Here is a 230686-nt window from a genome sequence, read left to right on the forward strand (position 1 = left end):
GGCCCCGGGCCGCCGCAGACCGCGCCCCGCCCGCGGACGCCCCCGGCCGGGGAGGCCAGGACGCGCGTATACAGGCCCAATCGGGTACGAATGGATACTGCGGCCTTATACATTCGCAGGGCTCCGAGGGGCCCTCCTGTTCAAGGAGGTGGCTTCCCATGCCGGAAGCGACCAGCGCAGCCAAGACCAAACCCCGTGCCTCCGGCGCGACGACGCTGCAGGGCAAGTCGGGAGCGAACACGGCCCCCGCGACGCGGGGCAGGACGACTGTCGCGGACGGGGTGGTGGAGAAGATCGCCGGGATGGCGACGCGGGAGGTGCCGGGCATCCATGCCCTGGGAGGCGGCCTCGCCCGCACCATGGGCGCGGTACGGGACAGGGTCCCCGGCGGGCGGCCGAGCGTCACCCGCGGGGTCACGGTCGAGGTCGGTGAGCGTCAGACCGCCATCGACCTCGCGGTCGTCGTGGAGTACGGGGCCGCCATCACCGACGTCGCCGCCGATGTGCGCGAGAACGTCGTCGCGGCGGTGGAGCGGATGACGGGCCTGGAGGTCGTGGAGGTGAACATATCCGTCAACGACGTCCACTTGCCGGACGAGGAGGACACGGAGGACAAGGGGGAGGAGACCCGCACGGGGCGCGTGCAGTAACCGGCCCCCGACGGCGGGCGTACGCACGCGGGGCTGTCCGTCACCCGGCCGTCCACCGGGTCACGGAGCCTCGTCGCGGTATCCGCACACCCACGCCAGCGCGTCGTGCACTCCCCGGGTGTGATCCCGCGGACCGGGCCGGCTGACGGGCTCGTCCATCTGCACCACGGCCGCGTCCACCTCGGCGGTCAGCTTGTACAGGTCGGGGACGCCCTCCCCGCCGCCGGCCCCGGTGACCGGCGAGCGCTCCGCGCGGCCCAGGGCCCAGTGGTAGGCCTCCGAGGCGCCACTGGAGAACGGCGAACGCCCCCGCTCCGCCCCCGCGGCCTCCAGCTGCTCCCGGGCCCGCTCGACGTCGGCGTAACCCCGGGTACCCACCCGGGGTTTTCCGCCCTGCCGTATGTTCCGATGAGTGGTCATAGCGGCTCACCTACCCGTCGCCGGTCCGGTGATGCCTGCTGCCGGAGAGCCTCCTGGCGGAGCGCCCCCGCCCGGCCCCGGTCACCGCGCGGGTACGTCCTCCCGCGCCGCCCTGGGGCCCGGCGCACCGGTGGCCACGGCAACCGCCTCGACCTCGACGAGCTGGTCGGCGTACCCGAGCACCGTCACGCCGAGCAGTGTGCTCGGAGCGTCATGCGCGCCCATGTACTCCCGGTAGACCTCCCACGCCTCGACCAGGTCGCTCCGCCGGGGAGACGCCACGTGGACGGTGGTCTTGACGACATCGGACAGTGACGCGCCCACCCCGGCGAGTGCTGTGACGAGATTGCGCATCACCTGGTGGGTCTGCCCTGCGTAGCTCCCCACCGCGACGGTCCTGCCCTCGGTGTCGAGGGGGCAGGCGCCGGCGGTCCAGATGACGCGCACGGGCGCGTCGGCGACCGATGCGTAGGCGTATTCCACCGTCTGCGCGAGCCGGTCGTCGCGGACCGGCCTGACACCTGTGCTCATCGAAAGCTCCGTCCTGCCGTCCCACCCGGGCGCGGTTGTGCGGGGCGCCTTTCCGGCGGAATTCCCGGTGAGCGCGGCGAAGCCGTCCAGCGGGTTCGGTGAACACTGCGCGTGGAGCATGGGGCCGGACCCGTCGGCGGCCAGGGCGGGGACAGGGCTGGCGCGGACGAGCCGCGGGTGCCGGCCGTGGAGCGGCCACCGGGGGTGTGAGCCCGGTTCCGTCCTGAGCCGCCACCCCCGGGGCGTCGGCGCCCGAGAGGCGGGGCGGCCCGCCCCTCGGGTGCCGGCCGCGGAGGATCCGGGCGGGCCCGCGGCGCGGTCGTCCGGACGGCCGCGCCGACGGGCCCCGCGGGCGGCCTTCGGCGGATTTCGCCGGGACGGCCGTATGACTTCTTTTCCGGTGGGTACTGGCGGGGCAGCGATGCGCTGAAACCGGCATCCCCGAGGGCCGCGCCGGACGGTCCCCGGACCCGGTCAGGCGGCGAAGCCCGGATCCGGGGCGTGCGGAAGGCGACGACGCGTCTTCGCAACCCCATCGGACGAGCCGGGCTTCCAGGCAAAGGGGAATAGTGTGGATTATCCGGCGAAATAGGCACAGAAGGGGTTGAAGATCGTGACGGATGTATCCGGTAAGGGCCCGTCCCCAGACGATGACCGGAAGGTACTGACCAACCGGCAGGGCCACCCGGTCTACGACAACCAGAACCAGCGCACTGTGGGCGACCGGGGCCCGGCCACCCTGGAGAACTACCAGTTCCTGGAGAAGATCAGCCACTTCGACCGCGAACGCATCCCCGAGCGCGTCGTCCACGCCCGGGGCGTCACCGCCTACGGCTACTTCGAGGCGTACGGCGCCTGGGGGGACGAGCCGATCAGCCGCTACACCAGGGCCAAGCTCTTCCAGGAGCGCGGCAAGCGCACCGACCTGGCCGTACGCTTCTCCACCGTGATCGGCGGCCGCGACTCCTCCGAGGCGGCCCGTGACCCGCGCGGCTTCGCGGTGAAGTTCTACACGGAGGACGGCAACTGGGACCTCGTCGGCAACAACCTGGGCGTCTTCTTCATCCGCGACGCGATCAAGTTCCCGGATGTCATCCACGCCCTCAAGCCGGACCCGGTCACCTTCGAGCAGCAGCCGCGCCGGATCTTCGACTTCATGTCGCAGACCCCGGAGAGCATGCACATGCTCGTGAACCTGTTCAGCCCCCGCGGGATCCCGGCGGACTACCGCCACATGCAGGGGTTCGGCGTCAACACCTACAAGTGGGTCAACGCCGAGGGCGACACCGTCCTGGTCAAGTACCACTGGCTGCCCAAGCAGGGCGTCCGCAGCATGACGGCGGAGGACGCGGCGAACGTACAGGCCGAGGGGCTCGGCCACGCCACGAAGGACCTCTACGACGCCGTGGCCAGGGGCGACTACCCGGAGTGGGAGCTCGTCGTCCAGATGATGGAGGACCACGACCACCCCGAGCTGGACTTCGACCCCCTGGACGACACGAAGACCTGGCCCGAGCAGGACTTCCCGCCGAAGCCGGTCGGGAAGATGGTCCTCAACCGGATGCCGGACAACTTCTTCGCCGAGAACGAGCAGATCTCCTTCGGCACCGGTGTGCTGGTCGACGGCCTGGACTTCTCCGACGACAAGATGCTCGTGGGCCGTACGTTCTCCTACAGCGACACCCAGCGGTACCGGGTGGGGCCGAACTACCTCCAGCTGCCCGTCAACCAGGCCAAGAACGCCGACGTACGCACCAACCAGCGCGACGGCCTGATGACGTACAACGTGGACCAGGCCGGGGAGAACCCGAGCGTCAACTACGAACCGTCGATCACCGGCGGCCTGCGCGAGGGCCAGTACCCCACGCACGACGAGCAGGGCCCCGAGATCCGCGGCAGGCTCACGCGCAAGCGCATCCCGCGCACCAACGACTACATGCAGGCCGGACAGCGCTTCCGGCTCATGGAGGACTGGGAGCGGGACGACCTGGTGCACAACTTCGTCACCATGCTCTCCGACTGCGACCGCCCCGTGCAGGAGCGGATGGTCTGGCACTTCCTGCTCGTCGAGAACGAGCTCGGCCTGCGGGTGGGCGAGGGGCTGGGCATCAGCCCGCAGGACGTCGCCGGGCTGGAGCCACTGGCCAGTCAGGACCTCACCGAGGAGGACCGCAAGCGGCTGGCCAACCTGGGGGACAACCCTCCGCGCGACGTGACCGGTCTGACCATGACGCACTGCGTTCCCGACGAACGGCATGTCGTCACGCGGTGACACCGGTGATGCAGGTGGTGCCGGTGGCACCACAAGCGACCTGAGCGGCGGGCTCCGCGCGTGTATCTGCGTGCGGAGCCCGCCCTTCCAGGGGCTGATGATCACGATTCGTTCCGTTGAGACGTTGGAGAACCGATGGCTGTACGGCACCACTTGATCCGCAGGCCCCCCGAAGCGGTGTGGGAGGTCCTGGCCGACGGGTCGCGGTACGGCGACTGGGTGGTCGGAACCGCGCAGTCGCGGCCCGGAAAGGGCGACTGGCCGCAGGTCGGCGCCACGATCGAGTACACCGTGAACCTCGGGCCGTGGACGGTGACGGGCCAGACGATAGTCCGCCGCAGCGAACCGCCGTACGAACTCGAACTCGAAGCCGACAGCGGTCCGCTGGGGACCGCCAGGATCGCTATCGAAGTACGCCCCTGGGGGGACGACGCCCTGGTCATCCTCGACGAGCACCCGCTGCGCGGAGTGGGCGGCACGCTGCACAACACGGCGCTCGACGCCCTGCTGCAACTGCGCCACCGCAGCATGCTCGGCCGGCTGGCCAAAGTCGTCGAGCACGCCCCGCGGCACGCGAGCGAACGGTCCTGAGACGCCGGGCCTGACAGGAGGCAAGAATGCCGGACGCGGTAGTGATCGGTGCAGGACCCAATGGACTCGTCGCCGCGAACCTGCTGGCCGATGCCGGCTGGACGGTGGAAGTCCTGGAGGCCCAGCCCGAGCCGGGGGGCGCGGTCCGCAGCGACCGCGGCGTCCACCCCGATTACGTCAGTGACCTCTTCAGCGCCTTCTACCCACTGGCCGCGGCCTCCCCGGTCATGGCCCGCTTCAGGCTCCACGAGCACGGGCTGCGCTGGAGCCACGCCCCCAGCGTGCTGGCACATCCCCTCCCCGACGGGCGGTGCGCGGTCCTGGAACGCCGCGCCGAGGACACCGCCGCCGGCCTCGAAGCCTTCGCCGCCGGTGACGGCGCCGCCTGGCGGGCGCTGTGCGGCGTATGGGACCGACTCGGCCCCGACATCCTCGATTCCCTCTTCACCCCCTTCCCGCCCGTGCGTTCCGCGGCCCGGGTCGCGGCCCGGCTGCGCGGCGCGGGCGGGCTGCACCTGGCCCGGACGATGCTGCTGCCGGTGCGACGGCTGGGCGAGGAGGAGTTCGAAGGGGAGGCGGGCCGACTGCTCCTCGCGGGCAACGCCCTGCACGCGGACCTCGCCCCGGAGGCGGCCGGCAGCGGTGGTTTCGGCTGGCTCATGTCCATGCTCGGCCAGAGGTACGGGTTCCCCGTACCGGCCGGCGGCGCGGGCGAACTCACCGCGGCGCTGGTACGGCGACTGGAGCGGCGCGGCGGCGCTGTGCGCTGCGGTGAACGCGTGACCGAGATCGTCGTGCGGGCGGGGCGTGCCGTGGGCGTGCGGGCCGCGAGCGGCGAAGCGGTGCCGGCGACCCGGGCGGTGCTGGCGGACGTGTCCGTACCGGATCTCTACGGCGGGCTGGTGGACGCCCGGTACCTGCCCGGCCGGTTCCTCGACGACCTGCGCACCTTCCAGTGGGATTTCGCCACCTTCAAGGTCGACTGGGCCCTCGACGGCCGCGTGCCGTGGACCGCCGCCGAAGCCTCGACCGCGGGCACGGTGCACCTGGCCGACGGGGTGGACGGTCTGACCCGGTTCGCCGCGCAGATCGCGACGGGTCAGGTCCCCGACCGGCCGTTCGTACTGTTCGGCCAGATGACCACCGCCGACGCCTCCCGTTCACCGGCGGGCACCGAATCGGCGTGGGCCTACACCCACGTCCCCCACCGGATCAAGGGCGACGCGGGAGACGACAGCCTGACGGGCGCCTGGGACAAGGGCGAACAGGAAGCGATGGCGGACCGGGTGGAGGCCCAGGTCGAGCGGTACGCGCCGGGCTTCCGGTCCCGCATCCGCAGCCGCCGCATCCTCGCTCCTCCGACGCTGGAGTCGATGAACGCCAACCTCCACGGAGGCGCGATCAACGGCGGCACCACCGCCATGCACCAGCAGCTCATCTTCCGCCCGCTCCCCGGCACCGGCCGCCCGGAAACGCCCGTCAAGGGGCTGTACCTGGCCTCGGCCGGCGCCCACCCGGGCGGTGGTGTCCACGGCGCCCCGGGCGCCAACGCGGCGCGGGCGGCGCTGCACAGCCGCCCCCTGGGGGGCGTACTCAGCCGTGCACAGCGCGCTCTGAGCCGCCGTGACAGGAGCGGCGAACGCGCGGAAACCTCCCCGGAGGCATGACCGCGGCTCTCCCTTCCGTCCCCCCTCAGCCGTTGCCGCCGTGGAGCGGGGGCCCCGGGGACGCGTCGACGGCGTCGGCCTCTCCGCCCGCCCCGAGCAGGCCGGTCGCCGAGAGGTCGGCGCGGCCTTCGAGACGGCCGAGTACGCGCCGGGACCGGCGGGCGACGATCCCCGGCAGGCACACGCGCGCCGCCCGGACGGCGCGCAGCCAGGGCTGGGTGTAGACGGCGGGAGAGCGCCGCTCGATGCCACGGACGAGGCGGTCCACCACCGGCTGCGACGGGTAGACCTTGTCGGCGGGCCACGGCATGTGGGCACGCAGTTCGCGCATGGTCCGGTAGTGCCGGGCGTCTTGGATCATGTCCGTGTCGGTCCAGCTGATGTAGGCGACGCCCACCCCCACGCCGCGGTGCGCCAGTTCCGCACGTACCGTCTGAGCGAACGCCTCCACGCCCGACTTGGAGGCGCAGTACGCCGACATCAGGGGAGCGGGGGCGACGGCCGCGAGCGACGCGATCTGCAGGTAGTAGCCGCGGGTCCGGAGAAGCCCGGGCAGGAAGGCCCGGGCGGTGACCGCGCTGCCGATCAGGTTGACCTCCACGATCCGTCGCCAGGTCGCCGGGTCGCTGTCGAGGAACAGGGCGCCCGCGGCCACCCCGGCGTTGGCCACCAGCACGGAAGGCGGCCCGAAGCGCTGCTCCACCTGGGAGGCGGTGCGTGCCATCCCGGCCTCGTCGGTGACGTCGACGGCCCAGTGGGCGGCTCTGCCCGGGAGAGAGGCGGCGACCCGGGCGAGTTCGGATTCCTCGTGGCCGAGCAGGGCCACGTCGGCTCCTCGCCGCACGAGCGCGCGTGCCATGCCTTCTCCGAGGCCGCGCGCGGCGCCGGTGACCACCGCGGTGCGGCCCAGCAGGGGAAGCGGTCTTGTCATCGTCGTCCTCCATGAGGGTGCCGTGTGGTGTCCGGTGGGGCCCGCATCCGCCTGCCCGGCGTGCGCAGGCGGATGCGGGCACCCGCTCAGAGAGCGGTGCCGCCCGTGCCGGGCGGTGCGGGTGCGAGCCGTTCGAGGGCGTTGCGCAGAGCCGTACGCAGGGGCCCGGACGGCGGCGGTCCGTCGACGCTGTCGACGAGGCGCTGGGCTATCTCGCGGAGCTCGATGTTGGTGTGCCGGGAGACGTCCATCAGCACCTGGAACGCCTCCTCGTGGGTGCAGCCTCCCAGTGTCATGACGATGCCACGCGCGATGCCGATCACCGGGCGGGTCTCCAGGGGCAGGGGCTGGCTGGGCCGGCTGAGTTCCTTCTTCAGCACCGGCTCCCCGGGTGCCTGCACCTGCACCTGCATCTGCACTTGCGCCGGCACCGCGGGCCGGATGCCTTCCAGCGTGACCTGGACGGCCTGGACGGCCTGGACGGCCTGGACGCCGTCCGTGTCCGACGTCTGCCAGGACTGGTCGTCTTCCCGGTGCACGGGAGCCTCGCTGTCCGCGATGACCGTGCGGTTGTCGTTCGTCGTCATGATTCCGGCTCCTTCTGACCAGTCTGCGGTCGCCCCGCGCAGGGGCGGCCGGCGGCCCGCCGTTCGGACGTGCTCCCTGTGTGATTCCCTGTTTCTGCCGGTTTGAGGCTTCGGGTCTTTTTCATCACCGGACTGCCCCGCTCCGGCGCTGCCGGGTCGTGTGCCTGACGGGGCTGTGGCGCGGTGGGATCAGGGGGCGACGCGCAGCACGAGCTTGCCGCGGGTGCGGCCCGACTCGATGTGGCGGTGGGCGGCGGCGGCGTCCTCCAGCAGGAACACCTTCTCGACCTCCACGGACAGGGCGCCGGAGCCGATGAGGCGGGCGATCTCCCCCAGCGCGTGCCCGTCCGGCTCGACGAGGTACGCCGTGGCGCGGCGGTCCCGCTCCCGGGCCTGTTCGAGGAGTTCGGGCGACACGCCGGAAGGTACGGCGACGAGCAGCCCGCCGGGGCGCAGGGCCTCCAGCGAGCGGGTGCTGGTGTTGTCGTGGCCGTCGCCGACCAGGTCGATGACGACGTCCACGTCATCGACCACGTCCTCGAAGCGGACCGCGGTGTAGTCGACGACCTCGTCGGCGCCGAGTTCACGCAGCCAGTCGTGCCTGGCGGCGCGCGCGGTGCCGATGACGTGTGCGCCCAGGTGGTGCGCGATCTGGACGGCGAAGTGCCCCACACCGCCGGCCGCGGCGTGGACGAGCACGCGCTGCCCGGCCCGGAGCCCCGCCGCGTCCACCAGCGTCTGCCAGGCGGTGAGCGCCGCCAGCGGAACGGCCGCCGCCGCGTCGTGGCCGACGCCGGCGGGCTTGCGGGCGAACTGCCGGGAGGGCGCCGTCACGTACTCGGCGTACGCACCGGCCCGGCGGGGGAACCACGGCATGCCGAACACCTCGTCGCCGACGTTCAGGGTGTGGACGCCGAAGCCGACCGCCTCCACGACGCCGGACACGTCCCACCCCAGGACGAAGGGCGGCTCGCCCAGGACCCCGGCCATGCCGGAACCGGCCCGGGTCTTGCAGTCGACGGGATTGACCCCGGCCGCGACGACCCGTACCAGCACCTCGGTCGGAAGCGGGTCGGGGCGGGGCAGCGTGACAGGGCGCAGTACCTCGGGGCCGCCGAACGCGTCCTGGCTGACGGCCCGCATGGTGGGTGGGTTCATGGTGCTTCTCCCGTGGTCGCTCGGGCCCCGGGCGGGGCTCCTGGTCACGGGAGAAATGGTCCGCCCTCGCGACGGATACCGGCTGCTCAAACGCCGCTCGGACACCGGCCGACACGATCGAGTGCACTGTTTCCCGGCCGCGTTTCCCGGCCGTGCGTGCCGGTGACGAGCGGGCCGCTCCTGGGGTGGGCGCGGGGCCCCACGGCAGGGCGCGGTGGCCGGGGCGGAAGTTCTGCCCGCCGTCCGCCGGTGCCCGGTGACCGCCGTACGGGTGGGGCCGTACCCCTCTCCTGCCGGGGTTCTGCCCTGAGGCGGCGGGGGAGCCGACCCTGACAAAAGTCGGGGACGGGTCCGGCCGTCCGGGCGACGCCGGGCCCATGGGGCGCGGAGTGGAATAGCGGCAACGGTCCGACCGCTCCCCGGAGCACCCCGTGACCACCCGCACGCACAAGTGCCGACCGATCCGCCCGATGACCGAGGCCTTCGTGCGCTTCGTCGTCTGCGGCGGCGGCGTGGGGCTGGCCTCGAGCGGTGTGCTCCTGCTGCTCCACGACCGGATGCCGCTGGCCGTCGCCAACGCTCTGGTCACCGTCGTGTCCACCCTGATCGCGACCGAGCTGCACGGCCGGGTGTCCTTCCGCAGCGAGCGCGGCGGCTGGAGGGTCCATCTGCAGTCCGGCCTCACGGTCCTGGTGAGTTACGCGTTCACCACGGGAGCGCTGCTGGGTCTGTACGCCGTCCGGTCCGCGCCGTCGGCCTTGACCGAACAGGCCGTCTACCTCTCGGCTTCCGCGCTGGCGGGCATCGGCCGCTTCGCGGTCCTGCGCCTCGTGTTCTTCGCCGAACGCCCGGTGACGGCCGCGCCCGCGCTGAGCAGGACGGCCGTGGCGATCGCGGCGTGACCACGCGGCGCCGGCGAGGGCGCTGCCGCGCCCCCCGTCGAAGACCCTCGGCGGGGCCCGCCCGTCCCGCACGCGCGTGAGCGGGCCGCCCCGTCCGAAGGGGTGGCCCGCCGTCAGCGCGGGATCAACGGGGGAGTGCGGTCAGCACTCCCGCAGACCGGGCGCCGGGTCCACCGACGTATGGACGTCCACGGCCGGCATGTTGCCCCACTGGCCGTTGTCCAGCTGCGTCCAGTACCAGACGTTGTTGCCGCCCGGGTGGTTGTCACCGCGGCCCCAGCACGAGAACCAGCTGAAGGTGGTATTCATCTGGCCCCGCACCGCCGATCCGTACGACCGGTGCGCGTAGCCCTTGGCGCCGGCCCGGTTTCCGCAGTAGAGCTTGCCGTCCGAGCGGACGCCGCACTCGGCGGCGGGGCCGGCGGGCGCGGCGGCCGCGGGGGCCGTGACGGCTGCCAGGCCCGCCGTCAGAGCGGTCGCGGCGAGGGTGACCGCGAGCTTCTTGCCCAGGTTCAGGTTCATGAGGTTCTCCTTGAGGTGTGATGAGTGAGGTGAGACGAGTGAGCTGTGAGGAGCCGGGGTGTTACGGGCAGGTGGGCACACCGTCGAGCCAGGCCGGGCCCTTGATGTAGATGTTGGTGATCCACGCGCTGTAGTCCGGCAGATAGGACCAGGCGTCATTGGTGATGCCTTCGGCGGTGACCGGCTGGGCGTGGGCCTGGCACTCGACGCGCACGGACGTCGGGCCGGTGAACTTGTGCACCCGTGCGCTCGTCGTGGACGGCTCGGCATGCGTCCACACATCCGTGCCCCAGGTGCTGAACGTCCCGCGCCCCGGGTCGCTGTTGATGCGTACGGCCCCGAAGTAGTCACCACCCAGGCGCACATCGCTGACCATGATCCGGGTGCCGGACTGCCGCGCCTCGACCATCTTTCCCGCGCCGAGGTGGATCGCGATGTGGTGGATCTTGCTGGCGTTGCCGTAGACCAGCAGATCACCGGGGACCAGCGGCCCGGTCCCGCCCGCGGCACCGAAACGTGCTGTGGCGTGCGGGGTGTTGAACTGGCTGTGGGCGGTGCCGTTCAGGATGTCCCGGCCGGTCGCCTCGGCGTAGGCGTACCGGACGAGGCCCGAACAGTCGAAGCCGCGCCGCTCGGGGTCGTGTTCGCTGGCCGGGTCGGTGGGGTCCACCACGCCGTAGGTGGGCCCGGGCGCCGGACCGTGGCCGCCGCCCCACGAGTACCAGACGCCGATCTGCGAACAGGCCGCCCGTACCGCCTTCTCCGCCGCCGCCGAGGCACCGGGTGCGAGGACGTCGCATCCCTCGGCGGCTGCCGTCCCCGGAGCCGCCGCCTGTGCGGGCCGCCCCGCCGGCCAGGCGATGAGCGACAGCCCGGCGGCCGCCGCCGCGACTGCCGCTCTCCATCGGTTGCGCATTGCTGCTCCCCGTTCATCTTCCGTCCGGCCTCCGGCTGTCCGGGTTCGGTCCGGCCCTTCGAGACTGGGTCGTGAAGCCGGCCGCTGTCGAGGTGCCGGCTGTCTCCCGGTGCGACAGGAAACGGGAAACGTCCTGGGAAACGGCCTTCACGTCGGTGTTCCACAGCCGCACGGTGCCGTCATTGCTGCTGCTCACCACTGTGTGCGTCCGCGGGGCGAAGACGACGCCCCAGACCGCGCCGCTGTGGCCGGTGAGGGTGGCGGTGAGCCGGTGGTGCGCGGTGTCCCACAGGCGCACCGTCCCGTCACTGCCGCTGCTCGCCAGCGCTTGAGCACTCCCTCCGCCCCCGGGCCTTCCGGACCTTCCGGATCGAAGGCGACCGCCCGCACCGCGCCGCTGTGGCCGGTGAGGGTGGCGGTGAGCCGGTGGTGCGCGGTGTCCCAGAGGCGCACCGTCCCGTCATTGCCGCTGCTCGCCAGCGTCCGCCCGTCCTCGCTGTACGCCACGCCGCGCACCGAACCCGTGTGGCCGCGCAGCACCGCGCGGACGTCCCGGTCCGCGACGTCCCACAGGCGCACCGTCAGATCGTCACCGCCGGCCGCCAGTGCCGTGCCGTCCGGGCTGAAAGCGACGGTGTTCACGAAGTCCTGGTGCCCCGTCAGGGCGGTGAGGAGTGTGCGGCGGCGTACGTCCCAGAGTCTGGCCGTGCGGTCGGCGCTCGCGGAGGCGAGGTGGTGTCCGTCGGGGGAGAAGGCGACGCCGAAGACGGAGCCGGTGTGGCCGGTGAGGGTGGCGAGGAGTCTGTGGCGGCGTACGTCCCACAGTTTGACCGTGCGGTCGGCGCTCGCGGAGGCGAGGTGGTGTCCGTCGGGGGAGAAGGCGACGCCGAAGACGGAGCCGGTGTGGCCGGTGAGGGTGGCGAGGAGTCTGTGGCGGCGTACGTCCCACAGTTTGACCGTGCGGTCCACGCTCGCCGACGCCAGCAGCCGCCCGTCCGGTGAGAGCGCCGACTGCCAGGCCTCGGCGAAGGGACGCGCGGTGAGTGCCGCCCTGTCGAGGTCCCACAGCACCACCGACCGGTCGAAGCCCGCCGTGGCCACCACATTGCCGCCGCTGACGGCGGCCCCCAGTGCGTAATCGGTGTGCCCGGCCAGCGTGGCGGTCACCCGGTGACTCGCGGTGTCCCACACCTTCGCCGTGCCGTCCCCGCAGGCGCTCACGACCATGGTCCCGTCCGCGCCGTACGCCACCGCGTTGACGTCGTCGCTGTGCCCGGTGAGCGTGGCCCGGATCCGGGGGCGGCGTGCGTCCCAGAGCTTGACCGTACGGTCCGCGCCGCCCGAAGCGACGCTGTCCCCGTCGGGGCTGAAGGCCACCCCCAGCACGCCGTCGCTGTGCCCCCGCAGCGTCGACCTCGGCGTCGCCCGCACCTGCCGGCCGGCCACGTCCCAGAGCATGACCGTACGGTCGGCGCCACCCGACACGACGCTGCCTCCGTCGGCGCTGAAGGCGACCCCGTGCACGTCGTCCCCGTGCCCCCGCAGCGTCGCCCGCAGCCGCCGGCGCTCCACGTCCCACAGGCGCACCGTGCGGTCCGCGCCGCCCGACACGAGGCTTCGTCCGCCCGGGCCGAAGGCGACCGACCGTACGGCGCCGCCGTGGCCCAGCAGCGTCCCGGCCGGCCGGCGGTCCGCCACGACCCACAGGCGCACCGTCCCGTCGGAGCCCGCCGACGCGATCAGCCGCCCGTCGGGGCTGAACGCCACGGCGATCACCGGACCGCCGTGGCCCGTGAGCGTGCCCACGGGGCCGCGGTGGTCCGCCCCCGCCCACAGCCGCACCGTACCGTCCGAACTGGCCGACGCCAGCAGCTTGTCGCCGGGGCTGAACGCGACGCCGTTGACCGGTCCCGTGTGCCCGCCGAGTCGGCCCGCGAAGTACCGCGCCTGTGTGCTGAGCAGCGCGCCGCGGGCCTCGGTGGTCGGCGCGGTGCGGTACGCCTCGGCCGCCAGCCGCATCGACGCCTCGGGCTGTCCGGATGCCAGGGCGCCGGACCGCACCGCCATCGCCTGGGACTGGGCGACGCGGCGCTCGTCGAAGGCCCGGGACCGCTGGTGGAACGCCGCCGTGCCCGCGAGGAGCGCCAGGACCAGCAGCGCCGTGAGCAGCGCCAGCAGCCTGTGGTGGGTGCGGGCCTGGCGCCGCTCGGCCTGCTGCCTGTTCGCCTCCTCCGCCCGGCAGGCGTCGAGGAACTCGGCTTCCCGATCCGTGAGTTCGGCCCTGCGGCCGGCCCGGTCCGCCCATTCCCGCGCGGCGGCGAGCCGCGTCCCCCGGTAGAGCAGCCCGGCGTCGCGCCCCTCGCGCACCCACTCGGCGGCGGCCTCGGCGAGCTGCTGGTGGACGAGCAGCCCGGCCCGGTCCGCGCCGATCCAGCCGCGCAGCCGGGGCCAGGCACGCAGCAGCGCCTCGTGGGTGATCTCCACCGCGTCGCTGTCGGCGGTGATGAGCCGGGCCCGTACGAACGCGTCGAGCGCCGCCTCCACCCCGCGCCGGTCGGGCAGTTGGGCGAGCAGCCCCTCGCGGCTCGCCCTGCGCCGGGTCACCGCGTCGCCGTCCCCGCCCCCGGCGGAGCCGCCGTCCCCGGCGCCGACCTGGACCAGCCGCACGAGCACCCGCCGCGCCATCTCCTGCTCGGCGGGGAGCAGCCGGGTGAACACGTCTTCGGCCGTCCGCGCGACCGCCCCGTGGATGCCGCCCGTCGTCTCGTACCCCGCGACGGTCAGTGTGCGGTCCGTACGCTGCTGCCAGGTGACCAGCAGCGCGTGGGCGAGCAGGGGCAGCGCGCCGGGGGAGGCGGGCGCGAGATCCTCCTGGCCGCCCCGGCCGGTGCCCCCGGCCCCCACGTCGCGCAGCAGCAGCCCGACCAGGCCCGGCTCCAGGGCCAGCCCCGCGCGCTCCGCCGGCCGCGTGATGGACTCGCGCAGTTCGGCGCCGGTCATCGGACCGAGTGCGAACAGGCCGTGCGAGAAGACGGCCGCCAGTTCCGGGTGGTCGAGGCACCGGCCGCTGAAGTCGGCCCGTACACCCAGCACCACGACGCCCGGCGGCCGGCCGGTGTCCCCCTCGGCGGGGGTGGCGAGAGCGCAGAGCGCCGAGACGAAGGCGCGCCGCTCCGCCTCGTCCGCGCACAGCGTGAACGTCTCCTCGAACTGGTCCACCAGCAGCACCAGCCGTCCCGGACCCGCCGTCAGCAGGGGCCGCACGGCGTCGGCGAGCTGCCGGGGCCGCGCCCGCAGCGCCTGGGGGCCGACCCCGGGCTCCGTCCCCAGCGCCTCGGCCACGCACCGCAGCAGCTCCTTGAGCGGATGCGCGGTCGGCGCGCACACCACCACCGGCCAGCCGCTCGACCCCTCGACCGGCAGCGCGCCGCGCCGCAGCGCCGGCACCAGGCCGGCCCGCAGCAGCGACGACTTCCCCGCCCCCGAGGACGCGACCACGGCGAGCGGCCCGCTGCCGGCCCGTTCGGCGAGCCGCCCGACCAGCTCGGCCGTCGCCCGTTCCCGTCCGAAGAACCACTGCGCGTGCTCGGGTCCGAAGGCCGCGAGACCCCGGTAGGGGCACACGGCACCGGCCGGTCCGGGCAGCGGCGGCGCCGTCGGCCGCCGCGCGGACGGTACGCCGGCCGCCAGCCGCATCAAGCGGCCGCCCGCCTCCAGCGCCTCGTCGCAGCGCCTGGCCACATCGGGTGTCGGCGGTTTGCCACCGTTCTCGATCTTGCTCAGATAGCCCTTGCTGTAGTGGATCGACCGGGCCAGCGCCGTGAGCGAGATACCGCGCTCGCTCCGCAGACGCCGTAGTTCTTCCCCGAAGGAGCATGCGCCCCGGACCTCGTCCATGCGGGGCACCGTACAGGCCGATTACGGTCAATTTCCTTACCTTGTAAGGCTTTTGCCTGAATTTCGGTCGCCCTGGCTTGCGGCCCCTGCGGGCGGGGTAAACAACCGGATCCTCACGCCGTTCGCGTCCGCGCGACCAGCAGCGCCAGCAGCGCACCCGCCCCGCACAGCGCGCCGGTGCCCAGCCACAGCGGATCGTACGAACCGAACGCGTCCCGGGCCACGCCGCCCGCGAACGCGGCCAGCCCCGCGCCCAGTTGGTGCGCCGCCCCGGTCCAGCCGAACACGATCGCGCTGTCCTCGCCGTACAGCTCCCGGCACAGCGCGAGCGTCGGCGGCACCGTGGCGACGTCGAGCAGCCCGAAGAGGACGACGAACGCGACCAGGGGCGCCCCGATCTCCGCCGTGAGCAGCAGGGGCAGGGCGAGCAGGGTGAGGCCGCGCAGTGCGTAGTACGCGGCGAGCAGGCGCCGCGGATCCAGGCGGTCGGTCAGCCAGCCCGACGCGACGGTGCCCGCGACGTTGAAGACGCCGATCGCCGCGAGCAGCGACGAGGCGGCCGTGGCGGGCATTCCGTGGTCGTGCGCCGCCGGGGTGAAGTGCGTCCACATGACGCCGTTCGTCGACGCGCCGCAGATCGCGAACGTTCCCGCGAGCAGCCAGAAGGGACCGGTGCGCGCGGACCGCGCGCACACGCGAACGGTCCGCCGCGCCGCCCCGGGAACGGGTGCGGGCCGTTCCCGGGAGGCACTCGCGGTGTGCTCCGCGGCTCCGTACGGCCGTAGTCCGATGTCCGTCGGACCATCGCGCAGCAGCAGGAGTACGAGCGGCAGGGCCACCAGGGCCACCACGACGAGCGTCACGGCGGCGGCGCGCCAGGCGTACCGCTCGACGGTCCAGGACAGCAGCGGCAGGAACGCGAACTGCCCGAACACGCCTGCCGCGGTGAGCACACCGGTGACCAGCCCCCGGCGGCGTGCGAACCAGCGGTCGGCCACGGTCGCGGCGAACGCCGTCGCCATCGATCCGCAGCCCGTACCGACGAGGACGCCCCAGGAGAGCACGAACTGCCAGGGCTCGGTCATCGCCGTGGTGCACAGCGCGCCCGCCGCGACGGCCGCCAGTGCGCCGCCCACGACCCGGCGCATCCCGAAGCGGTCCATCAGGGCGGCCGAGAACGGCGCGGTCAGGCCGTACAGCACCATGTTCACGGACGCGCCGAGCCCGATCGTGGAGCGCGGCCAGCCGAACTCCCGGTGGAGCGGGCCGACGAGCAGCCCCGCCATGGTGGTGAACGCCCCGGCCGCGACGATCGCGACCGCGGCGACCGCGGCGACCAGCCAGGCCCGGTGTACTTGTGCTCGTACCGGCGGACGTTCGTGCGGACTCCCCGTGAATCGGATCTCAACCATGCGTCCGACCCTGCGCCATTGGTCCGGCCCGCTACAGTGGCGAGATCGCCATGGTGTGAAAGAATCTCGCCATGCCGACATTCCGGAGCTCAGGAAATCCGCACCGTGTCGCCGTCCTGGTGCGCGACGGGCTGCTCACCATGGAACTGGGCATCGTCCACCGGCTGTTCGGACAGGCCGTCTCGTCCGGCGGCGAGCCTCTCTACGAGGTCCTGACCTGCACACCGGAGCCCGGTGACGTCCGCACGGACGCCGACGTCACCGTCCGCGTCGCGCACGGTACGGACATTCTCGCCGAGGCCGACACCGTGATCGTCCCGGCCTCCGACGAGGACTACGCGCCCCGCGCCGCCCCCCACCTGCCGTCCGGGCCGGCGGAGGCGATCGCCCGGATCCGCCCCGGCGCGCGCATCGCCTCCATCTGCACCGGCTCCTTCGTCCTCGCGGCGGCCGGACTGCTCGACGGCAAGCGGGCCACGACGCACTGGCGCTCCGCCGCCGACCTCCAGCGGCTCCACCCGGACGTGCGCGTCGACCCCGGCGTGCTCTACACCGACGAGGACGGCGTACTCACGGCCGCCGGCGTCGCTTCCGGCATCGACCTGTGCCTGCACATGATCCGCGCCGACCACGGCTCACGGGTGGCCAACGAGGTGGCCCGCGGCACGGTCGTCCCGCCGCACCGCGACGGCGGCCAGGCGCAGTACATCCCGCGCCCCGTCACCGCCGCGCACCGGTCCTCAACGGAGCCCGCCCGCACCTGGGCGCTGGCGCACCTGGACCGCCCCGTCACCCTGCGCGAGCTCGCCGACCGCGCCGCGATGAGCACCCGCACCTTCTCCCGCCGCTTCTGCGAGGAGGCCGGGCAGACACCGCTCCAGTGGCTCACCGGACAGCGCGTCGACCGCGCCCGCCACCTGCTGGAGGAGACGGACCTGCCGGTCGACCGGGTGGCGGCGGCGGTCGGCTTCGGCACCGCGGTGTCGCTGCGCCAGCACCTGCACGCCGCGCTGGGCGTCTCGCCGAGCGCCTACCGCGCGACCTTCAGAGGCGTGACGGCGACGGATGCCGACGGGCGCGGTCCGGCTTAGCCTGAGAAGGCCCGTACGGCACGTACGCCCGTACAACGAGGCGAGGAGCCAGATGTGAAGCCGGATGCCAGCATCTCCTACCACGAGGTGGTCTTCAGGGACCGGGCCGCGGGATACGCGTTCCTCACCCGGTCGACGGCCACCAGTGAGAACACCATCGAGTGGGACGACGGCAACACGTATCCCGTCGTCGATGTCGAGATCTCCTCGGAGAGCCACCCGTTCTACACCGGCAGGGCCCGGACGGTGGACACGGAGGGACGGATCGCGCAGTTCGAGCGGCGGTACGGGCAGGGAGGACAGGAGGGGCAGGGCGAGCAGGACAGGAACGGCGGGCATGACGGCCGGGGCGGTCCGCCCGGTCGGGGCCAGTCGCCCGGCTAGCCGACGGTCACGTGTCTTCCAGTTCCTCGTCGAGCACTTCGAGCTCGTTGTCCAGGCCCTTGAGCTCGTCGTCCTCGTCGTCCTCGTCCGGAGCGCCCGGATCGACGTCCGGTTCCTCCTCGGAAAGAAGCTGGTCCAGCGACTCGCCCCGGCGTGCCTCTTCCGCGGTGTTGCCGAAGAACTCCGCGGGCGACCAGTGCTCGGGGGGCGCTATGCCCGCGTCGAGCGGGTCGTACTCCAGGTCGTCGCTCTCGAGGGTGTCCTGCGCGTCCAGGACGCCGTCGTCCTCGGGAGGAATCACGTTGTCTTCGCTCATGTGTTCCGCTCCGTGCCTCGTCCGGCCCGATGGTGCTGCCCATGATGCCCACGCTGCCGCAGGCGGGCGCCCCCCGCATCCGGAACGGCACAGACGGCACAGGGGGCGCAGGGACGAGGGATGTTCACCGCATGCGGTCCGGGTACGCGGGAACCAGAATGCCGATTGACCGATGAAACAAGGAGGCGGTATGAGCGAGGAATCCGTTTCGAAGCTGAACCCGGCGGAGGCGACTCCTGACAGGCTGCTGCACACCGGCGCCACCGACGACGTCACGCCCGAGGACCTGGTGCTTTCCTCGGGACGCGACGTGACTCCGGAGACCTTGGAGTGGGCGCGGCGCCGGCTGGAGAAGGAGGGCCGCTCGGCGCTCGACATACAGCTTCCTTAGCTGCCGCGACAGCACACCGCACTCACGCACTCCGCCCCGCACAGACCGGTCTGTGCGGGGCGGAGTGCGTGAGTGCGGTGGCTGCCTGCCCGCCGGGCGTGCGCGGTCGTCTCAGCGCGCCGCGCAGACACGGATGACGAACGCGGCAAACTGGTCGGCGGGCAGGGCACGCGCCAGGTCCGACTCGGCGATCACACCGACCGGCCTGCCCTTCTCCCGGACCACCAGCCGGCGGATACGCGCCTCGCTCATCACCCGTACGGCTTCGTAGACGTCGACGGTCGCCTCGACCGACACGGGGGCGCCCTGCGCGAACTCGCCCGCTGTGACCTGCGCGGGATCGTGGCCCGCGGCGATGCACTTCACGACGATGTCGCGATCGGTGACGATGCCGACGAGTTCGTCGCCGCCGTCGCCGCTCTTCACGGGAAGCGCGCCGATGCGGTGGGCGCGCATCATCTTGGCCGCGCGGCTGAGCGTGTCACTTGCCAGGATGCATCGGACGCCAGGGGTCATCAGGTCACGGACAGCGGTCATGGGACTCCTCCGGGGTGTGCGTATGCGCCACCCGCCATGCTGGACGCGCCCCGACTGGTAGGCGAGCGGTTGGGGGCGTATGGGTGACCGTGCGTGAACCCGGCACGCCGTGCCTCGCAGGACGCCGGACCGCCCACCGGGCCGCCGCGCTGCGGTCCCCGCCCACGCACCGGCCCTCGGCCGAGCCCCAACGGGGTCTCACCGGGGCGGTGCCGGGCGGCCGATGTCCGGCGCGCCGGCGCGCAGCGAACTGCGCCCCGCCCGCCAGGCGCCCAGCACGTGCTCCTCCCAGCGCGACTCCAGCAGTACGCTCGCCCGGATCCCGAACGCCACGTCCCCGGTCAGCTCCGGCTCCCTGGCCAGCAGGTCCCCGATTACATCGCGGCGCATCACCTGCTCGTGCACGGCGTCCGCCTCGATGTGCTCGGTGAAGAAACGTGTGCACTCCTCGCCCGCGCCCAGCCGTTCCAGAGCCTTCGCCATCCGGCGCGCGCCCGGTGGCGAGGTGATCTCCAGAGTGGCGAAGTTCCCGACCATCGCGCCGCGCAGCGCACGGCGCAGACCGAAGAGCGACATCGCGTTGACGGGGGCGAGGGTGACGGCGGGCGCGAACTGCAGGTACCGGCCGTAGCTCGCGTCGAGTCCCGCGCCCTCCATCAGGCCGGCGAACAGCCCGGCGTGCACACGCTCACCGCGGCCGCCGCCGAACTCGTCGAACTCGACCGCCACCAGCGACGCCTTGGCCTGCCCCTCCAACCGGGGGATCACCCACGCCTGCGGGTCGGCTTCTTTCAACTGGTAGAGCGAACGGTGGGCCAGGTACTCGCGCATCTGTTCCCAGGTGCCCTCGCGCATCAAATGATGGGACACACCGTGGCTCTCGAGCGGTTCGACGAGCAGGGCGTCCAGCTCCGCTGTCACGTCGTCGTCGCCCGGCGCCGCCGCGCGCAGCGCGTCCAGGAAGGCGTCCTCCATGGCACCGCGGAGCCGCAGCAGGTCCAGATTCCACTCCTGGGCGTCGGAGACACCCCGAAACCCCCGGTAGTGCGGCTCGTACGCCATGTAGAGGGCCAGCTGGAGGTCGTCGCCGAACGGATCCGCGGAAGCGGCCTCCTCCAGCGGCAGACCGCCGGGCGGGGGAGACCCGAGCAGTATGTCCCGTACGGCGCCCGACAGGGGCCCGCGCGAGGGGGGCAGCTCAGCGGTGGCGGTCATGCGGTGTCACCCTTGCCGTTCCTGTCGTGGTCCATCCCGTCCTTCTCGTCCTCGAAGTCCTCGACCTTCTCCAGAGGACGTACGGCGGGTCCCTGGAGGACCTCGCCGCCGATCCCGAACCGGGAGCCGTGGCACGGGCACTCCCAGGCACGTTCGGCGTCGTTGAACCGCACGATGCAGCCCATGTGCGTACACCGGGCCGACAGCGCGTGCAGCTCGCCCGCTTCGTCGCGGTGGACCGCCAGCTGCCGGGCGCCGCTGCGCACCACCGCGCCCTCACCCGGCGCGATCGCCGAGGCGGGCCCGCCGCCCGCCACGAACGGCAGCCGGTCGCCCACGAAGTGCCCGGCCGCCGCGGCCTGGAACCGCAGCAGCGACGGAGCCTCCTTCAGCGGCTGGAGGCGCACCGGGTCGTACAGATCCGCCCAGGGCAGCTTCTGCCCGGTGATCCGTGCGGCGAGCAGCCTGCCCGACATCACACCGCCGGCCATGCCCCAGCCGTTGAAGCCCGCCGCCACGAAGGCGTGACGCGCGCGCGGATGCAGTGCGCCCACGAAGGGGACGCCGTCCGTCGGCTCGTTGTCCTGGGCGGCCCAGCGGTGCGTGAGCCGTATGCCCGGGAAGCGCCGCGTGGTCCACTGCTCCAGCCGCTCGTACCGTTCACCGACACGGCCCGCTCCCGGGGTGAACTTCTCGCCCGTGACGATGAGCAGCCGCTGCCCTTCGCCGTACGGAGCGGTCCGCACCGAACGCGTCGTTCCTTCGGGCGTCAGATACATGCCCCCGGGTCCTGCTCGGCCGGGACGACGCCGGCCACCACCAGCTCACGGTGCGGCTTCAGCCGCGCGAAGAGAAGCGACCGGTCGAAGACCGGGTAGTGCGTGGCGACCACGACGTCGCGGGCCGTGACCGTGCGCCCGTCCTCCGTCGTCAGCCGGCACGGTTCGCCCTCCTCCAGCCCGACGACCCTGGACTCCTCGAAGATCTGCCCGCCGAGCCTCTCCAGGTCCGCGAGGAGGGCGTACAGGTACTTGCGCGGATGGAACTGGGCCTGTTCCTCCACGCGCACCGCGCCCGCGACGGGGAACGGCAGCCCGGTCTCCTCCACGTACGACGCGGGCAGCCCGGCCTCGCGCGCGGCATCCGCCTCCTCCTCGACGGTACGGGCCCCCTTGGCCGTCTCGGCGTACGTGAACGCCGGGACGCGCTCCAGTTCGCAGTCGATCCCGAGTTCGTCGCACACGGCCACCACGTGACCGATGGCGTCCTGCTGCGAGCGGGCGTACAACGCGGCGCCCTGCGCCCCGCGGGTGCTGCGCAACCGCTGGTAGACGGTCCCGTGCAGGGCGGAGAGCTTGGCCGTGGTGTGGCCGGTCACTCCGGCGGCGACCCGGGTCGCCTCCAGCAGCGCGACCGACCTTCCGGCCCGGGAGAGCTCCCAGGCCGTACAGATCCCGGCGATGCCCGCGCCGATCACCGCCACGTCCACGTCGAGGCCTTCGGGCGGGCGGGGGCGCGCCGCGGTGTCGCCGTACTCCATCCAGTACGAACCGGGGCGGAAATGGAAATCCTTCATTTACAGCTCCTTCCGGCAGGGCCGTTACGACCAGGGGTTTTCGAGGTACCCGCGTCTCATGCGCCTACTCAGACCACCTGGTGTGTACGCCCCACTGGAAGACACCGAACTGCTCGCACGAGTGGCCCGTGAAGAACCGCGGCTGCCCGGTGCCGACGTACTCGACGTCGGCACCGGCACGGGTGCCCTCGCCCTGGTGGCCGCCGAATCCGGGGCGGCCAGTGTCACCGCCACCGACCTCTCGCGCAGAGCCGTTCTCGCGGCCCGGGTCAACGCCCGGCTGCGAGGGCATCCGGTCCACGTCCGCCGCGGCGACCTGCTGAGCACGGTGGCGAAGCAGAGTTTCGATGTGATCCTTTCCAATCCACCGTACGTCGCTTCCCCCGGCGGCGTACCGGCGAAGAGAGCCGAGCTCACCTGGTGGGCGGGTGCGGACGGCCGTGCGGTGCTGGACCGGCTGTGCGTGCAGGCGCCACCCCTGCTGAGGCCGGGCGGCGTACTGCTGTTGGTGCATTCGGCGCTGTGCGGCGTCGGCGCGACCGTGGACGCCCTGACCGCCCAGGGGCTGCGGGCCGAGCCCGTCGCCCGCGAGACGGTGCCGTACGGACCGGTGATGCGACGGCACGCCGCATGGCTGGAGGCCCAGGGTCTGGTGGACCCGGGCGAGACGAAAGAGGAACTGGTGGTCATCCGTGCCTGGCACAGCTGAGAGCGGAACCCCCCGGACGCGGGACGACCGGGCTGTCCGGCGGGTCGTCGTCGACCCGCAGGGTCCGGTCCTGATCGAGGGCCCCGTCGAGATCACCCTGCCGGACGGCACGACCGCCCGCTCCGACCGGTTCACGGTGGCCGTGTGCACCTGCCGGCGCAGCCGCCGCTACCCCTGGTGCGACACCAGCCACCGCCGCAGGGAGAATGCCCGGCCCGAGGCCGGGCATCCGGCCGGCTCCGGTGAACGGACGGCCGATTCCGCATCCGAGACAGGAGGAACAATGACGACCGCACGCCAGATCATGTCCAAGGACGTGGAGTGCGTGGACGAGCGGGAGACTCTGGCGGACGCCGCCCGGACGATGGCGCGGCTCGGTGTGGGCGCCCTGCCCGTCCGCGGCACCGACGAAAAGCTCAAGGGCATGCTGACCGACCGCGACATCGTGGTGCGGGCGCTCGGAGCGGGCAAGGACCCGGGCACGACGAAGGCCTCCGAACTGGCGCGGGGCGAAGTGGTGTTCGTCCGGGCGGACGACGGCGTCGACCAGGTGCTCCGCACGATGGCGCGGCACAAGGTGCGCAGGCTCCCGGTGATGGAGGACCACCGGCTGGTCGGCGTGATCGCCCGGGCCGACGCCGCCAGGGCACTGCCCGGACCACAGGTCGGTGACCTCCTGGAGGCCCTGTCCGCGGAATGACCATGGGCGACGTTCTGGTGGGCACCTGTTCGTGGACCGATGCCGCGCTGGTCTCCAGCGGCTGGTACCCGCAGGGGGCCAGGGGAGCCGAGGGGCGGCTGCGGCACTACGCCTCCCGGTTCCCAGTGGTGGAGGCCGACAGCACGTTCTACGCCGTGCCTTCCGAGCGCGTCAGCGCCCTGTGGGCCGAGCGCACCCCCGAGGGCTTCCTCTTCGACGTGAAGGCGTTCGCCCTCCTCACCGGGCACGGTGCCCGGGTGGGCGCGCTCCGGCCGACCTGCGGCCGACGGGCCTCGCCCCGACGGCGTGGGTACGCAAGTCCCAGCTGTCCCCGGACACGATGACGCGGCTGTGGCAGCGGTTCACGGCCGGCGTCGCGCCCCTGCGCGACACCGGCCGGCTGGGCACCGTGCTGTTCCAGTTCTCCCCCTGGTTCGCCCCCGGCGCCCGCGCCCAGGCGTACATCGAGGAGTGCGCGGAGCGGGCCGGGACCCCGATCGCCGTGGAGTTCAGGCACCCCGGGTGGCTCGCCCCGGACCGCATCGGCGAGACGGCCGGCTTCCTGCGGAGCCGGGGCATCCCCCTGGTGGCCGTCGACACGCCCCAGGGGCTGCCCGACTCGGTGCCGCCCGTCGCGGAGGCGACGGCGCCCGCACTCTCGGTCGTACGGTTCCACGGGCGCAGCCCGCAGTGGGGCACCGGCAGCAAGGAGGACCGCTACCGGCACCACTACACCCGCGACGAACTCAGGGGCTGGCTCCCGCGCATCCACGCGCTCGCGGAACGTACGGAACAGGTCCACGTGCTCTTCAACAACTGCTGCGCCGAGGCCTCGGTCGAGGCGGCCGAGACGATGTGCGGACTGCTGGCGGACCAGGGGCCGACGGGACAGCCCGACCGTCCGAGGTGAGCGTCCCGTATGTCTCCGGACACGTCCGCGGGCTCCGTGCCGGCCGGCCGCCGCGGTTGACCTGGCCGTACCGGCAGGAGGTGGGGACATGCGCGACGCCGACCCGGGCCTCTTCGGGCCCGGATCCGTCACCCGGCAGATGCACAGCGACCCGGTGATGTGGATCGCGGGCCTCCGCGCACTCCACCTCCAGGCACTGCACCCGCGCGCCGTCCGCGGCGTCATGCAGAACAGCGACTTCCGCGAGGACGCCTGGGGCCGGCTGATGCGCACCGCCTCCTTCGTCGGCACCCTCACCTACGGCACCACGGACGCCGCTGAGCGGGCCGGCGCCCGCGTCCGCAGAATCCACAGCATGCTCGGCGCCACCGACCCGGCCACCGGCGAGCGCTACGGCGTCGACGAACCGGAGCTGCTGCTGTGGGTGCACTGCGCCGAGGTCGGCTCGTACCTGGACGTCGCGCGCCGCCCGGGCCTGGGGATCAGCGTCGCCCAGGCCGGCCAGTACCTCGAAGAACAGCGCGAGAGCGCCCGCCTGGCCGGCCTCGACCCGGCCGGGGGCCCGGCGTCCACGGCCGGACTCGCCGCCTACTTCGGGCGGGTGAGGCCGGAACTCGCCGCCGGGCCCGAAGCGCGCGAGGTCGACGATTTCCTCCGCGGCCCCCGGTGCACCCGCTGCTCGTACCGGCGCGCGCACTGCTGTGGCGGCGCGTGGCCGCACTCGCGTACGCCTCACTGCCTCCCTACGCCCATGAGCTGTACGGCCGCCCCGCCGCCGCACCGCAGGCCGTGACCCGCAGGCTCGCCGTGGCCGGAACCGCCCTGCGCTGCGTCCCCTCCCCCGTGCGGTGGCGACTGCCGCCCGGCACATTCTGAAAGCGATGGCCCGCCTCGGGTCCGACGCGCGCCCCGCCCCGTACAAACTCCGCAGACAGGCGGCCATACTGGACGGGCCGGGGAGGGCGCAGCGAAGTGACGGGGGCGACACCACGAGATGGCGGACACCAGGCTGATCCAAGGCCGGTACCGGCTGCTCGACCTGATCGGGCGCGGAGGCATGGGCGAGGTGTGGCGGGCCCGCGACGAGTCGCTGGGCCGCCGGGTCGCCGTCAAGTGCCTCAAGCCGGTGGGGCCCCAGCGCGACGAGTCCTTCACGAGGGTGCTGCGCGAACGCTTCCGCAGGGAGGCGCGGGTGGCCGCCGCCCTCCAGCACCGCGGTGTCACCGTCGTCCACGACTTCGGCGAGCACGACGGCGTCCTCTACCTCGTGATGGAACTGCTCGAAGGGCGCAACCTCAGCCAGCTCCTGGAGGACAACAAAGCGCATCCGCTCGACGTCGCCGAGGTCGTCGACATCGCCGAACAGGTCGCCTGGGCCCTCGCCTACACGCACGACCAGGGCATCGTCCACCGGGACCTGAAGCCCGCCAACATCATGCGGCTCACCGACGGCACGGTGAAGATATGCGACTTCGGCATAGCGCGCCTGGGCCACGACATCGACTTCAGCTCCCGGCTCACCGGCACCGGGATAGCGATGGGCACCCCGCACTACATGTCGCCCGAGCAGATCGGCGGCGACCACGTCGACCACCGCAGCGACCTCTACTCGCTGGGCTGCGTGCTGTACGAGATCGCCACCGGCGTTCCGCCGTTCGACCTCGACGACGCCTGGGCGGTCCTCGTCGGCCACCGCGACACGCAGCCGGAGCCGCCGCGCGCCCACCGCCCCGAACTTCCCGAGTTCTTCGACCGCCTCGTCCTCGACCTGCTCGCCAAGACGCCCGAGGAACGGCCCGCCGACGCCAAGGACCTGGCGCACCGCCTGACCGCGGCACGCGCGGCGGGCTCCGTCGCGGTGCCGGTGCCCGTGCTCCCGCCCGCCCTGCGCCCGCCGGCCGGGCGCCCCGGACAGCCGCCGTCGCGCGCCCCCCGCCTGCCCTCCTGGACCCGCGGCATGACGACCGGCCACAAGGCGAGCGGCACGTGGGCCCCCGCGTCCACCCCGCCCGACCACTCCGCGGGCCTGACGGGGGAGTGGACCACCGGCGTCGGCCTGCGGGCCGTGTCCGCCGCTCCGGCCGCGGCCCGGCCGGAGCGGCACACGCCCTCGCCCGAGGTGCCGGCCGTACTCACCAGCAGGCACGACGCGGGCCTCAGCCTCGGCCGTCTCGGCCGCTGGAACGAGGCGGGCGAGGTGCACCGCGCGGTCGCCGCCGAGCGCGAACTCGTCCTGGGCCCGGACCACCCCGACACCCTCGCCAGCCACTACGAGGTCGGCTTCACCCTCAGCAGGACCGGGCACGCGGTCGAAGCCCTGCGGGTGTTCGGCCACGTGGCCGAGGGCCGCGAGCGGACCATGGGACCCGACCACCCCGAGACGCTCGCCGCCCGGCAGGAGACGGCGTACGTACTGGGCCAGCTCGGCCGTCACCTCGAGGCGCACCAGGTGTACACGGACGTGCTCGCTTCCCGGGAGCGCACCATGGGACCCGAGCACCCCGACACGCTGCGCTGCCGGCACAACCTGGCGTTCAACCTGAGCAGACTGGGGCGCCTGGAGGACTCGTACCGCATGGCGCTCGAAGTCGCCACGGCCCGCGCCAGGGTGCTCGGCACGACGCACCCGGACACGCTCGTCACGCGGTACGAGGTCGCGTACGCACTCGGCCGGCTGGGGCGCTGGACGGAGGCCCTCCAGACGTACCGGGAGGTCGCCCGGGCCCGCGCGCAGGTGCTCGGCGCCGACCACCCCGACACCCTCGCCGCCCGCTACGAGATCGGCATCAGCCTCGGACGGCTCGGCCGCAGCGCGGAGGCCCTGGAGCTCTACCGGGACCTGGTCGACGACCGCACCCGGGTGCAGGGCCCCGCCGATCCCGAGACGCTGCGCGCCCGGCACGGCCTCGGCGTCAACCTCGGCCGCCTCGCCCGCTGGGAGGAGGCCCTGGCCGAGGCCCGCGACGTCTGCGCGATCCGCGAACGCGTCCTGGGACCCGACCACCCCGACACGCTCGTCAGCCGCCGCGAGGTCGCCGTCGGCCTCGGCTGGCTGGGCCGCTGGGCCGACGCGCTCGCCGTCTACCGGCAGGTCGCCGGGGCCCGCGAACGCGTCCTCGGCGCCGACCACCCCGACTCCCTGGCCGGCCGCAACGACGAGGCGCACTGCCTGGAGCAGCTCGGGCGCGGCGCGGAGGCCGCCGAGCTGTACCGGCGGGTGGCCGATCTGCGCCGGCGGGGCGGGGCGCGGAGCCACTGAGTCACCAGGTCCGGGGACGTACACGTCCCGCACGTACACGGAGACAGGAGTGCGCACGCCATGCCCGTACAGGACAGCTATGACGCCGTGATCGTGGGCGGCGGCCACAACGGTCTGGTCGCCGCCGCCTACCTGGCCCGCGCGGGGCGCTCCGTCCTCGTGCTGGAACGTCTGGACCGCACCGGCGGCGCGGCGGTTTCCACCCGCCCCTTCGCCGGAGTCGACGCCCGGCTCTCCCGCTACTCGTACCTGGTCTCACTGCTGCCCCGGCGGATCGTCCGCGATCTCGGTCTCGACTTCGCCGTACGCAGGCGCACCGTCTCCTCGTACACCCCGGGCGGACGCGGACGCGCGGGCCTGCTGGTCGGCGGCAACGCCGACAGGACCCGGGAGTCGTTCGCCCGGCTCACGGGCGGCGACAAGGAGTTCACGTCCTGGCAGTCCTTCTACGCCGTCATGCGCCACGTCGCCGAGCGGGTCTTCCCCACCCTCACCGAGCCACTGCCCGCCCGGGAGGCCCTGCGTGCCCGTATCGGCGACGAGGCGGCCTGGCGGATGCTCTTCGAGGAACCGCTCGGTGTCGCGATCGAGGAGTACTTCACCGACGATCTCGTACGGGGCACGGTCCTCACCGACGCGCTGATCGGCACCTTCGCCGACGCCCACGATCCCACGCTGCTCCAGAACCGCTGTTTCCTCTACCACGTGATCGGCGGCGGAACGGGCGACTGGAACGTGCCGGTCGGCGGCATGGGGGCGCTCACCGACGCCCTCGCGAACGCGGCCGGGGCGGCGGGCGCCGAGATCGTCACCGGCCACGAGGCGACCCGTGTCGACACCGACGGAAGCCGCGCCGAAGTGACCTTCCGGAGCGACACGGGCGAGGCGACCGTCGCCGCCCGCCACGTTCTCGTGAACGCCTCGCCCGAAGCGCTCGCAGCCCTCACCGGGGGAGAGCCTCCCGCACCCGCCGAGGGAGCCCAGTTCAAAGTCAACATGCTGCTGCGCAGACTTCCGCGGCTGCGCGACCGCTGCGTGGACGCGCGCGAGGCGTTCGCGGGAACGTTCCACGTCGCGGAAGGGTACGGCCAATTGGCGGCCGCGTACGGGGAAGCCTCAGCGGGGCGGCTGCCGAGCGTTCCGCCGTCCGAGATCTACTGCCACTCCCTGACCGACCCCTCGGTCCTCGGCCCGGAACTCGCCGCCCGGGGCCACCAGACCCTGACGCTCTTCGGCCTGCACACCCCGGCACGCCTCTTCGCCCACGACAACGGAGCGGCCCGCGCCGAACTCCTCGCGGCCACCCTCGCCCAGCTCGACACCCACCTCGAAGAGCCCCTCTCCGACTGCCTCGCGCCCGACGCGGACGGCCGCCCCTGCATCGAGGCGAAGACACCGCTCGACCTCGAAAGGGAGCTGCGGCTGCCCGGCGGCCACATCTTCCACCGCGCGCTCTCCTTCCCGTACGCCGACGAGTCCACCGGGACGGGCCGGTGGGGCGTCGAGACGGCGCACGCCAACGTCCTGCTGTGCGGCGCCGGAGCCGTACGCGGCGGCGGAGTCAGTGGCGTCCCCGGCCACAACGCGGCGATGGCCGTGCTCGGGCGCTGATCCGCGAACCGGGCCGCGTCAGGCCCGGTTCGCGGGAATGCGCGGGAGAAGGAAAGACCCGCCGGTGTCGGTGCCGCTGTCGCCGGTGCCGGATCAGCCCGGGGCCGCCCGGGTCAGTCCTCGGACGCCGTCCAGCCCGACGCCTCGATACGGGCGGCGTCCGCGGGCCTGGTCTCGTCGAAGAGGGTGCGGCGGCCGTCGTCGACCCGCAGCCCGTCGACGTACGCGCCCCGCCCGACGTACAGCGTGTCGGTCCGGTACCGCCAGCGCAGCCGCACCTCCTGGCCGCGCCAGGCCGCGAGGTCCGCGCTCAGCCGGTGCCAGACGCGCCCCGACCAGCCGGTGACCGCGCCCGCCGGATGCGGCTGCGGCTCCTGGCCCTTGCGCACGGTAGTGAACGGCACCGCCTGCCAGGTGGCGTCCCCGTCCGCCGAGAGTTCGAGGAGGAGGCGGTCGGACCCGGGCTCGGTGTCCCACCACAGCGAACAGCGCAGACGGGGACGGTCCGGGGCGAGCGTGAGGGCGGGCAGGGTGAGCGTGGCCGTGGTGGCGGAGGCCATGCCGGAGAACCAGGCGGTGCGGCCGTGGGCCGGGCGTACGGCGACGGCGCGGGCCAGGTTGTTGGCGGCGGCCACGCGCGGGGCGCTGCCGGACCGCCAGCTGCGCACGGGGTGGACGGAGTTGCCGAGTACGACGAGGAAGGAGTCGGTCGACGGGTCGAGGACCAGGCTGGTGCCGGTGAACCCGGTGTGGCCGGCGGTCTTCGGAGTGGCCATCGCGCCCATGTACCAGTGCTGGTGGAGCTCGAAGCCGAGACCGTGCTCGTCGCCCGGGAAGGCGGTGTTGAAGTCGGTGAACATCAGCTCCACCGATTCGGGCTCCAGGATCCGGGCCCGCCCGTACGCGCCGCCGTTGAGGAGCGTACGCGCGAGAACCGCCAGGTCCCAGGCGGTGGAGAACACCCCGGCGTGTCCCGCGACACCGCCGAAGCCGTACGCGTTCTCGTCGTGCACCTCGCCCCACACCAGCCCCCGGTCGAGACCGGACCAGGGCAGCCGGGCGTCCTCGGTGGCGGCGATCTTCGGCTTCCAGGAAGCGGGCGGATTGAAACGAGTGCGGTGCATCCCGAGCGGAGCGGTGATCTCGTCGTGCAGCAGGGCGTCCAGAGCGCGACCGGTGATCTCTTCGAGGACCAGGTGCAGCGAGACCAGGTTCAGGTCCGAGTAGAGGTACTTGGTCCCGGGCACGCCGGTCGGCGCCTCGTTCCACAGAAGCCGCAGTTTCCCCTCGCGCGTCGGCTCCTTGTAGAGCGGGATCCACGCGCGGAACCCGGACGTGTGCGTGAGCAGCTGACGAACCGTTACATCTTGCTTCCCCGCGCCCCCGAACTCCGGGAGATACGCGGCGACCCTCTCCTCCAGCTCCAGCGCGCCCCGCTCGATCTGCTGCACGGCGAGCATGGAGGTGAAGAGCTTCGAGATCGACGCCAGGTCGAAGACCGTGTCCTCGGCCATCGCGATCTGCTGGTCCGCCGGGAACTCCACCGCCGTGTCGGTCTTCTCGTCGTACGCCGAGTAGCGCACCGCCGAGCCGATCGCCTGATGCAGCGCCACCGTGCCGCCCCGTCCGGCGAGCAGGACCGCGCCCGCGTACCAGGGGTGCTCGGGGGAGGGGCCGAGGTAGCGCTCCGCGTCGCTGACGAGCTGCTTCAGGGGGCCGGGGAGCAACCCGGCACGCTCGGGCGAACCACGCCGCAGCGTCGGCCGTCCGCCGCCTCCGCCGGCTTCCTTCGCCGTCGCCGCCGCCCGCCCTGCGGTCAGGGGCGCGAGCACCAGGGCGCCGCCCAGCGCCATGATGCCGCCGCCCAGCCTGCGCCGGCTGATTCCTCTGTCCGCTGCACCGTCGGTCACGAGCCACCCCTTGTGAAAGTAACTTCCGCCACGCGCTCAACAAGTGAAACTTTCTTGCAGGCGGAGGGTGCTGTCAACCGCCCCGCACCTGCCCGGCATCTGGGCGTCTGCCGTTCGGACACGGGCACGGCGGATGCGCCACGTCGTCGAGGTGAACATCTCCGTCGAGGACGTGCACCTGCCCGACGAGGCCGACGAGGGCGGCTCGAACGCGGACCCCCGCGTGGAGTGAAGGGTTTCGAGGCCGTACCGGCGGCCGAGGAGGCGCAGCGCCTCGCCGTCGACGCCCTGACCGGGTCCCTGCCCGCTCCGGGCCGATCCGGCGCGATCACCGGAATCACGCGCTCCGTGCCGGGCCGGCGAGCCGGCGGACGCCCCACGCGCGGAACGGGCCCCCACCGCACCGGTGAGGGCCGTCGCCACGCCGTCCGGCGTCAGCGCTCGCGCACGCGCTCCACCCGCAGTTCCGGCGACCTGAGGATGTCCTCCTCGCAGAACCGCGACGTCACCCAGCGCTTGCCCGAGTACAGCTCGGTCTGGTCGCTGGAGTACGGCGACGCCGGGTTCGACGACTGCGTGTAGGTCAGCAGGGTGCGCGCCACCGGGCAGCGGCCGCCGTCCCAGCCCACCGCCTGGATGTGGCTGGAGCCGGCCGCCACGTCCGTGTAGCCGCCGCCCGCCGCGTTCCACACGGACTCGATCTTGTTCCAGACGCCGAGCGACTCCGTCCCGCCGTGGACCGGGACGCGCTTGCCGCCGCGTACGACGAACTGGTGCTCGCCCAGCGGCGCGTCGAGCGCGATGCCCGCAGCCTCCAGCTCCTCCACCGCGTAGGCGAGGGCAGCGGCGAAGCCGGGCGCGGCCGTGTCGAGGGTGTTCGGCGTACGCACCGGATCGGCGGGGGAGAACGGCACCTTCCACAGCTGGGCCGCCGGTACGGACGCCACCAGCCTGCGCCAGAACCGGTCGAAGAGCAGCGCGCCCCTGCTGTCGCTGTTCACCGTCCTGTCCCACCGCCGCAGCACGTCGCACGCGTCCTTGAGGCCCGGACGGTCCGCCGCGAGCGCCGTGCACGCCTTCGCCGCGTCGGCCGCCGCCAGGTCACCCGCGGGCGCCCGGTTCGCGAACTGCTGCCGTTGCAGGTCGCCGATGGTCAGGCGGCCCTTCTCCGCCATGGCCGACACGTCCTCGACCGCGCCGCGCGTGCGCAGGGAGCGGGGCGTCGTGACCGTGCCGAAGACCCGCTCGTAACCGGTCAGCGGCCGGTCCGCGTTGGTCAGCCAGGCGCTGTCGTTGGAGTTCTCGACGTACGGCGCGTCCTTGAGCACCGGCATCTTCGACGGGCCGAAGATCCCCGGCTGCACCGCGTCCTTGTCCGAGCCGAGCGCGCAGTCGGTGCGCGAGCCGTCCAGTACGGCGAGCCCGGACGCCGGGTACGTCGCCTTCCCGAGCGGTGTCGAACAGCGCTGTGCGAGGTCGTCGGTGATCCGCGGCAGGACCTGTGACTGGCTGAAGAAGGAGTGCCCGGCGGAGTCCGCCGCGACGGTGTTCACCCAGGGCAGTCCCTGGACGCGGCGCAGGGTCTCCTGGATGTCGCGCGTGGAGCGGGCCTTCGCGAAGCCCAGCGCGGTGTCGGAGCCCCGCAGGTTGGCGGCGTTCGGATCGTTGAGGGCGTACGCAGTCCTCGCCGACCAGGGCAGCGGCAGCGAGGCACCGAGCGCGGTGACGACCGGCCCGTACCGGGTCCACCACTGGGTCCGTGTCACCGGCGCCCCGCCCTTGACCGGCACGGACACCGTCCGCTTCGTCATCCGCTCCTTCTCGCCGTCCACGAGGTACGCCGTCGGGTCGGCCGGATCCAGCGTCAGCTGGTGGAGGCTGAGGGGGACGCCCGTCGCGACCGTGTGGCTCCAGGCCACCTTGTCGTTGAAGCCGATGCCGACGGCGGTCGTGCCCAGCAACGATCCGCCGGAGACGTTCAGTTCGCCCGGGATGGTCTGCTGCGACTGCCAGAAGCGCCGGCCGCCCTGCCAGGGGTAGTGCGGATTGCCCAGCAGCAGCCCGCGCCCGTTCGCGGTGGTCCTCCCGCTGAACGCGACGGCGTTGGACCCCATGTCGGCGTTCTGCGGAGCGAACGTCTCGCGCGCCGCACCGGCCGCCCGCTCCGGATCGACCGAGCTCACGGGCGCGGCGCCCGTGTGCGCGGCGGCCGGTGGCGCGGCGGCCGTGATGCCGTCGACGCCGCGGCCCTGGCCGCCCAGGACGGAGACCGCGAACCCGCGTCTGGCGACGTCCAGCGGCGTCACCGGGCGCACCCAGTCGGCGTCCTTGCAGGCCGGATCGGTGATGCGGTTCTGCTTCAGCCACGCGTTGTACCCGGCGGCCCAGCCGCGCATCGACTCCTCGACCTGCCGGCTGGGGCCGGCGGGGGCGGGCGTGGCCAGCAGCTTCTCGACCGTACCCGCGTCCCGTACGCCGGCGAAGTAGAGGTCGCTGGACAGGTTCCTGGTGGCGGACGACAGCGAGGAGTCGGGTGCCGCGTCCGGGCCGAAGTGGCGCGAACGCTCGCCGCGCACGGTCACGAACCCGTCGGCGAGCGTGCACACCTGGTCGGCGGCCTGGGCCCAGCCGGTGCCGAAGCCGAGGTTCGCGTAGTCCTTGGCCACGATGTGCGGAATGCCGTGCTCTGTGTAGCGGATGAGGGCGGACAGCCTGCCGGACGACGGATGGCGGTCGCGGGAACCGGCGTCGGTGGTCCCGGAGGCGGCCCCGGCGGCGGCCGGCGGCAGCACGGCCGCCGCGGTGACCAGGGCCATTCCGGTGAACGTGAGCCGTTTCAGGCGAGTACGGAAGTGCAACGTGCCTCCCAGAGTGACTGCGGCGCAAGGGGTTGGCAGAGTGATTGGTCCATGCAGGCATTCTGATGAGCCCATGTCAACATCCCGGCCGGTATCCAGCCCCTCGGCCACTTGACCCCGGTGGCACCGCGCCCCAGGATCACGCCATGACGACAGACGTACGCGGCAGCACAGTCGACGGGATCGTGCGCCGCAGCGCGCGGCGGACCCCGCAACGCACCGCCCTGCGGTACGCCGACCGGACCTGGACCTACGCCGAGCTGGACGTCGCGGTGTCCACCGCCGCCGCCGAACTGGTCGCCGGCGGCCTGGAGGACGGCGACCGGGTGGCGGCCTACGGCCACAACTCGGACGTGTACCTGATCGCCTTCCTCGCCTGTGCGCGGGCCGGGCTCGTCCATGTGCCGGTCAACCAGAACCTGACGGGTGACGACCTGGCGTACATCCTGGAGGACTCGGGCAGCGCGCTGGTGCTCGCCGACCCCGGCCTCGCGCACCGCGTTCCCGCGGGCGTCGCCGTACGCCCGCTGCGGGACGCCGAGGGGTCGCTGCTCGCCGCGCTGGGCACCCCGCGGCCCTTCGACCCGGACCGGGACGCCCGGGACGTCGTGCAGTTCCTCTACACCTCCGGCACCACGGCGCTCCCGAAGGGGGCGATGATGACGCACCGCGCACTCGTCCACGAGTACGTCAGCGCCATCACCGCGCTGGACCTCGAGGAGAACGACCGGCCGGTCCACTCGCTTCCGCTCTACCACTCCGCGCAGATGCACGTGTTCCTGCTGCCGTACCTCGCGGTCGGCGCGGAGAACGTCATCATCGACGGACCCGACGCGAAGACGGTCTTCGACCTGGTGGAGGCGGGGCGGGCGGACAGCCTCTTCGCACCGCCCACGGTCTGGATCGGCCTGTCGAACCACCCGGACTTCGCCACCCGCGACCTGAGCGGGCTGCGCAAGGCGTACTACGGCGCGTCCGTCATGCCCGTACCGGTACTGGAGCGGCTGCGTGAACGGCTGCCCGGGCTGGCCTTCTACAACTGCTTCGGCCAGAGCGAGATCGGCCCGCTGGCCACCGTCCTCGGGCCGGACGAGCACGAGGGGCGGATGGACTCGTGCGGCAGGCCCGTGCTCTTCGTCGAGGCGAAGGTCGTCGACGAGAACGGCGACGAGGTCCCCGACGGAACGGCGGGCGAAGTCGTCTACCGCTCACCGCAGTTGTGCGAGGGCTACTGGCACAGGGCGGCCGAGACCAGGGAGGCCTTCCGCGACGGCTGGTTCCGCTCCGGGGACCTCGCGGTGCGCGACCGCGAGGGGTACTTCACGATCGTCGACCGGGTGAAGGACGTCATCAACTCCGGTGGCGTGCTCGTCGCCTCACGGCAGGTCGAGGACGCGCTCTACACCCACCCGGGCGTCGCGGAGGCGGCGGTCGTCGGACTGCCCGACGACCGTTGGATCGAGGCCGTCACCGCCGTCGTCGTACCGCGCGGCGAGGTGACGGAAGAGGAACTCCTCGCGCACGCCCGCGAGAAGCTCGCCCACTTCAAGGCCCCGAAGCGGGTGCTGTTCGTGGACGAGCTGCCGCGCAACGCCAGCGGGAAGATCCTCAAACGCGAACTGCGGGACCGCTTCGGCGTGGTCACCCCGTCCGCAGATCCTCGATCCGTCTGAGCTTGCCCACCGACCGCTCCAGTGTCCCGGGGGCGACGATCTCGACCCCGACCGACACCCCCGCGCCGTCCTTCACGGCGGCCGCGATCGACGCCGACGCGGCCGCCCGCTGCTCCCCGGTGGACTCGGCCCGCGCCTCCGCCCGTACGGTCAGGTGGTCCATCCGGCCCTCGCGGGTCAGCCGCAGCTGGAAGTGCGGGGCGACACCGGGCGTACGCAGCACGATCTCCTCGATCTGGGTGGGGAAGAGGTTCACGCCGCGCAGGACGACCATGTCGTCGCTGCGGCCGGTGACCTTCTCCATCCGCCGGAAGCCGGGGCGCGCCGTTCCCGGGAGCAGCCGTGTGAGGTCGCGCGTGCGGTAGCGGACGACGGGCATGGCCTCCTTGGTGAGCGAGGTGAAGACCAGCTCGCCCCGCTCGCCGTCCGGCAGCACCTCACCCGTGACGGGGTCGACGACCTCGGGATAGAAGTGGTCCTCCCAGATGTGCAGACCGTCCTTGGTCTCCACGCACTCCTGCGCCACTCCGGGGCCGATGACCTCCGACAGCCCGTATATGTCGACGGCGTCGATCGCGAACCGCTCCTCGATCTCGCGCCGCATCTCCTCGGTCCACGGTTCGGCGCCGAAGATACCGGCCCTGAGGGAGGTCGTACGGGGATCGACGCCCTGGCGTTCGAACTCGTCGAGCAGCGTCAGCATGTAGGACGGTGTCACCATGACGATCTCGGGGCGGAAGTCCTGGATCAGCTGCACCTGGCGCGCGGTCATGCCGCCCGACGCGGGGATGACGGTGCAGCCGAGCCGCTCGGCCCCGTAGTGCGCGCCGAGCCCGCCGGTGAACAGGCCGTACCCGTACGCCACATGCACCTTGTGACCGGGACGGCCACCGGCCGCGCGGATCGAGCGGGCGACCACGTCGGCCCACATGTCCAGGTCGCGCTCGGTGTAGCCGACGACCGTCGGGCGGCCCGTCGTGCCGCTGGACGCGTGGATGCGGCGGATGTCGGACTCGGGAACGGCGAACATGCCGAAGGGGTAGTGGTCGCGCAGGTCGGTCTTGACCGTGAAGGGGAAGCGGGCGAGATCGGCGAGCGAACGGCAGTCCTCGGGACGGAGTCCGGCCTCGTCGAACGACTGCCGGTAGAACGGGACGTTCTCGTACGCGCGGCGCAGCGTCGTCCGCAGCCGTCCGAGTTGCAGCGCGCCGAGTTCATCGCGGCCGAGCTGCTCCGCCGCGTCCAGCAAAACCGTCATGGGTGACTCTCCCGCACCGGCCGGACAACCGATCATTCGGTCGATCTTCCGTGGGCCAGTAATCCAGGAGCCCGGTCGGACGTCAAGGGAGTGCGTTGCCCGGGGCCTCCGGCAGTTGACATGATCTTGCGCATGGGGACATTCGACGCGTACGACGGGACCACACTCGCCTACCACCTCGTGGGAGAGGGGGAGCCGCTGGTCTGCCTGCCCGGCGGCGCCATGCGCGCCTCCGCCTACCTCGGCGACCTGGGCGGGCTCGCCGCCCACCGGCAACTCGTCCTCCTCGACCTGCGCGGCACCGGTGACTCCGAGGTCCCGGCCGACCCGGCGACGTACCGCTGCGAGCGGCTCGTCGCCGACGTCGAGGCGCTGCGCGAACACCTGGGCCTGGAGCGGATGGATCTGCTGGCGCACTCGGCGGCGGGCAGTCTCGCCATGCTGTACGCCGCCGCCCGTCCCGGCCGCGTCCGCCGTCTGGCGCTCGTCACACCGACCGCGTGGGCGGCGGGGGTGCCGGTGACGGCCGAGGACCGGCTGGCGGCGGCGCGGCTGCGGCAGGACGAGCCGTGGTTCGAGGAGGCGTACGCCGCCCTCGAAGCCCAGCTGCGCGGCGCCGACGCACCCGGTTCGGCCCGCCCGTTCCTCTACGGGCGCTGGGACGCGGCCGCCCGGGCGCACGCCGCGGCGAGCCCGCTCCAGCTGAACGAGGCGGCGGCGAAGGTGTTCGTCACCCAGAGCGTCTTCGATCCGCCGGCGACGCGCACCGCGCTGGCGGCGCTCCGGGCGCCGGTCCTCGTGCTCGCCGGGGAACGCGACGGCGTGCCCACCCCGGAGCGCGCCGCCGAGATCGCCGCGCTCTTCCCCGGCGCCGAACTGACCGTCCAGCCCGGCGGCGGCCACTTCCCGTGGCTGGACGACCCCGGCCGGTTCGCCCGTACCGTGGGCGCCTTCTTCGATCCGGAGCTGCGGAGCGTACGGGCGAACGGTATCCGGATCGCGTACCGCACCTGGGGCGATCCCGCCGCGCCGCCCGTCGTGCTGCTGCACGGCCGGTCCGGGAACAGCGCCCACTGGACGCACGTCGCGGAGCGGCTCGCCGCCACCCGGCGGGTGTACGCCCCCGACCTGCGCGGCCACGGGCTGAGCGACTGGCCGGGCGCCTACTCGTACCCCCTGATGCGTGACGACGTACGGGCGTTCCTCGACGCGCTCGGCCTGGACCGCACGGACCTCGTCGGTCACTCCATGGGGGGCCTGGTCGCCGCGCTGGTCGCCCAGGCGTGCCCGGAGCGGATCGGCCGGCTCGTCATGGAGGAGCCTGTTCCGCCGTTCCCCGCGGACCCGCCGCGCCCGGTCCCGGTCCGCACGGACGAGGAGCGGGACTTCGACTGGGACGTCCTCCCCGCCACCGACGCGCAGTACAACGACCCGGACCCCGCCTGGCGTGAGGGCCTGGCCTCCATCACCTCACCCGCGCTGCTGATCGCGGGCGGCCCCGCCAGCCACATGCCGCAGGACCGGCTGGCGCGGACGGCGGAGCTGATCCCCGGCTGTCGCCTGGCGACCGTCGGCGTGGGCCATCTGATCCACCAGGACGCGCCCGAGGCGTTCCTCGCGGAGCTCAGGGCGGCCGGCTGCTTCTGACACGGTGTCTGGCAACGCGGGGTACCGGCTGGTAATAATCATGCTGCCGCGACTGCCGCGACTGCCGTACCTTCCGCATCTGTCCCGGAGGCCCAGGTTGACCACCACCGACCGTTCCGCGCGTCTGCTCGTGGGGCTTCTCGCGGCGGCCGGCACCGCCCACATCGTGGCGCCCGGGCAGTTCGACGCGATCGTTCCCCGGGCGCTGCCGGGAAGCCCCCGTGCCTGGACGCACGCGAGCGGCGTCGCCGAGCTCCTGCTGGCGGCGGGGATCGCGGTGCCCCGCACCCGGCGGGCGGGCGCGGTCGCCGCCGCGTGCTTCTTCGCGGGCGTCTTCCCGGCCAACGTGAAGATGGCGTACGACTGGCGCCACAAGTCCGCCCCGCTCAAGGCCCTGGCCTGGGGGCGGCTCCCGCTCCAGGTCCCGCTCGTCCTGTGGGCGGCCAGGACCGGCCGGGACGCCACTCGCTGAGCCCGCCCGTGCGGGCGGGCTCAGCGCCTGCGCGTGGTCCTGCGCCAGCCGAAGGGGCCCGGCAGGTCCACGGAGGTGGTGCGGCGGCCCGTACTGCTGACGGTGTGCCGGGGGCCGCTCCCGCCGCCCGTCGTGATGGACCAGGAGCGGCGGTTGACGTTCAGCCGCACCCCCGGGAGGATCCGGAAGCTCTTGCGGAATGTGATCGGCATGGTCGGCGTCCTTCGAGGAGGGGATCCGATGCTGTACGGGTGTCCTGTCCTGCCCGTACCATGCCCCGCCGCCGGCACGCGGTGCGGGGAAATCTCGCTGGTGGTGCGGTGATTGCCCCACATACGATCCGACCGTGACGACACCGGCGGACGAACCCCTGCACGATGCGGTACGCCGGACCGGCACCGGCAGGCCGGCCGGCGGCCCCGGCGCCGGGACCTGCTCGCCGGCCCTCTTCCGCCGCCTCGTCACGCACGAGGACCCCCGTCAGAGGTACCGGGGACTGGTACTCCTGGCCGAGCGGCTGGAGACGGACCGCACCGTCGGCGAAGCGGACTTGGCGCGGTTCGCGGAGGCGCTGCCCGGATCCATGGTGGAGCCGCCGGAGGCGGCGCTCGTTCTGGCGGGGCTGTACGAGCGCCTGCGACCGCACCTCGGCGGACGGCGCCCGCCGTCGTGGCGTACGGCTGAACTGCCGGCAGGGGTACGGATCGCCTGGCTGCGCGCGGAACTTCTCCACGATCCGGCGCTGGTGCGAAGAGAACCCCCGGGTGAACTCCTGTACCAGGCCGTACGGGAGACCGGTGTCACCGGCGCGCACCGCCCCGGCCGCCCCGACCGCCTCGTGGCCGAACTGGCGCGCAGCGGTGACCCGGTGCTCCGGGCCGAGGCCCTGCGGCTGGCCCGGGAGGGGCTGTACGCCGGATTGCTGGCCCCCGCGCTGGTCCGCGAGCACCTCGTCGGCATGCTCACCGGCGGCAGCGCCGATGTCGTGGCCGCCGTGCTGGGCGAACTCACCGCGCCATGGGCGGCGCTGCACCCGCTGCTGCCCGCATGCCTGTCCCCGTTCCTCTCGGCCGGCGCGACGGCCGAGAACCCCGGCGTGGCCGATGCCGCGCTCGCGGCCGCCGCCCACCACGGGCGCCGCGATGTGCTGCGCCGGGCCGTCGGGAATCCGGACCTGGCGCCGCGCCTTCGGCGGCGGGCGCTGGAACGGCTCGGCGACCTGGCGGAACGCGGCGACATCGGTGAGCTGACGACCGTCGCCGCACAGGACCCGCTGCTGCTCGGCGGGCCGGCGGTGACGTGCCTGCGCGGACTCCACCGGCGCGGGCACTTCCCGGACGACAGGGTGGTCCCGGCCGTCATCGGCCTGGCACTCGCCGACCACACGATCGACCCCGGGGAAGTCGCGACGGTCCTGTTCACCTGCCGTCGGGCGATGTTCCGGGTACTGGTGGAGGCGGCCGCCGACGACCCGAACTGGCCGCGGCGGCTCGCCCTGCTGGTGGCCCTGGCCGGGCAGGGGCCGGGGGAGCTGCCGATCGGGGAAGCGATCACGCGGATGCTCTCCCTGTCCCCGGTGCCCGGACCGTTCCTCGACGCGATCCGCCGACTGCGCCACGCGGACGCCGAAGACGCCGTGATCGCTCTCCTGCCCGCCGCGCCCTCGGCGGCCCTGAAGACCCTGGAGGCCATCGGCGGGGACCGGACGGCGGTGGCGTTGGCCGAAGGGCTCGGCCTGGCCCCGGACGCGGCGCCGGACCAGCCCCTGGGGGTGATCGCGCCCCACCTGCGCGCCGTACGCGGCCGGGCCCTTGAGCTGCTGTGGCATCTGAGCCACGAGCCGCACCGGCGGCACGGCCTCCTCCTCCGTCTCGACCCCGCCGACCTGCCGGCCCGTATCGCGGCCGACCTGGGCGCTCCCGACGAGCGGGAACTGGCCCTCCTGCGCTCGCACCTCGACCCGGACGAACCGGTAGCGGCGCTGTGCAGGCTGGCCGCCCACGGGAGCGCCGGCACGCTGCCGTTCATCACGGACCTCCTGCTGGTCGTCGTGCGCGAGGCGGCGGCGTCCCGGGAGCCGGGCGGAGCCGGCGCGGGCCGCGGTCCGGGGCCCGGCAGTGGTGGACAGGCCAAAGAGCCCGAGGTGCCTCAGGAGGTTTTGGAAGCCCTGTACGCGCTGGGCCGCCGCCTTTACGAGCGGGGGAAGATCAGACCGGTCTGCCTGCTCGACGCGGCGCACGCGTGCGAGGCCGGCCACGCACTCGCCGCCACCCTGGCGCTGGATCTGCTGGACCGGCCCGGGCTGTCCGGCGGCGAGCAGTCGACTCTGCTCGAACTGCTCCTCAGGGTCCCCGCCCCCGGCCCGCACATCCGCCCACGCGTGCACCGCCTGCTGCGCTCCCGCGACCGGCACGTGCGCAAGCACGTCATCGCGCTGCTCGCCCGGGACGCTGCGGGAGACGACGCGCAGGCGTTGTCGGCGACCCTGATAACGCTGACCACCGCCCAGGACATCCAGACCGTACGGCAGGCGCTGCTGGCCCTCGGCCACGCGCGGGCCCGCTGGGCATGCGCCGCGGTCGCCGCGTGCCTCGGCCACCCGAACATGAACGTCAAGAAGACCGCCGCCGGGGTTCTGGTCCGGGCCGGCACACCCGCCGCGGTACCGGCCCTGCTCCGCCGGCTCGGGCGCCACGACAATCCGGGGCTGCGCGCCGCACTCGTCGAGGCACTGCGCGCGATCCTCGGCGACGCGTTCGCGGCGACCGTCCTCGCCGCCGCCGAGCGCGGCGAGGACGGCCGCACGCGCGAACTGCTCCTGACCGGCCTCGGCGGCGTACTGCCGGCGCGCTCGGTCCTCGCCCTGGACGGCCAGGGATCACCGGTCGCACCGATGCTGCTCGCCCTGGTGGCGGACGGCCGGGTCGCCCTCGCTTCCGGGACGGCCGCGGACCTGGCGGTGCCACTGGCCAGGCACGGCTTCACTCCGCCCGCCGCCCGGCGGCCGGAGCCGGGCCTGGGCCCGGCGGGAACGGACCCCGAGGTCACGTCGCTGCTGACCGAGGGCTGGGACCCTTCCGTCGCCCTGCGCATCGCGGAGAGACCAGAGCCGCCGCACCCCGACCGGCTGCGGGAGCTGCGGCCCATGCTGGCGGACTGGCTGCGCCTGGCGGGCTCCGCGCCCACGGTACGGAGCCGCGTCCTGCGGTTCACGATGCGGCTGTGCCCCGCCCCCCGGGCGGCCGGGGAGCCTGCGGTCTTCGCCCGGCACGTCCAGTGCCTGCTCGACGAGCTCGCCGACGGGCCGGACGGGGAGAGCGGACACGACCTCGTCGCGCTGCTCGAAGCGGTCGCGCCGGCCCTGACAGCCGTCGAGAGGTCCTCGGTGGCGGCCGCGGTACGCGCACTGCCCGCCGGAGCCGCGGGAGGCAGGTCCCTCCTGACGCTGCTGCGGCGTTGCGATGCGGTGCTGGTCCGTACCGATCTCGACCGGTCCCTCGCCGAGGTCCGGCTCGGCGCCGACCCCTGGCGGGCCGAGACGGCCGTGCTGCGCGGCGTGTTCACCGTCCCGCAGCCGCCTGCTCCCACCGAGGCCGGCACCACTGGCACCACCGGCGCCACCGGCACCGACGCCGAGGCATGGCAGGCGGCGCTGCATGAGGCAGTACGTACGCCAGGCGCCCTGGAGGAGTTCCGCCGCCGCACCGCCGACGGCGTTCCGGGTTCCCGGGATCGCCTGAGCGCGCTGATCGGCGCGTACGCGGCCGCCGGCCCGGAGGTCCGCGTGGCTCTCCTCGACTGGATGACCGCCCTTCAGCCCCTCGGCGCACCGCCCTGGACCATCGCGGAGACAGCCGGCGCACCGCCCCCGGCCCGTGCGGCGCGAGCCGTCCGTGGCGGCGATCTCGACCAGCCGCGTTCGGCCGCACAGCGCGAGCGTCTGCTGGCCATGCTGGAAGCCGCCGCTCCGGACCGCAGGGACGCCGCAGCCCTGGCGCTCTCGGAGTGGCCCGAACCCGAAGTCGCGGTTCACGTCATGCGAGCGTTTCTCCGCGGCCGCGTCACGGTGCCTGTCCAGGCGTGCCCGGCCCGCGCACTGAGCGCCATCGGCGAGACGGAACTCCGCACCGGCGAGATCCTGCCCCAGAGGGTGATCCGCACGGCCCTGCGGCTCGAAGACCCGGCGGACCTGCTGCCGCTGGTCCCTCTGCTGCTGCGATGGTGGGAGCACGGCCCGCCCGCCGTCCGCCCGAAGGCCGGACAAGCACTGCACCGTGTCCCGGCGGACGCGCTGGCGGAGATCCTCGGCGACCGTATCGACGCCGGTGCCCTGGGTCTCCTGGACCTGCTCTCGGGCCGTCCGCTGCTGCGCACTCCGGCACTGGAACGGACCTGCCGGCGACTGCGCGCCGAAGGACGCGACGACCTGGCGGACGGACTCCGTCTCGTCGACGGCCCGTTGCGGGGTCCGGACGCGGGGCGCCGGGACACCGCCGCGTCGGACGCGCTGCGCGAGCGCGCGCGAACCGCGCCGGCCGGCGCTCCCCGCCCCCCGTCCCGGGAGGAACTGCTGGCTCTGGCCCGGACCGGCGATCCCGAGCAGATACGCCGGGCTCTCACCCGCCTGGCCGAGGAGCACCGGGCACCGACCCCGGACCCGGACAAGTACCCGGACCCGGACAAGGACCTGGAGACCCTGATCGGTGAGTTGCTGAGACACCCCAGGCCCAAGGTCCGCCTCCACGCCCACCGGACCTCGCGGACGATGCTCGACCGGCAGACCTATCTCCACCACACAGCGGTCCTGCTGGACGACCCCCAGCCCGACGTGACGCGTATGGCGGTCCGGACGCTCTGCCACGCGGCGTGGGAACCCGCGGTCCCCGCCCTGGTCGACATGCTCCAGCACTCGCACCCCGCGGTGCGCAGGGCGGCACGTGAGGGGCTGGTCCGTATGAGCACGTCGGCGGTCCCCGCCCTGCGGCACGCCGCCGACCACGCCCGCCCCGACAAACGGTCCCTCTACACGGACCTGCTCGGACAGATCACGTCCGCGCCCGCCGACGGCGGGTAGGGGCGTTCAGTCCGCCGCCCGCACCGGACCGGTGGCGAGGACGGTGGCGACCGTGTCCGCCTCGGCGGCCGGTTTGTCCTCGCGGTGGCGCACCACACGCGCGAAACGCAGCGTCACCCCTTCCGGGTAGCGCGTGGACCGCTGGAGCCCGTCGTAGGCGACCTCGACGACGAGTTCCGGACGTACGGTCACCACATGACCGCTGTCGTCGGTCGCCAGCTCCCGCAGCCGCTCCGTCTGCCAGTCCAGCATCGCGTCGGTGAGTCCCTTGAACGTCTTGCCGAGCATCGCGAACGTACCGTCGGGCCGCCGTGCCCCGAGATGCAGATTCGAGAGCTTGCCGGTCCTGCGGCCGTGCCCCCACTCGGCGGCCAGCACCACCAGGTCGAGCGTGTGCACGGGTTTCACCTTGAGCCACGAAGCGCCGCGCCGCCCCGCCTGGTAGGGCGAGTCCAGCGCCTTGAGCACCACTCCTTCGTGACCGCGCTCCAGCGTCCGCGCCAGGAAGTCCTCGGCCTGCGGCGCGTCGCCGGGACCGGTCACCACCGTCCGGCGTACGCGCATCGGCTCGGGCACCAGGCGCGCCAGCCGCTCGTACCTGTCCCGGTAGGGCAGGTCCAGGAGGGCCTCGCCGTCGAGCGCCAGTGCGTCGAAGAAGACGGGCGACAGGGGCAGCGCCTCACGGGCCGCCGCCACGTCGAGGCGGGAGCCGACACGGCCCGCGATGTCCTGGAAGGGGCGCGGCCCGCCCTCCGCGTCGAACGCGATGACCTCGCCGTCGAGGATGAACCGGTCACCGGCCAACCCGGCGGCGGCCGAGACCAGTTCCGGTACGCGGTCCGTGATGTCGTCCAGGGTGCGGGTGAAGACGCGCACCCACGCCCCGTCACGGTGCACCTGCACCCGGACGCCGTCCAGCTTCTCCTCCACGGCGCACGGCCCGAGCCTGCCGACCGCCGCGCCGACGTCCTGCCCGGGGTGCGCCAGCATCGGCGGCACCGCGCGGCCCACCCGGAGGCTGAACTCCGCGAGCGCCGCGGGGCCCCGGGCCAGCAGTGCCCGGCCGACCGCGACCAGCGAACCGCCCAGCATCACCGCCCGGCGCACCTCGGCGGCGGGCACCGAAGCCGCCGCGGCCAGCCCCTCCGCCGCCAGCGCGTCCAGAGCCCCCTGCCGCACCTCTCCCGTGAGCAGCCCGAACAGGAACCGCTGCTCCTCCTCCGTCGCCGCCGCCATCAGCTCCCGCACCAGCCGCCCCCGCAGCGCCTGCGCGCCGGGACCCGAGATCCCCGCGAACTCCGTCAGAACCGAGTCCACCTCACGCACGGTCAGCGTGGGTTCGGCGGCGGGAGCGACGGGCTCGCGCAACAGGTTCCAGCCGATCCCGACGCGTCCCTGGGGGAGGCGGCCCGCCAGGTAGGGGATCACGATCGGTACGTCGTCGGGCCCAGCGCTCCGGAAGAGCTCCGCCAGCAGCGCTGTCTTGCGCGAGCGCGCCGACGTCGAGGCGATCTCCCGCGAGACCCGGGCGAGTGTGGCCAGCAGCATGCCCTCCATCCTGCAACGGCGCGCGCCGTCGCACAGCTCTAAGGTCGGGTGGTGGCCCTCTTCCGTATCGAACGCCGAACGCCGCTGCCGGCCGACGAGGCGTGGCGGCGCCTGACCGTGTGGGAACACCACGCGGCTCAGGTCCCGCTCACCCGCATCACCGTCGTCACCCCGTCGCCGACCGCCGAGGGGACGGTGCTCGTGGCCCGTACGGGCCTGGGACGCCTGGGCTTCGACGACCCGATGGAGGTCGTGGCCTGGGACCCGCCGGTGCGGGGCGGCGTCGGCCACTGCCGGTTGGAGAAGCGGGGCAGGGTGGTCCTGGGGTGGGCCGAGATCGACGTACGCCCCGCCCGGAGCGGAGCCGTGGTCGTCTGGACGGAGGAGCTGCGGCTGCGCGGGTTCCCCCGGGCGCTCGACGCGGTGATCGTACGGGCGGGTCGGGTGGTCTTCGGCCGGGCGGTGAAGGGCCTGCTCGGGGCGTAGGGGCGGGGCGGACGCCGCCCGAGGCGCACGTACGGCACGAGCGGCATCCGGCCCGGCCCCGACGCCCGCCGCGCACGGCCCGCGCCCTGCCGAGCACGTCCCGCCGCGCACGGCCCGCGCACTCCCGTCGCGGCCTGTCCGTCGCCCGGGACGATCGCTAGGCTGACCGGCGGACGACGAACCGGGAGGAGCAGGGACGTGGCCGAGGGCATCACCGCGCAGCGGCTTGCGGACTGGGGCAAGCCGGAGCTGGACCTGAGCAGAGCGGACTGGCAGTCGGGCAGTCAGGGGGCCGGCGACGTTCAGATCGCGTTCGTCGAGGGATTCATCGCGATGCGCAACGCCGCCAGACCCGGCAGCCCGTCACTGATCTTCGACCCGGCCGAATGGCGTGCCTTCGTGCGGAACGCGCGGGACGGCGCCTTCGATCTGACCTGAGGGCCCGCGGCCGCGCGCCGCCCGTCGCCGTACGGGCTGGAGTCCAGCCCGTACGGCGGAGCACCGGACCCGCCGGCCGCGTCCCGAGCGGCCGGGAGCGAGCCGCGCACCGGTCCGCCCCGGCGCCGGAAGCGCGCCCGGGCCACGTACCATGGCGGCATGTCCTTCCTCCGCCGCCGCCCCTCCGCCACGCCCGCGGGCCCGGAATTCGACGTCCTGGCCATGGACCCGGGCGACTGGCCGGGCAATCTCGGAGCGGGCCTGCTGCCCGCCCCCGACGGCAGTTGCCAGGGTGTCTTCCTGCGCTACGACCTGTTCGGCGGCCGCGGCCCCGCGATGATCATCGGCAATCTGCCGGAAGGCTCCCCGGCCCGGGAGCTCGCCGAAGGGCAGGTGCCCTTCGAGGTGGCGCAGCTGCTCGCGGCGCTCGAGAACGACGAGCCCGTCGAGGTGGTCGACAGCGAGGACATGCCGGTGATGCAGGGCGACAACCTGCTGATCGTGCGCCGCATCAAGCTCTCCGAAAGCCGCATCTCCTGCGTACAGTTCGACCGCAGCGACAACGTGCTCGTCACCATCGCCAGTTGGGACCGGCCGATCACCGACGACCTGTACGCGCTGCTGAAGCCCCTGCCCGCGGAGCTGTTCCAGCAGGGTTGAGTTCCGTGTGAGGCGAGGAGCGGTTGTGGGAGACGTGGCGGTCGGCGTACCGGAAGCACGGCACGGCGTCCGAAGGTGAAGGAACAGCGTCCCTTCTGGAGGGAACTCCCGCTCCTCGTGGTGATCGCGCTGCTGCTGGCCCTGTTCATCAAGACGTTCCTGGTACAGGCGTTCTCCATCCCCTCGGAGTCCATGCAGAACACGCTCCAGAAGGGTGACCGGGTACTCGTCGACAAGCTGACCCCGTGGTTCGGCTCCGAGTCCGAGCGCGGCGAGGTCGTCGTCTTCCACGACCCGGGCGACTGGCTGAAGAACGAGCCCGCGCCGCAGCCCAGTGCGGTGCAGAAGGCGCTCGGCTTTGTCGGACTGATGCCGTCCGCCGAAGAGAAAGCCCTGATCAAGCGGGTCGTCGGGGTCGGCGACGACACGGTGGAGTGCGAGGGTGCGGGCTCGCTGAAGGTCAACGGCAAGGCGCTCGACGAGCCGTACGTCTTCCCCGGGAACACGGCCTGCAGCGCGGACCCGGACGGGCAGTTCGACGTCACCGTACCCAGCGGTCACCTCTGGGTGACGGGCGACCACCGGCAGGCGTCCGGGGATTCCCGCTACCACCGGCACGAGCCCGGCGCCGGCATGGTGCCCGTGGACGACGTGGTGGGGCGCGCGGTGGTGGTCGCCTGGCCGGTCGGCCGGCTGGACAACCTGCCGGTACCCGCGACCCTCGACCGGGCGGCCACCGACGCGCGGCGCTGACCGCCTCCTCTCCCGCCCCGGCGAACAGACCGTACGCAGCGGCCCGTTCGCCGGCGCCGGGCGGTGTGCGGGCGGCGTTACGCGTGCGCCGCGGCCGGCCGGCCCAGCAGGGCGGTGACCCGGGCGGCCGAAGTGCCCGGCCCGGTGGGGCCGCTCAGGTGCCACGGCGCTCCGCCGGCCCCGCTCCGCAGGTCCTCGTCGCGGTAGCGGACGCACCCGCGGTGCCAGTTCAGGATCCCGGCCAGCCAGTCCTGGAGCTCGCGCACATAGCCGTCGAGGATCTCGCGGGCCTCGGCGTCCAGCGCGAAGTCGTCGTAAAGGAGCGGCAGTTCCAGCTCGATGACATGCTGGAACTGCCGCATCCGGCCCTTCATCAGCTCGTGCACCATGTCGACCGCCGTCGGGTAGTCGACCCCGAAGAAGTTCTGCACGACCAGGACGGCGTTGTGCACCTCGCCCTCGTACTCGATCTCCTTCTGGTACGAGAAGAGGTCATTGAGCAGCGTGGCGTAATCGACCGCGGAGTTCTCCAGCGAGCGGATCGTTCCGCTGCGGTAGACGGCGTCGGGCACCCGGTCCCCGTGCGAGAGCCGGCACAGCCGCATCGTCATGTCCGCGCCGAAGGTGAACCGCCGCATCTCGATGTAGTCCACCGGGTCGGGAACGCGGTGGAGCGCCTGATTGGCCAGCTCCCACTCCCAGCTCATGATCATGTCCTCGACCGCCTTGCGGAACGTACGCCGCGAAGCGTCGTTCATCGGTCCGGCCGTCCGCTTCCACAGGTCGGCGAGCCCTCGCTCCATCGCGTCGGACGGCTCCGGGACGGGCTCCCCGTCCAGTGGCATGAACAGCCGCAGCCGCTCGTTGGCCGCGTGCGCCCCCGTCAGGTCGCGGGTGCGACCGTAGATCACCGGGTACAGGTCGTCCCCGTACGTCCCCCAGGTCAGCCAGTTCGACGACAGGTCGAGCTCCTGCGGTGTCGCGTCCGGCTGGAGGCCCGCCGAGCACAGGGGCAGGTCGATGTTGCGCGCCCGCCGCTCGTCCCAGACGTGCGACGCGGGCCGCCCCGGCTGCGGCTCCAGCATCCCCATCCGCCGCGCCCACGCGATGTTCCGCTCCCGCGCCCCCGCCAGGTGCGGACTGAGGGAGAGCCGGTACGGGAAGTCCAGGTCGGGGATCAGGGACGGGCCCACGTGCTGGTACGGCACGTGCGTGTGCCTGCGCAGGCGGGCCGTCTCGGCCCGCGGAGTGAAGCGGACCGTCGCGGCCGCCGTGCCCCAGCCGCCCGCGGCGGGACCGGCCGCCGCCCTGCTCCCGCCTCCGCCCCCGTTCATGTAGCGGCTGGAGCGCGTGTGCCACTCGTGTCCGCCCGACTGCCAGTCCTGAAGGCCCTTCGTGTACGCCAGTACGGCAGCCGTCTCGGCCGGGGTCAGGCCCTTCTCCGCGCACAGCGGCCCGACTTCGGTGAGCGCGGTGTTCTCGAACTGCTGGAGCCGCGACGTCAGCAGATCGTTCACGGCATCGGCGGCCTCCTGCGTCGTACAGCCCAGGAAGTGCTCCATGACCAGCACGCCGTTGCTGTTCTCGCACTCGTCCTCGACCTCGCGCTGGTACGAGAAGAGGTCGTTGCGCAGGTGGACGGCGTCCGAGAACGCGTCGCGCAGCACACCGAGCGTCCGCGAGTGGGCCACCGGCGCCGGGACCTCGGCGTCCGACGCGAACTCCACGATCCCCGCCGACCAGGGCGCGCCGCCGACCTTCCGGCGCATCTCGATGTACTCGACGGGGTTGGCGATCCGGCCCTCGTCCATGTTGGAGAGCTCCCACAGGGACTCGTTCAGCAGGTTCCGGGTCGCCTCGGCGAACCGCTCCCGCCACGCGCCCGTCATGCTCGGCACGGTCCGCGCCCAGAGATCCGCGAGCCCCGCCTCGACCGGGTTCTCCGGCTCCGGCACACCGTCCGCCAGGTCCATCGGCATGAAGGCCGGCAGCCGGTCCAGGTACCGCTTCCCGCCCTCCCGGTCCAGGGACCGCTTGAAGGTCTCCAGGAAGTGGTCGTCGAAGAAGAAGACCCACACGTACCAGTCGGTGACCAGCGCCAGCACTTCGGAGGAGCAGTCGGGATGGGTGTACGCGCAGAGCAGCGCGTAGTCATGCGCTTCGAGGTCGCGCTCCTCCCAGATGCCCGAGCCCTCCAGCATCTCCATCCGGCGCGCCCACTCCCTCGTGTGACGACGGGCCTCGTCGACATGAGGATTGAGCCGCGCCGGGCACGGAACGTAGAAGTCCGGCAGGGTGAAGGGCTGCTGTGCCATGTACGTCCGGCCTTTCAGGGACGTCCGCGCACCCACCGCGGCGCGGACCGGTCAATTCCGGCCCAGCCCTACCCGTCGCCCGTACGGCGCACGCCCCACCCCGATTAGTCATACGAAAGGGCGCCGTCGCCGGTCGTGGCCGATGGCGCCCCGTCGTCGTCCGCGGCCCGTTACGGCCGGAGTACGCGCACGTCAGAGGCTTTCACGTAGGCGACCCGGTGCCCGAACTGGATCTCGTAGTACACCTCCTCGCCGCGCACCACCCGGTGCCCCGCGGTTTCGAACGTCGGCGCGAAGAAGTACTCGCCCGGTGCACGGCCGCCCACCACGTACCTCTGCCCGGCGAGCAGCTTGTACGGCAGCGGCGAGAGGGCCTGCACCGGGACCGGCGTCCCCGCGTACGCCGCGGCCTCCGGGTAGGCCCGCCCGTACACCGGCACGTCCGTGGCGCCGTCCTCCGGAGTCAGCAGCAGCCCTCGGGAGTTCACCGCGGTCGGCTGCCCGCCCGGATTGTGGAACCAGGCCTTCTGACCGAGGTACCAGATCGCGGTCCAGTCGCCCCTGCGCCCGGCGACGGCGTACTGCTGCCCCGTCGAGGCGCGCGCGCCGGTGTCGTTGACGCCGTTCGTCGAGTCCTGGCCGCCGGGGCGCAGGCCGATGTCCTTCACCAGCGGCGCGTCGTCGGCGGGCGCGGTGTGCAGCCGGACGGCGCCCGAACCGTGCGGGGCGCACGGCTGGCCGGCCTTCACGCAGCCCGTGTAGAGGGGCTGGTGCTGCGCGTACCGGGGCCGGATGGTGACCACGGCACCGTCCGGGCCCGCCGACGGGGTGAAGGGCCTGCCGAGCAGCTTGAAGTAGTGCGCCCAGTCCCAGTACGGGCCCGGATCGGTGTGCATCCCGCGGATGGTGGCGGTGGTCGTCCCCGGGACGTTGTCGTGGCCCAGGATGTGCTGCCGGTCGAGCGGGATGCCGTACCGCTTCGCCAGGTACTTCACCAGCCGCGCCGACGTGCGGTACATCGCCTCCGTGTACCAGGCGTCCGGTGAGGTCAGGAAGCCCTCGTGCTCCAGACCCACGGACTTGGAGTTGACGTACCAGTTGCCCGCGTGCCAGGCCACGTCCTTGAGCGGCACGTGCTGGGCGACGTGCCCGTCCGACGAGCGCAGCGAGTACTGCCAGGACACGTACTCCGGGTTCTGGACCAGCCCCAGCGTCGTGTCCCAGGTGGCCTCGGTGTCGTGGACGACGATGTAGTCGATGCCCTGGCTCGCGGGGCGCTCGCCCTTGTCGTGGTTGCCGTAGTCACCGTCCCCGAACTCCTCGTACGGGGCCGGAATCCACTCGCACGCCACCGTCTTCGGACACTCGGCGAGTCCCGTGTCGGCGGTCCGCAGCCCGAGGTCCGCGGCCTGCGTACGGTCGGGCGCGAGCCCGGGAGCGCCGGGCAGCGAGACCCGCTGGCCGCTGTCGGTCGTACGCCGCCCGCCCGTCCGGATCACGTCGTACACGTCATTGGCGTACGTCGTCGCGGTCGCCGTGTCGTCGGCTCCGGAGAAGCGGGCGACCGCGCCGTACCAGTCGGCCGGGTCGGCGCTGAGCGGCTGCCCGAGCTGCTTCTGCGCGGCGGCCAGGAGCGCCGCCCCGCCCCGGACGTTCGCCGAGGGGCTCCGGCGCAGTTCCGCGGCCGGCAGCCCGGTCAGCGCGGCGGCCCGCTCCAGCGTCTTCAGCCGGGCCGGGAGCTCGGACACCTCCGGCACTCCGGCCTCACCACCGGTCCGCGCGGGGCGGGCGTCGTCACCGCGCGGGTCCTCACCGGAGTCCGTGTGGTGCGGAGCCTCTTCGAGCGCAGCCCCGGCATCGGTGAGGTGCATCGGGCCGTAGCCGCCGGTCACGCTCGGCGCGCCGCCGTGCGTGTCCCAGCGGGACTGCAGGTACGCCACCCCGAGCAGCACGCTCTGCGGCACCCGGTACTGCGCGGCGGCCGCCGTGAAGTCGCGCTGCAGCGCACCGGAAGCGGGGGGCGCGGGCTGCTCCGCGGTGGCGGAGGGCCCGGCCGACAGGAGCGGCAGAACCAGCGCGGCGGACACCACGAGACCCCCCGCCTGCCAGACACGTCTGCGCGCGCTCCTGGATCGTGGCGTGACGGATCCTTGCAATGCGGCCTCCAGGGACGGGTGGTGCACGAAGGGCCTGCGGGCGGGACGCGATGACAAGGGGTACCGGCTCCCGGACGATCCGTCAATGAGGCTCGGCCGCAGGGACTTCGCACGTCAGCACGGGCGCGGCGGAGGGTTTCGCCGCGACGGCACGCGGGCCTGCGACGCGTCAGTGGTATGAACCGATGGCCGTGTCCGGGAGGTGCGTTGCCGTCGGATCAGCCCGGGTCGCGGTCGGCGCGCAGCGACCTCAGGGCGAGCAGCAGTACGCCGATGTCATCGAGGTACACCGGGTCGGGCATCAGGTCCGCCGGCAGGACGAGGTAGGCGACAGCGGCCCAGAAGGCCCAGGGGCGCCCCTCGGGCAGTCCCGCCCGCCGCAGACTCCGACGGGCGCGGACCAGCCGTACGAGCACGGCGACCGCCACGGCGAGCGTCGCCACCGCCAAGACCACGGCGACGACGAGCAGCACCCAGGCTTCTGTACTCATGGAACCTCCCGGACGGCTCGCGATCACGCGCTCTCTTCCCCTCGTCTGCCCGTCCACAGGGAGGTTCAGGCACCGGACGGCAACTCGTGCGTCCGTCCGGGCGGGGCGGGCCCCTTCCTCCCCGCCCGGTTCCTTCCCGGAGGCCCTCAGCCGGCGGACGGCACCCGCTCGGCCGCCGGCGCCGGCCCCGGCGGCGTACCGTCGCCGAACGGGCGGCCGCCCAGCTCCTCACGGTGATGCGGCGTCACCCAGCCGGAGAGATCGGGTCCCAGCGGCACGATCGCGGTCGGATTGATACCGGTGTGCACCTGGTAGTAGTGGCGCTTGATGTGGTCGAAGTCGACGGTGTCCCCGAAACCGGGCGTCTGGTAGAGGTCACGCGCGTACGCCCACAGCACGGGGTTCTCGGTCAGCTTCCACCGGTTGCACTTGAAGTGGCCGTGGTAGACCGCGTCGAAGCGCACCAGCGTGGTGAAGAGCCGGATGTCCGCCTCCGTGATGGTGTCCCCGACCAGGTAGCGGTGGTCCGCGAGCCGCTGCGCCACCAGGTCCAGCCGCCGGAACACACCCCGGCAGGCGTCCTCGTACTCACTCTGCCGAGTCGCGAAGCCCGCCCGGTAGACCCCGTTGTTGACGTCGCGGTAGACGCCTTCCATCACCTCGTCGATCTCCGCGCGCAACGGCTCCGGATACAGGTCGGGTGCGCCGGGCCGGTGCAGCGCCGTCCACTCGGTGGCGAAGTCCAGGGTGATGCGCTGGTAGTCGTTGGTGACCAGCCTGCCGCTGGGTACGTCCACGATCGCCGGGACGCTGACTCCGTCGGGGTAGTCCGGCTCCCGCGCCTCGTAGGCCTCGCTGAGGTACCGGATGCCGAGTACGGGGTCGCGGCCCCCGGGGTCGAGGGTGAACCGCCAGCTGCGGTCGTCCTGGACCGGATCCGCGACGGCGAGCGAAAGGGAGCCCTCCAGGCCGAGCAGCCGTCGTGAGACCAGCGCGCGGCTCGCCCACGGGCAGGCGCGGCTCACCACGAGCCGGTAGCGGCCGGCCTCGACGGGCCAGCCGTCCTTGCCGTCGGCCGTGATGCGGTCCGCGAAGTGGCTCTTCGCCCGCTCGAAGGGCTTCTTTCCGTACGCGGCGTTGCCGTCCGTGTCGTCGTGGGCGCGGCTCATCGTGACTTCCCTTCCCGGCGGGGCCGGTGCCGGATGGTGTTCGGTTCGTACCGACGGAGAGCCTTCCCCGTCATCGCCCGAGGCCGCACCGTCCGGCGTGCAGGCGGGTGACACCGCGTGTGCCACCGGCCTTCCGGTTTCGAACGCTTCCGGACGTTCTCGAACGCGGCCGCATGTGTCCGGACGTCCCGGGAAGCCCTAGGACGCCGCCCGCGCCAGTGCCCGGTCCACCTCCGCGGGGGACAGCGCGTGCTCGATCGCGAGGATTCCGGCGCCGGCCGCCGCCGCGTTCTCACCCGTACGGCTCGGCTCGATCCGCAGCACATGCGTCGCCAGCGGGTGCGACCGCCGGTACACCGCCTCCCGTACGCCCGCGAGCAGCTGGTCGTGCACGGCGGCCAGCGCCCCGCCGAGCACCACCGTGTCCGGGTTGAAGAAGTTGACCAGGCCCGCCAGCACCTCGCCGACCGCGCGGCCCGCCTCGCGCACCATCCGTACGGCGTCCCGGTTACCGGACTTCACCAGCCGTACGACGTCGCTGCCGGAGGCCGCGTCAAGACCGAGCCCCGCCAGCCGGGCCGCGATCGCCGAACCGCCCGCGACCGCCTCCAGGCAGCCGGAGTTCCCGCACCGGCACAGATCGCCCTCGTCGCCGACCCGGATGTGCCCGATGTCGCCCGCACAGCCCTGCGCGCCGCGGTGCAGCCGCCCGTCGGCGACGATGCCACAGCCGATGCCCGTACCCACCTTGATGTACAGCAGGTAGCGGCAGCCCGGGAACGCGGTCCGCTGCTCGCCGAGCGCCATCACGTTCACGTCGTTGTCGACGAGCGCCCGCACCCCGAACCGGGCCGCGAAGAACTCCGGGATCGGATACTGGTGCCACCCCGGCATGATCGGCGGATCGACGGGCCGCCCCGTCGAGAACTCCACCGGACCCGGCACGCCCACCCCGATGGAACGCAGCGTGCGCGGCTCCAGGTCCGCCTCCTCCAGCAGCGCGTGCAGCGTGCGCTCCACATGGCTCAGTACGGAATCAGGTCCGTCGGCGATCGACAGCGGGTCCTCCCGCGCGGCGAGCGTCGCCCCGCCGATGTCCATCAGCGACACCCGGCAGTGCGAAGCCCCGAGGTCCACCCCGGCCACCGCGTGCTCACGGGTGCGCAGCTGGAGCCTGCGGGGCGGCCGCCCGCCCGTCGAGGGACCGTCCGCCTCCTCGTCGACGAAGCCGTGCGCGACGAGCGCGTCCACCCGCTGGGAGACGGTGGAACGGGCCAGGCCGGTGAGGCGCGCGATGTCGGCCCGCGTCGTCACCGCCCCCGAACTGATCAGCTTCAGCACCTGGCCGGGCGAATGGGCGGTGGCGGAACTGCTGTGATCCGTCGACCAAGACATGACCGTCACCTTAGGGACGACTTCTGCTGCTCACAAGGGAGCCGGTGTTCGGTCGTCGGCATAAGTGCGGTCCAACTCGCCTTAATATCAAGCTGCTTGAGCCCTTGACAGGTCAAAGCCGGGTCACGACATTGCTGTGCAAACGCTTTCTGAGGAGCCAGGCGATGCTGACGATGCAGGGCGTGTCCAAAAGCTTTCTCGGGGTGAGAGTGCTGCACGACGTCGGCCTCGACCTCCAACCCGGCGAAGTGCACGCCGTCGTCGGGGAGAACGGGGCCGGCAAATCCACCCTCATGAAGATCCTGGCGGGCGAGCACACCGCAGACACCGGCACCATCACGCTCGACGGCACGGAGCACACGTTCGCCCACCCCGCGCAGGCACAGGCTGCCGGAATCGGCATCATCCACCAGGAGTTCGCGCTCCTCGAACACCGGACCGTCGCCGAGAACGTCTTCCTCGGCCGGGAGCCCGCCCGGCGCGGCCTCGTCGACCGCCGGGCCATGGAACGCCGCACCGCCGAACTCCTCGCCGAGATCGACGAGACCGGCATCACGCCCCGAACCCCCGTCCGCGACTTGTCCGTGGCCCGTCAGCAGACCGTCGAGATCGTCAAGGCCCTCGCCTCCGACGTCCGCGTCCTCGTCATGGACGAGCCCACCGCGCCGCTCGCCGACCACGAGGTGGAGCTCCTCTCCGCACTCGTCCGCCGCCTCACCGCACGCGGGCTCGGAATCCTCTACATCTCGCACCGGCTCCGCGAAGTCTTCGGCCTCGCCCGGCGCATCACCGTCCTCAAGGACGGCCGGCGCGTCACGACCCTGCGCACCGAGGACACCCGCGTCGACGAGGTCGTACGGGCCATGGTCGGCCGGGACCTCGGTTCCTACTACCCGCCGCGCGCCCGCCCGGAGGAGATCGGCGAAGCGAGGCTCACCCTCACCGGCGGCGGCAACGACCGCGTCCGGGGCATCGACCTCACCCTCCGCGCCGGCGAAGTGGTGGGTGTGGCGGGCCTCCAGGGGTCCGGCCGTACGTCGCTGGCCCGCGCACTGTTCGGCGCCGCGCCCTTCACCACCGGAACCATGACCGTGGGCGGCGCCCCGCTGCGGCCCGCGCGCCCCCGCCAGGCCATCCGCGGCGGCATCGCCCTGGTCACCGAGGACCGCAAGGCGGAGGGACTGGCGCTGCGTCAGTCCGTACGCGACAACGCCCTCCTCGTCACCCGCGCGGTCCCCGCCCGCGACAGGCCCCGGACGGCGGCCGGAGGACTCACCGCCCTTCTCGAACGCGTACGCCTGCGTGCCCACGGGGAGGACCAGCAGGTCCAGTACCTCTCCGGCGGCAACCAGCAGAAAGTCGTCATCGCCAAGTGGCTGGCGGCCCGCCCCCGGGTGCTCCTCTTCGACGAACCGACCCGGGGCGTCGACGTCGGGGCGAAGGCCGCGATCCACGCCCTCGTGCGCGAACTCGCCCGCGAAGGTCTCGCCGTACTGATCATCTCCTCCGAACTCCCGGAGTTGATCGGCATGAGCGACCGCATCCTCGTCATGTCCGAGGGCCGTCTCGCGGGTGAACTCCCCGCCGGAGCAACGGAAGAAGCCATCATGCGCCTGGCCACGCGTGGCGCCGCCCCCCAGGAGGGCGCCGCATGAGCACCCCGCCCCGCCCCTTCCCGCACCGGGGCCCCGCCCCGGCCCCCGCTCCTCGGCCGGAGGGGCTCAAGGGCGTCGCACCGGGGACCGCCGGGCGCGGCCACGTCGGGAGGGGGCTCCGGTGAACTCCCTCCGGGTGGCCGCCGCCCCGCCCGCGGCCCGGCGCACCGTCCCCGCCAGGATCCGCCTCACCGACCCCGTCGTCGGCGTCTGGCTGGCCGCCCTCGCCGTCACCCTCGCCGGATGGATCGCCGTCGCCGCCGACGGCGGCAACTTCCTCGGCCTCACCAATGTCGTCGCCATCCTCCAGAACTGCGTCGCCCTCGGCCTCGTCGCCGTCGGCCAGTCCGCCGTCATCCTCACCGGATCCCTCGACCTGTCCGTCGCTTACCTCATCAGCCTCGGCACCCTCGTCGCCGCCGAGACCATGGAGGGCGGCAGCGTCCTCACCGCGGTCATCGCCGTCCTCGCGCTCTCCGGCGCCGTCGGGCTCGCCAACGGGCTCGTCGTCACCGGCCTGAAGGTCAACGCCTTCATCGCCACCCTCGGCACTGCCTTCATCCTGCGCGGCTGGATCGAGGACAACTACGCCGGACCCGCAGGCAAGGTCCCCGCCTCCTTCCAGCACCTCGGCTACGACCGCATCGGCCCCGTCCCCGTCTCGCTCTTCCTTCTCGCCGCCGTCGCCGCCGCGATGTGGCTGATCACCCGCCGCACCCGCCTCGGACATCACATGTACGCCACCGGTGGCGACGAACACGCCGCCCGCCTGTCCGGCGTACGCACCCGCCGCACCGTCGTCACCGCGCACATCCTCTGCTCGCTGTGTGTCGGAGCGGCGGCCCTCTTCCTCGCGTCCCGGCTCGGCGCCGGCGCCCCCTGGGCCGGCACCGAAGCCCGCTACGACCTCGAATCGATCGCAGCCGTCGTCCTGGGCGGCACCGCCCTCGCGGGCGGCCGCGGGGGAGTGGCAGGCACCCTCGGCGGCGTACTCGTCCTCGCCGTGCTCGACAGCGTCTTCAACCAGCTCTCCGTCGATCCGTTCTTCAAGAACGTCGTCCGCGGCGTCGTCATCATCGCGGCCGTCGCCCTCTACGCCCGCCGCCCGTCGAGGAGGCCCGCGTGACCACGGCGACCACCACGACCACATTCCCCGCCGGACGAATGGTACGCGCGCTCGGCACCGGCGCCCCCGTCTACGCCCTCCTCGCCGTCCTCCTCGCGGCTCTCGCCCTCACCGACCCCGGTTTCTACGAACCCGACCGCTTCCTCGCCTTCGTCAAGCGCGCCGCACCCCTCGTCGTCCTCGCCGCCGGCCAGTACCTGGTCATCGTGTGCGGCGAGTTCGACCTCTCGGTCGGCGCGATCGTGACGGCGGGCGTCGTCGTCGCCGCCGAGCTGTACGGCTCGTACCCCGGCGCCCACTGGCTGCTCGCCACCGCCGTCCTCCTGGCCGCAGGGGCCCTCGCCGGCCTGGTCAGCGGCCTGGTCACCACCGCCTTGCGCGTGCCGTCCTTCATCACCACGCTCGGCATGATGCTGATCCTCGAAGGCGCCGTCTTCTTCTGGACCGGCGGCTCCCCGCACGGCGCGCTCCCCACCGCCTTCCGCCAGCTCGGCCGCGGCACCGCCCTCGGCTGGCTTCCGTGGGCGGTTCTCGCCTGCACCGCCGCCGCAGTGGCCGTCGCCCTGCTCATGCGCTCCGACTTCGGCCGCACCCTCGTGGCCGCCGGCGACAGCGAACGCGCCGCCGCCCTCGCCGGTGTCCGCGTGGCCCGCGCCCGCACCATCGCCTTCGTCCTGTCCGGCACGGCCGCCGCTCTCGCCGCGGTCCTCGTCGGCGGATTCTCCGGCGTCTCCGCGCAGGCGGGCCGCGGCTACGAGTTCGAGGCGATCACCGCCGTCGTACTCGGCGGAGTGGTCCTCGGCGGCGGCCGCGGATCGGTCGTCGCCGCGATGGCCGGCGCGTTCTCCCTGCAGGCCCTGTTCACCCTGCTCAACCTCCAAGGCGTCTCCGGCGCCCTCGAATCCACCGTCCAAGGCGTCATCGTCATCGCCGCGGTGGGCCTCGGAGCCGCCGACTGGTCCCGGCTGCGCCGCCGCCGTACACACCCCTCGGGAGGGGAACCCTCATGACGTCCACGCGCAGACGCGCCCTCGTCCCGGCCGCCGTACTGCTCTCGGCCGCCCTCATCAGCTCCTGCTCCAGCGACGCGCCACCGGGCGCACCCGCGGGACCCTCCGGGAGCACGGAGGCATCCTCGCCGGGAACGGACACCGGCGAACACTCGAAGTTCTTCCGGAAGGCCGAGTACGACCGGCAGCTGAGCCTGATGGCCGAAAAGCCCCAGGGGCCGGCCGGCAGACCCTGGGAACAGATGCTGAACCCGGAGATGACCGACACCGCGGCGTACAAGAAGAAGGGCGGTGGCGGAATCCACCTGTGCTTCTCCAACGCGGGTGTTTTCAACCCGTGGCGCCAGGTCGGCATGAAGAACATGAAGGCCGAGGCAGCGCTGCACAAGGAGATCACCGAGTTCACCGTCCTCGACGCCCAGGGCAAGGACGACAAGCAGATCTCCGACATCCAGGAGCTCGCCGGGCGCGACTGCGACGCCCTGATCGTCTCCCCGAACACCACCGCCACCCTCACCCCCGCCGTCGAGCAGGCCTGTGCCAAGGTCCCCGTCGTCGTCTTCGACCGGGGCGTGGAGACCGACTGCGCGGTCACCTTCGTCAATCCGGTCGGCGGGTACGGGTACGGGCAGGTGGCCGCCGGGTTCCTGAAGGAGAAGGTCGAGCCCGGGGGCAAGATCCTCGCCCTGCGCATCTCCCCCGGAGTCGACGTCCTCGAAACCCGCTGGTCGGCCGCGAAAACCGTCTTCGACGACAGCGAACTGGAGGTCGTGGACGCGAAGTTCACCGAGGGAGATCCCGCCAGGACCAAGTCGGTCGTCGCCGACGCCCTCACCCGGCACGGCGACATCGACGGCGTATGGATGGACTCGGGTGCGACAGCCGTCGCCGCCGTGGAGGCGTTCGAGGACGCGGGCAGGGACGTACCGCCGATCACGGGGGAGGACCAGCAGGACTTCCTCCAGGCGTGGAAGGACAAGGACCTCACCGCGATCGCCCCCACGTACCCGACCTTCCAGTGGCGTACGCCCGTGATCGCCGCCCTGCGCGTCCTGAAGGGCGAGGAGGTCCCCAAGGAGTGGAAGCTGCCGCAGCCCACCGTCACCCGGGACAACCTGGACCAGTACCTCAAGCCCGGCATGCCGCCCCTGCACTACGCGATGTGCGGCTGCGAGGACCTGCCCGGCTTCCCGCAGGCGTGGGGCGGCAAGGGATGACGGGCCGCCACGCCCCCCACGCGCTCGGCGCCAACCCGTGGATCTGGCACTCACCGGTGACCCACGAGGCGCTCGCCGAGACCCTGCCCCGGCTCGCCTCCTGGGGCTTCGACTGCGTCGAACTGCCCCTGGAGCGGGCGGCCGACTGGGACCCGGCGCAGGTGGCGAAGCTGCTGGCGGCGACGGGTCTCGCCCCCGCCGCCGTCATCGCCGTCATGTCCCCCGACCGGGGGCTCGTACGGTCCGGCCCGCAGACCGTCCACATCACCCAGGACTACCTGCTGCGGTGCGTCGACGCGGCGCGCGCGATCGGCGCGCCCGTGGTCGCGGGCCCCGTGTACACGGCCGTCGGCCGCACCTGGCGCATGGACCGTGCGCAGCGGGCCGCCGCGTACGACGAGTGGCGCGAGAACCTCGCCCCGGTACTGCGCCACGCGAGCGCCACCGGGGTGGCCATCGCCGTCGAGCCGCTCAACCGCTACGAGACGAGCCTGTTCAACACCGTGGCCCAGACCCTCGAAGCGATCGGCCCGCTGCCCGCCCGGTCCGTCGGCGTGGCCCTCGACACGTACCACCAGAACATCGAGGAACGCTCCCTGCCCGCCGCGGTCCGTGCCGCCGCAGGCCGCATCGCGCACGTCCAGGTGTGCGCCAACGACCGCGGCACCCCCGGCGCCGACCACCTCGACTGGCCGGGCTTCCTCGCCGCGCTCACCGCGAGCGGATACCGGGGTCCGCTCTGCATCGAGTCGTTCACCGCCCACAACGACGCCATCGCGGTCGCGGCGTCGGTGTGGCGCCCCCTCGCCCCCTCGCAGGACACCGTCGCCACCGAGGGCCTGGCCTTTCTGCGCCGCGTCCTCGCCTCCCCTCCCGAGAGGACCGGTTCATGAGATGTCATGCTCTTGACATATCCAGCGACCTGCGCAGAGCACTGACAGCCCTGCTCCTGGCGCTGCTGCTCGGCGCGACCGCGCTACCCGCCACCGCAGTCGAGAAGGCCCCGCCTTCCGTGCGCTGCTCTTCACCGAAGCGGTCGGCTACGTCCACGGCTCCATCCCCGCAGGAATCAGGATGTTCGAGGAGGAGGCGGCCGAGAACGGCTTCGAGGTCGTACAGACCGCCGACTCCACGGTCTTCGACGACAAGAAGCTCAAGGACTTCGACGTCATCGTCATGCTGCAGAACTCCGGTATGGTCTGGGACACCGAGGCCCAGCGCGACGCCCTGAAGAAGTACGTGCGCGGCGGAGGCGGCGTCGTAGCCATCCACAACACCCTCGACATGGGTGTGGAGGAGGAGTTCCCCTGGTGGGACGAGGCCATCAACGGCGGCGTCCACATGCCCGCCCACTCGCCCGGCGTCCTGAAGGGCACCGCCAAGGTCGCCGACCGCGTCCACCCCTCGACCAAGGGCCTGCCCGAGCGCTGGGAACGCCCCGAGGAATGGTACAACTTCGACGCCAACCCGCGCGGTGACGTCCACGTCCTGGTCACCGCCGACGAGACGACGTACAACCCGGGCAGCGCCGCGATGGGCGCCGACCACCCCATCTCCTGGTGCCGCAACACCGAGGGCGGCAAGGTCTGGGCCACCGCCATGGGCCACGACACCCCCGCCTACAGCGAGGCGTACTTCCGCGACCACGTCGTCGGCGGCGTCCAGTGGGCGGCGGGCAACAAGCCCGGCGACTGCGGAGGCACCGTCTGGAACGGCTACGAGAAGGTCGCCCTCGACGAGAACACAGCCGACCCCATGGAACTCGACGTCGCCAAGGACGGCCGGGTCTTCTACGCCCAGCGCAGCGGCGAAGTGAAGATCTTCGACCCCGCCACCCACGCCACCACCACCGCCGGCAAGCTCGACGTCTACACCGGCGGCGAGGACGGCCTGGTCGGCATGGAACTCGACCCGGCCTTCGCCGACAACCACTGGATCTACCTCTACTACGCCCCCGCGGGCGCCAAGGACGACGTCAACCGCCTCTCCCGCTTCACCGTCAAGGGCAACATCCTCGACCTGGCCAGCGAGAAGAAACTCCTCGACGTACCCGCGTACCGCGACCGCACCTTCCCCGAGCCGGGACACACCGGTGGCGCCGTCGAGTTCGGCCCGAACCGCACGCTCTACCTCGGCACGGGCGACGACACCCCGCCCAACATCGACCCCGACTGGCAGGGATACGCCCCGCTCGACTGGCGCCCCGGCAAGCAGATGCTCGACGCCGCCCGCACCTCGGGCAACACCAACGACCTGCGCGGCAAGATCCTGCGCATCAAACCCACCGACTCCGGCGGCTACACGATCCCCCGGGGCAACCTCTTCGCCCAGGGCACGCCGAAGACCCGCCCCGAGGTCTACGCGATGGGCTTCCGCAATCCGTTCCGCTTCACCGTCGACCCCAGGAACGGGTACGTCCACGTCTCCGACTACGGGCCCGACCGCGGCCTGCCCACCACCGACCGCGGGCCCGAGGGGCTGGTCGAGTACAACGTCATCAAGAAGCCCGGCAACTTCGGCTGGCCGTTCTGCCACGGCGACAACCAGGCGTACGCCCCCTACGACCCGGACACCGGGGAAGTGGGCGCCAAGTTCGACTGCGCCAAGCCGGTCAACCCCTCGCCCAACAACACCGGCCGCATCGAACTGCCCCGATCCAGCAGCCCGAGATCTGGTACGGCTACGGGGTCTCGAAGGAATTCCCCGAAATGGGCAGCGGCGGCTCGGCGCCGATGAGCGGCCCGGTCTACCACTACAACCCGAAGAACCCCTCCACGACGAAGTTCCCCGCCTACTTCGAGGGCGCGAGCTTCTTCTACGAGTGGTCGCGCAACTCCGTCAAGGAGATCCGCTTCGACCGGGACGGGAAGCTCCTCAAAATCAACGACTTCCTGTCCTCGCAGAAGTTCAACAAGCCGATGGACATGACCTTCGGGCCCGACGGATCGCTGTACGTCCTCGAATGGGGCAGCTCCTTCGGCGGCGGCAACAACGACTCCGGTCTCTACCGCATCGACTACGCACAGGGGCAGCGCATTCCCGTCGCCAAGGCGGCCGCCTCCGTCACCAACGGCCCCGTACCGCTGACCACGGAGTTCTCCAGCGCCGGCAGCCAGGACCCGGACGGCGACAATCTCAGCTACGCCTGGGACTTCGACGGCAACGGAACGTACGACTCCACTGACGCCGACCCCACGCACACGTACACGGCCAAGGGCGACTTCAACGCCCAGCTCAAGGTCACCGACTCCACCGGCAAATCCGGGTACGCCAACATCCCCGTCACCGCGGGCAACACCGCCCCCAAGGTCACCATCGACTTCCCCGTCGACGGCAAGCTCATCGACTTCGGCGACAAGATCCCGTACAGGATCACCGTCACCGACCCGGAGGACGGCCCGGTCGACTGCGCCAAGGTCACCGTCAACCCGGCCCTCGGGCACGACGACCACGAGCACCCCACCACCGACATCCCCGGGTGCGAGGGGACCGTCGACACGGGTGACCTGGGCGGCCACCCCGAGGGCGCCGACCTCACCTACGTACTCAACGCCAAGTACACCGACAGGGGCGGCGAAAACGTCGGCGCCCTCACCGGCTACGGACGCGCGGTCCTCCAGCCCAGGCACAAGCAGGCCGAGTACTACGACACCCAGTCCGGCACCCGCGTCGTCTCCCAGGCCGGAGCCGAGAACGGCAAGCGCATCGGCGACGTGTCCGACGGCGACTGGGTGGCCTTCCACCCGATGAGCGTCGAGGGCGTCGGCAAGGTCGGCTACAAGCTGTCCAGTCCGTACGGAGTCGGCGCGATCGAACTGCGTGCCGACGCCCCCGACGGCAAGCTCCTCGCCACCACGCCGGTACCGAACACCGGTGGCTGGGACACCTACCAGACCACCCCGGCCGTCCCGGTCGAGGCTCTGGCGGGCACCCACAAGCTCTATCTCGTCTTCACGTCACCGCAGAACAACTCGTTCGACGTGGACGCCGTCGAGTTCCAGAGCCCCTAGGCACCACGGCACATGACAAAGCACCGGCCCATCCGGGTGATCGTCACCGGGTGGGCCAGTGCTTTTCCCTCTTCGTCCTCGTCAGCGGGTGCCGACGGCCGCGCGCACGGCCCGCCGGGCCATCGCGCAGTCGTCGTGCAGCCGCCGGAGCAGCAACCGCTGCTCCTCACCGGTGGACATGCCGCCCGCCGGGGCCTGCCCCGTCGCCCCGGTCACCGGAGCCGCCTCCCGCATGGTGCGCTGGACAGCGGTCTCGTACGTACGGATCTCCCGGGTCAGGACCAGCATCAGGTTGACCAGGAAGGCGTCCCGCGCCGCGGTGCCCGGTGCCTGCGCCAGCTGGCTGATCTGCCGCCGCGCCGTCGGAGCGTCGCCCAGCACCGCCCACAGCGTCGCCAGGTCGTACCCCGGCAGGTACCAGCCCGCGTGCTCCCAGTCGACCAGGACGGGACCGGCCGGCGACAGCAGGATGTTGGAGAGCAGCGCGTCGCCGTGGCAGAACTGCCACCTGCTCTGCCGCCCCCCGGTCGCCTGGGCGAAGCCGTGCAGGAGCTTCTGCAGGTCGCCGAGGTCCCGGTCGGTGAGCAGGCCCAGCGCGTGGTAGCGGGAAATGCGCGAGGAGTAGTCGAGCGGCGCCTCGAAGACATCGGCCGGCGGCCGCCAGTCGTTGACCCGTTTGACCGCGCCGAGGACGGCCCGCAGATCGGCGCGCGGCGGTGCCTCGGCCGGATGCCGGGTGAGAGCGGCCACCCGGCCCGGCATCCGCTCGATCACCAGGGCGCAGTGGTCGGGGTCCGCCGCGATCAGCCGCGGTACCCGCACCGGTGGACGGTGCCGGACGAAGGTGCGGTAAGAAGCTATTTCGTGACGGAATCTCTCCGTCCACGCAGGGGAGTGGTCCAGTAAACACTTCGCGACCGCGGTGGTGCGGCCTGTGGTGCCGACGAGCAGTACGGACCGCCCGCTGCGGCGCAGCACCTGCACCGGGTTGAACTCCGGGCAGATCCGGTGCACCGAGGTGATGGCCATCCTCAGCTGCGCGCCCTGGGGGCCGGACAGGTCGAGTCTTCCGCTGGGCGGTGGGGAGCCCGGTCCTGCGGCTCGCCGGGCGCGGCCGACGCCCAGGGGCGCTGCGCCGGCGTGATGGGGGTCGAGATACGGTCCGCTGCCCGTCGCCACGGGACGGTACGGCCGAGGCGGGGCGGACACGGAGGACGATGCTGTGTACATGGGCGATACAGATCCCTTCGCGCGCCGACGAGTTACGTGCGCCGCCCGCCCCGGCAACCGGTCAACACCCTGGGGAATGCTGCCCGGTTGCCGGAGCGGGGTGGCGCTTTCTTACCTGACACCCGCCTGCGGGTGGCACACCATGTGGCGGACCCTGGCGAACCCTGGCGAATATTCCCACTGCATCTGACACGGGGTTACTGTCAAATCAGCCGAGACCCTGGGGGCTTGATGTGACCGGAGAACCCAACACCCGCCTGGCAGACCTGTTCGGCCTCGCCGGCTGGTCCAAGGGCGAACTCGCGAGACTGGTGAACCGGCAGGCGGCGGCCATGGGCCATGCGCAGCTGGCGACCGACACCTCGCGCGTACGACGCTGGATCGACATGGGGGAGGCCCCACGCGATCCCGTGCCCAAAGTGCTGGCAGCTCTGTTCACCGAGCGACTCGGCCGTGTCGTGACCATCGAGGACCTCGGGTTCGACCGGCACGGGCGCACGGGAAAACGGCGGGACGTCAGGAACACAGAGAATCCGGACGGCCTTCCGTGGGCGCCCGAACGGACGGCAGCGGTCCTCACCGAATTCACGGGAATGGACCTCATGCTCAACCGACGCGGCTTGGTGGGCGCGGGCTCCGCGCTCGCCGCAGGCTCCGCACTCAGCAGCGCCATGCACGACTGGCTCCGCACCGACCCTGCTCCGACGGCCCACGCTCCACGCACCGACGATCTCCTGCATGCCGACCCCGCCGGGTACGACCGCTACGAGGCCGCCCCCATCGGGTCGCAGGAGATCGAAGAACTCGAGCGTTCCGTCGAAGTGTTCCGCGCCTGGGACGCCGCCCGCGGGGGCGGTCTCCAGCGCAAGGCGGTGGTGGGCCAGCTCAACGAAGTGGGCGGCATGCTCGTCTACCATCACCCCGACCACCTCCAGCGCCGGCTGTGGGGCGTCGCCGCCAACCTGGCGGTCCTCGCCGGCTGGATGTCGCACGACGTCGGCCTCGAACCCACCGCCCAGAAGTACTTCGTCATCGCCGCCCACGCGGCCCGCGAGGGCGGCGACCGCCCCCGCGCGGGCGAGGCCCTCTCCCGGGCCGCCCGCCAGATGGTGCACCTCGGAAAGCCCGACGACGCCCTGGACCTGATGAAGCTCGCCAAGTCCGGATCCGGCGACGAGATGCTGCCCCGTACCCGCGCCATGCTGCACACCATCGAGGCCTGGGCACAGGCATCCATGGGCCGCGGCCAGGCCATGCGGCGCACCCTGGGGGAGGCGGAGGAACTGTTCGTGTCGGACAAGGGCGATGTCCCGCCACCGAGCTGGATGCAGATGTTCGACGAGGCCGACCTGCACGGGATGCAGGCGCTGGCCTTCCGTACGCTCGCGGAGCACGAGCCCGCGGCGGCGGCCGCGGCGCAGCGGCACGCCAAGCAGGCGCTCGCTCTCCGGGCGGGCGGCAGGCAGCGGTCGAAGATCTTCGACTACCTCTCACTGGCCTCCGCGTGCTTCATCGCGGACGACCCGGAACAGGCCGACCGGTACGCACGTCTCGCGCTGATGTCGATGGGGGAGACCTCGTCGCACCGCACCTGGGACCGGCTGCGGCAGATGTACCGGCTCACCGGTCAGTACGCGGACTACCCGAAGATCGAGGATCTGCGCGAGGAGATTCAGCTGGTACTGCCCGCGAAGAAGACGAACAGGAGCACCAGCATCTAGGACCGGCGTCCCGCGACGCTCGGCCTACGCCGCGACCCGGGCGATCAGCACGCACGCGTCGTCCTCACGCTCGGCCTCGCCGAACTCCGTCACGACCAGCCGCACGCATTCCTGCGCGCTACGGGCCTCGGCGAAGCGCGGCGCGAGATCCAGCAGCCTGGACGGACCGGCATCGTCGACGGGGCTGCGGCGCGAGATCCCGTCGGTGTGCAGAACCAGCAGGTCGCCGGGGCGGAGCTGTACCTCGACCTGCTCGTACGCGGCGCCGGACGTCGCTCCGAGCAGTACCCCCTCAGGCGGCGTCAGTGTGCGCCCCGTCCCGTCGCGGAACAGCAGCGGGGCGGGGTGACCCGCCTGGGCCCAGGTCAGAAGCCGGGTGACCGGGTCGTAGCGGCAGCACATCACGCTGCCCAGCGCGGGCTGGGTCGAGGCCTCCAACAGCTGGTTCAGGTGTCCCATCAGAGCGCCGGGCTGGACGCCGGCCACAGCTATCCCGCGCAGCGCTCCGAGCAGCATGGCCATCCCGGAGGTGGCGGCCACCCCGTGGCCGGTCAGGTCGCCCACGGTCAGCAGCGTCTGCCCGCCGGGCAGCTCCAGCGCGTCGTGCCAGTTCCCGCCGATCAGTGCGCTCGACGCGGACGGCAGGTAGTGGGCGGCGAGGTCGAGCGCGGCGGGACCGCCGTGCGGGAGCCGCAGGGGTCCGCGCCACGGCGGCAGTACGGCCTGCTGCAGCTCGACCGCGATCCGGTGCTCGGTCTGCGCGATGTGCTGTTGGCGCTGCAGTGAGTCACGGGACTCGCTCACCACGCGCTGGCTGCGGCGCACCTCGCTGACGTCCCGCAGCACGGCCCACATCGAGGCGGTGCAGCCGTCGGCGTCGAGCACCGGTTCGCCCGTCATGTGCAGGGTCCGTACGGTGCGGTCGGCGCGCACGATACGGAACTCGCCGTCGATCGGCTTCCCGTCGACCAGGCAGTCCGTCACCATCGAGGTGAGCAGCCCCTGGTCCTCGGAGAGGAGTACGGACGGCAGTTCGTCCAGCGACAGCGGGCCGCCCCCGGGCGTACGGCCGAAGATCTCGTACAACTCGTCGGACCAGTCCACCTCGTCGGTGAGGAGGTTCCACTCCGCGCTGCCGACCCGGCTGAGTAACGACGTGCCCGGTGCGGCGGGGGACCCGTCGGCGGGCGCTTCGTCGGGCTCGGGGGGCAGTCCGGCCTTGAGCTGCCCCAAGTGGGCGCCGAGGTCGTCGAGTTGGTGAACCGCCAGATCGCACAGGGCCCGCTGCCAGCGCCCGTGCGGATCCTCGTCGTCCACCACGACCGCGTCCCGGCGCACCGCGGCCACGTCACCGCGCAGCCGACGGGTCTGCGAAATCAGCGCGTCGACAGAGCCCCGCTGGGGAGGCTGTGGCGCAGAGGAGTCCGCGAACAGGTGGGACGGCATGTCGTACTCCGATACAGGCGCGGCCGGGCCAGCTCTGATGGATGGACCGATTACGACTCTGGCACAGCCGGGAAAGGCCCGTGAGGGATTCGGCAACACTCGATACGGTGGTGCTTCTGGCATATGCCATCGGCCTCGCTGAGGTCGTCCGCGGGGACGTCCACCCGCTTGCCGGGATGCCGGATGCACGAGAGGTCGTCCGGGATGTCAGGATAGAACCATGACGATCAAGGCTTACTTCGACATCACCATCAACGACGAGCCCGCCGGGCGGATCACCTTCAACCTGTTCGACGACGTGGTTCCCAAGACGGCGGAGAACTTCCGCGCGCTGGCCACCGGAGAGAAGGGCTTCGGCTACGCCGGTTCTTCCTTCCACCGCATCATCCCGGCCTTCATGCTCCAGGGCGGCGACTTCACGCGGGGCAACGGCACCGGCGGCAAGAGCATCTACGGCGAGAAGTTCGCCGACGAGAACTTCACCCTCAAGCACGACAGGCCGGGCCTGCTGTCGATGGCCAACGCCGGCCCGAACACCAACGGCTCCCAGTTCTTCGTCACCACCGTGGTGACGCCGTGGCTGGACGGCAAGCACGTCGTGTTCGGCGAGGTCGCCGACCAGGCGAGCATGGACCTCGTCAAGAAGATCGAGGGCTACGGCACGTCCAGCGGCAGCCCGAAGGCCAAGGTCACCATCGCCGAGTCCGGCGTTCTCTGATCCCTTCCGCTCCCTGAACTCCCGGCTCCCGGGAGCGCCGGCCGACGTCATGCGTCGGCCGGCGCTCCCGCATCCGGCCGTATCGGATGTGTTGTCTCTGTTTGCGTGGGAACGCGCAGGATGTAAGCAGGTACGTCCCGACCAGAGAGCAGGGAGCGGAATGTCGAATCCGCAGCAGCCCGAACAGCGGCGCAGTGACAAGGGCGGTGCCACCCCGCAGGACAGCGCCGAGCTCAAGGCCGGCCAGTCCGGTTCGGCGGGGAGTCACGGAAGCAAGCACGCCCACGGGACCGACAAGGGAAACAAGGGCGGCGGAGAGGGCGGCGGGACGCCTCCGGACCAGCAGCCCGACCACCCGTGACGCGACCCCGTCCCGACCGCGGCCCGAGAGGGCGCGCGCACGCGCAGGTGCCTGGACCCGCGGCCTAGCCGCGGGTCCTGCGTACGCACTCGGTGACCACGGACCGCAGGTCACCGCCGCTGCGGTGCAGCAGCTCGCGCTGGACGCGGGCCCCGTTCCCCCCCTTCAGCAGCGCCGTGAGGCCCTCCTGGACGGGAAGTACGTCCCCGCTGTCCTCCAGGGCGTCCCGGACATGTTCGAACAGTGCCCGCACCACCGCTTCGGCCGGCGCGGGGCGCATGGTGACAGGGTGGATCAGCTCCTCCTCCAGCCCCGATCGTCCGGCTCGCCACGCGGCCAGCCGCAGCAGGCCCACCCCGTGCCGCGTGGGCGGTTCGCCGGCCTGCCACTGCCGGGCCGCCGTCTCCACCAGGGCGCGGGCCAGTGTGGCCAGGAGCACCGTCGTGGAGGGGTCGAGGCACACGTCGGCCACCCGGATCTCGACGGTGGGGTAACGGTGCGAGAGCCGGGCGTCGAAGTAGATCATCCCCTGGTCCCGCAGCGCGCCGGTGCCGACCATGGCGTCGATCTGCTCGTGGTACCGGTCGGCGCTGCCGAAGATCTCCACCGGTCCGGCAGAGGGCCACCGGCCCCACACCCGGCTGCGGTAACTGCTGTACTTGCTGTCCTTGCCCTGCCAGAAGGGGGAGTTCGCACTCAGTGCGAGCAGCACGGACAGCCACGGCCGGATCCGGTCCAGGACGGCGACGCCCTCCTCGTCGGAGTCCACCGACACATGGACATGGCAACCGCATGTCAGCTGTTCCTGTGTGGTCAGTCCGAACTGCTCCTCCAGCCACCGGTAGCGCTCACCGCTTCCGATGGCCGGGCTGACCGGCAGGGGCGACGTCGCCAGGGCCACGACGGCCGCGCCCAGGCCCTCGGCGTGGCGTGCGGCCTCCGCCCGCCAGCGGACGATCTCCTCCGCGAGGTCTCCCATGCCGGTCTGCGGCCGGGTGCCGAACTCCAGTTGCTGGCGGTGCAGCTCGGCCTCGAAGACTTCGGCATCCTTGCCGCCCTGCCGGGACACGGAGGCCAGTACCGCCGCGGACAACGCCTGCGGCTCGCCGGTCCGCGAGTCCACCAGGAGGAGCTCCTCCTCCACTCCGACACTACGCATGTCGTCTGCCTCTCTGCGGCCGGCCGGATGAGAGCCCGGGCGCAATGCTGTAGATCTGCTGGTGCACCGCGCCATGGCCCACGTCATGACGGAAGCAGACGGGCCACGATGCGGCTTCTCTGTCCCTGCCCTCCATCCAGGGCTTGATGCAGACGATCTCACCGCCTTGCCCGCGAGCGGCGGGGGCCGGTGGACTCGAGTGCGGCGAAGACCGCGACCGTCACCGATCCGACGGTCGTGAAGGCGGCTCCCGGGCCGGTGAGCGGTACCACGTCCGTGACCGCGAAGAGGAGCAGCGCCAGGCAGGGGGCGGCGTCGACCGAGGTGACGGCCGCGACGAGGCGTCCGGAGACCCGCGGGCGGCGGGCGACGAGGGCGAGCGTGCCGACCCCGCAGGGCCGTGGCGCCGTGGTTCTCAACACCCCTGCCGTCAGGCGGCATCGGGGCGCCCGCACCGGGCACCTCGAGCGGATGGGCGCTCTTCTTGCGCTGGCTTCGGCGGCCTGTTAGGGCATCGTCGACTTCACCGGCGGACTGCTGTCCCGCAAGGCGCACTTCGCCGTCGTCACCTTCCTCGGGCAGATCGGCGGCCTGCTGCTCGCGCTCGCGGCCGTGCTTGTGCTGCCCGCCGAAGCGGTCCGGGCCACGGAGGTGATGTGGGGGGCGCTGTCCGGTGCCGGAAGCGCCATGGCCATGCATTTCCTCAACCGCGGCCTGAGCCGCGGGGCCATGAGCATCGTGGTCCCGGTGAGCGCGGTCACCGGCGTGGCGCTGTCCGTGCTGTGCGGCGTGCTCTTCCTGGGACCGGCCCACTCCACCGGCCTGGTTCGGCATCTGCGTCACCGTGCCCGCGCTGTGGCTCGTCTCCGGCGGGGCCGGCGCCGGATGCGGGGCCGCGGTCGGACGCGGGCCGGTCAGGCGTCGCTGGACGGCCTGATCGCCAGCGCGGGAGTGGTGGTGCAGTACATCGGGCCCGCTCGGGCGGACCCCGCGAGCGGCCTGTGGCCGGTGGCCGCCGGCCGCCTCGCCGCCGTGGTGCTCCTGCTGCCGAGTGCCCGGCGGCATCTCCCCGAGTTCAAACAGCCGCCGAGGCTGCCGGGCCGGGCCGCCCTGGTCAAAGCGGGGGCGGCCCTCGGCCTCAGTCTCTACCTGCGGTCGGCCCAGCAGCAGATGCTGGCCGTCGCCGTCGTCCTGGCCTCCCTGTACCCGGCCATCCCGACGGTCCTGGGGCTCGCGGTACTGCGCGAGCAGGTCACCCGGTCACAGGCGGCAGGGCTGGTGAGCGCGGCCGCCGTCGTCGTCCTGCCGACCCTGGGGTGAACGCTCCGCCCCGTGGCCGGCCGGCTTGCTCGCGGAGCCCGGGCCGGGGCGTCACTGGAGGACGCGGACGGCCGCCGCGAAGACGGACGGCATCCTGGCCGCCGCCGGTACCACCAGCCGGGCGGCGGCCGCGTGGCCGCTCATCCGTACGAGGCCCTCGGTCAACAGCCGGTGCCGGAAGGACAGCCGCCGCCAGTACCGCTCGTATGCCTGCGGCCGTCCGGCCCTCAGGCACCGCACCGCCGCTTCGGCCGAGGCCAGCGCAAGGGCGATGCCCTCGCCGGTGAGCGCGTCGGTGTAGCCGGCCGCGTCGCCCACGAGCAGCACCCTCCCCGCGGTACGGCGGCGAGCTCGTTGGCGCAGCGGGCCGGCGCCGCGTACCGGGCCGGCGCAGGGGCCCTCCAGGAGGGGGAGGAGGCGCGGGAAGCGGGCCAGGTGCGCGTCGAAGCCGCGCTTGACCGTACTCAGCACGGCCACCCCGACCAGACCGTCGCCGACCGGTGTCACGTACGCCTCGCCGGAGGCGGACCAGTGCACTTCGACGAAGTCCGTCCACGGGGCCACCCGGTAGTGCCGGCGCAGGCCGAAGCGCCGGGGCCGGCGGCTGGGCAGGTCCAGGCCGAGCGAGTGGCGCAGCGGCGAGTGCAGACCGTCCGCGGCCGCCAGCCAGCGCGCCCGCAGGCCCCCGGCGGTCACCGCGTCCGTGCTCTGCCGCACCTCTCCGACGCGTCCGGTGAGGATCTCGACACCGGCCTCGGCGGCCCGCCGGGCCAGCGCCGCGTGCAGTTCCGTACGGCGTACACCGAGGCCGCGGCCGTCGCTGAAGAGGGCTTGGGCCCGGTGCCGCCCGTCGACATAGCGGATGCCGTTCAGCACGTGACCGCCGACCCGGACGCCCAGGGCTTCGAGGGCCCGTACCCCGCCGGGCATGATCCCCTCACCGCACGCCTTGTCCACGGGGGCGGCGCGCGGTTCGATCACCACCGCCTCCATGCCGGCCGACGCGGCGTGGATGGCGGTGGCGAGCCCGGCCGGTCCGCCGCCCGCCACCAGCAGGTCGATCACCGCCCCGCACCCGCCGCTCCGGCGTCGGCGGCGCGCCCCGGAGCGAGTGCGAGCGCTCCGTTCTCGCAGCGGATCCGTACGGTGAGCAGCGCCGTGTTGAGGACGGTGAAGAGGGAGGCGGTCAGCCAGGCGCCGTGCACCAGGGGCAGGGCCAGCCCCTCGGCCACCACGGCCACGTAGTTGGGGTGGCTCAGCCACCGGTACGGCCCGCGCGCCACCAGGGGGAGGCCGGGCACGACCAGCACGCGGGTGTTCCACCTCGGGCCCAGGGTGCGGACGCACCACCAGCGCAGTGCCTGGGCGGCCACCACGACAGCGGCCATGGTCCATCCCGGCACCGGGTCGAACGGCCCTGCGGCCCAACGGACTTCGGCCAGGCAGCCGACGAGCAGACCGGTGTGCAGGGCGACCATCGCCGGATAGTGCCGCTGTCCTGCCTCCACGGCGCCGCGGGCCAGGCTCCAGCGGGTGTTGCGGCGAGCCACCACGAGTTCGGCGACGCGCTCCGCGCCGACCGCCAGGACCAGCAGGGTGTACCAGAGCATGAGTTCCTCCTCTTCTACCAGCGGAGCAGGACGAGTTCGGAGCAGAAGCCCGGTCCCATGGCGAGCAGCAGTCCGGCGGTGCCCGCGGGCGGGCGGCTTACGGCCAGGGTGTCGCGCAGGACGTGGAGCACCGACGCCGAGGAGAGGTTGCCCACCGCCGCCAGCGACCTCCAGGTGACATCGAGCGCGCCGTCGGGCAGTTCGAGCGCCTCCTCGACCGCTTCGAGTACTTTCGGCCCGCCGGGGTGGCACACCCAGGCGGTGATGTCCGCACGGCGAAGACCATGACAGGCGAGGAACTCGTCGACGTCCGCGGCCAGGTTCTTGCGTACGAGGTCAGGAACGCCGGGGTCCAGTACGACGCGGAATCCGGAGCCGGTGATGTCCCACCCCAGCGCCTGTCCGCTGTCCGGATAGAGGCGGCTGCGGGTGTCCGTCACGGCCGGACCCGCGGCGGCGGTCGGCCGGCGGGTACCGCACGCGACCACGGCCGCGGCGCCGTCCCCGAACAGTCCGCTGGCGACGAGATTGGCCGGTGAGGCGTCGTTGTGCTGGAGAGTGAGGGAACACAGCTCCACCGACAGCAGCACGGCCACGTCGTCGGGGCGGCCCAGAAGGTAGTCGTGCAGGCGGGCGATGCCGGCCGCCCCCGCGACGCAGCCGAGGCCGAAGACGGGCACGCGCTTGACGTCCGGACGCAGCCCGAGCGGTCCCACGAGGCGTGCGTCCACCGAAGGCGTGGCGATACCGGTCACCGACGTGAACATCAGGAAGTCGACGTCGCGCGGCGAGAGGCCCGCCGCGCGCAGAGCGGCGCGGACGGCCTCGGCACCCAGGCTCACCGCGCCCTCGATGAAGGCGTCGTTGACCGCGCCGAAGTCGTGGAGCGCGGCGTACGCGTCGAGGGGCAGCGCCGTATGGCGGGTCGACACCTTCGCGCTGTCGTGCAGCCGGTCGAGCGCCCGGCGGTCGGTCCCCTCGGGCAGACACACCCGGGCGACCATGTCCGTGATCTCTCGTTGGGCGTGCCGGTGGGGAGCCAGAACTCCGTGAACAGCTGCGATCCGGGTCATCTGCGGTCCGAGGCCGGGGGTGGGGGCCCTGCAATGGGTGCCCCCGCCCGCCATGGCCTCACACACCCTGTCGCTCGTCCGGCGGCTGTGCACGGCTCCGGGAAGAGGTACCTGCGGAGTGCCCGCGGGCCGGCTGCGGCCTGCGGGACGGCCCGCTCGATGGCGGCCGGCCGCCTAGCATGAGCGCGTGGACGTCGACTCGCACTCGGGCGTTACGGGCCGGACCGGCGCCGCGGGCGCGGGCGCGGCATCGAGGAGTTCCGGTCCGCGGCGTGCGCTGCGGGTGGCCGGCGGGCTTGTGGGGGCGTGCCACCTGGTGCCGACCCTCGCGGTCGGTCTCCTGACGACCGCGATGGCGGTGGCCTGCGGCCGGGACGCCACCGGATGCCTGCTGGTGGCCGCCGCGGTGCTGACCGGCCAGCTGTCCGTCGGATGGAGCAACGACGCCGTCGACGCCGCGCGCGACATCGCCGTCGGGCGGCGCGCCAAGCCCGTGGTCGCCGGTTCGGTCGGCGTCGGCGCCGTACGCGCCGCAGCGGTCACCGCCCTGGCCCTGTGCGTACCGCTGTCCCTGGCCTGCGGACCGCTCGCGGGTACGGTCCACCTCGTCGGAGTCGCCGCGGCCTGGGCGTACAACTTCGGGCTCAAGGCGACCGTGCTGTCCTGGCTGCCGTACGCGGTGGGGTTCGCGGCGCTTCCCGCCTTCGTCGCACTGGGGCTGGAGGGGCGGCCCTGGCCGGCCTGGTGGACCGTCGTCCCCGCGGCGCTGCTCGGGGTCGGCGCACACCTGGCGAACGTGCTCCCGGACATGGGCGACGATCTGGTCACCGGAGTGCGCGGCTGGCCCCAGCGGCTGGGCCCCGTCCGGACGCGACTGCTGCTGCCGGCGCCCCTCGTGACGGCCACCGCACTGCTCGTGCTAGCCCGTCCCGGCCCCGTCGGCGCCGCCGGGGCGACCGCCCTGTCCGCGGCCCTGGTCGTGGCGGTCGGCAGTGCCCTGCTGGGCGGTCGTAGGCCGAGGCTGCCGTTTGTCGCGGCGATCGTCATCGCGGCGGTCGACGTCGCCATGCTGCTCCGGCACGGCGCGGCCGTCGCCTGACCCCGGCGACCCCGCTTCTCGGAGCCGGGGGTGAATGTCCGAGCCCATACGGGCGACGGGCGGCGCCGTCGGCCCAACAAGAGGTGCCGGAAGGACGGAGGGGTGGGGATCCTGAGTCACTCCCTCCGAGGAAAGGTTCAACGATGCTGGAGCGCAGCCGACGTAAGAAGCACACTGAGATCACTTTCGTCATCCCGGCAGGCCAGGCCTGCGGGCAGGTCAGCGTAGTCGGCGACTTCAACGACTGGCAGCCGGGAGCCCACCCCTTCACGGAACGGGCGGACGGCACTCGCTCCGTCACCGTCACCCTCCCCAGGGAACAGCGCTACGGCTTCCGCTACCTCGCCCACGGCGACTACTGGTTCAACGACGGCCACGCCGACGACCAGGACGGTCGCAACAGCATCGTCCACACCTGACGACGCGCCGTGGCATGAGCCGGGGACGGGGCGGAAGCGGCCCGGTCGGCGTGAGTGTCCGGCCCCGCCGCACAGCGCCCCGTTCATCTCGTCCCGTACCGGTAGCGGCGATGCGGAGAGCGCGCACGGCGAAGGGCGGGGTGCGGCCACCGCCGTCCGGGCCGAGCCGGGCCGAAACCGTCGTGGTCACGGCTGCTGTCGTCGGCAGGGTTCCTCTCAGGACGTCACGCCGTCATGAAAGTTGACATGGCCGCCTCATAGGAGAACGTCCGTCCCGGCGGGACCGGATAACAGCGCGAGCGCGGGGTACCCGCCGCGCGTAATGGATCTACCGGCCGGCTCGGTGAGCCGGCCGCAGGAGAAAGGTCCTGTCATGACTGCTCAGTACCGCACGGCGCCGACCGCCCGGACCCCTGTGCAGCAGGCCGCGCTGCTGGTGGGCGCGGTCTTCCTGCTGGTGGGCGTCCTCGGCTTCATCCCCGGGATCACCACCGACTACGACACGATGAAGTTCGCCGAGCACCACTCCGAGGCCAAGCTCCTGGGCGTGTTCCAGGTGTCGATCCTGCACAACATCGTGCACCTGCTGTTCGGCGTGGCCGGTCTGGCCATGGCCCGCGCCGCGTCCACCGCCCGCACGTTCCTCATCGGCGGCGGTGCCGTCTACCTGGTGCTGTGGCTGTACGGCCTGTTCATCGACCACGACAGCGCCGCCAACTTCGTCCCCCTCAACACGGCGGACAACTGGCTGCACTTCGTCCTGGGCCTGGGCATGATCGCCCTCGGCGTCCTGCTCACCCGCCGTACGCACACCGGCGCGGCGAGGTGACCGGGGCGGACAGTCCGGAACACCCCGTTCCCGGCCGGGCCGCCGGTTCACCGAGAAAGGCGGGAGGTACTCGTCGGACATGATCACTGTGGGTGTCGAGGAGGAGTATCTGCTGCTCGATCCGGGGTCGGGGCTGCCGGTGCCGCTGGCCGAGGAGGTGCGTGGGTCGTCGGGGCTGGAGCCGGTGGTGGACCGGCGGGAGGTGCAGGCCGAGCTGTTGCAGGCGCAGGTGGAGGTCGCCACTCCGGTGTGTACGGACCTGGAGGAGGTGGGGGGTCATCTGCTGCGGCTGCGGCATGCGGTCGGTGCTGCGGCCGAGGAGTTCGGGTGCCGGCTGGCGACCTGTGCGACGGCGCCGTTCCGGCGGGCGGCGCCGGTTCCGGTGAGCCGTCAGCCGCGTTATCTGGCGATGGAGTCCCAGGCGCCGCAGCTGGTCGCGGAGCAGCTGATCAACGGGATGCACGTGCATGCGGCGGTGCCCGATCCGCAGACCGGGGTGGCGGTGCTGAACCGGATCCGGGTGTGGCTGCCGGTGCTGGTGGCGATGGCGGCGAACTCGCCGCTGTGGGACGGTCGCGACACCGGGTTCGCGAGCTGGCGCACCCTGATCTTCGGGCGGTGGCCGGTGAGCGGGCCGCCGCCGTACTTCGACGATCTCGCCGATCACGAGCGGCGTGTGCAGGAGCTGCTGACGTCGGGGATCATCACCGACACCGGGCAGCTCTACTGGCAGGCACGGCTGTCCGGCCGGTATCCCACCGTCGAGGTGCGGTGCATGGACGTGCAGCTGCGGGCCGACGACGCGGTGATGTTCGCCGGGATCGTCCGTGGGCTGGTGGCGACCGCGATCCGTGACGAGAAGGCCGGTGCGCCGGTGCCCCGGTGCGCGCCGGAGCTGCTGCACGGCGCGAACTGGCACGCCGCCCGGCACGGCATCAGCGCGTCCCTGGTCGCCCCCGACGGCACCCTGCGCAGCGCGGGCGACGTGGTGTACCTGCTGATGGAGCACATCGCCCCCGCTCTGGAGGAGGCCGGAGACGCCCGGGAGGTCGGCTCCCTGGTCCATCGCCTGCTGCGGCAGGGCACCCCCGCCGACCAGCAGCGCCGCGCACTCGCCGAAGGGGGCTTTCGGGCGCTGACCGACCTGGTGACCGCCCAGGGCACCATGCCGTGACCGGCCACGCCGCGCGGGAGCGGCCGGGCCGTGACCGGCCGCGCCTTTTGGGCGGTCGGGCCCGCGGCGCCGCGCGGGCGGGGCCGGTGCCGGGCCACCGCGGCCGCGCGGGCCCGATGCGCACCCGCCGCACCCCCGGTGAGAAGTGCGCCAGCGGGGCGCGGGAGGGCGCGGGCAGGCCCACCGCCGCCGTCAGCGACTGCGCCAGATCCTCGACCGTGCCGGTGCGCAGCGGCCACGGCGCGTGCTCCACAGGGGTCTCCCAGACCAGCCCAGACCAGACCAGCCCGGCACGGCACGGCACGTGAAAGCACGCCACCGGGTGGTCAGCCATACGTCGCGCCCCGACGGCGTGACCGGCGCACCGCACCGTACGGCCAGGCGGTACGGACCTCCGCCGCCTCGGCGCACACCGGAGTAGGAAAAGATCCCGCCGTCGCGGCGCAGATTCAGCGCCCCCTGGTGGTACGTCGCCCTCACGGCCCTCGCCGCCGGCATGGCCGGGCAGGACACCTCGATCGTCAGGAACCACAACGCCTGGCGCCCGTCGGGGCCCCGGACGTAGGTCCGCAGGTCCGTCTCGGGGAAGCTGCCGAGGGCAGGGACGGAAGACGGGACTCCCGCAGGGCGTACGTCGGCCATCAGGAACGGCGTGAGAGTGACCCAGGCCGTGCCGTCGCAGGTGTCCGCTCTCAGCCCGCCGGGCAGCAACGCCTGAACGTCGGCAGGCCGGTACGGCCAGTGCACGAACGCCTGGCTCAGCCAGTCGGCCCTCAGCACCGGCAGCCGAAGGCGCTGCTCCGCTCCGTAGGAGACCATCGCTCACCCACGTTCCGGTCTCCGCCCGGGGGACCGGTTCACCGGCTGTAGGTGTCGTCGCGGGGCGGCGGTCCGGCATGAGCGCGGCGGCCCGGACGCATCATGGCGTGGCGCTGTCCGGGCCCCGGGCCGGAGCGGGCGGCCAGGGCGTCGGCCACGGCGCCGGTGGCGAAGGCGTAGACCGTCTTGTGCAGCAGGTCCACCACCAGTTCCGAACGGGGCCAGGTCTGGGGCGGGGCGCCCACCCCCGTGGCGTTCTCGAGGATCTGGTCGTTGGTCAGCCGGACCACCGCGAACATCGCCGACGGCAACGGCCCGCGCAGCCCGGCGTGTGCCATGACCGAGCGGAGCACGCCGAGGAGCGCTCCTTGGCCGAAGTGCATGGTCCAGTTGACCGGATCCGGCTGGCGGCCGGGCCGCTCGGCCATACCGGTCAGGCGTTCCAGAGTGCGTGCCGGGACGTAGGAGTTGGGCCGGCCGGTCAGACGCTGCTCCGCCTTCTCGCCCACGGTCATCACCACCGTGCCGACGGCTCCGGCGACCAGGCCCTGCCACAGTGCGCGTTTCATCATGCGGTTGCGGGTACCCCGGGTCGCCGCTCCTCATCACCTGCCCGGCCCGGGAAGCACCCGCCTGCTGGCCGCCTCACCCGAATGCTGGCACCGGGTACCGGAGGCGTCGACCGGGAGAGCCGTACCGTTGCCCCGGTGAAGACCGGTTTCTGTCGCACGCCCGGCCGCGTACTCGGCCTGTCGCATCCGGCGCTGCTCGTCGCGGGCCGGCACCCTGCCGTCGTCGGCTCCCCGGTCGCCCTCGGGGCGGTGAGGTGCGCGGCGCTGCGGCGACTGGAATCCGTCTCGGCCCGGTGCGTGTTCGCGGCGGTGTGCTCGGTCGTCCGGCTCGGGTGGGCACGGCCCGCGCCCGGCGCGGCCTCCGCGCCGCTGCGTACACCGGCCACAGGGTTCTGACGCGGTCCCCGCCCGGCACGGATCAGCACGTGAGTTGGGATGAGCAGACTGGGTACCTGGCCACCTAGGTGTCACACCGAACAATGATCATGAGAGATCCCGCTCCGGGTACAGACGACGCCGGCTGCCCCTTCCCGGCGGCTTCGCACGGACCCGGCTGAACGGAAGGCGAAAAACATGGGTCATGAAACCGGCCTCGGTGGCGGGGTACGGCTGCTCAGGAGCGTCCTGCGCCGTGAGCGCCACAACTACTCGGCAGGGGAGGAGCGCCCGCTCCCCGGCTACGCCGCTTCACTGGCCGCGTTCAGCGCCTACACGGCCGGGTGGGCGACTCTGGTCCGCCGCTCGGGCCGGCCGTTGCCCAGCCGCCCCGACCCCTGGGACCTGTTTCTGATCTCTGCGGCCACATTCCGGCTGAGCAGGTTGTTGAGCAAGGGATCGGTGACCAGTCCGCTGCGCGCCCCGTTCACCGAGTTCGAGGGGTCGGCGGGCCCGGCAGAGCTGAGCGAGAAGAGCCGAGGGGGCAGGCGCAAGGAAGCGGTCGGCGAGCTCGTCACCTGCCCGTTCTGCCTGAGCGTGTGGGTGGTCACCACACTGACCGCGTCCCAGCTACTTTGGCCGCGGGCGACCAGGACAGCGGCGGGTGCGCTCACCGCCCTGGCGGCAGCGGACGCCATGCAGCTGGCCTACAGCACTCTCGTCGGCAAGGCCACCAAGGCCTGAGCCGGCCCGCCGACGCCGTAGCTGCCCCTCCGTCCGAACGCGCCGGGGCAGCGGCTTCGGCCGGTCCCACGGCCTGGCGCACCCGGTGCGGCCGCGGGTCCCGGCGCACCCGCCCGGCATTCGGGGACCTGGGACGGCTCCCGGACCACTCCGCCGCATCGCCCGGTGCCCGCAGGTCCCGGCGCCACCACCCCGGGAAGGCAGACGCCACCACCCCAGGAAGGCAGCAGAGTCCATGAGCGAACCGGTCCGGCCCGCCGTGTCCGACGCCCGCCCCCAGCCCCGCCGGTCGATGGCCTCCTGCGCGCTGATCGGCGCCGCGCTCATGGCCGCCGTCGACGAGATCGTCTTCCACCAGATCCTGGCCTGGCACCATTTCTACGACCGTTCCACGCTGTCCGTGGGACTGCTCTCGGACGGTCTGCTGCACACCGCCGAACTGCTGGGACTGATCGCCGGGTTCGCCCTGTACGCCGACCTGCGCCGCCGCCGCACGCTCGCCCCGGCACACGCCCGGGCCGGACTGGTCCTGGGCATGGGGGCCTTCCAGCTCTTCGACGGTGTCGTCGACCACAAGCTGCTGCGCCTGCACCAGATCCGCTACGGCGTCGACGTCACCCCCTACGACCTGGCCTGGAACGGCGCCGCCCTGGTCCTCCTGGCCATCGGCGGGGCCCTGGCCGTCCGTGCGGCGCGTCACGCGCCCAGCGGGCGGGCGGCCGGGTGACACCGGATCACACCCACCCCGCCCTGGCCGGCACGGACCCCGGGCCGGCCCAACTGCTCGCCGCGGCGGGCGCGGTACTGGCCGTCGCCGCCTACCTGGCGGCCACCGCCCGCCTGCGCCGCCGCGGAGACGCCTGGCCCTTCCGGCGGGACGCGTCCTTCACCGCCGGCGGTACCGCCCTGGCCGCGGCCGCCACGGCCACGCCGCCGGGCGGAGTGTTCACCGCCCACATGGCCCAGCACCTCGTCGCCGCCATGGCAGCCCCTCTGCTGCTGGTCCTCGCCCGCCCTCTCACCCTCGTCCTGCGCACCCTGCCCCCGGGGCCCGTCCGCCGCGGCCTGCTGGCGGCGGCGCACTCCCGGCCCGCCGCCTGGCTGGTCTTCCCGCCGCTGGCGGCCCTGCTGGACGTCGGCGGCCTGTGGGTCCTCTACCGCACCCCGCTGTTCGCCGCCGCCCACGACCGTCCCCTGCTGCGCGCCGCGGTCCACTTCCATGTCCTGGCCGCCGGGCTGCTGTTCACCTTCGCCGTCTGCCGGCTCGACCCGCTGCGCCGCCGCTGGAGCCTGCCCTGGCGCGGCGCCGCTCTGCTGATCGCCGGCGCTGCCCACGCCGTCCTCGCCAAGACCCTCTACGCCGCGCCCCCGCCCGGCACCGCCTTCACCGAGACCGACCTGCACACCGGCGCCCAACTGATGTACTACGGCGGCGACCTGGTCGAAGCCGGGATCGGCGCCACGCTGGCGATGCAGTGGTACGCCGCCACCGGCCGCGCCCGGGCGGCCCGGGACCGGCGCCGCCGCAGCCCCGCCGCCGGCCCGGTTCGCAGGCCCCCGCGTACCCGGGTGCGTACCCGGCCCGAAGCGGTCGCCGACGCGAGTCCGTCCTCACCACCAGGGGCTGCTCCGGTCCCCGCGCAGCTCCACCGTGGTGACGACGCGCGTGAGGGCGGGGGACCGGGGGACTGAACCGAACCCGAAGCGCACGGGGGGATCGACCGGGGCGAGCGGGCCGAGACCGTTTCCCCCGAAGGCGCCCGAGGCGGCGGTGACCGGCCGGAGATCCAGTGCGCCGTACCACCCCCGGCGGCCGGGGCCCGAGCTGCCCCGGGTCCGTACGCCGGGCAGCAGCCGGGCGGGAAAGTCCACCAGTGCCGCCCACGCGGGCCGGGCGGCGAGCGGACGGGGCACCGCCCGCAGCAGCAGCCCCAGAGGGCCCCGCGCGCCCACCGTGAAGCGCAGTTCCAGCGGCCCGGCTCCGACAGCCCAGGACGTACCTTCCACGCTCACCGTCACCGGTACGACCCGCACCTGGTCAAACGTGTACACGCCGGCGACGAAGTCGCCGATCGGCCGGGTCGGTGCGAGGAGGAGACGTTCACCGTCAGCCCGTTCGAGCATGACGTCGCTGAACGGACCGAACGGCGACCGGACCCAGTGCCCGAGCACCACCCGGGTGCCGGAGGAGGTTCCGAGACCGGCGATCCAGCCGTCGAACTCCAGACGTGTGCCTTTCACAGCGTACGAGTTCCCCGACGTCGGCACCGCGAAGCTCGCAGGATGCGCGCATGGGCGTTTTCTGAGCATGCGAACTCGGTCCGAGACCAGCCGCCCGGCAGCTGCCGGGCCCGGTCCGCATGCCTTGGCGCGAACTCAGGGGAGATCAGACCCATGCCCCGTATCTCGCCCGCCCCGCCCTGGACCGCCGCATCGAGCGGCTGCGTGAGATCGCCCGGTCGGACCAGCGGCTGGACGGTGTACTGCTGTACGGGTCGTGGACCCTCGGCGAGGCCGACGCCCACTCCGACATCGAGGCGTACCTCTATGTGCGGGACGTCCACGCCGACGGCTTCGACGGCCGCGAGTTCATCGAGCGCCTAGCCCCGCTGAAGCTGGCCTACACCAATATGTACGGCATTCCCGCCGTCGTCTTCGGCGACCTCATGCGCGGGGAGTTCCACGTCGAGCCCGCCGGCCCCGGCATCGAGGAGGTCCCCTCCTGGCGCGGACAGGTGCACCTGCCCGATCCCGGCGCCGCCGTCCTGCTCGACCGCAGCGGGCGTCTGACCGCGGCAGCGCGCCGACTCGCCGACTTCCGGCCGCCCGAGCCGGTCCCACGGCCCAGCAGCTCACCGACGAACTCGCCAACCGGACCCTCATGCTTGCCCACGTGCTGGCCCGCGGTGAGACCGCCCGGGCCCACGCCCTGCTGCACAGCGTCATCGTCCCGCAGCAACTGCAGCCGTGCCGGCTGCTGCGCGACTCCACGGCGCACTGGCTCACGCCCAGCCGGGCCCTCGAAGACGACTTGCCCGTGTCCGACCGCGACCGTTGCACCGCCACCACCGCCCCTGCGCACCAGGAGGCGGTGCGCACAGCGGCACAGCGGCACAGCGCAGCTGGCAGTGGAGCCGTGATCTGGCCGGTGAAGCGGCGCAACGGTGGGGCATCGGCCTGCCGGTCCGGCTGCATCAGGAAATCGGCGCGTTCCTGGCCCGGGGCTGAGCACCACCGGCTGAGCACACCGCGCCCGCGACCGACCGCGGGCGCGGCCCCCGCCCTGCCGCTGTGTACCGGATGCGATCACCGCTCTGTCGGGGTGCTATGAGGGAAGCGGGTCGGAGTGGCTCTTCCCGGACTTGCCACAACAGCATCTGCTCAGCTCCGGCAGGTCCCGCCTGCCGGGGTTCCCGCGGTGGCGTCCCGCATTTCCCGGCCCGCTTCCGGACCCGTGCCGCCGGCGCCGGCCGGATGCCTTCCACGAGGTGTCGGCGTACCGCCGCACAGAGGAGGTGGTCGGTGATGCGAGTAGCAGTGGTCGGGCAGGGTTACGTCGGACTGACGGGCGCGGTCGCGCTGGCCCTTCAGGGGCACAGCGTCACCGGCGTCGAGCAGGACCCCGGCCGGCTGCGCACACTGGACGCGGGCGAGGCGCCGGTCTTTGAGCCGGGACTGCCCCAGCAGCTGACGGCCGCGCTGGCCACCGGGAGGCTGCGATTCACCGACGGTCTTGCCGAGAGCCACCGGTGGGCGCCCTTCGACACCGTGCTGATCACCGTGGGCACGCCGCCCCGATCCGACGGGTCCGCGGATCTGTCCCAGGTCACAGCCGCGCTGGAACAAGCCGGGAACCTGCTGCCCCCTCCCCGGGTGGTGCTCAAGTCGACCGTGCCGCCCGGCACCAGCAGCAGCCTCGCCGGCACTTGCCCGTGGCTGCGCGAGCGTTACGCGTACAACCCCGAATTTCTCAACCAGGGAAGCGCCCTGGAGGACTGGGCCGCCCCGGCCAGAGTCGTCGTCGGCACCTGGAGTCACGACAGCGAGCGGGCGCTGCGTGAGCTGTACGCGGGGGTGACCGGGCCGTGGGTCGTGACGACCCCCACCAGCGCCGAGATGATCAAGTATGCGAGCAACGCCTTCCTCGCCATGAAGATCAGCTTTTCGAACGAGATCGCCCGGATGTGCTGCGGGCCCGACACCGACGTCGACCAGGTCATGCAGGGTGTCGGTTACGATCCCCGCATCGGGCACGCCTTCCTCCAGCCGGGCCTGGGGTACGGCGACTCGTGCCTGCCGAAGGACACGGCCGCCCTGGCCCACTGGGCGAGCAGTGCGGGCATACCGGCACCCCTGCTGCGGGCGACGATCGCCGTCAACGACGCGCAGGCCGGCCTGGCTCTGCAAATCCTGCGCACCGAACTCGGCGCCGCACTGCGCGATGCGACGATCGCCGTGCTCGGCGTGCGCTACGAGCCGTGGAGCGACGATCTGCGGGCCGCTCCCAGCCGCACCGTTGTCCCGGCGATTCTCGGTGAAGCGGCCCGGGTACGGATCTGGGACCCGGCCACCGACGCGGTGGCCGTCGCGAAGCTCTTCCCGGCCGCGGATGCCGTACCGGACCTGTCCGACGCGCTCGGCGGCGCGCACGCCGTCGTCCTGCTGACGGAATGGCCGCAGGCGATCGAAGCGGACTGGCCGCGGATGGCCGCGCGGCTCGCCGGGCCGCGCCTGCTCATCGACGGCAAGAACTGCCTGCCCCCGAGCGGATGGCCGGCCTGCCCGTCCGCTACCGGAGTGTCGGCACCAGGGTGCCCACCACGGCCGCGACCGCGGAACCCCAGCTGGAGGCATGAGCCGGTGGCGCGGACAGCTCCATCGTTCCGATGACGAGGCGAGCGTTCAGGCGAAGCAGTCGCCCGTGCGGGACCGGGGCCCGGAGCCTTCGGCGTGGGCGCCCATACGCCGACCGGTGTGCCGGGCCCTGTGGACCGCGTCCAGCCGGCGGCCAACATGGGCACCTGGATGCAGACGGTCGGGGCGCAGTGGCTGATGGGCGACCTCGGCGGCGGGGCGCTGGAGGTCGCCCCGGTGCGGACGGCCACCGCACTGCCGGTCTTCGTACCGGTGGTGTCCGCCGGAGCGTTGGGGACATCCTCGACCAACGGCGGCTGCTGATCGGTGGTCGGCTCCTGATGTTCCTCGGCGCGGCCGGTCTGGCCGGCGTCACGGCAGCCGGTGCGGCGACCCAGGGCCTGCTGCTCGGGCTGACGGCGCTGATGGGAGTGGGCGAGGCGTTCTGCATCTCCTCCTTCCAGGCCGCCCGGCCCGAGCTGGTCAGCCGTGAGGAGATCCCGCAGGCCGCCCTGCTCAACAGCGCGGACGGCAATGTGGCGCGCGCCGCGGGACCCGCTCTCGGCGGCGCGATGATCGCCGTCATGGGTCCCGAGGCCACGTTCGTCCTGAACGCGCTGTCCTTCCTCGGCGTTCTGGTGGTGCTGTACGCCTGGAAGCGGCCGGTGACCCACAGGCCGCTCGGCGCGGAGCACATCCGCGACGCCATCCGGGCGTGCGCCCGGTACGTCAACAGCGCCCCGCTGTTCTGGGCGGTCATCGCCCGTTCGGGCCTCTTCATGCCCTTCGCCGGCGGTTTGTGGGCACTCCTGCCGACGGTCGCCGGGGGGCCGCTCGGCCTCAGCTCCGGCGGCTACGGCCTGCTGCTCGGCAGCGGACGGGCGCCATGGTGGTCTACGCGGCGACGATGGCGGTGATCGGCCTGGTGCCGTCCGCGCCGGTGGCCGCCGCCGCTCCGATCGTGTCCGGTCTGGCCTGGGTGGCGGTCCTGTCGACGCTTTCCGCCTCCGCGCAGGTGCTGCTGCCCGCGTGGGCCCGGACTTGCGGACTCGCCTACTACCGGCTGGTCTTCATGGGCGGGCAGGCGCTGGGCGCCGTGGGCTGGGGCGTCGTCGCCGACCGGTTCGGCGTGGGCACCGCGTTCGTGGCGTCGGCCGCCGGCCTCCTGGTGACCATGTTGGTGGGTACGCGGACGCTGCCGATGCCCGCAGGCCCGGTCGATGTGGGTCCGGCCCAGGTCTGGGCGGACGTGCCCGATGTCGCTGTGCCGGGGCGGGACACCGGGCCCGTTCTGATCACCGTCGAATGGCGGGTGGACCGGGAGAACGCCGAGGCGTTCATCGAGGCGATGCGGCCGGTGGGCATGTCCCGACGGCGTGCGGGCGCCTCGCTGTGGGGTCTGTTCGAGGACATGGCGGATCCGACGCTCCTCCTGGAGACGTTCACCGTCGGTTCGGAGCGGGAACACCTGCGACTGGTCATGGAACGGGAGACCGAGCTGGACCAGGAGCTGGAGGCGCGGGCCCTTGCGCTGACCCGGCCGGGCCACAGACCGCGCGTGCGGCACGTGATCTGGGCGTACGCCCCCGGCCGCGACGAGGAGTTGTCCTCCTTCCCGCCGTGACCCGGGAGGCACTGGAATAGCTCTCGCCGCACAGTCGAGAAATCTGTCGTGGTGAAGGTAGACATCCGATCGCTCCGTGACTAGAGTTTTTGACGTAGCCGACGAAGTCAGCACAGCGCACCAGAGGCGAAGACGAACTGGTGCGAGCGGTACACGGCACGGCAGTGGAGTCCTGAGGCCAGGAAGTGCGTGAAGGTCTCATGGCTGACTGCCGGGCCGGGCGGTCCCAGGGCCGCCGACGGAACCGCACGAAGAGCGGTGAAGAAAGACAGATCGATCAGCAAGAGAGGAGTCGACGCCATCAGGATCGCCTGAGCGAGGATCCAGTTCGCTCAGGTACCGCAGGCCCCGGATTGGAAGGTGGTCCCCGGTCAGGCATTCACGATCCACGCATCTCCGGCCTCTTCGGCGGACATGCGGAAGAACAAGAGTCGGCGCCAAGCGCCGATAGATGGTGTTCAACCCTTATGGGCCCCGGTGCCGCACGGCGCCGGGGCCCCTCGACGCGTCCCGTGAGAGGTGCAAGTGACCCCAAAAACCACACCGCAGACAAACAGCAGACTCGACGACGACGACTATCCCGCCTACACCATGGGGCGGGCGGCCGAGATGATCGGCGCCACCCCCGGCTTCCTGCGGGCCATTGGTGAGGCCCGGCTCATCGCGCCGTTGCGCTCCGAGGGCGGTCACCGCCGGTACTCCCGCTACCAGCTGCGCATCGCGGCCCGCGCACGCGAACTCGTCGACGCGGGTACGCCGATCGAGGCCGCCTGCCGCATCGTCATCCTGGAAGACCAGCTCGAAGAGGCATTGCGCCTCAACGAGGAACTGCGCAAGGCCGGCGCGGAGGCGGACGGGTCTCCCGGCCCCGGACCGGAGGGGCGGGCGCGAGCCGACGGGCGCAATTAATACCTGTGACCGCCGCAACAGAAATTAGCGCAATGCGCGACCAGGATTTACGGGCTCCCCGGCCGAACGATATTACGTGCCGCGCTCCGATCCTTGAGTCGTGCTACGGTAAATGCCAGTTGCAGTTGTGGTTCCCGAAGACTTCAAGTGTCCTTGCCCGCCGTTCGTGTCGGCGGGCGCACTTTTACATTTCCGGTGCTGTTTTCCGGAGGGGCGATCATCGCGGCGACTCGGGGCTCGCACAGTGCGGGCCCCTGGGCACTGCCCCGAAGGAGATATGACATGGCTACTGGCACCGTGAAGTGGTTCAACGCGGAAAAGGGCTTCGGCTTCATCGAGCAGGAGGGCGGCGGCGCCGACGTCTTCGCCCACTACTCGAACATCGCCGCCCAGGGCTTCCGTGAGCTTCAGGAAGGCCAGAAGGTGAACTTCGACGTCACGCAGGGCCAGAAGGGCCCGCAGGCCGAGAACATCGTTCCCGCCTGACGCTGAGGCGTACAACGTAGCTGGGGCCCGCACCCTGGGGTGCGGGCCCCAGCTCGTTGCTTTTTGAGGGCTCGCCCGTGCCCACGGTGTTACGGGCGGACATTTCCCTCTCCCGGACCGGGGGCAGGGTCGTCTTTTCTTGGCTCGTTACTGTAATTCTCTGCACTTTCCGTCGCTGCCGGGAATTCCTTGATACGTGCCGCATCGAGGAAGGTTCTGTATGAACCGCACAGCCCGCTCCAACGGCAGCTATTCCCGCACCGGCACCGACGGCTCGAACCGTGGTGGCTTCCGCTCGCAGGTCCCCGGCCGTCAGGGTGCTCCGAGCCGTTCCGGTGGTTACGGCCGCCGCCCCGCCGGCCTCCAGGGGGAATTCGCCCTGCCGGTCAGCACCACGCCGGCCCTGCCCGCGGTCGAGGCCTTCGGTGAGCTGGGCATGCCCGCGCCCCTGCTGGCGGCGCTCGCCGCCGAGGGCGTATCGGTGCCGTTCCCGATCCAGGCCGCCACGCTGCCGAACTCGCTGGCCGGACGTGACGTCCTGGGCCGCGGGCGTACCGGCTCGGGCAAGACCCTGGCCTTCGGGCTGGCGCTGCTGGCCCGCACGGCCGGACAGCGCGCCGAGTCGCGTCAGCCGCTGGCGCTGGTGCTGGTGCCCACCCGCGAGCTGGCCCAGCAGGTCACCGACGCGCTCACCCCCTACGCGCGCGCCGTACGGCTGCGGATCGCCACGGTGGTCGGCGGCATGTCCATCGGCCGCCAGGCCGGCGCGCTGCGCAGCGGGGCCGAGGTCGTCGTGGCGACCCCGGGCCGGCTCAAGGACCTGATCGAGCGTGGCGACTGCCGCCTGGACCAGGTGAAGATCACGGTGCTGGACGAGGCCGACCAGATGGCCGACATGGGCTTCATGCCCCAGGTCACCGAGCTGCTCCAGCAGGTCGCCCCCGGGGGCCAGACGATGCTGTTCTCGGCCACGCTGGACCGCAATGTCGACAAGCTGGTCCGCACCTACCTGACCGACCCGGTGGTCCACTCGGTCGACGCCGCACAGGGCGCGGTGACGACGATGGAGCACCACGTGCTGCACGTCCAGGGAGCAGACAAGTACGCCACGACCACGGAGATCGCCGCCCGAGAGGGCCGGGTGATCATGTTCCTGGACACCAAGCACGCCGTGGACAAGCTGACCCTGCACCTGCTGGCCAGTGGGGTGCGGGCGGCCGCGCTGCACGGCGGGAAGTCGCAGCCGCAGCGCACCCGCACGCTCGACCAGTTCAAGAGCGGGCACGTGACGGTGCTGGTCGCCACCAATGTGGCGGCACGCGGCATCCACGTCGACAACCTCGACCTGGTCGTCAACGTCGACCCGCCGACCGACCACAAGGACTACCTGCACCGCGGCGGCCGTACCGCCCGCGCCGGCGAGTCCGGCAGCGTCGTCACCCTGGTGCAGCCCAACCAGCGCCGCGAGATGACCCGGCTGATGCAGGCCGCCGGCATCACCCCGCACACCGCCCAGGTCCGCTCCGGCGACGCCGAGCTGACCCGGATCACCGGCGCGCAGGCACCCTCCGGCATCCCCGTCACGATCGTCGCCCCCGTGGTGGAGCGTCCGAAGCGCGGCGAGTCGTCGTCCCGGGGCCGACGCGGCCGCCCCGCCCGCCGCCCCGCCGGGTCGGCTGGAGCGCCCCAGGGACGTACCGGCGGAACGCCGCAGCGCCAGGCGCCGCTCTCCCGCGCCGCATGAGCTTCGTCCCGTCGTTCGCCCCGTCCGTGAGGACGGCCGTCCTTCCGGCTCTTCCGAACCTTGCTGAGGCACTATGCGCTGCGTCATCGCCCGTTTCCCCTTCGACCTGTTCAAGAGCGACGTGCAGGATTCGATGAAGGGCATCAAGCCCGAACCCGTCACGGGCGAGTCCGTGATCATCGGCCGCCGCCACTACCCGGTCAAGCAGGTGGGAGAAGTGATCACCCGGCAGGACCGCCGCGACTTCAGCGCCAGTGAAGTGACCAGGGCGCTGACCCGCCTCGGCTTCACCTGCCGCGCTGTTCCCGCAGTGGTCCAGCCCCGTGCCCTCACCCCGCTCGAGACCGCGACGGCACTGCTCGGAGCGCCGGAACGCGTGTGAGGCCGGACAGCAGACCGGACAACGGCGAGGGCCCCGACGGGAGAGAAACCGGTCGGGGCCCTCGCCCGTCCCGCCGGACCGTCCTGCCGCGCTGACCGCCCGGCGACGGGGTCACCGTGCCGCGTACACGATCCACGTCTGACCGGAGGCGAACGTCATCCGTTTGCCGTCCGGGGTCGTGAACGAGGTTCGGGATCCGGCGGAGTCCCGTCTCCATTCGGTGTCGTACGCCTTTCCGTCGCGCAGCACGACCGCCGGACCGGAGCCCACGGTCTCGGTGTACGGAGACGCGTTGCCCCACCGGTCCTTGAAGACCGACGGACGCACGGTCACCTGCTGCACGACGACCGTGGACGCGGCGAGCCGCTGCCCGTCGGCCGTGCGGGACGGCGCGCCGTCCATCTCCACCAGCCACTTCTGCCGGTCCGCGGACCAGGTGAAGGCGAAGCGCGCCGACGGATAACGGACCGTGTGCTCGTCGGTGGGTTTCCCGCCGGACGGCGGCGGGCCGAAGCGGAGTCCGATGTCCTCGGCGGCGTTCGTACCGGAGGGGGGGTGCGGTATGTTCCCGGGCCTCAGGTAGAGGTTGTGCGGCGCGGCCCGGTCGTCGCTGCGGAAGTACGCGTCCGGTGCCTCCGAGGGGGACAGCGCGTTCAGCGGCGCCGCCTCGATCAGCGGATTGAGTCTGCTCTGCGCGCCGGAGTAGGCGAGTGTCGGCCGGTCGAACTGCCGCAGCAGCTCCAGGTCCGTCTCGCGGGCGCTGCGTACCGGGCCGATGACGGACGGCACGGTGGACGAGTAGACGGCGAGTATGCGGCTGAGGCCGGCCTCCACCTGTTCGACGTAGACGAGGTCCGCCCCGTCCAGTCCGGTCGGCGGCCGGGCCGCCACGACGTTGTCGATCTTCACGGCGAGGACGCGGGTGCCGGACGGAACCCGGCCGTCCGACGAAGGAGAGGTGTCCGCCCCTCCGGAGCCGCCGCACGCCGCCACGGCGAGCAGCGCCAGTGACGCGAGCGACGCTGCGACTGATCTCTTCCCTCTGGCTGCCTGCATGGCTTCCGCCCTTCGGAGTCGGACCGCGGAAGGCACCCCGCCGCCCCTCGACCACAGCGGCGGCGGCTCCCCCATCCATCATCACGCCGTAGCGGGGTTCCCGGTTCGCAGCAGGCCGTACGGTCCGGGCAGAGGATGCGGTCCCAGCCCGGGTAGAGAGACGATGGGAGATACCGGCGGCGGGCGGAAGGAGCCCCGGATGCGTGCAACCGACTCCGTCTCTGCCAGTTCTGACCAGCCGGGGGGCGCCCGGATCGCGTCGGGGGGACTGCTGGATCTGCTGAGCGTGGCTGCCGTCGTGCTGGACGCCGACGGGCGGATCGTGCTGTGGAGCCCCCAGGCAGAGGAGCTGTTCGGTTACTCCGCGGACGAGGCACTCGGCCGGTTCGCGGGCCGACTGCTGGTCCAGGAGCGGCACCTGGAGCTGGTGGGTCGGCTGTTCGCCCAGGTCATGGCCGGTGAAGGAGGGGCGAGCTGGGCGGGGGTCTTCCCCATGCGCCACAGAGACGGCAGCACCCGGCTGGTCGAGTTCCGCAACATGCGGCTGGAGGACGACCGCAAGGACCTCTACGCCCTGGGCCTGGCGACCGACCAGGCGACCTTGCGAAAGGTGGAGCGGGACCTCGCGCTGTCCACCCGGCTGGTGGCCCAGTCCCCGATCGGACTGGCGATGGTGGACACCGACCTGCGGTACGTCACCGTCAATCCGGCACTCGAACGCATCAACGGCCTGTCCGCTGCCCAGCACGTCGGCCGGAGCGTGCACGAGGCGCTGCCGTTCCTGGACACCGAGGTCATCGAGGCCTCGATGCGCCGGGTCCTTGCCACCGGAGTCCCGATCCTCGACCAGGAGTCCGTCGGACGTACCCCCGCCGACCCGGACCACGAGAACACGTGGTCGGTGTCCTTCTACCGGCTGGAGGCGTCCAACGGGAAGGTGCTCGGAGTGGCCGCCTCCGTCGTCGACGTCACCGAGCGGCGGCGCGCCACCATCGAGGCCGCGCAGGCCCGCCAGCGCCTCGCCGTCGTCGCCGACGCCTCCATCCGCATCGGCACCACCCTCGACCTCGACGAGACCGCCCGCGAACTCGCCGACGTGTCGGTGCCGCAGCTGGCCGACGTGGCCGCCGTGGACGTACTCGACAGCGTCCTCAACGGCCGCTCGGCCGCGACGGCGCAGTCAGGGCCCGCGGTGTTCCGTGCTCTCGCCGTGGCCAGCGCGTACCCCAGCGAGGCAGTGCACGCGGCCGACCCGCCCGGCGAGGTGGCCAGGTACGAGGCCGACCGGTTGGTCACCCAGTGCGTGAACACCGGCCGCCCCGTCCGGTTGCCCCACGTGGAACGCGAGGACCTGCCGTGCATCGCCCGCAGCCCCGAGGCCGCCGAGCTCCTGGGGGTCGCGGGGCTGCACTCCTACCTGGCCGTGCCGCTCATCGCGCGCGGCAAAGTCCTCGGCGCCCTCGACCTCAAGCGCACCCGTAACCCGGAACCGTTCAGCGACGACGACGAGATCCTGGCCGGCGAGCTCGCCGCACGGGCGGCCGTGTGCATCGACAACGCCCGCTGGTACCGGCAGGCACGCAACACGGCCCTTGCCCTCCAGCGCAGCCTTCTTCCCCAGCGGCCGCCGGGTCAGCCCGGCCTGGAGGTCGCCAGCCGCTACCAGCCGGCCCAGGCGGCCGACGAGGTGGGCGGCGACTGGTTCGACGTCATCCCCCTGACGGACGACAAGAGCGCCCTCGTCGTCGGCGACGTCATGGGCAGCGGTGTCAGCGCGGCCGCCACGATGGGCCAGCTCCGCACCGCCACCCGCACCCTGGCCGAACTCGGCCTCGACCCGGCCCAGGTGCTGCACCACCTCGACCGCATCACCGACCGCATGGGGCAGACCATCACCACGTGCACCTACGCCGTCTACGATCCCCACCGGGCCGAGTGCCGCATCTCCAACGCCGGGCACCTGCCACCCGTCCTGGTACGCCCCGGCCGGGCCGCCGAACTGCTCGACCTGCCCACCGGCGCCCCGCTCGGCGTCGGCGAAGTCACCTTCCACACCACCACAATCGCCCTGCGTCCCGGCGACCGGCTGGTCCTCTACACCGATGGCCTGGTCGAGACGCGCGACCAGGCCATCGACGAACGGCTGGACGCCCTCCTCGCCCACCTCGCCGAACCTCCGTGGTCCCTGGAAGAGACCTGCGACCTGCTCCTGCACGCGCTGCGCCACCCCGGAGACCACGACGACGTGGCGCTGCTCATCGCCCGCGCGACGGAGCTGACGTGAGGCACGCGCCCCGGGGGCCGTCATGCGTCACGGGCGTCCGGAGCCGGGTGCCCGGAGCAGGCCTCCGGCGGGCCCCGGTTCCCCGCAGGGACCGGAACCCGTCGGCCCGGGGCCGCCGCCCCGGGCGCTGTGGCCGACCCGTCAGGGAAGGGTCCACTTCTGGTTGGGGCCGGTGTGGCAGCTCCACAGATGGACGCGGGTGCCGTCGTTCCAGGTGGCACCCTCGGCGTCGAGGCACTTGCCCGACTGCGGGTTGCGGACGGTTCCGCCCGGCTGCGGCGTCCACTGCTGCGCGGCGGTGCCGTTGCAGGTCCACAGCTGGATCTTCGTACCGTCGGCGGTCCCTCCGCCGCTGATGTCCAGGCACTTGCCCAGCGCGCGGAAGGTGCCGTCGCCGGGCAGCGTCCACTTCTGGGGGCTGTTGCCGTTGCAGGTCCACAGCTGGACCTGGGTGCCGTCCCCGGTCGCGCCGCCGGCGACGTCCAGGCACTTGCCGTTGACGCCCTTGACCTCACCCGCGAGGGGGCCCGGCTGCGTGCCGCCGGATGTCTTCATCCGGACGTTGCGGAAGGACACCTGGTCGCCGTCGCCGTGGTTCTGGAGCCCGATGTGTCCCTGCCGCAGGCTGCGGACGGGATCGGTGTTGGTGAAGTCGTTGATCTTGCGGCCGTTGAGGAAGATCTCCAGCCGTTCGCCGGTGACACGGAGTTCGTACGTGTTCCATTCGCCGGGCGGGTTGAGCGCGGCGTCGCGGGCGGCGATGTCGGCGGACTTGAAGCCGTACACCGCTCCCGTCGTCCGGTCGGCGCTGTCCGTGGCGTCGATCTGGATCTCGTACCCGTTGTCGACCGCCGACCACGGGTCGTCGGAGGCCGGGAACCCCAGGAGGATCCCGGAGTTGTCGTCGCCGTCCATCCGCCAGTCGAGCTTGAGGGAGTAGTCGCCGGTGTACTCCTTGGCGGAGTACCACAGCATCCCGAGCCCGCCCCGCGAGGTGAGCGTGGAGTCCGCCAGCGTGAACGAACCGGGCCCGGCCTGCTTCCAGCCGGTCGTGCCCGAACCGTTGAACAGCGGTGTGTACCCCGTCTCCGGACGGCAGTCCGCCTCCGTCATGCCCGCCGCCCAGCGGATCCCGCCGAGCAGGTGCCGGCGGAACGCCGGTTCGGTGTACGACTCGTCGGTGTGACCGCCACCGGTGTAGAAGGCGCGGCCGCCCTCGTAGCCCTTGCACCAGGAGATCGGGTGGTCGCCGGACATGTTGCCGCCCGAGTAGCTGGACTCGTCGAGCGAAGCCAGCACGTGAGCGGTCGTCCGCGGGTTGGTGCGGTAGTTGTACCACTCGTCGAAGCGCTGCCAGGTGGTGCCGAGATGGGCGGTGGCGTCGTGCGCCCGGTCCTCCACCTTGACGGTCGCCGTCTGGTTGTGCGGGTGGGAGTGGAACAGGGCTCCGGCGAGACCGGCGTAGAACGGCCAGTCGTACTCCGTGTCGGCGGCCGCGTGGATGCCGGCGTAACCGCCGCCGCCCTTGATGTACTGCTCGAACGCCGTCTGCTGGGTGCCGTTGAGCACGTCACCGGTCGTGGACAGGAAGACGACGGCCTTGTACTGCGCGAGGTTGCCGGTGGTGAAGGCCTGCGCGTCCTCCGTCGCGTCCACGGTGAAGTTGTTCGCACCGCCCAGCTCGCGCAGCGCGGCGAGACCGTCGTCGATGGACCCGTGGCGGAAGCCCGCCGTCTTGGAGAACACGAGGATCTTGTACGCCGGATCGGCCGCGCCCACGGCCGCGGTCACGTCCCGGACGGCGGCGCGGACGGGTTCGCCCGGTGCCTGGGCACCCGCGGCCACGGCGGGCGCGGCGGCCGCGCAGAGCAGTGCTCCGGCGAGCCAGCAGCCGGCCTTGGTGAGAGTGTTGCACATATTGGTTGTGCCTCCTCTCCTGCTACGGCAGGGTCCACTTCTGGTTGGCGCCGGTGTGGCAGGTCCACAGGTGGGTGCGGGTGCCGTCGTTCCAGGTGCTGCCTTCGGCGTCGAGGCATTTGCCGGCCTGCGGGTTGCGGACGGTGGTGTCCGCCTGGGGCGTCCACTGCTGCGCGGCGGTGCCGTTGCAGGTCCACAGCTGGATCTTCGTACCGTCGGCGGTCCCTCCGCCGCTGATGTCCAGGCACTTGCCCAGCGCGCGGAAGGTGCCGTCGCCGGGCAGCGTCCACTTCTGTGCGCCGCTGCCGTTGCAGGTCCACAGCTGGACCTGTGTCCCGTCGGCGGATGCCCCGTCCGCGACGTCCAGGCACTTGCCGTTCACGCCCTTCACCTCACCCGTCCGCGAGCCGCTGCCGCTGCCCGAGGTGGTGAGGTGGAAGTCGTCCACGTCGAAGAGCGAACCGCTGCCGCCCTTGAAGACGAGGTGCAGCGTGGTCGTACCGGCGGGCCGGTTCGACAGCGCGGTGCTGACCTCCTGGTACGTCTCCCAGCCACCCGTCACGGGAACCGCCGCCATGCCCAGGAGAGTCCCGGTGGGAGAGCCGGCCCGTACCTCGATCGTGCCGCCGACGCCTCCGGAGGCGACCCGGGCGGTGAACCGGGTGGCGTCGTCGAGGGCGTACGGCCTGAAGGAGATCCAGTCGCCGTTGTCGATGTGGCCGACCGCCTTGCCGCCGTGGGCCGGCGTGTGGCTGACGACCTCGACGCCCGACGAACCGCCGTAGTGCTCACCCTGCCGGTGGCTGGGCTGGCTGATGTGCTGGGCGTGGGTGGTCAGGGCGGGCTGGCCGTTCGCTCCCTTGTCGGTGTACTCCGCGTCCCAGACGCCGAAGATGTTCGCGTTCGGGTCGTGCTCGCCGTCCGCGATGGTCTGCACCGTGCCGGAGCAGCCGGTCGCGGAGGTCTGCGGGTGGCCGTGACTGTCGTGCCCGATGATGAAGGTGATCTTCACCTTGGAGCAGTCGACGGTGCCGTCCTCGGGGTCGGTCACCGTCACCTTGTACGGGACGGCCGCGCCCGGGTCGATGATCCGGCCGTCGGCCGGCAGCTCCAGCCTCACGGTCGGCGCGGTGTTGCCGACGGTCACCTGCACCGAGGCGGTGGCGCTCTTGCCGGTGGTGTCGGTGACGGTGAGGGCGGCGGTGTACTGGCCGTTGGCCGTGTACGTGTGGGACGGGTTCGCGGCGGTCGACGTTCCCCCGTCGCCGAACTTCCACGCGTAACTCAGCGCGTCCCCGTCCGGGTCGGAGGTGCCGGCCGAGGAGAACGCGACGGCGAGCGGCGCCTTCCCGGAGGTGCGGTCGGCCTTGGCCTGGGCGAGGGGGGAGCGGCCGTCGGTGAGGTGCTCGATGCGGTACAGCGCGGAGTTCGCGTCCCCGCTGAAGTAACCGGTGCCGTAGTCCAGGACGTACAGCGCGCCGTCGGGGCCGAAGGCCATGTCCATCACCTGGGTGCCGCTCCAGGGAAAGGCGTTGACGGACTGGACGGTTCCGTCGGTGCCCTGCGCGATCCGCTTGATCCACTTGCGGCCGAACTCCCCGGCGAAGAAGTTCCCGTCGTAACTCTGCGGGAACTTCACGGCCGACGTGGAGGAGGCGTCGTAGCGGTAGACCGGCCCGCCCATGGGGGACTCGGAACCGCTGCCGAACTCGGGTACCGAGCCGCCGTCGTACGGGATCCAGGCGGGCTGGGCCGGGGGCAGGTCGGTGAGTCCGGTGTTGCGGGGGGAGTCGTTCTTCGGGCGGCGCAGTCGAACTTCGCGCCGGAGACGGCGGTGGCGAAGTTGTAGTCGGTGTACGCGTCGTTCCTGCCGGTGCAGTACGGCCAGCCGAAGTTTCCGGCCTTGGTGATGCGGTTGAACTCGACCTGGCCGGCGGGGCCGCGGGCGGCGTTCGCCGTTCCCGCGTCGGGCCCGTAGTCACCGAGGTAGACGGTCCCGGTGGCCTTGTCGACGCTCATCCGGAACGGGTTGCGAAATCCCATGGCGTAGATCTCGGGGCGGGTCTTCGCCGTGCCGGGTGCGAAGAGGTTGCCCGGGGGAGCGGAGTACGAGCCGTCCGCGTTCACCTTGATGCGCAGCACCTTGCCGCGCAGGTCGTTGGTGTTGCCCGAGGAGCGCTGGGCGTCGTACGCCGGGTTGCGGGACGCGCGTTCGTCGATCGGCGTGTACCCGTCGGACGCGAAGGGGTTCGAGTCGTCCCCGGTGGTGAGGTACAGGTTGCCCTGCGCGTCGAAATCGATGTCACCGCCCACGTGGCAGCAGATTCCGCGCGAGGCCGGTACGTCGAGGATCTTCTTCTCGCTGGCGAGGTCCAGGGTCCCGTCGGCGCCGAGGGAGAAGCGGGAGAGCCGGTTCACGCCGTCGAAGGGGGCGAAGTCGGCGGCCGTGCCGTCACCCGGGGCGTCGCCGCCCGGAGTGCTGAGCTTCGGGGCGTAGTACAGGTAGACGAGGCGGTTGGAGGCGAATCCGGGATCCACGCCGACACCCTGGAGCCCTTCCTCGTCGTGGCTGTAGACGTCGAGCTTTCCCGCGACCTTCGTCGTGCCCGCCGCGTCCGTGAGCCGCAGCGTGCCGTCGCGTGAGGTGTGCAGTACCGAGCGGTTGGGGAGGACCGCCATGGTCATCGGCTCGCCGGTCTCCACGACGCCCTTGGCGAGGGTGACCTGCTGGAACTCCTCGGCTGCGGCAGGGGCTTCGGCTGCCGAGGTCTCCCGGTCCGCGTCACGGGGAGCGGCCGCGGCGGACCCGGCGGGCGCCAGGAAGCCCGCGGTGAGCAACGCGGTGAGCAGTAACGCGGGGATCTGGCGGGGTCTGAACGGTTTTTTGCGCACAGGAGTCTCCCAACGGGGTGGGGGGTGTCCGGCGGGCCGGGAAGTAGTCCCGCCGGGGGGAGCCAGGCGCGCGCCGTCGCGCCGGAAGGTCACCGGCCATGCACGCATGTCCGGTTCGTTTCAAGGAAGTTAGCGGGCTTGGTCTCACCGCGTAACCCCTTTCGCATCCGCTTTCGCGACTTCTTCCGCGGTCAGGACAAAGCGGGGGAGGGGCGCCTCTCTCCCGTCGAAACCGTGGCCGCGGGTCTGTTGTGGTGCGCTTGGGACTGCGGCTGGATGTCGACTGCGTGCCGTACCCCATGGGCGCGAAGTGCTTCCGGTCCTTCGGCGAGGACGGCGGCTCGAAGTACCGACTGGCGCGTCCCCCATGCCTCGTTCGGGGCCCCCGCGGGGGCCGCGCCGAGCGCCGCCGAACCGGCCGTCAGGCGGCGTGCCGCGGAACTCGTGCAGCGCCAGGGTGTTCCCGCGGTGCTGCTGGCCGTCGTGCTCATCGCCTCGTTCGCCCACCCGACGTTCGCCACCCTGGACAACGCCCGCGGTACGACCGTGCAGGCGTCCTTCCTCGCCGTGGTCGCCCTCGGCATGCCCCTGGTCGTCATCACGGGCGGCATCGACCTGCCGGTCGGCTCCGTGTTCGCGCTCGGCGGCGTCCTCGCCGCCCGGGCGTCACAGTGGGGGCTCTTCCCCGCGCTGCTGGTGCCTCTGGTGGTGTGCGGCGTGTTCGGCCTGCTCAACGGGTTGCTCATCGCCCGCGCCGGGATGGCGCCTCTCATCGTCACCCTCGCCACCCTGCTGGCCGCGGGCGGCATCCTCCTCGCCTCACCGACGAGGGAGCGACGGCGTACTTCGTCCCGGAGGACTCGGCCTTCGCCGGACTCGGGCAGGGCAGCGTCCAGGGCTTCGGTCCCCCCGTCCTGATCGCCCTGGCGCTGTTCGGAGCAGGAGGGCTGCTCCTGCAACGCACCTCGCTCGGGCAGACGCTCTTCGCCGTCGTCATCGGCACCCTCCTCGTCGGCGGCGCCGGATCGGTCGGCGGCACCCTCTGGGGCGTTCTGCTGCTGGCCGTCATCCAGAACCTGATCAACCAGATCGGCTCGCTGTACTCCTCGTACCAGTCGGTGGTCAGCGGAGGCTTCCTTGTCGTTGCCGTCGTGGCGCAGCGCTACCTGGCACGCAGCCGCAGAACCACCTGAACCACCTGAAGCGCCGGATCCGGTACGTCCGGCCAGGCCGAGTCGAGGAGAGCCGTGGGCGTCAGCCTCGAGGACGTTGCGCAACGGGCGGGCGTGTCCATCAAGACCGTGTCGAACGTGGTCAACAACTACCAGCACGTCACCCCCACCATGCGGGCCAAAGTGCAGCAGGCCATCGACGAACTCGGCTACCGCCCCAACCTCACCGCACGCCACCTGCGCAAGGGCCGCACCGGCATCATCGCCCTCGCCGTGCCCGAGTTCGGCAACCCGTACTTCGCGGAACTGGCCGGCGCGGTCGTCGACGCGGCCGCCCGGCACGACTGCACCGTCCTCGTCGACCACACCGCCGGACTGCGGGAGAGGGAACTCCTGGTCAGTCAGGGCTTCCGGTCCCATGTGATCGACGGCCTGATCCTCAGCCCCACCCACCTGGAGACCGAGGACCTGATGGCGCGTGAGGAGACCGCGCCGCTGGTCCTGCTGGGCGAGCGCGAGTACGAAGCCCCGTACGACCACATCGCGATCGACAACGTGGCGGCGGCCAGGACCGCCGTACGGCACCTCGTCGGCCGGGGGCACCGCCGCATCGCCTTCCTCGGCTCGCGCACGGGCCGCGAACGCCAGCCGGCCCACCTGCGGCTGCGCGGCTGGCGCGAGGAGCTCGCCGCCGCGGGCATCACGCCCGACGAGGCACTCGTGGTGGTCACCGACGGGTACGGCCGCGAGGACGGGGCCGCGGCCATGGCGTCCCTCCTCGACCGCGGGGAACGCCCCGACGCGGTCTTCGCGTACAACGACCTGATCGCCGTCGGGGCGATGCGCACGCTCACCGAACGCGGACTGAGCATCCCGGCCGACGTCGCCGTCGTCGGCTTCGACGACATCGAGGAGGGCCGGTACGGAGCCACCACGCTCACCACGATCTCGCCGGACAAGGAGGCCATCGCCCGGCTCGCCGTCGACAGCCTCGTGGAACGGCTCTCGGGAAGCCCGGTGCCCGAACCCCGGCGGGCCCGCCCCGGCTACCGCCTCGTCGTCCGCGAATCGACCGCGCCCCGGCGGACCGGTACGTGAGGGACGGCCGAGGAGTCCGTCCCGGCCGTCCACCCGCTCGCTCGTCACGAGGATCTCCGGTGCCCCGCCCCACCGCGCACCGCGAGCCGTCCGGCACCGTCCCCGGGGACCGGCCCCCGGATCCCGCCTCGCCACGGCCCTGACTCCGGGGGGCATCGGGTGACGTGTCACCAAGGCGACCCTGCTCGTACGGCGACCCCGTGACGACGGCGGTGGCGGCGCCCGGTAGCATCCGTCCATGACGAGCGTGGTACTGACTCCGTGGTGGCGACACCGGCGACCCGCCGCGCCCCGGGCCGACGGGAACCGGGGCTCCACCGCGCCGACCGCGATTCTCGACTGGCGTCATGAGCGGGTCCGGCGACTGCTCGCGGACGCCCGGTCCGCCGCCGGCGGGGGCGGGGACCGCCCGCTGCTGCTGGCCGCGCACCGGCTGGTCGGCGACCGGGTCCGCGCGGTCTACGCCCTCGACGACACACAGTCCGCCTCCCGGACGCTGGCGCGGCGGCGCGGGTCCTGCAGCCAGCGTCTGGCGGTTCTCGAAGCGGTGGCCCGCGCGGCGGGAATTCCCACCCGGGTGCGTGGCCTCCTCGTCGACGGCTCGTTCTGGTATCCGCGTTTCCCCCGGCTGCGCCACCTCGTCCCCGACACGGTCCTCCTGGCCTGGCCGGAGTTCCGGCTCGGGCAGGAATGGGTGGGTGTGTCCGAGCTGTACGCGCCCCTCGGCGCGCTCGGCGCGGCCAACCCGGCGGGCTTCACCAACACGGGACCACAGACCCTCTTCGATGCCCTGGCCTCCACCGCCGTGGACTGGGACGGTTCGACCTGCGGCGCGGACGGCTGCTCGTCGTTCGACCTGTCCGCTCTGGTGCGGCAGGACCTCGGGCGCTTCTCCTCGCGGGACGCCCTCTTCGCCGCCCACGGCCAGACCCTGTGCCCGCCCGCCCGGATCGTCGCAGGCGCGTTGCTCGGCCGCCGCTCCGCCGCCTGACAGGACTGTAGCCGGGTCGCGCCGGCCAGTGGCGCACATCACGCCGGAACCCGGGAGGGAGCGGAACATCCATGGGTGGTTGGCCGTTCAACCATGTGTGGGTACGGAGGGGACAGTGTCCCCGGGCCTCACCTCCGGCCCATGGGGAAGATCGTTCGGCTGAAGCCCCATGGAGCCACTCGCCGAGAGGCGACCGCCCTCCGCTCCCACACCCTTGCCGCCCCGGCTGGTTTCCCCCGACCAGCCGGGGCTTTCCCGTGCGCGGGGCCGGTCAGAAGGAGAACAGCGCGCTCTCCGTCAGGCCGCCCTCCATCTCGCATACGTTGCCGAAGGTGGCCGACCAGGAGACCGGCTTGCCCTGCCACACGCCCTGGGCGGTGATGACGACCGGGTCCCACTCGCGCGTGCAGCTCCGCTGCGGCGACGTGTCGACCAGCCCGGAGAACTCGCCGTGCGCGGCGCGCAACTCCTTGCAGGCGGCCCCGGGGGACGGGTGGGTGCCGCCGGGCAGGGGGGCGCAGCTCAGCGTCACGGCCCGTCCGACGGTCGCCGTGGCGGCTTCCTCGCCCGTGCCCATGGTGAGCACCAGGGCGGACGGTGCGTAAAGGCCGGCCGCCCCGGCGGCCGGCTGCGCGTGCGCGGTGCCCGTGCTGACGGCGCCCGTGAGTGCCAGGGCGGCCGCCGCACCGACGGTGCCGAACGTGTTCCGGATGTGACGCATGGATGGTTCTCCTCTGGTTTCAGGCCGGTTGCGGGGTTGTTGCGCTGTGGAGTGTTGCTGATGCGGACGGTGAGTGCACACCGATCGCCCCATTCCGGCCGCGGGCGCCCGGGCGGCGGTGACCGAATGGTCGTTCGGGCAGCTCGGGAGTGGTGCGCATGTCGTGCGACAGGGTGTCCATCATGTGGACAAGCGTCGGTGGTACAACGCAAAACGACCTTCTGACCTGCGCTCATGCTCAAGTGGTTCATTCTTCGGTCATGCCGCTTCGACTGAAAAACATCGCTGTCCGGGCCGCTTCGCGCAGGACGGCAACGTGCCCGGGCCACATCGCGCGTGCCGGGCGAAGGTGGCGTCGCCCCCTCCTGTGCGGCGTACGGCCGGCCCTACAGTCCTTCTCCGGACGAGGGCCCTTGTGAAGGAGCGAGCCGCCATGGATCCACACCCGCCTCGTGCGCAGAAGAGACTTCCCGCCGTCGCGGTCCTGCTGGCACTGCTGACCGCACTGCTCGGTACCGGCTGGACGGCTTTCGCGCCCGCCGCCCGGGCCGCGTCGCTCACCGAGGTCACCGGCTTCGGAACGAACCCCGGCAACCTGCGCATGTTCCGGTACGTTCCGGACGGCCTGCCGGCCGGCCGCCCCCTCGTCGTGGCCCTGCACGGCTGCACCCAGTCGGCCGCCGCGTTCGACACGGAGACCGGCTGGACGACCTGGGCCGACCGCTGGGGCTTCGCCCTTCTGCTGCCGCAGCAGCAGTCCGGCAACAACCTCAACTCCTGCTTCAACTGGTTCGAGTCCGCGGACATCAGACGCGGCTCGGGCGAGGCGCTGTCGGTCAAGCAGATGACCGACCGGATGAAGACGGACCTGGGCAGCGACCCCTCCCGCGTCTACGCCACGGGGCTGTCCGCGGGCGCGGCCATGACCAACGTCATGCTGGCCGCGTACCCCGACGTCTTCGCCTCCGGAGCCCCCGTGGCCGGCCTGCCGTACGCCTGCGCGACCTCCGTCGTGGCCGCCTACGGCTGCATGAGCCCCGGGACCGACCTCTCGCCCGCCGCCTGGGGCGACAAGGTCCGTGCCGCGTACCCCGGTTACGCGGGCCCCTGGCCGACCGTCTCCGTCTGGCAGGGGGCGCGCGACACGACGGTCGTGCCCGCCAACATGACGGAGACCGTCGAGCAGTGGACCCGTGTCCACGGCGCGGACACGGCGCCCGACACCACGGACACCGTGGCCGGCCACCCGCACGCCGTGTACCGCGACAGTGCGGGACGGCCGGTGGTGGAGACCCACTCGATCACCGGCATGGGCCACGGCCAGCCCGTCGACCCCGGGACCGGCGCGGAGCAGTGCGGTGTCGCGGGTGCCTACATACTCGACGTCGACCTGTGCGCCGCGTACCGCATCGGACAGTTCTGGGGCCTCGGTGACGGCGGAACGCCGCCTCCCGGGGGCGGCACGAAAACGGCGGTGCTGCCGAGCCGGGCGGCGGACGACGGATACGTGAAGGCGTCGGCCACCGGCGGCGCACCGGCGGCCGGCACCTTGGAGGGCACCTACGGCGTGGCCGTGGGCCGGGGCGCGGACGGGCTGCACAACCGCGCGCTGTTCTCGTTCGACACCTCGCCCGTCCCGGACGGGGCGACCGTGAAGCGGGCCTTCCTGACCGTGACGTACGGCAGCGGCAGCGGTGACCCCTGGGCGTCCGGAAACCGTATGGTCCTGGACGTCAGGTCCGGCTGCTTCGGCGCGGGATGCGAGACGGCCGCCGACGACTGGAGCGCCGCCGCGTCGGCGTCCGGGGTGGCGGAGATCGGCCGGTTCACCTCCGGAACGCAGACGTCGGCCGACTTCACGGCAGTCGACGTCACGGGGACGACCCAGGTGCGCCTGCGCCTGGCATCCGCGCCCGCCACCACGGCGTACGTCTTCCTGAAATCCGGGACCTCCGCCACGCTGACGGTGGAATGGGAGTGACCGGGACCGCAAGGGCCGCGAGGATCAGGTGAGCAGGCGCAGCAGCTGCGCGCAGGCCTCGGCCTCGCTCGCGTGCCGGCTGACGGGCTCGTAGACACCACGCTCGTACGCACCGGTCTCCCACGCCCGGCCGCCGTCCTGGCTCTTCCTCAAGTACAGGAAGTCGGGGGGCGTGGGGACCGGCTCATGGACGCCTTCGATGCGGAAGCAGTCGTCGGGCACCCCCGCCGCGCTCAGCGCGGCCCGCAGTTCGTGGCGATTCATGGGGGCGAGGCTACGCGCCGGCCGGTTCGAGGTAGCCGTGCTCCAGCAGCCACTTCACATTCAGCCGCTGCCCCTCACCCGGATTCAGGAACACCGGATCGAGCTTGATCTGCTGCCCGCCGCCCGGCTGCTCGAACCACGGAGCGATGCTGCCCTGCCACACCCAGAACGGCTTGGTGACTTCGTAGACGCGGTAGTCGCACGGCGCCGACGGTTCACGGGTGTTCAGGTTCTGCGGGGGCAGCGCGCGCTTGGCGTACGGGTCACCGGCAGGCGCCAGGTAGGAGCCGTACTCCGAACCGAAACGGTCCAGGCGCTGGCCGTCGCGGAGCTTCGTGGGCTCCTTGTCCACCTCGCCGTTGACCTCCCCGAACCCGTCGTTGGGCGGGTACTTCCAGCCACCCGAGTCGGCGGGACCCTGCCAGTACTCCTTCAGGAAGTCCTCCGACGACAGCTTCCCGGTCCGCTGGTAGCCCTTCAGCAGCGGGCCCACCGGCTTCTCGTGCTTGCGCGGAAGCCACTCGGGCCCGAGCCGTGCGTCGTCCCGGAACGAGCCGGTGCACGGCTCGGGCCGGGACGCGCCGGCGGCCGGCCGTTCCTCGTGCTGCTGCGGGACGGCGCTCGCGGCGGGTGCGAGCGCCGTCGCGGCGGTGATTCCGAGTGCGGCGAGTACGGTGCGGATGCGGTTCACTCAGGGTCCCCTCGGGTGTGCGGTCCACCATGCGACGCGGCGCAGCGTAGCGGATCCACTACTCTCCGCGTTGCGTGTTGGCGCAGATCGCCCGAAGGGGGAGTGTTTACAGCCCGTCCCGTGGCAACGTCTCGTTCCAGGTGCGGGAGAAGACCCGTCGCTCCCCCTCGTAGCCGTCGAGGGTCGCGTCGACGAAGAACTCCGTCTCGCTGCACCGCAGTTCGGTGCGGGTCTCCACGCGCACGTCCCAGTCGTCCCGCCGGAACCGCATCGTCCAGGCCGATTCCCCGCCGACGGAGGTGAAGTCGTCGGCCGTGGCGGTGTAGCGCTCGTACGCGCGGCAGCCCACGTCGAGACCGATCCCGTCGATGCGCACGGTACCCCGGTCCTTCACGATCTCCAGCGCGGAGTCGTACCCGATCAGGTCGCGCTTGACCTCCCAGCGCTGCTCGGGAGGCGACAGCCGGGTAGTGGTGAGGGGCGGGGCGCCCTCGGGCTCGCCGAAGGGGCGCTGCGGCAGTTCGTCCGGCTCGTCCACCGGGCGCACCGGCAGCGTCAGGGTGCTGGATCCCTCGTGGACACTCAGCAGGACGGGCCTGGGCGGTGGCCAGGCCAGCGGCCAGTACGACGTGGACAGGGAGAGCCGGATGCGGTGGCCGCGCGGGAAGACCTGGGCCACACCGTTGAGCTGGACGGTGGCGCGGTAGCGCCGGCCGGGCTCCAGCGGTTCGGGCTCGCCCGTGCCGTCGCGGTGCGTCAGGTTGAGCACTCCGTACGTGACGCGTGTGGCACGCCCGTCGGGTGCGACGTCGGAGAGGCGGGCGGCGACGGTGGCCACCGGTTCGCTGACGGACAGGTCGAGTTCGACGGTGGGGGAGCCGAGGATCTCGACCGGCTCGTCCAGCGGTCCGGTGTCGAAGACCAGCGAGCCGCCGTCCTCCTCGCGCTGGTCGTACGGCAGGTCCGGCGGGGCGTTGTACGAAGCCCACTTGCCCGCGAACTGGCCGACGGACAACGGCGACTGCACGGTCATCGCGTCCTCGCTGCCACCTGCCGCAGGCGTCGCTTCCCCCGGCATGGCGATGCGGTGGCGCAGCAGCGGATGCGCGACGGGCCGGATGTGCGGCGAGGGCCAGTCCGGTTCACCGACCCACCGGCCGGGCCGCTCCTCGTACGACGTCGAGGGCGGCACGCTGTCCTGCATCCACGCCTGGAGCATGGGGCCGTCCATGACGCCGTTGTCGACGCCCTTGAGCCAGTGGTCCCACCAGCGCACGACCTCCTGGAGGTAGCCGATGGCCGGGCCGGGCTCGCCCAGGTGCGGGAACTTGTGTGACCAGGGCCCGATCAGGCCCTTGCGCGGTACGTCCAGATTCCCCAGCAGCCGTGTCACCGCGTTGGAGTAGCCGTCGGCCCACCCGCTGGACGCGAGGACGGGGCAGCGTACGGCCGCGTAGTCCTCGCAGACCGAGGCGTGCCGCCAGTAGTCGTCGCGGCGCTGGTGGCGCAGCCACTCCAGGACCCACGGGCGGGTGTGCTCCATGCGTTCGTGCCACATGTCGCGCCAGCGGTCGCCGACCACCGCGGGGTCCGGCGGGCAGGTCGCGTACGCGAACATCGTCCCCGCCTCGGCGAGGTTGTCCGACAGCATCGCGCCGCCCATGTAGTGCATGTCGTCGGCGTACCGGTCGTCCGTGAAGGAGGCGATGACGACGGCGCGCAGGCTCGGGGGCTGCCGGGCCGCGGTCTGCAGGGCGGCGAACGCGCCCCACGAGATGCCCATCATGCCGGTGGCGCCGTCGCACCAGGGCTGTTCGGCCAGCCAGGCGAGGACCTCCTCGGCGTCGGCCTGTTCCTGCTCCAGGTACTCGTCGGCCAGCACCCCCTCGGAGTCGCCGGTGCCCCGCAGGTCCACGCGTACGCAGGCGTAGCCGTGGCCCGCGATGTAGGGGTGGTTGACCGAGTCGCGGACCGCGGTCAGGTCGCGTTTGCGGTAGGGAATGTACTCCAGTACCGCAGGCACCGGCTCCTCGTCCGAGGAGACCGGACGCCAGACGTGCGCCGACAGGCGGGTGCCGTCGGACAGGGGAATGACGGCGTGCTCCTCTTCCTTCGTCGCGTACGGCAGGTTGCTCACGAAACGCATACGGCGGGACGCTCCTTTTCCTCGGGTCCCCGGGGTCTCAGACGTTCTTCTGGTCGCGGCCGCCCGGTATGGTCTCGTCGAAGGCGAGGCCCAGAGCCGCCACGCAGCGGTCGTACTTCTCCCGCAGCTCCTCTTCGCTGTTCCCACCGGTGAAGATGTGGGCCAGTTCGTAGCTGTAGCTGTCCTGGTGGGGGGTCTCCGACAGGCGCTGCCCCTCCTCGGGCACCACGTCGACCCGCACGCCCGGGATCTCGCGCTCGATGCGTTCGATGTCCTCGGGCGTGGGCACCTGGCGGGCCGCGCCGTCGGCGAACCACCGGTAGTACCACTTGGCGGCCACCTTGTACGGGCCGGCCCGGTGCGGAAGGGACGGGTCCTTGCCCAGGGCGAGGCCGAGCATGCAGTGGTGGTTCGGGGCGCCGTCGACGTACTCGAACAGCTCCGCGTGCGACTGGGAGTGCCGCGGGTTGATCTCCAGCAGGTTGATCCCGTCGGTCCGCGGGTCGTAGAAGAACTCGATGCTGAAGGTCGCCGAGTCCATGCCGATCTGCCGCATCACCCGCTCGGACACGTCGTGCAGCCGGCGTACCACCGGCCCGGGCAGGGTCGAGGGGTACTGGTGACGCAGGAAGCTGGAGGAGTCCGGGTAGTTGATGGAGTCGAGGACGCCGTAGACGGTGACCTCACCGTGGTGGACGTACCCCTCCACCGCCACCTGGATCCCCGAGAGGGCCTCCTCGGCCAGGCAGACCTGACCGCCGACACCGGCCATCTCCTCGGGCAGGTCGAGCCGGTCGAGGATGTACTCGAAGGGCCGGCCCACCCGTGCGACGCCCCTGCGGATCTCGGCGACCGCTTCGAGGAACTCCTCCTGGTCCTTGACGCCGAAGGCGAGTTCCGACGAGTACGACAGGGCGGGCTTGAGCCACATGGGGAAGCGCACACCCTCGGGCGGGCGCGGATCGTCCGTCTCCAGGTCGACCCGGCCGAAACGCGGATGCTCGTCGACGACCTTCTGCTGCTCCAGCCGGCTCCAGTACTTGTGCTCGCACTTGACGACGGATTCCAGGCTGGTGCTGCGCGTGCCGTAGCGCTTGCTGAGCATCGGGACGAGCGTGCTCACGGGAAGTCCCAGTAGCCGACGATCGCGTCGATGCTGCCGTCGAAGGCGTCGAGCACCTTCTGCGCCTTCTCGAACAGCTCCGCCACCGACACCTCGCCGTGCTGGAGCTCCTCGATGGTGAGCAGAGGGTGGAACTCGTACTGCTGTGCGTCGGGCACGGCCTGCAGAGTCGGCAGATTGGCCTCGTCCAGGCCGATCACGAATATGTTCTTGCGTGCGCTCACTTGCTCTCCTTGGCCGGCTCGTTCCGCTTCGTCGCCTGGTGCGCAGCGTTCCCTCACGGGGGCGCTGACGGCGCGAGCGTCCTGATCGCCTTCCTCCTCGGGCCCGTCTCACACATCTGATCAACGGGTATGCCCGAGGGTGGGGAAGTGAACGCACAGCGTTACGGCCTCCGGCGCCCGCCGCTCCGGGGGACGGAGCCGTGACCGGCCGGCCTTCTCACGAGGAGTCGCGGACGATGAGGTCCGTGGGGAGCAGGATGTGCTGCCGGGGCGCTTCGGGGTCGGCGATCTCCTCGAGCAGGATACGGGCGATCATCGTGCCGATCTCCTCTATGGGCTGGCGCACGCTCGTCAGGGGAGGGTCGGTGTGGCGGGCGAAGAACGAGTCGTCGAAGCCGACTACCGCCACGTCGTGCGGAACGCGCCGTCCCTGCCTGCGCAGTTCCATCATCGCGCCCGCGGCCATGACGTCGGACGCCACGAAGACGGCATCCAGGTCAGGCGCCGCTTCAAGAAGTGAACGCATCGCCTGCTCGCCTCCGGCCTCGGTGAAGTCGGCCGAGGCGACCAGCCGTTGGCCGGCGTCACAGCCTGCTTCCTCCTGCGCGTCCCGCCACCCCTGCAGCCGGGTGCGGCCCACGTCCATGTCCAGCGGGCCGGCGATCGTGGCGATCGTCGTCCGGCCGCGCTCCAGCAGATGCCGGACCGCGGCCGTCGCACCGCCGAGGTTGTCGCAGTGGACATGGCTGAGGGACTCGGTGGGGGAGCGCCGGCCGGCGAGCACGGTGGGCAGGCCCATGTCCTCCAGCAGGCCGGGCAGCGGATCCTGTTCGTGCACCGACACCAGCAGCACGCCGTCCACGCGCCGTTCGGCGACCGAGTCGGTCAGCCGGTCCCGCTCGCCCTTGTCCCGTACGAGCATGAGCTGCAGTTGCGTCCTGGTGTCGGCCAGGCCGGTACTGACTCCGCGGATGACGGCCGAGAAGTAGGGCTCCGATCCCAGGCGGCTCTCGGACTCGGGGATCACGAGCGCGATGGAGTTGGTCCTGCTGGTGACGAGGCCGCGGGCAACGGAGTTCGGTACGTAGTTGAGTTCGTCGATCGCGGCCAGGACCGCGGCCCGCGCCTCTTCGCTGACGAGCGTCGAACCGTTGATGACACGTGAGACGGTCGTACGTCCCACACCGGCTCTCGCGGCCACGGTTTTGATGGTCGGGCGTCGCCTTCCCTCCATGGCTTCCTCCTCGTAGAACGGCGTCCGGGCGCCGTTCACCAGCGCATTGTGCCAGACAGTAACCGAGCTTCGCGGCTCCGAGCAGATTGTCGACGACATCTGTGTGCAACGAAGTGGATTCAAGTTCTTGACAGACCCAACGCCCGCCGGTCAGTCTTCGTGAACCGTGGTGGGCACGTTCCCACCACCAAGTGGGAACGTACCCACTCCATCATCGAAGCCACAGAGCGGACCGGCCGGGGGGCTTGCACTCCGGTGCGTCGGCGCCGCCACTGGGAGGGCTAAATGAGCAGGGCTCACAAGCTGTTGCGTACGAAGGTCGTGTCGGCCGTTTCGGCCGTGGCCGCACTCGGCCTGGTCGTCGGATGCAGCGGCAGTGACAGCGGCGGCACCGGCGGTGGTGTCAAGGACGGCAAGGTCACCATCACGATGGGGCTGTTCGGCGTCATGGGCATCAAGGAGACCGGTCTCCTCGACCGCTACATGAAGGAGAACCCGAACGTCGTCGTCAAGGCCGAGGTCGCGGGTGACGAGCAGACGTACTACACCGCGCTGCAGACCCGCCTCGCCGCCGGCAGCGGTCTGAAGGACATCCAGGGCATAGAGATCGGCCGTGCCAAGGAACTCGTCGACACCCGGGCCGACAAGTTCGCCGACATGTCCAAGGTCGAGGGCGTGGACCACTTCCTGCCGTGGAAGCTCAGCCAGGTCACCACGCCGGACAAGAAGGTCATCGGTCTGGGCACGGACATCGGCCCGATGGCGGTCTGCTACCGCAAGGACCTGTTCGAGCAGGCCGGTCTGCCGACCGACCGCGAGGAGGTCGCCAAACTGTGGGAAGGCGACTGGGCCAAGTACGTCGAGGCCGGCAAGCGGTTCAAGGCGGGCAACAAGGACAAGAAGGTCTCCTTCATGGACGCCTCCTCCGGCCTGTTCAACGCCAGCATCTACGGCAACAGCGAGCAGTTCTACAACAAGGACGGCGAGCTGATCTACCAGGACAGCCCCGTGATCAAGGAAGCCTGGGACCTGGCCGTCGAGGCCGGGCAGGCGGGCCTGAGCGCCAAGCTGCCGCAGTTCCAGAAGGGCTGGGACCCCGGTCTGGCCAACAGCACCTTCGCCTCCACGGTGTGCCCGGCATGGATGCTCGCCCACATCAGTGAGAAGGCCGGCCCCGCGAACAAGGGCAAGTGGGACGTCGCCAAGGCTCCGAAGGGCGCCAACTGGGGCGGCACCTTCCTCGGCGTCCTGGAGAGCAGCCCGGTGAAGGAGGAGGCCAAGAAGCTGGTCGCCTGGCTCACCGCGCCCGAGCAGCAGGCATACATCTTCAGCAAGCTCGGCAACATGCCCTCCTCCAAGGAGGCGCTGAGCAGGCCCGAAGTCACCAGTGTCAAGCACGAGTACTTCAGTGACGCGCCCACCGGCCAGATCTTCGGCGCCGCCGCGCAGGAGATCCCCGACGAGCAGGTCCTCGGCCGCAAGGACGGCGCGATCAAGGACATCTTCTCGCAGGGCCTCCAGCTCGTCGACAAGGGCACCGAGCCCGGCAAGGCGTGGGACACCACCGACGAGCGCATCAAGAAGGCCGTCGGCTGACCTCCTGTCCTGATGTCCTCGGCGACCGCGGATGTGACGCACCGGCCGTCCCGGTCGCCGGGGAACGCTTCTGCCCACCCTCAAGGAAGGAGGCCTCCGGTGGCCACCCCCACCTCTGCCCCCCACGCCGAAGGAGCCCGGCCGGCTCCGGCCGGTGGTACGAAGAAGAACAAGGCCAGTGGTGAAGGGGGTCGTCCTCAGCAGGACCGGCGCAACCTCCTGCACCGTCTGGATCTGAAGGGCGCTCCGTACAGCTTCGTGGCGCCGTTCTTCCTCATTTTCGCGGCGTTCAGCCTCTACCCCCTGCTCTACACGTTCTGGATCTCGCTCCACAAGGTGGAGCTCGCCACTCTGGACATCATGGAGTGGAAGGGGTTCGGCAACTACACCGAACTGATCCAGGACGACCAGTTCTGGAACGCCTTCGCCAACACCTTCACCATCGGCGTCATCTCCACGGTGCCGCAGCTCATGCTGGCGCTGGGCCTGGCGCACCTGCTCAACTACAAGCTGCGCGGCTCGACCTTCTTCCGGGTCGCCGCGCTCGCGCCGTACGCCACCTCGGTGGGCGCGGCGGCGCTCGTGTTCACCATGCTGTTCGAGCGCGACTTCGGCATGATCAACTGGTTCATCGAGCTGTTCGGCGTCGACGGCGTCGACTGGGAAGACTCCAAGTGGCCCGCCCAGTTCGCCATTTCGACGATCGTCATCTGGCGCTGGACCGGCTACAACGCGCTGCTGTACCTGGCCGCCATGCAGGCCATCCCGCGCGACCGCTACGAGGCCGCGGCGATCGACGGCGCCTCGCGCTGGCAGCAGTTCCGCCAGGTCACCGTCCCCGGCATCCGCTCCACCATCGTCTTCACGATCGTGCTGTCGACCATCGGGGCGACCCAGATCTTCGGTGAGCCGCTGATCTTCGGCCAGGGACCCAACGGCATCAGCGGCGGCGCCGACAACCAGTACCAGACGCTGGGTCTGCTGCTGTACGAGGCGGGCTGGAAGAACTACCAGATGGGACGGGCCGCCACCGTCGCGTGGGCGATGTTCCTCATCGTCATCCTCGTCTTCCTGCTGCAGCGTCTCCTCCAGCGCCTCACGTCGTCCCGCTCATCCTGACCAGGAGCCAGCCCATGACCACCGACAGCCTCCAGGCCCGGCCGGACGAGCTCGCCCCGCGTACGACCACCACGGCATCCGGCGGCCGCGGCCGCCGCCGGATGCTGAGCACCGGAGCCGGGCGCCAGCACCACGCGGGCCCCCTCGCGTACATCCTGCTCGGGATCGCCGCGCTCACCTCGCTGTTCCCGCTGTACTTCACGATGGTGGCGGCCTCGACGGACAACACCCGTGTCACGCAGACCCCGCCGCCGTTCCTCCCCGGCCCGAACCTCTTCTCCAACCTGGCCAAGGCGTGGGAGGACGCCGCGATGGGCAAGGCGCTGCTCAACAGCCTGATCGTCGCCGGCTCCATCGCGACCGCCACGGTGCTGTTCGCCACCCTGGCCGGGTTCGCCTTCGCCAAACTGCGCTTCAAGGGCCGCAACCTCCTGCTGATGCTCGTCATCGGCACGATGATGGTCCCGCCGCAGCTCAGCGTCGTGCCGCTGTTCATGATGATGAGCGACCTGGGCTGGGGCCAGAGGCTGCCCTCCGTCATCTTCCCCACCCTGGTCAGCGCGGTCGGCGTGTTCTTCATGCGGCAGTACCTCAGTGAGGCACTGCCCGACGAGCTCGTCGAGGCCGGCCGGGTGGACGGCGCCCACTCGCTGCGCATCTTCTGGAGCATCGTGCTGCCGGTCGCCCGCCCGGCGATGTCCGTCCTCTTCATGATCACGTTCGTGCACGCGTGGAACGACTTCTTCTGGCCGTTCGTCGCGCTCAACATGGAGAACCCGACGGTGCCCGTCGCGCTGACCCAGCTCAGCGCCGGATACGTCAAGGACCAGTCGGTCATCATGGCGGGCGCGCTCCTCGGCACACTGCCGCTGCTGGCGATGTTCATCGTCTTCGGCCGCCAGATCGTCGGCGGCATCATGCAGGGAGCGGTCAAGGGCTGAGCGCGCGGCGCCCCTCCCCCTCCCCCTCCTCTCTCCGTTTCTCTCAGCACGACATCCCACCCACCTGACATCCCCTTCCGGAAGGACCTACATACGTGGTCACCGCAGTCCGACGCAGCGAGCCCGCTCCGCAGACCCCCGACACCCGAACCTTCCCCCCGGGATTCCTCTGGGGCACGGCGACCGCCGCGTACCAGATCGAAGGAGCGGCGACGGAGGACGGGCGCACCCCGTCCATCTGGGACACCTACTCCCGCACCCCGGGCAAGGTCCGCAACGGCGACACCGGGGACATCGCCACCGACCACTACCACCGGTGGCAGGAGGACGTCGCCATCATGGCCGACCTCGGTGTGGGTGCCTACCGCTTCTCCCTGGCCTGGCCCCGCATCCAGCCCACCGGCCGCGGCCCCGCGGTGCAGAAGGGGCTGGACTTCTACCGCAGGCTGACCGACGAGCTGCTGGAGAAGGGCATCAAGCCCGTCGCCACGCTCTACCACTGGGACCTGCCGCAGGAACTGGAGAACATGGGTGGCTGGCCGGAACGTGCCACCGCCGAACGCTTCGCCGAGTACGCCGCCCTGGCCGCCGACGCCCTGGGTGACCGGGTACGGACCTGGACGACCCTCAACGAGCCCTGGTGCAGCGCCTTCCTCGGCTACGCCTCCGGCGTCCACGCACCGGGCCGTACCGAACCCGTCGCCGCCCTGCGCGCCGCCCACCACCTCAACCTGGCCCACGGCAAGGCCGTACAGGCGCTGCGCGCAGCCCTGCCCGGCGACGCGCAGATCTCCACCACCCTCAACGTCCACCATGTGCGGCCGCTCACCGAGAGCGCCGAAGACGTGGACGCGGCCCGTCGTATCGACGCGCTGGCCAACCGGATCTTCACCGGCCCCGTGCTCGGCGGCGCGTACCCGGCCGACCTGCTGAGCGACACGGCCCACCTCACCGACTGGTCCTTCGTGCAGGACGGCGACACGGCCGACATCCACCAGCCGCTCGACTTCCTGGGCGTCAACTACTACACGCCGACCCTGGTCTCCGCCGCCGACGGCGAGGCCGCCCACGGCTCCGACGGCCACGGCAACAGCGCGCACAGCCCGTGGCCGGGCGCCGACAACGTGAACTTCCACCTGCCCCCGGGCTCCACCACGGCGATGGGCTGGGCCGTGGACCCCAGTGGCATGTACGACCTGCTGCTCCGGCTCAAGAACGACTTCCCGGACCTGCCCCTCATGATTACGGAGAACGGCGCGGCGTTCGACGACTACGTCAACCCGCAGGGCGAGGTGATCGACCCCGACCGGGTCGCCTACCTGCACGGCCACCTCACCGCGGTCCACCGGGCGATCCAGGCGGGCGTGGACGTCCGCGGCTACTTCCTGTGGTCCCTGCTCGACAACTTCGAGTGGGGCTACGGATACAGCAAGCGCTTCGGCGCCGTCTACGTCGACTACCCGACGGGCCGGCGCACCCCGAAGGCGAGTGCCCGCTGGTACGCCGGCGTGGCGCGCACCGGCACGCTGCCGGCGACGGACGCGCTGCCGGTGGCGCAGGCACCGGCCGAGTAGCCCGGTCGCGCTGGCCGTTCGACGGCTGGGCCCGGCGTGCGCACAGCACGCCGGGCCCAGCCGTGTCCAAAGGACGCGGAGCGCCTACCAGCGGTGGTGCACCTGCGCGCGGATGCGCTCGTCGTACAGCTTCCGTACGGAGCTGAGAGTCGCCTCGGGCAGCGCCGGAACCGCAGCGGCCGCCGCGTTCGCGCGGGCCTGCCCGGCCGAACGCGCGCCCGGGATCACACTGCTCACGCCGGGCTGCTGGATGATCCACCGCAGGGCCGTCTGCGCGGGCGTCGCCCCGTGCGGAGCGAGAGCGGCGAATTCGGCGGCGGCCTCGACACCGGTCTCGAAGTCGATGCCGGAGAACGTCTCTCCCTGGTCGAACGCCTCGCCGTGCCGGTTGTAGGTCCGGTGGTCGTCACCGGCGAAGACGGTCCCCTTGGTGTACTTCCCCGACAGCAGGCCCGAGGCGAGGGGGACTCTGGCGATGATGCCCACGCCGGCCTCGGCGGCGGCGGGAAGCACCTCTTCGAGCGGCTTGAGGCGGAACGGGTTGAGGATGATCTGCACGCTCGCCGTACCGGGGTGCGCGATCGCGGCGAGGGCCTCGGCGCACGTCTCGACGCTCACGCCGTAGGCGGCGATCCGCTTCTCGGCCACCAGGGTGTCCAGCGCGTCGAAGACCTCGCCGGAGGAGTGGACCGAGGACGGGGGACAGTGCAGCTGCACCAGATCCAGGGTGTCCACGCCGAGGTTCTGGCGCGACCGGTCGTTCCAGGCGCGGAAGTTGTCCAGCACGTAGTTCTCGGGCAGCTGCTCGGCGCGGCGGCCCATCTTGGTGGCGACGAACACACCGGCGTCCGGCCGCTCGCGCAGATAGCGCCCGATCAGCTGCTCGCTGCGCCCGTCCCCGTACACATCGGCCGTGTCGAAGAACGTGACCCCCTCGTCGACCGCCGCGTCCAGGACGCCGAGGGCGTCCTCTTCCCGTACGGCGCCCCAGTCGGCACCGAGCTGCCACGTACCGAGCCCGACGACGGAGACGCTCCGGCCGGTCCTGCCCAAAATTCGCTGTTCCATGGAGTGCATCCTAAATTCGGCCGGGTGGGGGGACCTGCGCGTGGTTCACTCGCTCACTCGCCGGGATAGCGCAGACCGACGAGTTCGCGGACCCTGTCCAGGGTGCCCATGACCTCGAGGGTGCCCCGCAGCGGGACCAGGTCCGACTGGGTCCGCTTCTCCCGCAGGCAGCGCATCACTTCCCGCGCCTGGTGGCCGTAACCGTTACCGCTCTGCGGCTCCGCGACGAGCGTCTGCGGGTCGTGTCCGTCGCGCCGCAGGACCAGGGACCGCGGGTTGTAGAAGTCGGCGGGTATCTCGATCCGGCCCGCGGTGCCGTGGACGACGGCGCCGCGCGCGCTGTCGGCCGCCAGCGAACAGGACAGGACGGCCATGGCCCCGCTGTCGTAGCCCAGGACCATCGCCGTGCTCTCGTCCACCCCCTCGTCGGTGAGGTCCGCCCAGGCCGCCACCCGGTCGGGCGGGCCCAGCAGCAGGTGGGCGAACGACACGGGGTACGTGCCGAGATCGAGGAGGGCACCACCGCTGGCGGCGGGGTCGCGCAGCCTGCTCCCGGGGACGTGCGGGACCCGCCCGCTGAAGTCCGCGTGCACGGAGCGGACTTCACCGATGAGGCCCTCGTCGACCATGGAGCGGACGCGCCGGACCAGGGGGTTGAGAGAGGTCCACATGGCTTCCATGAGGAAGAGGGAGTGACGCTCAGCCAGCGCGGCCATCGACGCGGCCTGCGCCCGGTTCAGGGCGAACGGCTTCTCGCACAGCACTGCCTTGCCGCCGTCGAGGCAGGCGGTGGTGGCCGCGAGGTGATGGGCGTGCGGCGTGGCGACGTAGACGACGTCGACCTCCGGATCCGCCGCGAGAGCTTGCCAACTGCCGTACGGGCGGGGGATGGAGAACCGGTCGGCGAAGAGCCGGGCGGAGTGCTCGGAACGGGAACTGACGGCGACCACCTCCGCCTCCGGGATCAGGGCCAGGTCTTCGGTGAAGGCGGCGGCCATGGGGCCGGTGGCCAGGATGCCCCAACGGACCGGACGATCGGACATGTGCTGTCTCCTGTTGCGCGGGTGCGGCGAGGCCCGGGCGCTTGCGCTCCCCGGCTGGATGGGAACGTTCCCATCGAACGCTCGAAGACTCACCCACGGCTTCACCCGCTGTCAAGGACGAAGATCTTGCGCGGACCGGGCGGCCCGGAAAGCGGACCGGGCGGCAAGGAAACCGGCGCCGCCCGCGCTCACGGGGATGTTTCCGGCGGCGTACGGACGTCGCGCTCGGCCCGGACGATCTCTCCGGTCCGCGGGCGGCCGCGGCCGGCTGCCTGTCCTGCGCCGGGGTCCGGGCCGGCAGGTCCGCGTCGGGCCGGGGCGGACGGCTCGCGGCGGCCACCGGTGCCGCCCCGCCGGACCGGACTTCGGGCCCCGCCGTCCTCGTGACCGGACCGCACGGTTTCGACCCCGGCGCGGCCGGGTCTGTCACGCCCGGTGTCGCGCGAGGCCGGTGGCCGCGGGTTCCGTCCGCGGCCTTGTGGCCTCGCGCCCCGCGGTCGCACGCGGACGTCAACGGCGCTGCGGCGGGGAGGGCGCAGTGGCGGGCGTACCGTACAGGACCAGGTTGTCCTCGTACCGGCCGGTGGCGTGGTCGTAATCTCCGGCGCACGTGACCAGCGCCAGCCGTGGGGCGCCGCCGGAGTCGAACAGCTCACCCGGCAGGGCTTCCTGCCGATAGCTGCGGCGGGCCGTGATCCGGTAGGCGTGGGCGCGGCCGTCGGCGCCGGTGAGTACGACGCGGGCGCCCAGCTCGAACTCGTGCAGCGCCGCGAACGCTCCCGGCCCGCTTTCGCGGGTGTCGAGGTGGCCGGCGACCAGGACGGTTCCGCGGGAGGCGCCGGGGGCGGCGCCCAGAGCCCACCACCCGCCGGTGCCGGGCTCTTCGGGCAGGACCAGCGTTCCGTCGGCCGCCGCGGCGACCGGCACGAGCGCGGCCTCGAACCGTCCCGGGCCGCGAACGCTCTGGGGCGGGGACGCCGACGCGCCGTCGACTGCCGCCGCGGGGGCCCGGACCGGTGGCAGCGTGCCCGCGTCCCGCAGGCGCGGCTGCGGGCCGCTGACCAGCACCCATCCGGCTGCCATCGCACCCAGACCGCACAAGGTCAGCACGGCGGCGAACCGGCGTCCCACCATGACCTAGGAGCGCTCGGGGGAGCGGCGTCGGTCGCGTACGAACCAGAGGACCCCGCCCGCGGCGAGCAGCCCACCGCCGGCCAGACCGGCGACGCCCGCCACGGCGAGCGAGTCGTCACCGGCGGCCAGGTGCCCGCCGCTGCCGGCCCGGACCTTGCCGGCGTCCTTGCCGGCGTGGCAGACGCCTCCGCGCACCATCGCCAGGTGCATCGCCACCACGGGCCGCGCACTGCGGGCAGCGGCCTTGACCTCAGCGTTCCGCCCCACGGACAGTTCCTTGTCGATGAGCGCCAAGGTCGCCGTGTGCGCGGCCTCCTGGACCTTCAGCCAGGCCTTGTCGTAGGCGGGCGTACCGGCCTTGGCCCGCACGGCGGCCAGCTGCTTCTTCTGCTCCGGGGTCGGGGACCCCGGCAGCGTCACGTTCAGCTTGGCCGCCAGCGCCTTCACGTCCGCGTCCAGTTTGGTGTGGTCGCGTACCAGCACCGCCCCGACCTTCTTCACACACGCGGTGGTGGCGTTCTTGCGGGCGTCCTGCCCGGCGGCGATCTCCGCAAGGTTGCCCTGATGGGCCGCCTTCACGAACATGGAGTCGTCGGCGCTTACCGGTGCGGCATACGCCGACGTCATCGATATGCCGGAGAGGACCATCGCGGCCGCGGCGACAGGCACGAGTCGTCTGTACATGAAAACTGCTCCCTTCTCTCCGGTGGGGCGGCGAGCGATCGCGCCACCGCACCGGTTCCCGGAACGGGCGCCCGATACAGCGCCCAGCAGCCATCCCTCCCACGGACACGCCGAAATCCCTGCCTCGTTCCCGGGTTTCACACGAACAGCCGACACGGCCGCCCAGGGCGCGCCCCCCCGGAAACACCGCGGGCGGAAACCGCGCGTCCTCGTCCCGCCGGTTCAGACCGCGGCGGGCGCGACCTCCCGGTCGCCGGGCGCGCGGACGGTGTCCCGAGGGCTGTCACCGCGCACCGCCTCCAGGTATTCGGCCATGGCGTCCCTGTTGCGGGTCAGGCACTCGATGCGTTCGGTGAGGCGGTCGCGTTCGAGTTCCAGCGTGGCGAGCATCTCCGGTGTCGCGTCGGGGAAGTGGATGATCCGGGGCTTGTCGAGGCACGGGAGGATCTGTTTGATGACCCGGGTCGGCAGCCCGGCATCGAGCAGTCCCCTGATCTGCGCGACCCGGTCCACGAAGCGTTCGTCGTACTCGCGGTAGCCGTTGGGGGAGCGGTCGGCGGCGATCAGCCCCTGCTCCTCGTAGTAGCGCAGCAGTCGCCGGGATGTGCCGGTGCGCTCCGACAGCTCTCCGATACGCATGTGATCCACCTCACGGCTCGCCGCGTTGACCCTTACATCGATGTGAGGGTTCGAGCATACTCGGCATGCGGAACCACACGACGGAACTCACCCGCCCCGATGCCGGAACCACCCACCGAAAACTCCCGTTGCCGGCGCTGCTGGCACTGGCCACCGCCGTCTTCATCACCAGCCTGACCGAGACCCTGCCCGCGGGTCTGCTGCCCGCGATGAGCGCCGACCTGGGCGTCAGCGAATCGGCCACGGGCCAGACGGTGACGGTCTACGCCGTCGGAACCGCGCTCACGGCGATCCCCCTGACCGCGGCCACCGCGCGGTGGCCGCGCAAGCGTCTGCTGCTGACGGCGATGGCGGGATTCGCCGCCGCCAACACGGTCACCGCGGTCTCGTCCGACTACTCCCTGACCATGGCGGCCCGGTTCGTCGCCGGGGTCGCCGCGGGCCTGGCCTGGGCCCTGCTGGCCGGATACGCCCGCCGCATGGCGCCCGTACACCTGCAAGGCAGAGCGATCGCGATCGCCATGGCCGGCATCCCGGTCGCCCTGTCGCTGGGGGTGCCCGCGGGAACCTTCCTCGGCAAGGTGCTCAGTTGGCAGGCGGCGTTCCTGGCCATGACCGCGCTCACCGTCCTCCTGCTCGCGTGGATCACCGCTGCGGTTCCCGACTACCCCGGGCAGCGGCAGGACGACCGGACCCCGGTCCTGCGGACCCTGCGCATCCCCGGGGTGACACCGGTCCTGTTCGTCACCCTGGTGTTCGTACTGGCCCACACCATCCTCTACACCTTCATCGCCACGTTCCTCGACCGGCTCGGCATGGGTGACTCGACCGACCTCGTACTGCTGGTCTTCGGCGCCGCCTCCCTGGCGGGCATCTGGATCGTGGGCGCTCAGATCAACCGTCGGCCGCGGACCCTCACCCTCGCCGGCATCGTCCTGGTCGCCGTGGCCGCCGCCGTCCTGGCGGTGCTCGCCGGCAGCCCCGCCATGGTCTACCTCGCCGTGACGCTGTGGGGGCTCGGATGGGGAGGCGCCCCCACGCTGCTGCAGACCGCCGTGGGCGACGCGGGCAAAGACTCGGCCGACGCCGCGCAGGCCATGCTCGTCACGCTGTGGAACGCGGCCATGGCGGGCGGCGGAGTCGTCGGCGGACTCCTCCTCGACCGCTTCGGCCCCGCATCCTTCCCCTGGAGCGTCCTTGTGCTCCTGGGGCCGGTGCTGCTCGTGGTGGTGGCCGCCCGCACCCACGGCTTCCCCGCCGAGCGGATGAGCGCCACTTCGTGAACACCGACGCCGAACGCCCCGGTCCGGAGGGTGACGGACCGGGGCGCACCCGTCGTGAGGGGCCGCTGCCCGGGGGCGCCTTCGACGGTGACGCCGTCCCGGAAGGAGACAGATCCCACACGGAGGTGAGTGCGCGGACCGGGAAATCCCCTTCCCGGAACACGTCCGAGCCGCGTTCCGCACGCGAGTTCGTCATGCGGCGGGCGGTGTCACGCCCCACTGACACTGCCCCGGTGGGACGGGCGGGCCGGAGCCACACGACGCTCACGCCGTAAGCTGCGGGTCGCGAAGCCCGGACACGGGGCGGTCTGCTCCGGCACTCCACAGACCCCCTACACTCGTCCTCCGTTTCCCGCCGCCGCCAGAAACCGCGCACGTACCGACTTGAAGGGCCCTCATCACGTGAGTTCCACACACCATGCCGAGGCACCGATCTACGCAGGTCTCATAGAGGAGCGAGGCGACGTACCCGCCGAGGTGCGCCAGATCGCCGAGCAGACCCTGCGGGAGGTGGAGCAGGCCATGGACTTCAGCTCTGTGCGCGCGACAGCGATGCGCTGGTAGGCCGGTTTGGCACGGGCAGGGGAGCGCGCCGAAGCGAAACCGTGCCGCCGCGCTGCCCGTCGTACGCCGTTTCGTCGTGCGGGGCCGCACCCCCCGGGGGCCTCACATGGGCCGGAACGGCACTCAGCGGTCACAGGGCCGGGACATGCTCACGCAACCGACCCCACACGACCGACACCGGTCGTGGACGGCTCGCCGACGGACACCCACGTACGCATGTCACCCGGCACCGGGTGGCTCCGCTCCCGGTTGGCACCGGATCACCCCGTCGTGCGCCCCGATCCGCGCGGTTACGACACAGCCGACCGAACCCGTCACGGACGCCGGCCGGAGGGCGGCCCCTGACACGGCTGCCCGGCACCGGTCCGGCCCCCCGCGGTCAGCCCGAATCCCGCTCGTCCCCGTACGTCGGCTCGTGCGCCTTTCCGGACAGCTCCTCGGACTCGGGGACCCGGTCGGCGGAATCCCGGCTCCGGTCCTGCTCCCGGGTGTTCCGCCTCTCTTCCTCCAGCCGCTTGCGGACCTCTTCCGGCTTGTCTCCGAGCTGATTCATCACCGTCTCCTCCCGTGGGTGAGGCATGGTCCCGCGGCAAGAGTCACACAGCCCCGCCACGGCTGCACGCCGGCGGCCGGACCGTCCCGGTCTGCCGGCCGCAGCCGGCCCTGCACCGGCGCCGGTGCCGGTGCAGGGCCGGCTGATCCTGTCCGCGCTCAGTGGGTACAGGGCCAGGTATGAACGAGCGGTCGCGACTGCCCCGGGACGGGTACCTGCCAATCGAGGACCACGGTCTGATAGGAGACGGCCGCGGGTGCGCCCTGGTGGGCCGCGACGGCGCCGTCAGTTTCATGTGCGTCCCCCGTTTCGACGCTCCGCCACTGTTCTGCTCACTGCTCGACCGGCACTGCGGCGGTTCCTTCCTGATCGCACCGCAGGGGCTGAGGGAAAGCCGTCAGTACTACGTCGAGGACACCGCGGTCCTGGTGACGGAGCTGCACGCGGACACAGGAGTCGTCGAGGTCACCGATGCGTTCCTCCTCGAAGCGGGTGCGCGCCTGGAGGAGGACGCCCCCGCCGGCAGGGGGGAACTGGTCCGTCACGCGAAGGTCGTGCACGGCAGCGTCGACCTGACCGTGGCGGTACGGCCGTACGGCGGTGCCCGGTCCGGGAGCACCGCCGGGGGCTGCCGGCTGGCCTGCCCGCGTCAGTCCCTCGAGTTGTACCTGAACGCCTCCCGGCCGTTGTCCGGCCCCCAGTGCACAGTGCCTCTCGGCGAAGGGGAGGAACTCTGGGTGGGCCTGCGCTGGAACGGGCAGTGGGACCGGGCGGCCCCCTGCCCGGGTCCGCCGGCCGAAAATTGCATCACCGGCACCGTGGAAGCGTGGCGACGCTGGTCGGCGAGCATCGTGCACGACTCTCCCCGCGCCGACCTGGTACGGCGCTCGGCCATCACCCTCAAGCTCCTGGAGCACGTAGAGAACGGCGCCATCGTCGCCGCCCCCACCTCGTCGCTGCCCGAATGCATCGGAGGAGACCGGAACTGGGACTACCGCTACGCGTGGATACGCGATGCCGCGTACACGGTGTTCGCCCTGCGCCGGATCGGCCTGACCTCCGAGGCCGGCGGATTCCTCCACTGGGCGCTCACCGCCGCCCGGCGCGAAGGGCGGCTGCGCGTCCTGTACGCCGTGGACGGCCGGCCACCGCCGGTCGAAGTCATCGATGAAGAACTGGAGGGGTACCGCCGTTCCTCGCCCGTGCGCTGGGGCAACGCCGCGGCGGAACAGGTACAGCACGACGTCTACGGAGAACTCCTGGACTGTGCCTTCCAGTGGGCGGCCACCGGAAGAACGCTGAGCGACGGTCTGTGGCACCGCCTGGCCGGCCTGGCCGAACAGGCCCGCACCGCCTGGAGGGCGCCGGATCACGGCATCTGGGAGGTACGGACCCCGGGGCGCCCCTTCACGTACTCCGCGGCGATGTGCCAGGTGGCGCTCGACCGCGCGGCGCGGCTCGTCACCCGTTTGGGCCTGCCGGGTGACGCCACCACATGGGCCACGGAGGCCCGGCACCTCACCGAAACGATCATCCATGACGCGTGGGACGAGCGGATGAACTCCCTCACCGAGCACCTCGGCCGGGGAGGTGGACTGGACGCCTCACTCCTCGCCCTGCCGCTCAGACGCGTCCTGCCCGCCGACCACCCGCGCATGGTCGCCACCACACGGGCGATCGCCGAACGGCTCGGTGCGGGCGACGGCCTGCTGTACCGCTATCTCCCGCAGGACTCACCCGACGGACTCGACGAGCCGGAGGGCGCGTTCCTGCTGTGCAGCTTCTGGATGGTGGACAACCTCGCAGGCCAGGGCCGCGTCGACGAAGCCTCCGAACTTTTCGAGAAGTTGTGTTCCTACGCCAGTCCGCTCGGTCTGTTCGCCGAGCAGATCGACCCGGGCGACCTCTCCTTCCTCGGTAATTTTCCCCAGGGGCTCAGCCACGTCGGGCTCGTATCGAGCGCTGTCGTCCTCGCCCGTGCCCAGCACGGCGTACGCCCGGAACTCTCCACCCACGCATGGTTCCAGTGAGAACACCCGCTCCGGTCTGACGGGCGGTGTGCCGGACGAACGTCGTGCGCGTCGGCACGATGCGTGGGTTGTTTGCCGGTGACGTAAATCCCACGAGGTTCTGAAGAGCGACAAATGTGAGTAACATCCGCCTCCAACAGACGTGCAAGGAAAGCGAGTAGTCATGCCGGAAAGCAACCCCACTCTGCAGACCCAGTACGCCAAGCAGGTCGACACCGATCTGGAGCGCAACACGAGGGAGCAGGAACGCATCAGGTCCGAGGTGGCCACCCTGCAGGCGCAGCTCGAAGCCCTGCAGAAGGACCACGAACTGCTGGTGAGTATGCAGGCGGCCCTGGGCACTCCTCCGGTGAAGAAGGCCAAGACGGTCAAGACCGCAACGGTTCCCAGGGCGCGGCGCGCAAAGGCGGGTTCCGACAACGACAAGCGTCCCAGGAAGGCCGCGGAACCGAAGAGCGGAGCAAAGACCAACAAGAACGTGCCCCCGTTGAGGGAACTCGTCGTCGCCGTTCTCGGCAGGCACCAGGAACCGCGGTCGGCGGCCGAAGTCGCCCAGGAACTGGCACAGGAACACCCCGAACGCACGCTGAGCGTCACAGTGGTGCGCAACGCCCTCGAGGCATCGGTCGCCAAGAACCAGAGCGAACGAACCAAGCAGCAGAAGTCCGTCTACTACAGGGCCGTCAAGGACGGATCCGCTACGGAACAGCCGGCTGCCGTGCCGAGTACGGGGACCGAAGGCGCGTAACGATCCGCCACCGGCAGGACGTGAAGCGTCGCTGGAGGACAGTGTGTGACGGGACGCGGGTTACGAGAACGGGTTCCCGCACAGGCGCGGTTGTGTGCTCAGCAGCGCACGGGCCCTTTGTTGCGGTCCGGCGCGGTACGGCGAGCGGAGCGGCCGGTACCGGAGTCACGACACCATGGCCGGCCGGTGGGTCCATGACGGCCCTCCGGGCGGACTCTCGCTGAGCCGCGCCCGCTGCGCGAGGCCGCCTCCCGTACGCGTGGAGGCGGCCTCGCGGAATGTCAGGGGGCGAGCCCGGGGACCTTCGGGCGGCGTACGACCGGCCCGGGGCCGGTAGCCCAAGCGGACGACAGGCCGGCACACTCCTGCATGAATCCGCCAGCCGGCGAAGTGTTGGTCCTCCTCCTTGACCAGCGGTGTTCCAGAATCGCGCACGGATGCTGCAACCGGGCACCGGGTTTTCACGCCGGGTCGCTCCACCGGGGCAGCGAGTCAGCGGGTCGTGCGACGACAGGACGGCGGAACAATGGGACGTGACCAGGTCGATGCGCGGCGGCAGGACGACGGGCGGCGGAGGTTTCTGCGACGGGCCGCCACCGTCGCCGGTGCGGCGGCCACCGGCTTCGGAAGCCTGGAAGCGTACGCCGCGCAGCCGGCCGCGTACGGTGCCCCGGCCGCCGGGCCCTGTCGCAAGACCGTGCGCCGTTACCCGTTCCACGGCGCTCACCAGGCGGGGATCATCACTGAGCAGCAGGCCTTCGCCGGGTTCATCTCCTTCGATGTCCTGGCCGAGGACCGCAAGGAACTCACGGAGCTGTTCAAGACGCTCACCGAACAGGCCCGCATTCTCATCCGCGGCGTGAAGCCCAAGGACGTGGAAGTGGCCGCCGAACCGCAGACCCAGGACGGTCTGACCATCACACTCGGCGTCGGCGCGTCGCTCTTCGACGACCGTTTCGGTCTCACCGGCCGCCGGCCACGGCTCCTCACCCCGATGCCGGAGTTTCCCGACGACCGTCTCGACCCGGCGACCTGCCACGGTGACCTCTCGCTGCAGATCTGCGCCGAGCACCCGGACGCCGTCGTACACGTCATCCGGGAACTGGCGCGCCGGACCGACGGAAGAATGCGGCCCCGCTGGCGGGCCGACGGCTTCCACAATCCGGCGCGGCCCTCGGGTGCCTCACGCACCTTCGTCGGCTTCAAGGACGGGATCATCAACCCGGATACGGCCTCGTCCAAGGAGATGGACCGGCTCGTATGGGTGAAGCCTTCCTCCGGCGAACCGGCCTGGACCGCGGGCGGCTGCTACCAGGTGCTCCGCCTCATCCGCTTCCGCGTGGAGTCCTGGGACAGAGTGCCGACCGTGACCCAGGAGAAGATCTTCGGCCGCCGCAAGGCGTCCGGCGCTCCTCTGGACGGTCGGCGTGAGGAGGACCTGCCGGACTACGGCAAGGATCCGCACGGCAAGAAGACCCCGCTGGACTCCCACATCCGGCTCGCCAATCCGCGCACGGCCGAAACCGCCGACTCCCTCCTGCTGCGCAGGAGTTACAACTACGACGACGGATTCGACACGGACGGCAGCCTCGACCTCGGACTGGTCTTCTGCTGCTACCAGCAAGACGTCGTGCGGCAGTTCGCCACGATGCAGAAGCGGCTCGCGGGCGAGCCGCTCGCCCGGTTCGTCTCACCGACCGGCGGCGGGTACTTCTTCGCGCTGCCCGGGGTGCGCGACGCCTCCGACTGGTTCGGCTCGGCCCTGCTGAAGACCTGACCCGTCCGTGTCCTGGTGACCGGAGCTTCTACCCCACCGGCCGGGCAGTGGCGGGCGGACGAGCGGAGGCGGGGGCGTGCCGGAGCCCGGAGGGCAGCACGTCGCGTTCGGGGAAGACGGCCGTCTTGTCCGCCGTGCCGACGACGGGTGATGTCCCCGTCCAGCGGCCCAGGGCGATCTCGGCGGTGATACCGGGACCGAACCCGGCGATCAGGCCCGTACCGGAACCGGCGACCCGGTCTTCCTCGAAGAGGCGGTCGAGGGCGTCGAAGACGACGGCGCTCGCGATGTTCCCCCGGTCGGTGAGCGTCGCGCGGCTGAACCTGAAGGTCTCCGGCGGGAGGTCCAGGAAGTGGGAAAGGTCGTCCAGGATGCGCGGACCACCGGCATGGACGATGTAGAAGTCCAGGTCGGAGACGTCCCAGAGATGCTGGTCCGCGAGCGTACGCAGGGCGGGCGCGAGCATCTCCATCGTGCCCGGGACCCGTTTGTCCAGGAGGAAGTGGAAGCCGGTGTCGCGGACGCTGTAGGAGATCCAGTCCTCCGTGTCCGGGACCAGGTGCGAGCCGTTGCACTCCAGCGCCACGCCCGTGCCGCCCTCGCCGCGTACGACGGCTGCGGCGAGGGCGTCGCCGAACAGTCCGTTGGACAGCAGCGATCCCACTCCCAGGTCGGTCGGCTGGTAGCACAGCGAGCAGAACTCGCAGGCGACGATGAGCACGTTGGACTGCGGATAGGCGAGGCAGAAGTCGTGGGCCCGGTTGATCGCGGCACCGCCGGCCGCACACCCGAGCTGGGCGATGGGCAGCTGGCGGGTGTTGGAGCGGAACCCGAGCGAGTTGATCATCCATGCCGTCATCGAGGGCATCATGAACCCGGTGCACGAGACGTAGATCAGCAGATCGATGTCCCGGGCCTTCAGCTCGGCATGGTCGAGCGCGCGTTCGACCACGTCGGGGACGCGTGACTTGGCCTCCGCGGTGTACAGCAGGTTGCGCTGCTCGAATCCCGGATGGCGCAGGGTGTCGGCGATCGGCTGGACGATGTGCCGGGTGCGTACGCCGGTGTTCTCGATCAGCCGCAGCGCCAGGCCTAGTTGCTCGTGGCCGGAGTGCAGCTGCCGGGCGAGTTCCAGTGTTTCGTCGAGAGTGATGATGTGGTCAGGGACGGCGATGGCCGGCCTGCACAGGGTGGTCATGGCTGCTTTCCTCCGCGACTGCGGTCGATGGGTATCGTCGGCGTCACCGGACGACCGGGAGGGTCCGGGGGCAGCGCCGGATCGAGCCGGTGTTCCAGGCGGCCTCGTCCCCGAACGCCATGTGACGCGGTGTGCCGTGCTCCAGGCCCTTCGTATGGTCGGACGGGCAATGCCACACACCGGCGGCAGAACTCATGTGCGTACTCCAGCCCTGGTTTCACGGGAACCTGCTCATATAGACCCCGGGGCGGTCGCCGGGAAACACGCCATGCCGCCTTGTCCCTCGCACAGCCCACGCAACTGGCCCCGTTCGGGGCATGGCGGAACCCGGCCCTCCCGCGAGGACCGGCCTCCGTCGCGCCGGTCAGTACGCGTCTCCCGTCGTCGACGACGTGATGATGTCGCCGTGCGCGAAGTCGCCCGGCGGAATGCCCGGGTGGTGCCCTTCGGCACGTGGACGCGGGGCGGAAGTCCCGAGGGCGAGCCGGGAGACGATGCGGTAGCGGTCGCCGCGGTAGACCGAGTGGACGTACTCGACGGGATGGCCCGCGGTGTCGGTGGTGAGGCGCTCCACCAGCAGGGCCGGGGAGAGCACCGGAACATCGAGCACGGCGGCCTCGGCCTCGTTGACGACGGTCGGCTCGATCGACTGCACCGCCTGGTCGACGTACACCTGGTGCTGCTCCCGCAAGTGGTCGTACAGATCACCCGCCTCCAGTTCCCGCGGGCTGAGGGAGGGGACCAGTTCGGCGGGGATGTGGAGGTGCTCGATGGCCATCGGCGCCCCGTCGACCAGCCGCAGCCGGGCGATGTAGACCACCTCGGCCGCGGGAGAGACGCGCAGCTTGCGGCCGATGCGGGCGCCCGCACGGATGGTGTCGAGCTTCAGCAGTCTGCTGGACCAGGCGCCCGCCGCCCGGGGCACGGCCAGCGCGGTGTCGCCGGAGACGAGTTCCTGGGTGATCTTGGCGGGGGCGACGAACATGCCGCGGCCGTGTTCGCGTACGAGCTGCCCGGTGGCGACGAGTTCGTCCACGGCGGCGCGCAGGGTGGGGCGGGAGACGCCCAGGTCGGCGCTGAGAGCGCGCTCCGAGGGGATGGCGTCACCGGGCCGGCGCGACTCGATCAGCCCGAGGAGGAATTCCCGGACCCGCTCCCGTTTCAGTACGGCACCTGAGGAGCTGTTCTCCATGGACCTGACCTCTCTGCTCCGTCGTCGATGGCTGGTCTGGTGGTAAAGGCTAGTTCAATCGAAGGAACGCGTCATTGCTGCCTCAACAGCCTTTGATTCCATGAGGGTTGACGCACCCATTGGTCTATGCCACCTTCTAGCCACGTCGTTGTCCAGTTGGCCAACTGGTCAACTCTCTTTCGAGGTGACCCCGTGAAGATCCGCTTCATCGCCGCTGCCTCAGCTCTCGCAGCCGCTACCGCGCTCACCGCCTGCAGCACCTCGTCGTCCGGCTCCGGCGCGGCGGCCGGCCCGGCAGGCTCATCGTATGGATCATGAAGGACAGCGTCTCCGACGCGTATCTCCAGCGATTCGAGAAGGACTTCGAGCAGCGGCACGAGGACACCGACCTCGACATCCAGATACAGGAGTGGGACGGCATCGGTGAGAAGATCACCGCCGCGCTCGCGAGCAAGGACGCCCCGGACGTCATCGAGGTGGGCAACACCCAGGTCGCGCAGTACGCGCAGAGCGGCGGAGTGCTCGACCTCAGTGACAGGTCGGGGGACCTGCGGGGCGGCGACTGGCTGCCCGGTCTTGCCGAGCCGGGGAAGGTCGACGGCAAGCAGTACGGCATCCCCTGGTACGCGGCCAACCGCGTCGTGATCTACAACAAGGATCTTTTCAGGAAGGCGGGCATCACCTCCCCGCCCAAGACCCGTGACGAGTGGCTGCGGATCACCGCAGAGCTCAACCAGGGCAGGACACAGGGCATCTACCTCCCCGGGCAGAACTGGTACACCCTCGCCGGCTTCATCTGGGAGGAGGGCGGCGAGCTCGCCCAGGAGAGCGGCGGCAGCTGGAAGGGGGCGCTCGACAGCCCCGAGGCACTCAGGGGCATGGACTTCTACCAGCGGCTCCAGGCGCTGGGCAAGGGCCCGGAGGACTCCGACGAGGCCAAGCCGCCGCAGGCGGAAGTCTTCGCCAAGGGCGACGTCGCCCAGATCGTCTCGGTCCCGGCGGCGCGAAGATCGTGGAACAGGCCAACCCGGCCCTGGCGGGAAAACTCGGTTTCTTCCCGGTCCCCGGCAAGGCGGCGAGCAGGCCCGGAGCGACCTTCACCGGTGGCTCCGACCTGATCATCCCCGCCGCCTCCGCCCGCCAGGACGCGGCGTACCAGGTGGTCAAGTCGCTCACCGGGGAGAAGTGGCAGACGGATCTCGCCAGGACCATGAGCTACGTCCCCAACAGGACGTCGCTGGCCGGGGCCATCGAGGACAACGAGGGCACCGCCGCCATGGCCGCCGCGGCCGCGCGGGGACGTGCCACGCCCAACTCCCCGCAGTGGGCCGCCGTCGAGGCCACCAACCCGATCAAGCAGTACATGACCGCCGTGCTGACCGGAAGCGACCCGGAGGAGGCCGCGAAGGCCGCCTCGGACGCCATCAGCAAGACCCTCGGCCCATGAGCGGGGCCCGGCCGGGGAGGAGATCATGAGGCGTCCCGGAGCCCTGTGGCCCTACCTGCTCATCGCGCCCGCCGTCATCGGCGTCGTCCTCCTGCTCGCCTACCCCCTCGCCCGCAACCTGCTGATCTCCCTCCAGCACTACGGGATGGCGGAACTGATCCGGGGAGACGCGGGCTTCGCCGGCCTGGAGAACTATCAGGAGATCCTGCGCGACGGCGAGTTCTGGCAGGTGGTCCGCCGTACGCTGGGGTGGACCGCGGCCAACGTCGTCCTCATCATGGTGATCGGCACGGCCGTCGCGCTGATGCTCCAGGGGCTGGGCAAGCGGATGCGGACCCTGGTCCTGAGCGGACTGGTGCTCGCCTGGGCCAGCCCCGTCATCGCCACGACCACCGTCTTCCAGTGGCTCTTCTCCTCCCGCCTGGGAGTGGTCAACTGGCTGCTGGTCCGGCTCGGGTTCGACTCCTTCGAGAACTACTCCTGGCTGGCGCACGGCCCGGCGGCCTTCACCGTCCTGGTCCTGCTCGTCGTATGGCAGTCCGTGCCGTTCGCCGCCATCACCCTGCACTCCGCGCTGACCACGGTCCCCACCGAACTCTTCGAATCCGCCCGCATCGACGGCGCCGGCGGCTGGCGGATCTTCCGCTCCATCACCCTGCCCGTCCTGGCACCCGTCTTCGGCCTGGTCCTGAGCCTCGAAGTCATCTGGGTCTTCCGGTGCTTCGCCCAGATCTGGGCCGTCACCAAGGGCGGGCCCGGCGGAGCGACCACCACCCTGCCGGTCTACTCCTACCAAGTGGCGCAGTCGCTGCACCGCTACGACCTCGGAGCGGCCGCGGCGACCCTCACCGTACTCATCCTGGTCGCCGCGCTGATCCTCTACTTCCGTCAGATGTTCCGGCAGGAGGCCGAGCTGTGAGACCTGTCCCCACGTCCGCCTCCGCCTCCGCGGTACTGCGCGGACTGCCCCTGAACGCGGGCGCGCTCATCGTCTTCGCGCTCTGCGTCTTCCCCGTGTACTGGATGGTCCTCACCGCCCTCAAGCCCACCGCGGACATCCAGGCCGAGACGCCCGTGTTCCTGCCCACCGCGCTGACGCTGGAGCACTTCACCGCAGCGGTGAACGCCGACGGATTCTGGTCCTTCTGGCGCAACAGCCTCATCGTCACGGCCGGTTGTGTGCTGCTGGCCCTGGCGGTGGCCCTCGGCTCGGCCTTCGCGGTGGCCAGGCTGCGCTGGAAAGGCCGCCGCGGCTTCCTCCTGATGGTCTTCCTCGCGCAGGTCGCTCCCTGGGAGGCGCTGCTGATCCCTATGTACGTCATCGCCCGCGACACCGCCATGCTCGACAGGCTCGCCACCCTCACCCTCGTCTACTTCATGATCACCCTGCCGTTCACCATCGTGACCCTGCGCGGCTTCCTCACGGCGATCCCCGTGGAACTGGAGGAGGCCGCCCAGGTGGACGGCTGCACCCGCGCCGCCGCGTTCCGGAGAGTCACCTTCCCCCTCCTCGCGCCCGGACTGCTCGCCACCTCGCTCTTCGGCTTCATCACCGCCTGGAACGAGTTCGCCTTCGCCAACATGCTGATCATCAAGAACCAGGACGACCGCACCCTCCCGGTCTGGCTCTCCTCGTTCTCGAACGTCTTCGGCACCGACTGGGGCGCCACCATGGCCGCCTCCACACTCTTCGCCCTGCCCGTCCTCATCCTCTTCCTGGTGCTCCAGCGCCGGGTCGCCGCCGGGATGACCGGCGGCGCGGTCAAGGGATAGGAGACACCGTGTCCCTGCCGCGCCCCGGCCTCGGCCTTGTCCCGACGCCCTCGCAACTCAGCCTGACCCAGGGCTGGTTCACCTTCGACGACGCCACGGCGATCCGCGCCGCCCCGGCGCCGAACCGGCGGCCGCGCTGCTGCGCACCCTGCTGGCCCCGGCGACCGGTCTGCCGCTGCCCCTCGCCGCGGACGGCCGGGTCGTTCTCCTCCTCGACCCCGGACTCACCGGTCTCGGCACGCAGGGATACGGGCTCACCGTCGGCGGTGACGCGGTCCTGCTGCGCGCCGCCCGTCCCGAAGGGCTGCTGCACGGCGTCCAGACCGTCCGGCAGCTCCTGCCGCCCGCCGCACTGTCGGCCGAACCGGTACGCGGCACACGGTGGTCCGTACCGTGCGTACAGATCACGGACGTGCCCCGGTTCGGCTGGCGCGGCACGATGCTCGACGTGGCCCGCCACTTCCAGCCCGTTTCGTTCCTGCGGCGCTTCACCGACCTGCTGGCCCTGCACAAACTCAACGTGCTGCACCTGCACCTGACCGACGACCAGGGCTGGCGGATGCCCGTCGCCGCGTACCCCAGGCTCACCGAGGTGGGAGGGGTGCCGCACGGCGGCGCGTACACCCGCGAGGAGCTGAGCGCCCTGGTGGCGTACGCCGCCGACCGGGGAGTCGCCGTCGTACCGGAGATCGAGATGCCCGGTCACGTGCGCGCCGCCCTCGCGGCCTACCCGCACCTGGGCAACCGGCCCGAGCGGCGACTGGAGGTGTGGAACCGCTGGGGGGTGTGCGACACCGTCCTGGGCGTCCACGACGAGGTCCTCGGCTTCTGCCGCACCGTACTGGACGAAGTCATGGAAACCTTCCCCTCGCCGTACGTCCACATCGGCGGCGAGGAGTGCCCGGCCACCGAGTGGCACCACGCGCCCGCCGCCCTGGCGCGCGTCGCCGCGGAAGGACTGGCCGGGCCCGAAGCCCTGCACGGCTGGTTCATGGAGCGCATCGGCGCCTTCCTGGGCGCGCGCGGGCGCCGGCCACTGGGTTGGACCGCCACCGGGGACGACCTGCCGGACGCCTTCACGGCCCTGGCCTGGCGCGAGGGCGACCACGGACTGGCCGCCGCCCGCCGCGGCCAGGACGTGATCATGGCCCCCTACCGCTCCACGTACCTCGACTACCCGCAGTCCGCGCTCCCGGAGGAGCCGCCCGGCCAGCCCGGCGGGGTGGTCGGCCTGCGGACCGTCTACGAGACCGACCCCGCACCCGCCCACTGGGAACCGGCGGCCGCGGCCCGGGTGCTCGGCACCCAGGCCCAGCTGTGGACGGAGTACGTCGCCACTCCCGCGCACGCCGAATACCTCGCCTTCCCCCGGCTGTGCGCACTGGCCGACACCGCGTGGTCGGGCGGCCACGACTGGCCCGGGTTCCAGGCACGACTGCACCACCACAACGCCCGGCTCGACGCCCTGAAGGTGGCGGGCCGTCCCTCCACGATCCGCCTTCGTCCCGAGAGGAACATCAGGTGACCAGCATCAGCATCAGCACCAGCACAGACGGCAGCGGTACCAGCACCAGTACCAGCACGAGCAAGAGAGCGCGCGCCCCCCGGCTCCGCGCGGCCCTGGCCGCCGCCCTCGTGGCCGGCCTCGGCTGCGCCACCCTGTCGGCGGGCCCCGCCGCCGCGGCGGACGAGTCGCTGGCGGTCCAGTACCGGCAGAGCGCCACCGGGAGCGACCAGGCCGAACCCTGGTTCAAGGCCGTCAACACCGGCAGCACCCCGGTCTCCCTCAGCCAGGTCAAGATCCGGTACTACTTCAAGGCCGACGCCGGCGCCTCGTACACCTTCGCCTGCTCCTGGGCGGTCAAGGGCTGCGGGAACATCACCGGCACCTTCGGCACCCTCGCCAAGCCGACCGCCACCGCCGACCGCTACCTGGAGGTCGGCTTCACCGCCGGTGCCGGAACCCTCGCGCCCGGCGCGGACACCGGCGACATGCAGCTGCGCTTCCACCGCTCCAACTGGCAGCCGCTGAACCAGAGCGACGACTACTCCTTCGGCCCCGCCCAGACGGCGTACGGGAACTGGTCCAAGGTCACCGCCAGCGTCGGTGGCACGCCGGTGTGGGGCACGGTGCCCGAGGGCAACGACCCGGGACCGGGCCCCGACCCGACCGACCCGCCGACCGGGGGCGCCACGCTCTTCGACGACTTCGACTACACCTCGCACACCGATCCGGCGATCGGCGCCCACGGCTGGAGCGTACGGTCGAACGCGGGCGGCCCCGGGGTGCCGGGGGCGACCTGGGCGGCGCAGAACGTCACCTTCGCCAAGGAGGGGACCAACTCCATCATGAACCTGGAGACGTCGACGGCCGGCACCGCCGAGTCGACGAAGCACACCGAAGTCCTCACCAGGGCCACCAAGTTCAAGAACGGCACCTACGCGGCGCGGGTGAAGTTCTCCGACGCCCCGAAGTCGGGCCCCGACGGCGACCGTCTCGTGCAGACGTTCTTCACCATCAACGACCTCAAGGCCCCGATGGCGGACGACTACGCCGAGTACGACTTCGAGTACCTCCCCAACGGCGGCTGGGGCGAGCCGGGCAACATCCTCTACACCACCTCGTGGGAGACCTACCGGCCCGACCCCTGGGAGGCGGTCAACCAGCACTCCGAGGTCCGCACGAGCTACGCGGGCTGGCACGACCTCGTCGTCACCATCGACGACAGCAACATCACCTACTACGTCGACGGGCAGGAATTCGGTCGTCATGACGCCCGCTATCTGCCCGAGCGGCCGATGTCCATCAACTTCAACCAGTGGCTCATCGACCTCGCGGGGCAGACCGGCACCACACCGCGCGCCTACGACCAGAAGGTCGACTACGTGCTCCATGTCAAGGACCAGACGCTGACTCCGGCGCAGGTCACCGCCCGGGTCGCCGCGTTCCGGGCAGCGGGGACGGCCTTCGAGGACACGGTGCCGGGCGGCCAGTGACCGTACTCCGGCGGGCGGGCGGGCGGACGCCGGCCGTCCGTCCGCCCGCCGGGCCCGGCGGGAACTCCCGCCCGGGAGGCGGTCAGGGGGCACGCTGTGGTCGTTGCGCCGGTGGATCCGCTCGGGAGCGGCAGCAGAGGCCCGGCCGTGACCGCGGTACGGGCGTGGCTCCCCGTCCGCCGCAGAGTCCATCGCCACGTCGGCCGCGCCGCCGGAGGCGCCCGCGGCGACGGCTCTCAGCCCCCACCGCCACGGGAGGCACCTCAGTGGACGGAGTGTGCCTCCTCCGCCCCCGGACGGTCGAACTGGGTGCGGTACAGCTCCTGGTACCGGCCTCCGGCGGCCAGTAGTTCCGCGTGGGTCCCGCGCTCGACGATCCGGCCCTCCTCGACGACCAGGATCAGGTCGGCGGCTCGTACGGTAGAGAGCCTGTGGGCGATCACCACGGCGGTACGGCCCTCGAGCGCCTCGTCCAGAGCCTCCTGGACGGCCGCCTCGGAGGTGGAGTCGAGGTGGGCGGTCGCCTCGTCGAGGATGACGACCCGCTGGCGGGCCAGCAGCAGCCGGGCGATGGTCAGCCGCTGCCGCTCGCCGCCGGAGAACCGGTAGCCGCGTTCGCCCACGACGGTGTCGAGGCCGTCGGGCAGCGAGGCCACCAGAGCGTCGAGGCGGGAGCGGCGCAGGGCGGCCCAGATGTCGTCCTCGGTGGCGTCGGGCCGGGCGAGGAGCAGGTTGGCGCGTACGGACTCGTGGAAGAGGTGCCCGTCCTGGGTGACCATGCCGATGGTCTCGCGGATCGAGGCGGCGCTCAGGTCCCGTACGTCGACGCCGTTCAGCCGTACGGAACCGGAGTCGGCGTCGTACAGCCTCGGCAGGAGCTGCGCGATCGTGGACTTGCCCGCGCCGGAGGAGCCGACCAGGGCGACCATCCGGCCGGGCTCGGCGCGGAAGGAGACACCGTGCAGAACCTCGGCGGCGTCACGGGAGTCGAGGGTCGCGACTTCTTCGAGGGACGCGAGGGAGACCTTGTCGGCGGAGGGATAGGCGAAGGAGACCCCGTCGAACTCCACCGAAACCGGCCCGTCCGGCACCCGGCGGGCGTCCGGCTTCTCGGCGATCAGCGGCTCGAGGCCGAGGATCTCGAAGACCCGCTCGAAGCTCACCAGCGCGCTCATCACCTCGACCCGGGCACCGGCCAGCGCGGTCAGCGGGGCGTAAAGGCGGGTCAGGAGCAGGGCGAGGGCGACGACCGCTCCCGGGTCGAGGCTGCCGCGCAGCGCGTAGTAGCCGCCGAGTCCGTAGACCAGGGCGAGTGCCAGGGCGGACACCAGGGTGAGGGCGGTGATGAACGCGGACTGGGTCATGGCGGTACGGATGCCGATGTCCCGCACCCTGCGGGCGCGTGCGGCGAATTCCGCGGACTCGTCGGCCGGGCGTCCGAAGAGCTTGACGAGCGTCGCGCCGGGGGCGGAGAAGCGTTCGGTCATCTGGGTGCCCATGGCGGCGTTGTGGTGGGCGGCCTCCCGCTGCAGCTTCGCCATCCGGGAACCCATCCGGCGGGCCGGGACGACGAACACCGGCAGCAGGACGAGGGCGAGCAGGGTGATCTGCCAGGAGATGCCGAGCATCACGGTGAGAGTCAGCAGCAGGGTGACGAGATTGGAGACGACGCCCGAGAGCGTGTTGCTGAAGGCCCGCTGAGCGCCGATGACGTCGTTGTTGAGCCGGCTGACGAGTGCGCCGGTCCGGGTGCGGGTGAAGAAGGCGACCGGCATGCGCTGGACGTGGTCGAAGACCGCCGTACGGAGATCGAGGATCAGCCCCTCGCCCAGGGTGGCCGAGAGCCGGCGTGTCAGCAGACCGAGACCCGCCTCGACGACGGCGATGGCGGCGATGAGGAGCGCGAGCCGGGTGACCGTGCCGGTCTCCTGGCCCTGGACGATCGCGTTGATGACGTTGCCGGCGAGGACGGGTGTGGCCACCGCGAGCAGGGCGGTGACCACACTGAGCAGCAGGAAGCGGTACAGCTGCCGGCGGTGCGGCCGGGCGAAGGAGGCGATGCGGCGCAGGGTGACCCGGGAGAAGGGCCTCCGGTCCTGTTGGGCGTTCATCGCGCTGTGCAGCGATGTCCACGCGGTGACTTCCATGTCCATGAGGTGCCTCCGGGGCTGGTGGGCCGACGCGGTGCCCGTCGGCCGGTGTGGCCCGGGGCGCACACGGAAAGTTAGATCCTGAACCGGACTTCAGGTCAAGGGAAGCCGCGGGCACCGGTCCTCGCACCCGCTCGGGCCGGTGCCCGGCCGCGGGAGTCACCGCTGTCGCGGCGCGGCTGCCCGGTCCCTGCACCGCTGGCGGGCGGGGGAGGCCCGGCGGTGGGCGAGGGGGCGCCACACCCGGGCGGTCCCGGCCCGCACCGCGTCGAGCTGCGCGACGGTCTCGTCCGCCCCGGCGCCCGCCTCGCGCGAAAAGGTGCTTTCACGGGCCCGCCCGGTGACGGTCCGTGGCGTAGCCCCGGGACACGGCCTCGGAGCCGTCCGGTGCGGGCACGGGGAGGGCGATGCCGTCGCAGCCCGGGCAGCGGACGGGGACCGCGTCCGTGAAGTCGTACGCCGCGTACCGCCGATCGCGGAACCGGGAGGAGAGCGGGGCAGCTGTCGCTGTCATCGGGGAAGTGTGCGGCGCGAAAGATCACCTGATCACCAGGATTATGGTGCCCGCAGGACGACTGCACTCCGCCTGGAGAAGATCACTGCCGGCAATTTCGACGCCGCGATCGGCTTGAAGGTCCGCCCCGACCAGGAGCACTTGGTCGCTCCGGTCGTGAAGTCCCTCGCCGAGGCGTACGTGCACCCCGGCATAGCCCGGCCCCGTCTGATCCTCGACGGTGACCGGCCCGTCGGCTTCCTCATGGCCTTCCTCGGCATCGATTTCGCCGGCGACGGCAAGGGCACCGACATCCGCTCGGCCTCTGGCGCCTCAACATCGCGGCCGGCGAGCAGGGCCGCGGTTACGGCCGTTTCGCGGTCGAGTCCGTGGCCGCCGAAATCCGCCGCCGCGGCGGCACCCGCCTCACCACCACCTGGCACCCGGGGGAGGACGGCCCCGAGCGCTTCTACCTCGGGCTCGGGATCCGGCCGACAGGGGAGACGAGCGGGGACCAGAGGGTGGGAGAACTGGAGTTGGGCTAGGCACGGAACCGCCTGGGGCCCCTGGGCCCGGCCGCGAGTGGGACGTCACGCCCGCGTTCCTCTTTCGAGTGAACTGCCGTGTGTGTGCTTGGGAAGACCGGCGACGTTTCCGGGTTGGTTCTGTGCGGTTTTCGTATACCCCTGCACTTTTTCTCCCCTGGGGGATCGCCGGTCGCGCGGCCCGCGAACGGCCGGGTCGTGAAGTTAGTATCCCCACCGTCCGCACGGCGCGTGCAATTGCACGCGAAATCCCACGATCTCCTTCGTGGGCGCGTCTGTTCCCAGGTCCGGAGCGGTCGCCGCAGCCGTGTTGCGGAGTTGTTCGAACGGTTCGGCGAGAGAGGTGTCATGCGACAGGTCAGTAATGGAGTTCCGGCCGGTTCTCTGGTGAACGTCACCTGGGTGAAGAGCCGGCACAGCAACGCGGTGGGCAACTGCGTCGAGGTGGCGGCCCTTTCGTGCGGTGAGGTGGCAGTCCGCAACTCCCGCGATCCGCAGGGGCCGGCACTGGTGTACACGCGTGCCGAGATCGACGCGTTTCTCGCCGGCGTCAAGGAAGGGGAATTCGATCACTTCGCCCTGGAGGGGCGCGCGACATAGCGGATACCGGGCGTGGACCGGGCTCCTGGCTGCAACACTCGTCTTCGAGCCCTGTCGTCGAGCTGGAGCCGCTATGTCCGCCCTGCCGAACCGAGTCGTGTCCCTCGAGCGTTACCTGCAACGCCCCGGCCAGGCGCCCGTCCTGCTGAAGAGGCTGGTGGGCCGCCACCTGGCAGCTTTGCGCGAGGAGGCGGGCCTTTCGCAGGGGCAGGCCGCCAAGCGCGCCGGGTTCAGCAACTCGAAGATCTGCCGAATCGAGCAGGGCAGAGGAAAGAAGCCGGCCGAGGAGAAGGACGTGGCCCTTCTGCTCGGCCTCTACGGCGCCGGGGCGGACGAGGCATCTCTGATGCGGGAGCTGCTGCACCGGGCCGAGGGATCCGTGTGGTGGCAGCGCTACAGCCACACCACGCTGCCCGAGTGGCTCGAGGAGTTCATCGGTCTGCAGGAGTCCGCGGAGACGATCCGTACCTACGAGGTGCAGCTCATCCCCGGGCTGCTGCAGACCGAGAGCTTCGCCCGTACTGTGATCAGTCTCGGTCTTCCGATGGCCGGCCGGGCCGAGGTGGAGCAGCGTACGCAGCTCCGGATGCGCCGCCAGGAGATGCTGGCGCGGCCGCATCCGCCTTTCCTGTGGGCCCTGATCGACGAATCCGCGCTCCACCGGACACTGGGCAGGCCCGACGTGATGCGGGAGCAGCTGCAGCACCTGCTGGACGTCTCCAGGCTGTCGGACGAGAACTCCGCCATCACGCTGCAGGTGGTCCCCCGGAACGCTCCCGAGGCGCTGTCGTCGAACACCCCGTTCACTCATCTCCGTTTCCCCGAACAGGACGTGCCCGACGTCGTGTACCTGGAACAGCTCAACGGCGCGGAATTCCTGGAGCGCCCCGAGGCGACCGTGGAATACCGCGCCCTGCTGGACCGCCTCTCCGCGGCGGCCCTCACGCCCAGAGCCACTCGGGAGCTGCTGAAAAAGACCATCCAGGACCTCTCCGCCTGACGCGGGAGCCCGGAGTGCGCGTAGGGATCACCGGATCCGGGCGACACCGCCGAACTCGGTCCACTCATCGGTCTCCTGGCGCGGGGCCACGTCCGAGTCGGGCCGCCACGTGGAGACCTCCACGAGCCCGGGGTGGACGATGTCCATGCCCTCGAGGAACGCGTGTACGTCGCTCTCCTCGCGGACGCGCCCCCACCTTCCCTGTGTGTTCTCCCGCATGAAGTCGGTGACGAATTCACGTACCGCGGCGTCAGGGCTGACGAGTTGGCACACCACCAAAAAGCTGCCCGGTGCCAGGCGCGATGCCACGCGGCGGACGAGGCCGGCCGGATCGTCGTCGTCGGGAATGCAGTGCAGCACCGACACGAAGAGGGCGGCCACCGGCCGGCTCAGGTCGATGAGCCGCCGGGTGTCGGGGTGGCCGAAGATGCCGTCGGTGTCCCGCATGTCGGCGTGGATGACGGCGGTGGAGGCGTTCTCCTCCAGGAGGGCGCGGCCGTGTGCCAGCACGATCGGGTCGTTGTCTATGTAGACCACCCGGGAGGACGGGTCGACGCGCTGGGCGACCTGGTGAACATTGTCACGGGTCGGCAGGCCGGACCCGTGGTCGATGAACTGGCGCACGCCGTACTCCGCCGCCAGGGTCCTCACCACACGCTGCAGGAAGCGCCGGTTGTTCACGGCCAAGGCCTTCGTGCTGGGCACCTGCTCCAGCAGCTGCGCGCAGGCCTTCTGATCGGCGGGATAACTGTCCTTGCCGCCGAGGAGGAAGTCGTACATGCGAGCAACGCTCGGTACGGTCACGTCGATTGATGCGTACAGTGGTCGACCCCCGTGGTTCATCCGGCCCCTTACCGCACTGCTGTGACAGCGCGTCGCTTCGGTGAAGCCACATGGTAAGCAAGGCGGGGGCGGCGGAACCAGACCTCGATGGAGGGAGGTGGAGACCCGCGGAAGCGGACTGGTCGTTCGGCATATGACATGCGTGTCGGCGGGCACGCCGGTGCCCGGGCGGGTGTGCCGGGGCCTCGCGCGGATCCCGCGGGCCGGTGCCGGGGCTCAGGCCGTCGGCAGGCTGCGCCGGGCCGCGCTGAGCCAGCTGCTGACCGTCGGCTCCTGCACGCCCATGAGAGCGGCGGCCTGCCCCGGTGTCAGGGAGAGGTGGTGGCACAGGACCACCGCATCGGCTTGGACGGCCGGTAACCGCCCGTGGACGCCCTCACGGCCCGGCGCGGTGTGCTCCAGCGACAACGTGATCAGGTGGCCGAGCAGCCGCCAGGCCACGGCGGCCGGGCAGGAACTGCTCAGCGCCGTGGGCCAGATCAGGGCCAGTTGCCCCAGAGCGGCCTCCACCACCGCCCGGCCCGCCTCGGCGTCGGCGAGCCGGGCCTGGGCATAGCGCAGGTACGCATCCCGGTGCAGCAGGCAGAACGCGGTGTAGTCCAGCGGCAGGCAGACCGCGAGTGGCTCCGGCGGCCCGGAGGGGTGGTGGGCCCGTACGCTGCTGCGACCGGATCCGGGCTGGTGAGATGCCCCGGCCATGTTGGTGATCTCCTTCCGGGGTGTCGGCGCAAGCGGGTCGCGGGTCGCGGGTCGGGGGAGACGGGCGATGCCGGGCGGTGCTCTCGCCCGGACCCGTGGTCTCCGGCACGGGAGGAGAGGGGGCCGGTCCCCAGCGTGACAGCCGGGGAAATTCAGGACCTGAGTTTCATTGCGGGTGGCGGTGGAGTGTGGTTGCCGTGTCCTGCCGCGAACGCGGAAGAGCCCGCGGTGGAAAACAGGTCACGCATGGGTTTCCTTTCCTTGGTGGTCGTCTTCCCGGGGGCTCCGGCGACTTCATGATTTCCTCCGAGGTTTCCCGGCGTCGCGTATGCCGTGTGAATGAACGGTAGCGCCTGCGCTGCCGAGTCGCCATCAATTCTCTTCCCGTGGTAAATGCTTCGCCGGCCCGGGAAATGAAATTGCAGAACAACCGGAATCTGTTATTCATGCAATTGCGCGACCTGCTCCGGCGTGCGTTACGGCAGGTCGGAACCAGTCACGGTTTGAAATATTATGAACATTCCACGTCGAATCCGGACGGTGTCACCAACAGGACGGAGGGTTCCTGTGCGACGGGCGTCCCGCCCCTGTGGGGAATCGCACGTCGGCGAAGGCGGGCGACTTGTCGCCCGGGGCGGGGGACTCGCCGACCCTGGCGGTGACGCCGTCGCGGCCGGCCCCCGGCCTGCACCAGCCGGCTCTCAGGAGCCCCGGCGCGGGGCGTTCCGGACGGCTTCCCGAGGGGCCCGGCCATGACCGGCGGCGGGCACGCATCGCCGGGGAATAACCGGCGTCCGGTGAGGACTTGTCCCCGGACATGACTGCCATTCCGTTCAACCCGCGTACGTTGCTCGCGGAAAGCAGGCTCGGTGTCCTCGCGACCGTCAAGAAGGACGGCCGGCCTCAGCTCTCGCCCGTCATGCCCTCCTACGACGAGGAGGCCGGTGTCCTCTACGTCTCGATGACCGAGGGGTCGGCCAAGACGGCGAACCTGCGCCGGGACCCACGGGCCGCGCTGGAGGTCACCAGCCCCGACGGCACGGCCTGGGCCACCGCCGAGGGCACGGTGACACTCGTCGGGCCGGGAACGGACCCCCACGGCACCGAGGTGGAAGCACTGGTGGACTACTACCGCATCTCCGCCGGGGAGCACCCGGACTGGGACGAGTACCGGTCGGTGATGGTGTCCGACCGCAGGGTGCTCATGGTGATGCCGGTCGACCACGTGTACGGCGCCGATCTGCGCTGAGAGTGCGCCGAAGGGACTCCTCGTACGCCCAGGCCCGCCCCGGTGCCCGGTTCGTCCGGCGGGCGGGCTCGCCGGGCGAACCGGTGGGACGCGAGAGCGCTACGCGTCTTCGAAGCGCGCTACGAAGCGTCGCTGCCAGGGGGTCTCCACGGCGCGACGGTGGTAGTGCCGGCAGACGAACTGTACGGCCCGGTCTGCCGGGACCCCGTCAAGAACGGCCATGCAGGCCAGGGCCGTTCCCGTCCGTCCGCGCCCACCACCGCAGGCGACCTCGACGCGTTCGCCCGCCGCCCGGCTCAGTGCCTCCTCGAAAACGCTCCGAGCCTGCCGGCGGTCCCCGGGAAGCCAGAAGTCGGGCCAGCGCAGCCATCGGGCGTCCCACTCGGTCGACAGGGGCCGCTTCCCGAGCAGATGGACCGCGAAGGACGGAACCGGTCCTGGGGGGAGGGGGTGACGCAGGCCCCGGCCGCGCACCAGGACGCCCGAGGGGAACCGTATGATCCCGGGCTCTGCCGAACTCCAGTTCTCCGCCATACGGGCATGCTACCGACGGCCGGCTGGACCCGTCGTCATGCCGCGTGCCCGCCTCCGGAGCCGGACCTCAGCCGGTCGGCTCCCCGTCGCGCGCCACGATGCGGCCGCCGTGCACCACCATGTCGCGCTGCGGCATGTCCACCACGACCTGCGGCAGGCACTCGCCGCGTACGAGAACGAAGTCGGCCGGGGAACCGGGTTCGAGGTCCGCGTGGGCGAGGCCCATGACATCCGCGCCGCCGTGCGCCGCCACGCGGTAACAGTCCGCCAGTTCGTCGTCGAGGCGGACATCCGTGACCCAGCCCAGGAGGTGCGCGCGGTACAGCATGTCGGCGTTGCCGAACGGGCTCCACGCGTCGCGCACCCCGTCGGATCCGAGGCCCACGCGCACGCCGTGCTCCCGCAGTCGCGCGATCGGCAGTACCAGCGAGGCGGACGGCGCCACCGTCGTCAGCGAGATGCCGAGGTCTCCCAGATCGGCGGCGACCGCGCCGAGTTCGCGGTCGGTGAGGCCGGGCAGGCAGAAGACGTGGCTGAGGGTGACCTTCCCGCGCAGGGACAGGGCCCGCGTACGGTCGATGATGCCGCGCAGCTCCGTGAGCCCCTTCTCGCCCCGGTCGTGCAGGTGGATGTCCAGCCCGACACCGTGCCGGTCCGCGATGCCGAAGACCAGGTCGAGTTGCTCGTCGAGCGCCTCGTCGAAACCGATCGGATCGATGCCGCCGATCATGTCGACGGCTCCCGTGCGCGCGGCCTCCTCGAGCAGCTCGGCGGTGCCGGGGGCGCGGACGACTCCGTGTTGCGGGAACGCCACGATCTGGAGGTCGAGCGCGTGCCGCAGACGCTTGCGGGCCGCGCCCACACCCTCGACGCCGGCCAGATCGTAGGCCGGGGCCACGTCCGCGTGGGCGCGCATCGCCCGGGTGCCGCGGGACACGGCATGTGCCATCAGGCCGTACGCGCGTTCCGCGACGGGGCGACGCTGGCTGCGGAACAGTTCCACGTCCTGTTCGACGTAGTCGGCGATGCCGCTCGCCGGCTCGCGCGTCACCCAGGGGCCGCCCCACGTCGTCTTGTCGGGGTGGATGTGCGCGTCCACGAGCGACGGGAGCGCGATACGGCCGGCGCCGTCGACGACCTCGGCGTCCGCCGGCGCCCGACGGTCCGTGATCCGGCCGTCCACGACCGTCAGGTCCACCGGGGTCTTCGCGCCGAAGGGACGTACGTTACGGAAGACCGCGGCCCGGGAGGGGCGGCCGCCGTGCCCGTGCGCGGCCATGCCGGCAGCGGCGCCGCCCCGGTCCGCCGCGTAGGCGGCGGTGGGCAGCGCGGCTGTGGTGCCGGCCAGCGCCGCGCCGGCGAGCATGCTGCGCCGGGACATTCCGCCGGAAGAACTCGGGGACGGCTTCACGGGCACTCCTTCGGTGGTGCGGGCGGGGGAGGGGGAAGCGGCATTCCGCGGTGGTGCCGGGGGGAGGCCGGCCGGATCAGACCGCGATGCCCGCGCGCACGACCCGTACCGGTGTCTTCAGCGCGGAGACGTCCGCCAGCGGATCACCGTCCACGACGACGGCGTCCTCGGTGACGTCGCCGGTCGCCGGGTCGAGCAGCGTGCCGCCCCGGACGACGAGGTCGCCGCCCCGTTCCGCGCCGCGCCGGCCCGTGCCGCCCTGTGCCGCCGACGCGGGGGAGGCCGCCGCCACGGTGCCCGCGAGCGCGGCCGCGCCCGCGAGAACTCCGCGGCGGGTCAGCCTGCCGGACGGCGGCGGCACAGCTTCGACGCACACGGGGGCTCCTCGGGTGTGGTTACCGCGGACCCACTGTTTGTATACCAAGATGAGGGAGCGGGTAAGGAATGCTCCGTTCCGCACAGGCGAAAGCGGAGCCGGGTGCCACTTCTTGCGGTACCGACGCATGTCATGGAGTCGGCTTGCGTGTCCGGGCTAAGGCCGCGACTCGAAAGAACGACTTCTGGTATACAAAGTAATCACTGGGGAGACTTGAAGAGGGAGCGCAGCGCCACCGTCCTGCTGTCACGGACATGCAGCAGTGTGCTCGCCGCCGCAGCGTCCCCGTCGCCCGCCGCGATGTGCCGGAACATTTCCGCGTGCTGTGCCCGCATGTGCGCGGGCTCCTCCCGCAAGCCGAACAAGAGCTGGAGCTGCCAGCTCAATTGCTCCATCGTGCGGGCCAGCAGCGGGTTGCCCGACAGCGCCACGACGCCCTCGTGGAAAGCCGTATGGGCCGCCACCTCGCGTGCCCCCTCATCCGCAGCGGCCGCCTGTTCGGCCTGGCGCAGCGTGGTCTCCAGGACGGCCAGGCCCTCGGGATCGCCTGCCGCGGCCCGCGCAGCCAGCCGCGACGCCTGGATCGCGAGAGGCTCCCACACCTCGTACAGATGCTCCACATCGGTACTCTCCAAGCGGCGCACGCGCACCCCGCTGTGCGGCAGCAGTTCCAGCAGGTCTTCGGTGACGAGCGCACGCAGCGCTTCCCGCACCGGCACCCGGGACATGCCGAGTTCCTCGGCGACCTCCCGCTCGACGAGGCGGGAGCCCTGCGGGTAGCGCCGGTCGACGATCCGCTGCCGGATCGCTTCGCGCGCCCGCGCGCTGAGCGAGGCCGGCGTGCGCGAGGCGCCGTCCGTGCCGCGGCCCGGACCGGTCCTGCTGCTGTCCGCCACCTGTACCGTCCTTCGCTCGGGGTGCCTCGGGCGAGAATACGTCTCCCGTACGGGCCTTCCCGCCCCGCCGGCCCGCTTCTCCGTCCGGGACCGGTCGTATGCGGGTACGGCGATGGCGAGGAGATCAACGGCAGGAAGCGGAACGTGAGGGCGGAGCGCCCCGGCCGGGGCGCGGCGCTCACGAGACCGGAGGAGGCCCCTTGAGTTCGATCTCGACGAAGGCCAGCCATGCTCCGCCCGTGTTGACGACGTCGTGTCCGCCGCCTGCGGGGCGGGTGTACGACTGCCCCGCGCGCAGGTGCGACTCGCTCACCGACCCGTCCGGGGCGAACGCGCTGATGCGGCCGTCCACCACCGGCACGACGACATAGTCGTACTCGTGCACGTGGTGGCCGGTGCGCGTGCCGGGCTCGAAATCCCAGCGGGTGACCCGCACTTGTTCGTCTTCGTGCTGCACGCTCGCACGGGCGGTCGTCGTCATCGGGCCTTCTCCCTGCCTTCTTCCATGTTCCAGAATCTGGCACAACACCGTGCCAGGAGCTCGGCCACCGCTTCACGGCAGTCGAATATCCGCATCCGCATCCGTGGCCGGGCCCGGAGCACTGCCCGGCAGGGCAGTCCGTACCGGGCTCCCGATTGCGGGTGATCACTCGGCCGGCACGCCGTCGCCGTCGTGACCCGGCGGTGCTGCGCGGCGGCCGGCCCGCGTGGCGAGGAGACCGGTCACCAGGGCGAGTGGAGGCCAGTCGAGGCGGCCGTGCCTGGCGACGGCGTACGACCGCAGCTCGATGTCCGGAGACGTCAGGGGAAGCAGCCTGACGCCGGGGAGGAGCGCATGGCCCATGGGCAGCAGTCCCACGCCCATGCCTGCGGCGATCATGTCCTGCACCAGGTCGAGGCTGTCGGCCTGATGGTTCAGCCGGGGGCTGAACCCCGCCATGGAGGCGAGGGTGCGAACGACGTGTTCGTCGGCGGTGTTGCGGGAGTTGGTGATCCACTCGGCCGTGCCGAACCGGGCGAAGACGTCCAGCGTGGTGCCGGCCGGGACATCGGGACGGGTGGGGACACCCAGGCCCCACTTCGCCGTCCACAGCGGTGTCGTCCGGACGGTGGGGTCGACGGGCGGTGCTCCACCCTGTCGTCCCCTTCAGTCTCGAATTCCTTGCCCTGCGCCGGCTCACCACCACTGCCTTCGGCACTTTGATGTGTCTGGAACCCGCCGTCGCACTCGTCATCGGCATGGCCGCCCTGGGACAGATTCCCGGCCCCGCCTCCGCGGCCGGTGTCATGTGCGTCGTGGTCGCCGGAATCGGTGCCACCCGCGCTGACACGCGCGCGGCGCCACCCGCCGGCGATCACGGCCGGGCAGCCGAACACGTCGAAGCGGTGCCGCCCGCCTGACCGGCCCACCCGGAAGGGCCCCGTTCCTCCGGCTGGAGCGCACCCCAACCGGGTGGCAGGAGCCTGGGACTGGCCACCGGAACGCGCAGAGGGCCGTGCGAGGATCCAGGGACCGTGGACGGCAACTGTGGAGGGTGAGAATGTTCGCGACATCCCTGGGTGACGGAGCCGAGCTGCGGCCGTTGGAACCCTGGCAGGCCGAGGAGTTCCTCGCGCACATGGACCGCGGCCGCGAGTACATCGGCCGGCACGTCGGGCTCCCCGGCATCACGGCAGACCTGGAGTCCGCACGGAACTGGCTCCAAGTGTACGCCGACAAGACCGCGGCCGACACCGGCCGGCTGTACGGCATCCGGCTCGACGGACTCCTCGTGGGTGGCGTCCTGTTCAGGATCTTCGACGCGGGCACGGGCAACTGCGAGGCCGGCTGCTGGCTGGAACCGGCCGCGGCAGGACGCGGTCTGGCCACCCGGGCGGTACGCGTGGTCATCGACTGGGCGGTCAGGGAACGCGGAATGCACCGGGTGGAGTGGCTGGTCTCCTCCGAGAACACTCCGAGCATCAACGTGGCCAGGCGGCTCGGCATGAGCCGCGACGGAGTCCAGCGCCAGGACGACCCCTACCGGGGCGTACGGCAGGACACCGAGGTCTGGTCGGTGCTCGCACCCGAGTGGCGTGCCGCGCACAGCGCCCGCTGAGAGGCCCACGGCCCCGGCCCCCGGCCGGGGAACGTAATGGCCGGATGGGCAGTGGGGCGGGGCCGGCGGCACGTCCGGTCGGCGGATTCACGGTTCTTCGCGTTCACGGTGGCCGGTTCGCCGGGGGGCTTGCTTCGTACGGCGCCGTACGGCGAGGGCTCTGTGACCATGGCACGCCGACCCGACGGACCTCGGAAGCTTCCCGCCCTTGTTCGCGCTCCCTTGCGGCGCAAGGGAGCGCCCGCCGCTCCACGCGTATCCCGGCGAACGCGCGACTTCTCTTGCCAGCACGGCGGTACGCCCCTACAGTCCTGGCCAAACCCTCTGGGAGCGCTCCCACTCCGGTATGGGAGCGCTCCCACTCCAGCACGTGCAACTCCTTTCTCTCCGTTACAGACGGAAGGGCGGCACACAGTGGGACAGTCGGGACAGTTACGAACAGCACGAAGCGGAAGACGGCGCCTCCGAAGGCTGGTTGCCGCGGTCATGACCGCAGGGCTCCTCTCGGTGGGCGGTCTCGCGGGCGCAACGGCGGCCCGGGCGGCCGAGACCGCCCCGGTGACCGAGGACGCGACGAACGGCGCCGCGGCCGGTGACGACTGGCTGCACACCGAGGGCAACAAGATCGTGGACGCGAACGGGGACGAGGTCTGGCTCACAGGCGCCAACTGGTTCGGCTTCAACGCCTCGGAGCGGGTCTTCCACGGACTGTGGTCCGGCAACATCACCGACATCACCGGGTCCATGGCCGGCCGGGGCATCAACATGGTCCGGGTGCCGATCTCGACGCAGCTCCTGCTGGAGTGGAAGAACGGGCGGGCGACCGTTCCGTCCGGCGTCAACAACCACGCCAACCCCGAGATCGCCGGCAAGACCTCACTGGAGATCTTCGACTACTGGCTGCGCCTGTGCGAGCAGTACGGCATCAAGGTGATGCTCGACGTGCACAGCGCGGAGGCCGACAACTCCGGTCACATCTACCCGGTGTGGTGGAAGGGCGCCATCACGGCCGAGCAGTTCTACACCGCGTGGGAATGGGTGACAGCCCGCTACAAGGCCGACGACACCCTCGTCGCCATGGACATCAAGAACGAGCCGCACGGCAAGGCGAACGAAGCCACCCGCGCCAAGTGGGACGGCTCGGCCGACCAGGACAACTTCAAGTACGCCTGTGAGACCGCGGGCAAACGGATCCTGGCGATCAACCCGAACGTCCTGGTGCTGTGCGAAGGCATCGAGGTGTACCCCAAAGCCGGTGTGAGCTGGGCCTCCTCCACCCCGACCGACTACTACTCCACCTGGTGGGGCGGCAACCTGCGCGGCGTACGCGACCACCCGGTCGATCTCGGCGCCCACAACGACCAGCTCGTGTACTCCCCGCACGACTACGGCCCGCTCGTCCACGCCCAGCCCTGGTTCTCCGGAAACTGGGACCGCACCACGCTCGAACGGGACGTCTGGGACCCCAACTGGCTCTACCTGCACAAGGAGAACAAGTCGCCGCTCCTCATCGGCGAATGGGGCGGGTTCCTCGACGGCGGACCGAACGAGAAGTGGATGAAGGCGCTGCGCGACCTCATCGTGGAGAACCGCATCCACCAGACCTTCTGGTGCATCAACCCCAACTCCGGTGACACCGGAGGTCTCCTGCTGGGCGACTGGAAGTCGTGGGACGAGGAGAAGTACGCCCTGCTGAAGCCCGCCCTGTGGCAGCACGGCGGCAAGTTCGTCAGCCTCGACCACGAGGTCCCGCTCGGTGGCGCCGGGAGCACCACGGGCATCAGCCTGACCGACGTGTACGGGGACGGGGGCGGAGGCCCCGGCCCGGACGACACCACCGCGCCCACCGCGCCGGCCGGGCTCAGCGCCACCGCGAAGACCGCGGACAGCGTGTCGCTGTCGTGGTCGGCTTCGGCGGACAACGTGCGCGTGACCGGTTACGACGTCTACCGGGGCACGGCGAAGGTGAACACGACGCCGGTGGCCGGTACCTCGTTCACGGACACCGGACTCTCGCCCTCGACCGCGTACAGCTACACCGTGCGGGCGCGGGACGCGGCGGGCAACGTATCGGCACCCTCAGCGGCGTTGAGTGTGACGACCGGGCCCGGAGGCGGGGGCGGCGATCCCTCGGGGCGGTGAAGGTCCGCTACAAGAACAACGACGCCTCCGCCACGGACAACGCCATCCGCCCGGGGCTCCAGGTCGTCAACACCGGATCCGCCTCCCTCGACCTGAGCACGGTGTCGGCGCGCTACTACTTCACCCGTGACGGCGGTGCGGTGTCGGTCAGCGCGTGGTGCGACTACGCGGCGGTCGGGTGCGCGCAGGTGAAGCTGAGGGTCGTCCCGCTGACCACTCCGGTCGCGGGCGCGGACGCCTACCTGGAGGTGTCGTTCGCCGGGGGCTCCCTCGCGGCGGGCAAGGACACCGGTGACATCCAGGTGCGGATGAGCAAGGCGGACTGGTCGGGCTTCGACGAGACCGACGACTACAGCCGCTCGACGGCCACCGCGTACGCGGACGCCCCGGCGGTCCCCGCCTACACGGGCACCCGTCACGCCTGGGGTACACCGCCCGCCTGACGGACCGAAGCCCCTGTCCGCCCGGCTGCCGCTCGACGGCGCCGGGCGGACAGGCCCACCACTCCGCCCACCCGCACCGGCTCGGCCGACGAACGGAAGGGACATTCCGTTGCGCGCGCTCACCCTCCTGAAACCCGGAAGAGACCGAAGAACCGTACGGCGTCCACGCCGTACCACCGCCCTCGCCGGTACGGTCGCCGCCGGCCTCCTCCTTCCCCTCTCGCTGCCGGCCACCGCCTCCGCCGCGCCCGCCTTCGACTACGGCGAGGCACTCCAGAAGTCGATCCTGTTCTACGAGGCCCAGCAGTCCGGCGAGATCCCCGGCACCAACCGCGTCGGCTGGCGCGGCGACTCGGGCCTGGACGACGGCAAGGACGTCGGCCTCGACCTGACCGGGGGCTGGTACGACGCCGGTGACCACGTCAAGTTCGGCCTGCCGATGGCGTTCTCCGCCACCATGCTCGCCTGGGGCGGGGTGGAGGAGAAGGCGGCGTACACCTCCTCCGGGCAGCTGCCGCACCTGAAGGGCAACCTGCGCTTCGTCAACGACTACTTCCTCAAGGCGCACCCCTCTGCGAACGTCCTGTACGGGCAGGTGGGCAACGGAGCGGACGACCACAAGTGGTGGGGCCCGGCCGAGGTCATGCCGATGGCACGGCCCGCGTACAAGATCGACGCCTCCTGTCCGGGCTCCGACCTCGCCGGTCAGACCGCCGCGGCGATGGCCTCCTCGTCGATGGTGTTCAAGGACAGCGATCCGGCCTACGCCGGTAAACTGATCACACACGCCAAGCAGCTGTACGCCTTCGCCGACACCTACCGCGGCAAGTACAGCGACTGCATCACCGACGTGAAGTCGTACTACAACTCCTGGAGCGGCTACCACGACGAGCTCGTCTGGGGCGCGATCTGGCTGCACAGGGCCACCGGCGACACCGCGTACCTGGCCATGGCGGAGTCGTACTACGACAACCTCTCCACCGAGCCGCAGACCACCACCCGTTCCTACCGCTGGACCCTCTCCTGGGACGACACCTCCTACGGGGCGTACGTGCTGCTGGCGCAGCTCACCGGCAAGCAGGAGTACGTCGACGACGCCAACCGCTGGCTCGACTGGTGGACGACCGGCGTGAACGGCCAGCGCGTCCGCTACTCGCCGGGCGGACAGGCCGTCCTCGACAGCTGGGGCTCCCTGCGGTACGCGGCGAACACCGCCTTCGCGGCGCTCCAGTACTCCGACTGGCTGACCGGCGACAGCGAACGCAGGACCCGCTACCACGACTTCGCCGTACGGCAGATCAACTACGCGCTCGGCGACAACCCCCGCAGGTCCAGCTACGTCGTCGGCTTCGGCACCAACCCGCCGGCCAAGCCGCACCACCGCACGGCCCACGGCTCGTGGACCGACCAGATCAACAACCCGGTCGAGAGCCGGCACACGCTGTACGGCGCGCTGGTCGGGGGGCCGAGCGCGCCGGACGACACGTACACCGACGACCGGTCGAACTACGTGAACAACGAGGTCGCCACCGACTACAACGCGGCCTTCACCGGGGCGCTGGCCCGGCTGTACGGGGAGTACGGCGGCAGCCCGCTCGCCGACTTCCCGAAGGCGGAGCGGCCGGACGGCCCGGAGATCTCCGTCCAGGCTTCGGTGAACGCCACCGGGCCGAATTTCACGGAGATCAAGGCCTATCTCGTCAACAAGTCGGCGTGGCCGGCACGGGCGCTGACCGACGCCTCGCTGCGCTACTACTTCACCCTGGAGCCGGGCGTCACGCCGGAGCAGATCAGCCACAGCACCCACTACAACCAGTGCGGCAAGGTATCCGGGCCCACGCGGGCCGCCGAATACGGGGACGACGTCTACTACGTGACCGTGGACTGCTCGGACGCGACGATCGCCCCGGCCGGGCAGTCGGCGTACCGCAAGGAGGTGCAGTTCCGGATCAGCTCGGCGGGGGCGTGGAACGCGGCGAACGACTGGTCGTACCCCTCCTCGGCGACGACACCGGGTACCACCCCGGTGGACGCGCCGAACATCGTGCTGACGGAGGGATCGGCGAAGCAGTGGGGAGCCACGCCCGACGGTACGGGCCCGGCTTCCGCACCTGCGCCCGCCTGACCCCTGCCGGCTGTCCGCCGTCCGCCGTCCGCCGTCCAGGGCGCCGTACCGACGGGCAGGACAGACCTCTTCCACACGCGGCTTCCCGGAAGGAGAAGCGTCCTTGCGCGTCCGCTCGCGCGCCGCGCGACGATGCGGCCGAGCCACACCTTCCTGTGCGGGGAGGACGGGCTCACCCCGCAGACGACACCGTCTCCCGGAACCCCGCCCGGGGACACACACCGGTGCTCCGGCACGTGGCGACGACGACGGGGCGGCTACTCGAACCGTGAGGTGTCGCCCGCCCCCCGGCGTACGATCTCGGCTTCCCCACTGGAGAAGTCGACGACCGTGGTCGGCTCGGTTCCGCAGTCACCCGAGTCGACCACGGCGTCCACCACGTGGTCGAGCCGTTCCTTGATCTCCCAGCCCTGTGTCAGCGGCTCGTCCTCGTCGGGCAGGAGCAGGGTGCTGGAGAGCAGCGGCTCGCCGAGTTCGGCGAGCAGGGCCTGGGCGACGGCATGGTCGGGAATCCGGACCCCGACCGTCTTCTTCTTCGGGTGCAGCAGCTGGCGCGGCACCTCCTTCGTCGCGGGGAGGATGAAGGTGTAACTGCCGGGCGTCGCTGCCTTGATCGCGCGGAAAACGTCGTTGTCGATGTGCACGAGTTGACCCAGCTGTGCGAAGTCCTGGCACACAAGGGTGAAGTGGTGGCGGTCGTCGAGGTTCCGGATCGACCGGATCCGGCTGAGGCCGTCACGGTTGCCCAGCTGGCATCCCAGCGCGAAACAGGAGTCCGTCGGGTACGCGATCAGCTCGCCGGAACGGACACCGTCGGCCACATTGCTGATGGTGCGCCGCTGGGGGTTCTCGGGGTGCACGTCGAAGTATTTCGCCATCCGCCGACCCTACGTGATCAGGGCACTCGCGTCAGGTGACCAGGACGCCGCCGGAACGGAACCGGCGCCGGCTTCGACGACGGGGTCGGGCCGCGCCCGCCACCGCTCACGGTGACCGGGGGCACTGACCGCACCGGCCCGGAGTGGTCACCCGACGCCGGACAGGCTGCCGGGCAGGGTGCGCTTCGCGTCGAGGCGTGCCGCGCGGAGCCGGTTTTCCTCCCGCAGCGCCGCCGGCCACGGCAGGACATCACCATGCCGGACCCCGGGGCAGACCAGGCGGTGCGCGATGCGGCACTCCGCTCCGGGCGGGGGTTCCTCGTCGCCGGTGTTCCACGCGAGGCCTTCGCCGTCGGTGCCGCTGCCGATGAGCCACCGCTGCCGGGGCGGTATGGCGTGCGCGGGAAGGGCGGGGAGCGGTTCGAGGAGGATCCACCGGTTGTAAGGGGTGAGGTACCGGTCACCGGCCAGCCCGCAGTCCGGACAGCCGCGCCCGGCCGGCGGACCCGCCGCGGTGGCGCCTTCGTCGTGTGCCTGTTCGGCGTCGGTGTGCCGGGCGAGCGCCGCCCATTCCTCGTCGGTCTGCGGCAGGCCGATATCCCCCATGTCTGAAGGATCCGGGCGTGGGGGTGGGATTGTGCAGGGCGTCTGTCAGCCGTTCCTGATGGGCCGGATGGGACGGGAGGGGCAGCGGGCGGCACGAGGGGCGGACGGCGCCCCGCCGGGCTGCGGGAGCGACGGCTGAAAGCCGCCGCCGTGCGAGGGCCGGCGGGGCGCGTCGACGTGTAGGGGACGGCCGCCGGAACGGGCGGGCGGGCACTGGGGTGTCGGCGCAGGGCGCTGCACGGGACACGGGTGTCGCAGCCGCAACCCGGCGGGCACGCTCCGAACCAGGGCCTGTGGTGCGGAGGCGGACCACGCCGGGAGGCGCCCGCCCGCGGGCGGAAGAGGATCCCGTCGACGACTGCGCAGCGGTCGCCCCACCGTCCGTCCGGCCGCTGCCGGGCAGCGGGACCGTCGGTCGAGATCCGCCGGACACCCCTGGGTAGGGTGGGTGCGGCAGCACATCGTGAACCGGAACAAGGAGCAGACGTGAGCGAGCCGGCGTCCATCGCCCTGCAGCAGGAGATCGCCCGGGAACTCGAGGTCGCCGAGACCTTCGAGGCCGAGCGGGAGATCGAACGCCGGGTGGCCTTCCTCGCCGAGCGGCTGACCTCCACCGGTCTGCGCTCCCTCGTGCTCGGTATCAGCGGCGGCGTCGACTCCACCGCCGCCGGCCGGCTGTGCCAGCTCGCCGTCGAGCGGGCCCGGGCCGCCGGGCACGAAGCGCGGTTCTACGCGATGCGGCTGCCCTACGGGGTCCAGACCGACGAGCACGACGCCCAGCTCGCGCTCTCCTTCATCCGGGCCGACCACGTGCTGACCGTGGACATCAAGCCCGCGAGCGACGCCGCGCTCGACGCCGCGCTGGCCGCCGGCGTGAGCTTCCGCGACGCTCACCACCAGGACTTCGTGCACGGCAACATCAAGGCCCGGCAGCGCATGATCGCCCAGTACGCGGTGGCCGGCGCGCACGACGGCCTGGTCGTCGGCACCGACCACGCCGCCGAGGCGGTCTCCGGCTTCTTCACCAAGTTCGGTGACGGCGCCGCCGACCTGGTCCCGCTGACCGGCCTGACCAAGCGCCGGGTGCGCGCCGTCGCGGACGCGCTGGGGGCACCCGCCGAACTGGTGTGGAAGACTCCGACGGCCGACCTGGAGGACCTCGACCCGGGCAAGGCCGACGAGGACGCGCTCGGGGTCGCCTACGACGACATCGACGACTTCCTGGAGGGCAAGCCGGTGGACGAGCGGGCCTTCGAAAAGATCGTCAGCCGCTACCGACTCACCGACCACAAGCGTCGGTTGCCCATCGCCCCCTGAGGACTTGCCCGGCCGTCAGGCCCGGCAGGGAGCGGGTGGTCCGACGAACGCGGAGCGGGCGCGGCCGGAGCCGTGCCCGCCCGCGGCCGGACTGCGCGGCGGAGGCCGGAACGATCACCACAGCCGCCGTCCGGCTCCGGCTCCGGATCCGCCGTACGCAACCCGGTGAAGGCCGGGCGGCGTCGCCGTGTACGCCGTGACATCGTGGTGCCATGACCATCGAGGTTCGCCCGGCTTCGGTCTTCGCGGATGTCCGTACCCTGCTCGGCCCGAAGTCCCCCGGGGCCAACGTCTGCTGGTGTCTGAGCTATCGGATCCCGTCCAGGCTCAACAACGAGCTTCGCGGGCCGGCCCGCGAAGAGTACGTCGCCGAGCTGTGCCGTACGGGCCTCCCTCCGGGGGTGCTCGCCTACGACAGCGACGAGCCGGTCGGCTGGGCCGCCGTGGCACCGCGCTCGGACACCTCCTTCGCGCGCAACCGTAAAATCCCGCACGTCGACGACCTGCCGGTCTGGTCGCTGTGGTGCATCCGCGTACGTCCCGGTCACCGGAAGAAGGGGATCTCACACGCTCTCATCGCCGGCGCGGTCGAGTTCGCCCGTTCCCACGGCGCACCGGCGATCGAGGCGTACCCCCTCGACAACGGTGACGCCGAGGTCGACATGACGATGGCGTACGCCGGGATCCGGAAGAACTTCGAGCGCGCCGGGTTCGTCCACACCGCCGACACCACCTCGGTGCTGGCCGGTCATCCCCGGGTCCTGATGCGGCTCGACCTGCGCTGACGGATCAGCCCGGGTGCGCCCCGGGTGGCTTCGTCCGCCTCCGGCGACAGGGGGCTGCCGGCGCCGGGCTCTTCCCCGGAGAATCGCGTCGACTGTTTCCGCGTCCGGAACTAGTCTCGGCTCCCATGAGCACTCTGCAGACGATCCATGACGTGCCCGTCCTGATGTGTGCCCCCGAAGGCGAGGCGATCGGCGGCGAACACGACGTTCTGGATCTTGTGGGCAATGCCGCTTACCAAGGCGCTCAGTGGGTCGTCATCCCCGCAGGGCGGTTCGACGAGACGTTCTTCCGACTGCGCACCCGTGTCGCCGGTGAGATCATCCAGAAGTTCGTCAACTACCGTGTGGGCGTCGTCGTCCTCGGTGACATCTCCCGGCACACGGCGTCCAGTTCGGCGCTGCGGGACTTCGTCCGTGAATGCAACCGTGGGCGGCAGACATGGTTCCTCGCCGATGCCGAGGAGTTGCAGGAGCGACTGAAGGGCTAGCTTCTGTCCGCAGCCGGGCCAGGAGCGGGTGTTCGGGCACGGTCGGCGCCGAACGGGCCGCCGGCGCCGAAGGCCAGGGCGGCGAAGCGTTCGCCGATGCGGCGGTGCGCGGCGGCATCCGGGTGGAGCTGGTCGGGCAGGGGCAGCTCGGCGAAGTCCGCCTCGCCGTAGAGGTCGCGGCCGTCGAGACAGTGCAGATTCCGGTCGTCGGCCGCACGCTGCCTCACGATGCGGGCGAGCTCTTCCCGGACGACGTTGAGCGTCAGCTTCCCGGCGGTGCGCTCGGCGGGGTCTCCCGTAGCCCGGAACCGCAGCTTTCCGGCACTGAGAGCGCTGAAGTCGAAAGCGCCGGGGCCGGGGGTGTCCTCGTGGATGGGGCACAGGATGGGCGAGACGACCAGCAACGGAGCGGTGGGGTGCCCCTCGCGGATGGTGTCGAGGAAGCCGTGCACCGCCGGAGTGAAGGCGCGCAGGCGCATCAGGTCCAGGTTGACGAGATTGATGCCGATCTTGATGCTGATCAGGTCCGCGGGGGTGTCGCGCAGGGCGCGGGCCGTGAACGGATCGAGCAGGGCGCCGCCGCCGAACCCCAGGTTGATCAGCTCTGCCCCGCCCCTGGAAGCGGCCAGCGCGGGCCAGGTCGTGGTGGGGCTCGCGGCGTCGGAGCCGTGACTGATCGAACTGCCGTGGTGCAGCCACACCTTGCGGCCCCGGTCCGGTGTGGGCTCGACGGGGGCGTCGGTGCGCAGGGCGACGAGTTGAGTGGCCTCGTTGTGCGGCAGCCAGATCTCGACGTCCTTGACGCGGTCGGGCAGGCCGGTGAAGCGGAGGGTGCCGGCCGGGCCGGGCCGGTTCTCGGCGGCCCCGGTGGCCATGTCGATCAGCAGGGTGTTGCCGCCCGCCACGCCGGCCTGGCCGGCCAGGTGGCCGTCGACGAGCAGGTCGTACACGCCGTCCGGGCGGGGCGGGGCGCCCACGTAGACCCGCTTGGTGGGCAGTGTGTCCAGTTCGACGGCGGTGGCCCGGGTGCGGAAGACCAGCCGTACACCTGACGGCTGGGCCTCGGTCATGGCCAGTTGTCCGTCGGTGCACTGGGCGCGGGCCCGGGCGGGCAGACGGTGCGGCAGCAGGCCGTGCTCGGTGCGCTCCAGGTCGAGGGCGCCGCGCAGGAGGCCCGGGGTGATGGGTGTGGTGATCCAGTCGTGCTTGGTGTGCATTGTTCCAGCCTGTTGATCAAAATGTCTGGACTGTCGGCTTCGCCGATGCGTCGCGCGGACGGCGGCCTCCGGTCGGCAGGGGCCTGGTCAGGTCGCGGGCCAGTTCCGCAGCAGGGTGTCGAGGGCGTCCAGGGTCCATGACCAGGTTTCCTGCGTGTCGGGGGTGCTGTGACTGAACCCCCCTCCCATCTCCAGGCTGACATAGCCGTGGAAAACGCTGCCGAGGAGCCGGACCGCGTGCGTCTGGTCCGGTTCCGTCAGGTCGTAGCCGCGCAGGATCGCCCGCGTCATCTGTGCGTGCTTTCCGCCGGCGCTGATGGCCGCCGTCTCCGGGTCGAGCCTCAGCTGGGCTGCGGCGTAGCGGCCGGGGTGCTCCCGGGCGTAGTCGCGGTAGACGTTCGCGAAGGCGGTCAGGGCGTCCTTGCCGGCCCGTCCGGCCAGGGCGGCGGCCCCCCGGTCGGCGAGTTCCTCCAGGGCGAGGAGGGCGATCTTGGTCTTGAGGTCCTGGGAGTTCTTCAGGTGCGAGTACAGGCTCGCGACCTTGACGTCGAACCGCCTGGCGAGTGCCGAGACGGTCACCCGGTCGAAGCCGACCTCGTCGGCCAGTTCCGCTCCCGCCCGGGTCAGGCGCTCCGTGGTCAGCCCTACGCGTGCCATAACCTCCCTCTCGTTCGACAGAAGTCATAGTCCATTTGCCTAATGGCTTTAGGCAAATCGTCCTGTCGTTCAAGGGGGCGTCGGCTGGACGCGAGGTCCTTCAAGGGCCTCGGTGGCGCTCAACTGCGCAGGCGACGCAGAAGCCGGCGGACCGCCCGAAGGGGCCCGCCGGCTGTTGTCGTGCGGGTCAGAAGACGCTCACTCCGTAGGCGTTGAGCGCTTCGGTGACCGGCTGGAAGAACGTCGTGCCGCCGGAGGAGCAGTTGCCGCTGCCGCCGGAGGTCAGGCCGAGCGCGGTGCTGCCGGCGAACATGGCGCCGCCGCTGTCGCCGGGCTCGGCGCAGACGTTGGTCTGGATGAGCCCGTAGACGACATCGCCACCGCCGTAGTTGACGGTCGCGTTGAGGCCGGTGACAGTGCCGCTGCGCAGGCCGGTGGTGCTGCCGCTGCGCTGGACGGCCTGGCCGACGGAGGCGTTGCCCGCGCCGGTGATGTCCCGGTAGGAGCCGTTGTAGAGGTACACCCGGCCGTCCGCGGCGGAGGCGTTGGAGTGGCGGATGATGCCGTAGTCGTTGTTCGGGAAGCTGGAACCGGTGGTGGAACCGAGCACCGCGGTCCTGGCGGAGTTGGTGTACCAGGTGCCGGTGCCGTTGGTGCAGTGGCCGGCGGTGAGGGCGTAGTACGTGGTGCCGCTGCGGACGTTGAAGCCCAGCGAGCAACGGCCGCTGCCGCTGTAGATGGCCTGGCCGCCGGCGATGAGCTTGTCGAACGTGCCGGGCGTGCGCTTGATCTCCAGGGCGTCGGACTGTGAGCCCGCCGCCTTCTTGATCTTCGCTATCTCGGCGGCCGAGACGGTGTCGTCCGCGGTGACGACGACCTTGCCCGACGCCTTGTCCGTGTACCAGGCGGTGCCCGGTACGTTCGCGCCGAGTACGGCGTCGTCCGTCTGGGCGAGCTGGGCGGCAGTGGCCCGTGCGCCGTCGCCCGTTTCGGCCGAGGCGATCGGGCTGGCAAGCGCGGAGACGGTCAGCAGAGTCGATGCGACGGCGATCAGCCGTGCACGTCTCGTGACGCCGCCGAGGGGGGAGAGGCGCTTGAAGTTCACTACATCCTCCGGTGGGGGATCCCGGGGCCCGCTGGGTGGGCGGGCCCATCAGAACGCCGATGCAGGATGACCATCCGTAGCGGTCATGAGCCTGACAATCGGCGTGGTAGGAATCCTGCGGTGCGGCCGGGGCGCCAGCAAGGGCGCCTTTCGGCCGCTCTGCGCGCGCCCGCCGGAGGGTGTGTTCCCCGCGGCGGAGCGAAGCCCGCCGCGGCGGTCGTCTCCCACGGGATCCGTGGCGGTGTGTCCGACGGAGCGAGCGTGCCGTCGTGAGGCGGTGAAGTACCGCGATCGTTTGCTGAATGGCCATCAGCTGATCACCTGGTCAGTAGCGACGGGGGCCTGTTCGGCGGCCTCGTCGTCCAGTGGCCGGAGCGTGGGATTCCCTTTCTGCTGCTCACGGCCGCCCAGGGGGGAACGGCCCGTCAGTGGGCGCGGTCCTGCCGACCCCTCAGGCCCTGACGGGCCGTGTCCCCGGCTCGGTGCCGGCGTCGTGGCTTTTGCACACACCCCATTGGGCCCGGCCGCCCCACTGGGCCGCTTCCGCCCCGTGCCGCCCCCGGAACGTGACCGCGGAGTGCTCCAGCCGTAGGCCGTCTCGCCGCCGCCACCCGTGATCGGCATACCGCGCCGCGCGGCATTATGCGGCGATCACCACTGTTCGTACGCCGAGGGCACCTGTCCGGTTCTGGTCAGTCTCCGGCCCGCGCCGCAGGAGGTGGTGCCCGGCGGGCGGCGCGAGCTGTGACAAGACGAGGCTCCTCGTCGTCGCGTCGGCGTTGCCCACGCGCCCGCCCACGCCCGAGGAGCCTGGTTGGTCCCGTATGCGCCATGCCCGACGTCCCGTGCCTCCTCGACTCGGTGATGGACGCACCGCTTGCTCCTCCTGCTCCTCGCGCACCGGATCCTGGATCAGAGGGGGCGTGTGCGTTCGGCGCGTCGGGTGTGTCCGTGCCGCGCGCCGGAGGGGCGCCGGGTTCAAGTCCCGCGTCGTTGCGGTGTGCGCGTGCGGTGGACGACCGCTGTGTTTGACCAGTCCCAACAGGTTGGTGCCCGTCGGTGTCATGGGGCGGCGAATATCGTATTCCGACAGGCCCTCGAGCTTCCACAGGAGGGCGTCGCGAGCGTCCTGCAGGTGAACGCGCAGGTCTGCCTTGTGGTCTGATCCGATCATGGGGCCAGTTCATCATCCACGGCGACAGGGGCGGTGCCGGACCCCGGGGCGTGCGCGCGGCCGGGGACGTCCTGCGGTTCGTGGGCCCGGGCGGTGACCGTGCGCCCGGCCCGGCCGCGGACCGGCGTCTTCTCGTGAGCGGGAGGGGAGTGGCTTGCCGGCGATCGGGTGCTCCGTGGAGTCGTTGTCCGCTGCCGTCGGGGTGCGCCTCCTTGCCGAGGTGGCCAGGGCCCGGGAAGAACAGAAGACCGGATCCGCCGTGGACGTCCCGGCGGGCGCTCTGCCCGTATCCGGCAAGGCGCCCGCCGGCGCGTTCGTCACCCCTCAGAAATTGCCGTAGTTGACCTGCCACGTGGGCAGCCCCATGCGGCGCCACAGGGCGACCACACGGTCACGGTCGTCCAGCGACACCCGCACCGCGTACCGGTGGCGCACGTGCCGGTCGAACAGCTCGGCCTTCACGACGTCGTCGCGGCGCCCGTCGCCCACCCCGCGCATCCACAGCTCGTCGTAGGGCACCTCGTGCCGCCGGAGCCAGCTCTCCGTCTGCGTGCGGTACTCCTCCCCGCGTCCCGACAGGAGCACGATGACGTCGTTGTCGGCACGCCGGAAGGAACGCAGGGCCTGCCGCACCGACACATTGAGCAGGTCGACCTCGCATCGCGTGAAGTCGTACGGGCCCCGGTCGCCCGTCAGGGCGAGCGTTCCGTCGATGTCGCACATCACCGCCGCCGGCAGCGCCGGGTCGGGCACGTACGGCTCGACGGGGGGCTGGTCGTTCAGCCACGCGTCGGTGAGCCGCCATCCGCCCCTGGTGGCCTGCGCGTGCTTGTCGGCCAGGATCCGGATGACGTCCTCGCTGACGGGCCGCTCCCGCTCGCCGTCCCGGCGTATGCACTCCTCGACGGGTACGCCGGTGAAGTCGTGCACGGCGAACGTGGCCAGACCGGCGACCGCCGCCCTCAGACGCTTGGGGATGTGGGGCGTCAGGTGCGTGTTGTCGACGACCACGTCGAATCCGTCGTCGACGGCCGCGCGCACCGCGGCGTCCTGGATCGCCAGCACCGTCTGCTCGTGCGCCCACGAACGGCTCCGCTCGGTGGCGGGCAGGTCCAGCATGGCCCGCAGGTCGTCGAGGTTGACCCGGCGCATCCGGCCCCCGGCCTCGGCCTGGAGCTTCCGCGCGGCAGTGGTCTTGCCCGACGCCGGCAGCCCCGTCATGACGTGTACTACGGGCACGGGTCAGCTCTCCTCATCGGTCGTGAACGGGTCGGCCGTCTCGGGCCGCACGGCCCGCCACACGACGAGATCCGTCGGGCGTCCGTCGAGCCGCAGGAACATGGCGGCCCGGAGCTGCGCGTCGGGCAGCTCCCGGACCGCGCGGGCGAACGCCCCCCGGTCGGCGGCCAGATGGGAGAGCCCGCGGAACGCTTCGTCGATGGCGCGCTCACGCGCCTCGGCCTCGGCCTCCAGGCGCGCGATCACCCCGCGCACCCAGGCGTCGAACTCGTCCGGCACCTGCTCCAGCAGGGCGTCCAGCGGCCGGCCGCCCGCCGCCGTGATGCCCCCGAGTTCGGCGTGCGAGCACCCCAGGCCCTGGGCCAGCCGCTTCGCGGACATCCCGGCGAACCGCTGGATGCCGTGGCTGCGCCAGATGTCCCGCTCCGTGACGCCCGTCAGTACCTTGTGGAGCCGTACGTACTCGGAAAGCTTGGCCTTCGCCCGCACACCGGAAGCGAACCGCAGCACGAAGCCCTCGGCGTCCGTCCCCGAGGCGGGGCGGCCCCCGGGCAGCGTGTTCGACGTGGTCAGCGCGATCAGGTCGGCGATCGGCATGGCGGGCCACACCGTGACCACGGAACCCACGCCCCTCCAGGCGGCCCCGGCCTCGGCCAGGGGTATCTCCGCGCCGTCCCTGCCGAACGCGGCGAGGAGCACCAGGTCCCGGCGGTCGCCGTAGTCGACGACGACACGATTCTGCGGATACAGGATCTCCGCCAGGTACGTCACCCCCGGTGACAGGGCCGACGTGTCCCTGCCGTCGAGCCGGCGCTGCGCCCACCGCGCCTGCGCGCTGATGAAGGACCCCTTGGACGCGGCCCGCCACCGGCCCGCGTAGTGGAAGACGACCGCGAGGCTGCCGTCGACCTTGTCGTACACCTCGAACGGTTCGTCCGGCAGGGCGGGAGCGTAGGGCTGACCGGCTTCGTGCTCACCGACGTTGAAGAACTTCGGCAGGGGAAGCGCGACGATCTCGCCGGTGGAGTCGTCGGCGACGAGTCCGCGGCAGCGCGTGGTCACCCTGTTCCAGATCCGTTCGTACTGGCACGTGCGCGTGTACGTGTAGATCGACAGCGGAAGCTCGGGGTGCGGTTTGCGAGTGACGTGCCCGGCGTCGAGCGCGGCGGTCAACTCCCGCGGCGGCAGCAGCTCTTGAAGAGTCAGGTAGTCCTGGCTCATGGGTTCCTCCCGGTTTCTGAGGCTTCATTCTCTCTTCGGGAGGCTCCGGCCGACAGCGAATAACTGATCGTTTCAGAATGAGGTTCGTGGGCGTCGCAAGCAGATGATGCTGCAGGCGAGTGGGAGCAGGCCAAGGTGGGGGTCGGCGCGTATCTCGTAGCGGATGCGCAGGCGTTTGAACTGGTGGAGCCGGGCGAGGGTCCGTTCCACGACCCAGCAGGTCTTGCCCAGTCCCGATCCGTGCGGGACGCCTCGGCGGGCGCTCCCGGGTGTGATGTCGCGGGCTCGGAGGATGCGGCGGTACTTGTCGTAGTCGTAGCCGCGGTCGGCGAAGAGCCGGCCTGGCCGGTGCCGCGGTCGTCCGCGAAGTCCTCGGATGCGGGGATCGCGTCCAGTAGGGGTGTCAACTGGGTGACGTCGTGCCTGTTTCCGCCGGTCAGGGTGACGGCGAGAGGGGTGCCGTGCCGGTCGACGATCAGGTGGCGTTCGCTGCCCGGCCGTGCGCGGTCGACCGGCGAAGGCCCGGTGTGAGCCCCCCTTTGAGGGCTCGAACGTGTGAGCCGTCGATCGCAGCGTCGTCCATGTCCAGCAGTCCTGCCTTGCGCAGCTCGGCCAGGAGCACTTTGTGCAGGCGGGACCACACCCCGGCCTCGGTCCAGTCCCGCAACCGCCGCCACGTCGCTGCACCCGGTCTGCTCGGCTGGTACATCTCTCCAGCTCACGTTCTTACGCAGTACCTAAAACGATGCCTCGCAGGGCCGCGCGGTCGTCCGCCGGCAGCGTCCGGGATACCGATGACGGCGCGGCGGCCGGGGCGGCAGCAGCGGAGCGATGCGTTCCCACAGATCATCAGGCACAAGATCATCCGGCACCTGGATCACTCGGCCGCCACCGGATCCGATCGCCAAGCCCTCACACCGAACTCATCCCGAAACAATCAGCTTCACAGAGCTGGAGGCGGCCCGTACGGTCGTTCGACCCGAATTGCCAAACGGACCGTACGGACAACTTCTGCACTCCACCCGCGCAGGGCGATTCGTTACGAATGTCGGACGAGGTTCGCGCGCAGCACCTTTTCGAGGTTCAGCTCCACCTCGCGCGTGTGAACCCCGGCCGCGAGCGCTGCCCGGGCAAGCTCTCCAGACGCGGGAGTGAACGTTTCGCCGAGCAGGCGGTTTTCCGCGCGCAGCGCGTCCTCAAGCGTGCCGTCGGCCGCGTCGATTGCTTCGATAGCCGCGGCGCGGACACCGTCGGGCAGAGACGCGATGGCCAGTGCGACCCACTCAACATATTCATCCAGTTCTGCGGCGGGCAGAGCTCGGTTCACCCAACCCCACCGCTCGGCAGTCGCCGCGTCGACGAGCCCGCCTGTCAGCACGATCTCGAGAGCGCGAGCGCGACCCACGAGGCGGGGCAGGTGGGCAGTTGCACCGGCTCCAGGGACGATGCCGATCAGTGCCTCGAACTGGCCGAACGCCGCAGTCTCGAGGGCCGCGAATCGCAGATCCAGGCTGGAGACCAGCTCGGCTCCACCGCCACGGGCGAGTCCCGCGACCTTGGCGATGGTGGTCTGAGGCAGACGCCGCCAGCGTTCATGAAGCCGCATCATCGGGCCCGTCCCGACAAGCGTCTCCTCCGCGACCGGGAGGGCGGCGTAGGTCGCGGGGTCCTCCACGAATGACAGGTCGCCGTGCGCCAGGAAGAACTCCGGATTGGCGCTCTGGACCACGATGACGTGCAGATCGGGATCATTCTCGGCCGATGCGGCGACGGCGTCCAGGTCGAGCATGAGCTGCGCCGTCATCAGGTTGACGGGCGGAACATCAATCGAGACCCATAGCACTCCGTCCTGGCGCTTGAGATTGAGGCTGGGCAGGGACTGTTCGGCCATGAGATTCCTTTGGGTTGCCGGTATCTCTGGTATACCTGGTACATGGCAGGTACTTCAAAGAAACCTGGTATCCACGAAGATCGGGCCGGTCACGAGACCATCGTTGGCCCGCAGCGCGAGCTCCTGGATCAGCTGCTGGACAAGTGGGGTCATCTGCTGCTGGCCGCGTTGTGCCGGCAGCCGCGACGCTTCAACGAGCTCAAGAGAGAGCTCGATGGGATCACTCAAAAATCGCTGACGCAGGCACTGCGACGGTTGGAACGCAACGGCCTCGTCGAGCGCCGGGTACTGATGCAACGCCCCGTTGCTGTGGAGTACCGGATCACACCGCTGGGCCGCACGCTTGAGGAGCCCTTCTCGATCCTGCGCTCCTGGACCGCCGACCACCTCCCCGAAGTCGAACGACACAGGGAGGCATTTGACAAAGGCGCGGACACCCTTCACTGATTTTTTTCGGGATGAGTTCGGTGTGAGGGCTTGGCGATCGGATTCGGTGGCGGCCGAGTGGTCCAGGTGTCGGGTGATCTTGTGCCTGATGATCTGTGGGAACGTGTCGCGCCGCTGCTCCCTCCTCGTCCGCCGCGGCGTCGGCGGTATCCGGGCCGCCTGCCGGTGGATGACCGTGCGGCTCTGCGCGGGATCGTCTACATCTTGCGCACGGGTGTGACCTGGGCGGATGTGCCGACCGAGACGATCGGCTGCAGCGGGGTGACGTGCTGGCGGCGCCTGCGGGACTGGACCGAGGCCGGCGTCTGGCCCCGGCTGCACGAAATCCTCCTCGCGGAACTCCGCAGAGCCGGCCTGCTGGACATGGAGGACGCCGCGGTCGACGCCTTGAACGTCCGGGCCCTCAAAGGGAGGCTCACACCGGACCTTCGCCGGTCGACCGCGGCCGCCCCGGCAGCAAGCACCACCTGATCACCGACCGGCACGGAACGCCGCTTGTGGTGTCGCTGACCAGCGGAAACCGCCACGACGTCACCCAGCTCATACCCCTGCTGGACGCAATCCCCCGCATCCGCGGCCTGGTGGGCCGGCCCCGTCACCGGCCGCGGCGGCTGTTCGCCGACCGCGGTTACGACTACGACAAGCACCGACGACTCCTCCGCGCTCGCGGCATCACGCCGAAGATCGCCCGCAAGGGCACCGCCCACGGATCCGGCCTGGGCAGGACCAGGTGGGTCGTCGAGCGCACCTTCGCCGGGCTCCACCAGTTCAAACGCCTGCGGACCCGCTACGGGATACGCGCCGACCTCCACCTCGGACTGCTCCAACTCGCTTGCAGCATCATCTGCTTGCGACGACTCCGAACCTCATTCTGAAATGATCAGTAAGTACGGGCCGGCACCGGGAGGCGCAGGTCGCAGCCGACTGCGACGTGCTGTTCGACATGCTGCTCGTCGCCGACGCCTGCCCCGCCTTCGACAGGAGAGGTCGGCACGGCGACGACCGCTCCTGGACTCGAGGCGGAAACGGCCGGCCCGGGAAAACGGCGACTGCCAGACTTCCGGCATGCGGATGATCACCGAGGACATGGCCGGCCGCCTGGCGCGGGTGCCGGGCGTGGTCGGCGTGCTGCTCGGCGGCAGCCGGGCTCGCGGAGAGCACCGGCCGGAATCGGACTGGGATCTCGGCGTCTACTACCGGGGCGGCCTCGACCTCGCCGCGTTGCGCGCGCTGGCCGGCCCGGACGTGGACGTGGCCGGCCCGGGCGGCTGGGGGCCCTGGGTGAACGGTGGTGCGTGGCTGCGGGTCGACGGTGTCCCGGTGGGCTGGATCCTGCGGGATCTGGACCGGGTCGAGCAGGTGTGGGCGGACTGCCGCGAGGGCCGGTGCGAGGGGGGTGTGCAGGCGGGGCATCCGCTGGGATTCTGGTCGCCCTGCTAGGCGGGCGAGGTGGCACTCGGGCAGGTACTGGCCGACCCGGCCGGAGAGCTGACGGGCCTTCGGCGGCAGACCGCGGCGTACCCGGAGCCGCTCCGGAAGGCGTTGACGGCGGGAGCCTGGGAGGCGGAGTTCCTGGTCGGCGCCGCGGCAAAGGGCGCGACGCGGGCAGACACGCTGTACGTCTCGCTGTGCCTGTCCCGGGCCGTCGGCGTGCTGGTACAGGCGTTGTTCGCCCATGACCGGCGCTGGTGCCTCAGGGAGAAGGGCGCACTGGCTGTGGGTCGAGAGGCTGCCGGGGGCGCCGACCGGCTTCGGCCCGCGCGTCCGCGGCCTGCTGGGGGCGCCGGGTGACACTGCCGAGCTGTTGACGGCTACGGTGGCCCGGGCGCGAGTGCTGGTCGAAGAGACCCTCGCCTCACTGGGAAGCCCCGCCGAATAGCAGCGACCCCCCCTTGCGCCCGGAACTCCCGCGCACCCCCTCGCCGCGTCCAGCACACCGAAGGCTCCCTCGTTCTGGTCGCCGCCGCCGGCGGGATGTGCGGGCCCGTCCTCGGGCGGTCTCGGTGCGATGGATGCCGGTGAGCCCCGCCAGGAGTCCGTCGGTGTGGCGGCGTACAGGACGGTGACGCACAAGGCAGTGACGTACAGGCGCAGCGGCTGTCTCCGCTGAGGTGTTGGCACGGGCCGGGGCCCTTCTTCCGGCGCGCGCCCTCTCGCCCGAACATGTGAAGGGACCCTGGTGCCGCATGGCACCAGGGTCCCGGGGGATCAACACCATCTGCCGGCTACTGCTGTGCCGGGCTCCTGCTTCCGCATCTCCACCGGGGGGATGGGCGGGGTGCGGGGGATCGCGGATGCGTGACCGGGGACCACCTTCCCTTCCAGGTCCTTCGGTACCCGGGCGGCCTCTTCCTCGCCCGGGCGATCCTGATGGTGTCCGCCTCCTTGTTTCCTGTGATCAATCTGTCGTACTGCCGGAACTGCTCGTGACTCCTGGAGCCACCGGCCCGGCAGCCAGCGACAGGACCCCTGTATGCGTCCGGCCCTCTCGCTCCACTGCCGTGCCACAACTCGCTCGAACCTGCACGCGCGGCAGTTCGTCTCTGCCGCGCCTCACTTGCTTCCTTGGCTACGAGCAAAACCCTACCCCATCAAGCGGCAATGTCTACTACCGCCACAACAGATTTCCTCTTGGTCCGGAAGGCGGGATTCTGTGGCGCCGATGGAGCGGAAAGCGTGCGCGTGAACGACACGGAGATCGCCGGCCGGCTGCCCCGCTGCGGACGCCGAGCAGCCGCACGACCGGCCGGCACCCCGCAGGGCTTGAGGCGGGAGGCCCTCGTCAGACGGCGGCCCAGCCGTCGTCGACCGGGAGGACGGCGCCGTTGACGAACGCGGCGGCGTCGGAGGCCAGGAAGACGATGGCGGCGGCCTGTTCCTCCGCGCTCCCCAGCCGGCCGATGTTCGCGCCGATCAACTGACTTACCAGGGAGGGGCCGTGCGCCTCGGGGGCCGCGTCGACATGGATGTTGGTCCTGGTGGGGCCGGGGGCGATGGCGTTGGCCCGGATGCCCTGCTTCCGGTACATGACGGCGAGGTTCTTGACGAGGCCGACCACACCGTGCTTGGAAGCGGTGTAGGCGGCGCCGGCCGCACCGCCGCGCAGGCCGGCCTCGGAGGCCGTGAAGACGATCGAACCGTGCCCGGCGGCGAGCATGTGCGGCAGGGCGGCACGGGTCAGCAGGAAAGGCGCGGTCAGGTTGATCCGTACGACGCGCTCCCACTCCGCGTCGTCGGTCTCGCCCAGGGCGGACATGCGATCCATGATCCCGGCGTTGTTCACCAGGACGTCCAGCCCGCCGAAGGCCGTGACGGCCCGCTCGACGACCGTGTCCACCACCTGCTGGTCACTCAGGTCACCGGTGACGGCGAGGGCGGTGCCCCCGGCTTCCTCGATCTCGTGGACGACCTCTTCGGCGCCGCTCCGGTTCAGGTCCGCGACCAGAACCCGGGCACGCTCCTCCGCGAACCTCAGGGCCGCGGCCCGGCCTATGCCGGACGCGGCCCCGGTGACAACGACACTGCGTCCTGCCAAACCGTTGTTCGTCATGGGTTTTCCTTTCAGTGGAGCACGGTCACCGGTGGCGTGGCCGCGGGCAGCGGCGTGTGCGGTTCCCGCACACGCTCCGGCATGGTGAAGTGCGAGCCGGTCAAAAGGGTTTCACCCGGCGCCGCCGCCATCCTGCGGCCGGCCTTCGGGGTGCTGTCCCGCACCGTGCGCCCCGGCTCCCGGGGACCGGGGCGACAGGCGCAGTACGGTCCCCTCCCCGTTGGCCGAGAGGAGCAGGGAGCCGTCGGGAGCCGCGGTGAGACCGGCGAACGGACGCGGCACGCCGGGCATGCCGTGGGTGAACAGCGCGGGCTGGGTGCGGGGACCGGTGCCCGGGGGCGGGCCGACCGGCAGATCCTCGGCATCGATCCGGTGTTCCCCCGTGGTGAGCGAAACGGCCCGCAGCCTCCGCGAGCCGGTCTCCACGGCGAACACCTCGTCACCCCGTACCGTCAGCCCCTGCGGGGCGTCGAGCCCGTCCGCGACGGTGACGGTGTGCCCGTCGTCGATCCTGAGTACCGCCCCGAGCCGCTCGTCACTCACATAGCAGCGCCCCTCGGCGTCGAAGGCCACGTCCACGGGACGGCCGAGCCCTTCGGCGAGCACGGTGACGGTGTCGTTCTCGTCCAGGGCCAGTACCCGGCCGGCGCCCGCCTCGGCGACGGCCAGTCCGCCCTCCGGCCGCGCGCAGACGCCCATGGGCTGCCGCAGACCGCTCGCCCGGACGCGCGTGGTTCCGCGCCCGGGGTCGTACGTACTCACCTCGCCGTACTGCGAGGTGAGGTGCAGGAGCCCGCCCGCGGCGCTGATGCCGTGGGCGAACGGCCGCAGGACGTGCGTGGTCACACCGTCCGGTCCGCCCGCCGCACCACCCTCCGGACCGGCCACGCGGTAGTGGTCGGCGGCGTACACCGTGCCCGCCAGGTCGACGGTCACTCCGAAGGGGCCGTCGAGTCCGCACGGCACGATCTCCCGTGTCCGGCCGTCGGGGTGCAGCTCGGTGATGCCGCCGCTGGCGAAGCTGGAGACGAACATCCTGTTCTCCGCGTCGAACGCCGCGTTGTCGAGGCCCGCGAGACCGCTGGTGACGACGGACCGGGAGCCCGTCCCGTGCAGGTCGATACGGGTCACGATGCCTGCCCGGCCCCGGGACAGCACCATCATGACGCCGGCCCGGTCGAAGCGGACCGCGACCGGTTCGTGCACGCCCTCGGCGACCAGTTCGGGCTCTCCTCCGTCGGGGGGTATGCGCCAGACCTGGTCGGTCACCATGTGCGGGTAGTACAGGTGGCCGTCGGGGCCGAGCTGCATCGCGTTGCCGAGGGCCAGCCCCTCGGTGAGCACCCGGGGGGAACCACCGCTGCCGGGGAACAGCTCCAGCAGCCGGCCGTTCATCCTCATCTCGTTGACGAAGAGCCGGTCGCCGACGCAGGTGATCCCGTTGGGGACTTCGACCTGGTCGCAGACTAGGGTGTACGCGCCCTGCGGGCTGCGGCGCCACACCCGCCCCGGCACCAGGTCGGTGATGTACATCGAGCCGTCCGGCGCGAAGGCGAGGTCGTCCGGCGACTGGACCGGACCGTCCGCCGGCACCACTGTCTCGACGTCCCCGGTGGCGGTGTCCACGGCGCTGATCCGACCGGCCAGGAACTGCGCGGCGTACAGCCTTCCGTCGGGCCCGAACGCGACACCGTTCGAACCCCACAGCGGATTGGGCGCGTTGAGCCTCCTCACCTTCCAGCGGGTGCGTGAGACGGGTCCGGGCGTGTCCGGGCCGTATCGGCTGAGGTGCTGTGCCACCGTCTCTCCCCCTTCCCTCAGGCCCTGTCCGGTTCGGCGTCGACGAGGACCTCGCTCATGCCGCCGTTCGCGCGCCAGTCCCGGAGCAGGGCGTGGAAGGCGACCGGCCCGTCCCCGTACGACTCGCTGCGCTTCCTGGGCATGCCTTCGTTGTTGTAGTAACCGGGGGTGCACTCCGCCTGGAACGCGTACAGGTCGGCGGCCTTCTCGCGGATCGTCGCGACCCACGCGGCCTCGGCCTCGGCGGTCGGTTCCACTCGGCGGGCCCGGCGCCTGCGCGCTTCGGCGACGACCTCGGCGACGTGGGTCGCCTGTTCGTCGAGGACGTGGACGAAGTTGACGGAACTGGCGTTCTGCAGCGGCCCGAGCTGGAAGAGGTTGGGGAAGCCGTGGCTGTAGAAGCCGTGGAGCGTCCGGGGGCCGTCCTTCCACGCCTCGGCCAGAGTGATGCCCCCCGCGCCGTGCACCGGCAGACGTCCGGAGGTGATCCCCGAGACACCGACCTCGAATCCGGTTCCGAAGATGATGCAGTCGACCTCGTACGCGGTGCCCCCGGCCACGACGGCGTTCTCGGTGATGCTCTCCACACCGTGGCTGTCGGCCGTGTCGACCAGGGTGACATTGGGCCGGTTGAAGGTCTCCAGGTAGCCGTCGCTGAACGTGGGCCGCTTGCACATGTAGCGGTACCACGGCTTGAGCATCCCGGCCGTCTCCGGATCCGTGACGACGGCGTCGACCCGTGCGCGGATCTCGTTCATCTTCTGGAAGTCGGCGATCTCGTACGCGCGTTCCTGCTCCTCCGGCGGCAGGGCCCGGTAGCCGTCGCTCGGGATGAGCTTCTGCTGCAGGCGGGCCGTGCTGGTCCAGCCGTCGTCGATCAGGTCCTCGTCCACCTGGCCGCCGGTGACGAGCGTGAGGAAGTTGTCCCTGCGCCGCTGCTGCCAGCCGGGGGAGAGGGAGGCGGCCCAGCCGGGATCCGTGGGGCGGTTGCCGCGCACGTCGACCGAGGAAGGAGTGCGCTGGAACACGTACAGCTCTTCGGCGTCCGCCCCGAGGTGGGGGACGCACTGGATGGCCGTCGCGCCCGTGCCGATCAGGGCGACGCGCTTGTCGGCGAGCCTGTGCAGATTGCCGCCCGCGTCGCCGCCGGTGTAGGCGTAGTCCCAGCGGCTGGTGTGGAAGGTGTGCCCCTCGAAGGTCTCGATCCCCGGTATGCCAGGGAGCTTCGCCTCGCTCAGCGTGCCGCTGGCCGTCACCACGTACCGCGCCCGTATCCGATCGCCCCGGTCGGTGCTCACGTGCCACTCGCACGCGTCCTCGTCCCAGCGCAGTCCGGTCACCTGCGTCCGGAAGACCGCGTCGCGGTAAAGGCCGAAGGTCCGTCCGATCGCCTGCGCGTGCCGGCGGATCTCCTCGCCCGGCGCGTACTTCCACCGCGGGACGTAACCGACCTCTTCCAGCAGGGGCAGGTAGATGTACGACTCGATGTCGCAGTGGATGCCGGGGTACCGGTTCCAGTACCACGTGCCTCCGAAGTCTCCGCCCTTCTCGATCACCCGGATCGATTCCACGCCCGCCTGCCGCAGGCGGGCGCCCGCGAGCAGACCGCCGAACCCGCCCCCGACGACCGCCACTTCGACCCGGTCGTGGAGCGGCTCGCGGAGCGGCGCGGCTTCGGCGTACGGGTCCTCGTCGTAATACCCGAACCTGCCGGTGACGCGCTGGTACTGCCTGCCGCCCTCCGGCCGGATCCTGCGGTCCCGCTCGGCCCGGTAACGGGCCCGGAGGGCGGCGGGGTCGAATCCGAGTTCCTGAGGATCGGCGGGAGTGGGAACGGGCGAACCGTCGGGACAGGACATTGGGTCCTTCTTCCTCTCTGTTCTGCGGCCGTGCCGCTGCGCGGGCGCGCGACGCCCGGGCGGCGGCACACGGATCCCCGGGGTGGTTCCGGGGGTGTGAGCCGAGGAACGGTGCCGGCCCGGGCCGGCCGTGACGAGCGGCGCGGGGGCGTTCCTCGGCGCAGACGTGCGGTGGTGCCGTCTCGGGCCCGGGCTCGCCGCCCGGCCCCTCCGGTGTGCTGCGATCCGTCAGGCCCTGACCGCGGGCCGTCCGGCCTCGGTGGCCGAGCCGGCTTCCCCGGCATCGGTCGCGGCGCGGCGCGCGGCCGGGATGACGGCCGCGATCGCCGCGGCGGTCAGGGCGACGCCGCAGCCGATCATCAGGCCGGTGCGGAAGCCCTCCTCGGAGGTGAAGCTGTGGCCGCCCACCGTGGTGGTCATCTGGGCGAGGACCACGCCGATCACGGCGGCGCCGACCGAGGTGCCGAGCGAGCGCATGAGGGTGTTGAAGCCGTTGGCCGCGGCGGTCTCGGAGAGCGGGACCGAACCCATGATCAGGGCGGGCATCGAGCCGTAGGCGAGGCCCACACCGCTGTTGATCACCATGCCGACCAGCATCAGCCCCCAGGCCGAGCCCATCAGCGCCAGCGACAGGCTGTAGCCGGCGGCGATGACGAGGACACCGCAGACCAGCGTGAACTTCGGGCCCCGGGCGTCGGTGAGCTTCCCGCCGAGCGGGGAGACGAGCATCATCATGATGCCGCCGGGCGCCATCCACAGGCCCGCCGCGAGCATCGACTGGCCCAGGCCGTGGCCGGTGGCCTCGGGGAACTGCAGCAGCTGCGGCATGACCAGCATGCTCGCGTACATGCCGAAACCGACGAAGACCGAGGCGATGTTGGTCAGCAGCACCCGGGGTCGGGCCGTGGTACGCAGGTCGACCAGCGGCTCCTTGGTGCGCAGCTCCCACAGGCCCCAGGCCGGCAGCACCACGACGGTGGCGGCGAACAGGCCCAGCGTGACGCCCGATCCCCAGCCCCAGTCGGCACCCTTGGAGACCGCGAGCAGCAGACAGACCAGGCCGGTGCCGAGGCCGAGCGCACCGAGCGTGTCGAAGCGCTGGCCCTTGGCACCGGCCGGGACGTCCGGGATCAGGAACCAGATCAGTACCGCGACCGCCACGGCGAGGACCGCGGAGCCCCAGAACAGCACCCGCCAGTTCGTGTACTGGGCGACCGCCGCGGCGATCGGCAGGCCGAGGCCGCCGCCGATGCCCATGGAGGCGCTGACCAGCGCGATGGAGGAGCTGAGCTTCTCCGCCGGGACCACGTCACGCAGCAGGGCGATGCCCAGCGGCACCATGCCCATGCCCATTCCCTGCAGACCGCGCCCGACGATCATGGGGACGACGGAGGACGAGAGCGCGCACACCACCGAGCCCGCGATCAGTGGCACGGCACACACGAGGAGCATCCGGCGCTTGCCGATCAGGTCGCCCAGACGTCCGGAGACCGGTACGCAGACGGCCGACACGAGCAGGGTGGCGGTGATCACCCAGGTGGCGTTCGAGGGTGTGGTGCCGAGGATCCTCGGCAGCTCCGCTATGAGCGGGGTGACCAGCGTCTGCATGATCGCTGCCGTGATGCCGGCGAACGCCAGCGTGGCCACCACGCCACTGGGGCGGGATGTGGACCGGGGGACGTCCATGCCTGGAGCTCCTTGAGTGTGTTCACAGCAGGGATGTGCATCGTACACATCGCATGTATCAAGCACACTCTGTGGGTGGTGCATGTACGTGAGAGGATGGTGGGGCAAGGAACCGCCTTGAGGCGCGATGCGCCGACGGCACGTCAGGAAGCGGGAGGCGGCGGGACGCATGGTCAGACCGACGCACGAGGTCGAGTACGAGCAGATGCTGCTCAGCCGCCACACGTTCTTGAACCAGAGGGGCGGGCGCCGCAAGGGCGGCGTACTGGAGCGCAGTGCCTACATCCTCCTCAGCCGCATCCGCATGCAGGGGCCCATGTCGATCGGCGAGCTGAGCGACGCCTTCGGACTCGACGCCTCCACCCTCAACCGGCAGACCGCCGCGGCGATGCGGGCCGGGCTGGTGGAGCGTATTCCCGACCCCGGCGGGGGCATGGCCCGCAAGTTCCGCATCACCGCCGAGGGCGCGCACATGCTCGACGAGGAGCGCGAGGGCATCGTCGAGATTCTGGACCAGATCATGGTGGGTTGGCCGGACGAGGACATCGCGGCCTTCGCCTCCTATCTGAGGCGCTTCAACACCGACATCGAGCGCATCGGCGGACGCCCCTGGCCTCGCCCGTGAGCCCGCGCGGGGCATCGTCGGCACGCCAGGGCCGGCAGCTCCTGCCGGCCCTGGCCGTTCAGCGGCGGGCCCGGGTCAGAGGACCGCGATGCCCAGGGGCCGCCGGCCCGCCGGGAGCCGGTGCGTCCTGCCGGTCTCCAGGCCGACGACCGTGATGCCGTTCCAGTAGCCGTCGCGCGTGAAGCCTCCGGTGACGTAGGCCGTGGTCCAGCCGAGATGGTTGACGTGGTCGACGTCGACGTCGATGCCGGTCCCGCGGAGCAGGGCCCGTACGTAGTCGACGTGACCGCGTTCGGCGGCGGGGATCAGGGCGATGCCCCCGAAGCGGTTGCGCAGGGTGGGATCGGGGCGGGCCGGAAGCAGGGCGCGCATCATGCGGACGCTGCCGGTGACCCCGGTGACCAGCCAGGGGCTGTCGTCGCGGTCGTCCTGCGCGTCGGGATCGGCGCCGGCGGCGACGAGGACCTCGGCCACCGCCACGTGGTCGCCGAGGGCGGCGAGCAGCAGCGGGGTGCGGCGGTGTTCGTCACGCGTCTCGATGCCGGCGCCGGCGGCGAGCGCCGCGCGCACGGCGTCGGAGTCCCCTTCGCGCGAGGCGGTCAGAAGGACTCGGTCGACAGGGGGCATGGAGGTGCTCCTCAGGGGGGGGCAGGGTGCGCAGCGCGGTCAGAATCGTCCTCGTCCCCGTACGCACCGTGATGCCGGTCCCCGCCCGGATGCCTGCGCGGATCCGGGCGGGGCCGAGCGGCCGGCGGCGCACGGTACGAGGGGGCTTCCGTACACCGCCGGGGACTGAGCGGGCGTACTACTGTTCCACGCGCTCACGCGGACTCCTGCGACGTCGCCGGAGGGCGCGCCCGCCACAGACGCCCGCGGACGGAACGTTCCTCGCGGTGACCGGGATGCCGCCGCCGGGGAACAGTGCGCCGGGCATGCCCTTCAGGCCGGCGCCTGCTCCGGGCGCTCGGCCGGATCGGAAGCGGACGCGTTCCAGGACACGGCCGTGCACGCCTTCTCCTCGGCCGACTCGTGGAACGGCGGGCCGGCGCCGTCGCCGCGCGGGGTGACCACGGTGCCGCCGTCGTGGTCGAGGACGGAGACGGCGAAGGAGACGCGCCACCGGTGACGGCACGGGTGCGCGCGGAGACCTCCTTGACGTGTTTCATGGGTGCCGATCCCCCGAATCCGGACGGTCGGTCGGGACCCGGCCGACCCGGACCGCCCCGCTCTGAGACCCATTGGGCCCGCCAGGGGCCCCGCCCTGTCGGCGTACCGGCTGCACGCGTCACGCGGGACGGCTGACCTGGAGGTCGTCCGATCGGTTGACCCCGGACCACCCGCCCGGGGCCAGGAGGGAACAGGCTGTTGCGGGCATGGCCGACGCGGTCGAGCCACTCGCGGACCTCGTGCGGAAAGGGACCCGTCTTCCTCGTCATCGCCTACCGGAACCAACAGGTGGTGATCTGCGCCGCCGTCCCAGGCTCACCGTCCGAGGAGGTGCTGCGGCTGCTGCCGGTCGTCGGCGCGCGGCGTCGACCAGCAGACGGATGGTCACATGCCGCCGGGGCTTCCGCACCGGGACACCGCTGAGAAAGACCAGCCCGTGGCCGCGTCTTGCCGAAGCCGGCACTGTGCACTCGTGTCGCGCACGGGGCCACGGGGCGGCTCCTCCTGTCCTTCTCTGCCCCCTTCGCACTCGCCGGGTTGCTCCTGTACTTCCGGTGCCAAGACATGGAGCCGGCCGACCAGTTGACAGGACCGCCGAGTCCGGCCGGGCCGGCTTCGGCAGGCCTGGCCGTGCGAGGTCGTCCGGAGTGCTCCCACGGTCTACGAGTGGAGCCCGGACCGCAAGAACCGGGTACTTGCGGCACGGCCGTCGGAAGCCGTGCCGCTGCTTTCGTCGCCGACGGCGGGCGCACATCCACAAGCCGGGCCGACCGGCCCGGCCGGCAACATGAGTTCGAGTTCGGCAACTATGCGGAACACCGTCTTGTGACGACTCGCTCCTTCGGGACGGGGGCTTCTCATCACCCCGCAGCACTCGGCGGGTACGGGGGAACGCCGGAGGCGGTGGCCCGCGGGCGGCCGGTCAGGAGGTGGTCCGGGTGGGAGGGGTGGAGCGGCGGGGCGGGGCCGGCCGGATGCGGTGGCGTGGTGTGGTCTGGCGGGGCGGGCGGGTGAGGGTGATCTGCCGGACGAGCTGCTGGAAGCAGGCCAGGGCGGCGAGCGAGGGGAGTGCCGCGGTCGCCGCGTCGACCAGGGTGCGGGGCGCCTGGGCTACGCACAGGAGCATGGACACGGTGGAGAACAGCAGCACCACGGTCCAGGAGTGGGCGGCGCGGCGTTGGTGGAGGGCGGCGCGCAGGATCGAAAGGGAGGCGACCATCCACGGTCCGTACACCAGCAGGGGCCACCACCCGGCCGTGACGCCGGAGGTGCGGTACGCGGCGAGGTGGTGCAGGGGGTCATAAGCGGCCATGCCGCTGAAAACACACACCATGGACGCCACGGCGGCGGTGAGCGCGGCAAGGAAGAAGCTGGCGGTCCGCAGCGCTCCGGTCGTGCTCTTCTTCCGTGAGGGGGCGCGGCGGCGTGAGGGCGAGGGGCGCAGGGGCGGAAGTTCGGCGGTGATCTCGGTCAGGCCGGCGAGAGGGGTGCCGGCGCCTTCGTCGGCCGGCAGATCCTCCTCGCCCGCGGGCGGGGGACCGGCCTTCCTCTCGATTTCGATGGCCTCGTGCAGAAGGTGGGCGAGTTCCTCCGCCGGGTCCCAGTGCACGTCCAGCTGGTCGGCCAGGGTAGGAGGGTGGGTCCAGGTCCTCGTCGGCGGATGGCCGTCGGTCGGGTGGGACCAGTTGCCGGGGGAGCCCGTGGAGGAGGGCGACTCCGGGCGGCTGTGACGGCCGCGTGACTCAGCCATGAAGCGACCGCCGGGTGGGTCGGTCGGCAATCGGGGTGAAAACCGAGGCTCCTGGCCGGACAGCGCGTGTGGGACTCTTCGCGCCGGCCAGGAGGCTCCCCGAGGAGATCAGAGGAATTACATTCGTCATGATCCGTCCAACGGAACATGTATTAGGCAGGATGCGCGGCAAATGGGTGGCTGCCTTGTCGCATATGGAGTAATTCGGCCTAAGGGTTTATCGGTTCTGCAGGCGCTGAGCTATACGGGCCGCGCTTCGAACCGGGGCGCACGCGGATCGCGTACAACGGTGTCCGCCTGCGGGGAACGTCTTCCTTCCCTGATGACCAGGGAAGGAAGACGTGGACGGTCTTGCCGCCGGTGCCGGCACCGGAGTCGGTGACGGTCTGCTCCGTGAGCGTGCCGACGAGGTGCCGGCCCGGCCCGCCGCGGCCGGCACCTGGACCGGCTCCCCGGTGCCCGCGCCGTGCCTTTGCCGGTCGACCGGGTGAGCACGGCCTGAGACGCCACGGGTGAACGGCGGTACGGCATCCGGCTCGGCCGCGTCGTGGTCGGGGCGGAACGCTACGACGGGACGGTCGCACCGGTGTGCGACTCGCCGGTCCCCGGCTCCTGCGAGGGCTCACTGAGCTGCTCGCGCAGATAGTTCCAGACGACCGCGATCAGCGCGGCCACCGGTACGGCGAGCAGGCTGCCCACGACGCCGGCCAGGCTGGCGCCCAGCGTCACCGCGAGCAGGATCACCGCCGCATGCAGGCCGAGTCCGCGACTCTGGATCATGGGCTGGAACACGTTGCCCTCGAGCTGCTGCACCACGACGATGATCGCCAGCACGATCAGTGCGTCGGTCAGACCGTTCGACACCAACGCGATGAGCACCGCGACCAAGCCGGCGAACAGGGCACCCACGATCGGCACGAACGCGGATACGAAGGTCAGTACCGCCAGCGGAAGCACCAGCGGTACCCCCAGGATCCACAGGCCGATACCGATGAGGACCGCGTCGAGCAGGCCGACGAATGCCTGGGAACGCACGAACGCGCTCAGGGTCTCCCAGCCGCGCGCGGCCACGACCGGGACGTCGGTGGCGAGCCGGCCGGGGAGCTGACGGGTGAGCCACGGCAGGAACCGCGGGCCGTCCTTGAGGAAGAAGAACATCAGGAAGAGCGCCAGGACGGCGGTGACCACACCGTTGAACACGGTGCTCACTCCCGTGACGACCGTGGTGACCATGCTGCCGACGCTGTCCTGGATGCGGGCGATCGCGGTGTCGAAGGCACGTGTGATCTGGTCGTCGCCGATGTTCAACGGCGGCCCGGCGGCCCACTCGCGGAGCTTCTGGATGCCTTCGACCACGCCGTCGGCCAACTCACCGGACTGGGACGCCACCGGCACCGCGATCAGCGCCACGATGCCCGTGGCGACCAGGAGGAACAGTACGGTCACGGCCGACGCGGCCAGGGCGGGGCGCCATCCGTGCCGGCGCAGGAAACGCGTCAGGGGCCAGGTCAGCGTGGTGAGGAGCAACCCCACTATGAGCGGCCAGACGACCGACCACATCCGGCCCATGACCCACAGAGCCACCGCAGTCATCACGAGGACCAGCAGCAGCTCAACAGAGACACGTGCCGATGTTCGGAGCGCGGCGGCGGTTTTTTGGGAACTCAACGTGGCAGGCATGGGGTCACCCTATTGATACTCCAGTCGCACTTCGGTACCGGCGCTGGGCGGGAGCAGCCCTGCGGACCTCGTCGGCGGGCTTCCGGACAACAGGAGTTGACGGCTCATGACGCGTCGGCGGCAGGGGCAGCACCGGGCGTCGAAGCCGTACCTCGTAGGCAGAGCCCGGCAGGAGCCGTGCTCGGCGCAGCGGACCGGCGACATCACGCTGTGCCGGAGCGGACCGGTGACGGAGGCGCCGGCGCGCGGCGTACCGCCGGGGCGCGGACTGCGGCTGGCGGTGGTCGCGTTGGCCGGCACCCGGGGTGCCGGCCAACGCGACCCGGGCAAGGTGATGGGGTGCGGGTTCACCCTGCCGTGAGGCGCGGAGCTACGAAGCGTCGAGCACCGTGCCGGTCAGGAGCGGGCCGTGCGGCTCGCCCTCGTCGTCGGTGGACCGGAGGCCGACGTACTCGGTCTGCTCGGCCACCTGGTCGCGGATCGTGGGTACGGTCACCTCCGCTCCGGTCTGCCCGGCGGGTACCGATGCCCACAGGTAGGCGTAGTCCAGCCGGGACAGCGGGACTGCGCCGTCGGGCACCTCGTCGGTCAGGTCCAGGAGCCACTGCGGGTCGACGTCCTTGGTGGACAACTCGGGGCGGCCCGGGACGGGCACGATCCGGAGCGTCTTCGTCATCTCCACGTCGGCGGGCGCGGAGAGGGAGACCCGCCACGTCAGCGGCTGCCCCTCGGTCACCTCGCCGGCGACCGGCTCCACGGTGATCTCGGGCATCGGGTCGTCGTTCTCGGCGGTGACCCCACCCGCGTGCGAGCCGACGACCGAGCCCCGGACCGCCTTGACGAACACGTCGTGGGACACGTCCCAGGAGTACCGCCTGTCGCCCTTCACCTTCACCCGCACGTCGATGGCGCCGCGGCCGGACCGGACCGTCACCAGGCGGTCTTCTGCCGTGCCGGTGACCGGGTCCAGGACGTACAGCCGTACCGTGCCGCTGCCCTTGCCGGACACCCGCACGGGCACCTGGTACGTGCGGACGCCGGAGTCGCCCTCCTTGACCTCCAGGCGGCCGATGTCGACACGGGCCAGCGGGGCCTCGCGCACCGCGGGGGTGCCGGGGCTCCACGCCCAGGCGTCCATCAGCCACGCCTGTCCGGAGCCGGTGCGTGGGGTCAGCTCCAGGGAGGCGATCCGGCGCAGGTCGAGACCGGCGCGGGTGGCCGCGGTGAGCGGTACGCGTACCTCGCGCGCCCAGTAGGAGGAGGTGCGGTCGCTGCCCGGCAGCCCGTCCACCCGGACGCGGCCGAGGTCCGCCCGCTTGCCGGCGGCGTCGGTGACGGACACGTCCAGCCGAGTCCCGGTGGTGTTCGCAGGTACGAAGACGCGTAGCGCGAGGCTCTTGGCGCCCTTGACGGAGAGCGGCTTTCCGGGGCGCACCTTCACCGCCGAACCCGGCGCGGACCAGCGCAGCGCCACGGCGCGGCGGCCGGTCTCGCGTTCTGTCTGCCAGTACGCGAAGTGCGGCGAGGAGCCGCCCGCCGCGGTGCCGAGGCAGGCGGCGCGCGGGTCGGGGTCGATCGCGGAGCACAGCCGTCCGCCGGTCACCTTCACGGAGCCGTCCGGCAGGAACCCGGCGCCGCGGTTCGCACCGACCGCGTGGGTCAGCACCCGCGCGGGGTCGGCGGAGGGGGCCCGGCGGCCCGAACCGTCGAGCAGCTCGCGCACCCGGTCGTCCCCGGCGACGAACAGCCGGGCGGCGGCGGCGATGTAGGTGGCGCCGGCCCGGTGCTGCTGGTCGGCGGTCAGCCGGGTGGCGGCCCCGGGCGAGCACACCGGGTCCGGCTGCTCGGGGTCGTGCCAGAAGTCGTCGTCGGCGGGCGCCTGGGCCCGGCCCGGAGTCCACTCGCTGTTGAAGTAGTTGTGGTTGGCGCCGACCATGTAGACCGAGCTGTGCAGGGCCTTGCCCCGGCTGACGCCGCGGGTGCCGTCGGCGTACACCTGTCCCTGCAGGTCGGAGACGTCGCCGTCGCAGCCCGGAAGGACCGTCAGCGACGGCACGTCCGGCACCGGGTTCTGGCCGAAGATCGTCGGGCCGATGAGCACGGTACCGCGGACGTGCCAGCGCGCCTTGCCGCGATAGCCGTCCTGGCCGGCCGGGGGCGGGTAGAGGCTGTCCATGGCGGCGCGGTTGACGCCCTCGCCGCCGCGCGAGTGGCCGACCAGCAGGGCGCGCGACAGGTCTGTCTTCGGAGCCTTGCGTACGGCCGCCGGGGCCGTGGCCGGCTTGGCGGCCCAGTCGGCCCAGCGGGCCAGGTGGGTCCGTACCAGCGACGAACGCGCCTGTGCGCCGCCGTCCTCCGCGTTCCAGTCCTGGCCGTTGACGCCGTTGGCGGAGATTGACACGGTCACATAGCCCTGGGAGGCCAGCAGTTTCTGGTCGCGCAGATAGCCCCGGTGGCTCGGGATCGGCTCGGCGCCCCCGGCGCAGGGCCAGTCGACGGTCACCTCGTCGCTGCCGGGGACGTAGCAGGTGGAGTGCCGGCCGTGCAGGAACAGCGCGACCGGCCGTTTGCCGGGGGCGTCCTTCGGTGCGACGACGACGCCGCGCATCTCGACCGGTGCGGGGAACCCGGGCAGGCGGACCGGGTCGAGCGTGTACTCGCCGGTGGTCGTGCGGTACGTGCCGGGTCTGCCGGGGTCGACGGAGCCCGCCGGGAGCCCGGCCGGTGGTGTCGGGGCGGCCGGTTCCGCGGAACGCCGGTCGCGGGCGTCGGAGGCGGCACCGTCCCCCTGGTCCAGACGACGGCCGGCCGCCAGCACCTGGAGGCCGGTCAGGTCTGCTGCGCGCGCGTCGTCGAGGGGCAGCCGGAAGGTCCGGCCGTCGTTGTCCGGCCGGGGGGCGCCGACCAGCCTGCCGCCGGCGTGGAACTCCACGCGGGCGTCGCCCGCAGGCACCGGACGCGGTGAGCGCCACTCCAGCGCGCTGCCCCCGCCTCCATGGGTGATCCGCCAGCCGGGCGGCAGATCACGGTCGTTGACGTTCGTCGCGGTGGCGGTCCGGACGTCGGGTGGCTGCCGGGCTTGCGCCACCGCGGGCGACATCCCCACCACCGTGAGCGCCGCTATCGCGGTGGCCCATGTCCTGCGGGCACGTATCAACGGTCCCCTCCTCAACTCCGTGATCAGGGCGCCCGGTTCGCCCGGGTGCCTCTCTGTCCCGGAAGACGGGGACAGGATCTTGCGGGTTGCCTGCGGACCGTGGGAGATGGTGTGGCCGCGGACCGGGGGACGGTGTCTCCCCGGTCCGCGGCCCGTTCAGGGGCGGCCCGGTTTCAGCAGTAGAGGTTCGAGCCGGTGGGCACGCCCAGGATCTGGGCGAACTGCTGGTACTTGCCGACCCGGCTCTGGACCTGCGCCGGGTTCTTGCCGTCGCACTCCAGCGATCCGTTGATGGAGCGGATCGTGTGGCCGAAGCCGGCCTGGTTGACCATGGCGTTGTGGCCGGTCATCGTGCCCGGGCCGTTCTGGGTGTTCCAGTACCACAGGCCCGTCTTCCAGGCCACGGCCGCCTCGTTCTGCACACGCCAGGGGTTGTTCAGCAGGTCGATACCGAGCGCGTCGCCCGCCGCCTTGTAGTTGAAGTTCCAGCTGAGCTGGATCGGTCCGCGGCCGTAGTACGCCGCCTGGCCGGCCGGGCAGCCGTACGGCTGGCTCCCGTCGCAGTAGTGCGGGTAGTTGGCCGTGTTCTGCTCGACGATGTGCACCAGGCCGCCGGTCTCATGGCTGACGTTCGCGAGGAACGCCGCGGCCTCCTGCTTCTTCACCGTGTCGCTGCCCGTGGTGGCGAAGCCGGGGTAGGCGCTGAGGGCGGCGGTGAGACCGCTGTATGTGTAGAACGCATTCCGGTTCGGGAACATCTGGTTGAACTGCGACTCGCTGACCACGAAGCCGGACGGCGACGGGGTGCCGCCCCCGCCGCCGCAGTTGTACGGGTCCCAGTACCAGGTGCTGACGGTCGGGTCGTAGCCCGGGTTGTCGTGCTCGGCCACGTAGTACGCACCGTTGTACCTGACAACGTTGCCAGTCGTGTACCAGGCGCCCTGCTGCCAGTTGGGCGCGGTGTCGCAGGGGGAGGCCGCGGACGCGGAGGGCGTCAGTACCACGGCGAAGCCGGTGGCGACGAGGATCGCCGTCAACAGGGCCAGGAGGCGGTTTCTCAGCACTCGATCACTCCTCTGAACACAACGGGCCGGCCCGGAGCGTCAGTTGCTCTCCGGGCCCGGCCGCGGTGGGGGGCTGTGCGCCCACTCAAGCGCGGTTGATGTGATCGTGTCAAGGTATAGACCAATGTGACTTCCGGGTGAGCAGGCCCGGCAGGCCCGGGGCGCTCCGCGCTCCCGGCGGGCTGCTCGTCGAAGTCGCTGCCCGGAACGGAGCGAAAGCCGTGTGCGCCGGGTGTCCCGTGCGGTCCGGTTGCCGGGCTCGGGCCCCGGCAACCGGACCAAGCACGACAACCGGGGCGCCTCGGCATCACGTGACCGCCGCAACGCCACGATGACCGCCGCGCCGCCTACGACTTCGCCGCCTGTCGCGGACAGCGCTGCGGCACCGTCCTCATCGACTGCGTGACCGGCCGGACGCTCGATCTGCTGCCCGGCCGCGACGCCGGACGCCCGGCGCCCGGAACCCACCGTCCTTCACGGCCGCGACCGGCCGTTCACTGACCTTCCCCTTGTAGCGTGGAGACCGTGGCTGTGCGGGAAGTCGAGGGTCGTGGCGGGCAAGGGGCGAGAGTCTGACGCGGAGTTTCGTGAGGGGGCTGTGCGGATCGTGGCCGAGATTGGCAAGCCGATCCCGCGGGTCGCGAAGGGCCTTGGGATCAACGGGACGACGCTGGCGACCTGGGTGTCGAGGGCGCGGGCGGCCGGCAGGGCCGGTCCGGCGGGTGAGGAGGACGAACTCGCGCGGCCGCGGCGGGAGAGCGCCCGGCTCGAGCGGGACAACAAGGACTGGTCATGGAGCGTGATGTCCTCAAACGTCGCATGGTCCTGTGGGTGAAGTAGCTGTTGCGGGCCCGGCGGCGCCCGTCGGGGTGATCAGCGGCCGGAGGAGCGGGTTCAAGTTTTCGCATCGCACCTCCTGCCGGGCTCCTGGGGTGGTGGAGGCGTGGTTCTGCAAGTGGCGACGCAGACCGTCCGGGCCGACGAGACGCGAGGTCAGGGGGGGGCACTGCCGGCCGGGCGGATCACCTACTTCTTCGACCGCTCGGGCACAACGTAGGGCTCACCGAGGATCACGCCGGACCTGTGGGAGGAGGGCCGGCAGGTGTCGCGGAACACGGTCGCCGAGATCATGGCCGGGCTCGGCCTGCGGGGCCGCAGGCCGCCGCGCCGACGACGTTCGCCGACCCGCCCCGGGGAAGCGGAAGGCGGCACGTGACCTGGTCCTGCGCAGGTTTGGTGCGATCGCGCCGAACATCGTGGGGTGGGGCGGCATGACCGAGATCGACACCGGCCAGGGCAAGCTCTACCTCGCCGGCGTCCACGACGCCTTCTCCCGGCGGGCCTTGGGCTGCGCGAGGGGCGGCCGGCACGACACGACGCTGGTCACCGCCGCGCTGCAGATGGCGATCGCCACCCGGGGCGGCGAGGTGGACGGCGTCATTTTCCACACCGGCCGCGGCTCGGAAGGCAACTCCGAGGGGTTCAGGCAGCTTTGCGGCAGGTGGGGCGTGGTGCAGTCGATGGGAGGTGTCGGGTCCGTCCTGGACAACGCCGCCGGGGAGTCGTTCCATTCGGTCCCCAAGGTCGAGTACGTCCACCGGCAACGTTTCGCCGCCCGCGCCGAGGCGCGACTGAGGACCGTTACCTGGATCGCGGACTTCTGCACCACCAAGCGCCGCCACGGCGCGGTCGGCGGGCGGCCGCCTGCCGAGTCCGAACGGATCATCCAAGAAGCGCGGACTCGGACCGGTCAACACGACCGAGCCGCACAACCAACGTCTCTACGAAGACTGGGGATTGACAGTGAGCCCCTGCCCCGGAGGGCGGGCCTGGGGCGTGGCCGCCGACGACGCCGGCCCGCCGGGCCGAAATCCGCTTGTCCCGCCGGGCCGAAATTCGCTTGATCCGCTTCCGGGCGGCTGACGATACTGCTCCGATGAGCCGAATCGGTGTGATGTTCGACAGGGATCAGCGGCCGGAAGAGCTGAGGGACTTCGCACGCGAGGTGGAGAGCCTCGGTGCGGACGACCTCTGGGTCGTGGAGGATCTCGCCTGGGCGGGGGCCGTCTCCTCCGCGACCCTCGCGCTCACCGCGACCGACCGGCTGCGGGTCGGCATCGGCATCATGCCCGCGCCGCTGCGCAACCCCGCCCTGCTCGCCATGGAACTCGCCACGCTGGCGCGGGTCTTTCCCGGCCGCCTCGTCGCGGGCATCGGCCATGGCGTTCCCGCGTGGATGGCCCAGGTCGGGGCGGCGAACCCGGCCAGGCTGGCGCTGCTCGAGGAGACCGTCACCGCGGTGCGCACGCTGCTGCGAGGCCGGACCGCGCACGTCGACGGGCGCGCCGTCCGTATCGACGATGTGCGCTTGGTCCACCCTCCGGCCGAACCCCCGCCTGTCGTCACCGGCGTCGTACGCCCCCGTTCCCTGGAACTCTCCGGCCGCTGCGCCGACGGCACGGTCATGGCCGAAGGGCAGGGCCCGGCGGCCGTCCGTGCCGCCCTCACCCACATCGAGGCGGGCCGGGCATCCTCGCCCACCGCCCCCACGACCCACCGGCTGACCGTCTTCACCCACCTCTGCGTCTCGGAGGACGACGCGGCCCGGGTCGCCGCGGCGACGGCCCCCGTCCTCGCCGAGTACTCCGACTGGCTCGGGGTTCCACCCGAAGACGTCTTCCTCGCCTCGGGGACCCCTCAGTCCGCCGCCGCCCGTGTCCGGTCCCTGTGGGAGGCCGGCGCCGACGCCGTGGTGCTCCGCCCGGTCGGTGACGAACCACTGGAGCAGGTACGGGCGACCCTGGCAGCCCTGGGACGCTGACAGCCCTGAGGCGCTGACAAGCGTCCGTACCGTGCCGCCTCCGGCCGGTTCGCGGTGCGAGGCCGGCGGCCTGCGGGAGGAGCCTGAGCGTCGGCGACCCGCGCCGGTCGAGCGATCGCGCCCACAGGGGCGCGAGGACGGTGACGCCGACTGCGGGGCTCTGCCGCAATCCACGGCCTCCCCCCGGCAGTTGCAGCGGCGGCCCGTCCCCACGGCGCCGCCGCCCACCGCGACCTCTCCTCCCCCCGGCAACCGCTGTTGTACCCGGTCTGCGTCATGGCCGCCGTTCCGCTGCGGCGACAACAGGCCGGGACAACGGGCCGGCAGGCGGCCGGACCGCACCACCCGGCGCAGGACCCCTGGACGGCGGGGAGCGGCGGTTGCGGGCCGGCCACCCCTCGTTGCCGAAGGGCGGCTCGTCGGCCGGCCGCGGAACCGATCCGTGCACCGGCGATCACACACTGGACGAGAGGGCGGACACCCGGCACGATGGGAGCGCTCCCATCGTCTCGTCGTCCGGAAGCGTGCCTCATGCAGAGCAGGACCAAGCGCCGTCTTGCCTCAGGAGAACTCGACACCGTCCTGCGTACGTCCGCGGGCATCGGGTGCTCCCTGGAATACGAGTTGACCGACGGCTGGTTCAACACCGCGTACCGCGTCCTGCTCGACGACGGCAGGCCCGCCATCGTCAAACTCGCCCCGTCGGCCGGCACCGCCGTTCTGCGCTACGAGCGCGGCATCATGGCCACGGAAGCCATGGTCTACCGGCGGATCACGGCCCTCTCGGACGGTGGCGTGCCCACCCCCGCCCTGCTGTGCGCGGGGGAGGAGTTCCTCGCTCTCTCCGTCCTGGAAGGCGCCCCCTGGGACAAGGCCGCCGATCATCTGTCTCCCCGGGCGCAGAGGGCGCTGCGCCGCGAACTCGGGGCCATCACCGCGCGTCTGCACACCCTCGCCCCGGAAGACGGCCGGTTCGGGTACCCGGCCGCGGAGTCCGGGCTGTCCGCGTCCGACTGGTACTCGGCGTTCACCGCCATGGTGGAGGCGCTTCTGGACGACGCCGAACGCTGGAAGTCACCGCTCGGCGTGGCACCGGACGGCATACGGGCGATGGTGACCGAAGCCCGGTACGCCCTGCAGGAGGTCACCGAACCGCGGTTGGTCCACTTCGACCTGTGGCCCGGCAATGTCTTCGTCGATCACGGCGACGATCGCTCCTCCACCCGGATATCGGGAATCATCGACCACGAGCGGGCGTTCTGGGGCGACCCGGCCGCCGAGCTGGTCTCCTTGGCCTTCGGCGGCGACGCGGGCCCTGACAGCGATCTCGTCGCCGGCTACGTGGAGACCGGTGGCGCACTCGACTTCACCCCCGCCCTGAGACACCGGCTGGCGCTCTACCACGTTTACCTGGGCCTGCTGCTCGTCATCGAGTGCGGTCCCCGGGGCTTCGGGCCGGACCACCTCGCGTCCTGCGTCCGCACGCTCGCCGACAGCATCGCCGGGCTCCGGCGCCTGGGCTGAAGAACTCGACACGGGCACGCGGAAGCAGCGCCACCGCATAGGGCCGCATGGAGCGGCACAGGCGTGGGCGGGCGCGGGGACGGCCGAGCAGGTCGCCGGCTCCCGGCCGGCGCGGTAGCTGCGGCCATGGGCGCACGCCCACCGGTGCCCGGCCGCAGCCGTGGTCGCCGCCGGCGTGACGAGCCGACGCCTGAGGGGGCCGGAAGGCACCGGGGCGGTCGTCGACCGGCCGAGAAGGACGTCGGGACGGGACCGGAACTCGGCGGGCCGGCCGGTTGCGCGTTGACGGGGGGTGGCCAATGGCATCCGCCGCAGGCTGACGCGTGAGAAACCGGGTTTCCGGCGCATGTCATTCGGAAGAGTGAGCGCAGTTCGCATGTGCTGCCGAGGTCGGCGGAGTCTGTACATACTGCCGGGGCGAACGATCACAGGGTGGAGGAACCGCCATGTCCGATGAGGCGCAGCGTCCCGTCGAGCGGGACTGGTCGAGGCGGCGGGCGCTGGCCGCCGCGGCGGCTGCGGCAGTGGGGGGCTGGAGTGTGGCGGAGCCGGTGCGGCCGGGGCAGGCGCAGGCCGCCGGTGCGGTGTTGCCCGCCGGATTCCCGCAGCACGTGGACATCTACCGGCGCGTTTTCGGGAACTGGGCCGGAGAGATCCGCAGCGACCAGGTGTGGATCTGTTCCCTCCGCACCGGGCAGGAGGTGGCCGACGTCTGCAACTGGGCTCGGGAGCAGGGCCGGAAGGTGCGCGCGGTGGGCCAACGGCATGGCTGGGCCCCGCTGGTCGTCGCGGACGGCACGCCGGGTGACGCACGGATGGTACTGGTCGACACCACCCTGCACCTGACGGCGATGTCGCTGGGGCCGGTGGCAGCGGACGGTTCGGCCGCCGTGCGTGTACAGGCCGGCGCGCTCATGGAGGACCTGCCGGAGTTCCCCGGCGGGCAGGGTCTGGGAGTGACGGCCTGTCCGGCGCCGGGGACCTGTCGGTCGGCAGGGCGCTGGCCGTCGGCGCGCACGGCACCGCCGTGCCCGCCGCGAGTGAGGCATCGACCGCCGGCAAGGGCTTCGGGACACTCGGCAACCCGGTCACGGAGATGACCGCCGTGGTCTGGGACGACACCGCCGGCGCGTACGTGGCACGCGCCTACAGCCGCGCCGACCCGGACTGCGCGGCCCTCCTCACCCACCTGGGACGAGCCTTCGTCGTCGAGGCCGTCCTACGGGTGGGACAGGACCAGAACCTGCGCTGCCGCTCCTACCTCGACATACCGGCCCGGGACCTGTTCGCCGCACCGGATTCAGGTGTTCCGGCAGCGCGGACGTTGTCCGGATTCCTCGACGACACCGGCCGGGTGGAGGCCATCTGGTTCGCCTTCACCGACCGGCCCTGGCTCAAGACGTGGAGCGTCAGCCCGAACCGGCCACTGGCCTCACGGGTCGTGCGGGAACCCTACGACTACCCCTTCTCCGACAACGTTCCCGAACCCGTCACCCGCCTCGTCGGCCAGGTCTTCGCCGGAGCCTGGGCGGGCACACCGCTGCTGGGCCAACTGCAGCACCCCGTCGCCAAGATCGGGCTGACCGGCGACATCACCGACGTCCTCACCTCGCCCAGCGTGATCCGCGACCTGCCGACCGCCGACGTCCTCACTCATCTGCTGGCCGGCGGACTGCGCCCGGACCTGTGGGGCGCCTCCCGCGACCTGCTCCTCTACATCTGGCCCACCACACTGCGCGAGACCGCCAACGGCTACGCCCTTCTGACCCGGCGCGAGGACGTGCAGTGGGTGGTGCACCAGGTCACCAGCCACTACAGCGGCCTTCTCGAGGACTACGCCTCCCGGGGCCTCTACCCCGTCAACGGACAGGTGGAAATCAGGGTCACCGGGATCGGCGACCCGGCGGTGTGCCTGGTCCCCGGCGCGCAGCCACCCCTGCTGTCGGCTGTGCGTGCCCGTCCCGACAGGCCCGACTTCGACACCGCCGTATGGTTCGACGTACTGACCGATCCGGCGACCCCCGGTCTGCACGGTTTCTGCCGGGACATCGAGCGTTTCCTGTTCGACACCCTCGACGGCGACCGTGTCACCGTGCGTGTGGAATGGTCCAAGGGCTGGGCCTACACCGACACCGCCGCGTGGGCCGCGTCCGACATCCTCACCCGGACGATCCCAACGAGCCACCGGGTCGGCGGCGGCCCCGGCTGGGACGACGCACGCGACACGCTCAACCGCCTCGATCCGCACCGTGTCCTCACCACCTCGCTCCTGGACACCCTGCTGCCCTGACCCACCACCGCCAGGACGAAGACGGGAAACGGTGCCGCTCCAACGCCGCGGCGGGGATGGCCACCGGATCGCCGACGCCCCGGCAGCTGTACCGGACCGCGACACACCAAGGCGTACGGGCCCCGCGACCTTTCACCGCTCGCAGCAGTGCCGCGGAAGCCGATGAGAACCTGGGCACCGGCCGTTTGAGCGCGCCGGTGCGGGCAATGCGCTCCAGGACAGGTCGCGGCAGGACAATTGAGGAGCAGCGGTGATTCCCCAGGAGCAGCTCGTGAGCCTGGCCGGTCAGCCAGTCTTCGCCGTCGACGGACGCAAGGTCGGGGACGTGGTCCATGTCCTGCTGGACGACACCACCGGCAGGCCGGAGTGGGTGCGCGTTCGCGGCGGCTCGGCGTCAGGTGATGTCTTTGTTCCGCTGCGGGGCGCCGTCGGTGGTGACGGCCGGCTGGAGGTCCCGTTCTCCTCGGCTGTGATCGAGGCCGCGTCTCGTGTCGAGGTCGAGTGCGGAGACGGGGAGGTACTCTCCGTGGCCGACGAGGAGAAGCTGTCCGCCTGTTTCGCTTTGACGGACGTGCGTGAGCAGGTGAACGCGGAAGGCGGCAGCGGGTGGTCCGCCATGGACCGGGCCCAGGACGTCCAGGCGGGTACGGCCGGCCAGGAGTCGCTCCGCACACGGCTGCGTGTCCTGCACGACTCCGGCGCGTAGTCATAACCGCCCGTCCGGGGCGGGTGCCGGTGCCGGTGCCCGTCAGCACGGCTGGCGCCACGCTCCGAGGTCCGGTTCCTTGCGCATCGAACTGAGGCCGAGCTCTCTGGAGCGTTCGCGGAAGTCGCCGACCGGGACGGCGTACTCGACGTGCAGGACCGCCTTGCCGGCCCGGACGAAGGGAGTGAGTGCCGCGCAGTCGTCGTACTGCGCGCACTCCTCGTTCACCGCGAAGTCGAGGTCAGCGACCAGTTCGGGGATGTGCGGCAAGTCGTTATTCAGGCCCACCGAGCCCTTCAGGCCCACCGACATGCCGCGCGCGTGAGCGAGGCTGGCGAGCATACGGTTGCACGCCAGCTGGTGGCCGGCGGTCAGGGGAAAACCGGTGTCGTTGAGGTAGCCGTCCATCAGATCCGGCGTGTGCCGTGCCGGCAGCGGGCGCCGCGACCGGTGAGGGTGCCGTGCTTCCAGGAGGCGCCCTTGACGGCCTCGTCACGCATCGTCCCCGCCATGCGGGCGTCGCCTGCGTCGGCAACCCGGGTGATGGCTCCGGCAGCGTTGTGCAGAGGTCCGCGGCATCGTTCCCCACTTTCCGCATACATCTTTCTGCGTACGGAGGTGGTGTCCGGCGGATCGTCCGGCGTGTTCGCCACAGGCTGGCCGGTGCCGCCGCGCACAGTGAAGCCGTGGGCCGCTTTTCGGTGGCCTCGCTTCGCGATGGATGGAGATGCCGGTGACTGTGGCCAGTGACAAGACGACGGGTGAGGAGCTTGCCGAGAGCTTGCTGGAGGGGGTGGTGAACGAGCCGATGCGGGCGGCGACGAAGTTGCTGGGTGCTCACGGCAACGGTTACTGGCTGCGACGCCTGAGCGACGACAGGGAACTCGTGGCCGTGGCCGATCATCCCCTGATCGACCACTCCGGCCGGTGTCCCATGGTCGACTGGGAAGGTGTCGGTCACCTCCTGAAGACCCCGGGGTGGTCTCGCGGGGTCTCCAGGAGTCAGGCGGCGGTGCTGGAGTTCGCCGCGTCGCTGGTGAATCGGTGCCCGGTGCAGATCGGGCGGATCAGTCACGCCGTGAACGATGCGGAGTTCCAGCTGCTCCTCGGGGCGATGGAGGCAGCCTCCTACGGCGACCCCCGCTGACCTGCGTCCGATTCAGCGTTCCGCGTCGTGTTCAGTCGGTGTTTCCCTCGGCCCGGCTGCTGCCGCGGCTGTTCTCGATGCAGATCCGGGTGGGCCGACACGGCTTCTTCGTGACGGTAGGCGTACATCGGCAGGACCGCCGACCGGGCCGTCGTGCCCAGGAGGTGCTGGGTGAGCCGGTCGGGTTCCCGGAGCGGATCGGTACGCATCAGCATCGCTGTTCGCTCTCCCTCGCAGTTCGTGCGTGGCCTTCGGTACACACCCCGGGTGGCCTGTACGCGAGGAAAGCGCCCATCGCGGCCAGGTGCTGCAAGTGAGCCTTGGCAAGGGGGTGACCTGGGCGGGGCCCTCGAAGCGCAAAGCGGGACGTGGGGGCGTGGGGTGAGCGGGTTGCCGGGTACAGCCAGGTCGCGCGGCCGGCAGGCGGCGTGATGACGATGCCCGCACACGGTTGGAGATCGGCGATGGCCAGGAAAGTGCGTGAAGTGATGACCGCTGTGCCCTTCGTCGTGGGGCCGCGGACCTCGGTGGCGGAGGTGGCCCGGGTGATGCGCGACGAAGGCATCGGCGCCGTGCTGGTGGCCGAGGGTGACGAGCTGCGGGGTCTGGTCACCGACCGGGACCTGGCGGTGCGGATCGTGGCGCGGGAGGGCGACATCGCCGACTACAGCGCGGCTGACGCCTGCAGCGACGAGTTGATCACGGTCTCGCCCGACGACGGCCTGGACCGGGCTGTCTCCTTGATGCGCGAGCACGCGGTGCGGCGCCTGCCCGTCGTGGAGGACGGCCTGCCGGTGGGCATCGTGTCCCCGGGCGATCTGGCCGTCGAACGTGGCACCGCCTCCGCCCTGGCCGACCTCAGCGCTGCCGACCCGAACCGGTAAGAGGGCGTCTGGTCTGCGCGGTTGATGGTTCGGGATGATTTTCTATGACTGCTGGAGTCGGCGGTCGTTGGACGAGGCGTGAACGCCCGCCGCCCGTACCGCAGTGATGTCTCCGATGCCCGTCGGGCGCTGATCGAGCCGATCCTCTCTGCCCGGAGATCAAGACGAACCGGGCCTGGAACCGCAGCTCGGGTGCATGATCTGCGGGAGATCTTCAACGCGATCCTCTACGTCAGTCGCACCGGCATTCCGTGGGAGTACTTGCCGTACGACCTCCCGCCGTGCATGACCGCCCACGACTACTGCGCCAAGTGGGAAGCGGACGGCGCCACCCAACAGGTCCACGACCTGTTACGGGACAAGGCCCACCGGCCCCACGGCCGCGACTCCGAACCGACCGAGGCCGTCGTTCACTGCCGCGTCCGTACACGACACCGCCGGCGGCAAGCTCCTGCTCAACGGCCTGGCCGCAGCTCATCCCGGCCTGTCCAAGGTCTGGGCCGACGGCGGCTACCGGAACAGCGTCCTCGACCATGGCGCCACACTGGGCATCGACGTGGAGGTCGTACAGAGACCGCGGACGAAGGGATGCGAGCCGCTTCCGGAGCGATGGGTGACCGAGCTGGCCTTCGGCCGGCTGCTGCGGCACCGCCCACGTCCGGCCGGCCCCGACACTTACGCCCGGAGGGCCGCGTACCCCAGATACGTCACCGCCGGGCTGCCGTCCGGCTCGAGCACCATGTCGACCAGCTCCGGCAGCTGCTCGTCGGCCAGCGTGCCGCGCCTGCGCCCGCGCGTCGCGCGCACCAGGCTGCGTACGTCGCGCGGCTTGAACGCCGAGACGTCTTTCGCGGACAGCCCGGCCCTGTCGAAGGCCTCGGCGAGCTCCGCTGGGCGGCGCAGCCGGTGTGCGGCGTAGCGGCCGCGGGGCATGATCCGTGTGCCCGGGAAGGCTTGGAAAGCACCGAGGTAGATGAGGCGGGACACGAGGGTGCGGTTCACCGTGTCGTAGACGAAGGCACCGCCGGGACGCAGCACGCGCGCCGCCTCCGCGAGGACTGCGTCCGGCCGTTCGGTGACCTCGAGGGTGTCGGCGCAGTACAGGAGGTCGAAGGAGTCGCCCGGCAGGTCGAGCTCCTCCGCGGGCGTCGTCAGGTACGTGACGCCAAGCCCGTCGTCCGCGTCCAGGGCGAGGGCCGTCGCGGCGGGGGACGGGTCGGCGGCGACGACCTCGAAACCGAGCCGGGCGAGGCCGCGGGCCAGAAGGCCGCGCCCGCTGCCGACGACGAGCGCCCGGCTGCCGGTCGCCGCGAGGTCCGCAGCCGGGAGCACGTGCCGCAGGTACTCGAGACGTACGGACTGAAAGGTCAGGGCCCGGATGTGGCGGCCGTCGACGGCCGTGGGGCCCACCGTGTCGAGTGCGATGTGCGGGGCGGTGGCCATGGCAGGCTCCCTCGACATGTCGGATCAGGTTCCCTGAGTAAACCTAGCATCCGTGAGTTCCCTGAGGGAACCTTGCGGCGATACGATGGACTCGTGACCCGTACCCCCTCTCCGGCGTCGCGTGCTCGATCGCCCGCGCGACCGATCTGTTCGGTGACGCCTGGACGGCCCTGATCATGCGCGACATCCTCGTCGGCATCCGCCGCTTCGACGAGCTGGCGGAGGACCTCGGCCTGTCCCGCAAGACCCTCACCGCGCGGCTGGCCCGGCTGGTCGAGGAGGGCGTACTGACGCGCAGGCGGTACCAGACCGCCCCGCCACGCGAGGAGTACGTGGCCACGGAGAAGGGCCGGGAGCTCTACCCCGTCCTCCTGGCGCTGATGGCCTGGGGCGACAAGTGGTACGCGGGACCCGCGGGGCCGCCCGCCCGGATCCGCCACGACGCCTGCGGGCACCTGGCCACGCCGGTCGTGGCCTGCGACGCCTGCCGGGAGCCGCTCACGGCAGGCGACACGACGCAACTGCCCGGCCCCGGCGGGCGGGTAGGGCCGGGCACGCGGCTACTGGGGCTGCTGATCGCCGCGCGGGGGAGGAGGGCCCGGAACCGGCTGCAACCCCGGATCCCGCTCGATCGACTCCTTCGTGATCTCGTTGCCGGCGGCCCAGGTCTTGTCCGCCCGGGCGTCCTGCCCGGCGCAGGCCGTGCGGCACTCGGCGGCAGTAGCGGCTTGACCGCGCCCGAGGCGGTCGTCCACGACCCACGGCCGTCTGCTCACGCACCACGAGCGGCCGGATCGTCACACCGGCCGCGGCCCGGCCGACCCCCAACACCCAAGATCGTGTCACGAGCCCGTGGCGCTGCCAGCCGAATGCTCTGCACACCATGCTCGTGAGGGAACAACACTGGTCGTATCCCCTCAGATCAGCATCACGTCGGGGCCGATCGCGGTACTCACGGCGGGGTAGAGCGTGGTTAATTCGAACCAGATCTGGAGGGTCCGCCCCGTCGCGGTGGCCGGGAGCGGGAGTCCGGGGTGTTCGTCGTCCGCTGACCGCACGTGTATTCCGTGGTCGGCGATGTGCAGCGCGATACGCTCGCCGGGGTGTTCTTCCAGGGCTCGCAGGAACAACTCCTTCGAGACCGTCGCACGGGTGGTGACCTCACCAGTGACGCGAGCACCAGCCGGTGGTCGGGGAGCTCCTCGGACAGCAACCGGCAGTACCGGTCCTCCCGGCCTGCCACGCGGAGCCAGATGCCGTGCGGCACGGCTTCGAGCCGCACCAGCGCGCTGCGGCGGATCTCGGTGACCGCGGCCCGCAGTTCGTCGCCATCGACCGTGCCGGCCCACGTCTGCCTCGGCGGTTCAGTCGGCACCAGTGTCCGGGTGGAGAGCCGGTACCGGTCAGTCGCGGTCAGGGTGACCGCCTCATGACTCGCCTCGATGCGCAGGCCGGCGAGCACCGGCATCCCCGGCTCGCGTGCGCACGCGGTCAGGGCCTGCTCGACCGCGTCCGCCAGCACGGGCCCCTTCAGCACCGCAACCGGAAGACCCGGCACGTCGCCGAGCACGGACTTGATGACAGCAGCTTTATGCTGCGCCGCCACTGCGTCCCCCACCACCTTCGCGACATGTTCATCAAGCAGCCGGGCCCCTTCGTCAGCCTCGGCGTCGAGGACGGCCTCGACAGCAGTGAGGGGCATGGCGATCTCACGAAGCTGACGCAGCACGGTCGCCCGCGCCACCTGGTCAGCGCTGTAGTAGCGGTACCCCGAGACCGGGTCGACTTCGGCAGGGGGAAGCAGCCCGGAGTCGGCGTAGAACCGCAACGCGCTGGAGGTCAGACCACTGCGTTGGGCGAAGACCCCGATCGGCATCAGCTCAGAATTCGGCACCTCGCCATCATCGGGCTTCAACCAACTCGAAGGTCAACACCGATGAGCGGCGCCACCAGCCTCATGGCCCGCAACACCTGGGCGAGTCATTCCGAACGCCGCCGGTGTGTCCGGTGAGGTCGCTTCAGCCGGCCCGTCGACGCTTCAGTCGGCACGCGAGCGGGGGAGCCGGCCTGCTGGGTCGCTGTGCTCTGGGCTTTCGCGCGGCGGATCGCCTCTCGCGATCTGTCTTAGCCGGCGGCCGGCCCAGGGTGGGGGACCGGCAGGTCATCAACAGCACGGTCTGCGCGATCCGGACCGAGGCCTCCCGGCGTGACCCGCCGGAATGCTACGTCCCGTGGAAGACGGTCCACCTCCGCTTCCGGCGTTACGCGGTCGATGGCGTGTTGTGTTCACCCGCGCCCTTCAGCAGGCCCAAGCCCGCACCGACAGGGCCGGAGAGACTGGCCGGGCCGGATCGGTTCCACCGTTGTCCGAGCCCAGCGGCACGCCGCGGCCACCAGCCGAAAGGGGGAAGCGCCGACGGGACGAACCGGACGGTCACACCCTCGGCCGGTCCCGAGCGGACTGCCCACCGAGGTTCATCCCGCGTGCGGCGGCCGTGGCCGCCCGTTCGCCGCCCTGATCACCCGGACCGGCGGCACGACGGCGCGCCCCTGTGCCCGCAGCAGGCGATGTCGGGGAGGGAAAGGCTTCCCAGCAATGGGCGAGGTCGTCGAAGGCCGGCTCTGCGGCCGCCGGGGTGTGACGGATCGGTCCGCCCTTGCGCTGAGCCCCGAGGCCGGGAGGGGGTCCCGCCGCCGTAGTCCTCGCCCGGGAACACCCGGGAACGGCTGAGGCCAGACGGCCACAGCCGCCTTTCGTCCACGGCACTCACGCAAGGCAGCCCGCGCCGCTGTCCCTGCCGGGGGGCGTGCGCAGCGCGATCATGGCGACGTCGTCGTCGTTGTCGTGGGGGCGGACCTCGTCCAACAGGGAGTCGCAGAAGGAGTCCAGGGGACGGTGCGCGAGGGAGGCCGCGTGTCGGCGCAGCCGGTTCAGCCCATGGTCTATGGAGTGTTTCGGGGACTCGACCAGTCCGTCGGTGTAGAGCAGGAGCGTGGCCCGAGGCGGCAGGACAGTGACGGCGTCGGGACGCGGTCTGGTCACTCCGGTCCCGAGCAGTATGCCGTGAGCTTCGTCGAGGTAGTGGGCCTGACCGTCGTGGGTGATGAGCAGGGGCGGCGGGTGGCCGGCGTTCGTCCAACGCAGGCGCCACAGCGCGTCGTCACCGAGGGTGAGCCTGGCGAGGACCATGGTCGCCATGGGCACCTCGGCAATGTGCATCACGGCCTCGTCGAGCCGTGTGACGACGGCACTGGGGGCAGCCTCCGGATGGGACCAGGCGAAGGCCCGCAGCATGTTGCGGACCTGCGCCATACCGGCTGCGGCGTCGAGATCGTGCCCGACGACATCGCCGACGGCCAGGGCGTGGGCATGGGCGTGGGAGGGCAGAGCGAAGGCGTCGTACCAGTCACCTCCCACGGAGGAGGCGTCCGGAGCGGGCACGTACCGCGCGGTCATCTCGAGCTCGGGCAGGACGGGGAGCTGGGGCAGCAGGTGGCGTTGCATGGTTTCGGCGACTTTGCGCTGGCGCTGGTACAGGCGCGCATTGTCCAGCGCCAGGCCCGCCCGGCGGGTGAGGTCCTCCAGCAGCGGCAGGTCGGCAGAGGTGAAGGCGTCCTGACGCTGGGCGCGGCCCAGGGTCAGGGCGCCGAGTACGTCGCGCAGACCTCGGACGGGCGCGATAACAGCGGAGTGCATGCCCGTCTCGGTGAACAGGCGCTGCTGCTCGACCGCGATGCCCGAATCGGGCGGGCCCTGGTAGGTGGCGGGGCCGACGAGGGTGGAGGCGGCACCGCGCAGAGCCCGCGACAGAGGCATCGGGGACTCTTCTGGTACGGGCGGCATCGGGCCTTGCAAGTCATCGCGCTCGACCCGGATGCCGTTTTTGTGCTGCACCACCAGGACACGCCGTACTTCGTCGCGTTCGGTGAGAAGGTCGAACACCGCCCAGTCCGCCAGCCGGGGCACGGTCAGGGCCGCCAGCCGGTGCAGTGCCTCGTCGACGTCCAGGGTGGACGTGAGCTGCGTGGTCGTCTCGGCCAGCAGGGCCAGGCGATCCAGTTCCGTCAGCGGTGCGGAGCCCCCGCCCTCGCCCTGGTGCACGTCCTCCTGGTGCAGTTCGTACAACAGAATCAGCGCACCCGTCACGCCCAGGTCTGAGGTGTAGGGCGTGACCAGCCAGGACAACTGGACGAGAGGGCCGTCCACGCGGGCGAACCACTCGGCGTCGCCGTGCCGGGTGTCTCTTGTGAGGAGCGCCTTCTTTATCGGGCAACGGGTGCGCGGCATGGAGTGTCCGTGCTTGTCCCGGTGCAGCAGGTCGTGGAAGTCCTGACCAATGAGTTCCGTGGCATCTCCGCCCAGCAAGCTCTGGGCTGTGCTGTTGGCCGAAAGGATGAGGCCATCGTCATCCACCACGATGGCGGACGTCGCCATGTTCTCCAGAGTTCTGTCCGGCAGGGTGTCCGACAGCGCCGGGTGCCCGGGCATGGGGGTATCTGCCGTGCCGGGATCGGCGGTGTCGTCCATGTCTCTCCTTCATCTGGACACGAAATGCTTCGATTACCCCAGTCGGACCGTTACAAGCACAAGGGCTCGCAGTCTCGGAAACGCCGCCAGGCCGACACTCCGCTGCGGCCAGTCTGTTCAGTCGGAGCAGCCCGCCGGCTCACGCTCCCGCACAGCACGTAGACGACGCCCCGCAACGCAGCACGGTCATCCATCGGCAACCACCCGGGACACCGGCACCGCCGAGGCGGACGAGCAGGCAACAGCGGGGCCACATATTCCCACAGATCATCCGGTATGAGGTCAGCAGAACCGTTCAGAAGCCGAGAAGATGAGTAGGACGACTCATGCCCGGTCGGCGCCTGTCCTCGACGATGAAGTCAGCATCGTCGAGACCAGGAGCCCGTTCATGCTCAGCCGCATCGCCGACATCCTGGTGCCTGCCGTCGGCCGCCTGTCGGTGACCACCGACCCCGGCACCGAACTCGCACCGGGCAGCATCATCGCCGCCAACCACACTTCCCTCGCCGACCCCGCCGTCGTGGTCGCCGCCCTCCACCGCCTGGGCGCCGAGCCGGTCATCATGGCGGCAGCAGGGCTATGGCGCGTCCCGCTGCTGGGACGCGCGCTCGCCCGCGAAGGGCACATTCCCGTCTTCCGCGGGGACCGGCGCGCCGCGGCCGCGCTGGACGCCGCGGCAGAAGCCCTGGGGCAGGGGCGGCTGGTCCTCATCTACGCCGAAGGAGGCCTGCCCCGCCGCAAGGACGTCGCGGAAGCGGCCCCCGGGACCTTCCGCAGTGGCCTGGCCCGGCTCGCCGAGCACACCGGCGCCCCCGTCGTGCCCGTGGGCCAGGCCGGCGCCCGCCGGGTCACCTCGGGCAGCACCGCCAAGCAGCTCGCCGGCCTGGTCACAGCACCTCTGCGCCGGCCGGACCTTCACGTGCATGTGGGCGCGCCGCTTGAACTGACCGGCGGCCGCGCCGCCCAGACAGCGCGGGCCCGCACCGCGGTGACCACCGCGTGGCGGACAGCCGCCTCCCACCTGGGCGAGCCCGCCGCGCTCGCCGCATAGGCCCCGCCCGCCGTCTCCGGCACCGGATCGTCTGGCCCGCCTGTTCGCCACACCTGTCACCCACGACGGCGAGGAACTGTTGCCGAGCTCCCAGAGCTCCCATGCGGCGTGTCGTCCCTGGCGCATGGTCGCGGTGACGGGGGATGCGGTTCGCGGGGTCCGTCGGCGCGGAGGTCGTACTCCGCCAGGGGCTGTCCCGCGGAAGGCTGCCAGTCCTCGTTCACAGGATCACGGCATGCCTGATGCCTTCACCGTCCTGCGAACCCGTGGCACGTGCCGTGCCCCGCGCAAGGCGGGTCGTGTGGGCGGGCGGCCGCCGGCCGCCTTCAGCGGCGTCCATTCCTCCCTGCCCGCCCGGCCCCGGTGCCGCACCGGTCCTCGGTGCCGTAGACGACCGTGGGGACGCCGGGAGCGTCCTTGCGCGGGCCCGGTCGTCCGGGAGCCGGTCCGGCCGAGCAGGGAACGCTTCCTCGAGTCGTTCGACGGTTCGCCGCCTGCCCCGCTCCAGCGTCACCTTTGGCAGGAGCGATCCGAGGGGGAACACCTTCGCAGGAGGGCCGGCATGCAGGGCTCGTCAACCCGCCGCGCAGGGCGGTCCGTTGCAGGTTTCGCCGGGCGCCGCTCCCCGGCCCGGCAGGCCGGTCGTCTATCATGATAATCGGCAACTCCCGCCCCCGTAGGAAGTGTTCGTCCTGGTGACAACGCACATGGCAGCCCTCCGTCCTCTGCCGGAACTGCTCCGGGAGCATGCCCGGCGTCTCGGTGCCAAGACCGCCTTCCAGGACGGCCGTTCCCGTGTCACCTACAGGGAGCTGGAACTGCGGACAGGCCGGCTGGCGGGGCACCTCGTCAGCCTCGCTCTGCGGCACGGGGAGCGAGCGGCGATCCTTCTGGGCAGTCGTGTGGAGGCCGTCGAGAGTGTCCTCGCCGCGCTCAGGGCGGGTGCGGTCGGTGTGCTGATGGACCCGCGGAGCACCACCGCCGAGTTGGCACACCTGCTGGACGACAGCGAGGCCCGGGTCGTCTTCACCGACCGGTCCTCCCTGGGCCGGTTGCTGCCGTTGCTGCCGGAGCGCCCCCGGCTGAGCGTGGTGCTCGTCGAGGACCAGGATGCCGGGACGCGAGGCGGATCCCCGGCGGGGACGAGCGGCGACCCGGCCGACGAAGCGGGCATGTTCCGTTACGCGACCCTGGCCGTCACCGAGCCGCCCGTGCCGGCTCCGGACGATCTCGGGCTCGACGAGGTGGCCTGGCTCCTCTACACTTCCGGGTCGACCGGCCTGCCCAAGGGAGTGCTGTCCACCCAGCGGAACCGGCTGTCGTCGGTGGCGTCCGGTTTCGTCACCGTCCTCGGCCTGTCGGCGGACGACCGCCTGCTCTGGCCCCTCCCGCTCCACCATGCCATGGGGCAGCTCCTGTGCGTCCTCGGGGTGACCGTGACCGGAGCGTCCGCCATGCTCCTGCCGCGGTTCTCCGCGGCGGACGTGCTGGGTGAATTACGCCGGACCGACGAGCCCTTCACGCTGCTGGCCGGTGTACCGGCGACGTACGGCAAGCTCCTCGACGCCGTGGGGGCCGACGGATTGGGGGCACCCGCGCTGCGTGGCTGCGTCAGCGGTGGCGCGGCCGCGTCCCCCGCTTTCCAGCGGGCCTTCGAGGAGGCCTGCCGGGTTCCGTTCCTCGATCATTACGGAAGCACCGAGGCGGGGCCCATCACCATGACGGCACCGGGTACTGCCCGGGTGGCCGACTCCTGCGGCCGTGTGCTGCCGGGCATGCGGGCGCGTATCGGTGACGGCAGCGGCGCCGAAGCCCCGGACGAGGGCGAGTTGTGGGTCTCCGGGCCCGGTGTCATGGCCGGGTACCACCAGCGGCCCGACGACACCGCCGAGGTCCTGCGCGACGGGTGGTACCGCACCGGCGATCTGGCCCGGATCGGCACCGACGGTGAACTCACCCTCACGGGCCGGGTCAGCGAGCTGATCATCCGGGCCGGGGTGAACGTCCATCCCTCCGAGGTGGAGGCGGTGCTGCTGGCGCTGCCGGGAATCAGGGACGCCGCCGTGGCCGGCTCCCCGGACGACGTACTCGGTGAGGTCCCGGTCGCCTACCTGGTCCCGGCGAACGCCGGTGTCCTCGACAGGAGGGAAATTCTCGCCGCCTGCCGGAAACACCTCTCACCCTTCAAGGTGCCCGCCGCCCTCTACGAGGTGGACGCGATCCCGCGTACCGCTTCGGGCAAGGTCAGGCGGTACGCGCTCGCCGGCCTGCCCGCGCGCCCTCTGCCGACCGGGGCCCTCTCGCCGGCGGAGGCGGAGACGGTGGACCTGGCGGCTCTGGTGCAGGCCGAGGTCGCCGCCGTGCTCGGCTGCGCCGTGGACGAGGTGGAGCAGGGCACCGCCTTCCGTGACCTCGGGCTGAACTCGTTGACGTCGACGGTGCTGTGCAACCACCTGTCGGCGGCGACCGGTCTCCCGCTGTCGGAGGCCGCGCCCTTCGACTTTCCCACCACGGACGAGCTCGCCGCACATCTTCGGGCGCGGCTCGCCGGCGGGACGGAGACTGCCACGCCCAGCCGTCCGGAGGGGACCGGTACGGACGAGGACCCCGTGGTCATCGTGGGAATGGCGTGCCGCTTCCCCGGCGGCGTGGAGTCCCCCGAGGACCTGTGGCGGTTGGTCGACGGCGGTGTCGACGCCATCACTCCCTTCCCCACCGACCGGGGGTGGGACGTGGACGGGCTGTACGACCCGGATCCCGGACGGGCCGGCCGCACCTACGTACGTGAGGGAGGCTTCCTGTCCGGTGTCGACCGCTTCGACCCGGCCTTCTTCGGGATCTCGCCCCGCGAGGCCCTGGCCATGGACCCGCAGCACCGGTTGCTGCTCGAAGTCGCCTGGGAAGCTTTCGAACACGCGGGAATCGATCCCGGTACGGTGCGCTCCACGCCCACCGGTGTGTACGCCGGCCTCATGTACAGCGACTACGCCGGCCGTCTGGCCCGCACACCGGAACGTGTGGAGGGCTACCTAGGCATCGGTAACGCGGGCAGCGTCGCCTCCGGCCGTATCGCCTACACCCTGGGCCTGGAGGGGCCGGCGGTCACCGTGGACACGGCGTGCTCGTCGTCGCTGGTGGCCCTGCACCTGGCAGTTCAGGCCCTACGCAGCGGCGAGTCCTCGCTGGCGCTCGCCGGAGGCGCCACAGTGATGTCGGCACCTCGCTCCTTCGTCGAGTTCAGCAGGCAGCGTGCGCTGGCCCCCGACGGCCGCTGCAAGGCGTTCGGGGCGGCGGCGGACGGCACCGGGTGGGCCGAGGGTGCGGGAATGCTGCTGGTGACCCGGCTGTCGGAGGCCCGGCGGGCCGGCTACCCGGTCCTGGCCGTGGTGCGCGGTTCCGCGGTGAACCAGGACGGCGCGAGCAACGGCCTGACCGCGCCGCACGGACCGGCGCAGCAACGGGTCATCCACCAGGCTCTGGCCGACGCGCGGCTGGGACCCGCGGAGATCGACGCGGTGGAGGCGCACGGCACGGGCACCCGGCTCGGCGACGTCATCGAGGCGGAGGCGTTCCTGGAGGCCTACGGGCAGGCCGGTGCTCGGGAACACCCACTGTGGCTGGGCTCGGTCAAGTCGAACATCGGGCATACGCAGGCGGCGGCGGGTATGGCCGCCGTGATGAAAATGGTCCAGGCGATGGCGCACGGCGTACTGCCGCGTACGCTCCACGCCGAGGAGCCGAACCCCGGCGTGGACTGGTCGTCGGGTGCGGTGTCGCTGCTGACCCGCTCGGTGCCCTGGCCCCGGACCGGGCGGCCCCGGCGGGCGGGTGTGTCGTCCTTCGGGATCAGCGGAACCAACGCGCATGTGGTGATCGAGCAGGCGCCCGTGGAGGAGCCGGGTGCCCTGGACCGTCCGGAAAGCGGATCCCCGGTCGCCCAGGTGGCCGTGGCCCCGGTGGCGGCCGTGCCGTTCCCGGTGTCGGCGAGGAGCGCCTCGGGGCTGCGGGCGCAGGCCCGGCAACTGCATGCCTACGTGAGCGAACGCCCCGGAACGGACCTGTTGGACCTCGGTTTCTCTCTGGCCACAACCCGCGCCCATTTCGAGCATCGTGCGGTGGTGGTGGCCGGTGACCGCGACGAACTGCTCGCCTCGCTCGAAGCGGTGGCGGAAGGCCGCTACCGGCCGGGCCTGAGCACGAGCGGTCCCCGCCCGGCGGGCCCGGTCGTCCTCATGTTCACCGGGCAGGGCAGCCAGCGGGCCGGGATGGGCCGGGAGCTGTACGAGACCCATCCCGTCTACGCCCGTTCCTTCGACGAGATCTGCGCACTGCTGGACCCGCTTCTGCCGAGGCCGCTGCGGGACGTGGTGTTCGCCGCCGAGAACGCCGGGGGTGCCGCAGACGGCATGAGGAGCGCCGAGTGCGCCGAGGGTTCGCGGGCGGGCGGGATCCTGCACACGACGCGCTTCGCGCAGCCCGCACTCTTCGCTCTGGAGGTCTCGCTGTTCCGGTTGCTGGAGTCCTGGGGCGTACGCCCCGACATGGTGGCCGGGCACTCGGTCGGTGAGCTGGCGGCGGCGCACGTCGCCGGCGTGCTGTCCCTCACGGACGCCTGCACCCTGGTCGCGGCACGGGGCCGACTGATGGACGCGCTGCCCGCCGGCGGGGCGATGGCCTCGGTACAGGCCGACGAGAGCGAGGTCACCGCGTATCTGGCAAGCGGAGCGGACAGGGTGCGGGGGGTGGACGTCGCAGCCGTGAACGGTCGCTCCGTGGTCGTCTCCGGGGACGAACCCGCGGTGCTGGAGGTCATCGCGCACTGGCGCGAACAGGGACGCGAGACCACCCGTCTGCGGGTGAGCCATGCGTTCCACTCGGCGCACATGGACCCCATGCTCGACGCCTTCGGCCTGGTCGCGCGGGGGATCACCTACTCCCCGCCGGAGCTTCCCCTCGTCACCGCGGTGGCGGACCGGCCCGCCACCACCGAGGAGATCTGCTCGCCCCGGTACTGGGTGGACCATGTACGCCGGCCGGTCCGTTTCGCCGACTCGGTACGGTACCTGCGGGAGCAGGGGGCCACGCACTTCGTGGAACTCGGCCCGGACAGCGTGCTCACGGGCCTGGCACGTGACGGCTTCTCCGGCCGCCCGGCGGCCACGGCGAACACGCCGACGACCACGTCCGGCGGCCGTGCGGACGGCCCCGAACCTCTGGCCGTTCCGACGCTGCGCGGCCCACGGCCGGAGGCCGGGGCGCTGCTCGCCACGGTGGCCGCGCTCCACGCCCACGGTGTGGACGTGGACTGGCACGCGGTCTTCGCCGGGCGTGGCGCACGGCGTACGGCGCTGCCCACCTACGCGTTCCAGCGTGAGCGGTACTGGCTGGAGGCCGACCTGCCGACATCCGCGGCGGAGCCCGGCGCCGCGTCCCACCCGTTCCTGCGAGCGGCGACGCCGACGGCGGACGACGACGGCCTGCTGCTGAGCGGCCGGCTGTCCCTGCGTGACCAGCCCTGGCTCGCCGACCACGCGGTGCTGGACACGGTGCTCCTGCCGGCGACGGCCTTCGTCGACATGGCGATCCACGCCGGGGCCCGGGCGGGCGCCTCCGTACTGGAGGAACTGACGCTGACGGCACCGCTTCCGCTGTCCCTCGACGAGGTGGTCGAACTCCAGGTCAAGTTGGCGCGAGCGGACACCGACGGGCGCCGGGCCGTGGTGTTCCACGCACGGACGCACGCTCCCGGACACGACGACGGCCCCTGGAACCGCCATGCCTCCGGAGTCCTGGCCCCTGCGGACTCCGGCCCTCCGGAACCGCGTACCTCCGTGGACGCGCCGTCCCCGTGGCCACCGGCGGGCGCTGTTCCGCTACCGCTCGGCACCGAGGCGGGTACCGGCCTCTACGAGGAACTCGCGCACGGCGGGCTCCGTTACGGACCGGCCTTCCAGGGCCTGCGGGCGGCCTGGCGCCTGGGCGACGATCTCCTCGCCGAGGTCGGACTCCCGGAAGGGGAACACGGAAACGCCCGCCTGTTCCCCCTGCATCCGGCCCTGCTCGACTCGGCACTGCACACCCTGACGCTGGATCAGGCCGCCCCGGACAACGACGGCAGCGGAACCGGGGCGCTGTTGTCGCTCCCGTTCGCCTGGAGCGGTGTACGGCTGCACGCGTCCGGCGCCCGCACCCTGCGGGTGCGGGTGTCCCGGACGGAGGGGAACAGGGCCCGGCTGGAGCTGACCGACCGGACCGGGGCCCCCGTGGCCACGGTGCGCTCACTCGTCCTGCGGCCGCTCTCCCGCGAGCAGTTGAGCGGCGTACGCGCGCACAGCGACTGCCTGTTCCGCCCGGAATGGACGCGTCTGCCGGATTCCCCCGCCCCGGCGTCGGCGAAGCCACCCCTGTACGGGCTCCTGGGCGAGCCCGGCCCGTGGCTGAACGACACGCTCCTGCAGTCGGGCATCCGGCCGACGGTCTACCCGGATCCGGCCTCGGCGGCCGCCGACGCACCGGCCGTCGTGATCGCCTGCCCTCCGCTCACCGGGGCGGACGGAACGGACCTCGTGTCGGCCGCACACCGTGCGGCCGGCTGGGCGCTGCGGCTCGTACAGGACTGGCTCGCCGAGGAACGACTCGCCGGCTCACGTCTCGTCGTTCTCACCTCGGGCGCCGTGGCCACCGGAGCGGAGCCGGGCGAAAGCATTCGCAACGACGATGCCGCTCTCGTCCACGCACCGGTGTGGGGACTGCTCCGCTCGGCGCAGACCGAGAACCCGGGCCGCTTCTCGCTGATCGACGTCGACGGCCGTCCCACGTCCGCAGGGGCCTTGGCACGGGCCCTGACGAGTCCCGAGCCGCAGACGGCCGTACGCCACGGTGTCGCGTACGTACCGGGACTGGTCCGCGCATCCCATACGGCAACGGCAACGGTGACGGCCGACGGGGCGCCGCGCCGGTTGCGCCCGGACGGCACCGTCCTGGTCACCGGGGGCTCCGGTTCGCTGGGCATGGAGTTCGCCCGGCACCTCGTGGTGGCGCACGGGGTGCGCCACCTGCTGCTCGCGGGACGACGCGGAGCCGATGCGCCCGGCACCGCCGAATTGTGCGCGGAACTCGCCGGACTGGGCGCGGAGGTCACGGTGACGGCCTGTGACGTCGCCGACCGCCCGGCGCTCGCCGCCCTGCTCGCGAGCGTGCCGGAGGCACACCCGCTGACCGGCGTGGTGCACACCGCGGGGGTCCTGGACGACGGGGTGATCCCGGCACTCACAAAGGAGCGGCTGGACCGCGTACTGCGACCGAAGGTGGATGCGGCCCTGGCCCTGCACGAGCTGACCCGGGGCAGCGACCTGGCGGTGTTCGCCCTGTTCTCCTCGGTGGCCGGGGTGTTCGGCTCCGGTGGCCAGGGCAACTACGCGGCGGCGAACTCGTTCCTGGACGCGCTGGCACAGCACCGCAGGGCGCTCGGGCTGCCCGGTACTTCTCTCGCCTGGGGGCCGTGGCAGCAGAGCGGTGGGGGTGGGATGACGGCCGCGCTCCGGGACGCGGACCTGCGCCGGATGGCCCGTTCCGGTTTCGTCCCGCTGCGGACCGAGGAGGGCCTCTCGCTCTTCGACACCGCCGTCGAAGGACAGGACGCCGTCCTGGTCGCAGCTCGTCTCGACCCGGCGGCAACCAGGGCATCCGGGGCTCCTGGGACTCCTGGGGCGCCGCTCTCCCGGGTACCGGGCCGAGGGCCCGTACGGAGGGCCTCCGCATCGCTCACCGGGTCCGGCACCGACTGCGAGGACTCCCTGCGCCGACGGCTGGCCGCCGCGCCCCCGGGTGAACGCGGTGCTCTGCTCCTCTCGCAGGTCCGAGCGGAAGCCGCCCTGGCACTCGGTCACGGGGCGGGGGATCCCGCGGTCGAGGCGGACCGTGCGCTGGCGGAGCTGGGCCTCGACTCACTGTCCGCAGTCGAGTTGCGCAACCGGCTTGCAGCGCTGACGGGACTTGCCTTGCCGGCCACGCTCCTGTTCGACTACCCGACGCCGCGTGGGGTCGCAGCCCACCTGGAGGAACGCTGGTCCCAAGACGCCCCTGAAACACCCGGGCCCTTGGCCGTTCCCGGTGCCATCGGCCCCCATGCGGCCGGTGGCGCCCAGGACGGGTCCTTCCCTCCGTGGCAGGACGGTGCCACGGAAAGGGCTCCGGCCACGAAGGGCGCGGACGCCGACTCCCTGTCCGCGCTCTTCCGTACGGCGTGCGTCCGTGGCAAGGCGTGGGACGGGATGGTCCTCCTGACGATCGCAGCACGTTTTCGTGAGGTGTTCGAGGGCGCAGAGGTACTCGGCTCGTCCCCTTCGGCCGTCACTCTCGCGACAGGGGGCTCCGGGCCCCGCCTGATCTGCTTTCCCGCCCTCAGCGCGCTGTCGGGGCCGCACGAGTACGCCCGTTTCGGGCCGGCCCTGCAGGGCCGGCGCCCGGTTTCGGTACTGCCGAACCCGGGGTTCCTGCCGCAGGAACTGCTGCCCGCCACACTGGCCGCCTTCGTGGCGGCGCAGGCCGCCGCCGTGCGCGCGTGTGCGGGCGACGAGCCGTTCGTCCTGCTGGGGCGCTCGGCCGGCGGATGGGTGGCACACGCGGTCGCCGAGGAGCTCGAGAGCACGGGCCTGATGCCGTCCGCCGTCGTCCTGATCGACACCTACCCGGGCGAGGAAAGCGGCCTCGGCGGCAGCGGCGGTGACAGGCCCGCGCTCTCTGCGATGACGGCGGGCATGCTGGACAACTCCGCGCAGTTCGCCTCGGCCGAGACCGACCGGCTCACTGCGATGGCCGGTTACCTGGAGCTCTACGCCGGCTGGAAGCCGACGGAACTGACGGCCCCCACCCTCTTCGTCCGGGCCGGAGAGCGCCTGCCCGGTATCGAGGCGGCCGAGCCGTGGAGCCTGCCGCACTCCGAGATCACCGTGCCCGGTGACCACTTCACCGTTCTGGAGGATCACTCCCGCACGACCGCCCTCGCCGTCCACACGTGGCTCTCCGAACACCTCCGAGAAGACACGTCGGGAGGCGAGTCCCAGGGCCACGGCCGGGAAGCCTGACGGCAGCCGAGCTCCCGGCCGCCACCCGCCGACGGCGGCGGTTCCACGCATGACCTCTGATTCACCCGGCGCAGGGCTGACCACGAAGCTGCATGTGGTGGCTGATCAGGGGCAGAAGCCGTTGTCGCTGCTGGGCACGGCAGTCCGCGGTTCCGGCCGGTCCCGGAGGCCATCCGGGCGCCCCGCCTGGGCCTGGGCCGACCTCGCATCCGGCCGGACGAGGTCCGGGCCGACAAGGCGTACGGGTCACGCGCGAACCGCGCCTGCCTGCGCAGGCACGGCATCCGCCGCACGGACCCCGAGGAGGCCGGCCGGTTCCTCAGCCGCAGGAAGGGCGGCTCCCGCGGCGGCCGGCCGCCGAAGTCCGGCAGAACCGACTACAAGGAGCGCCACGCGGCGGAGTGCGGGATCGATCGCCTCAAGGGCCACCGGGCTGTGGCTACGAGATAGGGCGAACTCGCCGTCCGATACGAGGAGACAGTGCCGGCCACAGCCGTCAACGAGTGACGGCGGCCACCCACACGGCACACTCCGCGCACACCAGCCGGCCCCGTTCCTCCCCTGCATCGGCGACGGTGAAGCCGAGCCGCTCGTACAGGGTGATGGCACCTGCCCGCCACTTCCACACCGACAGCCGTACCTTGTCGAGGGCCGCCCCGGCCGCGTCTCCGAGCTGCTCGGCGACCTTCTCCTTGGTGCCCCGGCTCAGGCCGGCCCGCCACAGCACGTCGTGGCGCGGGTCGGCGACGTACGCCGCCACGGTATGCCCGTTCGTACCCGGAACAGGATTCCGTTGATCACCTTACGGTGATCGATCCACCGTCGCCGCGCTGCCCGGCCACCGGCAAGTGCGGCTTCAGCCGCACCCGCTCTGCATTCGTCGGGCCACCCCGCCCCATGGTGGACCAACGCCCCAGGCAGCCGGCAGGATCGGGCAGTGCGTTGAGAGGGGGCCCCTCCTCTCCTGGTCTCATCACCGACTGCGGTGATCTCCGCCATTTGCGCACCGTCGTTGCTGTCAGGGGTACTGTCACTGACAGCGGTACCGCCGTCCAAGCGGAAGCGCTCACAGAACCTTTGGCCACGGGTATTCTCGGGCGATGTCGAAGCAGTCAGTGGCGGCGGGAGTCGGTCTCGCTGGTGTGATGGCGCACTGCGGCGGAAGCCCGGTGGGCGCCGTGGAGCTTTTGGTGGGGGCGGTAGCCTCGGCACCGGCGGCTCCGGAGCCCTATGCGGCCCTCGCCGAGTTGTGGATGGACCGACGCTCGGATCTGAAGGAGGGCCTCGAAGGGGACGGCTCCTTGAGCGCTGTGCTGGCGCAGGCGTACTTCCTGTTCCTTGACGGGAACATGGACGACGCGGTGATGGCCCTTGGTTCGGTTACGGGTGTGCGGCCCAACGTGGCATGGGGCGCTGCACCCTGGTTCGGTGATGCGCGCTTTCTCGGCGCGGTGAGTGCTGAGGCGCTGGCCGAGGCGTGTCTGCGGGCGTTGGACTACGGCCACGACCTGGACACCGACGAGATGCGGGAGCGGTTCGCGCCCTGGTTCCATGCCCTCGAGGTGGTATCCGAACGGAATCCCGTACCGGAGTCGCTGGCCGCCATGGCCCGGCTGCCCCGGGCCTGCGGCCGGTACGAACTGGCCTTCGCCCTGTGCGATCGCGCCGATGCTGTCGACCGGGTCATGTGGACCGCAGTCGCACGAGCGACCACCTGGCGCGTGATGGGCGACCTGGATCAGGCCGCTGCGGCCTTCGAATGCGCCTTGCTCCTGGACTCCGCCAACTGGTCCCTCTACCTGGACCTGGCGGACGTACGTGCCGAGCAGGGCGACTTCGCCGCAGCCGCGACCCTCGTCGAACAGGGCCTGGAGTACGAACCTCACGAAGTCTCCCTGCGCGCGGCGGGCGCCGCCTACCGCACGCGCCTTTCCGGCTCGTCCGACGGCCTGAGGGCCTTGATCGCCCTGGCGCCGGAGCTCGCGGACACCACCTACCGGAACCTGCTGATCGACTACGCATGTGCAGGGCCGAAGCTGCCTCGGGGACTCGTTGCCAAGGCCCACCGCCTCCGTAAGGACTGAAGGGGCTGTCGTGCCAACCGGTGCCAGTCAGGAGGGCCTTCCGGCTCCTGCTCACGTGATCCGCCGGACAGCTGGGCGCGTATCGGAAGTGGATCGTGCGCATAGGGTGTCGGCATGTCGCTGAGCCGCACAGTTCTCTTGTCTGGTCGTTCGATCGAGCTCACCGAGCTGCAGATGTCTTCGACCTATGCGGGGATGCTGGAGGGCTACCCGTGCAAGCCCATCAACGACATGAAGGTCAGCGGCCTCCAGCGAAAGGCCGAACGCGCGTTTTCCTCCGCGCCGGTCCATCTCGTTCCGCCCCTCCTCGCATACCCGGACCGGACCGCCGGCGCTTTCGGCCCTGTCGAGGTGCTGCCTTCCGTGGCTTGTGCCGGACTCTTCCGCTCTACAGCGGTCGCTCCTGAGCTCGACCCGGTACTGCACCGTTCCGCCCTCACCGTGGTCTGGTTCCAGGCCGCCCCGGATGTTCCGTCGGGCGAGGACGCCGACCTTGCGCTTCGCAGCATTCGCTGGGAGGAATTGGCCCAGGACTACGAGTTCTAGGACCTGTCTGACGGATGAGCTTGGCCGGGTTCGTGGCGCGAGAGGATCTCGTCGGCCGGGATCTGGCGCAGGTGCTCCGGGGCGTGGTGGCGGGAGGCGACGACAGCCCGGTAGGCCTCGGAACGGGAGAAGATCTCATCGGCTGCGGGAAGTCGCACCGGCCGCCTTCTCGTCCCCGTGCGGCTGACACCGAGGAGCACCCCTCCCCTCGAGCACCCTTTGGGCGCAACTCGTACGCTAAACGTACGCGAATTGTACGTTTCGTGGGGTAGGGTGTGGGCCGGAGGTGTTCCATGTCCGAGTTGTTCGATGCGGTCGACGCGCTGCTCGCGTCCCGCGCCACGCTGCCGCCGCCGGCGGAGCGCAAGCGGCTGCGTGCCGCGCACGGTCTGACGATCGACGAGGTGGCCACCGCGCTGAAGGTGCGGCGGGCCACGGTGTCCGGCTGGGAGGCCGGCAAGACCGAGCCCCGCCCACCGGAGCGCGACGCCTACGCCCGGCTGCTGGACAAGCTCGCGAAGCTCTACCCCGCCGATGTCACCGCGCCTGTCCGGGACGCCGCGGTACCGGCCGCGTTCGCCGCCGCACCCGTCCCGGCGGAATCGCGGACGCTGTCCCCGGGCCCGGCGCCCGGGGCTGCGGACATGACTGCAACCGAGAATACCCGGACCAGCCCTGCCCCCGCCGCCGCTCCAGTGGCCGCGCCGCGTCCGGTGCGCACCATCAGGCCGGCGTCGTCGGCGTCGCGCCGCCCGGGCGCGCAGAAGGCGTCCCCGGCCGCGAGCCCGGCGGGCGGGAGTGACCCGCGGTTCGAGAACGGGCCGCTGGCGGTCGTCGACGTCGACGCTGCCGGAAAGGTGCTGGCGTACTGCGTCGGCGGCCTGGTCCTGGGCGTGCCCGCCAAGTCCGTCCCGGCCCTGGTCGACTGGACCCTCACGGAGGCGAAGCTGGGCGCGCCGAAGCTGTCCGGGCCGGGCAAGGACGCCGACCCGCTGATCGTCCTCACCGAGACCGCGTGCGAGCGCTACGGCCTGCCGGTCCACCTCACCGACGACGAGCGCCTGTCCGGGCGGCTGCCGGAGGGGCACAAGGTCATCAAGCAGCTGGTCCGCGCGGAGTGGAAGCTGACGAAGAGGGGCTTCGGGCCGTGGGCGCGGATCTACCGTCCCGCGACCGGTTCGGAGCGCCAGTGCGTGCAGCTGTGCATCCCGTCCTGGAACGCGCTGGACACCCGGCACTGGGGCGAGGCCGGGCAGCTCCCGCCGGCGGAACTCGCCCGCGTCCTGGGCGTGTACGCCTCCCGTGTGATGACCCCGCGCGGATCGACCGCAGTGACCGGCCTGGAGCTGATGACCGCGCTGCACCCGCCGACGCGCGCATCCGAGCCGGATGCCGACGGCAAGCGGCACTCCGAGCACAACCCCGGCAGCCTGGGCAAGGACCCGGTCGACCCGGCGCCGTGCGAGGCCCCCGACGGCCACCCGCTGCTCAAGGACCTGCCGCGGTTCCACGTGCGCGGCCCCGGCGAGAAGCTGTTCGAGGAGGCGTACGACTGGGCACGGCCGATGACCGATGCCGAGTGCACCCTGCGCCACCTGGTCGGCATCGACGTGAACATGGCCTTCGCCGCCGGAGCGAACGGCCTGGTCGTCGGCCTCGGAGCGCCTACGTACGTCAAGGCCCCGGTGTTCGATCCGAAGCTGCCCGGCTCATGGCTGGTGGATCTGTCCCACGTCGACCTGTCGAAGGTGAAGGTCGGCAAGGACAAGTGGGCGGAGCTGGACGCGGACCTGCTGCCCTCCCCGTTCACGCCGAAGGGCGACCGCCCGGAGGGCCCGGCCTGGTACGCGACGCCCACCGTCGCCTACGCCCAGGAGCTCGGCTACGAGGTGCGGCCGATCGAGGCATGGGTCCGGTACGACAACGGCCGCTACCTGGACGGCTGGTACCAGCGGCTGCGCGACGCCTACCTCGCCACGATGGCCGACCTCGGCGTCGACGCGGACCTGTCGTCGGCCGACTTCCTCACGGCGATGGACGGCTACAAGGAGCGCGACCCGGAACTGGCGATCGTCGTCTCGGCGGTCAAGGCGACGGTCAAGGGCGGCCTGGGCAAGCTGCGCGAGCGCCCCCGGGGCGAGGGCTGGAAGCCCGGGCAGCCGTGGCGCGCCCTGTCCCGCCCCACCTGGCGGCCCGACATCCGCGCGGCGGTCATCTCCCGCACCCGCATCAACCTGCACCGCAAGATCGTCAAGCACGCGGCGTTCACCGGCCAGTACCCCATCGCGGTCCTCTCCGACTGCGTCGTCTACGCGGCCGACGGGCCCTCGCCGCTGGACTTCCTGCCCTACCGGGAGGGCAAGCCGCTGCCCGGTGGCTTCAAGCTCGGCGTCAACCCGGGCCTGGTCAAGCACGAGGGTACCCAGAGCGTGCTGTGGGGTGAGGGAGTGCGCGAGCGGTTCAACGCCCCGGAGCTCAACCTCGCCCGGTACATCAAGGACGGCACCGTCACCGACGTCGACAACGGAGAGTAGGAGAAGGTCACGATGAGCCTGATCGGGGACGGCCTGGAAGCCGCGGTGCAGAAGGCGTTCACCCGCCCGGCGCCCAAGAGCGCCGGCGCGCAGATGCGGTATCTGGTCAAGCAGATGAAGGGCACGAAGGCGGTCGCCCGGATGCTGCGCATCTCCCAGCGCACCGTCGAGCGGTACGTGAAGGACCAGATCAAGAAGCCCCGCCCGGACCTCGCCGCACGGCTGGAGCGTGAGGTGAAGAAGCGGTGGCAGCCGCAGATCCGGGCGAAGGCCAGGGCGAAGGCGGCGTCCACGGGCGGCATCGTCATCGACACCCGCGCCCGCCTCGGCTACGTAGCACCGATCGGGTCGACGGACCAGGACCGGATCCGGCACCTGACCGTCGCCCTCCCCCCGATCCACGCCGCCCGCCTCTTCGAGGCCCAGGAGGCCGGTGCCGGCGACGCCCGACTTCAGGAGATCGCCGCCGAAGCCCTCAAGGAGACCTACTTCCAGGACGGCGGCCGCCGCGCCGGGAGCCTGGAGGAAGTCCGCTTCACCGACATCGAACACCTGGAGTTCGACCTGTAGCAGCCGCCCCCCGAACAGCCCGCGAGCCGGAATGTGACCGAGCGTTCGATGTGGCGGATGAGCGGCTGGGCTGACAGCGCTGAGCGTTCCAGCGGGTGAGGGGTGGCGCCGGTATGGAGGGCCGACTTGACCCGTCCCCCAAGGGCCGGGTTTAGCGTTCTGCTGCGACGAGGAGGTGCACATGCGTGCAGGCGAAGCGGCCGCGGCCGCCGGCGTGACGATCAAGGCGCTGCGCTACTACGAGGACTGCGGTCTGCTCCACCCCGGCCGTGCGGCCAACGGCTACCGCGACTACACCGCGGAGGACGTCCGGCTGGCGGAGGAGATCCGCAGCCTCGGGGCGCTCGGCCTCACTCCCATGGAGACCGGGCCGTTTCTCGCGTGCCTGCGCGCGGGCCATGAGGAAGGCGATCACTGCGTGGAGTCCCTGGCCGCCTACCAGCAGAAGATCGAGGCGCTCGACCTTCTCGTCGCCCGGCTGGCCCACAGCCGGGAAGAGCTGATCCGCCGCCGGGACGCGGCGGCCCGGCGAGGTTTCCCCTCCATCACCGAGCCATTCAAGGAGCCCGACAAGATGCTGCCCAAGGCCGACCCCCTGCCCTCCGGCCTGCCGGTCCCGGTGGACGACGGCGCAGCCGCCCACCTTCCTGGCCGTATGCTCCCCGCTCTGTCGTTCACCGGCACGGACGGCAGCGGCATACGCCTGGACGCGGTCTCCGAGGGCCGCTGGGTGCTCTTCTTCTACCCGCTGACCGGAGACCCGGCCGCCGACGTCCCGGAGGGCTGGAACGACATCCCGGGCGCCCGCGGGTGCAGCCAGGAGGCGTGCGGCTTCCGCGACAACCTGGATGCACTGCGGGCCGAAGGCGTCGATCGCGTCCTTGCCCTGTCCTCGGACCGGGCCGACTACCAGCAGGCGCTCGTGGACCGCCTGCATCTGCCCTACCCGATGCTCTCCGACCCCCGGCTCACGCTCGCAGACGCGCTGAAGCTCCCGACGTTCGAGGCCAACGGGCAGACGATGTACCGCCGCCTGACCCTCGTACTGCGCGGCGCCACCATCGAGCACGTCTTCTACCCGGTCTTCCCACCGGACACCCACGCCGACGAAGTGACGCAGTGGTTCCGCAACCATCGCGACGCATGACCGTATCGATCGAAGGCCGTCACCCGGCCCATGGCCGCGCCGAACGATCGGCGACAAACCGAGCGAGCGTTTGAGTTGGCGAAATCCGCCAGCTCAAACGCTCCTTCACACGACCACACGAACCGAATCACGTGAGGTGGCACTTGGGCAGGCTCGTTGTCGCCGGCTGGGCGGCATGCCCAGCCGGTGCGATTCTTCGAGGCAGGCGACAGCTGATCCTGGCGGTTGAGGCCACCTGGGCCCCATACGGCGCTAGCGTCAGGTCCCATGATCGTATGGCTCAACGGCACCCATGGCGCAGGTAAGACGACGGCCGGCGCACTCGTGCAGCAACTGATCCCGGATTCACGGGTGTTCGATGCCGAAAAGGTCGGCGAGGCACTCATGGACATCAAGCCGGGACTGCCCTGGACGGGCAACTTCCAGGACTGGCCGCCGTGGCGGCCGCTCGTGGTCGAGACCGCCCGCCGCGTACTCGATTACACCGGTGGCACTCTGGTGATGCCCATGACGGTCCTGGTCGAGCAGTACTGGCGCGAGATCAGCGCGGGCCTCGCCCAGCATGCGATTCCGGTACGGCACTTCGTTCTCCACGCCGACCAGGACACTCTCCGCGGGCGCATCGAGGGGGACACGGATCTTGGCCCCTCCCAATTCCGTCTCGCCTACCTCGAGCCCTACGCCGAGGCGGCCCGCACGTGGCTGCACAGTGAGGCCGAGATCATCGACACCACGCACCTCACGCCCGTCCAGGCCGCCCTGCGGATCGCGGAGGCCGTCAAGAGCTGAGGTCCACCCGTCGGTCTTCGCTACCGGCTGTCAGTTGAAGATGTCCAGGAGATCCAGCCAGGAGCCCGGGTCGTCGGCGGGGCGGGTCCGCATCGGGCGCGGATCCGGGTAGGTCTCCGCTTCGCCGCCGGCCTTGTCACTGCCGCAACCGGAGACGGCCCCCAGGCACGACGGCGGCCAAGGCCCCGTCGGCAGGCAGGCTGACGGTGCGTGATGCCCCGATCCGCATATGACTTCACGGAGGACGGGCGGGGCGGGCCGTCCTGTCGGTGTGACGCGGCAGGCCCGGGACGGGTTTCACCGGTGCGGCAGTTGAGGACGGGCCCGTCAGCAGACGCGAAGGTGCGGTCGTCCAGCACTCTCGTCATCGGTACGAAGAGGTTCTGGTACTCCCGCCCTCCGCGCGTAGGACAAACGCCGGGCGGTCGGGCGGACCTACGGCCGGCTCATGCTCCACTGCCGCCCGGCCCACGATCACGCAGCTCTGCCCGCCCGCTCCGAAGCCATGATCCACTCTGTCATGGCAGCCTGATGGCCCATCGCCTCACCGGTGAAGTCTCCATTTCCCGGCGCGGCCCGATGCGCGGGCCTGGAAATCTTGTTCCGGGGTGAAGAGCCGGGGAGGGGGAGGCGGAGGACCTCTGGCTGGATCTTGTCCAGTCACCCGTACACGAGAAAGGATTGCGGCATGTCCAGCGAGCGTCTCATGCGTATCCACAGTGCGGAGTTCCAGGCCATGGCCGAGAGGGTCCTGCGGGTCACCGAGCTCACCTCCCGCCTGAACGTCCTGCCCTTCGAGGACGAAGCGGGCAAGGCCGAACTGTTGGAACAGATCCTCGGCAGGCCGCTGCCGCCGGGAGTCACGGTCTATCCGCCCTTCTACACGGACCACGGTCTCCATCTCGACCTCGCCGAGCGCGTGTTCATCAATCAGAACTGCACCTTCCTGGACTACGCAGGCATCCGGCTCGGCGAGCGCGTGATGGTCGGCCCGAAGGTCACGTTCATCACCAGCGGCCACCCGGTCGATCCCGAGGAGCGGCGGCTGTACCTCACCGGCGCGCCCATCGACGTGGCGGAGAACGTGTGGATCGGTGCCGGTGCCACGATCCTGCCCGGGGTCAGCATCGGCCGTGACGCCGTGATTGCCGCCGGCGCGGTCGTGGCCGACGACGTTCCACCGGCAAGCCTGGTGACCGGAACAAAAGCCACCGTGCACCGACGGTGGTGAAAACCTCCCCGAGGCTCCGCCCACTGCAGATCCTGGGGTGGAACACCGGGAGGAAATGCCTTCCTGGACGATGGTCTTACTCATGGGGGAGGGGCAGGGGCATGCCCGGTGTCCGCGATGGCGGCCCATCGGTGCACGAGGTGCCGGCATGCCTGGACGGGTTCGGGCGGGCGGAGTTCGGTGTCGAAGGTGGCGAGGAGTCCGGCGATGCCCGCCCAGGACCAGGCGCCGAGGGTGAGTCTGCAGTGGTCGTCATCGAGGTGTTCGACGACCGAGCCGCCTGGTGCCCAACGGGCGACGATCCCGGTCGGCAGGTTGAGCCGGGGCTGCCGGTGCACTGCCAGGTGGCGGGGGTGTCGCCGCGGTCGTGACTGCTCATGACGAAGCGGGCGAGGCCGTGGCCGGGAGTTCACGCGGGCTGAAGCACTGTGTGGTCGGGCGGGGGCGGAGCCGGTCGACGCGGAGCACTCGCCACTGCCGGTTTTCCAGGTCGTAGGCGACCAGGTACCACCGGCCGGCCCGGACGACCAGGTGGTGCGGCTCTACTCGGCGGACGGGCAGGAAGCCGTCCTCTCCGGGGGAGGGGCGCGAGCCGTCGGCGCGCAGGGTCTCGACGACGAGTACGTGGCGGTGGCGCGTCGCGGTTCCCACGGTGGTGAGTGCCGACGGGTCGATGGGCGGTGCCAGGAACTCCCAGTGGTTGTGCAACTGTGACCGACTCCCTCCGTCACCTGCGGGACGGCGAGTTGCGGGCCGTGCTGCTGAGCCGGTTCCGCGAGCGGGGCTGGGCCGAGCACACGCTCGAGGTCATCGCCCGCGCCGATCCGCACAGCGTGGCCGCATACCGCTTCAACGCATCCCCGGCTCGCGCGTCCGACCTCGCGCCGTGGCCCGCAGACTTGATCACCGCGCTCGGCGACGCCGCCACCGCGGTGACCACCCCGATCCTGGCCGCTGCCGCCCGGCTGCGTCGTTAACGGTCTACGCCGGTCGAAGGCACCCGCTTGCGCCGGTGCACGGCGTGCCTGCACGGGCATGGTGCGGCTCCCGGCCCGCAACCAGCAGCGCTGGAGGTGATCCGGGCGGCCGGCCCGGGCGGTGTCCGGCGGCCGCCACATGGGGGCTGGCACCGGGCCGGGTGGAGGCAGGGGTTGGCCGCCCGCAGTTCCCCGTGCCCGGCCACCACCGGGCGGGCCGGCTGCGCGCGGTGGGCCGGAGGCCACCGCTGAGCCGGACCGCGGCCCGGCGGATCGCCGAGCACCTGGCCACGGCCGGCGCCGACAGCCCTGGACGGGCGTCCGCTTCGCTGCTGCGCGGGAGCCGTGACCTCCTGGACGCGCGTCGTTCACGGCCGGAGCCGGCCGTTCACAGGTGGATCTGGAGCACAGCGAGTGGGAAGTGCCGCCCCACTGCGCGTTGTCCGCCATGCCTTGCCTGTCGGGACCGCCGGGCTTGGTGACCGCGTTTGGCTGAGACTGACCTCCAGGAGTGGACGCCGGTTTTCACGCGACGAGTGACAGCGTATGTGGCGTGATCAGTCGCTGTTCGAACTCGGATGGCGTGAGGCAGCCGAGCCTGGAATGCCGACGGCGCCGGTTGTAGCGCGACAGCCGGCGGAACAGCTCGAGCCGCGTCTGTGCCTTCGAGGCCCAGTGCCTTCCGTGGAGCAACTCGCGTTCGAGGCCCTGGAGGAACGACTCGGCGGGGGCATGCCATAGCTCGAGACGACCCGCCCATGCTGCGCCGGATGCCGGGCCGGCCATGGGATGTGCCAACAGCCAACAGCCAACAGCCAACAGCCAACAGCCAACAGCCAACAGCCAACAGCCAACAGCCAACGGCCAACGGGGCGGGTCCGGTGCGGTGCCGAGTCGGTCCGGGCGCCCGGGCTGGCTGAAATTGGTAGCCGCCCCTGAAAAGTTTTTGCGGACTGGACCACAGGAGGGCGCCGGTCGGCGCGGTAGGCGCTTTCAGTACCTCTGAGCTGTGGCGGAGAAGCGGAACCCCTGCCGCTGGGGGCTCTGTACGCGTTGCCGGAAGGAGGGCCGATCGGGCCTCGAGGTATGCGGGAAAGGTTTATTTCTCGCCAGGTTTCACGACGCCCTCACAGAACCTCCATGTCTGGCCCCACTATGTGATCCGACAGTGCGGGACACAGGCGGCGGCTGGCCGAACGCCCGTCTCGCCGGGGGGCAGGGCATGCCGGTCGCACCACCGGCATGCCCTTCTGGGGAGGGACCCATGTACTTCACAAGCCGTACGGTCCGATGGGCCGCGAGATCCACGCTGTCCGCCGCGCTCGTACTGACGCTCTTCGCGCCGGCGAACGCGGCTGCGGCGGCCCCGGCGGCGCCACGCGTTGACCTGAGCGTCCTCGTGGTCGGCGACGGAGGCCCTGCCACCGCCGCGATCGCCGCCGAACTCGACGGCGCGGGAACTCCGTACACGATTGTCGACCTGACTCGCCGGGACCGCCCGACGATCGACAACGGCTTCCTCTCCGACACGCTCGACGGCCGGCCACGCGCCAAATACCAGGCGGTGGTGCTCCCCAATGACAATCCGTTCGGGGCCGGTTCGGCGGAAATGGAGGCGCTCGTCTCGTACGAGAAGGCCTTCGCCGTTCCGCAGGTCAACGCCTACACCTACGCCCGGCCCGAGGTCGGGCTCGACTCCCCGGCCAACGGCGGCTACAGCGGTTCGCTGGACGGCGTGCGCGCCGAGGTGACCGCGGCCGGCGCCGCAGGTCCCTTCGGCTACCTCGACGGCGGTGTCCCCTTTGAGGACAACTCGCCTTCGGTCAGTGAGAGTTACGGGCATGTCGCGAAGCCCCTGCCGGAAGCGGACTTCACCAGTTACGTCGAGGCGCCGCTGCCCGGCACGTCGGAGCGGGGGTCGATCGTCGGTGAGTACCGCCACGACGGCCGCCGCGAACTGGTCGTCGGCTTCGTCTACAACCAGTACCAGCAGCAGTTCCGACTGCTCGCCCGCGGCATTGTGGACTGGATGACCCAGGGCGTGCGGCTGGGCGCCTCCCGCAACTACTTCGCGGTCCACGTCGACGACGTCTTCGCCGCGGACGACCGCTGGGACACCGAACTCAACTGCACTCCCGGCGACGTGGACTGCGCTCCCGGACAGGGCGGTGAACCCGACCCCATCCGTATGACGGCCGCCGACGCGCAGTACGCGGCCGAGTGGTCCGCGGCCAAGGGTTTCACCCTGGACATGGCGTACAACGGCGGCGGCAGCGAGCTCTACAAGGAGGAGCACGGCGGCACCGACCCGCTGGCGCAGCGGCTGACCGCCGACAAGAACACCTACCGGTGGATCAACCACACCTACAACCACCCCTTCCTCGGCTGCGTCCAGGACGTCACGGTCGTCCCCTGGGTCTGTGCCAAGAACCCCGACGGAAGCACCAAGTACGTCACCCGTGCGGAGATCTCCTCCCAGATCAGTGAAAACCGCGCCTGGGGGCAGCGCGCCGGACTGCCCCTGGAGAACAGCGAGCTGGTGACCGGGGAGCACTCCGGGCTGAAGGTCCTGCCGCAACAGCCCGACGACAACCCCCACCTCGGCCCCGCCCTCGCCGACAACGCCGTCACCTGGCTCGGATCCGACAACTCCCGCGACCGCGCCCAGCGCAAGGTCGGCCAGGCCCTCACCGTGCCCCGCCACCCCATGAACGTGTTCTACAACGCGGGCCGCACCACCGAGCAGATCGACGAGTACAACTGGATCTACACTCGGGCCTCCGACGGCGGCAGCGGTGTCTGCGAGAGCGCCGCCGGCACCACGTGCCTGGCGGAGCCGCTCGACACGGTCACCGGTTACACCGACTACATCGTGCCGCTGGAGGTCCGCATCGGCCTCGGCCACGCCCTCGCCAACGACCCCCGGCCGCACTTCATCCACCAGTCCAACCTCGCCGAGGACCGCATCGCCTACCCGGTGCTCAACCGCATCATCGACGACTACGCCGGGCTGTACGCCGCCAACACCCCGCTGGTCAACCTGCGCCAGCAGCAGATCGGTGCGGAACTGCGCGACCGGGCCGCCTGGAACACCGCCGTCAGGGCCGGGCAGGTGACGGCGTACCGCGTCGGCGACACCGTCACCGTTCGCGCACCCGGCGGTGTCCGCGCGAGCGCCACGATGCCCGCCGGCACCCGGCAGAACATGCTGCTCGGCACCGAGGCGTTCGGCAGCCCGTACGCCGGATCGCTCTCCGGCTGGGTCTCGCCCGGACTCCTCCAGGACCGGGTGACGCTCACCCTGCCCGCCGGCGCCACCGCCACGGCCGCCCCGGCGGACCGGGCCGACCCGGTGGGGGCCGCCGCCCCGCGCCTGCCGGTGCCGGCCGGGGTGCGCAAGCGAGTCCCGTACGGCGTCACGAGCTGACCCGCGCCCGACCGCCGCCACCACTCCAGCCGACCTGGCCGGCACAACGCCGCATCTCCACGGGGGAACGTTTCGTCATGCCCGATTTACTCCGCGTGCCGCCGTCCGGCGGGGCCCGGGTCACCCTCCTCACCGAAGGCACCTACCCGCACAGCCACGGCGGCGTCAGCGTGTGGTGCGACCAGCTCGTCCAGGGCATGCCCGACTTCGACTTCCGGGTGATCGCGGTGACCGGCACCGGCCGGGAACCGCTCGCCTGGGAGCTGCCGTCCCACGTCGCGCCGCCCGTCACCGTCCCGATGTGGGGCCCGGACCCGGTGGGCAGGGCCCCGCGCGGCCGTCGCCGCAGGCAGCTGATGGCAACGTACGAACGCTTCCTGACGGCGCTCCTCGACCCCGCCACTGAGGACCAGTTCGGGCCCGCGCTGCATGAACTGGCCCGTTCGGCCAGGGACGGGGAGCTCGCGCCCGCCCTGCGCACGGACCAGGCCGTCGGCGTCCTGGCCGCCGTGTGGGGCCGGCCCGGCCTGCCGGTGCACGCGGCCCGGCCGACCCTGCACGACGCCCTGACCGCCACCGACCTGCTGGAGCACGCGCTGCGCCCGCTCACCGCCGCGCCGCCCGAGCACGGCGTGTCCCACGCGGTGAGCGGAGGGCTCGCGGTACTGCCCGGGCTCGTCGGGCGGAGGCTGCACGGCGTACCGCTGCTGCTCACCGAGCACGGCGTCTACCTGCGCGAGCGCTATCTCGGCTACCGCACGGGCCCCTACCGGTGGCCGGTCAAGGCGCTGCTCCTCGGTTTCTTCCGGCTGCTCGCCGAGGAGACGTACCGCACGGCGGACCTGATCACGCCGGGCAACCGCTACAACCGGCTGTGGGAGGAACAGGGCGGCGCCGCACCGGAGTTGATACGCACCGTCTACAACGGCGTCGACCCGGCCGCCTTCCCGGCCGCCGGGCCGGAGCCGGAGACCCCCACCCTCAGCTGGGCCGGACGAGTCGACCCGATCAAGGACCTGGAGACGCTCATCAGAGCCTTCGCCCTGGTCAGGGCCGAGATGCCGGACGCCCGGCTGCGGCTCTTCGGCGGCACCCCGCGCGGCGGCGAGGCGTACCGGGAACGCTGCGAAGCGCTCGCGGCGGAGCTGGGACACGCGGACGCCGTCGTCTTCGAGGGCCGGGTCGAGGACATACGCGACGCCTACGCGGCGGGCAACGCCGTGATGCTGTCCAGCATCAGCGAGGGTTTCCCGTTCACGCTCATCGAGGCCATGTCGTGCGGCCGGGCCACCGTCTCCACCGATGTCGGCGGCGTACGGGAGGCCGTCGGCGACACCGGTCTCGTCGTGCCGCCGAGGGAACCGGAAGCCATGGCCCGCGCGGCCCTGGAACTGCTCCGCGACCCGGAGCGCAGGGCCGCCATGGGGCAGGGCGCGCGGCTGCGGGTCATCGAGCAGTTCACGCTCCGGCAGACCATCGACACCTTCCGCTCCATCTACACCGAACTGGCGGCAGGGCGGGCGGCCGACGGCGCGGACCTGCCCGGGTGGCGGGACGACCGGCACGCCGGGGCCCTCGGATGAGCGGCCCGCTGCGCCTGCTGCCGGGCGAGGGCGGCAGCCTGCCCGCCCTGCCCCGGCAACGGAAGGGGAACCGGGGGCGGCCGAGCTGGGCCGCCGATCCGATCGACGAACTCGCCGAGCGGCTGATGGAGCCGGTGTCCGCCGCCGTCCATCCGTACGAGGTCGCCGCGCTGCTGGAGTCGGACGGCCTGACGGGGGGTCAGATCAGTACGCGCTACGGCCGTCCCGGCCTGTTCACGCTGGCCGCAGACCTGTACGCGCGGGTGCCCCGGCACTACCCGGAACCACCGCCGGCCACCGATCCCTGGCGCCCCGACTCTCTGCGGTGCGCCGTGCGCGGGCTGGTCTTCGCGCTTCCCGGACTGGCCTACGTGCTGGGCTCCGGGTTGCTGGAGGGCGCGCGGGCCGTCACCGGGCTGGTCGCCGCCGGTCTCGTGGCCTGGGCGTGGAACCAGGCGCTCAGCCACCGCGCCCATCTGCGGCTCGCCGCCGGCGCGGGAGCGGCGCACCGCACGCTGCGGCTCGGCGCTCCCGCAGGGGCGCTGGCGGCCTCAGCGACGGGCCTGGTTCTGGCCGGGCCGGGGGAGGCCGGGGCCTTCGCCGTCGGGCAGTCCTGCTACCTGGCCGCGGCCACCGTGCTGCTGGTCCTCGGCCGCGAACGGACGCTGCTACTGGCGCTGCTGCCCGTCGCCGCGGGCGCCGCGGCCACGCTGTGGTGGCGGCCGCCGGCCGCCGTGGCGGTGGCCGCGCTGCTCGCCACCGTGTGCCTGGCGATACTCGCGGCCGCCCACGGGGTACGGGCGCCGGGCCCCGTGCCGGCGGGTGGCGCGCCGGGACTGTCGGCGTCCCTGCCGTACGGGCTGTTCGGCCTCGCCGCCGGGGTGCTCGCGATGCTCACGGGGGCGACGGACCCGTACGCGGTGGTCGTCCTGACCCTCAGCATGGGCTTCGCCGAGTGGCTGCTCTACCGCTACCGGGGGCTCGCCGTCGCCGCCCTGCGCGCCAGCACCGAGCCGCGGGGCTTCGCCCTGCGGGCCGGTCGGGCCCTGGTGCTGTGCCTGGGCGCGTACGTGGCCCTGCTGGCGGCCGGTGCCCTGCTCACCGGGACGGGCGCCGCCCCGCTGCTCGGGCTCGGGGCGGTCCTGTGGACCGCGCTGCTGCTCCAGGCGTTCGGCGTGGCATGGCCGCCGGCGGCGGTCTGCCTGACGACGGCCGCCGCGGAGGCCGCCGCCCCTGCCGCCGGGCTCACCGCCGGGCTCGCCCAGCCGCTCTGCCGGACCGTCGCGGCCCTCGTCCTCCTGTACCTGGCCTGCCGGATCCTCGGCAGACCCACCGCACACCGCTGAACCGCTCGCCTTCCCACCCCTCCACCTCATGAGGAGCGTCCCCGTGACCGCACCAGCACCGTCTCTCGTCGCCGTCACCGGCGCCGAGGGCTTCATCGGCTCCCATCTCACCGAGGCGCTCGTGGCGGCCGGCCACCGGGTCCGCGCGATGGCGCAGTACAACTCCTTCTCCTCCTACGGGTGGCTGGAGACCCTGTCCGCCGAGACCCTCGACCAGGTCGAAATCGTCCTCGGCGACGTCCGCGACCCGGGGTCGGTCAACCAGCTGATCGAAGGGGCCGAGGCCGTCTACCACCTGGCCGCCCTCATCGCGATCCCGTACTCCTACCAGGCCCCGCACAGTTACGTGGACACCAATGTGACGGGCACCCTCAACGTCCTCGAAGCGGTGCGCAGGCAAGGCACCCCGCGCCTGGTGCACACCTCGACGAGCGAGACGTACGGCACCGCGCAGACCGTGCCGATCACCGAGGACCACCCCATCAGCACCCAGTCCCCGTACGCCGCGTCGAAGGCCGGCGGCGACCGGCTCGCCGACAGCTATCACGCGAGCTTCGGCACCCCGGTCGTCACCCTGCGCCCCTTCAACACCTTCGGCCCGCGCCAGTCGATGCGTGCGGTCATCCCGACCGTCATCGGCCAGGTCGCGGCCGGGGAGCGGACCATCACGCTCGGAGACCTCCGCCCCACCCGCGACTTCCTGTACGTCAAGGACACCGCCCGCGCCTTCCTCGCCGTCGGCACCGCGCCCGCCGAGGCGGTCGTGGGGCAGACCTTCAACGCCGGCACCGGCGGCGAGATCTCGGTGGGCGAACTCACCCGGCTCATCGGCAAGCTGATGGACGCCGACCTCGACGTACGCGAGGACGAACAGCGCATCCGGCCGGCCAACTCGGAGGTGATGCGCCTGGTCGCGGACGCCACGCGACTGCGCACTGCCACCGGCTGGCGACCGGAGCACGACCTGGAGCAGGGGCTCGGCCACACCATCGACTTCTTCCGCGACCCCGGCAACCTCTCCCGCTACAAGACCGGCATCTACAACATCTGACCCGACCGCACGCGACGTACAGGGGACTTCCATGCATGCAGTGATCCTCGCCGGTGGCAAGGGCGTTCGGCTGCGGCCGTACACGACGGCGCTTCCCAAGCCGCTCGTGCCCATTGGCGACCAGCACGCGATTCTGGAGATCGTGCTCCGCCAGCTGGCCGCGAGCGGCTTCACCAGCTGCACCATAGCCATCGGCCATCTGGGCCACATCATTCGCGCGTACGTCGGCAACGGCTCCCAGTGGGGCCTGCGCGTGGGCTACTCGACCGAGGACAGCCCACTCGGCACGATGGGCCCGCTGCTCACCATGATGGACCGGCTGCCGGACGACTTCCTGGTGATGAACGGCGACATCCTGACCGACCTCGACTACGGCGAGGTCGTCCGCTCGCACCGCGCCTCGGGAGCCCCGCTCACGGTCGCCACGTACGCCCGCAAGGTCGCCATCGACTTCGGTGTCCTGACGACCGAGGCCGGGCGGATCACCGGCTTCGCGGAGAAGCCGAGCATGGACTACCGGGTCTCCATGGGCGTCTACGGACTCTCCCGGGAAACCCTCGCCGGGTACACGCCGGGCCTGCCGCTCGGCTTCGACGAACTGGTCCTCGACCTGCTCGCCGCCGAACGCCCCCCGCACGCCTACGAGTTCGACGGATACTGGCTCGACATCGGCCGCCCCGACGACTACGACCGGGCCAACGCGGAGTTCACCACCCACCGCGGCCTGCTCCTCAAGGGGGCGTGAGCGGGACATGCGCGTTCTCGTCCTGGGTTCCACCGGATTCCTGGGCGGGCACACCGCCGAGCGGCTGCGCGCCCTGCCGGGCGTGCGGCTGCTCGACGGCGGCCGGTCCACGGACGCCGGTGTGCCGCTCGATCTGACCTCAGACCCCGAGGCCCTCGCGGACGCGCTGCGCGGCGCGGCGCCCGACGCCGTCGTCAACTGCGCGGGCCTGGTGTCCGGCAGCGCCGTGCGGCTCACCGACGTCAACGCCCGCGGGCCGGCCGCGCTCTGCGAGGCGATGGCCGCGGCGGCGCCCGGCGCGCGCCTCGTCCATCTCGGCTCGGCGGCCGAGTACGGCCCCACCGCGCCCGGTGAAGCCGTCGCGGAGGACGCCGCCACCCGGCCGCAGGGCCCGTACGGGGCGACGAAACTGGCGGGCACCGCGGCGGTGACCGCCGCCGGTCTCGACGCCGTCGTCCTGCGCGTCTTCAACCCGGTCGGGCCGGGAGCGCCGGCCGCCGGGCTGCCCGGCCGCCTCGCCGGGGAACTGCGCCGGGCCGGGGCGTCGGGCACCGTACGGGTCGGTGACCTGTCGGCGTACCGCGACTTCGTCGACGTACGGGACGTGGCGGAGGCCGCCGTCCTGGCGGCGACGGCTCCCGGACCGCTGCCCCCCGTACTCAACATCGGCAGCGGCCGGGCCACTGTCGTCCGTGAGATCGCCCACGGGCTGGTCCGGGCCGCCGGATTCCGCGGCACCGTCGAGGAGGCCGGCGGCGGATCCGCCCGTTCGTCCGCGGTTTCCTGGCAGTGCGCGGACATCGGGGCGGCGCGGTCCGCCCTCGGCTGGCAGCCGACGCGGGGACTCGCCGGATCGCTGTCGGACCTGTGGCAGGCGCTGCCGGGGGCCGCTGTCCCGGCAACCCGGTGAAGCCGGAGCCGGAACCCCTGCCGCCGGCGAAGCTGCTCGTCCCCATGTACGTCCACCCGGCCGTCGATCCCGGCGCCTGGTGGACGCTCGTGGAGTCCGCGCCCCGGTTGTACGGCGTGGTGCTCAACATCGCGGACGGCCCGGGCACCGCGCCCGAGCCGTCGTTCGCAGCCGCCGCCCGCGCTCTGCGGGCGGCGGGGATCCGGCTGCTCGGGTACGTCGACACCGACTACGGCCACCGTCCGCTGCGGACCGTCACCGCCGACTTCGACCGCTACCGCGACTGGTACGCCACCGACGGCTTCTTCCTGGACCAGGCCGCCGCCGAACCGGGCGCCGTGCGCCACTACCGGCGCCTCGCCCGGGCGGCGCGCTCGCGTGGCGGCCGTACGGTCGTTCTGAATCCGGGAGTGCACCCGGCCCCGGCGTACGCGGGGGTCGCCGATCTGCTGGTCACCTTCGAAGGCGACTGGGCCGCCTATTCGGCGGCGCCGGCAGCGCCGGCATGGACGGCGGCACACCCGCCGGAACGCTTCTGCCACCTCGTCCACGGCGTGCCCGCCGGACTGTGCGCGCTCGCCGCCCGCACGGCGGCGCTGCGCCGCGCCGCCGTGCACTGCGCGGTCTCCGGGCATGGACCCAACCCCTGGTCTCTCCTGCCGCCCGTACTGCACCGGAAGGTCCCATGACCCGCTCGCGCCCACTCTGTCTGCTGTTCCTCATCGCCCTGCTGGCAGCGTGCTCGGCCCCTGTGCCCGAACCGGTACCGGACCCCCGGCCGCCGCACCCCGGCCGGTGGCGGCCGGCCGTCGGTACGGCCTGGCAGTGGCAGCTGGAGGGGCGGGTCGACCACCGGGTCGACGTGCCCGTCTACGACATCGACGGATTCGAGAACGACGCCGCAGCGGTGCGTCGGCTGCACCGGGACGGCCGCAAGGTCATCTGCTACATCAACGCGGGCGCGTGGGAGTCGTTCCGCCCCGACCGTCGGGACTTTCCC

The 230686-nt window shown here is 71.7% G+C and carries 187 protein-coding genes and 23 pseudogenes (1 of these 210 cut by a window edge); 115 read left to right on the forward strand and 95 right to left on the reverse strand.

Annotated features, from left to right (window positions below; all coding sequences use genetic code 11):
- Window positions 1-158: 158 nt before the first annotated feature.
- Window positions 159-650, forward strand: a complete 492-nt coding sequence (locus BN1555_RS32465) for an Asp23/Gls24 family envelope stress response protein (RefSeq protein ID WP_093802733.1) — start codon at window positions 159-161, stop codon at window positions 648-650.
- A gap of 60 nt (window positions 651-710) precedes the next feature.
- Here the strand turns inward: BN1555_RS32465 and BN1555_RS32470 are convergent, their stop codons facing one another.
- Together BN1555_RS32470 and BN1555_RS32475 are read right to left on the reverse strand one after the other, a co-directional pair.
- Window positions 711-1070 carry a hypothetical protein gene (locus BN1555_RS32470; protein WP_141662928.1) on the reverse strand — a complete coding sequence of 120 codons (360 nt, stop codon included), beginning with the start codon at window positions 1068-1070 and terminating at the stop codon, window positions 711-713.
- Between the two features lie 81 nt (window positions 1071-1151).
- Window positions 1152-1601, reverse strand: a complete 450-nt coding sequence (locus BN1555_RS32475; RefSeq protein WP_093802735.1) for a RidA family protein — start codon at window positions 1599-1601, stop codon at window positions 1152-1154.
- 613 nt (window positions 1602-2214) lie between these two features.
- Between BN1555_RS32475 and BN1555_RS32480 the strand changes: the two genes are divergently transcribed.
- The 3 genes from BN1555_RS32480 to BN1555_RS32490 all read left to right on the forward strand — a co-directional run bounded on the left by BN1555_RS32480 (window position 2215) and on the right by BN1555_RS32490 (window position 6131).
- Window positions 2215-3873 carry a catalase gene (locus BN1555_RS32480; RefSeq protein WP_093803810.1) on the forward strand — a complete coding sequence of 553 codons (1659 nt, stop codon included), beginning with the start codon at window positions 2215-2217 and terminating at the stop codon, window positions 3871-3873.
- Between the two features lie 135 nt (window positions 3874-4008).
- Window positions 4009-4464, forward strand: a complete 456-nt coding sequence (locus BN1555_RS32485) for an SRPBCC family protein (protein ID WP_093802736.1) — start codon at window positions 4009-4011, stop codon at window positions 4462-4464.
- 26 nt (window positions 4465-4490) lie between these two features.
- Window positions 4491-6131: a phytoene desaturase family protein gene (locus BN1555_RS32490; RefSeq protein ID WP_093802738.1), complete on the forward strand. Its 1641-nt coding sequence runs from the start codon at window positions 4491-4493 to the stop codon at window positions 6129-6131.
- A 25-nt stretch (window positions 6132-6156) separates the two neighbouring features.
- Here BN1555_RS32490 and BN1555_RS32495 read toward each other — a convergent pair whose 3' ends face one another.
- From BN1555_RS32495 to BN1555_RS32505, 3 genes are all read right to left on the reverse strand, one after another.
- Window positions 6157-7062, reverse strand: coding sequence for an SDR family oxidoreductase (locus tag BN1555_RS32495; protein ID WP_093802739.1), 906 nt, complete (start codon window positions 7060-7062; stop codon window positions 6157-6159).
- An 86-nt stretch (window positions 7063-7148) separates the two neighbouring features.
- A complete protein-coding gene (locus BN1555_RS32500) occupies window positions 7149-7649 on the reverse strand; it encodes an ANTAR domain-containing protein (protein ID WP_093802740.1) in 501 nt (166 codons plus the stop codon).
- A 189-nt stretch (window positions 7650-7838) separates the two neighbouring features.
- Window positions 7839-8807, reverse strand: coding sequence for an NADP-dependent oxidoreductase (locus tag BN1555_RS32505; RefSeq protein WP_218058219.1), 969 nt, complete (start codon window positions 8805-8807; stop codon window positions 7839-7841).
- Window positions 8808-9238: 431 nt separating this feature from the next.
- On the opposite strand from BN1555_RS32505, the gene BN1555_RS32510 reads away from it, so the two are divergent.
- Window positions 9239-9709: a GtrA domain-containing protein gene (locus BN1555_RS32510; RefSeq protein ID WP_255306294.1), complete on the forward strand. Its 471-nt coding sequence runs from the start codon at window positions 9239-9241 to the stop codon at window positions 9707-9709.
- A 141-nt stretch (window positions 9710-9850) separates the two neighbouring features.
- Here BN1555_RS32510 and BN1555_RS32515 read toward each other — a convergent pair whose 3' ends face one another.
- From BN1555_RS32515 to BN1555_RS32530, 5 genes and pseudogenes are all read right to left on the reverse strand, one after another.
- Window positions 9851-10231: a hypothetical protein gene (locus BN1555_RS32515; protein WP_255306295.1), complete on the reverse strand. Its 381-nt coding sequence runs from the start codon at window positions 10229-10231 to the stop codon at window positions 9851-9853.
- Window positions 10232-10292: 61 nt separating this feature from the next.
- Window positions 10293-11147, reverse strand: a complete 855-nt coding sequence (locus BN1555_RS32520; protein ID WP_093802742.1) for an NlpC/P60 family protein — start codon at window positions 11145-11147, stop codon at window positions 10293-10295.
- Between the two features lie 13 nt (window positions 11148-11160).
- Window positions 11161-11592, reverse strand: coding sequence for a WD40 repeat domain-containing protein (locus BN1555_RS40900; protein ID WP_369689038.1), 432 nt, complete (start codon window positions 11590-11592; stop codon window positions 11161-11163).
- Between the two features lie 41 nt (window positions 11593-11633).
- Window positions 11634-15044, reverse strand: a pseudogene (locus tag BN1555_RS32525) (helix-turn-helix domain-containing protein); the annotation flags it as partial.
- A gap of 113 nt (window positions 15045-15157) precedes the next feature.
- Window positions 15158-16456: an MFS transporter gene (locus BN1555_RS32530; protein ID WP_093802743.1), complete on the reverse strand. Its 1299-nt coding sequence runs from the start codon at window positions 16454-16456 to the stop codon at window positions 15158-15160.
- Window positions 16457-16527: 71 nt separating this feature from the next.
- On the opposite strand from BN1555_RS32530, the gene BN1555_RS32535 reads away from it, so the two are divergent.
- A complete protein-coding gene (locus BN1555_RS32535) occupies window positions 16528-17547 on the forward strand; it encodes a GlxA family transcriptional regulator (protein WP_093802744.1) in 1020 nt (339 codons plus the stop codon).
- 54 nt (window positions 17548-17601) lie between these two features.
- Window positions 17602-17931: a type B 50S ribosomal protein L31 gene (locus BN1555_RS32540; protein ID WP_093802745.1), complete on the forward strand. Its 330-nt coding sequence runs from the start codon at window positions 17602-17604 to the stop codon at window positions 17929-17931.
- A 7-nt stretch (window positions 17932-17938) separates the two neighbouring features.
- On the opposite strand, the gene BN1555_RS32545 is transcribed toward BN1555_RS32540, so the two are convergent.
- Window positions 17939-18247: a hypothetical protein gene (locus BN1555_RS32545; RefSeq protein WP_093802746.1), complete on the reverse strand. Its 309-nt coding sequence runs from the start codon at window positions 18245-18247 to the stop codon at window positions 17939-17941.
- Between the two features lie 190 nt (window positions 18248-18437).
- Here BN1555_RS32545 and BN1555_RS32550 point away from each other — a divergent pair, with 190 nt between their 5' ends.
- Window positions 18438-18638 carry a hypothetical protein gene (locus BN1555_RS32550; RefSeq protein ID WP_093802747.1) on the forward strand — a complete coding sequence of 67 codons (201 nt, stop codon included), beginning with the start codon at window positions 18438-18440 and terminating at the stop codon, window positions 18636-18638.
- 111 nt (window positions 18639-18749) lie between these two features.
- On the opposite strand, the gene BN1555_RS32555 is transcribed toward BN1555_RS32550, so the two are convergent.
- The 3 genes and pseudogenes from BN1555_RS32555 to BN1555_RS32565 form a co-directional block, all read right to left on the reverse strand.
- Window positions 18750-19175, reverse strand: coding sequence for a CBS domain-containing protein (locus tag BN1555_RS32555; protein WP_093802748.1), 426 nt, complete (start codon window positions 19173-19175; stop codon window positions 18750-18752).
- 198 nt (window positions 19176-19373) lie between these two features.
- Window positions 19374-20390 carry an iron-containing redox enzyme family protein gene (locus BN1555_RS32560; RefSeq protein ID WP_093802749.1) on the reverse strand — a complete coding sequence of 339 codons (1017 nt, stop codon included), beginning with the start codon at window positions 20388-20390 and terminating at the stop codon, window positions 19374-19376.
- Window positions 20387-21930, reverse strand: a pseudogene (locus tag BN1555_RS32565) (FAD-dependent oxidoreductase). The gene BN1555_RS32560 and the pseudogene BN1555_RS32565 overlap by 4 nt, the downstream one beginning before the upstream one ends.
- Before the next feature lie 94 nt (window positions 21931-22024).
- Here BN1555_RS32565 and BN1555_RS32570 point away from each other — a divergent pair.
- From BN1555_RS32570 to BN1555_RS32595, 7 genes and pseudogenes are all read left to right on the forward strand, one after another.
- Window positions 22025-22675: a HemK2/MTQ2 family protein methyltransferase gene (locus BN1555_RS32570; protein ID WP_093802750.1), complete on the forward strand. Its 651-nt coding sequence runs from the start codon at window positions 22025-22027 to the stop codon at window positions 22673-22675.
- A complete protein-coding gene (locus BN1555_RS41745; protein WP_093802751.1) occupies window positions 22659-23375 on the forward strand; it encodes a CBS domain-containing protein in 717 nt (238 codons plus the stop codon). Before BN1555_RS32570 ends, BN1555_RS41745 begins: the two co-directional genes overlap by 17 nt.
- 2 nt (window positions 23376-23377) lie before the next feature.
- A complete protein-coding gene (locus BN1555_RS41750) occupies window positions 23378-23719 on the forward strand; it encodes a DUF72 domain-containing protein (protein ID WP_369689010.1) in 342 nt (113 codons plus the stop codon).
- Complete coding sequence (locus BN1555_RS41755; protein WP_369689011.1) at window positions 23716-24285, forward strand: DUF72 domain-containing protein; 570 nt, start codon at window positions 23716-23718, stop codon at window positions 24283-24285. The genes BN1555_RS41750 and BN1555_RS41755 overlap by 4 nt, the downstream gene beginning before the upstream one ends.
- 88 nt (window positions 24286-24373) lie before the next feature.
- Window positions 24374-25298, forward strand: a pseudogene (locus BN1555_RS32585) (oxygenase MpaB family protein).
- Window positions 25280-27544: a serine/threonine-protein kinase gene (locus BN1555_RS32590; RefSeq protein WP_093802752.1), complete on the forward strand. Its 2265-nt coding sequence runs from the start codon at window positions 25280-25282 to the stop codon at window positions 27542-27544. The pseudogene BN1555_RS32585 and the gene BN1555_RS32590 overlap by 19 nt, the downstream one beginning before the upstream one ends.
- Window positions 27545-27604: 60 nt before the next feature.
- Complete coding sequence (locus BN1555_RS32595; protein WP_093802753.1) at window positions 27605-29155, forward strand: phytoene desaturase family protein; 1551 nt, start codon at window positions 27605-27607, stop codon at window positions 29153-29155.
- Window positions 29156-29268: 113 nt separating this feature from the next.
- On the opposite strand, the gene BN1555_RS32600 is transcribed toward BN1555_RS32595, so the two are convergent.
- On the reverse strand, window positions 29269-31008 hold the full coding sequence (locus BN1555_RS32600) for a serine hydrolase domain-containing protein (RefSeq protein WP_176710317.1): 1740 nt from the start codon (window positions 31006-31008) through the stop codon (window positions 29269-29271).
- 124 nt (window positions 31009-31132) lie between these two features.
- Between BN1555_RS32600 and BN1555_RS39285 the strand changes: the two genes are divergently transcribed.
- Window positions 31133-31297 carry an Asp23/Gls24 family envelope stress response protein gene (locus BN1555_RS39285; RefSeq protein WP_176710206.1) on the forward strand — a complete coding sequence of 55 codons (165 nt, stop codon included), beginning with the start codon at window positions 31133-31135 and terminating at the stop codon, window positions 31295-31297.
- Between the two features lie 202 nt (window positions 31298-31499).
- Here the strand turns inward: BN1555_RS39285 and BN1555_RS32605 are convergent, their stop codons facing one another.
- Window positions 31500-33923: a penicillin acylase family protein gene (locus BN1555_RS32605; protein ID WP_093802755.1), complete on the reverse strand. Its 2424-nt coding sequence runs from the start codon at window positions 33921-33923 to the stop codon at window positions 31500-31502.
- 146 nt (window positions 33924-34069) lie between these two features.
- Here BN1555_RS32605 and BN1555_RS32610 point away from each other — a divergent pair, with 146 nt between their 5' ends.
- Window positions 34070-35596: an acyl-CoA synthetase gene (locus tag BN1555_RS32610; protein ID WP_093802756.1), complete on the forward strand. Its 1527-nt coding sequence runs from the start codon at window positions 34070-34072 to the stop codon at window positions 35594-35596.
- Here BN1555_RS32610 and paaK read toward each other — a convergent pair.
- Window positions 35565-36854 carry a phenylacetate--CoA ligase PaaK gene (gene paaK, locus BN1555_RS32615; RefSeq protein ID WP_093802757.1) on the reverse strand — a complete coding sequence of 430 codons (1290 nt, stop codon included), beginning with the start codon at window positions 36852-36854 and terminating at the stop codon, window positions 35565-35567. The genes BN1555_RS32610 and paaK overlap by 32 nt on opposite strands.
- A gap of 132 nt (window positions 36855-36986) precedes the next feature.
- On the opposite strand from paaK, the gene BN1555_RS32620 reads away from it, so the two are divergent.
- Window positions 36987-38501, forward strand: coding sequence for an alpha/beta fold hydrolase (locus tag BN1555_RS32620; protein WP_093802758.1), 1515 nt, complete (start codon window positions 36987-36989; stop codon window positions 38499-38501).
- A gap of 97 nt (window positions 38502-38598) precedes the next feature.
- On the forward strand, window positions 38599-38973 hold the full coding sequence (locus BN1555_RS32625) for a DoxX family protein (RefSeq protein WP_093802759.1): 375 nt from the start codon (window positions 38599-38601) through the stop codon (window positions 38971-38973).
- A 20-nt stretch (window positions 38974-38993) separates the two neighbouring features.
- Here the strand turns inward: BN1555_RS32625 and BN1555_RS32630 are convergent, their stop codons facing one another.
- A complete protein-coding gene (locus tag BN1555_RS32630; protein ID WP_093802760.1) occupies window positions 38994-39185 on the reverse strand; it encodes a DUF4236 domain-containing protein in 192 nt (63 codons plus the stop codon).
- Window positions 39186-39319: 134 nt separating this feature from the next.
- Between BN1555_RS32630 and BN1555_RS32635 the strand changes: the two genes are divergently transcribed.
- Window positions 39320-44047, forward strand: coding sequence for a HEAT repeat domain-containing protein (locus BN1555_RS32635; RefSeq protein ID WP_093802761.1), 4728 nt, complete (start codon window positions 39320-39322; stop codon window positions 44045-44047).
- 6 nt (window positions 44048-44053) lie between these two features.
- Here the strand turns inward: BN1555_RS32635 and BN1555_RS32640 are convergent, their stop codons facing one another.
- Window positions 44054-45595 carry an ATP-dependent DNA ligase gene (locus BN1555_RS32640; RefSeq protein WP_093802762.1) on the reverse strand — a complete coding sequence of 514 codons (1542 nt, stop codon included), beginning with the start codon at window positions 45593-45595 and terminating at the stop codon, window positions 44054-44056.
- Between the two features lie 51 nt (window positions 45596-45646).
- Between BN1555_RS32640 and BN1555_RS32645 the strand changes: the two genes are divergently transcribed.
- The 4 genes from BN1555_RS32645 to lepB all read left to right on the forward strand — a co-directional run bounded on the left by BN1555_RS32645 (window position 45647) and on the right by lepB (window position 47932).
- The gene (locus BN1555_RS32645) at window positions 45647-46081 is read left to right on the forward strand and encodes an Immediate-early protein 2 (RefSeq protein WP_093802763.1); all 435 of its coding nucleotides are present in this window, start codon (window positions 45647-45649) and stop codon (window positions 46079-46081) included.
- Window positions 46082-46279: 198 nt separating this feature from the next.
- The gene (locus tag BN1555_RS32650) at window positions 46280-46519 is read left to right on the forward strand and encodes a DUF397 domain-containing protein (protein ID WP_093802764.1); all 240 of its coding nucleotides are present in this window, start codon (window positions 46280-46282) and stop codon (window positions 46517-46519) included.
- A gap of 159 nt (window positions 46520-46678) precedes the next feature.
- The gene (locus tag BN1555_RS32655) at window positions 46679-47179 is read left to right on the forward strand and encodes a glycosyltransferase family protein (protein ID WP_093802765.1); all 501 of its coding nucleotides are present in this window, start codon (window positions 46679-46681) and stop codon (window positions 47177-47179) included.
- A 75-nt stretch (window positions 47180-47254) separates the two neighbouring features.
- On the forward strand, window positions 47255-47932 hold the full coding sequence (gene lepB, locus BN1555_RS32660; RefSeq protein WP_093802767.1) for a signal peptidase I: 678 nt from the start codon (window positions 47255-47257) through the stop codon (window positions 47930-47932).
- Window positions 47933-48009: 77 nt separating this feature from the next.
- Here the strand turns inward: lepB and BN1555_RS32665 are convergent, their stop codons facing one another.
- From BN1555_RS32665 to BN1555_RS32685, 5 genes are all read right to left on the reverse strand, one after another.
- Window positions 48010-50247, reverse strand: coding sequence for a terpene synthase family protein (locus BN1555_RS32665; RefSeq protein WP_093803813.1), 2238 nt, complete (start codon window positions 50245-50247; stop codon window positions 48010-48012).
- A 170-nt stretch (window positions 50248-50417) separates the two neighbouring features.
- Window positions 50418-52334, reverse strand: a complete 1917-nt coding sequence (locus BN1555_RS32670; protein ID WP_255306296.1) for an N-acetylmuramoyl-L-alanine amidase — start codon at window positions 52332-52334, stop codon at window positions 50418-50420.
- Between the two features lie 287 nt (window positions 52335-52621).
- On the reverse strand, window positions 52622-52894 hold the full coding sequence (locus tag BN1555_RS32675) for a YkvA family protein (protein WP_093802769.1): 273 nt from the start codon (window positions 52892-52894) through the stop codon (window positions 52622-52624).
- A 146-nt stretch (window positions 52895-53040) separates the two neighbouring features.
- Window positions 53041-54063, reverse strand: coding sequence for a glutathione S-transferase family protein (locus tag BN1555_RS32680; protein WP_093802771.1), 1023 nt, complete (start codon window positions 54061-54063; stop codon window positions 53041-53043).
- A 198-nt stretch (window positions 54064-54261) separates the two neighbouring features.
- A complete protein-coding gene (locus tag BN1555_RS32685) occupies window positions 54262-55458 on the reverse strand; it encodes an ROK family transcriptional regulator (RefSeq protein WP_093802773.1) in 1197 nt (398 codons plus the stop codon).
- A gap of 164 nt (window positions 55459-55622) precedes the next feature.
- Between BN1555_RS32685 and BN1555_RS32690 the strand changes: the two genes are divergently transcribed.
- From BN1555_RS32690 to BN1555_RS32715, 6 genes and pseudogenes are all read left to right on the forward strand, one after another.
- Window positions 55623-57113, forward strand: a complete 1491-nt coding sequence (locus BN1555_RS32690) for a sugar ABC transporter ATP-binding protein (RefSeq protein ID WP_093802774.1) — start codon at window positions 55623-55625, stop codon at window positions 57111-57113.
- A 121-nt stretch (window positions 57114-57234) separates the two neighbouring features.
- Window positions 57235-58239, forward strand: coding sequence for an ABC transporter permease (locus BN1555_RS32695; RefSeq protein ID WP_093802775.1), 1005 nt, complete (start codon window positions 57235-57237; stop codon window positions 58237-58239).
- A gap of 38 nt (window positions 58240-58277) precedes the next feature.
- Complete coding sequence (locus BN1555_RS32700) at window positions 58278-59249, forward strand: ABC transporter permease (protein ID WP_093803814.1); 972 nt, start codon at window positions 58278-58280, stop codon at window positions 59247-59249.
- Complete coding sequence (locus BN1555_RS32705) at window positions 59246-60466, forward strand: ABC transporter substrate-binding protein (RefSeq protein ID WP_093802777.1); 1221 nt, start codon at window positions 59246-59248, stop codon at window positions 60464-60466. Before BN1555_RS32700 ends, BN1555_RS32705 begins: the two co-directional genes overlap by 4 nt.
- Window positions 60463-61359 (forward strand): sugar phosphate isomerase/epimerase family protein, encoded by an 897-nt coding sequence (locus BN1555_RS32710; RefSeq protein WP_093802778.1) that lies wholly within the window; start codon window positions 60463-60465, stop codon window positions 61357-61359. The genes BN1555_RS32705 and BN1555_RS32710 overlap by 4 nt, the downstream gene beginning before the upstream one ends.
- Window positions 61356-64476, forward strand: a pseudogene (locus BN1555_RS32715) (ThuA domain-containing protein). Before BN1555_RS32710 ends, BN1555_RS32715 begins: the two are co-directional and overlap by 4 nt.
- An 81-nt stretch (window positions 64477-64557) precedes the next feature.
- On the opposite strand, the gene BN1555_RS32720 reads toward BN1555_RS32715, so the two are convergent.
- Complete coding sequence (locus BN1555_RS32720; RefSeq protein WP_093802779.1) at window positions 64558-65706, reverse strand: aminoglycoside phosphotransferase family protein; 1149 nt, start codon at window positions 65704-65706, stop codon at window positions 64558-64560.
- 233 nt (window positions 65707-65939) lie between these two features.
- Here BN1555_RS32720 and BN1555_RS32725 point away from each other — a divergent pair, with 233 nt between their 5' ends.
- Window positions 65940-67427: a DNA-binding protein NsdB gene (locus BN1555_RS32725; protein WP_093802780.1), complete on the forward strand. Its 1488-nt coding sequence runs from the start codon at window positions 65940-65942 to the stop codon at window positions 67425-67427.
- 24 nt (window positions 67428-67451) lie between these two features.
- Here BN1555_RS32725 and BN1555_RS32730 read toward each other — a convergent pair whose 3' ends face one another.
- Window positions 67452-68873: a PP2C family protein-serine/threonine phosphatase gene (locus tag BN1555_RS32730; RefSeq protein ID WP_093802781.1), complete on the reverse strand. Its 1422-nt coding sequence runs from the start codon at window positions 68871-68873 to the stop codon at window positions 67452-67454.
- Between the two features lie 220 nt (window positions 68874-69093).
- Here BN1555_RS32730 and BN1555_RS32735 point away from each other — a divergent pair, with 220 nt between their 5' ends.
- A complete protein-coding gene (locus tag BN1555_RS32735; protein WP_093802782.1) occupies window positions 69094-69591 on the forward strand; it encodes a peptidylprolyl isomerase in 498 nt (165 codons plus the stop codon).
- Window positions 69592-69751: 160 nt separating this feature from the next.
- Complete coding sequence (locus BN1555_RS32740) at window positions 69752-69952, forward strand: hypothetical protein (protein WP_093802783.1); 201 nt, start codon at window positions 69752-69754, stop codon at window positions 69950-69952.
- A 64-nt stretch (window positions 69953-70016) separates the two neighbouring features.
- Here BN1555_RS32740 and BN1555_RS32745 read toward each other — a convergent pair whose 3' ends face one another.
- Both BN1555_RS32745 and BN1555_RS32750 read right to left on the reverse strand, forming a co-directional pair.
- Window positions 70017-71111, reverse strand: a complete 1095-nt coding sequence (locus tag BN1555_RS32745) for a glutamate--cysteine ligase 2 (protein ID WP_093802784.1) — start codon at window positions 71109-71111, stop codon at window positions 70017-70019.
- Between the two features lie 158 nt (window positions 71112-71269).
- Window positions 71270-71530 (reverse strand): hypothetical protein, encoded by a 261-nt coding sequence (locus BN1555_RS32750; RefSeq protein WP_093802785.1) that lies wholly within the window; start codon window positions 71528-71530, stop codon window positions 71270-71272.
- Window positions 71531-71723: 193 nt separating this feature from the next.
- Here BN1555_RS32750 and BN1555_RS32755 point away from each other — a divergent pair, with 193 nt between their 5' ends.
- The gene (locus BN1555_RS32755) at window positions 71724-72431 is read left to right on the forward strand and encodes a multidrug DMT transporter permease (protein WP_255306297.1); all 708 of its coding nucleotides are present in this window, start codon (window positions 71724-71726) and stop codon (window positions 72429-72431) included.
- Window positions 72432-72482: 51 nt separating this feature from the next.
- Here BN1555_RS32755 and BN1555_RS32760 read toward each other — a convergent pair whose 3' ends face one another.
- The 3 genes from BN1555_RS32760 to BN1555_RS32770 are packed head-to-tail and all read right to left on the reverse strand — an operon-like array spanning window position 72483 to window position 75114.
- Entirely contained in the window at window positions 72483-73496 is a 1014-nt protein-coding gene (locus tag BN1555_RS32760; RefSeq protein ID WP_093802787.1) for an NAD(P)/FAD-dependent oxidoreductase, read from the reverse strand.
- Complete coding sequence (locus BN1555_RS32765; protein WP_093802788.1) at window positions 73493-74041, reverse strand: isoprenylcysteine carboxyl methyltransferase family protein; 549 nt, start codon at window positions 74039-74041, stop codon at window positions 73493-73495. Before BN1555_RS32765 ends, BN1555_RS32760 begins: the two co-directional genes overlap by 4 nt.
- A 14-nt stretch (window positions 74042-74055) precedes the next feature.
- The gene (locus BN1555_RS32770) at window positions 74056-75114 is read right to left on the reverse strand and encodes a type III polyketide synthase (protein WP_093802789.1); all 1059 of its coding nucleotides are present in this window, start codon (window positions 75112-75114) and stop codon (window positions 74056-74058) included.
- Between the two features lie 187 nt (window positions 75115-75301).
- On the opposite strand from BN1555_RS32770, the gene BN1555_RS32775 reads away from it, so the two are divergent.
- The 4 genes from BN1555_RS32775 to BN1555_RS32790 all read left to right on the forward strand — a co-directional run bounded on the left by BN1555_RS32775 (window position 75302) and on the right by BN1555_RS32790 (window position 78635).
- On the forward strand, window positions 75302-76213 hold the full coding sequence (locus BN1555_RS32775; RefSeq protein ID WP_255306298.1) for a UbiA family prenyltransferase: 912 nt from the start codon (window positions 75302-75304) through the stop codon (window positions 76211-76213).
- A 143-nt stretch (window positions 76214-76356) separates the two neighbouring features.
- Window positions 76357-76632, forward strand: coding sequence for an isoamylase early set domain-containing protein (locus BN1555_RS32780; protein WP_093802790.1), 276 nt, complete (start codon window positions 76357-76359; stop codon window positions 76630-76632).
- 373 nt (window positions 76633-77005) lie between these two features.
- The gene (locus tag BN1555_RS32785; protein ID WP_093802791.1) at window positions 77006-77461 is read left to right on the forward strand and encodes a DUF4383 domain-containing protein; all 456 of its coding nucleotides are present in this window, start codon (window positions 77006-77008) and stop codon (window positions 77459-77461) included.
- Window positions 77462-77540: 79 nt separating this feature from the next.
- Window positions 77541-78635: a carboxylate-amine ligase gene (locus BN1555_RS32790; RefSeq protein WP_093802792.1), complete on the forward strand. Its 1095-nt coding sequence runs from the start codon at window positions 77541-77543 to the stop codon at window positions 78633-78635.
- A 190-nt stretch (window positions 78636-78825) separates the two neighbouring features.
- On the opposite strand, the pseudogene BN1555_RS40905 reads toward BN1555_RS32790, so the two are convergent.
- The 3 genes and pseudogenes from BN1555_RS40905 to BN1555_RS32800 all read right to left on the reverse strand — a co-directional run.
- Window positions 78826-78969, reverse strand: a pseudogene (locus BN1555_RS40905) (hypothetical protein); the annotation flags it as partial.
- Between the two features lie 26 nt (window positions 78970-78995).
- A pseudogene (locus BN1555_RS40910) lies at window positions 78996-79454 on the reverse strand (DUF2071 domain-containing protein); the annotation flags it as partial.
- A 38-nt stretch (window positions 79455-79492) separates the two neighbouring features.
- The gene (locus BN1555_RS32800; protein WP_093802793.1) at window positions 79493-80026 is read right to left on the reverse strand and encodes a hypothetical protein; all 534 of its coding nucleotides are present in this window, start codon (window positions 80024-80026) and stop codon (window positions 79493-79495) included.
- Window positions 80027-80161: 135 nt separating this feature from the next.
- Between BN1555_RS32800 and BN1555_RS32805 the strand changes: the two genes are divergently transcribed.
- The 4 genes from BN1555_RS32805 (at window position 80162) to BN1555_RS32820 (ending at window position 82837) form a co-directional block, all read left to right on the forward strand.
- Window positions 80162-80422 carry a DUF6629 family protein gene (locus tag BN1555_RS32805; protein ID WP_141662929.1) on the forward strand — a complete coding sequence of 87 codons (261 nt, stop codon included), beginning with the start codon at window positions 80162-80164 and terminating at the stop codon, window positions 80420-80422.
- 177 nt (window positions 80423-80599) lie between these two features.
- A complete protein-coding gene (locus BN1555_RS32810) occupies window positions 80600-81145 on the forward strand; it encodes a DUF1360 domain-containing protein (protein WP_093802795.1) in 546 nt (181 codons plus the stop codon).
- Between the two features lie 235 nt (window positions 81146-81380).
- The gene (locus BN1555_RS32815) at window positions 81381-81872 is read left to right on the forward strand and encodes a DUF2243 domain-containing protein (RefSeq protein ID WP_093802796.1); all 492 of its coding nucleotides are present in this window, start codon (window positions 81381-81383) and stop codon (window positions 81870-81872) included.
- Window positions 81869-82837: a cytochrome c oxidase assembly protein gene (locus BN1555_RS32820; RefSeq protein ID WP_255306299.1), complete on the forward strand. Its 969-nt coding sequence runs from the start codon at window positions 81869-81871 to the stop codon at window positions 82835-82837. The genes BN1555_RS32815 and BN1555_RS32820 overlap by 4 nt, the downstream gene beginning before the upstream one ends.
- On the opposite strand, the gene BN1555_RS32825 is transcribed toward BN1555_RS32820, so the two are convergent.
- Window positions 82757-83386, reverse strand: coding sequence for a hypothetical protein (locus BN1555_RS32825; protein WP_093802798.1), 630 nt, complete (start codon window positions 83384-83386; stop codon window positions 82757-82759). The genes BN1555_RS32820 and BN1555_RS32825 overlap by 81 nt on opposite strands.
- Window positions 83387-84026: 640 nt before the next feature.
- Here BN1555_RS32825 and BN1555_RS41760 point away from each other — a divergent pair.
- The 7 genes and pseudogenes from BN1555_RS41760 to BN1555_RS32860 all read left to right on the forward strand — a co-directional run bounded on the left by BN1555_RS41760 (window position 84027) and on the right by BN1555_RS32860 (window position 91144).
- Window positions 84027-84476 carry a hypothetical protein gene (locus tag BN1555_RS41760; RefSeq protein WP_369689012.1) on the forward strand — a complete coding sequence of 150 codons (450 nt, stop codon included), beginning with the start codon at window positions 84027-84029 and terminating at the stop codon, window positions 84474-84476.
- Window positions 84477-84670: 194 nt separating this feature from the next.
- Entirely contained in the window at window positions 84671-86035 is a 1365-nt protein-coding gene (locus tag BN1555_RS32835) for a UDP-glucose dehydrogenase family protein (RefSeq protein ID WP_255306300.1), read from the forward strand.
- Window positions 86036-86197: 162 nt separating this feature from the next.
- Window positions 86198-87623, forward strand: a pseudogene (locus tag BN1555_RS40915) (MFS transporter).
- Window positions 87624-88214: 591 nt separating this feature from the next.
- Complete coding sequence (locus BN1555_RS32845) at window positions 88215-88532, forward strand: MerR family transcriptional regulator (protein ID WP_093802799.1); 318 nt, start codon at window positions 88215-88217, stop codon at window positions 88530-88532.
- Window positions 88533-88814: 282 nt separating this feature from the next.
- Complete coding sequence (locus tag BN1555_RS32850; protein WP_006604711.1) at window positions 88815-89018, forward strand: cold-shock protein; 204 nt, start codon at window positions 88815-88817, stop codon at window positions 89016-89018.
- 220 nt (window positions 89019-89238) lie between these two features.
- Window positions 89239-90762, forward strand: a complete 1524-nt coding sequence (locus tag BN1555_RS32855) for a DEAD/DEAH box helicase (protein ID WP_093802800.1) — start codon at window positions 89239-89241, stop codon at window positions 90760-90762.
- Between the two features lie 73 nt (window positions 90763-90835).
- The gene (locus tag BN1555_RS32860; RefSeq protein ID WP_093802801.1) at window positions 90836-91144 is read left to right on the forward strand and encodes an SCO5918 family protein; all 309 of its coding nucleotides are present in this window, start codon (window positions 90836-90838) and stop codon (window positions 91142-91144) included.
- A 111-nt stretch (window positions 91145-91255) separates the two neighbouring features.
- On the opposite strand, the gene BN1555_RS32865 is transcribed toward BN1555_RS32860, so the two are convergent.
- On the reverse strand, window positions 91256-92200 hold the full coding sequence (locus tag BN1555_RS32865; protein ID WP_093802802.1) for a DUF3048 domain-containing protein: 945 nt from the start codon (window positions 92198-92200) through the stop codon (window positions 91256-91258).
- A 199-nt stretch (window positions 92201-92399) separates the two neighbouring features.
- Here BN1555_RS32865 and BN1555_RS32870 point away from each other — a divergent pair, with 199 nt between their 5' ends.
- Window positions 92400-94484, forward strand: coding sequence for a SpoIIE family protein phosphatase (locus BN1555_RS32870; protein WP_176710207.1), 2085 nt, complete (start codon window positions 92400-92402; stop codon window positions 94482-94484).
- A 141-nt stretch (window positions 94485-94625) separates the two neighbouring features.
- On the opposite strand, the gene BN1555_RS32875 is transcribed toward BN1555_RS32870, so the two are convergent.
- Both BN1555_RS32875 and BN1555_RS32880 read right to left on the reverse strand, forming a co-directional pair.
- A complete protein-coding gene (locus BN1555_RS32875) occupies window positions 94626-96401 on the reverse strand; it encodes a ThuA domain-containing protein (protein WP_093802803.1) in 1776 nt (591 codons plus the stop codon).
- Window positions 96402-96423: 22 nt separating this feature from the next.
- Window positions 96424-99293 (reverse strand): annotated as a pseudogene (locus tag BN1555_RS32880) (PQQ-dependent sugar dehydrogenase).
- 276 nt (window positions 99294-99569) lie between these two features.
- Between BN1555_RS32880 and BN1555_RS32885 the strand changes: the two are divergent.
- The 3 genes and pseudogenes from BN1555_RS32885 (at window position 99570) to BN1555_RS32895 (ending at window position 102554) form a co-directional block, all read left to right on the forward strand.
- Window positions 99570-100486: pseudogene (locus BN1555_RS32885) on the forward strand (ABC transporter permease).
- A gap of 54 nt (window positions 100487-100540) precedes the next feature.
- On the forward strand, window positions 100541-101563 hold the full coding sequence (locus tag BN1555_RS32890; protein WP_093802805.1) for a LacI family DNA-binding transcriptional regulator: 1023 nt from the start codon (window positions 100541-100543) through the stop codon (window positions 101561-101563).
- Between the two features lie 238 nt (window positions 101564-101801).
- The gene (locus BN1555_RS32895) at window positions 101802-102554 is read left to right on the forward strand and encodes a transglutaminase domain-containing protein (protein WP_093802806.1); all 753 of its coding nucleotides are present in this window, start codon (window positions 101802-101804) and stop codon (window positions 102552-102554) included.
- Between the two features lie 271 nt (window positions 102555-102825).
- Here BN1555_RS32895 and BN1555_RS32900 read toward each other — a convergent pair whose 3' ends face one another.
- The gene (locus tag BN1555_RS32900; RefSeq protein ID WP_093802807.1) at window positions 102826-103275 is read right to left on the reverse strand and encodes a subtilase-type protease inhibitor; all 450 of its coding nucleotides are present in this window, start codon (window positions 103273-103275) and stop codon (window positions 102826-102828) included.
- A gap of 433 nt (window positions 103276-103708) precedes the next feature.
- Between BN1555_RS32900 and BN1555_RS32905 the strand changes: the two genes are divergently transcribed.
- Complete coding sequence (locus BN1555_RS32905) at window positions 103709-105256, forward strand: extracellular catalytic domain type 1 short-chain-length polyhydroxyalkanoate depolymerase (RefSeq protein ID WP_093802808.1); 1548 nt, start codon at window positions 103709-103711, stop codon at window positions 105254-105256.
- A 24-nt stretch (window positions 105257-105280) separates the two neighbouring features.
- On the opposite strand, the gene BN1555_RS32910 is transcribed toward BN1555_RS32905, so the two are convergent.
- From BN1555_RS32910 to BN1555_RS32930, 5 genes and pseudogenes are all read right to left on the reverse strand, one after another.
- Window positions 105281-105520 carry a hypothetical protein gene (locus BN1555_RS32910; protein WP_093802809.1) on the reverse strand — a complete coding sequence of 80 codons (240 nt, stop codon included), beginning with the start codon at window positions 105518-105520 and terminating at the stop codon, window positions 105281-105283.
- 10 nt (window positions 105521-105530) lie between these two features.
- Window positions 105531-106211, reverse strand: a complete 681-nt coding sequence (locus BN1555_RS32915; RefSeq protein WP_093802810.1) for a TNT domain-containing protein — start codon at window positions 106209-106211, stop codon at window positions 105531-105533.
- Between the two features lie 106 nt (window positions 106212-106317).
- On the reverse strand, window positions 106318-108357 hold the full coding sequence (locus tag BN1555_RS32920; RefSeq protein ID WP_093802811.1) for a CocE/NonD family hydrolase: 2040 nt from the start codon (window positions 108355-108357) through the stop codon (window positions 106318-106320).
- A 37-nt stretch (window positions 108358-108394) separates the two neighbouring features.
- Window positions 108395-109704: pseudogene (locus BN1555_RS32925) on the reverse strand (acetyl-CoA carboxylase biotin carboxylase subunit family protein).
- A 217-nt stretch (window positions 109705-109921) separates the two neighbouring features.
- A complete protein-coding gene (locus BN1555_RS32930; RefSeq protein ID WP_093803818.1) occupies window positions 109922-110938 on the reverse strand; it encodes a LacI family DNA-binding transcriptional regulator in 1017 nt (338 codons plus the stop codon).
- A gap of 285 nt (window positions 110939-111223) precedes the next feature.
- Here BN1555_RS32930 and BN1555_RS32935 point away from each other — a divergent pair, with 285 nt between their 5' ends.
- The 4 genes from BN1555_RS32935 to BN1555_RS32950 all read left to right on the forward strand — a co-directional run bounded on the left by BN1555_RS32935 (window position 111224) and on the right by BN1555_RS32950 (window position 116168).
- The gene (locus BN1555_RS32935) at window positions 111224-112534 is read left to right on the forward strand and encodes an ABC transporter substrate-binding protein (RefSeq protein ID WP_176710208.1); all 1311 of its coding nucleotides are present in this window, start codon (window positions 111224-111226) and stop codon (window positions 112532-112534) included.
- A 99-nt stretch (window positions 112535-112633) separates the two neighbouring features.
- Window positions 112634-113653 (forward strand): carbohydrate ABC transporter permease, encoded by a 1020-nt coding sequence (locus BN1555_RS32940; protein ID WP_176710209.1) that lies wholly within the window; start codon window positions 112634-112636, stop codon window positions 113651-113653.
- Window positions 113654-113667: 14 nt separating this feature from the next.
- Window positions 113668-114594, forward strand: coding sequence for a carbohydrate ABC transporter permease (locus tag BN1555_RS32945; RefSeq protein ID WP_093802812.1), 927 nt, complete (start codon window positions 113668-113670; stop codon window positions 114592-114594).
- A 95-nt stretch (window positions 114595-114689) separates the two neighbouring features.
- Window positions 114690-116168, forward strand: a complete 1479-nt coding sequence (locus BN1555_RS32950) for a GH1 family beta-glucosidase (protein ID WP_093802813.1) — start codon at window positions 114690-114692, stop codon at window positions 116166-116168.
- 84 nt (window positions 116169-116252) lie between these two features.
- Here BN1555_RS32950 and BN1555_RS32955 read toward each other — a convergent pair whose 3' ends face one another.
- The 5 genes from BN1555_RS32955 to BN1555_RS32975 all read right to left on the reverse strand — a co-directional run bounded on the left by BN1555_RS32955 (window position 116253) and on the right by BN1555_RS32975 (window position 120736).
- Window positions 116253-117236: an aldo/keto reductase gene (locus tag BN1555_RS32955; RefSeq protein ID WP_093803823.1), complete on the reverse strand. Its 984-nt coding sequence runs from the start codon at window positions 117234-117236 to the stop codon at window positions 116253-116255.
- A 53-nt stretch (window positions 117237-117289) separates the two neighbouring features.
- The gene (locus BN1555_RS32960; protein WP_093802815.1) at window positions 117290-118279 is read right to left on the reverse strand and encodes a Gfo/Idh/MocA family protein; all 990 of its coding nucleotides are present in this window, start codon (window positions 118277-118279) and stop codon (window positions 117290-117292) included.
- Between the two features lie 510 nt (window positions 118280-118789).
- Window positions 118790-119413 (reverse strand): class F sortase, encoded by a 624-nt coding sequence (locus BN1555_RS32965; protein ID WP_093802816.1) that lies wholly within the window; start codon window positions 119411-119413, stop codon window positions 118790-118792.
- Between the two features lie 3 nt (window positions 119414-119416).
- Window positions 119417-120097 carry a DUF4142 domain-containing protein gene (locus BN1555_RS32970; RefSeq protein WP_176710210.1) on the reverse strand — a complete coding sequence of 227 codons (681 nt, stop codon included), beginning with the start codon at window positions 120095-120097 and terminating at the stop codon, window positions 119417-119419.
- A gap of 222 nt (window positions 120098-120319) precedes the next feature.
- Window positions 120320-120736: a MerR family transcriptional regulator gene (locus tag BN1555_RS32975; protein WP_093802818.1), complete on the reverse strand. Its 417-nt coding sequence runs from the start codon at window positions 120734-120736 to the stop codon at window positions 120320-120322.
- Window positions 120737-120801: 65 nt separating this feature from the next.
- On the opposite strand from BN1555_RS32975, the gene BN1555_RS32980 reads away from it, so the two are divergent.
- Window positions 120802-122019: an MFS transporter gene (locus BN1555_RS32980; RefSeq protein WP_093802819.1), complete on the forward strand. Its 1218-nt coding sequence runs from the start codon at window positions 120802-120804 to the stop codon at window positions 122017-122019.
- A 402-nt stretch (window positions 122020-122421) separates the two neighbouring features.
- Window positions 122422-122583 carry a hypothetical protein gene (locus tag BN1555_RS39290; RefSeq protein WP_176710211.1) on the forward strand — a complete coding sequence of 54 codons (162 nt, stop codon included), beginning with the start codon at window positions 122422-122424 and terminating at the stop codon, window positions 122581-122583.
- Window positions 122584-122962: 379 nt separating this feature from the next.
- Here the strand turns inward: BN1555_RS39290 and BN1555_RS39295 are convergent, their stop codons facing one another.
- Entirely contained in the window at window positions 122963-123136 is a 174-nt protein-coding gene (locus tag BN1555_RS39295) for a hypothetical protein (RefSeq protein WP_176710212.1), read from the reverse strand.
- 179 nt (window positions 123137-123315) lie between these two features.
- Between BN1555_RS39295 and BN1555_RS32985 the strand changes: the two genes are divergently transcribed.
- From BN1555_RS32985 to efeB, 3 genes are all read left to right on the forward strand, one after another.
- Entirely contained in the window at window positions 123316-125166 is a 1851-nt protein-coding gene (locus tag BN1555_RS32985; protein WP_093802820.1) for a glycoside hydrolase family 15 protein, read from the forward strand.
- Between the two features lie 163 nt (window positions 125167-125329).
- Window positions 125330-125914 carry a hypothetical protein gene (locus BN1555_RS32990; RefSeq protein WP_093802821.1) on the forward strand — a complete coding sequence of 195 codons (585 nt, stop codon included), beginning with the start codon at window positions 125330-125332 and terminating at the stop codon, window positions 125912-125914.
- Between the two features lie 526 nt (window positions 125915-126440).
- A complete protein-coding gene (efeB, locus tag BN1555_RS32995; protein WP_093802822.1) occupies window positions 126441-127691 on the forward strand; it encodes an iron uptake transporter deferrochelatase/peroxidase subunit in 1251 nt (416 codons plus the stop codon).
- A gap of 28 nt (window positions 127692-127719) precedes the next feature.
- On the opposite strand, the gene BN1555_RS33000 is transcribed toward efeB, so the two are convergent.
- The 3 genes from BN1555_RS33000 to BN1555_RS33005 form a co-directional block, all read right to left on the reverse strand.
- Window positions 127720-128889 (reverse strand): type III polyketide synthase, encoded by a 1170-nt coding sequence (locus BN1555_RS33000; protein ID WP_093802823.1) that lies wholly within the window; start codon window positions 128887-128889, stop codon window positions 127720-127722.
- A 43-nt stretch (window positions 128890-128932) separates the two neighbouring features.
- Window positions 128933-129085 carry a hypothetical protein gene (locus BN1555_RS39300; RefSeq protein WP_176710213.1) on the reverse strand — a complete coding sequence of 51 codons (153 nt, stop codon included), beginning with the start codon at window positions 129083-129085 and terminating at the stop codon, window positions 128933-128935.
- Window positions 129086-129253: 168 nt separating this feature from the next.
- Complete coding sequence (locus BN1555_RS33005; RefSeq protein WP_093802824.1) at window positions 129254-130081, reverse strand: GntR family transcriptional regulator; 828 nt, start codon at window positions 130079-130081, stop codon at window positions 129254-129256.
- Window positions 130082-130273: 192 nt separating this feature from the next.
- Between BN1555_RS33005 and BN1555_RS33010 the strand changes: the two are divergent.
- From BN1555_RS33010 to BN1555_RS33030, 5 genes and pseudogenes are all read left to right on the forward strand, one after another.
- Window positions 130274-131528, forward strand: a pseudogene (locus tag BN1555_RS33010) (extracellular solute-binding protein).
- 25 nt (window positions 131529-131553) lie between these two features.
- A complete protein-coding gene (locus BN1555_RS33015) occupies window positions 131554-132447 on the forward strand; it encodes a carbohydrate ABC transporter permease (RefSeq protein ID WP_093802825.1) in 894 nt (297 codons plus the stop codon).
- Window positions 132448-132551: 104 nt separating this feature from the next.
- A complete protein-coding gene (locus tag BN1555_RS33020) occupies window positions 132552-133301 on the forward strand; it encodes a carbohydrate ABC transporter permease (protein ID WP_093803826.1) in 750 nt (249 codons plus the stop codon).
- Window positions 133302-133309: 8 nt separating this feature from the next.
- Window positions 133310-134826: pseudogene (locus BN1555_RS33025) on the forward strand (beta-N-acetylhexosaminidase).
- 95 nt (window positions 134827-134921) lie between these two features.
- Window positions 134922-136298 carry a cellulose binding domain-containing protein gene (locus BN1555_RS33030; protein ID WP_255306472.1) on the forward strand — a complete coding sequence of 459 codons (1377 nt, stop codon included), beginning with the start codon at window positions 134922-134924 and terminating at the stop codon, window positions 136296-136298.
- A gap of 263 nt (window positions 136299-136561) precedes the next feature.
- On the opposite strand, the gene BN1555_RS33035 is transcribed toward BN1555_RS33030, so the two are convergent.
- The gene (locus BN1555_RS33035) at window positions 136562-138451 is read right to left on the reverse strand and encodes an ABC transporter ATP-binding protein (RefSeq protein WP_093802827.1); all 1890 of its coding nucleotides are present in this window, start codon (window positions 138449-138451) and stop codon (window positions 136562-136564) included.
- 322 nt (window positions 138452-138773) lie between these two features.
- Window positions 138774-138962, reverse strand: coding sequence for a hypothetical protein (locus BN1555_RS33040; RefSeq protein ID WP_093802829.1), 189 nt, complete (start codon window positions 138960-138962; stop codon window positions 138774-138776).
- A gap of 72 nt (window positions 138963-139034) precedes the next feature.
- Here BN1555_RS33040 and BN1555_RS33045 point away from each other — a divergent pair.
- The 3 genes and pseudogenes from BN1555_RS33045 to BN1555_RS33055 all read left to right on the forward strand — a co-directional run bounded on the left by BN1555_RS33045 (window position 139035) and on the right by BN1555_RS33055 (window position 141086).
- Window positions 139035-139486 (forward strand): annotated as a pseudogene (locus BN1555_RS33045) (GNAT family N-acetyltransferase).
- Window positions 139487-139834: 348 nt separating this feature from the next.
- Window positions 139835-140086 (forward strand): DUF397 domain-containing protein, encoded by a 252-nt coding sequence (locus tag BN1555_RS33050; RefSeq protein ID WP_093803829.1) that lies wholly within the window; start codon window positions 139835-139837, stop codon window positions 140084-140086.
- 73 nt (window positions 140087-140159) lie between these two features.
- Entirely contained in the window at window positions 140160-141086 is a 927-nt protein-coding gene (locus tag BN1555_RS33055; protein WP_093802830.1) for a helix-turn-helix domain-containing protein, read from the forward strand.
- Window positions 141087-141113: 27 nt separating this feature from the next.
- On the opposite strand, the gene BN1555_RS33060 is transcribed toward BN1555_RS33055, so the two are convergent.
- Both BN1555_RS33060 and BN1555_RS33065 read right to left on the reverse strand, forming a co-directional pair.
- Window positions 141114-141929: an SAM-dependent methyltransferase gene (locus BN1555_RS33060; protein ID WP_093802831.1), complete on the reverse strand. Its 816-nt coding sequence runs from the start codon at window positions 141927-141929 to the stop codon at window positions 141114-141116.
- 216 nt (window positions 141930-142145) lie between these two features.
- Window positions 142146-142628, reverse strand: coding sequence for a sigma factor-like helix-turn-helix DNA-binding protein (locus BN1555_RS33065; RefSeq protein WP_093802833.1), 483 nt, complete (start codon window positions 142626-142628; stop codon window positions 142146-142148).
- An 817-nt stretch (window positions 142629-143445) separates the two neighbouring features.
- Between BN1555_RS33065 and BN1555_RS33070 the strand changes: the two genes are divergently transcribed.
- Window positions 143446-143877 (forward strand): PPOX class F420-dependent oxidoreductase, encoded by a 432-nt coding sequence (locus BN1555_RS33070; RefSeq protein ID WP_093802834.1) that lies wholly within the window; start codon window positions 143446-143448, stop codon window positions 143875-143877.
- Window positions 143878-143976: 99 nt separating this feature from the next.
- Here the strand turns inward: BN1555_RS33070 and BN1555_RS33075 are convergent, their stop codons facing one another.
- The 6 genes from BN1555_RS33075 to BN1555_RS33100 all read right to left on the reverse strand — a co-directional run bounded on the left by BN1555_RS33075 (window position 143977) and on the right by BN1555_RS33100 (window position 148187).
- Window positions 143977-144411 carry a protein-tyrosine phosphatase family protein gene (locus BN1555_RS33075; RefSeq protein ID WP_093802835.1) on the reverse strand — a complete coding sequence of 145 codons (435 nt, stop codon included), beginning with the start codon at window positions 144409-144411 and terminating at the stop codon, window positions 143977-143979.
- A gap of 67 nt (window positions 144412-144478) precedes the next feature.
- Window positions 144479-145777 (reverse strand): amidohydrolase family protein, encoded by a 1299-nt coding sequence (locus BN1555_RS33080; protein ID WP_176710320.1) that lies wholly within the window; start codon window positions 145775-145777, stop codon window positions 144479-144481.
- Window positions 145778-145898: 121 nt separating this feature from the next.
- Entirely contained in the window at window positions 145899-146198 is a 300-nt protein-coding gene (locus BN1555_RS33085; RefSeq protein ID WP_304364548.1) for a hypothetical protein, read from the reverse strand.
- A 200-nt stretch (window positions 146199-146398) separates the two neighbouring features.
- A complete protein-coding gene (locus BN1555_RS33090) occupies window positions 146399-147094 on the reverse strand; it encodes a GntR family transcriptional regulator (RefSeq protein WP_093802838.1) in 696 nt (231 codons plus the stop codon).
- A gap of 178 nt (window positions 147095-147272) precedes the next feature.
- Entirely contained in the window at window positions 147273-147575 is a 303-nt protein-coding gene (locus BN1555_RS33095; protein ID WP_093802839.1) for a cupin domain-containing protein, read from the reverse strand.
- Window positions 147576-147740: 165 nt separating this feature from the next.
- A complete protein-coding gene (locus tag BN1555_RS33100; protein WP_093802840.1) occupies window positions 147741-148187 on the reverse strand; it encodes a LysR substrate-binding domain-containing protein in 447 nt (148 codons plus the stop codon).
- Window positions 148188-148219: 32 nt separating this feature from the next.
- On the opposite strand from BN1555_RS33100, the gene BN1555_RS33105 reads away from it, so the two are divergent.
- From BN1555_RS33105 to BN1555_RS33125, 5 genes are all read left to right on the forward strand, one after another.
- The gene (locus BN1555_RS33105; RefSeq protein ID WP_093802841.1) at window positions 148220-148495 is read left to right on the forward strand and encodes a DMT family transporter; all 276 of its coding nucleotides are present in this window, start codon (window positions 148220-148222) and stop codon (window positions 148493-148495) included.
- A gap of 140 nt (window positions 148496-148635) precedes the next feature.
- Entirely contained in the window at window positions 148636-149193 is a 558-nt protein-coding gene (locus BN1555_RS33110) for a GNAT family N-acetyltransferase (protein ID WP_093802842.1), read from the forward strand.
- A 486-nt stretch (window positions 149194-149679) separates the two neighbouring features.
- The gene (locus BN1555_RS33115; protein WP_093802843.1) at window positions 149680-151335 is read left to right on the forward strand and encodes a cellulase family glycosylhydrolase; all 1656 of its coding nucleotides are present in this window, start codon (window positions 149680-149682) and stop codon (window positions 151333-151335) included.
- Window positions 151332-151778: a cellulose binding domain-containing protein gene (locus BN1555_RS33120; RefSeq protein ID WP_176710214.1), complete on the forward strand. Its 447-nt coding sequence runs from the start codon at window positions 151332-151334 to the stop codon at window positions 151776-151778. The genes BN1555_RS33115 and BN1555_RS33120 overlap by 4 nt, the downstream gene beginning before the upstream one ends.
- Before the next feature lie 109 nt (window positions 151779-151887).
- Window positions 151888-153903 carry a glycoside hydrolase family 9 protein gene (locus tag BN1555_RS33125; protein WP_255306301.1) on the forward strand — a complete coding sequence of 672 codons (2016 nt, stop codon included), beginning with the start codon at window positions 151888-151890 and terminating at the stop codon, window positions 153901-153903.
- A 257-nt stretch (window positions 153904-154160) separates the two neighbouring features.
- On the opposite strand, the gene BN1555_RS33130 is transcribed toward BN1555_RS33125, so the two are convergent.
- Both BN1555_RS33130 and BN1555_RS33135 read right to left on the reverse strand, forming a co-directional pair.
- On the reverse strand, window positions 154161-154781 hold the full coding sequence (locus tag BN1555_RS33130) for an L-threonylcarbamoyladenylate synthase (RefSeq protein ID WP_093802846.1): 621 nt from the start codon (window positions 154779-154781) through the stop codon (window positions 154161-154163).
- A gap of 147 nt (window positions 154782-154928) precedes the next feature.
- Complete coding sequence (locus tag BN1555_RS33135; RefSeq protein WP_255306302.1) at window positions 154929-155387, reverse strand: DUF6083 domain-containing protein; 459 nt, start codon at window positions 155385-155387, stop codon at window positions 154929-154931.
- 486 nt (window positions 155388-155873) lie between these two features.
- Here BN1555_RS33135 and nadE point away from each other — a divergent pair, with 486 nt between their 5' ends.
- From nadE to BN1555_RS33150, 3 genes are all read left to right on the forward strand, one after another.
- A complete protein-coding gene (gene nadE / locus BN1555_RS33140) occupies window positions 155874-156704 on the forward strand; it encodes an ammonia-dependent NAD(+) synthetase (RefSeq protein WP_093802847.1) in 831 nt (276 codons plus the stop codon).
- Between the two features lie 212 nt (window positions 156705-156916).
- On the forward strand, window positions 156917-157489 hold the full coding sequence (locus tag BN1555_RS33145) for a GNAT family N-acetyltransferase (RefSeq protein WP_093802848.1): 573 nt from the start codon (window positions 156917-156919) through the stop codon (window positions 157487-157489).
- 125 nt (window positions 157490-157614) lie between these two features.
- Entirely contained in the window at window positions 157615-157977 is a 363-nt protein-coding gene (locus BN1555_RS33150) for a DUF4180 domain-containing protein (RefSeq protein WP_093802849.1), read from the forward strand.
- Here the strand turns inward: BN1555_RS33150 and BN1555_RS33155 are convergent.
- The 8 genes and pseudogenes from BN1555_RS33155 to BN1555_RS33190 all read right to left on the reverse strand — a co-directional run bounded on the left by BN1555_RS33155 (window position 157974) and on the right by BN1555_RS33190 (window position 166481).
- The gene (locus BN1555_RS33155; protein ID WP_093802850.1) at window positions 157974-159194 is read right to left on the reverse strand and encodes a GDSL-type esterase/lipase family protein; all 1221 of its coding nucleotides are present in this window, start codon (window positions 159192-159194) and stop codon (window positions 157974-157976) included. The two genes, BN1555_RS33150 and BN1555_RS33155, sit on opposite strands and share 4 nt — an antisense overlap.
- 87 nt (window positions 159195-159281) lie before the next feature.
- A complete protein-coding gene (locus BN1555_RS33160) occupies window positions 159282-159851 on the reverse strand; it encodes a TetR/AcrR family transcriptional regulator (protein ID WP_093802851.1) in 570 nt (189 codons plus the stop codon).
- Between the two features lie 187 nt (window positions 159852-160038).
- Complete coding sequence (locus BN1555_RS33165; protein WP_093802852.1) at window positions 160039-160956, reverse strand: S1 family peptidase; 918 nt, start codon at window positions 160954-160956, stop codon at window positions 160039-160041.
- Window positions 160957-161977: 1021 nt separating this feature from the next.
- Window positions 161978-162130: pseudogene (locus tag BN1555_RS33170) on the reverse strand (DUF664 domain-containing protein); the annotation flags it as partial.
- A 324-nt stretch (window positions 162131-162454) separates the two neighbouring features.
- Entirely contained in the window at window positions 162455-163369 is a 915-nt protein-coding gene (locus BN1555_RS33175) for a phosphatase domain-containing protein (RefSeq protein ID WP_255306303.1), read from the reverse strand.
- Between the two features lie 3 nt (window positions 163370-163372).
- Window positions 163373-164590, reverse strand: coding sequence for an RNA ligase (locus BN1555_RS33180; RefSeq protein ID WP_093802854.1), 1218 nt, complete (start codon window positions 164588-164590; stop codon window positions 163373-163375).
- A gap of 72 nt (window positions 164591-164662) precedes the next feature.
- A pseudogene (locus tag BN1555_RS33185) lies at window positions 164663-165462 on the reverse strand (IS5 family transposase).
- A 167-nt stretch (window positions 165463-165629) separates the two neighbouring features.
- Window positions 165630-166481 carry an enoyl-CoA hydratase/isomerase family protein gene (locus BN1555_RS33190; RefSeq protein ID WP_093802855.1) on the reverse strand — a complete coding sequence of 284 codons (852 nt, stop codon included), beginning with the start codon at window positions 166479-166481 and terminating at the stop codon, window positions 165630-165632.
- 42 nt (window positions 166482-166523) lie between these two features.
- On the opposite strand from BN1555_RS33190, the gene BN1555_RS33195 reads away from it, so the two are divergent.
- The 3 genes and pseudogenes from BN1555_RS33195 to BN1555_RS33205 all read left to right on the forward strand — a co-directional run.
- Entirely contained in the window at window positions 166524-166928 is a 405-nt protein-coding gene (locus tag BN1555_RS33195; RefSeq protein WP_093803831.1) for a winged helix-turn-helix transcriptional regulator, read from the forward strand.
- A 66-nt stretch (window positions 166929-166994) separates the two neighbouring features.
- A protein-coding gene (locus tag BN1555_RS33200; protein ID WP_176710215.1) for an IS5 family transposase occupies window positions 166995-167803 on the forward strand; the annotation gives its coding sequence in 2 pieces (ribosomal slippage) (window positions 166995-167334 and window positions 167334-167803; 810 coding nt in all).
- Window positions 167804-167993: 190 nt separating this feature from the next.
- Window positions 167994-168644: pseudogene (locus tag BN1555_RS33205) on the forward strand (DUF4037 domain-containing protein); the annotation flags it as partial.
- A 1066-nt stretch (window positions 168645-169710) separates the two neighbouring features.
- On the opposite strand, the gene BN1555_RS33210 reads toward BN1555_RS33205, so the two are convergent.
- The 4 genes from BN1555_RS33210 to BN1555_RS33225 form a co-directional block, all read right to left on the reverse strand.
- Window positions 169711-170478, reverse strand: coding sequence for an SDR family NAD(P)-dependent oxidoreductase (locus tag BN1555_RS33210; protein ID WP_093802858.1), 768 nt, complete (start codon window positions 170476-170478; stop codon window positions 169711-169713).
- A gap of 111 nt (window positions 170479-170589) precedes the next feature.
- Complete coding sequence (locus tag BN1555_RS33215; RefSeq protein WP_255306304.1) at window positions 170590-172278, reverse strand: NHL repeat-containing protein; 1689 nt, start codon at window positions 172276-172278, stop codon at window positions 170590-170592.
- 17 nt (window positions 172279-172295) lie between these two features.
- Complete coding sequence (locus BN1555_RS33220) at window positions 172296-174137, reverse strand: flavin-containing monooxygenase (RefSeq protein ID WP_093802859.1); 1842 nt, start codon at window positions 174135-174137, stop codon at window positions 172296-172298.
- Window positions 174138-174365: 228 nt separating this feature from the next.
- Window positions 174366-175823, reverse strand: a complete 1458-nt coding sequence (locus BN1555_RS33225; protein ID WP_093802860.1) for an MFS transporter — start codon at window positions 175821-175823, stop codon at window positions 174366-174368.
- 169 nt (window positions 175824-175992) lie between these two features.
- On the opposite strand from BN1555_RS33225, the gene BN1555_RS33230 reads away from it, so the two are divergent.
- Entirely contained in the window at window positions 175993-176448 is a 456-nt protein-coding gene (locus BN1555_RS33230) for a MarR family winged helix-turn-helix transcriptional regulator (RefSeq protein ID WP_093803832.1), read from the forward strand.
- A 75-nt stretch (window positions 176449-176523) separates the two neighbouring features.
- Here the strand turns inward: BN1555_RS33230 and BN1555_RS33235 are convergent, their stop codons facing one another.
- From BN1555_RS33235 to BN1555_RS33250, 4 genes and pseudogenes are all read right to left on the reverse strand, one after another.
- On the reverse strand, window positions 176524-177075 hold the full coding sequence (locus BN1555_RS33235; protein WP_093802861.1) for an ankyrin repeat domain-containing protein: 552 nt from the start codon (window positions 177073-177075) through the stop codon (window positions 176524-176526).
- Between the two features lie 213 nt (window positions 177076-177288).
- Window positions 177289-177552 (reverse strand): annotated as a pseudogene (locus BN1555_RS33240) (heme-binding protein); the annotation flags it as partial.
- 985 nt (window positions 177553-178537) lie between these two features.
- Window positions 178538-179365, reverse strand: coding sequence for a DUF2637 domain-containing protein (locus BN1555_RS33245; RefSeq protein WP_107081138.1), 828 nt, complete (start codon window positions 179363-179365; stop codon window positions 178538-178540).
- Between the two features lie 564 nt (window positions 179366-179929).
- Window positions 179930-181045, reverse strand: coding sequence for an AI-2E family transporter (locus BN1555_RS33250; RefSeq protein ID WP_093802863.1), 1116 nt, complete (start codon window positions 181043-181045; stop codon window positions 179930-179932).
- Window positions 181046-181151: 106 nt separating this feature from the next.
- On the opposite strand from BN1555_RS33250, the gene BN1555_RS33255 reads away from it, so the two are divergent.
- Window positions 181152-181406 (forward strand): hypothetical protein, encoded by a 255-nt coding sequence (locus BN1555_RS33255; protein ID WP_093802864.1) that lies wholly within the window; start codon window positions 181152-181154, stop codon window positions 181404-181406.
- Window positions 181407-181415: 9 nt separating this feature from the next.
- On the opposite strand, the gene BN1555_RS33260 is transcribed toward BN1555_RS33255, so the two are convergent.
- Together BN1555_RS33260 and BN1555_RS33265 are read right to left on the reverse strand one after the other, a co-directional pair.
- Window positions 181416-184202 (reverse strand): alpha/beta hydrolase, encoded by a 2787-nt coding sequence (locus BN1555_RS33260; RefSeq protein ID WP_093802865.1) that lies wholly within the window; start codon window positions 184200-184202, stop codon window positions 181416-181418.
- A gap of 173 nt (window positions 184203-184375) precedes the next feature.
- The gene (locus BN1555_RS33265; RefSeq protein WP_093802866.1) at window positions 184376-185266 is read right to left on the reverse strand and encodes a glycoside hydrolase family 19 protein; all 891 of its coding nucleotides are present in this window, start codon (window positions 185264-185266) and stop codon (window positions 184376-184378) included.
- 607 nt (window positions 185267-185873) lie between these two features.
- On the opposite strand from BN1555_RS33265, the gene BN1555_RS33270 reads away from it, so the two are divergent.
- The 7 genes from BN1555_RS33270 (at window position 185874) to BN1555_RS33295 (ending at window position 192607) form a co-directional block, all read left to right on the forward strand.
- Window positions 185874-186101 carry a hypothetical protein gene (locus BN1555_RS33270; protein WP_255306305.1) on the forward strand — a complete coding sequence of 76 codons (228 nt, stop codon included), beginning with the start codon at window positions 185874-185876 and terminating at the stop codon, window positions 186099-186101.
- 234 nt (window positions 186102-186335) lie between these two features.
- Complete coding sequence (locus tag BN1555_RS41375) at window positions 186336-186482, forward strand: hypothetical protein (RefSeq protein ID WP_304364559.1); 147 nt, start codon at window positions 186336-186338, stop codon at window positions 186480-186482.
- A gap of 55 nt (window positions 186483-186537) precedes the next feature.
- Window positions 186538-187170, forward strand: a complete 633-nt coding sequence (locus BN1555_RS33275) for a DDE-type integrase/transposase/recombinase (RefSeq protein WP_093802868.1) — start codon at window positions 186538-186540, stop codon at window positions 187168-187170.
- A 32-nt stretch (window positions 187171-187202) separates the two neighbouring features.
- A complete protein-coding gene (locus BN1555_RS33280) occupies window positions 187203-188087 on the forward strand; it encodes an LLM class flavin-dependent oxidoreductase (RefSeq protein ID WP_093802869.1) in 885 nt (294 codons plus the stop codon).
- A gap of 531 nt (window positions 188088-188618) precedes the next feature.
- A complete protein-coding gene (locus BN1555_RS33285; RefSeq protein WP_093802870.1) occupies window positions 188619-189611 on the forward strand; it encodes a phosphotransferase family protein in 993 nt (330 codons plus the stop codon).
- A gap of 1027 nt (window positions 189612-190638) precedes the next feature.
- Window positions 190639-191901 (forward strand): cholesterol oxidase substrate-binding domain-containing protein, encoded by a 1263-nt coding sequence (locus tag BN1555_RS33290; protein ID WP_255306306.1) that lies wholly within the window; start codon window positions 190639-190641, stop codon window positions 191899-191901.
- A 250-nt stretch (window positions 191902-192151) separates the two neighbouring features.
- On the forward strand, window positions 192152-192607 hold the full coding sequence (locus BN1555_RS33295; protein ID WP_093802871.1) for a PRC-barrel domain-containing protein: 456 nt from the start codon (window positions 192152-192154) through the stop codon (window positions 192605-192607).
- Between the two features lie 42 nt (window positions 192608-192649).
- Here the strand turns inward: BN1555_RS33295 and BN1555_RS33300 are convergent.
- Window positions 192650-193024: pseudogene (locus BN1555_RS33300) on the reverse strand (endo alpha-1,4 polygalactosaminidase); the annotation flags it as partial.
- Window positions 193025-193340: 316 nt separating this feature from the next.
- On the opposite strand from BN1555_RS33300, the gene BN1555_RS33310 reads away from it, so the two are divergent.
- Entirely contained in the window at window positions 193341-193754 is a 414-nt protein-coding gene (locus tag BN1555_RS33310) for a hypothetical protein (protein WP_141662930.1), read from the forward strand.
- A 113-nt stretch (window positions 193755-193867) separates the two neighbouring features.
- Here BN1555_RS33310 and BN1555_RS40920 read toward each other — a convergent pair.
- Window positions 193868-193969, reverse strand: a pseudogene (locus BN1555_RS40920) (Hsp20/alpha crystallin family protein); the annotation flags it as partial.
- 249 nt (window positions 193970-194218) lie between these two features.
- On the opposite strand from BN1555_RS40920, the gene BN1555_RS33320 reads away from it, so the two are divergent.
- Both BN1555_RS33320 and BN1555_RS41765 read left to right on the forward strand, forming a co-directional pair.
- Entirely contained in the window at window positions 194219-194638 is a 420-nt protein-coding gene (locus tag BN1555_RS33320) for a CBS domain-containing protein (RefSeq protein WP_093802876.1), read from the forward strand.
- 78 nt (window positions 194639-194716) lie between these two features.
- Window positions 194717-194971, forward strand: a pseudogene (locus BN1555_RS41765) (transposase); the annotation flags it as partial.
- 342 nt (window positions 194972-195313) lie between these two features.
- On the opposite strand, the gene BN1555_RS33330 reads toward BN1555_RS41765, so the two are convergent.
- A complete protein-coding gene (locus BN1555_RS33330; protein WP_093802877.1) occupies window positions 195314-196081 on the reverse strand; it encodes a class I SAM-dependent methyltransferase in 768 nt (255 codons plus the stop codon).
- A 146-nt stretch (window positions 196082-196227) separates the two neighbouring features.
- Here BN1555_RS33330 and BN1555_RS33335 point away from each other — a divergent pair, with 146 nt between their 5' ends.
- Window positions 196228-196974 (forward strand): winged helix-turn-helix transcriptional regulator, encoded by a 747-nt coding sequence (locus BN1555_RS33335; RefSeq protein ID WP_304364560.1) that lies wholly within the window; start codon window positions 196228-196230, stop codon window positions 196972-196974.
- 80 nt (window positions 196975-197054) lie between these two features.
- On the opposite strand, the gene BN1555_RS33340 is transcribed toward BN1555_RS33335, so the two are convergent.
- On the reverse strand, window positions 197055-197975 hold the full coding sequence (locus BN1555_RS33340) for a DNA polymerase III subunit beta family protein (protein WP_255306307.1): 921 nt from the start codon (window positions 197973-197975) through the stop codon (window positions 197055-197057).
- Window positions 197976-198226: 251 nt separating this feature from the next.
- Here BN1555_RS33340 and BN1555_RS41770 point away from each other — a divergent pair, with 251 nt between their 5' ends.
- A complete protein-coding gene (locus BN1555_RS41770) occupies window positions 198227-198781 on the forward strand; it encodes a hypothetical protein (RefSeq protein WP_369689013.1) in 555 nt (184 codons plus the stop codon).
- A 67-nt stretch (window positions 198782-198848) separates the two neighbouring features.
- Here BN1555_RS41770 and BN1555_RS33350 read toward each other — a convergent pair whose 3' ends face one another.
- Together BN1555_RS33350 and BN1555_RS33355 are read right to left on the reverse strand one after the other, a co-directional pair.
- Window positions 198849-200570 carry a SpoIIE family protein phosphatase gene (locus BN1555_RS33350; RefSeq protein WP_255306474.1) on the reverse strand — a complete coding sequence of 574 codons (1722 nt, stop codon included), beginning with the start codon at window positions 200568-200570 and terminating at the stop codon, window positions 198849-198851.
- Between the two features lie 89 nt (window positions 200571-200659).
- Window positions 200660-200908, reverse strand: a complete 249-nt coding sequence (locus tag BN1555_RS33355; RefSeq protein ID WP_093802882.1) for a transposase — start codon at window positions 200906-200908, stop codon at window positions 200660-200662.
- Between the two features lie 89 nt (window positions 200909-200997).
- On the opposite strand from BN1555_RS33355, the gene BN1555_RS33360 reads away from it, so the two are divergent.
- A complete protein-coding gene (locus BN1555_RS33360) occupies window positions 200998-201660 on the forward strand; it encodes a lysophospholipid acyltransferase family protein (RefSeq protein WP_093802883.1) in 663 nt (220 codons plus the stop codon).
- Between the two features lie 707 nt (window positions 201661-202367).
- The gene (locus BN1555_RS33370) at window positions 202368-210746 is read left to right on the forward strand and encodes a type I polyketide synthase (protein ID WP_093803833.1); all 8379 of its coding nucleotides are present in this window, start codon (window positions 202368-202370) and stop codon (window positions 210744-210746) included.
- Between the two features lie 496 nt (window positions 210747-211242).
- Here the strand turns inward: BN1555_RS33370 and BN1555_RS40925 are convergent.
- Together BN1555_RS40925 and BN1555_RS40930 are read right to left on the reverse strand one after the other, a co-directional pair.
- Window positions 211243-211392: pseudogene (locus BN1555_RS40925) on the reverse strand (GNAT family N-acetyltransferase); the annotation flags it as partial.
- Window positions 211393-211499: 107 nt separating this feature from the next.
- Window positions 211500-211645, reverse strand: a pseudogene (locus BN1555_RS40930) (transposase); the annotation flags it as partial.
- 201 nt (window positions 211646-211846) lie between these two features.
- Between BN1555_RS40930 and BN1555_RS33385 the strand changes: the two are divergent.
- Both BN1555_RS33385 and BN1555_RS33390 read left to right on the forward strand, forming a co-directional pair.
- The gene (locus BN1555_RS33385; protein ID WP_176710218.1) at window positions 211847-212830 is read left to right on the forward strand and encodes a tetratricopeptide repeat protein; all 984 of its coding nucleotides are present in this window, start codon (window positions 211847-211849) and stop codon (window positions 212828-212830) included.
- A 114-nt stretch (window positions 212831-212944) separates the two neighbouring features.
- A complete protein-coding gene (locus BN1555_RS33390) occupies window positions 212945-213376 on the forward strand; it encodes a hypothetical protein (RefSeq protein ID WP_093802885.1) in 432 nt (143 codons plus the stop codon).
- Here BN1555_RS33390 and BN1555_RS39310 read toward each other — a convergent pair.
- On the reverse strand, window positions 213373-213534 hold the full coding sequence (locus BN1555_RS39310; protein ID WP_176710219.1) for a hypothetical protein: 162 nt from the start codon (window positions 213532-213534) through the stop codon (window positions 213373-213375). The two genes, BN1555_RS33390 and BN1555_RS39310, sit on opposite strands and share 4 nt — an antisense overlap.
- 135 nt (window positions 213535-213669) lie before the next feature.
- Here BN1555_RS39310 and BN1555_RS33395 point away from each other — a divergent pair, with 135 nt between their 5' ends.
- From BN1555_RS33395 to BN1555_RS33415, 5 genes are all read left to right on the forward strand, one after another.
- Window positions 213670-215910, forward strand: a complete 2241-nt coding sequence (locus BN1555_RS33395; protein WP_093802886.1) for a telomere-associated protein Tap — start codon at window positions 213670-213672, stop codon at window positions 215908-215910.
- Window positions 215911-215922: 12 nt separating this feature from the next.
- The gene (locus BN1555_RS33400) at window positions 215923-216480 is read left to right on the forward strand and encodes a telomere-protecting terminal protein Tpg (protein WP_093802888.1); all 558 of its coding nucleotides are present in this window, start codon (window positions 215923-215925) and stop codon (window positions 216478-216480) included.
- Between the two features lie 181 nt (window positions 216481-216661).
- The gene (locus tag BN1555_RS33405) at window positions 216662-217627 is read left to right on the forward strand and encodes a MerR family transcriptional regulator (protein ID WP_093802889.1); all 966 of its coding nucleotides are present in this window, start codon (window positions 216662-216664) and stop codon (window positions 217625-217627) included.
- A 267-nt stretch (window positions 217628-217894) separates the two neighbouring features.
- Window positions 217895-218416 carry a P-loop nucleotide/nucleoside kinase family protein gene (locus BN1555_RS33410; protein ID WP_093802890.1) on the forward strand — a complete coding sequence of 174 codons (522 nt, stop codon included), beginning with the start codon at window positions 217895-217897 and terminating at the stop codon, window positions 218414-218416.
- A gap of 688 nt (window positions 218417-219104) precedes the next feature.
- Window positions 219105-219647 (forward strand): DapH/DapD/GlmU-related protein, encoded by a 543-nt coding sequence (locus tag BN1555_RS33415; protein ID WP_093802891.1) that lies wholly within the window; start codon window positions 219105-219107, stop codon window positions 219645-219647.
- Between the two features lie 80 nt (window positions 219648-219727).
- Here the strand turns inward: BN1555_RS33415 and BN1555_RS39715 are convergent, their stop codons facing one another.
- Together BN1555_RS39715 and BN1555_RS39720 are read right to left on the reverse strand one after the other, a co-directional pair.
- A complete protein-coding gene (locus BN1555_RS39715) occupies window positions 219728-219985 on the reverse strand; it encodes a hypothetical protein (protein WP_093802893.1) in 258 nt (85 codons plus the stop codon).
- Window positions 219986-220022: 37 nt separating this feature from the next.
- A complete protein-coding gene (locus BN1555_RS39720; RefSeq protein WP_093802894.1) occupies window positions 220023-220355 on the reverse strand; it encodes a helix-turn-helix transcriptional regulator in 333 nt (110 codons plus the stop codon).
- Window positions 220356-220357: 2 nt separating this feature from the next.
- Here BN1555_RS39720 and BN1555_RS33430 point away from each other — a divergent pair, with 2 nt between their 5' ends.
- Window positions 220358-220624, forward strand: coding sequence for a hypothetical protein (locus BN1555_RS33430; protein ID WP_176710220.1), 267 nt, complete (start codon window positions 220358-220360; stop codon window positions 220622-220624).
- Window positions 220625-221149: 525 nt separating this feature from the next.
- Here the strand turns inward: BN1555_RS33430 and BN1555_RS33435 are convergent.
- A pseudogene (locus BN1555_RS33435) lies at window positions 221150-221382 on the reverse strand (integrase core domain-containing protein); the annotation flags it as partial.
- Between the two features lie 506 nt (window positions 221383-221888).
- Between BN1555_RS33435 and BN1555_RS33440 the strand changes: the two are divergent.
- The 8 genes from BN1555_RS33440 to BN1555_RS33475 all read left to right on the forward strand — a co-directional run.
- Window positions 221889-224051 (forward strand): hypothetical protein, encoded by a 2163-nt coding sequence (locus tag BN1555_RS33440; protein WP_093802897.1) that lies wholly within the window; start codon window positions 221889-221891, stop codon window positions 224049-224051.
- Between the two features lie 77 nt (window positions 224052-224128).
- Window positions 224129-225634 (forward strand): GT4 family glycosyltransferase PelF, encoded by a 1506-nt coding sequence (pelF, locus tag BN1555_RS33445; RefSeq protein ID WP_093802898.1) that lies wholly within the window; start codon window positions 224129-224131, stop codon window positions 225632-225634.
- Window positions 225631-226980 carry a hypothetical protein gene (locus tag BN1555_RS33450; protein WP_093802899.1) on the forward strand — a complete coding sequence of 450 codons (1350 nt, stop codon included), beginning with the start codon at window positions 225631-225633 and terminating at the stop codon, window positions 226978-226980. Before pelF ends, BN1555_RS33450 begins: the two co-directional genes overlap by 4 nt.
- Window positions 226981-227008: 28 nt before the next feature.
- The gene (locus tag BN1555_RS33455) at window positions 227009-228031 is read left to right on the forward strand and encodes an SDR family NAD(P)-dependent oxidoreductase (protein ID WP_093802900.1); all 1023 of its coding nucleotides are present in this window, start codon (window positions 227009-227011) and stop codon (window positions 228029-228031) included.
- Window positions 228032-228062: 31 nt separating this feature from the next.
- Window positions 228063-228776, forward strand: a complete 714-nt coding sequence (locus BN1555_RS33460; protein WP_093802901.1) for a nucleotidyltransferase family protein — start codon at window positions 228063-228065, stop codon at window positions 228774-228776.
- Window positions 228777-228783: 7 nt separating this feature from the next.
- Entirely contained in the window at window positions 228784-229686 is a 903-nt protein-coding gene (locus BN1555_RS33465; RefSeq protein WP_093802902.1) for an NAD-dependent epimerase/dehydratase family protein, read from the forward strand.
- Between the two features lie 44 nt (window positions 229687-229730).
- Window positions 229731-230375: a spherulation-specific family 4 protein gene (locus tag BN1555_RS33470; RefSeq protein WP_093803836.1), complete on the forward strand. Its 645-nt coding sequence runs from the start codon at window positions 229731-229733 to the stop codon at window positions 230373-230375.
- Window positions 230372-230686: the start of an endo alpha-1,4 polygalactosaminidase gene (locus tag BN1555_RS33475; protein ID WP_093802904.1), read on the forward strand. It continues 489 nt past the right edge of the window; the window shows 315 of its 804 coding nt (coding positions 1-315); it begins with the start codon at window positions 230372-230374; its stop codon lies off the right edge, out of view. Before BN1555_RS33470 ends, BN1555_RS33475 begins: the two co-directional genes overlap by 4 nt.

This window comes from Streptomyces sp. Wb2n-11, from assembly GCF_001049855.1.
Classification (GTDB): Bacteria; Actinomycetota; Actinomycetes; order Streptomycetales; family Streptomycetaceae; genus Streptomyces; species Streptomyces altiplanensis.

What these genes read in the sequence shown, in the direction of transcription:
- BN1555_RS32465 (WP_093802733.1), top strand. Translation starts at nt 159, where the DNA reads ATGCCGGAAGCGACCAGCGCAGCCAAGACCAAACCCCGTGCCTCCGGC.
- BN1555_RS32470 (WP_141662928.1), bottom strand. Translation starts at nt 1,070, where the DNA reads ATGACCACTCATCGGAACATACGGCAGGGCGGAAAACCCCGGGTGGGT.
- BN1555_RS32475 (WP_093802735.1), bottom strand. Translation starts at nt 1,601, where the DNA reads ATGAGCACAGGTGTCAGGCCGGTCCGCGACGACCGGCTCGCGCAGACG.
- BN1555_RS32485 (WP_093802736.1), top strand. Translation starts at nt 4,009, where the DNA reads ATGGCTGTACGGCACCACTTGATCCGCAGGCCCCCCGAAGCGGTGTGG.
- BN1555_RS32490 (WP_093802738.1), top strand. Translation starts at nt 4,491, where the DNA reads ATGCCGGACGCGGTAGTGATCGGTGCAGGACCCAATGGACTCGTCGCC.
- BN1555_RS32495 (WP_093802739.1), bottom strand. Translation starts at nt 7,062, where the DNA reads ATGACAAGACCGCTTCCCCTGCTGGGCCGCACCGCGGTGGTCACCGGC.
- BN1555_RS32500 (WP_093802740.1), bottom strand. Translation starts at nt 7,649, where the DNA reads ATGACGACGAACGACAACCGCACGGTCATCGCGGACAGCGAGGCTCCC.
- BN1555_RS32505 (WP_218058219.1), bottom strand. Translation starts at nt 8,807, where the DNA reads ATGAACCCACCCACCATGCGGGCCGTCAGCCAGGACGCGTTCGGCGGC.
- BN1555_RS32515 (WP_255306295.1), bottom strand. Translation starts at nt 10,231, where the DNA reads ATGAACCTGAACCTGGGCAAGAAGCTCGCGGTCACCCTCGCCGCGACC.
- BN1555_RS32520 (WP_093802742.1), bottom strand. Translation starts at nt 11,147, where the DNA reads ATGCGCAACCGATGGAGAGCGGCAGTCGCGGCGGCGGCCGCCGGGCTG.
- BN1555_RS32530 (WP_093802743.1), bottom strand. Translation starts at nt 16,456, where the DNA reads ATGGTTGAGATCCGATTCACGGGGAGTCCGCACGAACGTCCGCCGGTA.
- BN1555_RS32535 (WP_093802744.1), top strand. Translation starts at nt 16,528, where the DNA reads ATGCCGACATTCCGGAGCTCAGGAAATCCGCACCGTGTCGCCGTCCTG.
- BN1555_RS32545 (WP_093802746.1), bottom strand. Translation starts at nt 18,247, where the DNA reads ATGAGCGAAGACAACGTGATTCCTCCCGAGGACGACGGCGTCCTGGAC.
- BN1555_RS32550 (WP_093802747.1), top strand. Translation starts at nt 18,438, where the DNA reads ATGAGCGAGGAATCCGTTTCGAAGCTGAACCCGGCGGAGGCGACTCCT.
- BN1555_RS32555 (WP_093802748.1), bottom strand. Translation starts at nt 19,175, where the DNA reads ATGACCGCTGTCCGTGACCTGATGACCCCTGGCGTCCGATGCATCCTG.
- BN1555_RS32560 (WP_093802749.1), bottom strand. Translation starts at nt 20,390, where the DNA reads ATGACCGCCACCGCTGAGCTGCCCCCCTCGCGCGGGCCCCTGTCGGGC.
- BN1555_RS32570 (WP_093802750.1), top strand. Translation starts at nt 22,025, where the DNA reads ATGCGCCTACTCAGACCACCTGGTGTGTACGCCCCACTGGAAGACACC.
- BN1555_RS41750 (WP_369689010.1), top strand. Translation starts at nt 23,378, where the DNA reads ATGGGCGACGTTCTGGTGGGCACCTGTTCGTGGACCGATGCCGCGCTG.
- BN1555_RS41755 (WP_369689011.1), top strand. Translation starts at nt 23,716, where the DNA reads ATGACGCGGCTGTGGCAGCGGTTCACGGCCGGCGTCGCGCCCCTGCGC.
- BN1555_RS32590 (WP_093802752.1), top strand. Translation starts at nt 25,280, where the DNA reads ATGGCGGACACCAGGCTGATCCAAGGCCGGTACCGGCTGCTCGACCTG.
- BN1555_RS32595 (WP_093802753.1), top strand. Translation starts at nt 27,605, where the DNA reads ATGCCCGTACAGGACAGCTATGACGCCGTGATCGTGGGCGGCGGCCAC.
- BN1555_RS32600 (WP_176710317.1), bottom strand. Translation starts at nt 31,008, where the DNA reads ATGGCGCTGGGCGGCGCCCTGGTGCTCGCGCCCCTGACCGCAGGGCGG.
- BN1555_RS32610 (WP_093802756.1), top strand. Translation starts at nt 34,070, where the DNA reads ATGACGACAGACGTACGCGGCAGCACAGTCGACGGGATCGTGCGCCGC.
- paaK (WP_093802757.1), bottom strand. Translation starts at nt 36,854, where the DNA reads ATGACGGTTTTGCTGGACGCGGCGGAGCAGCTCGGCCGCGATGAACTC.
- BN1555_RS32620 (WP_093802758.1), top strand. Translation starts at nt 36,987, where the DNA reads ATGGGGACATTCGACGCGTACGACGGGACCACACTCGCCTACCACCTC.
- BN1555_RS32630 (WP_093802760.1), bottom strand. Translation starts at nt 39,185, where the DNA reads ATGCCGATCACATTCCGCAAGAGCTTCCGGATCCTCCCGGGGGTGCGG.
- BN1555_RS32640 (WP_093802762.1), bottom strand. Translation starts at nt 45,595, where the DNA reads ATGCTGCTGGCCACACTCGCCCGGGTCTCGCGGGAGATCGCCTCGACG.
- BN1555_RS32655 (WP_093802765.1), top strand. Translation starts at nt 46,679, where the DNA reads ATGTCCTTCCTCCGCCGCCGCCCCTCCGCCACGCCCGCGGGCCCGGAA.
- BN1555_RS32665 (WP_093803813.1), bottom strand. Translation starts at nt 50,247, where the DNA reads ATGGCACAGCAGCCCTTCACCCTGCCGGACTTCTACGTTCCGTGCCCG.
- BN1555_RS32675 (WP_093802769.1), bottom strand. Translation starts at nt 52,894, where the DNA reads ATGAGTACAGAAGCCTGGGTGCTGCTCGTCGTCGCCGTGGTCTTGGCG.
- BN1555_RS32680 (WP_093802771.1), bottom strand. Translation starts at nt 54,063, where the DNA reads ATGAGCCGCGCCCACGACGACACGGACGGCAACGCCGCGTACGGAAAG.
- BN1555_RS32685 (WP_093802773.1), bottom strand. Translation starts at nt 55,458, where the DNA reads ATGTCTTGGTCGACGGATCACAGCAGTTCCGCCACCGCCCATTCGCCC.
- BN1555_RS32690 (WP_093802774.1), top strand. Translation starts at nt 55,623, where the DNA reads ATGCTGACGATGCAGGGCGTGTCCAAAAGCTTTCTCGGGGTGAGAGTG.
- BN1555_RS32700 (WP_093803814.1), top strand. Translation starts at nt 58,278, where the DNA reads ATGGTACGCGCGCTCGGCACCGGCGCCCCCGTCTACGCCCTCCTCGCC.
- BN1555_RS32705 (WP_093802777.1), top strand. Translation starts at nt 59,246, where the DNA reads ATGACGTCCACGCGCAGACGCGCCCTCGTCCCGGCCGCCGTACTGCTC.
- BN1555_RS32710 (WP_093802778.1), top strand. Translation starts at nt 60,463, where the DNA reads ATGACGGGCCGCCACGCCCCCCACGCGCTCGGCGCCAACCCGTGGATC.
- BN1555_RS32720 (WP_093802779.1), bottom strand. Translation starts at nt 65,706, where the DNA reads ATGTACACAGCATCGTCCTCCGTGTCCGCCCCGCCTCGGCCGTACCGT.
- BN1555_RS32730 (WP_093802781.1), bottom strand. Translation starts at nt 68,873, where the DNA reads ATGCCGTCCCACCTGTTCGCGGACTCCTCTGCGCCACAGCCTCCCCAG.
- BN1555_RS32735 (WP_093802782.1), top strand. Translation starts at nt 69,094, where the DNA reads ATGACGATCAAGGCTTACTTCGACATCACCATCAACGACGAGCCCGCC.
- BN1555_RS32740 (WP_093802783.1), top strand. Translation starts at nt 69,752, where the DNA reads ATGTCGAATCCGCAGCAGCCCGAACAGCGGCGCAGTGACAAGGGCGGT.
- BN1555_RS32745 (WP_093802784.1), bottom strand. Translation starts at nt 71,111, where the DNA reads ATGCGTAGTGTCGGAGTGGAGGAGGAGCTCCTCCTGGTGGACTCGCGG.
- BN1555_RS32765 (WP_093802788.1), bottom strand. Translation starts at nt 74,041, where the DNA reads ATGCTCTGGTACACCCTGCTGGTCCTGGCGGTCGGCGCGGAGCGCGTC.
- BN1555_RS32770 (WP_093802789.1), bottom strand. Translation starts at nt 75,114, where the DNA reads ATGACCCGGATCGCAGCTGTTCACGGAGTTCTGGCTCCCCACCGGCAC.
- BN1555_RS32780 (WP_093802790.1), top strand. Translation starts at nt 76,357, where the DNA reads ATGCTGGAGCGCAGCCGACGTAAGAAGCACACTGAGATCACTTTCGTC.
- BN1555_RS32785 (WP_093802791.1), top strand. Translation starts at nt 77,006, where the DNA reads ATGACTGCTCAGTACCGCACGGCGCCGACCGCCCGGACCCCTGTGCAG.
- BN1555_RS32790 (WP_093802792.1), top strand. Translation starts at nt 77,541, where the DNA reads ATGATCACTGTGGGTGTCGAGGAGGAGTATCTGCTGCTCGATCCGGGG.
- BN1555_RS32800 (WP_093802793.1), bottom strand. Translation starts at nt 80,026, where the DNA reads ATGATGAAACGCGCACTGTGGCAGGGCCTGGTCGCCGGAGCCGTCGGC.
- BN1555_RS32810 (WP_093802795.1), top strand. Translation starts at nt 80,600, where the DNA reads ATGGGTCATGAAACCGGCCTCGGTGGCGGGGTACGGCTGCTCAGGAGC.
- BN1555_RS32815 (WP_093802796.1), top strand. Translation starts at nt 81,381, where the DNA reads ATGAGCGAACCGGTCCGGCCCGCCGTGTCCGACGCCCGCCCCCAGCCC.
- BN1555_RS41760 (WP_369689012.1), top strand. Translation starts at nt 84,027, where the DNA reads ATGCTTGCCCACGTGCTGGCCCGCGGTGAGACCGCCCGGGCCCACGCC.
- BN1555_RS32835 (WP_255306300.1), top strand. Translation starts at nt 84,671, where the DNA reads ATGCGAGTAGCAGTGGTCGGGCAGGGTTACGTCGGACTGACGGGCGCG.
- BN1555_RS32845 (WP_093802799.1), top strand. Translation starts at nt 88,215, where the DNA reads ATGGGGCGGGCGGCCGAGATGATCGGCGCCACCCCCGGCTTCCTGCGG.
- BN1555_RS32850 (WP_006604711.1), top strand. Translation starts at nt 88,815, where the DNA reads ATGGCTACTGGCACCGTGAAGTGGTTCAACGCGGAAAAGGGCTTCGGC.
- BN1555_RS32855 (WP_093802800.1), top strand. Translation starts at nt 89,239, where the DNA reads ATGAACCGCACAGCCCGCTCCAACGGCAGCTATTCCCGCACCGGCACC.
- BN1555_RS32860 (WP_093802801.1), top strand. Translation starts at nt 90,836, where the DNA reads ATGCGCTGCGTCATCGCCCGTTTCCCCTTCGACCTGTTCAAGAGCGAC.
- BN1555_RS32865 (WP_093802802.1), bottom strand. Translation starts at nt 92,200, where the DNA reads ATGCAGGCAGCCAGAGGGAAGAGATCAGTCGCAGCGTCGCTCGCGTCA.
- BN1555_RS32870 (WP_176710207.1), top strand. Translation starts at nt 92,400, where the DNA reads ATGCGTGCAACCGACTCCGTCTCTGCCAGTTCTGACCAGCCGGGGGGC.
- BN1555_RS32875 (WP_093802803.1), bottom strand. Translation starts at nt 96,401, where the DNA reads ATGTGCAACACTCTCACCAAGGCCGGCTGCTGGCTCGCCGGAGCACTG.
- BN1555_RS32895 (WP_093802806.1), top strand. Translation starts at nt 101,802, where the DNA reads ATGACGAGCGTGGTACTGACTCCGTGGTGGCGACACCGGCGACCCGCC.
- BN1555_RS32900 (WP_093802807.1), bottom strand. Translation starts at nt 103,275, where the DNA reads ATGCGTCACATCCGGAACACGTTCGGCACCGTCGGTGCGGCGGCCGCC.
- BN1555_RS32905 (WP_093802808.1), top strand. Translation starts at nt 103,709, where the DNA reads ATGGATCCACACCCGCCTCGTGCGCAGAAGAGACTTCCCGCCGTCGCG.
- BN1555_RS32910 (WP_093802809.1), bottom strand. Translation starts at nt 105,520, where the DNA reads ATGAATCGCCACGAACTGCGGGCCGCGCTGAGCGCGGCGGGGGTGCCC.
- BN1555_RS32920 (WP_093802811.1), bottom strand. Translation starts at nt 108,357, where the DNA reads ATGCGTTTCGTGAGCAACCTGCCGTACGCGACGAAGGAAGAGGAGCAC.
- BN1555_RS32930 (WP_093803818.1), bottom strand. Translation starts at nt 110,938, where the DNA reads ATGGAGGGAAGGCGACGCCCGACCATCAAAACCGTGGCCGCGAGAGCC.
- BN1555_RS32935 (WP_176710208.1), top strand. Translation starts at nt 111,224, where the DNA reads ATGAGCAGGGCTCACAAGCTGTTGCGTACGAAGGTCGTGTCGGCCGTT.
- BN1555_RS32945 (WP_093802812.1), top strand. Translation starts at nt 113,668, where the DNA reads ATGACCACCGACAGCCTCCAGGCCCGGCCGGACGAGCTCGCCCCGCGT.
- BN1555_RS32955 (WP_093803823.1), bottom strand. Translation starts at nt 117,236, where the DNA reads ATGGAACAGCGAATTTTGGGCAGGACCGGCCGGAGCGTCTCCGTCGTC.
- BN1555_RS32960 (WP_093802815.1), bottom strand. Translation starts at nt 118,279, where the DNA reads ATGTCCGATCGTCCGGTCCGTTGGGGCATCCTGGCCACCGGCCCCATG.
- BN1555_RS32965 (WP_093802816.1), bottom strand. Translation starts at nt 119,413, where the DNA reads ATGGTGGGACGCCGGTTCGCCGCCGTGCTGACCTTGTGCGGTCTGGGT.
- BN1555_RS32970 (WP_176710210.1), bottom strand. Translation starts at nt 120,097, where the DNA reads ATGTACAGACGACTCGTGCCTGTCGCCGCGGCCGCGATGGTCCTCTCC.
- BN1555_RS32975 (WP_093802818.1), bottom strand. Translation starts at nt 120,736, where the DNA reads ATGCGTATCGGAGAGCTGTCGGAGCGCACCGGCACATCCCGGCGACTG.
- BN1555_RS32980 (WP_093802819.1), top strand. Translation starts at nt 120,802, where the DNA reads ATGCGGAACCACACGACGGAACTCACCCGCCCCGATGCCGGAACCACC.
- BN1555_RS39295 (WP_176710212.1), bottom strand. Translation starts at nt 123,136, where the DNA reads ATGAATCAGCTCGGAGACAAGCCGGAAGAGGTCCGCAAGCGGCTGGAG.
- BN1555_RS32985 (WP_093802820.1), top strand. Translation starts at nt 123,316, where the DNA reads ATGAACGAGCGGTCGCGACTGCCCCGGGACGGGTACCTGCCAATCGAG.
- BN1555_RS32990 (WP_093802821.1), top strand. Translation starts at nt 125,330, where the DNA reads ATGCCGGAAAGCAACCCCACTCTGCAGACCCAGTACGCCAAGCAGGTC.
- efeB (WP_093802822.1), top strand. Translation starts at nt 126,441, where the DNA reads ATGGGACGTGACCAGGTCGATGCGCGGCGGCAGGACGACGGGCGGCGG.
- BN1555_RS33000 (WP_093802823.1), bottom strand. Translation starts at nt 128,889, where the DNA reads ATGACCACCCTGTGCAGGCCGGCCATCGCCGTCCCTGACCACATCATC.
- BN1555_RS39300 (WP_176710213.1), bottom strand. Translation starts at nt 129,085, where the DNA reads ATGAGTTCTGCCGCCGGTGTGTGGCATTGCCCGTCCGACCATACGAAG.
- BN1555_RS33005 (WP_093802824.1), bottom strand. Translation starts at nt 130,081, where the DNA reads ATGGAGAACAGCTCCTCAGGTGCCGTACTGAAACGGGAGCGGGTCCGG.
- BN1555_RS33015 (WP_093802825.1), top strand. Translation starts at nt 131,554, where the DNA reads ATGAGGCGTCCCGGAGCCCTGTGGCCCTACCTGCTCATCGCGCCCGCC.
- BN1555_RS33020 (WP_093803826.1), top strand. Translation starts at nt 132,552, where the DNA reads ATGGTCCTCACCGCCCTCAAGCCCACCGCGGACATCCAGGCCGAGACG.
- BN1555_RS33035 (WP_093802827.1), bottom strand. Translation starts at nt 138,451, where the DNA reads ATGGACATGGAAGTCACCGCGTGGACATCGCTGCACAGCGCGATGAAC.
- BN1555_RS33040 (WP_093802829.1), bottom strand. Translation starts at nt 138,962, where the DNA reads ATGACAGCGACAGCTGCCCCGCTCTCCTCCCGGTTCCGCGATCGGCGG.
- BN1555_RS33050 (WP_093803829.1), top strand. Translation starts at nt 139,835, where the DNA reads ATGCGACAGGTCAGTAATGGAGTTCCGGCCGGTTCTCTGGTGAACGTC.
- BN1555_RS33055 (WP_093802830.1), top strand. Translation starts at nt 140,160, where the DNA reads ATGTCCGCCCTGCCGAACCGAGTCGTGTCCCTCGAGCGTTACCTGCAA.
- BN1555_RS33060 (WP_093802831.1), bottom strand. Translation starts at nt 141,929, where the DNA reads ATGAACCACGGGGGTCGACCACTGTACGCATCAATCGACGTGACCGTA.
- BN1555_RS33065 (WP_093802833.1), bottom strand. Translation starts at nt 142,628, where the DNA reads ATGGCCGGGGCATCTCACCAGCCCGGATCCGGTCGCAGCAGCGTACGG.
- BN1555_RS33070 (WP_093802834.1), top strand. Translation starts at nt 143,446, where the DNA reads ATGACTGCCATTCCGTTCAACCCGCGTACGTTGCTCGCGGAAAGCAGG.
- BN1555_RS33075 (WP_093802835.1), bottom strand. Translation starts at nt 144,411, where the DNA reads ATGGCGGAGAACTGGAGTTCGGCAGAGCCCGGGATCATACGGTTCCCC.
- BN1555_RS33080 (WP_176710320.1), bottom strand. Translation starts at nt 145,777, where the DNA reads ATGCTCGCCGGCGCGGCGCTGGCCGGCACCACAGCCGCGCTGCCCACC.
- BN1555_RS33095 (WP_093802839.1), bottom strand. Translation starts at nt 147,575, where the DNA reads ATGACGACGACCGCCCGTGCGAGCGTGCAGCACGAAGACGAACAAGTG.
- BN1555_RS33110 (WP_093802842.1), top strand. Translation starts at nt 148,636, where the DNA reads ATGTTCGCGACATCCCTGGGTGACGGAGCCGAGCTGCGGCCGTTGGAA.
- BN1555_RS33115 (WP_093802843.1), top strand. Translation starts at nt 149,680, where the DNA reads ATGACCGCAGGGCTCCTCTCGGTGGGCGGTCTCGCGGGCGCAACGGCG.
- BN1555_RS33130 (WP_093802846.1), bottom strand. Translation starts at nt 154,781, where the DNA reads ATGGCGAAATACTTCGACGTGCACCCCGAGAACCCCCAGCGGCGCACC.
- BN1555_RS33135 (WP_255306302.1), bottom strand. Translation starts at nt 155,387, where the DNA reads ATGGGGGATATCGGCCTGCCGCAGACCGACGAGGAATGGGCGGCGCTC.
- BN1555_RS33145 (WP_093802848.1), top strand. Translation starts at nt 156,917, where the DNA reads ATGACCATCGAGGTTCGCCCGGCTTCGGTCTTCGCGGATGTCCGTACC.
- BN1555_RS33150 (WP_093802849.1), top strand. Translation starts at nt 157,615, where the DNA reads ATGAGCACTCTGCAGACGATCCATGACGTGCCCGTCCTGATGTGTGCC.
- BN1555_RS33155 (WP_093802850.1), bottom strand. Translation starts at nt 159,194, where the DNA reads ATGCACACCAAGCACGACTGGATCACCACACCCATCACCCCGGGCCTC.
- BN1555_RS33160 (WP_093802851.1), bottom strand. Translation starts at nt 159,851, where the DNA reads ATGGCACGCGTAGGGCTGACCACGGAGCGCCTGACCCGGGCGGGAGCG.
- BN1555_RS33180 (WP_093802854.1), bottom strand. Translation starts at nt 164,590, where the DNA reads ATGAGCCAGGACTACCTGACTCTTCAAGAGCTGCTGCCGCCGCGGGAG.
- BN1555_RS33190 (WP_093802855.1), bottom strand. Translation starts at nt 166,481, where the DNA reads ATGGCCGAACAGTCCCTGCCCAGCCTCAATCTCAAGCGCCAGGACGGA.
- BN1555_RS33195 (WP_093803831.1), top strand. Translation starts at nt 166,524, where the DNA reads ATGGCAGGTACTTCAAAGAAACCTGGTATCCACGAAGATCGGGCCGGT.
- BN1555_RS33210 (WP_093802858.1), bottom strand. Translation starts at nt 170,478, where the DNA reads ATGACGAACAACGGTTTGGCAGGACGCAGTGTCGTTGTCACCGGGGCC.
- BN1555_RS33220 (WP_093802859.1), bottom strand. Translation starts at nt 174,137, where the DNA reads ATGTCCTGTCCCGACGGTTCGCCCGTTCCCACTCCCGCCGATCCTCAG.
- BN1555_RS33225 (WP_093802860.1), bottom strand. Translation starts at nt 175,823, where the DNA reads ATGGACGTCCCCCGGTCCACATCCCGCCCCAGTGGCGTGGTGGCCACG.
- BN1555_RS33230 (WP_093803832.1), top strand. Translation starts at nt 175,993, where the DNA reads ATGGTCAGACCGACGCACGAGGTCGAGTACGAGCAGATGCTGCTCAGC.
- BN1555_RS33235 (WP_093802861.1), bottom strand. Translation starts at nt 177,075, where the DNA reads ATGCCCCCTGTCGACCGAGTCCTTCTGACCGCCTCGCGCGAAGGGGAC.
- BN1555_RS33245 (WP_107081138.1), bottom strand. Translation starts at nt 179,365, where the DNA reads ATGGCTGAGTCACGCGGCCGTCACAGCCGCCCGGAGTCGCCCTCCTCC.
- BN1555_RS33250 (WP_093802863.1), bottom strand. Translation starts at nt 181,045, where the DNA reads ATGCCTGCCACGTTGAGTTCCCAAAAAACCGCCGCCGCGCTCCGAACA.
- BN1555_RS33255 (WP_093802864.1), top strand. Translation starts at nt 181,152, where the DNA reads ATGACGCGTCGGCGGCAGGGGCAGCACCGGGCGTCGAAGCCGTACCTC.
- BN1555_RS33275 (WP_093802868.1), top strand. Translation starts at nt 186,538, where the DNA reads ATGACCGAGATCGACACCGGCCAGGGCAAGCTCTACCTCGCCGGCGTC.
- BN1555_RS33280 (WP_093802869.1), top strand. Translation starts at nt 187,203, where the DNA reads ATGAGCCGAATCGGTGTGATGTTCGACAGGGATCAGCGGCCGGAAGAG.
- BN1555_RS33285 (WP_093802870.1), top strand. Translation starts at nt 188,619, where the DNA reads ATGCAGAGCAGGACCAAGCGCCGTCTTGCCTCAGGAGAACTCGACACC.
- BN1555_RS33320 (WP_093802876.1), top strand. Translation starts at nt 194,219, where the DNA reads ATGGCCAGGAAAGTGCGTGAAGTGATGACCGCTGTGCCCTTCGTCGTG.
- BN1555_RS33330 (WP_093802877.1), bottom strand. Translation starts at nt 196,081, where the DNA reads ATGGCCACCGCCCCGCACATCGCACTCGACACGGTGGGCCCCACGGCC.
- BN1555_RS33350 (WP_255306474.1), bottom strand. Translation starts at nt 200,570, where the DNA reads ATGCCCGGGCACCCGGCGCTGTCGGACACCCTGCCGGACAGAACTCTG.
- BN1555_RS33360 (WP_093802883.1), top strand. Translation starts at nt 200,998, where the DNA reads ATGCTCAGCCGCATCGCCGACATCCTGGTGCCTGCCGTCGGCCGCCTG.
- BN1555_RS33370 (WP_093803833.1), top strand. Translation starts at nt 202,368, where the DNA reads ATGGCAGCCCTCCGTCCTCTGCCGGAACTGCTCCGGGAGCATGCCCGG.
- BN1555_RS33385 (WP_176710218.1), top strand. Translation starts at nt 211,847, where the DNA reads ATGTCGAAGCAGTCAGTGGCGGCGGGAGTCGGTCTCGCTGGTGTGATG.
- BN1555_RS33390 (WP_093802885.1), top strand. Translation starts at nt 212,945, where the DNA reads ATGTCGCTGAGCCGCACAGTTCTCTTGTCTGGTCGTTCGATCGAGCTC.
- BN1555_RS33395 (WP_093802886.1), top strand. Translation starts at nt 213,670, where the DNA reads ATGTCCGAGTTGTTCGATGCGGTCGACGCGCTGCTCGCGTCCCGCGCC.
- BN1555_RS33400 (WP_093802888.1), top strand. Translation starts at nt 215,923, where the DNA reads ATGAGCCTGATCGGGGACGGCCTGGAAGCCGCGGTGCAGAAGGCGTTC.
- BN1555_RS33405 (WP_093802889.1), top strand. Translation starts at nt 216,662, where the DNA reads ATGCGTGCAGGCGAAGCGGCCGCGGCCGCCGGCGTGACGATCAAGGCG.
- BN1555_RS33410 (WP_093802890.1), top strand. Translation starts at nt 217,895, where the DNA reads ATGATCGTATGGCTCAACGGCACCCATGGCGCAGGTAAGACGACGGCC.
- BN1555_RS33415 (WP_093802891.1), top strand. Translation starts at nt 219,105, where the DNA reads ATGTCCAGCGAGCGTCTCATGCGTATCCACAGTGCGGAGTTCCAGGCC.
- BN1555_RS33440 (WP_093802897.1), top strand. Translation starts at nt 221,889, where the DNA reads ATGTACTTCACAAGCCGTACGGTCCGATGGGCCGCGAGATCCACGCTG.
- pelF (WP_093802898.1), top strand. Translation starts at nt 224,129, where the DNA reads ATGCCCGATTTACTCCGCGTGCCGCCGTCCGGCGGGGCCCGGGTCACC.
- BN1555_RS33450 (WP_093802899.1), top strand. Translation starts at nt 225,631, where the DNA reads ATGAGCGGCCCGCTGCGCCTGCTGCCGGGCGAGGGCGGCAGCCTGCCC.
- BN1555_RS33455 (WP_093802900.1), top strand. Translation starts at nt 227,009, where the DNA reads ATGAGGAGCGTCCCCGTGACCGCACCAGCACCGTCTCTCGTCGCCGTC.
- BN1555_RS33460 (WP_093802901.1), top strand. Translation starts at nt 228,063, where the DNA reads ATGCATGCAGTGATCCTCGCCGGTGGCAAGGGCGTTCGGCTGCGGCCG.
- BN1555_RS33465 (WP_093802902.1), top strand. Translation starts at nt 228,784, where the DNA reads ATGCGCGTTCTCGTCCTGGGTTCCACCGGATTCCTGGGCGGGCACACC.
- BN1555_RS33470 (WP_093803836.1), top strand. Translation starts at nt 229,731, where the DNA reads ATGTACGTCCACCCGGCCGTCGATCCCGGCGCCTGGTGGACGCTCGTG.